This is a genomic window from Streptomyces pluripotens (assembly GCF_000802245.2).
Lineage (GTDB): Bacteria > Actinomycetota > Actinomycetes > Streptomycetales > Streptomycetaceae > Streptomyces > Streptomyces pluripotens.
In genome coordinates this window covers 691,175-921,860 of record NZ_CP021080.1, presented here as the reverse complement: position 1 = coordinate 921,860, position 230,686 = coordinate 691,175, and the positions used below count along the sequence as shown (strand labels likewise).

Annotated in this window: 182 protein-coding genes, 3 rRNA genes, 5 pseudogenes and 1 riboswitch (2 of these 191 cut by a window edge); of the genes and pseudogenes, 110 read left to right on the top strand and 80 right to left on the bottom strand. The window is 69.7% G+C overall.

Annotation, left to right across the window (positions count from 1 at the left end):
* Positions 1 to 258, bottom strand: partial view of a uridine kinase family protein gene (locus tag LK06_RS03905; RefSeq protein WP_078858941.1) — the 5' end (the start) only. It extends 363 nt beyond the left edge of the window; the window shows 258 of its 621 coding nt (coding positions 1-258); its start codon is at positions 256 to 258; its stop codon lies beyond the left edge, outside the window.
* A 256-nt stretch (positions 259 to 514) separates the two neighbouring features.
* On the opposite strand from LK06_RS03905, the gene LK06_RS03900 reads away from it, so the two are divergent.
* The 4 genes from LK06_RS03900 (at position 515) to LK06_RS03880 (ending at position 6,404) form a co-directional block, all read left to right on the top strand.
* Entirely contained in the window at positions 515 to 1,504 is a 990-nt protein-coding gene (locus tag LK06_RS03900) for a hypothetical protein (protein WP_039649081.1), read from the top strand.
* A 44-nt stretch (positions 1,505 to 1,548) separates the two neighbouring features.
* Positions 1,549 to 3,090 carry an amino acid permease gene (locus LK06_RS03895; RefSeq protein ID WP_039649083.1) on the top strand — a complete coding sequence of 514 codons (1,542 nt, stop codon included), beginning with the start codon at positions 1,549 to 1,551 and terminating at the stop codon, positions 3,088 to 3,090.
* A 256-nt stretch (positions 3,091 to 3,346) separates the two neighbouring features.
* The gene (locus LK06_RS03890) at positions 3,347 to 4,708 is read left to right on the top strand and encodes a peptidase C39 family protein (RefSeq protein ID WP_043409517.1); all 1,362 of its coding nucleotides are present in this window, start codon (positions 3,347 to 3,349) and stop codon (positions 4,706 to 4,708) included.
* A gap of 520 nt (positions 4,709 to 5,228) precedes the next feature.
* Positions 5,229 to 6,404: an acyl-CoA dehydrogenase family protein gene (locus LK06_RS03880; RefSeq protein ID WP_039649086.1), complete on the top strand. Its 1,176-nt coding sequence runs from the start codon at positions 5,229 to 5,231 to the stop codon at positions 6,402 to 6,404.
* 702 nt (positions 6,405 to 7,106) lie between these two features.
* On the opposite strand, the gene LK06_RS03870 is transcribed toward LK06_RS03880, so the two are convergent.
* Positions 7,107 to 7,535, bottom strand: coding sequence for a hypothetical protein (locus LK06_RS03870; RefSeq protein ID WP_039649088.1), 429 nt, complete (start codon positions 7,533 to 7,535; stop codon positions 7,107 to 7,109).
* A 304-nt stretch (positions 7,536 to 7,839) separates the two neighbouring features.
* Here LK06_RS03870 and LK06_RS03865 point away from each other — a divergent pair, with 304 nt between their 5' ends.
* From LK06_RS03865 to fxsA, 4 genes are all read left to right on the top strand, one after another.
* Positions 7,840 to 8,280, top strand: a complete 441-nt coding sequence (locus LK06_RS03865; RefSeq protein ID WP_039649090.1) for an Lrp/AsnC family transcriptional regulator — start codon at positions 7,840 to 7,842, stop codon at positions 8,278 to 8,280.
* Positions 8,281 to 8,382: 102 nt separating this feature from the next.
* Complete coding sequence (locus LK06_RS03860; protein ID WP_039649092.1) at positions 8,383 to 9,990, top strand: amidohydrolase; 1,608 nt, start codon at positions 8,383 to 8,385, stop codon at positions 9,988 to 9,990.
* A gap of 569 nt (positions 9,991 to 10,559) precedes the next feature.
* Positions 10,560 to 11,354, top strand: a complete 795-nt coding sequence (locus LK06_RS03855) for a polyprenol monophosphomannose synthase (RefSeq protein WP_043434094.1) — start codon at positions 10,560 to 10,562, stop codon at positions 11,352 to 11,354.
* A 96-nt stretch (positions 11,355 to 11,450) separates the two neighbouring features.
* Complete coding sequence (gene fxsA / locus LK06_RS03850) at positions 11,451 to 12,008, top strand: FxsA family membrane protein (RefSeq protein WP_039649098.1); 558 nt, start codon at positions 11,451 to 11,453, stop codon at positions 12,006 to 12,008.
* A 210-nt stretch (positions 12,009 to 12,218) separates the two neighbouring features.
* Here fxsA and LK06_RS03845 read toward each other — a convergent pair whose 3' ends face one another.
* From LK06_RS03845 to yczE, 4 genes are all read right to left on the bottom strand, one after another.
* Positions 12,219 to 12,593: an RNA polymerase-binding protein RbpA gene (locus tag LK06_RS03845; protein ID WP_003977404.1), complete on the bottom strand. Its 375-nt coding sequence runs from the start codon at positions 12,591 to 12,593 to the stop codon at positions 12,219 to 12,221.
* Between the two features lie 266 nt (positions 12,594 to 12,859).
* Positions 12,860 to 14,206 carry an MFS transporter gene (locus tag LK06_RS03840; protein ID WP_039656919.1) on the bottom strand — a complete coding sequence of 449 codons (1,347 nt, stop codon included), beginning with the start codon at positions 14,204 to 14,206 and terminating at the stop codon, positions 12,860 to 12,862.
* 61 nt (positions 14,207 to 14,267) lie between these two features.
* Positions 14,268 to 15,044, bottom strand: a complete 777-nt coding sequence (locus LK06_RS03835) for a glycerophosphodiester phosphodiesterase family protein (protein WP_039656920.1) — start codon at positions 15,042 to 15,044, stop codon at positions 14,268 to 14,270.
* Positions 15,041 to 15,694, bottom strand: coding sequence for a membrane protein YczE (gene yczE / locus LK06_RS03830; protein WP_039656921.1), 654 nt, complete (start codon positions 15,692 to 15,694; stop codon positions 15,041 to 15,043). The genes LK06_RS03835 and yczE overlap by 4 nt, the downstream gene beginning before the upstream one ends.
* Before the next feature lie 102 nt (positions 15,695 to 15,796).
* On the opposite strand from yczE, the gene LK06_RS03825 reads away from it, so the two are divergent.
* Positions 15,797 to 17,305, top strand: coding sequence for an SCO1417 family PLP biosynthesis transcription factor (locus tag LK06_RS03825; protein ID WP_043433983.1), 1,509 nt, complete (start codon positions 15,797 to 15,799; stop codon positions 17,303 to 17,305).
* 133 nt (positions 17,306 to 17,438) lie between these two features.
* Here the strand turns inward: LK06_RS03825 and LK06_RS03820 are convergent, their stop codons facing one another.
* The gene (locus LK06_RS03820) at positions 17,439 to 19,070 is read right to left on the bottom strand and encodes a P-loop NTPase family protein (RefSeq protein ID WP_039656924.1); all 1,632 of its coding nucleotides are present in this window, start codon (positions 19,068 to 19,070) and stop codon (positions 17,439 to 17,441) included.
* Positions 19,071 to 19,119: 49 nt separating this feature from the next.
* On the bottom strand, positions 19,120 to 19,314 hold the full coding sequence (locus LK06_RS03815; RefSeq protein WP_039656925.1) for a hypothetical protein: 195 nt from the start codon (positions 19,312 to 19,314) through the stop codon (positions 19,120 to 19,122).
* A gap of 306 nt (positions 19,315 to 19,620) precedes the next feature.
* Between LK06_RS03815 and LK06_RS03810 the strand changes: the two genes are divergently transcribed.
* The 5 genes from LK06_RS03810 (at position 19,621) to LK06_RS03790 (ending at position 25,246) form a co-directional block, all read left to right on the top strand.
* A complete protein-coding gene (locus tag LK06_RS03810) occupies positions 19,621 to 20,013 on the top strand; it encodes an ankyrin repeat domain-containing protein (RefSeq protein ID WP_039656926.1) in 393 nt (130 codons plus the stop codon).
* Between the two features lie 300 nt (positions 20,014 to 20,313).
* Complete coding sequence (locus tag LK06_RS03805; RefSeq protein WP_039656927.1) at positions 20,314 to 21,732, top strand: hypothetical protein; 1,419 nt, start codon at positions 20,314 to 20,316, stop codon at positions 21,730 to 21,732.
* A 264-nt stretch (positions 21,733 to 21,996) separates the two neighbouring features.
* Positions 21,997 to 23,124: a glycosyltransferase family 4 protein gene (locus tag LK06_RS03800; RefSeq protein ID WP_039656928.1), complete on the top strand. Its 1,128-nt coding sequence runs from the start codon at positions 21,997 to 21,999 to the stop codon at positions 23,122 to 23,124.
* Complete coding sequence (locus LK06_RS03795) at positions 23,121 to 24,296, top strand: glycosyltransferase (protein ID WP_039656930.1); 1,176 nt, start codon at positions 23,121 to 23,123, stop codon at positions 24,294 to 24,296. Before LK06_RS03800 ends, LK06_RS03795 begins: the two co-directional genes overlap by 4 nt.
* Positions 24,293 to 25,246: an SGNH/GDSL hydrolase family protein gene (locus LK06_RS03790; protein ID WP_078858928.1), complete on the top strand. Its 954-nt coding sequence runs from the start codon at positions 24,293 to 24,295 to the stop codon at positions 25,244 to 25,246. Before LK06_RS03795 ends, LK06_RS03790 begins: the two co-directional genes overlap by 4 nt.
* Here the strand turns inward: LK06_RS03790 and LK06_RS03785 are convergent.
* Positions 25,147 to 25,923 carry a 5-oxoprolinase subunit C family protein gene (locus LK06_RS03785; RefSeq protein ID WP_086083067.1) on the bottom strand — a complete coding sequence of 259 codons (777 nt, stop codon included), beginning with the start codon at positions 25,921 to 25,923 and terminating at the stop codon, positions 25,147 to 25,149. The two genes, LK06_RS03790 and LK06_RS03785, sit on opposite strands and share 100 nt — an antisense overlap.
* A gap of 45 nt (positions 25,924 to 25,968) precedes the next feature.
* Between LK06_RS03785 and LK06_RS03780 the strand changes: the two genes are divergently transcribed.
* Genes LK06_RS03780 through LK06_RS03770 form a run of 3 tightly spaced genes read left to right on the top strand, consistent with a single transcriptional unit; the run spans position 25,969 to position 33,105 of the window.
* Entirely contained in the window at positions 25,969 to 27,498 is a 1,530-nt protein-coding gene (locus LK06_RS03780) for a hypothetical protein (protein WP_043404780.1), read from the top strand.
* 31 nt (positions 27,499 to 27,529) lie between these two features.
* Positions 27,530 to 28,420 (top strand): hypothetical protein, encoded by an 891-nt coding sequence (locus LK06_RS03775; RefSeq protein WP_043404782.1) that lies wholly within the window; start codon positions 27,530 to 27,532, stop codon positions 28,418 to 28,420.
* 38 nt (positions 28,421 to 28,458) lie between these two features.
* On the top strand, positions 28,459 to 33,105 hold the full coding sequence (locus LK06_RS03770; RefSeq protein WP_039656936.1) for a hypothetical protein: 4,647 nt from the start codon (positions 28,459 to 28,461) through the stop codon (positions 33,103 to 33,105).
* Between the two features lie 287 nt (positions 33,106 to 33,392).
* Here the strand turns inward: LK06_RS03770 and LK06_RS03765 are convergent, their stop codons facing one another.
* On the bottom strand, positions 33,393 to 33,869 hold the full coding sequence (locus LK06_RS03765) for a hypothetical protein (RefSeq protein WP_275673132.1): 477 nt from the start codon (positions 33,867 to 33,869) through the stop codon (positions 33,393 to 33,395).
* Between the two features lie 475 nt (positions 33,870 to 34,344).
* On the opposite strand from LK06_RS03765, the gene LK06_RS03760 reads away from it, so the two are divergent.
* The 6 genes from LK06_RS03760 (at position 34,345) to LK06_RS03735 (ending at position 43,830) form a co-directional block, all read left to right on the top strand.
* Positions 34,345 to 37,206: a sensor histidine kinase gene (locus LK06_RS03760; protein ID WP_043431869.1), complete on the top strand. Its 2,862-nt coding sequence runs from the start codon at positions 34,345 to 34,347 to the stop codon at positions 37,204 to 37,206.
* On the top strand, positions 37,203 to 37,637 hold the full coding sequence (locus LK06_RS03755; protein ID WP_039656942.1) for a roadblock/LC7 domain-containing protein: 435 nt from the start codon (positions 37,203 to 37,205) through the stop codon (positions 37,635 to 37,637). Before LK06_RS03760 ends, LK06_RS03755 begins: the two co-directional genes overlap by 4 nt.
* 9 nt (positions 37,638 to 37,646) lie before the next feature.
* Positions 37,647 to 38,042 carry a DUF742 domain-containing protein gene (locus tag LK06_RS03750; protein ID WP_039656944.1) on the top strand — a complete coding sequence of 132 codons (396 nt, stop codon included), beginning with the start codon at positions 37,647 to 37,649 and terminating at the stop codon, positions 38,040 to 38,042.
* 25 nt (positions 38,043 to 38,067) lie between these two features.
* Positions 38,068 to 41,706, top strand: a complete 3,639-nt coding sequence (locus tag LK06_RS03745; RefSeq protein ID WP_043431871.1) for a hydantoinase B/oxoprolinase family protein — start codon at positions 38,068 to 38,070, stop codon at positions 41,704 to 41,706.
* Positions 41,687 to 42,292: a GTP-binding protein gene (locus tag LK06_RS03740; protein WP_039656947.1), complete on the top strand. Its 606-nt coding sequence runs from the start codon at positions 41,687 to 41,689 to the stop codon at positions 42,290 to 42,292. The genes LK06_RS03745 and LK06_RS03740 overlap by 20 nt, the downstream gene beginning before the upstream one ends.
* Before the next feature lie 323 nt (positions 42,293 to 42,615).
* On the top strand, positions 42,616 to 43,830 hold the full coding sequence (locus LK06_RS03735; protein WP_039658118.1) for an IS110 family RNA-guided transposase: 1,215 nt from the start codon (positions 42,616 to 42,618) through the stop codon (positions 43,828 to 43,830).
* Between the two features lie 426 nt (positions 43,831 to 44,256).
* Here LK06_RS03735 and LK06_RS03730 read toward each other — a convergent pair whose 3' ends face one another.
* The 3 genes from LK06_RS03730 to LK06_RS03720 form a co-directional block, all read right to left on the bottom strand.
* Positions 44,257 to 45,909 carry a GGDEF domain-containing protein gene (locus LK06_RS03730; protein WP_039656949.1) on the bottom strand — a complete coding sequence of 551 codons (1,653 nt, stop codon included), beginning with the start codon at positions 45,907 to 45,909 and terminating at the stop codon, positions 44,257 to 44,259.
* Between the two features lie 127 nt (positions 45,910 to 46,036).
* Entirely contained in the window at positions 46,037 to 47,227 is a 1,191-nt protein-coding gene (locus LK06_RS03725; RefSeq protein WP_039656950.1) for a lipid-transfer protein, read from the bottom strand.
* 4 nt (positions 47,228 to 47,231) lie between these two features.
* Positions 47,232 to 47,663 (bottom strand): Zn-ribbon domain-containing OB-fold protein, encoded by a 432-nt coding sequence (locus LK06_RS03720; RefSeq protein WP_039656952.1) that lies wholly within the window; start codon positions 47,661 to 47,663, stop codon positions 47,232 to 47,234.
* A gap of 235 nt (positions 47,664 to 47,898) precedes the next feature.
* Here LK06_RS03720 and LK06_RS03715 point away from each other — a divergent pair, with 235 nt between their 5' ends.
* Positions 47,899 to 48,435, top strand: a complete 537-nt coding sequence (locus LK06_RS03715; RefSeq protein WP_039656953.1) for an NUDIX domain-containing protein — start codon at positions 47,899 to 47,901, stop codon at positions 48,433 to 48,435.
* A 40-nt stretch (positions 48,436 to 48,475) separates the two neighbouring features.
* Here the strand turns inward: LK06_RS03715 and LK06_RS03710 are convergent, their stop codons facing one another.
* Positions 48,476 to 50,836 carry a glycoside hydrolase family 31 protein gene (locus LK06_RS03710; protein ID WP_174673802.1) on the bottom strand — a complete coding sequence of 787 codons (2,361 nt, stop codon included), beginning with the start codon at positions 50,834 to 50,836 and terminating at the stop codon, positions 48,476 to 48,478.
* A gap of 214 nt (positions 50,837 to 51,050) precedes the next feature.
* Between LK06_RS03710 and LK06_RS03705 the strand changes: the two genes are divergently transcribed.
* Together LK06_RS03705 and LK06_RS03700 are read left to right on the top strand one after the other, a co-directional pair.
* Positions 51,051 to 53,018: an acetoacetate--CoA ligase gene (locus tag LK06_RS03705; RefSeq protein ID WP_039656955.1), complete on the top strand. Its 1,968-nt coding sequence runs from the start codon at positions 51,051 to 51,053 to the stop codon at positions 53,016 to 53,018.
* A 392-nt stretch (positions 53,019 to 53,410) separates the two neighbouring features.
* Complete coding sequence (locus LK06_RS03700; RefSeq protein WP_043404792.1) at positions 53,411 to 54,304, top strand: hypothetical protein; 894 nt, start codon at positions 53,411 to 53,413, stop codon at positions 54,302 to 54,304.
* A gap of 104 nt (positions 54,305 to 54,408) precedes the next feature.
* Here the strand turns inward: LK06_RS03700 and ptsP are convergent, their stop codons facing one another.
* Both ptsP and LK06_RS03690 read right to left on the bottom strand, forming a co-directional pair.
* A complete protein-coding gene (ptsP, locus tag LK06_RS03695; protein ID WP_043435254.1) occupies positions 54,409 to 56,079 on the bottom strand; it encodes a phosphoenolpyruvate--protein phosphotransferase in 1,671 nt (556 codons plus the stop codon).
* 98 nt (positions 56,080 to 56,177) lie between these two features.
* A complete protein-coding gene (locus LK06_RS03690; protein ID WP_043435251.1) occupies positions 56,178 to 56,627 on the bottom strand; it encodes a PTS sugar transporter subunit IIA in 450 nt (149 codons plus the stop codon).
* A 635-nt stretch (positions 56,628 to 57,262) separates the two neighbouring features.
* On the opposite strand from LK06_RS03690, the gene LK06_RS03680 reads away from it, so the two are divergent.
* From LK06_RS03680 to LK06_RS03620, 13 genes are all read left to right on the top strand, one after another.
* Positions 57,263 to 58,789, top strand: a 16S ribosomal RNA gene (locus tag LK06_RS03680).
* Positions 58,790 to 59,096: 307 nt separating this feature from the next.
* Positions 59,097 to 62,218 (top strand): 23S ribosomal RNA (locus LK06_RS03675).
* A 70-nt stretch (positions 62,219 to 62,288) separates the two neighbouring features.
* A 5S ribosomal RNA gene (gene rrf, locus LK06_RS03670) occupies positions 62,289 to 62,405 on the top strand.
* The 16S, 23S and 5S rRNA genes sit together here, the layout of an rRNA operon.
* A gap of 109 nt (positions 62,406 to 62,514) precedes the next feature.
* Complete coding sequence (clsA, locus tag LK06_RS03665) at positions 62,515 to 63,123, top strand: cardiolipin synthase ClsA (RefSeq protein ID WP_039654176.1); 609 nt, start codon at positions 62,515 to 62,517, stop codon at positions 63,121 to 63,123.
* 114 nt (positions 63,124 to 63,237) lie between these two features.
* On the top strand, positions 63,238 to 65,733 hold the full coding sequence (locus tag LK06_RS03660) for a mannose-1-phosphate guanyltransferase (protein WP_039654175.1): 2,496 nt from the start codon (positions 63,238 to 63,240) through the stop codon (positions 65,731 to 65,733).
* 233 nt (positions 65,734 to 65,966) lie between these two features.
* Positions 65,967 to 66,824, top strand: coding sequence for a DUF881 domain-containing protein (locus tag LK06_RS03655; protein ID WP_043406757.1), 858 nt, complete (start codon positions 65,967 to 65,969; stop codon positions 66,822 to 66,824).
* Positions 66,821 to 67,153 carry a small basic family protein gene (locus LK06_RS03650; protein WP_039654173.1) on the top strand — a complete coding sequence of 111 codons (333 nt, stop codon included), beginning with the start codon at positions 66,821 to 66,823 and terminating at the stop codon, positions 67,151 to 67,153. Before LK06_RS03655 ends, LK06_RS03650 begins: the two co-directional genes overlap by 4 nt.
* A gap of 151 nt (positions 67,154 to 67,304) precedes the next feature.
* Positions 67,305 to 68,168, top strand: a complete 864-nt coding sequence (locus tag LK06_RS03645) for a DUF881 domain-containing protein (RefSeq protein ID WP_039654203.1) — start codon at positions 67,305 to 67,307, stop codon at positions 68,166 to 68,168.
* Positions 68,169 to 68,358: 190 nt separating this feature from the next.
* Positions 68,359 to 69,189, top strand: a complete 831-nt coding sequence (locus tag LK06_RS03640) for a zinc-ribbon and FHA domain-containing protein (protein ID WP_199806319.1) — start codon at positions 68,359 to 68,361, stop codon at positions 69,187 to 69,189.
* A gap of 43 nt (positions 69,190 to 69,232) precedes the next feature.
* A complete protein-coding gene (gene ftsR / locus LK06_RS03635; protein WP_039654171.1) occupies positions 69,233 to 69,970 on the top strand; it encodes a transcriptional regulator FtsR in 738 nt (245 codons plus the stop codon).
* A gap of 85 nt (positions 69,971 to 70,055) precedes the next feature.
* On the top strand, positions 70,056 to 70,529 hold the full coding sequence (locus tag LK06_RS03630; RefSeq protein ID WP_026253112.1) for a bifunctional nuclease family protein: 474 nt from the start codon (positions 70,056 to 70,058) through the stop codon (positions 70,527 to 70,529).
* 270 nt (positions 70,530 to 70,799) lie between these two features.
* The gene (locus tag LK06_RS03625; RefSeq protein WP_078859106.1) at positions 70,800 to 71,483 is read left to right on the top strand and encodes a MerR family transcriptional regulator; all 684 of its coding nucleotides are present in this window, start codon (positions 70,800 to 70,802) and stop codon (positions 71,481 to 71,483) included.
* A gap of 69 nt (positions 71,484 to 71,552) precedes the next feature.
* Positions 71,553 to 72,998, top strand: coding sequence for a DNA polymerase IV (locus LK06_RS03620; RefSeq protein ID WP_039654169.1), 1,446 nt, complete (start codon positions 71,553 to 71,555; stop codon positions 72,996 to 72,998).
* On the opposite strand, the gene LK06_RS03615 is transcribed toward LK06_RS03620, so the two are convergent.
* Entirely contained in the window at positions 72,920 to 73,291 is a 372-nt protein-coding gene (locus LK06_RS03615) for a PRC-barrel domain-containing protein (protein WP_039654168.1), read from the bottom strand. The genes LK06_RS03620 and LK06_RS03615 overlap by 79 nt on opposite strands.
* 119 nt (positions 73,292 to 73,410) lie before the next feature.
* A riboswitch (glycine riboswitch) is annotated at positions 73,411 to 73,505 on the top strand.
* A 174-nt stretch (positions 73,506 to 73,679) separates the two neighbouring features.
* Here LK06_RS03615 and gcvP point away from each other — a divergent pair.
* Positions 73,680 to 76,565, top strand: a complete 2,886-nt coding sequence (gene gcvP, locus LK06_RS03610; protein ID WP_043406761.1) for an aminomethyl-transferring glycine dehydrogenase — start codon at positions 73,680 to 73,682, stop codon at positions 76,563 to 76,565.
* A gap of 120 nt (positions 76,566 to 76,685) precedes the next feature.
* Here gcvP and LK06_RS03605 read toward each other — a convergent pair whose 3' ends face one another.
* The 8 genes from LK06_RS03605 to LK06_RS03570 form a co-directional block, all read right to left on the bottom strand.
* The gene (locus LK06_RS03605; RefSeq protein ID WP_039654166.1) at positions 76,686 to 77,123 is read right to left on the bottom strand and encodes a TOBE domain-containing protein; all 438 of its coding nucleotides are present in this window, start codon (positions 77,121 to 77,123) and stop codon (positions 76,686 to 76,688) included.
* A 28-nt stretch (positions 77,124 to 77,151) separates the two neighbouring features.
* Positions 77,152 to 78,216, bottom strand: a complete 1,065-nt coding sequence (locus tag LK06_RS03600) for an ABC transporter ATP-binding protein (RefSeq protein WP_039654202.1) — start codon at positions 78,214 to 78,216, stop codon at positions 77,152 to 77,154.
* A gap of 68 nt (positions 78,217 to 78,284) precedes the next feature.
* Entirely contained in the window at positions 78,285 to 79,145 is an 861-nt protein-coding gene (locus LK06_RS03595) for an ABC transporter permease (protein WP_039654165.1), read from the bottom strand.
* On the bottom strand, positions 79,142 to 79,963 hold the full coding sequence (modA, locus tag LK06_RS03590; protein WP_234367580.1) for a molybdate ABC transporter substrate-binding protein: 822 nt from the start codon (positions 79,961 to 79,963) through the stop codon (positions 79,142 to 79,144). The genes LK06_RS03595 and modA overlap by 4 nt, the downstream gene beginning before the upstream one ends.
* Before the next feature lie 353 nt (positions 79,964 to 80,316).
* Complete coding sequence (locus LK06_RS03585; protein ID WP_039654201.1) at positions 80,317 to 80,712, bottom strand: TOBE domain-containing protein; 396 nt, start codon at positions 80,710 to 80,712, stop codon at positions 80,317 to 80,319.
* 305 nt (positions 80,713 to 81,017) lie between these two features.
* On the bottom strand, positions 81,018 to 81,548 hold the full coding sequence (locus LK06_RS03580; protein WP_039654163.1) for a universal stress protein: 531 nt from the start codon (positions 81,546 to 81,548) through the stop codon (positions 81,018 to 81,020).
* A 422-nt stretch (positions 81,549 to 81,970) separates the two neighbouring features.
* On the bottom strand, positions 81,971 to 82,177 hold the full coding sequence (locus LK06_RS03575) for a DUF5999 family protein (RefSeq protein ID WP_039654162.1): 207 nt from the start codon (positions 82,175 to 82,177) through the stop codon (positions 81,971 to 81,973).
* Positions 82,178 to 82,566: 389 nt separating this feature from the next.
* Positions 82,567 to 83,151: a hypothetical protein gene (locus LK06_RS03570; protein WP_039654161.1), complete on the bottom strand. Its 585-nt coding sequence runs from the start codon at positions 83,149 to 83,151 to the stop codon at positions 82,567 to 82,569.
* Positions 83,152 to 83,720: 569 nt separating this feature from the next.
* Here LK06_RS03570 and LK06_RS03565 point away from each other — a divergent pair.
* On the top strand, positions 83,721 to 85,238 hold the full coding sequence (locus LK06_RS03565; RefSeq protein ID WP_039654160.1) for a glutamate-cysteine ligase family protein: 1,518 nt from the start codon (positions 83,721 to 83,723) through the stop codon (positions 85,236 to 85,238).
* A 258-nt stretch (positions 85,239 to 85,496) separates the two neighbouring features.
* Positions 85,497 to 86,297 (top strand): CPBP family intramembrane glutamic endopeptidase, encoded by an 801-nt coding sequence (locus LK06_RS03560; protein WP_039654159.1) that lies wholly within the window; start codon positions 85,497 to 85,499, stop codon positions 86,295 to 86,297.
* Positions 86,298 to 86,355: 58 nt separating this feature from the next.
* Here the strand turns inward: LK06_RS03560 and LK06_RS03555 are convergent, their stop codons facing one another.
* Positions 86,356 to 87,168, bottom strand: a complete 813-nt coding sequence (locus LK06_RS03555) for a PhzF family phenazine biosynthesis protein (RefSeq protein WP_043435616.1) — start codon at positions 87,166 to 87,168, stop codon at positions 86,356 to 86,358.
* A 166-nt stretch (positions 87,169 to 87,334) separates the two neighbouring features.
* Here LK06_RS03555 and LK06_RS34195 point away from each other — a divergent pair, with 166 nt between their 5' ends.
* Positions 87,335 to 88,933 (top strand): IS1634 family transposase, encoded by a 1,599-nt coding sequence (locus LK06_RS34195; protein ID WP_234367356.1) that lies wholly within the window; start codon positions 87,335 to 87,337, stop codon positions 88,931 to 88,933.
* 318 nt (positions 88,934 to 89,251) lie between these two features.
* Here the strand turns inward: LK06_RS34195 and LK06_RS03545 are convergent, their stop codons facing one another.
* Together LK06_RS03545 and LK06_RS03540 are read right to left on the bottom strand one after the other, a co-directional pair.
* Complete coding sequence (locus tag LK06_RS03545; RefSeq protein ID WP_039654157.1) at positions 89,252 to 89,686, bottom strand: VOC family protein; 435 nt, start codon at positions 89,684 to 89,686, stop codon at positions 89,252 to 89,254.
* Positions 89,687 to 89,902: 216 nt separating this feature from the next.
* Positions 89,903 to 90,718: a class I SAM-dependent methyltransferase gene (locus LK06_RS03540; protein WP_043435621.1), complete on the bottom strand. Its 816-nt coding sequence runs from the start codon at positions 90,716 to 90,718 to the stop codon at positions 89,903 to 89,905.
* A 443-nt stretch (positions 90,719 to 91,161) separates the two neighbouring features.
* On the opposite strand from LK06_RS03540, the gene LK06_RS03535 reads away from it, so the two are divergent.
* The 4 genes from LK06_RS03535 to LK06_RS33000 all read left to right on the top strand — a co-directional run bounded on the left by LK06_RS03535 (position 91,162) and on the right by LK06_RS33000 (position 94,785).
* On the top strand, positions 91,162 to 91,704 hold the full coding sequence (locus LK06_RS03535; protein ID WP_043435628.1) for a GNAT family N-acetyltransferase: 543 nt from the start codon (positions 91,162 to 91,164) through the stop codon (positions 91,702 to 91,704).
* Between the two features lie 98 nt (positions 91,705 to 91,802).
* The gene (locus LK06_RS03530; protein WP_043435625.1) at positions 91,803 to 92,831 is read left to right on the top strand and encodes an aminoglycoside phosphotransferase family protein; all 1,029 of its coding nucleotides are present in this window, start codon (positions 91,803 to 91,805) and stop codon (positions 92,829 to 92,831) included.
* 982 nt (positions 92,832 to 93,813) lie between these two features.
* Positions 93,814 to 94,149 (top strand): hypothetical protein, encoded by a 336-nt coding sequence (locus LK06_RS33005; protein WP_159025274.1) that lies wholly within the window; start codon positions 93,814 to 93,816, stop codon positions 94,147 to 94,149.
* A 6-nt stretch (positions 94,150 to 94,155) separates the two neighbouring features.
* Positions 94,156 to 94,785: a hypothetical protein gene (locus LK06_RS33000; RefSeq protein ID WP_078859107.1), complete on the top strand. Its 630-nt coding sequence runs from the start codon at positions 94,156 to 94,158 to the stop codon at positions 94,783 to 94,785.
* Here the strand turns inward: LK06_RS33000 and LK06_RS03520 are convergent.
* From LK06_RS03520 to LK06_RS03505, 5 genes and pseudogenes are all read right to left on the bottom strand, one after another.
* Complete coding sequence (locus LK06_RS03520) at positions 94,712 to 95,098, bottom strand: transposase (RefSeq protein WP_234367355.1); 387 nt, start codon at positions 95,096 to 95,098, stop codon at positions 94,712 to 94,714. The two genes, LK06_RS33000 and LK06_RS03520, sit on opposite strands and share 74 nt — an antisense overlap.
* Before the next feature lie 22 nt (positions 95,099 to 95,120).
* Entirely contained in the window at positions 95,121 to 96,113 is a 993-nt protein-coding gene (locus tag LK06_RS03515; protein ID WP_240103763.1) for an IS3 family transposase, read from the bottom strand.
* Between the two features lie 32 nt (positions 96,114 to 96,145).
* Complete coding sequence (locus LK06_RS35180) at positions 96,146 to 96,529, bottom strand: transposase (protein WP_043404360.1); 384 nt, start codon at positions 96,527 to 96,529, stop codon at positions 96,146 to 96,148.
* A 55-nt stretch (positions 96,530 to 96,584) separates the two neighbouring features.
* Positions 96,585 to 97,058, bottom strand: coding sequence for a transposase (locus LK06_RS03510; protein ID WP_234367354.1), 474 nt, complete (start codon positions 97,056 to 97,058; stop codon positions 96,585 to 96,587).
* A gap of 938 nt (positions 97,059 to 97,996) precedes the next feature.
* A pseudogene (locus LK06_RS03505) lies at positions 97,997 to 98,428 on the bottom strand (ATP/GTP-binding protein); the annotation flags it as partial.
* Positions 98,429 to 98,512: 84 nt separating this feature from the next.
* Between LK06_RS03505 and LK06_RS03500 the strand changes: the two are divergent.
* The gene (locus tag LK06_RS03500) at positions 98,513 to 99,049 is read left to right on the top strand and encodes a hypothetical protein (protein ID WP_086083062.1); all 537 of its coding nucleotides are present in this window, start codon (positions 98,513 to 98,515) and stop codon (positions 99,047 to 99,049) included.
* Here LK06_RS03500 and LK06_RS03495 read toward each other — a convergent pair.
* The 8 genes and pseudogenes from LK06_RS03495 to LK06_RS03460 form a co-directional block, all read right to left on the bottom strand.
* Positions 99,006 to 99,797, bottom strand: coding sequence for an IS5 family transposase (locus LK06_RS03495; RefSeq protein WP_086083551.1), 792 nt, complete (start codon positions 99,795 to 99,797; stop codon positions 99,006 to 99,008). The two genes, LK06_RS03500 and LK06_RS03495, sit on opposite strands and share 44 nt — an antisense overlap.
* Positions 99,798 to 100,320: 523 nt before the next feature.
* Positions 100,321 to 101,088, bottom strand: coding sequence for a nucleotidyltransferase family protein (locus LK06_RS03490; RefSeq protein ID WP_043435461.1), 768 nt, complete (start codon positions 101,086 to 101,088; stop codon positions 100,321 to 100,323).
* A gap of 115 nt (positions 101,089 to 101,203) precedes the next feature.
* On the bottom strand, positions 101,204 to 101,794 hold the full coding sequence (locus tag LK06_RS03485) for a DUF6262 family protein (protein WP_043435457.1): 591 nt from the start codon (positions 101,792 to 101,794) through the stop codon (positions 101,204 to 101,206).
* Positions 101,791 to 104,424, bottom strand: a complete 2,634-nt coding sequence (locus LK06_RS03480; protein WP_043435455.1) for a tyrosine-type recombinase/integrase — start codon at positions 104,422 to 104,424, stop codon at positions 101,791 to 101,793. The genes LK06_RS03485 and LK06_RS03480 overlap by 4 nt, the downstream gene beginning before the upstream one ends.
* Positions 104,424 to 105,599, bottom strand: coding sequence for a tyrosine-type recombinase/integrase (locus tag LK06_RS03475; RefSeq protein ID WP_043435453.1), 1,176 nt, complete (start codon positions 105,597 to 105,599; stop codon positions 104,424 to 104,426). The genes LK06_RS03480 and LK06_RS03475 overlap by 1 nt, the downstream gene beginning before the upstream one ends.
* A gap of 123 nt (positions 105,600 to 105,722) precedes the next feature.
* Positions 105,723 to 106,280, bottom strand: a pseudogene (locus tag LK06_RS03470) (AAA family ATPase); the annotation flags it as partial.
* Positions 106,277 to 108,397, bottom strand: coding sequence for a Mu transposase C-terminal domain-containing protein (locus LK06_RS03465; RefSeq protein ID WP_043435445.1), 2,121 nt, complete (start codon positions 108,395 to 108,397; stop codon positions 106,277 to 106,279). The pseudogene LK06_RS03470 and the gene LK06_RS03465, both read right to left, overlap by 4 nt.
* Positions 108,385 to 109,056, bottom strand: coding sequence for a TnsA-like heteromeric transposase endonuclease subunit (locus tag LK06_RS03460; RefSeq protein WP_234367579.1), 672 nt, complete (start codon positions 109,054 to 109,056; stop codon positions 108,385 to 108,387). Before LK06_RS03460 ends, LK06_RS03465 begins: the two co-directional genes overlap by 13 nt.
* 173 nt (positions 109,057 to 109,229) lie before the next feature.
* On the opposite strand from LK06_RS03460, the gene LK06_RS03455 reads away from it, so the two are divergent.
* Both LK06_RS03455 and LK06_RS03450 read left to right on the top strand, forming a co-directional pair.
* Entirely contained in the window at positions 109,230 to 110,567 is a 1,338-nt protein-coding gene (locus LK06_RS03455) for an IS701 family transposase (protein ID WP_052270307.1), read from the top strand.
* Between the two features lie 400 nt (positions 110,568 to 110,967).
* Positions 110,968 to 111,789, top strand: coding sequence for an IS5 family transposase (locus tag LK06_RS03450; RefSeq protein ID WP_039658189.1), 822 nt, complete (start codon positions 110,968 to 110,970; stop codon positions 111,787 to 111,789).
* Here LK06_RS03450 and LK06_RS32995 read toward each other — a convergent pair.
* Both LK06_RS32995 and LK06_RS03440 read right to left on the bottom strand, forming a co-directional pair.
* Complete coding sequence (locus LK06_RS32995; protein WP_078859107.1) at positions 111,716 to 112,345, bottom strand: hypothetical protein; 630 nt, start codon at positions 112,343 to 112,345, stop codon at positions 111,716 to 111,718. The two genes, LK06_RS03450 and LK06_RS32995, sit on opposite strands and share 74 nt — an antisense overlap.
* Before the next feature lie 129 nt (positions 112,346 to 112,474).
* The gene (locus LK06_RS03440; protein WP_086083060.1) at positions 112,475 to 114,061 is read right to left on the bottom strand and encodes an IS1182 family transposase; all 1,587 of its coding nucleotides are present in this window, start codon (positions 114,059 to 114,061) and stop codon (positions 112,475 to 112,477) included.
* Positions 114,062 to 114,328: 267 nt separating this feature from the next.
* On the opposite strand from LK06_RS03440, the gene LK06_RS03435 reads away from it, so the two are divergent.
* Positions 114,329 to 114,916, top strand: coding sequence for an Imm21 family immunity protein (locus LK06_RS03435; protein WP_234367353.1), 588 nt, complete (start codon positions 114,329 to 114,331; stop codon positions 114,914 to 114,916).
* A gap of 412 nt (positions 114,917 to 115,328) precedes the next feature.
* On the opposite strand, the gene ltrA is transcribed toward LK06_RS03435, so the two are convergent.
* The 5 genes from ltrA to LK06_RS03405 all read right to left on the bottom strand — a co-directional run bounded on the left by ltrA (position 115,329) and on the right by LK06_RS03405 (position 123,360).
* Positions 115,329 to 116,765, bottom strand: a complete 1,437-nt coding sequence (ltrA, locus tag LK06_RS03430) for a group II intron reverse transcriptase/maturase (RefSeq protein ID WP_086082975.1) — start codon at positions 116,763 to 116,765, stop codon at positions 115,329 to 115,331.
* 545 nt (positions 116,766 to 117,310) lie between these two features.
* Positions 117,311 to 118,530, bottom strand: a protein-coding gene (locus tag LK06_RS03420; protein WP_411572764.1) for an IS3 family transposase whose coding sequence is annotated in 2 segments (ribosomal slippage) — positions 117,311 to 118,248 and positions 118,248 to 118,530 — 1,221 coding nt in all. Because the reading frame shifts where the segments join, the coding sequence is not laid out codon by codon here.
* Positions 118,531 to 119,477: 947 nt separating this feature from the next.
* Positions 119,478 to 120,371, bottom strand: a complete 894-nt coding sequence (locus tag LK06_RS03415; RefSeq protein ID WP_199838675.1) for a TniB family NTP-binding protein — start codon at positions 120,369 to 120,371, stop codon at positions 119,478 to 119,480.
* A 167-nt stretch (positions 120,372 to 120,538) separates the two neighbouring features.
* A complete protein-coding gene (locus LK06_RS03410) occupies positions 120,539 to 122,557 on the bottom strand; it encodes a transposase (RefSeq protein ID WP_483409754.1) in 2,019 nt (672 codons plus the stop codon).
* Between the two features lie 83 nt (positions 122,558 to 122,640).
* Complete coding sequence (locus LK06_RS03405; protein WP_043435917.1) at positions 122,641 to 123,360, bottom strand: TnsA-like heteromeric transposase endonuclease subunit; 720 nt, start codon at positions 123,358 to 123,360, stop codon at positions 122,641 to 122,643.
* On the opposite strand from LK06_RS03405, the gene LK06_RS32990 reads away from it, so the two are divergent.
* The 3 genes from LK06_RS32990 to LK06_RS03395 all read left to right on the top strand — a co-directional run bounded on the left by LK06_RS32990 (position 123,350) and on the right by LK06_RS03395 (position 126,207).
* Positions 123,350 to 123,511: a hypothetical protein gene (locus LK06_RS32990; protein ID WP_159025273.1), complete on the top strand. Its 162-nt coding sequence runs from the start codon at positions 123,350 to 123,352 to the stop codon at positions 123,509 to 123,511. The two genes, LK06_RS03405 and LK06_RS32990, sit on opposite strands and share 11 nt — an antisense overlap.
* A 165-nt stretch (positions 123,512 to 123,676) precedes the next feature.
* Entirely contained in the window at positions 123,677 to 124,459 is a 783-nt protein-coding gene (locus tag LK06_RS03400) for a TnsA-like heteromeric transposase endonuclease subunit (protein ID WP_043435887.1), read from the top strand.
* A complete protein-coding gene (locus LK06_RS03395) occupies positions 124,447 to 126,207 on the top strand; it encodes a Mu transposase C-terminal domain-containing protein (RefSeq protein WP_234367350.1) in 1,761 nt (586 codons plus the stop codon). Before LK06_RS03400 ends, LK06_RS03395 begins: the two co-directional genes overlap by 13 nt.
* A gap of 47 nt (positions 126,208 to 126,254) precedes the next feature.
* Here the strand turns inward: LK06_RS03395 and LK06_RS03390 are convergent, their stop codons facing one another.
* From LK06_RS03390 to istA, 3 genes are all read right to left on the bottom strand, one after another.
* Positions 126,255 to 126,743, bottom strand: coding sequence for a hypothetical protein (locus LK06_RS03390; RefSeq protein ID WP_234367349.1), 489 nt, complete (start codon positions 126,741 to 126,743; stop codon positions 126,255 to 126,257).
* Between the two features lie 84 nt (positions 126,744 to 126,827).
* Positions 126,828 to 127,595, bottom strand: coding sequence for an IS21-like element helper ATPase IstB (istB, locus tag LK06_RS03385; protein ID WP_039657631.1), 768 nt, complete (start codon positions 127,593 to 127,595; stop codon positions 126,828 to 126,830).
* Positions 127,592 to 128,947 carry an IS21 family transposase gene (gene istA, locus LK06_RS03380; protein WP_459171080.1) on the bottom strand — a complete coding sequence of 452 codons (1,356 nt, stop codon included), beginning with the start codon at positions 128,945 to 128,947 and terminating at the stop codon, positions 127,592 to 127,594. The genes istB and istA overlap by 4 nt, the downstream gene beginning before the upstream one ends.
* A gap of 50 nt (positions 128,948 to 128,997) precedes the next feature.
* Between istA and LK06_RS03375 the strand changes: the two genes are divergently transcribed.
* Positions 128,998 to 129,513, top strand: coding sequence for a hypothetical protein (locus LK06_RS03375; RefSeq protein ID WP_043435884.1), 516 nt, complete (start codon positions 128,998 to 129,000; stop codon positions 129,511 to 129,513).
* Entirely contained in the window at positions 129,510 to 130,529 is a 1,020-nt protein-coding gene (locus LK06_RS03370; protein WP_043435881.1) for a TniB family NTP-binding protein, read from the top strand. The genes LK06_RS03375 and LK06_RS03370 overlap by 4 nt, the downstream gene beginning before the upstream one ends.
* A 1,065-nt stretch (positions 130,530 to 131,594) precedes the next feature.
* Here LK06_RS03370 and LK06_RS03365 read toward each other — a convergent pair.
* Positions 131,595 to 132,029 carry a GNAT family N-acetyltransferase gene (locus LK06_RS03365; RefSeq protein ID WP_043435878.1) on the bottom strand — a complete coding sequence of 145 codons (435 nt, stop codon included), beginning with the start codon at positions 132,027 to 132,029 and terminating at the stop codon, positions 131,595 to 131,597.
* A gap of 368 nt (positions 132,030 to 132,397) precedes the next feature.
* Here LK06_RS03365 and LK06_RS03360 point away from each other — a divergent pair, with 368 nt between their 5' ends.
* Entirely contained in the window at positions 132,398 to 133,015 is a 618-nt protein-coding gene (locus LK06_RS03360; RefSeq protein WP_078859137.1) for a PadR family transcriptional regulator, read from the top strand.
* Positions 133,016 to 133,242: 227 nt separating this feature from the next.
* On the opposite strand, the gene LK06_RS03355 is transcribed toward LK06_RS03360, so the two are convergent.
* A complete protein-coding gene (locus tag LK06_RS03355; protein WP_039654154.1) occupies positions 133,243 to 133,671 on the bottom strand; it encodes a type II toxin-antitoxin system Rv0910 family toxin in 429 nt (142 codons plus the stop codon).
* 363 nt (positions 133,672 to 134,034) lie between these two features.
* On the opposite strand from LK06_RS03355, the gene LK06_RS03345 reads away from it, so the two are divergent.
* From LK06_RS03345 to LK06_RS03335, 3 genes are all read left to right on the top strand, one after another.
* Complete coding sequence (locus tag LK06_RS03345; RefSeq protein ID WP_167747934.1) at positions 134,035 to 134,616, top strand: Clp protease N-terminal domain-containing protein; 582 nt, start codon at positions 134,035 to 134,037, stop codon at positions 134,614 to 134,616.
* Positions 134,617 to 134,685: 69 nt separating this feature from the next.
* Entirely contained in the window at positions 134,686 to 135,690 is a 1,005-nt protein-coding gene (locus tag LK06_RS03340) for an EamA family transporter (RefSeq protein ID WP_039654152.1), read from the top strand.
* Between the two features lie 190 nt (positions 135,691 to 135,880).
* Positions 135,881 to 136,825: a DMT family transporter gene (locus tag LK06_RS03335; RefSeq protein ID WP_043435876.1), complete on the top strand. Its 945-nt coding sequence runs from the start codon at positions 135,881 to 135,883 to the stop codon at positions 136,823 to 136,825.
* A gap of 10 nt (positions 136,826 to 136,835) precedes the next feature.
* Here LK06_RS03335 and LK06_RS03330 read toward each other — a convergent pair whose 3' ends face one another.
* A complete protein-coding gene (locus LK06_RS03330) occupies positions 136,836 to 137,531 on the bottom strand; it encodes a pyridoxamine 5'-phosphate oxidase family protein (protein ID WP_039654150.1) in 696 nt (231 codons plus the stop codon).
* A gap of 65 nt (positions 137,532 to 137,596) precedes the next feature.
* Here LK06_RS03330 and LK06_RS03325 point away from each other — a divergent pair, with 65 nt between their 5' ends.
* A complete protein-coding gene (locus LK06_RS03325) occupies positions 137,597 to 138,928 on the top strand; it encodes an aminotransferase class I/II-fold pyridoxal phosphate-dependent enzyme (RefSeq protein ID WP_071659340.1) in 1,332 nt (443 codons plus the stop codon).
* On the opposite strand, the gene LK06_RS03320 is transcribed toward LK06_RS03325, so the two are convergent.
* Positions 138,925 to 139,887: a DMT family transporter gene (locus LK06_RS03320; RefSeq protein ID WP_174673801.1), complete on the bottom strand. Its 963-nt coding sequence runs from the start codon at positions 139,885 to 139,887 to the stop codon at positions 138,925 to 138,927. The two genes, LK06_RS03325 and LK06_RS03320, sit on opposite strands and share 4 nt — an antisense overlap.
* 74 nt (positions 139,888 to 139,961) lie before the next feature.
* Here LK06_RS03320 and LK06_RS03315 point away from each other — a divergent pair, with 74 nt between their 5' ends.
* Positions 139,962 to 140,864: a LysR family transcriptional regulator gene (locus tag LK06_RS03315; protein WP_039654147.1), complete on the top strand. Its 903-nt coding sequence runs from the start codon at positions 139,962 to 139,964 to the stop codon at positions 140,862 to 140,864.
* Positions 140,865 to 140,897: 33 nt separating this feature from the next.
* Here LK06_RS03315 and LK06_RS03310 read toward each other — a convergent pair whose 3' ends face one another.
* On the bottom strand, positions 140,898 to 141,368 hold the full coding sequence (locus LK06_RS03310; RefSeq protein ID WP_039654146.1) for a pyridoxamine 5'-phosphate oxidase family protein: 471 nt from the start codon (positions 141,366 to 141,368) through the stop codon (positions 140,898 to 140,900).
* Positions 141,369 to 141,520: 152 nt separating this feature from the next.
* Between LK06_RS03310 and LK06_RS03305 the strand changes: the two genes are divergently transcribed.
* The gene (locus LK06_RS03305; RefSeq protein WP_039654199.1) at positions 141,521 to 142,165 is read left to right on the top strand and encodes a cysteine hydrolase family protein; all 645 of its coding nucleotides are present in this window, start codon (positions 141,521 to 141,523) and stop codon (positions 142,163 to 142,165) included.
* A 6-nt stretch (positions 142,166 to 142,171) separates the two neighbouring features.
* Here the strand turns inward: LK06_RS03305 and LK06_RS03300 are convergent, their stop codons facing one another.
* The 3 genes from LK06_RS03300 to LK06_RS03290 all read right to left on the bottom strand — a co-directional run bounded on the left by LK06_RS03300 (position 142,172) and on the right by LK06_RS03290 (position 146,458).
* On the bottom strand, positions 142,172 to 142,678 hold the full coding sequence (locus tag LK06_RS03300) for a Rieske (2Fe-2S) protein (RefSeq protein WP_039654145.1): 507 nt from the start codon (positions 142,676 to 142,678) through the stop codon (positions 142,172 to 142,174).
* Positions 142,679 to 143,039: 361 nt separating this feature from the next.
* Positions 143,040 to 143,642: a pyridoxamine 5'-phosphate oxidase family protein gene (locus LK06_RS03295; protein WP_043435873.1), complete on the bottom strand. Its 603-nt coding sequence runs from the start codon at positions 143,640 to 143,642 to the stop codon at positions 143,040 to 143,042.
* A 155-nt stretch (positions 143,643 to 143,797) separates the two neighbouring features.
* On the bottom strand, positions 143,798 to 146,458 hold the full coding sequence (locus LK06_RS03290) for a non-ribosomal peptide synthetase (RefSeq protein WP_234367347.1): 2,661 nt from the start codon (positions 146,456 to 146,458) through the stop codon (positions 143,798 to 143,800).
* A gap of 764 nt (positions 146,459 to 147,222) precedes the next feature.
* Here LK06_RS03290 and LK06_RS03285 point away from each other — a divergent pair.
* The 11 genes from LK06_RS03285 to LK06_RS03235 all read left to right on the top strand — a co-directional run bounded on the left by LK06_RS03285 (position 147,223) and on the right by LK06_RS03235 (position 166,562).
* Positions 147,223 to 147,450 (top strand): MbtH family protein, encoded by a 228-nt coding sequence (locus LK06_RS03285; RefSeq protein ID WP_078859135.1) that lies wholly within the window; start codon positions 147,223 to 147,225, stop codon positions 147,448 to 147,450.
* A gap of 124 nt (positions 147,451 to 147,574) precedes the next feature.
* On the top strand, positions 147,575 to 148,594 hold the full coding sequence (locus LK06_RS03280; protein WP_043435871.1) for a class I SAM-dependent methyltransferase: 1,020 nt from the start codon (positions 147,575 to 147,577) through the stop codon (positions 148,592 to 148,594).
* Positions 148,591 to 151,236: an amino acid adenylation domain-containing protein gene (locus tag LK06_RS03275; protein ID WP_052319115.1), complete on the top strand. Its 2,646-nt coding sequence runs from the start codon at positions 148,591 to 148,593 to the stop codon at positions 151,234 to 151,236. The genes LK06_RS03280 and LK06_RS03275 overlap by 4 nt, the downstream gene beginning before the upstream one ends.
* A gap of 3 nt (positions 151,237 to 151,239) precedes the next feature.
* Positions 151,240 to 152,487: a condensation domain-containing protein gene (locus tag LK06_RS03270; protein WP_043435869.1), complete on the top strand. Its 1,248-nt coding sequence runs from the start codon at positions 151,240 to 151,242 to the stop codon at positions 152,485 to 152,487.
* Positions 152,488 to 152,538: 51 nt separating this feature from the next.
* The gene (locus tag LK06_RS03265) at positions 152,539 to 160,020 is read left to right on the top strand and encodes an amino acid adenylation domain-containing protein (protein ID WP_078859134.1); all 7,482 of its coding nucleotides are present in this window, start codon (positions 152,539 to 152,541) and stop codon (positions 160,018 to 160,020) included.
* Between the two features lie 5 nt (positions 160,021 to 160,025).
* Positions 160,026 to 161,402 (top strand): FAD-binding oxidoreductase, encoded by a 1,377-nt coding sequence (locus tag LK06_RS03260; RefSeq protein ID WP_063891062.1) that lies wholly within the window; start codon positions 160,026 to 160,028, stop codon positions 161,400 to 161,402.
* Between the two features lie 26 nt (positions 161,403 to 161,428).
* The gene (locus tag LK06_RS03255; protein WP_043435866.1) at positions 161,429 to 162,487 is read left to right on the top strand and encodes an amino acid--tRNA ligase-related protein; all 1,059 of its coding nucleotides are present in this window, start codon (positions 161,429 to 161,431) and stop codon (positions 162,485 to 162,487) included.
* A 15-nt stretch (positions 162,488 to 162,502) separates the two neighbouring features.
* On the top strand, positions 162,503 to 163,813 hold the full coding sequence (locus LK06_RS03250; protein WP_043435864.1) for an MFS transporter: 1,311 nt from the start codon (positions 162,503 to 162,505) through the stop codon (positions 163,811 to 163,813).
* Positions 163,810 to 164,955, top strand: a complete 1,146-nt coding sequence (locus tag LK06_RS03245; RefSeq protein ID WP_043435862.1) for a cytochrome P450 — start codon at positions 163,810 to 163,812, stop codon at positions 164,953 to 164,955. Before LK06_RS03250 ends, LK06_RS03245 begins: the two co-directional genes overlap by 4 nt.
* 51 nt (positions 164,956 to 165,006) lie before the next feature.
* Positions 165,007 to 165,735: a thioesterase II family protein gene (locus LK06_RS03240; protein ID WP_043435860.1), complete on the top strand. Its 729-nt coding sequence runs from the start codon at positions 165,007 to 165,009 to the stop codon at positions 165,733 to 165,735.
* Complete coding sequence (locus tag LK06_RS03235) at positions 165,732 to 166,562, top strand: SDR family oxidoreductase (protein WP_043435858.1); 831 nt, start codon at positions 165,732 to 165,734, stop codon at positions 166,560 to 166,562. The genes LK06_RS03240 and LK06_RS03235 overlap by 4 nt, the downstream gene beginning before the upstream one ends.
* A gap of 548 nt (positions 166,563 to 167,110) precedes the next feature.
* Here LK06_RS03235 and LK06_RS03225 read toward each other — a convergent pair.
* Positions 167,111 to 167,344: a hypothetical protein gene (locus LK06_RS03225; RefSeq protein WP_043435855.1), complete on the bottom strand. Its 234-nt coding sequence runs from the start codon at positions 167,342 to 167,344 to the stop codon at positions 167,111 to 167,113.
* A 177-nt stretch (positions 167,345 to 167,521) separates the two neighbouring features.
* Here LK06_RS03225 and LK06_RS32985 point away from each other — a divergent pair, with 177 nt between their 5' ends.
* Both LK06_RS32985 and LK06_RS03220 read left to right on the top strand, forming a co-directional pair.
* Positions 167,522 to 167,692, top strand: a complete 171-nt coding sequence (locus tag LK06_RS32985) for a hypothetical protein (protein ID WP_159025270.1) — start codon at positions 167,522 to 167,524, stop codon at positions 167,690 to 167,692.
* 142 nt (positions 167,693 to 167,834) lie between these two features.
* A complete protein-coding gene (locus LK06_RS03220) occupies positions 167,835 to 168,062 on the top strand; it encodes a Tn3 family transposase (protein WP_052319113.1) in 228 nt (75 codons plus the stop codon).
* 252 nt (positions 168,063 to 168,314) lie between these two features.
* On the opposite strand, the gene LK06_RS03215 is transcribed toward LK06_RS03220, so the two are convergent.
* From LK06_RS03215 to LK06_RS03205, 3 genes are read right to left on the bottom strand one after another with little or no spacing between them, the layout of a single operon-like run.
* Positions 168,315 to 169,517 carry an alpha/beta hydrolase family protein gene (locus LK06_RS03215; RefSeq protein ID WP_043435853.1) on the bottom strand — a complete coding sequence of 401 codons (1,203 nt, stop codon included), beginning with the start codon at positions 169,515 to 169,517 and terminating at the stop codon, positions 168,315 to 168,317.
* Positions 169,505 to 170,353 (bottom strand): NmrA family NAD(P)-binding protein, encoded by an 849-nt coding sequence (locus LK06_RS03210; protein ID WP_043435852.1) that lies wholly within the window; start codon positions 170,351 to 170,353, stop codon positions 169,505 to 169,507. The genes LK06_RS03215 and LK06_RS03210 overlap by 13 nt, the downstream gene beginning before the upstream one ends.
* A complete protein-coding gene (locus LK06_RS03205) occupies positions 170,350 to 170,775 on the bottom strand; it encodes a nuclear transport factor 2 family protein (protein WP_039654141.1) in 426 nt (141 codons plus the stop codon). The genes LK06_RS03210 and LK06_RS03205 overlap by 4 nt, the downstream gene beginning before the upstream one ends.
* 86 nt (positions 170,776 to 170,861) lie before the next feature.
* Between LK06_RS03205 and LK06_RS03200 the strand changes: the two genes are divergently transcribed.
* From LK06_RS03200 to LK06_RS03185, 4 genes and pseudogenes are all read left to right on the top strand, one after another.
* Entirely contained in the window at positions 170,862 to 171,473 is a 612-nt protein-coding gene (locus LK06_RS03200; protein ID WP_039654140.1) for a TetR/AcrR family transcriptional regulator, read from the top strand.
* Positions 171,474 to 171,572: 99 nt separating this feature from the next.
* A pseudogene (locus LK06_RS03195) lies at positions 171,573 to 171,776 on the top strand (transposase); the annotation flags it as partial.
* Positions 171,777 to 172,177: 401 nt separating this feature from the next.
* Complete coding sequence (locus tag LK06_RS03190) at positions 172,178 to 172,975, top strand: HipA family kinase (RefSeq protein WP_043435850.1); 798 nt, start codon at positions 172,178 to 172,180, stop codon at positions 172,973 to 172,975.
* Positions 172,972 to 173,421 (top strand): DUF3037 domain-containing protein, encoded by a 450-nt coding sequence (locus tag LK06_RS03185; RefSeq protein WP_039654137.1) that lies wholly within the window; start codon positions 172,972 to 172,974, stop codon positions 173,419 to 173,421. The genes LK06_RS03190 and LK06_RS03185 overlap by 4 nt, the downstream gene beginning before the upstream one ends.
* A 373-nt stretch (positions 173,422 to 173,794) precedes the next feature.
* Here the strand turns inward: LK06_RS03185 and LK06_RS03180 are convergent, their stop codons facing one another.
* Complete coding sequence (locus tag LK06_RS03180) at positions 173,795 to 175,792, bottom strand: N-acetylmuramoyl-L-alanine amidase (RefSeq protein WP_086083043.1); 1,998 nt, start codon at positions 175,790 to 175,792, stop codon at positions 173,795 to 173,797.
* A 187-nt stretch (positions 175,793 to 175,979) separates the two neighbouring features.
* Positions 175,980 to 177,485: a M1 family metallopeptidase gene (locus LK06_RS03175; protein ID WP_234367346.1), complete on the bottom strand. Its 1,506-nt coding sequence runs from the start codon at positions 177,483 to 177,485 to the stop codon at positions 175,980 to 175,982.
* Between the two features lie 401 nt (positions 177,486 to 177,886).
* On the opposite strand from LK06_RS03175, the pseudogene LK06_RS03170 reads away from it, so the two are divergent.
* From LK06_RS03170 to LK06_RS32980, 4 genes and pseudogenes are all read left to right on the top strand, one after another.
* A pseudogene (locus LK06_RS03170) lies at positions 177,887 to 178,240 on the top strand (hypothetical protein).
* 55 nt (positions 178,241 to 178,295) lie between these two features.
* Positions 178,296 to 178,507 (top strand): annotated as a pseudogene (locus LK06_RS03165) (helix-turn-helix domain-containing protein); the annotation flags it as partial.
* Between the two features lie 201 nt (positions 178,508 to 178,708).
* The gene (locus LK06_RS33625; RefSeq protein ID WP_167747924.1) at positions 178,709 to 178,945 is read left to right on the top strand and encodes a hypothetical protein; all 237 of its coding nucleotides are present in this window, start codon (positions 178,709 to 178,711) and stop codon (positions 178,943 to 178,945) included.
* Positions 178,946 to 179,542: 597 nt separating this feature from the next.
* Positions 179,543 to 180,373, top strand: coding sequence for a hypothetical protein (locus LK06_RS32980; protein WP_159025269.1), 831 nt, complete (start codon positions 179,543 to 179,545; stop codon positions 180,371 to 180,373).
* 130 nt (positions 180,374 to 180,503) lie between these two features.
* Here LK06_RS32980 and LK06_RS03155 read toward each other — a convergent pair whose 3' ends face one another.
* On the bottom strand, positions 180,504 to 181,823 hold the full coding sequence (locus LK06_RS03155; RefSeq protein ID WP_043432648.1) for an ISL3 family transposase: 1,320 nt from the start codon (positions 181,821 to 181,823) through the stop codon (positions 180,504 to 180,506).
* Positions 181,824 to 182,055: 232 nt separating this feature from the next.
* The gene (locus tag LK06_RS03150) at positions 182,056 to 182,568 is read right to left on the bottom strand and encodes a transposase (protein WP_159025268.1); all 513 of its coding nucleotides are present in this window, start codon (positions 182,566 to 182,568) and stop codon (positions 182,056 to 182,058) included.
* A 389-nt stretch (positions 182,569 to 182,957) separates the two neighbouring features.
* On the opposite strand from LK06_RS03150, the gene fabG reads away from it, so the two are divergent.
* The 5 genes from fabG (at position 182,958) to LK06_RS03125 (ending at position 187,771) form a co-directional block, all read left to right on the top strand.
* The gene (fabG, locus tag LK06_RS03145) at positions 182,958 to 183,719 is read left to right on the top strand and encodes a 3-oxoacyl-ACP reductase FabG (protein WP_039654135.1); all 762 of its coding nucleotides are present in this window, start codon (positions 182,958 to 182,960) and stop codon (positions 183,717 to 183,719) included.
* Between the two features lie 29 nt (positions 183,720 to 183,748).
* A complete protein-coding gene (locus LK06_RS03140) occupies positions 183,749 to 184,510 on the top strand; it encodes an SDR family oxidoreductase (protein WP_039654134.1) in 762 nt (253 codons plus the stop codon).
* Between the two features lie 202 nt (positions 184,511 to 184,712).
* Complete coding sequence (locus tag LK06_RS03135; RefSeq protein WP_039654133.1) at positions 184,713 to 186,290, top strand: ABC transporter substrate-binding protein; 1,578 nt, start codon at positions 184,713 to 184,715, stop codon at positions 186,288 to 186,290.
* 91 nt (positions 186,291 to 186,381) lie between these two features.
* Positions 186,382 to 187,065, top strand: a complete 684-nt coding sequence (gene ung, locus LK06_RS03130; RefSeq protein WP_039654132.1) for a uracil-DNA glycosylase — start codon at positions 186,382 to 186,384, stop codon at positions 187,063 to 187,065.
* Between the two features lie 175 nt (positions 187,066 to 187,240).
* Positions 187,241 to 187,771: a hypothetical protein gene (locus LK06_RS03125; RefSeq protein WP_039654131.1), complete on the top strand. Its 531-nt coding sequence runs from the start codon at positions 187,241 to 187,243 to the stop codon at positions 187,769 to 187,771.
* A gap of 117 nt (positions 187,772 to 187,888) precedes the next feature.
* On the opposite strand, the gene LK06_RS03120 is transcribed toward LK06_RS03125, so the two are convergent.
* Complete coding sequence (locus LK06_RS03120) at positions 187,889 to 188,197, bottom strand: hypothetical protein (RefSeq protein WP_308355500.1); 309 nt, start codon at positions 188,195 to 188,197, stop codon at positions 187,889 to 187,891.
* 510 nt (positions 188,198 to 188,707) lie between these two features.
* Here LK06_RS03120 and LK06_RS03115 point away from each other — a divergent pair.
* Positions 188,708 to 189,619 carry a Gfo/Idh/MocA family protein gene (locus LK06_RS03115; protein ID WP_039654192.1) on the top strand — a complete coding sequence of 304 codons (912 nt, stop codon included), beginning with the start codon at positions 188,708 to 188,710 and terminating at the stop codon, positions 189,617 to 189,619.
* On the opposite strand, the gene lnt is transcribed toward LK06_RS03115, so the two are convergent.
* From lnt to LK06_RS32975, 3 genes are all read right to left on the bottom strand, one after another.
* Complete coding sequence (gene lnt / locus LK06_RS03110; RefSeq protein WP_039654127.1) at positions 189,537 to 191,111, bottom strand: apolipoprotein N-acyltransferase; 1,575 nt, start codon at positions 191,109 to 191,111, stop codon at positions 189,537 to 189,539. The two genes, LK06_RS03115 and lnt, sit on opposite strands and share 83 nt — an antisense overlap.
* 184 nt (positions 191,112 to 191,295) lie before the next feature.
* Positions 191,296 to 191,790, bottom strand: a complete 495-nt coding sequence (locus tag LK06_RS03105) for a nuclear transport factor 2 family protein (protein ID WP_174673800.1) — start codon at positions 191,788 to 191,790, stop codon at positions 191,296 to 191,298.
* Positions 191,791 to 191,959: 169 nt separating this feature from the next.
* A complete protein-coding gene (locus LK06_RS32975) occupies positions 191,960 to 192,694 on the bottom strand; it encodes a hypothetical protein (protein WP_159025156.1) in 735 nt (244 codons plus the stop codon).
* Between the two features lie 432 nt (positions 192,695 to 193,126).
* On the opposite strand from LK06_RS32975, the gene LK06_RS03095 reads away from it, so the two are divergent.
* Positions 193,127 to 193,993, top strand: coding sequence for an alpha/beta fold hydrolase (locus tag LK06_RS03095; RefSeq protein WP_039654126.1), 867 nt, complete (start codon positions 193,127 to 193,129; stop codon positions 193,991 to 193,993).
* Between the two features lie 224 nt (positions 193,994 to 194,217).
* Here the strand turns inward: LK06_RS03095 and LK06_RS03090 are convergent, their stop codons facing one another.
* Both LK06_RS03090 and LK06_RS03085 read right to left on the bottom strand, forming a co-directional pair.
* On the bottom strand, positions 194,218 to 194,412 hold the full coding sequence (locus tag LK06_RS03090; RefSeq protein ID WP_043407618.1) for a hypothetical protein: 195 nt from the start codon (positions 194,410 to 194,412) through the stop codon (positions 194,218 to 194,220).
* A gap of 401 nt (positions 194,413 to 194,813) precedes the next feature.
* Positions 194,814 to 195,584: a TVP38/TMEM64 family protein gene (locus tag LK06_RS03085; protein ID WP_039654125.1), complete on the bottom strand. Its 771-nt coding sequence runs from the start codon at positions 195,582 to 195,584 to the stop codon at positions 194,814 to 194,816.
* A 491-nt stretch (positions 195,585 to 196,075) separates the two neighbouring features.
* On the opposite strand from LK06_RS03085, the gene tuf reads away from it, so the two are divergent.
* From tuf to LK06_RS03065, 4 genes are all read left to right on the top strand, one after another.
* Positions 196,076 to 197,248: an elongation factor Tu gene (tuf, locus tag LK06_RS03080; RefSeq protein WP_039654124.1), complete on the top strand. Its 1,173-nt coding sequence runs from the start codon at positions 196,076 to 196,078 to the stop codon at positions 197,246 to 197,248.
* A gap of 30 nt (positions 197,249 to 197,278) precedes the next feature.
* Positions 197,279 to 198,124 (top strand): spermidine synthase, encoded by an 846-nt coding sequence (locus LK06_RS03075; protein WP_039654123.1) that lies wholly within the window; start codon positions 197,279 to 197,281, stop codon positions 198,122 to 198,124.
* A gap of 156 nt (positions 198,125 to 198,280) precedes the next feature.
* Complete coding sequence (locus tag LK06_RS03070) at positions 198,281 to 198,466, top strand: hypothetical protein (protein ID WP_039654122.1); 186 nt, start codon at positions 198,281 to 198,283, stop codon at positions 198,464 to 198,466.
* 119 nt (positions 198,467 to 198,585) lie between these two features.
* Complete coding sequence (locus tag LK06_RS03065) at positions 198,586 to 199,038, top strand: DUF4442 domain-containing protein (RefSeq protein ID WP_039654121.1); 453 nt, start codon at positions 198,586 to 198,588, stop codon at positions 199,036 to 199,038.
* Positions 199,039 to 199,327: 289 nt separating this feature from the next.
* Here the strand turns inward: LK06_RS03065 and LK06_RS03060 are convergent, their stop codons facing one another.
* Together LK06_RS03060 and galU are read right to left on the bottom strand one after the other, a co-directional pair.
* Entirely contained in the window at positions 199,328 to 199,846 is a 519-nt protein-coding gene (locus LK06_RS03060) for a hypothetical protein (protein WP_043407621.1), read from the bottom strand.
* A 71-nt stretch (positions 199,847 to 199,917) separates the two neighbouring features.
* Entirely contained in the window at positions 199,918 to 200,871 is a 954-nt protein-coding gene (gene galU, locus LK06_RS03055; protein WP_039654119.1) for a UTP--glucose-1-phosphate uridylyltransferase GalU, read from the bottom strand.
* Between the two features lie 411 nt (positions 200,872 to 201,282).
* Between galU and LK06_RS03050 the strand changes: the two genes are divergently transcribed.
* From LK06_RS03050 to LK06_RS03025, 6 genes are read left to right on the top strand one after another with little or no spacing between them, the layout of a single operon-like run.
* Entirely contained in the window at positions 201,283 to 208,314 is a 7,032-nt protein-coding gene (locus LK06_RS03050) for a type I polyketide synthase (protein WP_043407624.1), read from the top strand.
* A gap of 1 nt (position 208,315) precedes the next feature.
* On the top strand, positions 208,316 to 212,932 hold the full coding sequence (locus LK06_RS03045) for a type I polyketide synthase (protein ID WP_071659171.1): 4,617 nt from the start codon (positions 208,316 to 208,318) through the stop codon (positions 212,930 to 212,932).
* On the top strand, positions 212,932 to 213,252 hold the full coding sequence (locus LK06_RS03040) for an acyl carrier protein (RefSeq protein WP_039654115.1): 321 nt from the start codon (positions 212,932 to 212,934) through the stop codon (positions 213,250 to 213,252). The genes LK06_RS03045 and LK06_RS03040 overlap by 1 nt, the downstream gene beginning before the upstream one ends.
* Positions 213,253 to 213,261: 9 nt before the next feature.
* Positions 213,262 to 214,056, top strand: coding sequence for an alpha/beta fold hydrolase (locus LK06_RS03035; RefSeq protein WP_078858986.1), 795 nt, complete (start codon positions 213,262 to 213,264; stop codon positions 214,054 to 214,056).
* On the top strand, positions 214,053 to 215,234 hold the full coding sequence (locus LK06_RS03030; protein WP_039654113.1) for a glycosyltransferase: 1,182 nt from the start codon (positions 214,053 to 214,055) through the stop codon (positions 215,232 to 215,234). The genes LK06_RS03035 and LK06_RS03030 overlap by 4 nt, the downstream gene beginning before the upstream one ends.
* Entirely contained in the window at positions 215,231 to 216,316 is a 1,086-nt protein-coding gene (locus tag LK06_RS03025) for a class I SAM-dependent methyltransferase (RefSeq protein ID WP_174673799.1), read from the top strand. Before LK06_RS03030 ends, LK06_RS03025 begins: the two co-directional genes overlap by 4 nt.
* Positions 216,317 to 216,388: 72 nt before the next feature.
* Here LK06_RS03025 and LK06_RS03020 read toward each other — a convergent pair whose 3' ends face one another.
* A complete protein-coding gene (locus LK06_RS03020) occupies positions 216,389 to 217,255 on the bottom strand; it encodes a lysylphosphatidylglycerol synthase transmembrane domain-containing protein (protein ID WP_308355499.1) in 867 nt (288 codons plus the stop codon).
* Positions 217,256 to 217,775: 520 nt separating this feature from the next.
* Between LK06_RS03020 and LK06_RS03015 the strand changes: the two genes are divergently transcribed.
* Positions 217,776 to 218,420, top strand: a complete 645-nt coding sequence (locus LK06_RS03015) for a DedA family protein (protein ID WP_039654110.1) — start codon at positions 217,776 to 217,778, stop codon at positions 218,418 to 218,420.
* Positions 218,421 to 218,516: 96 nt separating this feature from the next.
* On the opposite strand, the gene LK06_RS03010 is transcribed toward LK06_RS03015, so the two are convergent.
* Entirely contained in the window at positions 218,517 to 219,044 is a 528-nt protein-coding gene (locus LK06_RS03010) for a gamma carbonic anhydrase family protein (RefSeq protein WP_043434549.1), read from the bottom strand.
* Between the two features lie 111 nt (positions 219,045 to 219,155).
* Between LK06_RS03010 and LK06_RS03005 the strand changes: the two genes are divergently transcribed.
* Both LK06_RS03005 and LK06_RS03000 read left to right on the top strand, forming a co-directional pair.
* On the top strand, positions 219,156 to 219,920 hold the full coding sequence (locus tag LK06_RS03005) for an acyltransferase (RefSeq protein WP_039654108.1): 765 nt from the start codon (positions 219,156 to 219,158) through the stop codon (positions 219,918 to 219,920).
* A 348-nt stretch (positions 219,921 to 220,268) separates the two neighbouring features.
* Positions 220,269 to 220,841, top strand: coding sequence for a helix-turn-helix domain-containing protein (locus LK06_RS03000; protein ID WP_039654106.1), 573 nt, complete (start codon positions 220,269 to 220,271; stop codon positions 220,839 to 220,841).
* An 85-nt stretch (positions 220,842 to 220,926) separates the two neighbouring features.
* Here the strand turns inward: LK06_RS03000 and LK06_RS02995 are convergent, their stop codons facing one another.
* Positions 220,927 to 222,060, bottom strand: coding sequence for a cation diffusion facilitator family transporter (locus LK06_RS02995; protein ID WP_043434552.1), 1,134 nt, complete (start codon positions 222,058 to 222,060; stop codon positions 220,927 to 220,929).
* 78 nt (positions 222,061 to 222,138) lie between these two features.
* Here LK06_RS02995 and LK06_RS02990 point away from each other — a divergent pair, with 78 nt between their 5' ends.
* Positions 222,139 to 222,510 carry an ArsR/SmtB family transcription factor gene (locus LK06_RS02990; protein WP_039654104.1) on the top strand — a complete coding sequence of 124 codons (372 nt, stop codon included), beginning with the start codon at positions 222,139 to 222,141 and terminating at the stop codon, positions 222,508 to 222,510.
* 93 nt (positions 222,511 to 222,603) lie between these two features.
* On the opposite strand, the gene LK06_RS02985 is transcribed toward LK06_RS02990, so the two are convergent.
* Positions 222,604 to 224,241, bottom strand: a complete 1,638-nt coding sequence (locus LK06_RS02985; RefSeq protein ID WP_043407635.1) for an APC family permease — start codon at positions 224,239 to 224,241, stop codon at positions 222,604 to 222,606.
* Positions 224,242 to 224,444: 203 nt separating this feature from the next.
* The gene (locus tag LK06_RS02980) at positions 224,445 to 224,852 is read right to left on the bottom strand and encodes a CoA-binding protein (protein WP_039654101.1); all 408 of its coding nucleotides are present in this window, start codon (positions 224,850 to 224,852) and stop codon (positions 224,445 to 224,447) included.
* A 142-nt stretch (positions 224,853 to 224,994) separates the two neighbouring features.
* Between LK06_RS02980 and LK06_RS02975 the strand changes: the two genes are divergently transcribed.
* The 5 genes from LK06_RS02975 to LK06_RS02955 form a co-directional block, all read left to right on the top strand.
* Positions 224,995 to 225,888, top strand: a complete 894-nt coding sequence (locus LK06_RS02975) for a cysteinyl-tRNA synthetase (protein ID WP_043407661.1) — start codon at positions 224,995 to 224,997, stop codon at positions 225,886 to 225,888.
* Positions 225,885 to 226,433: a SixA phosphatase family protein gene (locus LK06_RS02970; protein ID WP_039654100.1), complete on the top strand. Its 549-nt coding sequence runs from the start codon at positions 225,885 to 225,887 to the stop codon at positions 226,431 to 226,433. The genes LK06_RS02975 and LK06_RS02970 overlap by 4 nt, the downstream gene beginning before the upstream one ends.
* 84 nt (positions 226,434 to 226,517) lie before the next feature.
* Positions 226,518 to 227,144 (top strand): YigZ family protein, encoded by a 627-nt coding sequence (locus LK06_RS02965; protein WP_039654099.1) that lies wholly within the window; start codon positions 226,518 to 226,520, stop codon positions 227,142 to 227,144.
* A 179-nt stretch (positions 227,145 to 227,323) separates the two neighbouring features.
* Entirely contained in the window at positions 227,324 to 228,487 is a 1,164-nt protein-coding gene (locus LK06_RS02960; protein ID WP_039654097.1) for an exonuclease SbcCD subunit D, read from the top strand.
* Positions 228,484 to 230,686, top strand: the 5' portion of a protein-coding gene (locus tag LK06_RS02955; protein ID WP_043434555.1) for an AAA family ATPase. The gene runs 806 nt beyond the window's last position; only the first 2,203 of its 3,009 coding nucleotides appear in the window; its start codon is at positions 228,484 to 228,486; its stop codon lies off the right edge, out of view. Before LK06_RS02960 ends, LK06_RS02955 begins: the two co-directional genes overlap by 4 nt.

Genomic DNA, 230,686 nt, shown 5'->3' with positions numbered 1-230,686 from the left:
GTCGTAGGGGGTGTAGAGAGCCTCCTCGCCGCGTGCGAGGGGCCGGATCACCTGGGCCGTGATCCGGTCGGTCCACTCGAAGAGCTGCTGGTGGCTGGCGATGTCGTCGAGATGGAGCACCGGTGCCCCGCCCAGTGCGCCGGCCAGCCGTTCGGCAAAGGTGGACTTTCCCGAGCCCGCGTGCCCGTCGACGCCGATCAGTCGGACCGGGCCCAGAGAGGGAGGAAGCCCGCTCAGCCGGGCGGCGAGGTCGTGAATGGTGATTCCCAGGGGTCGTGTGGTGGGAGCTTTCCGGAAACAGTCTAGTGGTGGATCGCGGAGGCCGGGGGGTGAGGCTGCCCGGCCGGGAAAAGTCACGGTTTGAACCACCGGCCGACAGTCGGTCAACTGCATGGATAAAGCCATTCGAATCCCCTGACCGATATGTCGAATTCTGCGTCCCGGGCGGGCCTGCCGGTGCGTAAAATGCCTCCCGGGTAACTGTGATGCGTCGTACGGGGACTGGCGGGGGGACATGACCGCAGAGTTATTCGAAGGCCACTATGTATGGCATCCGGCGGCCGACGACCGTGTCCTGGCGGGCGTATGCGTCGAGGTGCGCGCAGGACGTTATCGATACGCGTACGAGGCTCTCGCTGAGACCCGTTCCGACTTCGGCCTGCGTGCCCACCGCTCGCTGGTACTCGCCTCCGAGGCAGCCGACACCGACCTGGTCGAGCGCTGGCTGGCCGAGGAACCGACACCCGAGGCGGCGCTGCTGTGGGCCCGGGTCGCGGTGCAACGCGCGCTGCGGGCCGCCGACGCGCACGGTGGTCGCACCGAGGTGCATGACGGCCGCGCCGAGGCGTTGGAGCGGATTGCGCTGACCGCCTGCGACCGTGCTGCCGCGCTGGCTCCCAAGGACCCCACCCCGTGGGTCGCCAAGCTGGCCATGGCCCGGCTGCACCGGAGGCTGCACCGGCTGCGCGACCCGGCCCCGCAGGGTCTGCTCACCGCCCCGCCCGGCCCCTGGCGGTTGTTCGCGCACATCCTGTCCCTGGATCCCTGGCACCGCGAGGGGCACCACCGCTTTCTGTCGTTCTTCTTCGCCCGATACGGCGGCTCGGTCAACGCGGCCTGGGACGTGGCCGCCTTCCTCGGCCAGCGGGCGCCGGTCGATTCCGCCCTCCGGCTGCTGCCCCTGGTGGCCCTGGTGGAGAGCTATGACCCGACCCGGCTGCTTGCCGACCGTGTCTGGGAGCAACCGCAGTGGCGCTCCACCGCGCTGGCGATCCACCGCAACTGGCTGCCTTCGGTGGCCGGATACCGCTTCACCCCGGTGCTCGACCTGGCCTACCTCGCGCATGCGCTGGTCATGGCCCGGTGTGAGTCCGAGGCCCGGGTGACGCTGCTGGCGATGGGCCCGTACGCCTCGCGGATGCCCTGGAGCGCCTTCGGTGACCCCGTTGAGCAACTCTCCCGGGCCCGGCGCGCCTGCGGGCTGCCCGCCCCGGGGGCGGCCTGACCCCCTCGCCCGCACCTACCCCCCACCGAGAGAGAGGCCGATCTGTGTCGCAACGGACACCGACGTCCCGCGCGAAGGCGCGCGCGGGCGAAGCCCTCGTCGTGCTCGACGATGACGCGACCCTGCACGCGATGGGTTATCCGCGGAAACTCACCCGGCGATTCCAGGCGTTCGATAATTTTGCGATATCGTTCACGATCATCAATATCCTGTCGGGGATCTTCTCGTCCTTCGGTTTCGGCATGAACGCGGGCGGACCCCGAATCCTTGTGTTCGGCTGGATCGGCGTCTCGCTGATGGTGTTGCTCATTGGTGCGGCCATGGCGGAAGTCGCCTCGGCTTATCCGACGAGCGGGGCCCTGTACTTCTCCGCCGGTAAACTCGCCAAGCGCCACAAGGGCGCCTGGTCGTGGTTCACGGGCTGGTTGAATTTCGTGGGCCAGATCGGTGGCACCGCTGCCACGGGGTATGCCGCGGCCACCTTCCTCCAGGCGTTCGTGCAGTTGCAGTGGCCCTCCTACCGGCCGACTGCGCACCAGACGGTGCTGATCACGACCCTGATCGTCATCGTGCAGGGGCTCGCCAACACCTACACCGTCCAACTCGTCGCCGTGCTGAACCGCATTTCTGTGTGGTGGCTGCTACTCGGACTCATTGTGATCGCCAGTGCACTCATAGTGATTCCGTCCCATCATCAGCCGGTGTCCTTCGTGACGCATTTTGAGAACAACACGGGCTTCACGAACGGGCTTTACGGCGGCATGCTTGGCCTGCTGGTCACCAGCTGGACCTTCACCGGGTTCGACGGCAGCTTCCACATGTCCGAGGAAACGGTTCGCGCGACGGTCAACGCCCCGAAGGGGATCACCCGCGCCATCGGCTATTCGGCGGTCACCGGCCTGATCCTGATGCTGGCACTCGTCTACAGCATTGGTGACTACGCCAAGGAGGCGGGTTCGGAGACGCCGCCGGTCCAGATCCTCATCGACGGCCTCGGGCTCGGTACCGCCAAGGCGATGCTTCTCATCGTCATCGGGGCGATGCTCTTCTGCGGCCTGGCCAACCTCACCAGCAACACCCGGCAGATCTTCGCCTTCTCCCGGGACGGAGCCATGCCCGGCTCCCGCTGGTGGCATTCGGTCTCCCCGCGCACCCGTACCCCCGTGAAGGCGGTGTGGCTGGCCGTGGCCTGTTCACTGGCACTGGTGGTACCGGGCTGGTGGTCGCACACGGCGTTCACCGCCATCGTCAGCGTCAATGTGGTGGGGCTCTTCCTCGCCTACGCCGTGCCCATCTTCCTGCGCCTCAGGCTCGGTGCCGCGTTCCAGCCCGGGCCCTGGCACCTGGGCCGCTGGGGCCGGCCGATCGGCTGGCTGGCGGTGATCTGGATCCTGCTCAGCAGCGTCCTGTTCATGTTGCCGCAGGCCTCGCCGATCACGGTCGACTCCTTCAACTACGCGCCGATCGCGCTCGCCGTCGTCCTGTTCGTGGCCACGGTGTGGTGGTTCGCCACGGCCCGTCGCCGCTTCCAGGGGCCGGTCAGCTACGGCCGCCCCGACGAGGTGGCCGCGATGGACCTGGTCTGACCCGTTCGTCCCCGGTGTCCGGCACCCAGTGCTGCAGCAGGCGACGTTTGCGATGGGGACGAACGTCGCCTGCCACGGCACGAGCCGGTGCCGGGGAAGGCATGCCCCCGGCCGGTCCGTTTCCGCCGGCCCGGACCGCTGTGCATGGCGCGCCGTGCGCGAAGTGCTGGCAGGGGCATGCCGCCTGATCCATAGTGGGCCCACAACCATGCACCGGATCCGGTACCTACTCGGACACCTGGGGGTATTCGCGCCCATGAACAGAGCCGAACAGCCTTCCCGTAGAAGCGTCCTGGCCGTCGCCGTCGTCGCGGCGGTGACCGGAGCAACGGCCCCCGCCTTCGCCGCGCAGGGACCTGCCGACACCAGCGACCGCACACCCGGGGCCCGCCCGATCGACTACCACGCCTGGACCACCTACAGCGAGTGGAGCTCCGGCACCGTCCAGGGGACCAGGCCGGTCGCCGGCCACCGACCCGGCCTCGTGTTCGACGTCCCCGCCGGCCGCAATGACTACACCGACCCGCACACCGGCACCACCAGCACCTGGGAGTACGCCATCTGGACCGGCCCGGTCCACCGGCTTGCCGTCCCCGCCACCGAGGTGGTCGCCTCCTGGAACGCACACACCCCCGACGGCACCTGGCTCCAGGCCGAGCTGCAGGGCACGTACTCCGACGGTTCGGGAACGCCCTGGTACGTGATGGGCCGCTGGGCGGCCGGCGACCGGGACATCAAGCGGACCTCGGTGGACGGCCAGACGGACGGCAAGAGCACCATCTGGACCGACACCTTCGTCATCGACGACGCGAGCAGCGGCCTGCGCCTGGCGTCGTACCGGCTGCGCCTCACGCTGTACCGCAAGCCGGGCACGCAGCTGACCCCCACCATCTGGCGGGTCGGCGCCATGGGCTCCGACATCCCCGACCGCTTCACGGTTCCGGCGTCCGTTGCGGGGCCCGCCCGGGAGCTTGCCGCTCCACGCTACTCGCAGGAGATCCACAAGGGGCAGTACCCGCAGTTCGACAACGGTGGCGAGGCCTGGTGCAGTCCCACCTCGTCACAGATGATCATCGAGTACTGGGGTGGCAGGCTCACCCCCGAGCAACTGTCCTGGGTCGACCCGTCCTACGCCGACCCGCAGGTGGACCACGCGGCCCGCTTCACCTACGACTACCAGTACCAGGGCTGCGGCAACTGGCCCTTCAACGCCGCCTACGCGGCCACCTACCAGGACCTCCAGGGCGTGGTCACCCGGCTCGCCTCGCTCAGCGACCTGGAGACGCTGATCGCGGCTGGTGTCCCCGTCATGACGTCCCAGTCCTTCCTGGAGACTGAGCTGACGGGTGCGGGCTACGGCACCTCCGGTCACCTGATGACCGTGACCGGTTTCACGGAGCACGGCGACGTGATCGCCGGAGACCCGGCGTCGCCGAGCGACGAGGCGGTGCGGCGCGTCTACCTGCGCCGGGAATTCGAGAACATCTGGCTGCGGACCAAGCGGTACAACGCCTCCGGTAAGGTCGTCTCCGGCACCGGCGGCATCTGCTACCTCTACTTCCCGGCCGACCCCAGCCCGCTCCAGCGCGAGGCCCTCGCCGCGGTGGGGGTGCGCTGAGCCGTACGACTGGCCTCAGCTCTGGACCGACCGCACTCGTGAGGCGAACCGTCACCGTCGCCGAAGGGGCGTACGGGGCGGACCGACGTTTCCCCGACGGCCCGCACGGGGCTGCTGTTCCTGGGTGTGCCGTTGTTCCTGGGTGTGCCGTGCGGAGGGTGCCACCCGCGACTGGATCAACCGTCCCGAGCTGCCTCGCCACGCCAGGTGCGAGCAGCCGGTGAAGACGTTCGGCGGAGCCCTGCGTGCCGTCGGGGAGCTGGACCCGGCCGATCGGCCCCGCCGCCGGCCTGCCGGGACGTGCGTCGTGCAGGGTTCTGACCCGATTCCTGAAGTAAGCGGTCGTTAACTGGTGACGGGAGGTCGCCGATCGGGCATACTCACTGCGCACAGCCGCTGGTCAGCCGCTTCCGAAACCCGGGAGCGGGGGCCTTCGGCAGGAACTGGAACGATCAGGCGGAGCCGCCCCCACCCCAACGGGCCACACCGCCGGTGCCCGAACAGGGAGGAGACCGACGCCATGCCCGACCGCGACCTGCAGCCGGTGGAGCGTCAACTGCCGACGGAAGAGGCGAGGGACCTGCTCGCACTCGTCCGGGACATCGCCCAGCGCGAGATCGCGCCGAAGGCCGCAGAGGAGGAGGACGCGGGGCGCTTCCCGAGTGAGGTCTTCACCCTGCTCTCCGAGTCCGGCCTGCTCGGCCTGCCGTACGACGCTGAGTACGGCGGTGGTGAGCAGCCCTACGAGGTCTACCTCCAGGTCCTGGAGGAACTGGCCGCGGCCCGACTCACCGTGGGCCTCGGCGTCAGCGTCCACACCCTCGCCGCCTACGCGCTGGCCACCTACGGCACCAAGCAGCAGCAGGTCGAGCACCTGTCGGACATGCTCGGCGGCGGTCTGCTCGGTGCCTACTGCCTGTCCGAGCCGGCCGCTGGCTCGGACGCGGCCTCCCTGCGCACCAAGGCCGTCCGCGACGACGCGGGAAGCTGGATGATCACGGGCACCAAGGCCTGGATCACACACGGCGGCATCGCCGACTTCTACACCGTGATGGCCCGCACCGGCGAGGACGGCCCGCGTGGGATCACCGCGTTCTTGGTGCCCGGCGACGCGCCCGGCCTGAGTGCGGCGGTGCCTGAGAAGAAGATGGGCATGAAGGGCTCGCCCACCGCCCAGGTGCACTTCGACGGAGTCCGGGTCCCGGACTGCCGACGCGTGGGCGAGGAGGGCCAGGGGTTCTCCATCGCCCTGTCCGCCCTCGACTCCGGCCGGCTCGGCATCGCGGCCTGCGCCATCGGCCTCGCCCAGGCCGCACTGGACGAGGCGGTCGCCTACGCTACTCAGCGCCGGCAGTTCGGCCGGCCCATCGCCGACTTCCAGGGCCTCCGGTTCATGATCGCCGACATGGCCACCCAGATCGAGGCCGGCCGTGCGCTCTACCTCGCCGCGGCGCGGCTGCGGGACGCGGGCAAACCGTTCTCCAGGCAGGCCGCGATGGCCAAGCTGCACTGCACCGACACGGCCATGAAGGTCACGACGGACGCGGTGCAGATACTCGGCGGCTACGGTTACACCGCCGACTTCCCGGCCGAGCGGTACATGCGCGAGGCCAAGGTCCTGCAGATCGTCGAGGGCACCAACCAGATCCAGCGGATGGTCATCGCCCGGCACCTGGTGGGACCCGAGGGGCGTTGAACTGCCCCCTGACGACGGGCGGGGCCGCCAGCCTGACCCACTCCGGGTCGTGGCGGCCCGGCAGGGTGCGGCCCTGGCTGGCCCAACTGTGCATGAGGGCACGGTAGAGGGGAGGGTCTGCCGGAGGCGGCGGAACCGGTTCTGAGGGGCGGGGGACGGATAGACGACGCGGACGTCCGGTCGCCGAGTGCTGGCGGGTCACAACCGGGCAACGTGACAGCGAAGACGCAGGTCACCGTCCGGTGGATTCGTGCGTCAGTTCATGCCCGCCTGGGTTCTCTCTCCGGCCGTCCCCGGTGCGCTGACGTGCCAGCAGTGCACTGTTCTGCCGGGGGTGCCGTGGCCAGTGCCGTCCTCTACCGCTCGACGAGCGCCCCGCGCACCAGGTGTCGTTGCCCGTGAGGCATGTGGCGACCGGCGGCCGGAATGGTGGCGACCGCCATGGAACCCGTCACCGGGCGCGCACTGCCGGATGCCGCGCCCCGGATCTGTGAGGGAGCTGACCGTGCGGAGCGCGTGGTGGTGAATGCGAGCGCCTGACGGTTGTGCCGAGCGCGATCCCGGCGCGTTCGCCGGCCACGGTCCGGTGGCAACAGCGCGGTTCCCCGTTCCCCGTGGAGGCGGGGGACCGTTGCGCCGCCAGGTGGCGGCGCAACGGTCCCCCGACGGCGGGGTAAAGGGTCGGACCGGTGGGGGAGTGAGTCAGGCGGCCTGGTGGCGCATCGCCGGCAGGCGCATCGGGCGCGAGCCCGGGCCGCCGGCGTGCGAGAAGGGTTGCGTCCGCCAGTTCAGGCCCTGAGGGAGTGTCAACAGCAGGCCGGTGTGCTGCTCCTGCGGCGCGAAGGATTCGTCCGCCGGGCTGGCGTCGACCGCCGAACGGCCCGTGCCCGCACACACCGTGAGCCCGAACGGGTTCCACGGCGAGGCGCACAGCGCATGCTCCGGAAGGTTCTCCTCGTCCGCCAGCAGCGCGATCGGCTGGGCGCAGTCCGGGCAGATCACCCGGTACATCTCGAAGGTGTCGTAGCTGTTCGGTTCCTCGTCGAAGACGTCGAGTTCGACGCCCTCCAGCTCGGCCACCGGCTGCTGCCGCTTGGACGTGGATCGGCCAGGGCGATGGGCACTCTGCATGGGATTCTCCCCCTAAGGCTGGGCCGTGACGGCGCTGCGGCCTCGACCACACCAAGCACTTCCCGTCCGCCCCGGGCGGTAATCACGAGAGCATCACGGAGCCCGTTCGGGGTGTGTGGCGTTCGTCACATGCCGGGCGCAGATGCTCGGTGTGGGGCTCTCCAGCCCACGCCATTTGCCCCGGGGTGGTCGTCCCTGGCCCCCGGATGACCCCCATCCGGCTCGCGCGTACCTCACTGACCGGGCATGACCTGGCGTGGCACGGCTATCCCAGAGGATCAGCCGCACTGTAGGTTTTGGCGCCATGGAGGAGCTGGACCGTCAGATCGTGCAGCTGCTCGTCAAGGACGGGCGGATGAGCTACACCGACCTGGGCAAGGCCACGGGCCTGTCCACGTCGGCCGTGCACCAGAGGGTGCGCCGGCTGGAACAGCGTGGCGTTATCCGCGGCTACGCCGCCGTGGTCGACTCCGAGGCCGTGGGCCTGCCCCTCACCGCGTTCATCTCGGTGAAGCCGTTCGACCCCAGCGCCCCCGACGACATCGCGGACCGTCTGGCAGGCGTCCCCGAGATCGAGGCCTGCCACAGTGTCGCCGGGGACGAGAACTACATCCTCAAGGTGCGCGTGGCCACCCCGCACGAACTGGAGGAACTGCTGGCCAGGTTGCGCAGCCTGGCAGGGGTGTCGACGCGGACGACGGTGGTCCTGTCGACGCCCTACGAGGCACGCGCGCCGCGGATCTGAGGCCCGGCCGCTGCCTCCCGGCCACTGCGGGCAGACGTTCTGCGGGGTACTCGCCTCGCCCCGGGTGCGGCTCGGTCCGCACGGCGCGAGAAACTGTCGGCTATGAGTGAGCGCACCGTCGAGCCCCCCGAGACCGTCCTCCTGCGCCGCGGAGAGGTCCACAGTCCCGCCGACCCGTTCGCCACGGCGATGGTCGTCGAGGCCGGACACATCGCCTGGGTCGGTTCCGAGGGCGCCGCCGACGCCTTCGCCGACGGTGTGGACGAGGTGGTTGACCTCGATGGCGCCCTGGTCACCCCGGCCTTCACCGACGCCCATGTGCACACCACCGCCACGGGGCTCACCCTGACCGGACTCGACCTGTCCGGCGCACCCTCGCTGGAGGCGGCTCTGGCCCTGGTCCGGGAGTTCGCCGCGGCCCGCCCGGACGACCGGGTTCTGCTGGGCCACGGCTGGGACGCCGCACGCTGGCCCGGCGGACGCCCGCCCACGCGCACGGAGCTGGACGAGGCGGCCGGCGGACGCCCGATGTACCTGTCCCGCATCGACGTGCATTCCGCGGTCGCCACCACTGCCCTGCTCGACCTGGTGCCAGGTGGCGGACTGCGGGAGGACGCCCCCCTCACCCGCGACGCCCACCACGCCGTCCGGGAAGCCGCCCTCGCCGCCATCACCCCCGCCCAGCGCGGCGAGGCCCAGCGCACCGCCCTGGCCCACGCGGCCTCCCTGGGCATCGGCTCGGTGCACGAGTGCGGCGGCCCGCAGATCTCCTCCGAGGACGACTTCACCGCTCTGCTGGGACGTGCCGCCGAGGGTCCCGGCCCCCGTGTGATCGGATACTGGGCCGAACGGAACGTCGAGAAGGCGCGGGAATTGGGCGCTCAGGGTGCCGCTGGCGACCTCTTCGCCGACGGTGCCCTCGGCTCGCACACCGCCTGTCTGCGCGAGCCCTACGCCGACGCAGACCACTCCGGTGCCGCCTACCTGGACCCCGAATCCGTGGCCGCCCATGTCGTCGCCTGTACCGAGGCGGGCCTGCAGGCCGGCTTCCACGCCATCGGCGACGCCGCCGTGGCGACCGTCGTCGAAGGGGTGCGCGCCGCTGCCGGCAAGACCGGGCTCGCCCGAGTCCGCGCCGCCCGTCACCGTGTCGAACACGCCGAGATGCTCACCGCGGAGACCGTCGCGGCCTTCGCCGAACTGGGCCTGATCGCATCCGTGCAGCCGGCCTTCGACGCTCTGTGGGGTGGCGAGGACGGCATGTACGCCCAGCGCCTGGGGGCTGGGCGGGCCCGGAGTCTCAACCCGTTCGCGGCCCTGTTGCGGGCTGGTGTGCCGCTGGCCTTCGGCTCCGACAGCCCGGTCACCCCGCTCGACCCCTGGGGTACGGTTCGTGCCGCCGCCTTCCACCGCACGCCCGAGCACCGGGTCTCCGTCCGGGCGGGGTTCACCGCGCACACGCGCGGTGGTTGGCGGGCCGTCGGGCGGGACGACGCGGGCGTGCTGGTCCCAGGCGCGCCGGCCGACTACGCCCTCTGGCGGACCGGCGAGCTGATCGTCCAGGCCCCCGACGACCGGGTGGCCCGCTGGTCGACCGACCCGCGCTCGGGCACGCCGGGTCTGCCCGACCTCACCCCCGGCCGCGACCTGCCGGTCTGCCTGCGGACCGTGGTGGGCGGACGGACGGTGTTCGTACGGCCGGGCGAGTGATCTACGGGGGTGGCGTGGCGGCCGACGGCCGCCACGGCCCCGCCGTCCGACCTGCGCATCCTCTCCGCCGGCGACGGCGCTCGTGCTGTTGTCGCAGGCCAGAGGGCTGTTGACAGCTGACGGCGGGGGGCCGGTAGGTTCGTCCGAGTCCACCACCGGACGCCCGACCGGAGACCGTTCGCGCAACTCGTCGCAGCGCCGCTGAGTCAGGGGCGGTGTGCCGCACTGGGGCACCGTCACTGGGAGCCAGGCTCAGCGTCCGCGCCGGCGAAAGAACGTTCCGTCCGGTCGGCCAGGTGTGACCCGGGTGGGGCCCGGGCGCTCAGTAGACAACGGCTTTCGGTCGATTCGCAGCCAGCGGGTCCCAGGTCGGCCCGAAGGGCGCCGGGCCCCCATCCGTCGTGCTACGAGGGGTGCAAAAATGGCCAAAATCAGGGCGTGAGGGCGCTGAAAGCCGCATTCTTACCCCACTCTCGTGGAATCGACACCCACCACACGAGCGAGTCTGCCCGTCTTCCCGGACGACGGCAATTAAGGTGGATCCCTGTTGACGAGATGAAGGGGCAGCAGTGAACGACGGCGACGGAACCCTCGCGCCCAAGGCCCAAGGGAGGCAGTTCGGTCCGCTCGGCACGGCCTTGGTGATCATCCCGACCTTCAACGAGGCGGAGAACATCAAGACCATTGTCGGCCGGGTACGCGAGGCCGTTCCCGAGGTGCATGTGCTCATCGCGGACGACAACAGCCCCGATGGCACCGGCAAGCTCGCCGACGAACTGGCCGCCGAGGACGATCATGTGCAGGTGCTGCACCGCAAGGGCAAGGAAGGGCTCGGCGCGGCCTACCTCGCAGGCTTCCGCTGGGGCCTGGAGCACGGGTACGGAGTGCTGGTCGAGATGGACGCCGACGGTTCCCACCAGCCCGAGGAACTGCCCCGGCTGCTCACTGCGCTCAAGGGCGCGGATCTGGTGCTCGGTTCCCGCTGGGTGCCCGGCGGCCGGGTGGTGAACTGGCCCAGGTCCCGCGAGTTCATCTCCCGCGGTGGCAGCCTCTACTCCCGTCTCGCCCTCGACCTGCCGCTGCGTGACATCACCGGCGGCTACCGCGCCTTCCGCCGCGAGACCCTGGAAGGTCTGGGTCTGAGCGAGGTCGCCTCGCAGGGCTACTGCTTCCAGGTCGACCTGGCCCGCCGTGCGATCAAGGCCGGTTACCACATCGTCGAGGTCCCGATCACGTTCGTCGAGCGGGAACTGGGCGACTCCAAGATGAGCAAGGACATCCTGGCCGAGGCTCTGTGGCGGGTCACCGCCTGGGGCATCGGCGACCGGGTCGCCAAGATCACCGGCAGAGGCAAGCAGACGTAAGGTCCGGCCGGGGCCGACCCAGGAGCGGTGGCGCAGCTCCGGCTGATCACCCCCCCCCTTATTTTGCGCTGAGCCGCGCCCAGGCACACTGGAAGCATGACGACTGGCGCTCCGACCTCTCCGTACACCGCCCGGCCCCCGCGTTCCCGGCTGCGCAGGTATCTGCCGTTGGCCGTCGCCGCGTGGTTGGTGCTGGAGATCTGGCTGCTGACCCTGGTCGCCGACGTGGCCGGGGGCCTCACCGTCTTCCTCCTGCTGGTCGCGGGCATCGTGGGCGGCTCCGTGGTCATCAAGCGGGCGGGCCGCCGTGCCTTCCAGAACCTCAACGAGGTGTTGCAGCGAGGCGGTTCGCCTGAGAGCAGCGGAGGCAACGGCCTGGTGATGCTCGGGGGCCTGCTGCTGATGATTCCGGGTCCGATCTCGGACGCGGCGGGTCTGCTCCTGCTCCTCAGGCCGGTTCAGAAGGCGGTCGGCCGCTATGCCGAGCACAGCTTGGACAAGCGGCTGCGCAAGGCCGCTCCCGGCAGCCTGGGTGATGCCTTCCAGCAGGCCCGCATCCACCGGCCTGACGGCAAGGTGGTGCCGGGGGAGGTCATCCGGGATCAGGAGGACAACCCCGGGACGGGGGAGCTGCGACCGCCATGGAACCGTTGAGCGCCCCTCCTGCGGCGCGCTGCGCGCACCTCAATCGAGGACACGACGAACCCGCCGCGTCCAGAGCGCGCGAAGCCGTCGGGTCCGGGGGCGCGAAACTGCAGGTCCAAAGGGTGTGAAGCCTTCAGACCCGAGGCACACGAAACGGCGGGCGCCCTGCGTGGGATTCACGCAGGGCGCCCGCCGTTTCGTCGTATGCGGTGTGACGCGTTACGCGCTCTTGCGGCTGTCGCGAGGGTGAACCGCGATGTTCATCGCCCCCGAGCGCAGAACCGCCAGGCGCTCCTCAAGGACCTCTTCGAGTTCCTCACGGGTGCGCCGCTCCATCAGCATGTCCCAATGGGTACGCGCGGGCTTGGCCTTCTTCTCCTCAGGGCCGTCGCCGTCGACGAGGAGTGCCTGGGCCCCGCAGACCTTGCACTCCCACTCCGGCGGAATCTCCGCCTCGACCGAGAAGGGCATCTCGAAACGGTGCCCCTTCTCGCATGCGTACTCCACGGCCTGGCGCGGGGCCAGGTCGATACCGCGGTCCGTCTCGTAGCTGGTCACCACGAGGCGTGTGCCGCGAAGAGCTCGCTCACTCATGAATCGTGCCTCCCGGGCTTGTCGCCCACAGGACAGGTGTCGCTGTCGTCGTCATCCGGTCAACGTCCGGTCGGCGGTAAAGATTCCCGTTCCGGGTCATGCGTCGCCGTCGTAGCCGCCCCTTGTTTTACCCACAGGCGCCCGGTTTGTCACATCTGCTGGCAGATGTCACCCAGCGTTTCAGCATCTTTGACGCGCAGTAACGGTACGCCTGGCAGGCCAAAGGCGTACACTACCGCCCTTTCGTGTTGAACGCTAAATCTGGGCTAGATCTTTTCCGGAACCGGGTTGCCCGCCTCGCTGATCGCCCGCCGCACCGGGACCCGGGCGAGCAGGGTGAAGCCGATGATGAAGAAGGCCACCAGAGAGATGATCGCCGAGCGATAGCTTCCGGTCACCTGGTACGTCACGCCGAACAGCAGGGGGCCGAGCCAGCTCATCCCGCGATCGCTCAGCTCGTAGGCCGAGAAGTACTCGGCTTCCTTACCGGGTGGCACCAGATGGGAGAACAGCGACCGGGACAGCGCCTGGCTGCCACCGAGTACCAGGCCGATCCCGGAGGCCAGCACGAAGAACCACACCGGTGCCTTCGCGGGCAGGAAGTAGCCGGCCGCCAAGGTGACGGTCCAGGCCACCAGTGAACCCAGGATGGTCCGTTTGGCGCCGTACGTCCGCGCGAGCCGCCCCATCGCCAGTGCGCCCGCCACGGCGAGCACCTGCACCAGCAGCACGGCACCGATCAGCGTCGACTGCCCGAGGCCCAGTTCCTGCGAGCCGTAGATCGAGGCCTGGGAGATCACGGTCTGGATGCCGTCGTTGTACACCAGGTAGGCCAGCAGGAACGCCAGCGTCAGCGGATGCTGCCGCATACCCCGGACGGTCGACACGAGTTGTCTCAGCCCCGGTGCCGTGGCGTCCCCCGCGTGCGTGGGTCGGTCGCGCAGCCTGCGCAGCGGTATCAGCGTGAAGGCGCCCCACCACAGACCCGCCGAGGCCAGGCAGATGCGGACCGCGGCCGTTTCCGACAGGCCGAACGAGTCGTGCGCCGAGTACAGGACCAGATTGGCGACGAGAACCGTGGAGCCCGCCCCGTAGCCGAAGGCCCAGCCGCGGGAGGAGACCGCGTCTCGTTCCTCGGGCGGGGCGATCTGCGGAAGGTAGGAGTTGTAGAGCATCATCCCGACGGACTGCGCCCCGTTGGCCACCACGAGCAGCACCCCGCCGAGCAGATACCGGTCGCCGTCGAGGAAGAACATGCCGGTGGTCGCGGCTGCCCCCGTGTACGCCGCCGCTGCGAGCAGCGGCTTCTTGCGCCCCGTGCGGTCGGCCGCGCTGCCCACCAGAGGCATCACGACCACGGCGAGGATCACCGACAGGGACACCGAGTAGGCGAAGAAGGAACCCGCCCGGACCGGGATGCCCAGCGGATGCACATATCCACTGGGGTCTGCCGCCCGCTCCGCGACCGATGTCAGGTACGGCCCCAGGAACACGGTCAGGACGCTCGTCGAATAGACCGAGCACGCCCAGTCGTAGAAGTACCAGCCGCGCTGCTCGCGTCTGCGACCGACGGTCTCGTCCGCCGTCTGTGTGCGCACGGTGTCGATGTTCACGCGTGCCCTCGCTTCCCCGCCGAAGTGCCGTGCGAAGGCGGGGCACGGCCGGTCCGGGCGGTCAGACCCAGACGCCGCGGTCCTCCATGACCTTGCGCAACGTGTCGATGTGATCGGTCATGATGCCATCAACACCCAGGTCCAGGAGCCGGTGCATGCGGTCGGGTTCGTTGATCGTCCATACGTGCACCTGCAACCCGCGCGCATGAGCGGCGCGGATGAAGCGGTGGTCGACCACCGGGAGGCCCGACTGAGCCTCGGGCACCTGCGCGGCGACCGCGGACCGGCGCACCGCCGCCGGCAGCCCCCAGGAGCGCAACCGCAGGCTGAGTACCCCACGTGTGCCGAACGAGGTGGCCAGACGCGGACCGGCCAGTCGCTGGGCCCGCAGCACCCGCGCTTCCGAGAAGGACCCCACACACACCCGGTCCCAGGCGTTGGTGCGCTCGATCAGTTCCAGCAGGGGCCGCAGCGCGGGCTCCGCCTTCACGTCGACGTTCCAGCGGACCTCGGGGAAGGTCTCCAGTAGCTCCTCGAACAGCGGCACCGGCTCACGGCCGCCCACGCGTGCCTGCCGTATCTCCTGCCACGGCAGCTCCGCGATGCGGCCGGCCCCGTCGGTGACCCGGTCCAGGGTCGTGTCGTGGAAGGCGGCCAGTCGGCCGTCGGCCGTGGCGTGCACGTCGGTCTCGATGTACCGGTAGCCCAGCTCCACGGCGCGCCGGAATTGCGCCGCGGTGTTCTCCAGGCCGTCGGCGGCACCGCCGCGGTGGGCGAAGGCGAGGGGGCCCGGATGGTCGAGGTACGGATGGCGTATGGGCGGTGTCGTGAGGGTCACCGACGCAGTATGACCTGCTCCGGTGTCGTGGAGGCAACGACCGTGCTACCCGCCGGCGCCGCTGGCACGGCGAACATCCGCAGGAACAGTTGCGCCAGTGGGCCGATCGACACGGCGTACAGCACGGTGCCCACCCCGATGGTGCCGCCCAGCGCGAAGCCGGTGACCACCACCGCGACCTCGACCGCCGTTCGCATCAGCCGGATCGAGCGGCCGGTGCGCAGGTGCAGGCCTGTCATCAGTCCGTCCCGCGGACCCGGGCCGAAGCGAGCCGAGATGTACAGGCCGGTCGCCGCGCCGTTCAGCACGATCCCGGCCAGGAGGAGCGGGACGCGTGCGGTCAGGGAACGCACGTCCGGGACCAGCGCGAGGGTGCCATCCATGGCGAGGCCGACGACGAAGACGTTGGAGACGGTTCCAAGTCCGGGACGCTGGCGCAGCGGGATCCACAGCAACAGCACCGTCGCCCCGATGATGATCGAGACCACGCCGATGGTGAGCCCGGTCAGTCTGGCGAGCCCTTGGTGCAGCACGTTCCAGGGCTCAAGGCCTAGGCCCGCCACCACGAGCAACCCGGAACTCGCGCCGTACAGCGCGAGCCCGCCGTAGAGCTGGATCAGCCGTCGTTCAAGACGGTCCCGAGTGGACACGACATACCCCCCTGGGTGGTGGCGGTGGCCTGATGCGTGACACTGTGTGGCTTGGGGTGAAGGGCCATCCAGGGCCAATTCGGGGAAGGTGGACTGATTGTCATGGCGCATTGGACCTCAGCGGTGGGGGCCACGCAGCTCGCCCGGCTGGTGAGCTCCCAGCAGGACCGCCCGGCCGGCCGTGGTACCCGTCGACCGCCCGCCTACCGTGCGCTCGCCGACGGCATCCGGCTGCTGGTCCTCGAAGGCCGTGTCCCGGTGGCCGCTCGCCTGCCCGCCGAACGCGAACTCGCCCTCGCCCTCTCCGTGAGCCGCACCACGGTGGCTGCCGCCTACGAGGCGCTGCGCACCGAGGGCTTCCTGGAGTCCCGGCGCGGTGCGGGCAGCTGGACGGCCGTTCCGGCCGGCAACCCGCTGCCCGCACGTGGGCTGGAACCGCTGCCGCCGGAGGCACTCGGCTCGTTGATCGACCTGGGTTGCGCGGCACTGCCCGCCCCCGAACCCTGGCTCACCCGCGCTGTACAGGGCGCGCTTGAGGAACTGCCGCCGTACGCCCACACGCACGGTGACTACCCGGCCGGCCTGCCCGCCTTGCGCTCGATGATCGCCGAGCGCTACACCGCGCGCGGGATTCCCACCATGCCTGAGCAGATCATGGTGACGACCGGTGCGATGGGTGCCATCGACGCGATCTGCCACCTGTTCGCGGGGCGGGGCGAGCGCATCGCCGTGGAGTCCCCGTCCTACGCCAACATCTTGCAGCTGATGCGGGAGGCGGGCGCCCGGCTCGTGCCCGTCGCGATGGCGGAGGGGCTGTCCGGTTGGGATCTGGACCGCTGGCGCCAGGTCCTGCGCGAGGCCGCACCACGGATCGCCTACGTGGTGGCCGACTTTCACAACCCGACCGGTGCGCTCGCCGACGATGACCAGCGGCGCAGGCTGGTGGACGCGACCCGCTCGGCAGGCACGGTGCTGATCGCCGACGAGACGATGTCGGAACTGTGGCTCGACGACGACTTCCGGGATGGCGGTATGCCCCGCCCGGTGTGCAGCTTCGACCCGGCCGGATCCACGGTGATCACGGTGGGCTCCGCCAGCAAGGCGTTCTGGGCCGGGATGCGGATCGGCTGGGTACGAGCGGCCCCGGACGTCATCCGTAGCCTGGTGGCCGCTCGCGCCTACGCCGACCTGGGCACCCCCGTCCTGGAACAGTTGGCGGTGAACTGGCTCTTCAGCACCGGAGGCTGGGAGCAGGCCGTCGGTCTGCGCCGCGACCAGGCCCGGGAGAACCGGGACGCACTGGTGGCCGCCCTCCGTCGGGAACTGCCCGACTGGGAGTTCGAGGTCCCGCGGGGCGGTCTGACCCTCTGGGTTCGTGCGGGCGGCCTCTCCGGTTCCCGTCTCGCGGAAGCGGGTGAACGGGTCGGTGTCCGTGTTCCCTCCGGTCCCCGCTTCGGCGTCGACGGTGCCTTCGAGGGCTACGTACGCCTTCCGTTCACCGTCGGGGGAGCGGTGGCGGAGGAGGCCGCGGTCCGTCTCGCCGCGGCGGCCCGGCTGGTGGAGACGGGGGCGACGGGTGGCACGGAGGCCCCGCGCACGTTTGTGGCGTGACTGCCCGTGCCCGGGGGAGTCCCGGGCGGCCGTGCCCGCGGGATCTTCGCGCGGGGAGGGGCTGGGTGGTCCCGTCGGGCACGGTAGTCCCCGCTGCCGGGCGCCCCTGATCCGCCCGGCCGAGGCGGGTGCCTCAGGAGCTCTCGACCGGCACGGCCTCCGCGGCCACGGGCGCTGCCTCGACCGCCGGCTTGGTCAGGTCCGCCGGCTCGATCGGCTCGGCCGGCTCCACATCCGCGGGAGCGGTCCGCGGTGGCAGCAACTCCAGTACCGCCTGCCGATCGGTGTCACTCGTGGCGTCGTCGTAAGGATCCGGTGTACGTGGCACCTGCAACCGGTGCACCGGACCGGACCCCAGCCGGGCGAAACCCCGTCCCGGCGGGACATGCGCCAGCGCGGTCGTGTGAGACGGCGTACCCAGTACCGCCTCCACCTGCCGGGGAGCCGCGGGTCCGAGGACGACGCGCGCACGTGTGTGCTGCCGTACCGCGTCGCTCAGTGCCTCCGCGCTGTCGAACTGCTCGGCCACGACCACGGTCACGTGCGCCGCCCGTCCGTGTCGCAATGGCACCTGGAGCAGCGTCTGCGGGTCGTTGCGGCCTTCCGAAGTCGCGAGGAGGGCGAAGACGCTCGGGCGGTCCAGCAGGATCCACAGCGGGCGCCGGGTGTCCGCCGGCGGCGGGTCACCCGCCTGCCGGGCCAGGTTGATCGCGATGAGCCGACGTTCGGTCTCCTGCGCGGCCCACTCCAGACTGGCCAGTGCCCCCGCCAGCGCGCACTCCACGGCCAGTACGCCGTCGCGGCCGGTCAGGCAGGTGAACTCGCCGGTGCCGCCGCCGTCGACGATCAGGACGTCCCCGTACTGCAGGGCCTGCAGGACGATGGAGCGCAGCAGCGTGGAGGTGCCGCTGCCCGGCTGGCCCATGACCAGCAGGTGCGGCTCGGTGGAGCGGATGCCGGTGCGCCAGACGACCGGCGGGACGTCGATCTGTTCCTCCCCGTAGGAGAGGGGAAGCGTGCGCTGGACTTCGCTCGGGTCGGTGAAGCCCAGGACGGTTTCGCCGGGCGCGGTGACGAAGCGCTGCGCGGGGACGTCCGCGGGCAGCGGGGCGAGGGCGGTGACGGTCAGCTGGTTGCCCTCCTCGTCCCAGGCGAAGCGGTACTCGCGGGCCCGCCCGGCCTTTGCGGTGAGGAGCTGCTCGATCCGCGCGCGGGCCTCTGGCTCGCCGTCCGGGTAGTAGGCGGGGTAGCGGATCACGAGGTGACCGACGCGCCCGCCGTCGTCGAACTCGTGCGCGGTGAAGGCTTGCTCCCAGTCCCCGCCGTGTGTGTACAGCGGTGCCGGGTCGTCGGGGCCGCAGAAGTATGGCACCAGGGCCTCGTAGAGCGCCTGGAGTCGTTCGGCCTGGGACTCGTCGGGCCCTTCGGGCGCCGGCGGGGTTCGGTCACGGCCCTGCCAGGCCGCTGCCGCCATCACGGTGATGACGGCGAGTAGCGGCCCGTAGGGCGCCAGTGCCACGACCAGGATCACACAGGCCACCAGGAACAGCAGTGGCCCGCGCTTGTCCTTGGGGGTGTCCGCCCACTTGCGCCGCCCGGCCGAGGCCAGGCGGCGCAGTCCGCGCGTGACGGTGATCAGCGGGTGGAGGACGTCGGTGGCGCTGTCGGCCGCCGTCCGGGCCAGCTCCCGGCTCCGGACGATCTGCGTCCGGGCGATCTGGGCGCTGTCTTTGCTCAGAATGCGGGGGAGGGGGCGCCGGGCCACTGCTGTCTCCTGACGGTGCGTACGGACGGAACGTGCGGGACTGGCGGGATCAGAACTTGATGCCGCCGAGGAGGCTCGCCAGGCTCTCGCCGCCGGCCTTGATGCTCGGGGCGATGGCCGTGCTCGCGAGGTAGAAGCCGAACAGGGCCGAGACGGCGGCGTGCGAGCCCTTGAGTCCGTCCTTGCGGAAGAAGAGGAAGACGATGATGCCGAGCAGGACGACGCCGGACATGGAGAGGATCATTTGAGGCCTCCTGGTGTCGAGGGGGGACAGTCACCATGAGTTCTTCCAGGATCACAGCATGTATCCATACGATTAAAGGTGCAAGTGGGTGAAATTCGGTCGATTTCCCTCACTCGGCGGAGCCTTCTGGCCCGACTGACCAGGCCTATTGGCTCCGGCGGAGGCCGTTGGTGATCTTTACCTCGGGCGCATCGGGTCATGTGCTGCATGAGCCAGTACGCTGGCGATTCACTCGTACGGCCGCGTTCCGCTCACTGCCGTACGCTCCCCGAAGTTCCCGAAGTCCCAGGAGAGGCGGTCCCGCCGATGAGTGAAGCCCCCGACCCCGAGGTCGTGGAGCTGGCGACCAAGATCTTCGATCTGGCCCGGCAGGGGCAGACCGAGGCGCTCGTGGCGTACATCGACGCGGGTGTTCCGGCCGACCTCACCAACGACCGCGGTGACTCCCTCGTGATGCTCGCCGCCTACCACGGCCACGCCGACGCGGTGCGCGCGCTCCTCGCCCGCGGGGCGGCGGCGGACCGGGTCAACGATCGGGGCCAGACCCCGCTCGCCGGGGCCGCCTTCAAGGGCGAGACGGACGTCATCAAGGTTCTCCTGGAGGGCGGAGCCGATCCTTCGGCGGGTACGCCGTCGGCCGTGGACACGGCCCGGATGTTCAGCCGGACGGAACTCTTGGAACTGTTCGGCGTGAACTGATGCGAACGTCCTGACCAGCTACGACACGGAAAACGGGGGAGGCGGTAAAGGGCCGCCGGAAATACGGTCGCGGCAGCACACACCGCGGGTCATCATGACGTCGTGATTCACGGACGCGATGGCTGGGCAGGTGTTGCCGCACCGCGCGGACCGTGATGCGGTCCGCATGGGCCACTGACGAGAGGCAGAGAAAGATGGGCTACAGCAAGCAAGAGACGGCGGGCGCTCCGACGTTGTGTCACGCGGCCAGGTAGTGCGTGTTCCCCGGTTGTGATGACGCTTGATGTGAGGCTGTTTCCCATGTTCGATCCGGTCATAGCGCCCAGCGGTACCCTGCTCGGGCTGCTCCAGCGCGGCCGTGGCGACGGCACGCTGCATGCGCTCACCGCCCCACGCGGCGAGGCGCTCGCAGCCCTGAACCACTGTGTACTGCGTGACCCCCGCCAGGACTGGCAGGTGGAGAACCGCTCCCTCTACTACGCCCGGCTCTACCTCGACCTCAACGGCGAGCTCGACGCCGTCGAAGCGCACCTCTTCGGCCCGCAGGACCTGCTCGACACCGACGAGTCCCGCACCGGGCTCGCCCTGGCCGTACTCGGCCACCTGGCTTCCTACGGCAGGCGGGACGCCCTCACGCTGCTACGCAGGTACGCGGCACACGGCTCCAACTGGGCCTGGGCCCTGGACGAGCTGGCCCTGCGCGACGATGACGCCGGCCTGAGCGCCCTCGCCGCCCCCGTCCTGGCCCGCTTCGCCACCGATCCGGCGGGCGAGGCCGAGCTGGCCGCGGCCGTACGCGACGCCTTCGAACCGCGCCCTTGGCGGCTGTGGGCCGAGGACCCGCGCGAGTCGGTTGCCACGCGGGTGCGTGCCGCCCAGGAGGCCGGCTGTTTCGACCGCTGGCAGCGCCAACTGCGGCCCACCGGTCCACGCCCCGGATGGAGTGTGCGTGCCGTCTTCGAGTGGGCCCAGCAGGGCATGGAGCGCGGCGCCGCCCTCCACGTACCTGCCGCCCGGTGCCTGGTCGCGGTGGCCGGCCCCGAGGACCGGCCGGAGATCGTCGAGGCAGCGAGGAACGGCGCCGACGGAGCGCGTTGTACCGCTCTGCGCTACCTCGCCGACACCGACGCCCCCGACGTCCTCGACCTGATTGGGGCCGCGGTCGCGGACGGAACGCCAGCGGTCGTGGAGGCGGCCGTGGACGCCTTCGAACGGATGCGCAGCGTCGCCGCCGTCAACCGCGCGCGAGGCTGGGCCCAACGCCCCGATGCGCTCGGCGCCGCCGCCTGTCGTGTGCTCGCTTGCCGGGGCGGCACGCGGGACAGTGCCCTGGTCCTCGCTGCCCTCCGAGAGGCCGTGCGCGGCGAGGGCCCCGACGCGCCCACACTGTGGAGCCTGGTCGACGGCGCCGGACGCCTCGGCATCACCTGTGCGGCCCCCGTGTTGCGCCACGTCTACCGGGAGACGGCCTCCTCCCACCTCCGCGGCCGTGCCGCCCGTGCCCTGGCCGCCACCGACCCGTCCTTCGGCACCGGCTTCGCCGTCGAATGCCTGTGGGACTGCGAGGAGACCACGCGTGAACTCGCCGCCCGGCACGCCGAGACCGGCGACGCCCGGGTCGTGGAACGGCTCCGCCGCCTTGCCGCCGACCCGGCGGAGGAGGCCGAGGTCCAGACCGCGGTGCGCAGCCGCTTCGGGCCGGACACCGCCGTCGGCTGACCACCGCACCCCATCGAGTGCCCGTCCGCGCGTGCATGACTCATCACTCATCGGGGTACACGCCCCGCTTGTGCGCCCGGCTGGCTTGCGCATCTGGCCCGGGCGCGTATCCGCGCGCCGTGTGAACGCCCGGTGACGCGCAGGTCAGACCGCCATGACGGCCATCTGACCTGCGCGGAGGCACAGCCCAACGCTCATGGGACGTTCCCCGCGCGGAAAGATCCAAGTTGACACGGCCACGTCCAGCACGGCGACAACACCCCTATGCGTGTCGTCATCGTGACCGAATCCTTTCCCCCCGATGTGAACGGCGTGGCCCACTGCGCGCTCCAGACCGCCCAGCATCTCGTAGACCGCGGTCACCACCCGCTGGTCGTCGCTCCGGCACCACCCCCCGGCAGCGGACCGAACCCTCACGTCCCGTGCCGGGTCGTCCGCATCCCCTCCCTCCCCCTCCCCGGCTACCCCCAGGTCCGCGTGGCCCTCCCCAGCCGGCGTCTGGCCGCGGCCCTCGCCGAACACCGCGCTGAGGTCGTCCACCTGGCCAGCCCCTTCGTCCTCGGCGTCCGGGGCATGGCCGCCGCCGCCCGCCTCGGCATCCCCGCAGTCGCCGTCTACCAGACCGACCTGGCGGGGTACGCCCGCACCTACATGGGTGCGGGGGAAACGGCCGCCTGGCGGCGCATCCGCTCCGTGCACGCCGCCGCCGCCCGCACCCTGGCCCCGTCCAGCGCCGCCCGTGACGACCTGGAGGCCCACGGCGTCCCCCGGGTGCGGCTGTGGCCGCGCGGGGTGGACACCGTCCGTTTCCGGCCAGAGCACCGTGATGAGGTCCTGCGTCGCGGACTCGCCCCGAACGGCGAGCTGATCGTCGGCTACGTCGGCAGGCTCGCCCCCGAGAAGCACGTCGAGCTCCTGGCCGGCGTCTGCGCTCTGACGGGCGTGCGGGTGGTCGTCGTCGGGGACGGCCCCAGCCGGGACCACCTGGCGCAGGCCCTGCCCGGTGCCGTCTTCCTCGGCCGGCGCACCGGCGACGACCTTGCGAGGATCTTCGCCTCACTGGACCTGTTCGTGCACACCGGCCCCTTCGAGACGTTCTGCCAGACCGTCCAGGAAGCCATGGCCAGCGGTGTCCCGGTCATTGCGCCCGCCGCCGGCGGCCCCCTGGATCTGGTCGCTGACGGCCGCACCGGCCTCCTCGTCCCCCCGTGCGACGCCGGAGCCGTACAGGAGGCCGTCGGTTCCCTGGTCACCGATCCCGCCCGGCGCACCGCGTTCGGAGCCACCGCCCGCAGGATGGTCGAAGACCGTACCTGGGCCTCCGTCGGCGACCAGCTGATCGACCACTACAACGATGTCCTCGCGGAACGCAAGACGGTGGTGGCCGCATGACCGGCCAGTCCTTGCGGATCGTCAGGCTGGCCAACTTCGTCGCCCCCGCCTCCGGCGGCCTGCGCACCGCCCTGCGCGAACTGGGCAAGGGTCTTCGGACGGCGGGCCACGAACCGGTCCTCATCGTGCCCGGCGAGCGGTACACGGATCGCGACACGGAGCAGGGGCGGGTCATCACCCTGCCCGGCCCGGTGCTGCCCGGCACCGGTGGCTACCGCGTTCTGGCGGGCAGGCGGCGGGTGGCCGCCCTCCTGGAGGAGCTGGCCCCGGACCGCCTGGAGGTGTCCGACCGCACCACCCTGCGCTGGACCGGCCGCTGGGCCCGCCGCGCCCGTGTGCCCGCCGTGATGGTCTCCCACGAGACCGCCGACGGCGTGCTGCGTACCTGGGGCATGTCCGAGAACCTCTCCCGCAGGACGGCCGACGCACTGAACACCCGCACCGCACACGTCTACTCGCGCGTGGTGTGCACCACGGAATTCGCCGAACGCGAGTTCGTGCGCATCGGCGCGCGCAACGTCGTACGCGCCCCCCTCGGCGTCGACCTCATGGAACGGCATCCCGTACTGCGGGACCCAGGGCTGCGCGCCCGGTACGCGCGCACGACCGATGCCCTGCTCGTGATGTGCTCCCGCCTGTCCGTGGAGAAGCGACCCGGCGTGGCCCTGGACGCCCTGGAGGCCCTGCTCCGGCGCGGCCGGCGGGTGGTGCTGGCGGTGGCCGGGGACGGACCACTGCGGATCCGGCTGGAGCAGCGGGCGCGGGCGCGCGGGCTTCCCGCGCACTTCCTGGGGCACGTCGCCGACCGGGCGGTCCTCGGCGCGCTCCAGGCGACCGGGGACGTCTGTCTTGCACCCGGGCCCGCCGAGACCTTCGGGCTGGCGGCCCTGGAGGCCATGGCGTGCGGCACTCCGGTGGTGGCGAGCGCGTCGTCCGCGCTGCCGGAGGTCATCGGTTCCGCCGGGGCGACGGCGGCCGGTCACGGTGAGGCGTTCGCGGACGCGGTGGACCTGCTCCTGGCACGCGGCGAGGCCGAGCGCCGCGAGGCAGCACGCGCGCGTGCGGAGTGTTTCGGCTGGGGAGCGGCGGTGGAGGCCTTCCTGGCGGCCCACGACGCGGAAGTGCTCCGAAAGGCGGACCGCCCTCGCGTCGTGCCAGGGGGTGCGGCATGAGTCCCGTCCGATTCGCCGCTCTCGGAGACTCGCTGACCGAGGGCGTGGGCGATCCCGCCGGCGGCGGATGGCGGGGTTGGGCCGCGCTGCTGGCCGCCTCGCTCACCGAGGACGCCGGGAACGTGCGGTTCACCAACCTGGCGGTCAGCGGGGCCCAGACCCGAGACGTGCTGGAACGGCAGACCCCGGCCGCCCTCGAACTGCGCCCCGACCTGGTGTCCGTGGTCGTCGGTGTCAACGACACGCTGCGCCGCAGCTTCGACATCCACGCCGTGGCCGTCCACCTCGACCGGGTCTGTGCGACCCTCACCGGCCAGGGCGCCACCCTGCTCACCGCCTGCCTGCCCGACCCCGGCACGATGCTGGGTCTGCCGGGTGCCCTCGCCCGCCCACTGGCCCGCCGGCAGCGGGCGGTCAACACCGTCGTGCACGCGCTGTCCGAGCGGTACGGAGCCGTCCACCTCCACGCGGCGGACGGTGACTGGACCACCGACCGGACCCTGTGGAGTGTGGACCGGCTGCACCCCGGCGAGCGCGGCCACCGGCAGCTCGCCATCCGCTTCCACACCCTGCTCACCGAGGTGGGCCGGGCGACGGGGGAGCCGCCGTCGCCCGAGCCTGAGTTCCCCGTGCCGAGCCGGACGGCGAGCCTGTGGTGGCTGGCCACAGCGGGCACCGGTTGGGTGGTCCGGCGGTGCGGGGACCTGCTGCCGCAACTGCTGCGCCTGGCCGCCGACGAACTCGGCCACCGCGCCCGGGGCACCAGCGCCCGCCTCGACCTGCACGCGTCGGCGGCGGTGGCCGCTGCCCTCGCGGACCTGCCCGGGAGCACCCCCGGACACGCCGGGACTCAGCGGCGCCGCACCGGGAGGAACCGGACTGGGGCGCCCGGTACCGCCTGTGCCGCCGCCGGGAGGTCGGTGGCCCGGACCACCGCGACCACCGGGTAGCCCCCGGTGGTCGGATGGTCCGCCAGGAACACCACCGGCCGTCCGTCCGGCGGTACCTGGACCGCACCGAGCACCACGCCCTCACTGGGGAGTTCACCAGGCCGGGCTCGCTCCAGCGCGGGCCCCTCGGTACGCAGGCCGATGTGGTTGCTCGCCGCGGAGACCCGGTACGCGTGGGTGAGGAGGTTCCGGACCGCCCGGGCCGTGAACCAGTCGTCGCGGGGCCCCGGTGTCACCCGCAGCACGAGCTCGATCGGTGGGCCCGGCTGCGGGGCACCGGCCACGCGGGCGGGCGGTGGGCCCGGGGTGCCGAGCGGCAGGAGCGTGCCGTCGTTGAGCGGCGGCGGCCCCAGACCGGACAGCAGGTCGGTGGCGCGGCTGCCGAGGCCCGGCTCCGTGGCGATGCCGCCGGAGACGGCCACGTAGCTGCGCACGCCCGCCGTGGCCGCGCCCACCTCCAGCCGCACACCGGCCGGCACCGCGACCGGGGCGCCCGCAACCGCCGGATCCTGCGGTGCCTGCGGGCCGGAGGCGCGCGCGAGGCGGAACGGCTGCTGACCGGGTACCTCGCGGACTCGCTGGAACGGATGGTCGAGGTGTACCGGCGCCAGGCCGGCGACGGCGGCCGGATCGGGACCTGAGGCCGTCTTGCGTTCCTGTGACGCTCGTCGCCTCATGCGTCGTTTGGGTTGATGTCAGACCGAGGACCTAGTCTGTGCACCGTGACTTCGCCTGCATCGACGGACAGTGTTCCGCCCCAGCTCAGCGCGGGGCCGCGCCCGGCTCCGGGGCCGGCCGCCGACGAGGGGCTGGCGCGTCGGCTGCGCGCGCTCGCCTGCACCGCGCCGCTGCACGATCTCGACGCACGCAAGGCCAACTTGGCCGGCGAGTACTCGGTGTACGGGATGGCCGAGGTGGCGCTGGCCGCCATCGACCTCGTCACCCTCAACATGGACTTCGACACCGGGGCCGACCACGAGCAGATCGTGGTTCGGCTGGTCCCGCGCATCGCGGCCCAGGCCCCGCACCGGCCCGCCACCGAGCACGAGCGCGTGGCCCGTTGGGTCGTGGAGAACCTGATCAACGTCGGCAGCGCAGACCGCGGCTTCCGGGCGGTGTACGGCACCTTCGCACCAGACGGCACGTACGTCCGGCGTGACTACGACTTCAAGTTGATCGAAGAGGTCCCCGGTCCCGGCGGCACCGTCTACCTGCGGGCCACCGACGAGGCGGTCAACGTCCTCGTCGGCGCCCTCGACACCGATGTCACCAGCGCCCAGATCGCCGCCGAGGTCAAGCTGGAGGTGCTGATCAACCGGGGCCGCCTCGCCGACGCCCAGCTCGCCGCCGAGCAGGCCCGGTACCGCACCGTGCAGTACTCCGAGACGCTGCGGCGCACCCTGGAGGCCACCCGGCGTAACGTCCGCGCGGTCGACTGGCTCAACGCCGTGCCCGACATGATCACCGAGGCGCTGGACCACGTGGCCGAGCGCTATCGCCACGAGAACGCCATCCTCACCAACATCCGCAAGGCCCGCGACGAGGCCGAGGAGCCCGAGCACAAGCGCCGCGCCGCCGAACTGGTCGACATCGTCAAGGACTGCATCCGGCGCCACACCCAGCTCCAGTCGCGTCTGTTGGAGGCCGGCCCGCTGTTCCGCGCCGAACAGGACCGGCAAGCCTTTGCCACGCACGCCACGACGTCCGGAATGGACCTGTACGGCCACCTAGTCGCCCCCGTCCTGCCGCTGCCCGTGGAGCAGGCGGTGAAGGTCACGGACGCCTTCTTCGCCGGCGGCACGGGACTGCGGACGCCGGTGTCCGTAAGGGTGGCGGATCTCGTCGACATCCTGCTGACGCCGCCCGTGGAGCGCGAGCACCTCGGTGCGGAGATGCCCGAGCCGGACCTGATCGCGACCCCGGACGACAGCCGGTTCAGCGAGGAGCAACTGGCCGCAGCGACGGAACTGCTGGACCTCCCGGCGGACGCGCCACGCAGGCTGTCCGGGCTGCTGGCCGAGGCCAGGCGCACGGGCGGCCCGGATCTGGCCTACCTGGTCGCCCTGCTGGCCGTCCACGCGGCCAGCCCGCCCGTGGGCACCGCCTACCGGCAGGGGGAGGAGACGCTGCTGTTCGCCGTGGACGACGGGACCGAATTGGCCGACCCCGAGTTCGGCGGGGCCGACCTGATAGTGGGGACCGCCCTGCTGGACGCGGCGGGGATGGCGGCCGACAGGACCGAAGCAGCATGAGCGAGCAAGAGCGCGACAAGGAGCCCAAACCGTGACCGAGCACGTCGACTGGAGTGAGCCCGAGCCTGCCGCCGCGCCGGCGGGCTCCGCCGTCACCCCCGCCGACGCCGCCGACGCGGCGCGGCTCGTCGCCTTCGGGCTGCAGCCCAAACTGCAGCCCGCCCGTGACCAGGAGTACATGGAGCTGCTGCGCCGCCACCGCGAAGATCCGGCGTTCGCCCGGCTCGCGGACGCCGTCGCCGCCGGCCTGGGGCTCGTGGTGCTGGAGGTGTCCCCCCGCGCGGGGATGGCCGTGACGGCCGCCGAGGACTCGCTGTTCGCCGTCCGCATGGGCGACTACGCGCGTCGCACCGCCGCGGACTCGGCCGACCGCTTCCTGCACGGACTCGCCCATCTCGCCGCCGCCGCCCTGGCGTTCCCGCGCCCGGAGGACCTGGCCGACGACACCTACATCGGCCGGGTCACGGTCAACGGTGTCGACGCCTTCGTCCGGCAGGCCTGCCGCCGGCTTGAGGAGCGCGCCGAGGAGCAGGGGCAGAACACCGATCCGGCCACCGACGCGCCCGGACTGGAGGCCGCCTGGCGGATCTGGGCCCGGCGCAGCGCCACCGGCGCCACCAAGGACGCCCGCCGCCCAGCCGCCTCCACGACCGGCATCGTGGCCAAGGCCCTGGCCTTCCTCACCGACTCCGGATTCCTGCAACGCACCGGAGACGACAACGGCGGCACCTACCGCACCACGGCCCGCTACCAACTCCAGGTCCGTGACACGGCCAGCAGCGCTGCCATGGCGGAACTGCTGGAACTGGGCGTCGTCCCGGTGACCGGCGGCACGGCCACCTTGCTGCCCGCCGAGGACACCGACGAACTGGATCTGGTGGCCGACGCAGGGCTGCCGTTCCACACCTCCTCGCACTCCTGAAACCCCCCGATCTGCAAAAAGACTGACGAGAGTCCGCCATGTACGAGCTGTCCCGGGTCCGCCTCTACTCCATCGGGCCCGCCGGTGCGCGCTACGCCGACACCGTGCTTGACCTGAGAGGCGTGGGCGAGCCCGTGCCCGATCCGGCGCCCACCCAGGCGGAGTTCTTCGAGGACGAGCCGACCGGGCCGCCGCGCCGGCCGGCGCCCGCGGGCGTGCTCTTCCTGGAGAACGGCGGCGGCAAGTCGGTCCTGCTCAAGTTGATCTTCTCGGTGATGCTGCCGGGCCACCGCAACACCCTCGGCGGCGCCAGCTCCGGCGTGCTGCGCAAGTTCCTGCTCGCCGATGACTGCGGACACGTGGCCCTGGAGTGGCAACACGTACAGACCGGTGAGTGCGTCGTCGTCGGCAAGGTCAGCGAGTGGCGCGGACGCCAGGTGTCCAACGACCCGCGCAAGTTCGCCGAGGCCTGGTACTCCCTGCGACCCGGTCCCGGCCTCAGTCTGGACAACCTGCCCGTGGCCGAAGCCACCGCCGTACGACCGTCCGCCGAAGGCACCTCGGGCGCGCGGGGCCGTCGCCGCACCATGAAGGGTTTCCGCGACGCCCTCACGGAGGCAGGCAAGGCCTATCCGCACCTGGAGGTGCACTGGGAGGAGGTTCACGAGCGCTGGACCGAACACCTCGGCGACCTCGGTCTCGACCCCGAACTCTTCCGCTACCAGAGGGAGATGAACGCCGACGAGGGAGAGGCGGCGGGTCTCTTCGCGGTCAAGAAGGACTCCGACTTCACCGATCTGCTGCTGCGTGCGGTCACCGACACCCGCGATACCGACGGCCTCGCCGATCTCGTCAGCGGTTTCGGCAACAAACTGGGGCGGCGTGCGGAACTGATCGCCGAACGGGACTTCACCGCCGGTTCGGTCGACCTGCTCGGGCGCATCGTCGACGCCGCCGGGACCCGCTCCCGTGCGCGTGACGTCCACACCGGCGCCGAGCGACGCACGCGCTCGCTGGCCCGGCGGCTGTCGGCCCGGGCTGTGCAGGAGCGGGTCCGGGCCGCCGACCTGGCCCAGCGGGTCACCGCGGCCGCGTATGCGGTCACACACTCCGAGGGCGCGCGGGAACGCAGTGCCCTGATCGCCGCCGAACTCGCCTACCAGCACGCCTCCCTGGCGCTCGCCGCCGCCGAGAAGGCCGCGGCGGCGCAGAAGCGTGAGCTGGCGGACGCCCGGACCCTCTACTCCGCCTGGCAGGCGGCGGAAGCCGTGTTGCGCCACCGGGCCGCGGCCGACCGGGTCGCGCGCGTGTCCGCCGCCATCCAGGAGGCCGAACGGGACGCGGCGCCCGCGCTTGCCGCTCGCACCAAGGCCGCCGTGGACCTTGTGCGGGCCCTGCACGCGGCTGCCGGGAGCGCCGAGGCCCTCGCCAATGAGGAGGAAGAGCGTTCGGCTGCCCTGCAGGAGGTCGGCGACACCGCCTACCGGGACTCCACCGTTGCCGCGACCGAGGCGCAGCGAGCCCGTAGCGAGACCGGTCACCTGCGCCAGCGCCTCACCGAAGTCGAGCAGGAAACGGCTGAGGCGGTCCGCGCGGGCTGGCTGGACGACAGCTCCCCGGACGCCGACCCGGCACGTGCCGCGCTTGCCGCCAGCGATGCAGAGAAGACCACGGTTGCCGCCTGGGACGCGGCCCGCGAGACTGCCCGCAAAGCCACCGAACACGCACGCGAGGCGGCTGCGGGCGAGTCCCGTGCCGAGCTGACGGCGGCCCGCGCGGAGGACGCGGCGACCGCTGCGGGACGGGCCCACGAGGCCGAGCGGCGCCTGGCCGAGTCGCTGGCCGCGGAGGAGCGGCTGGCGGAGCTGCTGAGCCTGCCCAGCGCGTCTGCGCGGGAGCGCGCCGGCGTGCCCGCGCCCAGAACGGGTACGGACGACGGCACACCTGGCGGGCCGGCGGCGGACTTTGCAGGCCGGGTCGAGGGCCGGCTGACCCCCGAAGAACTCGACAGCTTCGCGGACGAGTTGCGCGAGCTGCTCGACGGTGCAGTGTCCGCCTCCGAACGGCACCTCTTCGAGCTGCGCACCGCAGCGGCCGACGACGCCCGCATCCTCGGCGCCCTGGGCGACGGTGGACTGTTGCCGCCCGGGCCCGACGTACTGGCCACGGTCGAGTACCTCGGCGAGCACGGCATCCCCGCGCTGCCCGGCTGGCGCTACCTCGCGCAGGCCGTCGACCCTGCCGACCACGCACGTGTGCTTGCCGCACGCCCCGAACTGGTCGACGGTGTGATCATCACTGACCCGCACACGCACGCGCGCGCCCGTGAGGCACTTGGTGACGCCGCCCTGCTGCCCCGCTCCGCCGTGGCCGTCGGCACCGCTGCAGCCCTGCTCGCCCCCGCTCCCGCCGATGCCTCCCCCGGTGACGTCTTCCTCGTGCCGCCGAACCCGGCCATGCACGACGAACACGCCGCCGACGAGGAACGGCAAGCGCTGCGTGCCCGGGCCACCGAGCGCGACGAGGAGATCCGTGGCCTCGCCGCCCGGCTCGGCAAGGACCGGGAACTGGCCGCCCGGCTCGCCTCCTGGCGCACCGGCTGTCCGGCCGGACGTCTCACCGAGCTGGCCCGGGCCGCCCAGGAGACCCGGGCGTTCGCCGAGGAGGCCGAGGCCGAACTCGTCGAGGCGCGAACCGCACGTGCCCAGGCCGACGAGGTCGCCGCCGAGGCCACGCAGGTCCGGGACGAGCGGCAGGAGGCAGCACAGAGGGCCCGGCGCGCCGCCGACGCCCTTGCCGGCCTCGCCTTCCGGCTCCGCGAGCGTGCCGGCTGGCAGGTGAAACTGCGTGAACTGGCCGACGAGGCAGCCGAGTCCGAGGCCCGCGCCCAGGCCTGTCTGGAGCGCGCCCGCGCCGCCGACGAGGACCGCCGTTCCGCCCAGCGTGCAGCCGACGACGCGCGCCGTACCGCACGCGCCCTGCGCGCCGAGCGTTCGGAGATCGCCGGCGCCCCCGACGACGTGCCGTTCGAGGACGCAAACGGCCCTGAGGCGCCCCTGCCCGCCCTCCGCGAGGCCTACCGCGCCGCATCCCAGGTGTACGAGAAGGTCGGGGTCGGTGCCGATCTGCGGGCCGAGCAGGCCCGCGCGGAGAGCGACGAGAGCACCGCCCGCACCGAGCTGGACCGGCTCAGCAACAAGGTCCGCACCCGTGCCGAGCAGCTCCTTCAGTCACCTGACGGCTCCGACGGACCCTCTCGGCAGGCGGCGGCCGCGCGCGCGGAGGAGCTGGTGCAGCTCCTGGAAACCCGCATGTCGACCGCCAGTGAGCAGCTCGGCCGGCTCCGCGGCGAGGCCGAGCGACACGCGCCGGAAGGCGGCGAGGCACACACCGAACTGCCCGAGGACCTCGTCCCGCGCGATGCCGAGCACGCCCAGGCACTGCTGCGCACGGCCACCGCCGAGCTCGCCGCTCGTGGCGAGGCCCTGGCCGAGGCCCGCGGGGCACACACGGAGCTGATGGAGACCCACCGGGCCGCCGAGGACGCGGCCGGCGGCTTCGACGAGATCGCCGCGATGCTCCGTGACCTGCTGCGCGAACACACCCCTGGGGAGGATCAGGAGGAACCGGAACCGTACCCCGGCACGCTGGAAGAGGCCCGTCACTCGGCCGCAGAGGCCCGCCGCTCGTTGCGTGGCTGTGCCGCCGACCTGTCTGTGGCCGAGGCTGCGGTGCGGGAGGCGAGCGACGTCCTGGTGCGGCACGCCAACTCCACGCGCTACGAGCAGGTCCGTACCCCCGCGCGGCAACAGATCCGTGAACTGCCGGGCTCCGCACTGCCCGAGCACGCCCAGCGGTGGGCGGACGCCTTCGCGCCCCGACTGCGCGTACTGACCGATGAGCTCGCCCAGTTGGAGCGCAACCGGGATTCGATCGTGGACCGGCTACGCGGCCTCGTGGAGTCCGCACTCGCGACGCTGAGGTCCGCCCAGCGGCTCTCCCGGCTGCCGGAGGGGCTCGGCGAGTGGTCCGGGCAGGAGTTCCTGCGCATCCGTTTCGAGGAGCCCGATCAGGCCACGCTCACTGAACGACTCGGCGAGGTCATCGACGAGGCCACGCGCGCTGCCGTGAAGAAGAATTCCGACCTGCGCCGTGACGGCATGTCCTTGTTGCTGCGGGGGGTCGCGGCGGCCCTCCAGCCGAAGGGCGTAGCCGTGGAGATCCTCAAGCCGGACGCAGTGCTGCGCGCGGAGCGCGTGCCGGTCGGTCAGATGGGCGATGTCTTCTCCGGTGGTCAGTTGTTGACGGCGGCCATCGCCCTGTACTGCACGATGGCCGCCCTGCGCTCCAACGACCGGGGGCGGGACAAGCATCGGCACGCGGGCACGCTGTTCCTGGACAACCCGATCGGCCGCGCCAACGCGACGTACCTGCTGGAACTCCAGCGCGCGGTGTCCGACGCGCTCGGCGTGCAGCTGCTGTACACGACAGGGCTGTTCGACACGACCGCCCTCGCCGAGTTCCCACTGGTCATCAGGCTGCGCAATGACGCCGATCTCAGGGCGGGACTGAAGTACATCAGCGTGGAGGAACACCTTCGGCCGGGTCTGCCGCAACAGCCCCAGGCCGGGGAAGCGGTGCACAGTGAGATCACCGCGACACGGATGTTCAAGCGCCCGGCCTAGCCGTCAGGGGGCGGTCTTCACCGGCTGCCACCGGACGACTGGTGAGACCAGCCGCCCCGGGGTCCGGCAACCGCGGGGCAGTGGGGGTGGGGAAGCGAGTCTGCACCGCGTTGCGCAGAACGTCGACTGGTAGGTCACACGAGAACACAGTCGTGCCTAAGTGTCGGGCCCACAGGGCGGACCGCGGGGACGGCGGTGGCACTGTTCCTGCGCTGCGACGAGCAGGGGCGACGGTGCGTCCCACCGTCCCCAGGGCAGACCGCCTCCCCCGACTGCGCCGGCGGACGTCAGGAGTGCGACAGCCGCCCGGTGCCGCCCCGTCTGCGTATCCGCTCCTGTTCTCGCAGGGCCGCCCGCTCCTGGCGCCTGCGGGCGCGCCGCTCGCGGCGCAGTGCCCGGGCCGTGCTGCTCGGCTCCGAGACCACGCCGTACCGCTGGCTCCACACCTGGCGGGTCACCCACACGTCGACCACGGCCCAGGTGGCCGCCACCGTGCTTGCCACGCTGCTGATCACCATGGGGAACGCGACCCAGGCCCCGGCCATTGCGCAGAAGAACGCCACCATGGCCTGGAGCAAGGTCACTGCGATGATCAGGAGGGCCCGCACCGCCGCCGTACGTACCGGATCGGGCATCGGGTGCCGTTGCGCGGGCTCCTCGACCCACAACGGCGCACGCCCCTGCTGCTGTTCGTCACCGTAGGCCCCCCTGCCGCGCTCCTGCTCCGGACCACCGCGATCCGTTGTCACACGGACTCGCCGCATCGCCGAGCGTTCCGTCACGCCCGCATCGGACGCCTTGCGCCGCTCCGCCGTGCCCGTCACCGTGTCACTCCCTACCGCCGGCAGCCTGCTCGCCCCGGCACCCGAAGACACCGACTCCCACTGGCTGCCCGGCTTGCGTTGTTATACGCCGCTCGGGTGCGGCATACGGTTCTTGCGGTCCATTCCGCCCCCATCTCGTATAGAGACGGACGAACGAGACCGCACAAAGATTCCCTACCGGCGAAAAAATCCGGCCAACCGTGTGTCAGTACCGAGGGGCCGTCCCCGGCGCGGTTTAGCGAATCGCGGTGGCAATCTCCCGTAATGCCCGGACAACTCGCCATCTCTCGCCGTCGGTACGGAAGTTCACCCTCCGGATGCGCCTTCGGGTTAGCTGTGAGGCGGTAGTAGGCTCGCGCCGTTTGCTGATGGACATGTGCGCCCCCGGCCGGCGGGGGTCGAGCTGGGGGAGGCCATGCGCTTTCGCGGGAAGTCGATCCGCCGGAAGATCGTGGCGCTGCTTCTCGTGCCGCTGATGTCCCTCACCGCCATCTGGGGCTTCGCCACGGTACTCACGGGACGTGAAGTCGCCCGGTTCTTCCGTGCGTCCGACCTTGTGCAGGGCATCGGTCATCCCGCGCTGGACACCATCCGAGTCCTGCAGCAGGAGCGCCGTCAGACCCTCGTCTACCTCGCCGATCCCCGGGCTTCCGACGCCCTCACCGCGCTGCACCGCGCCCGCAAGAGCACGGACCGAGCGTTCGCCGAGATCCGGCACAAGGCCACGGGCCATGACGTCCTCGACGGCATGGACGAGGGCGACAGCGAGCATCTCACTGCCGTCCTGGACGCCTTCGACGGCCTCGACTCCCTGCGCCGCAGCGTCACGGAGGGTACGGTCACCCGAGCCCAGGCGCTCGACCTGTACAACCGTCTCGTCGATCCCTGCTACGCCCTGCTCGCCTCCCTCGACGGGGTGGGTGACACCGAGATGGACCAGCAAACCCACGCTCTGGTGGACATCGACCGCGCCCGCGAGTTACTCGCTCGCGAGGACGCCCTGCTCGCCTCCTCCCTCATCGTCGGCCGGCTCACCCGCGCCGAGAGTCGCGACATCTCCGAACTCGTCGCCCAGCGCACGATCCTGTATGACATCAGCCTGCCACTGCTGCCCGCCGTGGAACGCGAACGCTACGAACGCTTCTGGAAGAACGCCCCTACCGCTCCGCTGCGCGTGGCCGAACAGAGCGTCATCGGCATGGACTCGGGCTCGCCCCGCGGGATCACCGCGCAGAGCTGGAACTCCGCAGCGCCGACCGTGCTGGACGAACTCGGCACGCTCGACGACCAGGTGGGCGATCGCCTCCAGACGCGCATGCAGCCCGTGGCCACGAGCGTCGTGGTGCAGGCGGCCGTCGCAGGCGCCCTCGGCCTGGTCGCCCTCCTGCTCTCCGTACTCCTGTCCGTGAGGGTCGGCCGCAGCCTCATCCAGGACCTGCGACGCCTGCGCTTGGAGGCACACGAGGCGTCCGGAGTGCGGCTGCCCAGCGTGATGCGCCGTCTGTCCGCGGGCGAGCAGATCGACATCGAGACCGAAGCGCCGCGGCTCGAGTACGGCAAGAACGAGATCGGCGAGGTCGGCCAGGCCCTCAACACCCTTCAGCGCGCGGCCGTTGAGGCCGCCGTCAAGCAGGCCGAACTGCGTGCCGGTGTCTCCGAGGTCTTCGTCAACCTCGCCCGCCGCAGTCAGGTGCTGCTGCACAAACAGCTGACCCTGCTCGACACCATGGAACGTCGGACCGAGGACACCGGCGAACTGGCCGACCTCTTTCGCCTGGACCACCTCACCACGCGCATGCGTCGGCACGCCGAGGGGCTGGTGATCCTTTCCGGCGCTGCACCGTCCCGGCAGTGGCGCCGCCCCGTGCAGTTGATGGACATCGTGCGGGCCTCCGTCGCCGAGGTGGAGGACTACGAGCGCATCGAGGTACGGCGACTGCCGCGTATCGCCGTCACCGGCCCGGCCGTCGCCGACCTGACCCACCTCGTGGCCGAACTCCTGGAAAATGCCACGGTCTTCTCACCGCCGCACACCGCCGTCCAGGTTCTCGGCGAGCGGGTCGCCAACGGTTTCACCCTTGAGATCCATGACCGAGGTCTCGGCATGACGGCCGAGGCCCTGGTGGATGCCAACCTGCGGCTCGCCGAAACCCCGGAGTTCGAACTCTCCGACACCGACCGGCTGGGCCTGTTCGTGGTCAGCCGCCTGGCCCGGCGCCAGAACGTCCGGGTCTCACTTCAGCCGTCCCCGTACGGTGGCACCACCGCCGTCGTCTTCATCCCCGACGCGCTGCTGACCGAGGACGTCCCGGACATGGACGGCATGGGTTTCCGCCGCCTCCATCGGGACCGCCCGGCGGGGGAGTCCGGGCCGGTGCCATCCCCCAGGGCCGGGGGGTGGCACCGGGCGCCGGAGCAGGTGCCCGGCCTGCCGCCCTCGCTGCTGGACGGCCCGGTCGAGTTGGAGGCTCCAGCGGACCTCGACGTCCTCATCGACTTCCCGGGCGTGCTGGCTGACGAGGAGGGCGAGCGCGACGGATTGTTCCGTTCCCGCCGTGCCCCCAGCGCCGACGACCAGCCGGTATCGCTGCCGGTTGTCGAGCCCCTGTGTGAGGAGACCGCCGGCGGCCGGGAGCAGGCACCACTGCCCCGGCGGCAGACGCCCAAGCTGGTCAGCTCGCACGGCAAGCCCGTCATCGAGCGGCGTTCCCGCCGCGGGAGACTGGAACCGCAGCCTTCCACGGGCCGGGACCGCGACGCTGCCGAGGAACTGGCCCCGCTGCCGGCCCGCCGCCGCGGCGCCGCCTCCCGGCGCTCCGCCGAACTCGCGGATCGTGTCGGCGAGCCGGGGTCCCCGGCCGGGGGCCCGGACCGCACCCCTGACATTCCGATGTTGCCCCAGCGGAGCCGATCCAGGCCGGCAGCCGCCGAGGGCCCGGACGGCACGGCCGCGCCGAGCGGTGCCACCGTCCGGCCCGCCCGCGGCAGTGCCCGGCCCGGTGGCGAGCCGGTGGCGGAAGCGGCGGAGCCTGCGGAACCGGCCGCCGCCCCGCTGCCGCGGCGTGTCCGCCAGGCCAGCATCGCGCCGCAGCTCACGCAGGACGTCGAACGGCACACCGAACGCGCGGTCCAGCCCGCCGACCGTGACGCCGAGGAGGTCCGCAGCCGGATGGCCTCGCTCCAGCGCGGCTGGCAGCGTGGACGCGAGGAGAACGCCTCGGGTGAGAGCACCCGGAACGGCACAGCACCAGGAACGACCAAGGGAGACGGTCGATGACCGCAGCGAAGGCCACCGGCCACACGGCGACGAACAAGGGGGAGCTGAACTGGCTCCTGGACGACCTGGTTGACCGGGTCGCCAGCATCCGCAAGGCCGTCGTACTGTCCGGCGACGGTCTGCCGATGGGGGTGTCCAAGGACCTGACCAGGGAGGACAGCGAGCATCTGGCCGCGGTCGCATCCGGCTTCCACAGCCTGGCCAAGGGGGTGGGCCGCCACTTCGACGTGGGCGGCGTCCGGCAGACGGTGGTCGAGTTGGACGATGCCTTCCTGTTCGTCACCGCCGCCGGCGACGGCAGTTGCCTCGCTGTCCTCTCTGAGGCCGACTCCGATGTCGGGCAGGTGGCATACGAGATGACGCTCCTGGTCAAGCGGGTCGGCGTGCATCTCGGTGCTGCCCCGCGCACCGATCAGCCCGCAGGCGGGTAGTGGGAGGACATGAGCGGATACGGTCAGGGAAGAAATCACTGGTTCGACGACGAGGCCGGACCGGTGGTCCGGCCGTACGCCATGACACGCGGTCGCACCACGAGTGCGGCTCAGCACCGCCTGGACCTGATCGCAGTCGTCGCCTCGGAGCCCGGCGCGGGTGACCCGGAAGCGGACCCCACGCTTTCCCCCGAGCACGTGGACATCGTCGGGCTCTGCCGGAACGCACCGCAGCCGGTTGCCGACATCGCCGCGAAGCTCGACCTGCCCATCGGCGTGGTGCGCGTCCTCATCGGCGACCTCGTGCACGCGGAACTCGTCCATGTCACGCGGCCGGTTCCCCCGGCCGAGTTGCCGGACGAGAGTATTCTGCGCGACGTGATCAACGGTCTCCGGGCGCTGTGACCGGCGCGGAAAGCGGAGGAGTGACGTGACAGGCTGGCAGTTCTGGGTCGACCGCGGCGGCACCTTCACCGACGTCGTCGCGCGTCGCCCGGACGGCCGGCTGCTGACACACAAGCTGCTGTCTGACAACGCCGGCCGTTACGCCGACGCGGCAGTCGCCGGCGTCCGGAAGCTCCTCGGTGATTCCGGAGAGCCCATCGAGGCCGTCCGCATGGGCACCACCGTCGCCACCAATGCCCTGCTCGAACGCAAGGGCGAGCGCGTCCTCCTGGTCATCACCCGCGGATTCCGGGACGCTCTGCGGATCGCCTACCAGAACCGCCCGAGGATCTTCGCCCGCCGCATCGACCTGCCCCAGCTGCTGTATGAACGGGTCGTCGAGGTGGACGAACGCGTGGCCGTCGACGGCACCGTCCTGCGGGAGCCCGATCTGGGTGCCCTTGCGGGCCCGCTCCAGGAGGCGTACGACGACGGGATCCGCGCGGTCGCCGTTGTCTGCCTGCATAGTCACCTCCATCCCGCGCACGAGCGGGCCATCGGTGAGCTCGTTGCTCGCATGGGATTCCCGCAGATCTCGCTGTCCAGCGAGGTGAGCCCGCTGATGAAGCTGGTGCCGCGTGGGGACACGGCCGTCGTGGACGCCTACCTCTCTCCGGTACTGCGACGCTATGTGCGCCATGTCGCCGACGAACTGAGCGGTGTGCGGCTGATGTTCATGCAGTCCAACGGCGGGTTGACGGAGGCCGGACAGTTCCGCGGCAAGGACGCCGTGCTCTCCGGCCCGGCCGGCGGCATCGTCGGCATGGCCCGCATGTCGCAGCGTGCCGGCTTCGACCGCGTCATCGGCTTCGATATGGGCGGCACCTCCACCGACGTCTCGCACTTCGCCGGTGCGTACGAACGTGTCTTCACCACGCAGATCGCAGGGGTCAGGCTGCGTGCCCCGATGCTGGACATCCACACCGTCGCCGCCGGCGGCGGTTCCATCCTGCACTTCGACGGCTCCCGCTACCGGGTCGGTCCCGACTCGGCCGGCGCCGACCCGGGGCCCGCCTGCTACCGCGCCGGCGGACCGCTCACGGTCACCGACGCCAATGTGATGCTGGGCCGCATCCAGCCCGGTCACTTCCCTGCCGTGTTCGGGCCCGGCGGCGACCAGCCCCTGGACGCCACCCTCGTGTATGAGCGGTTCCGCTCCCTGGCGCGCCAGATCCACGAACGGACCGGCGACGACCGCACCCCGGAACAAGTGGCAGAGGGCTACCTGCAGATTGCCGTCGCCAACATCGCCAACGCTGTGAAGCGGATCTCCGTCCAGAAGGGCCACGACGTCACCCGCTACACCCTGACCACCTTCGGCGGCGCGGGCGGGCAGCACGCGTGCCGGGTCGCCGAGTCGCTCGGCATCCGTACCGTCCTGGTGCCTCCCATGGCCGGTGTCCTCTCCGCGCTCGGCATCGGCCTCGCCGACACCACTGCCATGCGGGAGCAGTCCGTCGAGGCGCTCCTGGAGGCGGCCGCTATGCCCGGCATCCGCCGGATCGGTGACGCACTGGAGGCGTCCGCACGTGTCGAACTCCGCGCCGAAGATGTCCCGGAGGACCGCATCGAGGTGACCCGTCGCGCCCAGTTGCGCTACGACGGTACCGACACCACCCTCACCGTGGAGCTGACGGAACCCGACACCATGCGGCGCACGTTCGAAGCACGTCATCGCGCCACGTACTCCTTCACCCTCGACCGCCCCGTCGTCGTGGAGGCACTCTCCGTCGAAGCCACCGGCATCACCGCACCCCCCGAGCTCTCCGCCCTCGCTCCCTATGAGGGTCGCGCCACCACGCCCGAAACCGTCCGCCTGCACACCGGCGGTGCCTGGTGCGACGTGCCACTCCACCGCCGGGAGGCCCTCCCGCCCGGCGAGACCGTCACCGGTCCTGCGATCATCACGGAGGCCAGTGCCACGACCGTGGTCGACGATGGCTGGCGGGCCGCCGCCACCGACGACGGGCATCTGGTCTTGGAACGCACGGCGATGACGCAGAGTTCTCGACTGGGTACACACGCCGACCCGGTGCTGCTTGAGGTCTTCAACAACCTCTTCATGTCGATCGCCGAGCAGATGGGCGTGCGGCTGGAGTCCACGGCTCAGTCCGTCAACATCAAGGAACGCCTCGACTTCTCCTGCGCCCTGTTCGACCCGGACGGAAACCTGGTGGCCAATGCTCCGCACATCCCCGTCCACCTGGGATCCATGGGCACCAGCGTCAAAGAGGTCATCCGCCGCCGCGGCTCCTCGATGCGGCCGGGCGACACCTACGCGGTCAACGACCCGTACCACGGCGGCACCCATCTGCCCGACGTCACCGTGATCACCCCCGTCTTCGGCACCGGCCGGGCGGCGGGCACACCGAGTGAGCCGGAGATCCTCTTCTACGTCGCCTCACGTGGCCACCACGCCGAGATCGGCGGTATCGCCCCGGGCTCCATGCCGGCCCACAGCCGCAGCATCGAGGAGGAGGGCGTCCTCTTCGACAACTGGCTCCTGGCCGAGGACGGCCGCTTCCGCGAGGAGGAGACCCGTCGCCTGCTCACCGAGGCGAGTCATCCCTCCCGTAGCGCGCGGACCAACCTGGCCGACCTGCGCGCCCAGATCGCCGCCAACCAGAAGGGTGTCGATGAAGTGGGCCGCATGATCGGTGAGTTCGGTCTCGACGTGGTTCAGGCCTACATGCGGCACGTTCAGGACAACGCCGAGGAAGCCGTCCGCCGGGTCATCGATGTCCTGGATGACGGCGCATACGCCTACGAGACCGATTCGGGCGCCGTCATCCGGGTCCGTGTGCGCGTCGACCGCAGCGCGCGCCGGGCGACCATCGACTTCACGGGTACCTCCGCGCAACTCGCCACGAACTTCAACGCCCCGTTCGCGGTCGTCAACGCGGCCGTCCTGTACGTCTTCCGCACCCTGGTCGCCGACGACATCCCGCTCAATGACGGCTGCCTGCGGCCTCTGGACATCGTCGTGCCGCCCGGTTCGATGCTCGCTCCCCAGCCGCCCGCCGCCGTCGTCGCGGGCAACGTGGAGACCTCCCAAGCCATCACCGGCGCCCTGTACGCCGCGCTGGGCGTCCAGGCCGAGGGCTCCGGCACCATGAACAACGTCAGCTTCGGCAACGAACGACACCAGTACTACGAGACCGTCGCCTCCGGATCAGGAGCGGGCGACGGCTTCCCCGGTGCCGACGTCGTACAGACCCACATGACCAACTCCCGGCTGACCGACCCCGAAGTCCTGGAGTGGCGGCTGCCGGTCAGGCTGGAGGAGTTCGCCGTCCGGCGGTGCAGCGGTGGCACTGGTCGGTGGCGGGGCGGCGACGGAGCGGTGCGCCGTATCCGCTTCCTGGAGCCCATGACCGTCTCCACGCTCTCCCAGCACCGACGCGTACCTCCGTACGGCATGGCGGGAGGCGAGCCCGGGGCGGTCGGCGTCAATCGCGTCGAGCGGGCCGACGGTAGTGTCACCGACCTCGGCGGATGCGGTTCGGCGGAGGTCGCCCCCGGCGATCTACTCGTCATCGAAACCCCCGGTGGCGGTGGTTACGGCCGCCCGCTGCCCGACCCCCATCGAGCAGGAGAAGAGACCGATGATCTTCGGGCGTACTGAGCAGGGCAAGCCCCCGGTCGAGCCCGTCACGCTCAAGATCTTGGTGGCAGGCGGCTTCGGCGTGGGCAAGACGACGCTCGTCGGTGCGGTCAGCGAGATCAGGCCGCTGCGCACCGAGGAACTGCTCACCGAGGCCGGGCGGCCGGTCGATGACACCAGTGGGGTGGAGGGCAAGCACGCCACGACCGTGGCCATGGACTTCGGCCGTATCTCCCTGCGCGAGGACCTGGTGCTGTACCTCTTCGGCACGCCCGGGCAGGAACGTTTCTGGTTCATGTGGGACGAGCTCTCCGAGGGCGCGCTCGGGGCCGTGGTCCTCGCCGACACCCGCCGTCTGGAGGACTGTTTCGCCGCCGTCGACTACTTCGAGCGGCGGTCCATACCCTTCCTCGTCGGCGTCAACTGCTTCGAGGGGGCTGTCCGCTACCCGGTAGAGGACGTACGCCGAGCTCTTGACCTCGATGACGACGTGCCCCTTCTGCCGTGCGACGCGCGCGACCGGGAATCGGTGAAGGAAGTGCTCATAGGAGTCGTGCAGCACGCGATGGTGTACGCGGCCGGCCGTCATCGGGCCGTCAGCACCTGAGCCACGGGCACGGCCCGTACCCCGCCGACCGGGGTACGGGCCGTGGTCCGTGCGGGGCACCCCGTTATGTTCTTGGCGGTCCTGCAAGAGGACCGCTGGCCTCCGGGCCCGGCATGACTGTGTCCCCCTGTCGAACGGATGACCTGGGGGGTGGTGTCACCGGGCCCGGGAGGTGTTCGTCGGAGACGCTGATGAGAGGTCCGGCCACCGTCCGGTCCGGCGCAATGCCGGGCAGTTCGCGGGCGGCAGGTCTGCATAACGTGGATGCGCGCGTACGACACCGCTGCCGAGGTCGGCACGTTCAACTCCCTGGGAAGGGCGCGATGTTCGACACCGAAGACGTGGGCGTGTTCCTCGGCCTGGACGTCGGCAAGACGACCCACCACGGCCACGCGCTCACGCCGGCCGGCAAGAAGGTCCTCGACAAGCAGCTGCCGAACAGCGAGCCGAAACTGCGGGCCGTGTTCGACAAACTGGCCGCGAAGTTCGGCACCGTGCTGGTGATCGTGGACCAGCCCGCCTCCATCGGCGCCCTGCCCCTGACTGTCGCCCGGGACGCAGGCTGCACCGTCGCCTACCTGCCCGGACTCGCGATGCGGCGGATCGCCGACCTCTACCCGGGCGAAGCCAAGACCGACGCGAAGGACGCCGCGGTCATCGCGGATGCGGCCCGCACCATGCCGCACACCCTGCGCTCGCTGGAGCTCACCGACGAGATCACCGCCGAACTCACGGTCCTCGTCGGCTTCGACCAGGACCTCGCCGCCGAGGCCACCCGCACCAGCAACCGGATACGCGGACTGCTCACCCAGTTCCACCCCAGCCTGGAGCGCGTTCTGGGTCCCCGCCTCGACCACCAGGCCGTCACCTGGCTGCTGGAACGCTACGGCTCCCCGGCCGCACTGCGCAAAGCCGGACGCCGCAGGCTCGTCGAGCTCATCCGGCCCAAGGCCCCGCGCATGGCCCAGCGGCTGATCGACGACGTCTTCGAGGCATTGGACGAGCAGACCGTCGTGGTCCCGGGCACCGGCACCCTCGACATCGTCGTGCCCTCCCTGGCCCGCTCGCTCGCCGCTGTCCACGAACAGCGCCGGGCCCTGGAAGCCCAGATCAACGCCCTGCTGGAGGCCCACCCTCTTTCCAAGGTCCTGACGTCGATGCCCGGCGTCGGCGTCAGGACCGCCGCCGTCCTGCTGGTCACCGTCGGCGACGGCACCAGCTTCCCCACCGCCGCCCACCTGGCCTCCTACGCGGGCCTGGCCCCGGTCACCAAGTCGTCCGGAACGTCGATCCACGGCGAACATGCCCCCAGAGGCGGCAATCGGCAGCTCAAACGCGCGATGTTCCTGTCCGCGTTCGCCGCCCTGCACGACCCCGCCTCCCGCACCTACTACGACAAGCAACGCGACCGCAACAAGACCCACACCCAGGCCCTCCTACGCCTCGCCCGCCAACGCATCAGCGTCCTGTTCGCGATGCTCCGCGACGGCACCTTCTACGAACCCCGCGATCCGAAGGACGTCGAGCTCGCCGCGTGACCCCAGCAACGCTAAACCACCCAAACCCGACACAGGCGCCTTGACGAAAGACATAGAGGCACCCCCCCGTGTCCGCGGCCACTCCACCGCGGGTCGGTGGGCGGCGGGCGGCCGGGTTCGTCTGCAGGAACGATTCTGCCGCGACTTCGGCCGCCCAAGGAAGCGGGTGTCCGGTGTCCCGCCCCGCGTTTCGTGAGAGTTCTCCGTCGCAGCCGGACCGCCATGGCGGGACGGGCCGTGGAATGAGGCAGACCCGTGGCACAGTGCCTGGTGATGCGGGGAGTGCATGGCGGTTCCGACTGACACCGGGAAGTCTTCACCGCCGTTCCGGGGCCGTCAAGGCTGTCGGCGGCGACCGTGACAGCGGGGCGCCCCGAACGTCCGCGACACGGGAGCGGCTCCGGGGAACCCACCCGTTGACGCCGTTCACCTCCGCGGCTCGGCGCCCGCACAGCCGGCCCGGGCCGCCGTGGCTCCGGACCCGTCGCGCCGGACCTCGATGCCGGGCAGACCGGCGCGCCCGAGTACCCAGCTCGCACCGTTCAGTGCCTTGGCCGCCTTCTTCAACGGAGCGAGCTGCGCGGCGGCCTGCCGGTGGTCGCTCACGCGGCCCGGGTCGCACACCACAGTCGCCAGGGACAGCGTTACCGGCCGCCCGCCCGCCGACCACGGGACATCGAGCACCGCCGCGACCAGCGCCTCAAGCGCTTCCTCGTCGGCCAGTACCAGGAAGTCGTCGCCGCCGATGTGCCCCACGCGCGCTTGCCCGACGAGCGCCCGCTGCAGGGCGTGTCCCACGGACCGGATCAGCTCGTCTCCCGCGGCGAATCCGGCACCGTCGTTCACCTGCTTGAAGTGATCGATGTCCAGCCAGCTGAGGGCGAAACTCCGCCCGTGGGCGATCCGCCGGTCCACCTCACTCGTGATCGCGTCCGAACCGGGCAACCGGGTCAGCGGGTTGAGCCCAGCCGCTTCCTCGACCCGGCTCTCGGCCAGTGCCCGGACAAGGTCCGCGAGTCGTACGGTGCCCACGCACCGGCCGTGCTCGTCGACCACTGCCACGTCGTCGGAGGTCCGGTCCCGACCACCGATCGCGACCACGTCCAGGACTTCCCAGGCGGTGGCGCCGATGCCCACCGTGCGGGGTACATCGCTCAGCTTGAAGGCCGGCCGGTCGGCGTACAGGGCGTGCCCGTAGCGTCCGGACATCGACAGCAGGAAGCGTGAGCGGTGCACCGAACGCACGGGGCGTCCGGCCTGGTCCACCAGCAGTACACCGGACACATCAGGCGATCCGGTGAGCAACGCCCGCACCTGCCCCGCCGGAGCGGTCACCGGCAGTACGGCGGCCGGACGCACGAACTCCCGCACCGACGGCCCCGACCGGGGCGCGGCGAGGGAGCCCGGGGAACGGGGTGGAACGTATACGTCCGCCGCCGGGATCCGGGCCGGTGGCGCGAACAGCTCTCCCTGGGCCAGCTGTGCGCCGGCCGACACCGCCGACGCACACTGCAGTTCGCTCTCCACGCCCTCCACCGCGACCAGAGCCCCGAGCTCCTCGCACAGGGTCCGCATGGCCCGCACCGCCGCCGGCCGCGCCAACAGAGACGCGTCGAGCTTGACCAGATCGGGGGAGAGGTCGGTGAGCAACCTGAGTGGCATGTCACCGTCCCCGATCCCGTCCGCGCTGATCCGGAAGCCCTGCTCGCGAAGTGATGCCACCGCTTCCAGCAGCGCCCGCTGCGGCACGTGCGTATACGGCGGGACGACGTCGAGCGTCACCTCCCACGGCATGCGGTGCGCGCCGCGCACGGCCTCGTACAGCGGGGTGAGACCGCCCAGGTCGGCCAGTGTCGCTGCGAAGACGTTCAGATGGAGTGGGAGCAGCGTCTCCTTGCGAGTTGCCGCTCGGAGTGCCAACACGGCAAGTACGCCGTCGAGTTCGGGATCGCGGCGGGCCTCGGCCAGCACGTCACCGGTCTGGGGGCGGGCAAGCGTCTCCAGTGCGGCGACCGCGCCCGTCCTCAGGTTGACCACCGGCTGGAAGGCGAAGCGGAGAGTATCCGTCCAGGAGTGCACGGGAGCATGATGGCGTCGCCCGAGTGCGCTCAGGCGCAGTTCATGAGACGTTCACGCAGGATTCCTGGGCGGTCACACAGTGTGCCCCAGGGGTAATCCGCCGTGCCCGTGTGCCCCGATCTCGGGATCACCTCACCACGACGACCGCCGAGCCGTGCCCGAACAACCCCTGGTTGGCGGTGATCCCCGCCCGTGCCCCGGTGACTTGGCGCTCGCCCGCCGCGCCCCGCAACTGCCAGGTCAGTTCACAGAGCTGGGCGATGGCCTGGGCCGGCACCGCCTCACCGAAAGAGGCCAGGCCCCCACTGGTGTTGACGGGGATGCGACCACCCGGCGCAGTTGCCCCCTCGCGCAGTAGCTTCGCGGCCTCACCGTCCGCGCAGAGCCCCAGATCCTCGTACCATTGCAGCTCCATTGCGGTGGACAGGTCGTAGACCTCGGCCAGGGACAGGTCCTCGGGTCCGAGGCCTGCCTCCTCGTAGGCGGTCCGGGCGATCGAGGCCCGGAAGGCCTCGGTCGCCGGTTCCACCGCGACCGCGGAGTCCGTGGCGATGTCGGGCATGTCCAGCTCCGTGTTCGGGAAACGCGGACTCACCGTCGACACGGATCGGATCCGCACCGGCCGTGCCACACCCTGTCGTTGGGCGAAGGCGATGCTGGACAGCACCAGCGCCGCGCCGCCGTCGGAGGTGGCGCAGATGTCGAGCAGCCGCAGTGGATCGGCGACCACCGCCGAGGCTGCGACCTCCTCCGAGGTGATCCGGTTGCGGTACCGGGCGTACGGGTTCAGCGCCCCGAGCGCGGCGTTCTTGACCTTGACCCGTGCGAAGTCCTCGGGCGTGTCCCCGTGGACCGCCATCCGCCGCCGGGCGTACAGCCCGAAGTACGCCGGGTTCGTCGCGCCCAGGAGGCGGAACCGCAGCCAGTCCGGATCGTCGGGCCGGTCTCCGCCGGCGGGTCGGAAGAATCCTTTGGGCGCGGCGTCCGCACCCACCACGAGCACGACCTCGGCGAGCCCGGCGAGTATCTGCGCCCGCGCCGCGGCGACTGCCTGCGCTCCGGACGCACAGGCCGCGTACACGCTGGTGACCCTGGCCCCCTGGCGGCCCAGGGCCCTGGCGAAGGTCGCGCCCGCCACGTATCCGGGGTATCCGCCGCGCACCGTGTCCGCGCCCACGATCGAGCCGACGTCCCGCCAGTCCACACCGGCGTCCGTGAGCGCCGCGCGGGCAGCCACCGTCCCGTACTCCACGAAGCTGCGGCCCCACTTGCCCCAGGGATGCATGCCCACGCCGAGCACTGCCACGTCCGTCGTCATGCCGTCACCTCCTCGGCCGCCAGTTCCACGTCGTCAAGGTCGTCAGCGCCGCCTCCGGGTCTTTCTGGAGCACTCCGGGGATGACCTCCACCTCCATGCCCACCGCCAGATCGGCGGTGGTGACTCCTGGAGCGGCCTGGCCCAGCACCACGATCCGCTCGGCCTCCAACTCCACCGCGATCAACGTGTACGGCACCCACGGGAGGTCCGGGTTGCTCACATAGGGCGATGGAGGGCGGTACCGGCTGTCGGTGTACGACCAGACCCGTCCGTATCGCGAAAGGGGGACCTCCTCCAGCACGCCGCCGGCGCAGTGCGGGTTGCGGCAGTGGTCGTCCTCGCGCGGAAAGAAGACCGAGGCACAGGCCTGGCAGCGGGTGCCCAACAGGCGGAAACCGTCCTCCTCGCCGGTGAACCAGCCGGCGACCGCGGGCATGCGTGTGTGCGGCAAGGCCCCTCCCGGTAACAGAACTGACGCAGCGTCAGGAGTGTGCCACGGTCTGCGGGAAAAGGGCAGACCGTCCCAGCGAACCGATCCGCCTCCTCCTGGCGTCGTGGTACCGGAGGGACGGTCGGGACCGACGGGGGTGGCTCCGGCCGTCCTTCGCCGGACGCGTACGCCGTACGCGTCACGTCCGGACGCCGTTCCCGCGATCGGATACAGTCCGCGCGTGTCCGAAACTCAGCAACCAACCGCCAACTCCGCTCCGGGCTCCCACTGTTCGAGCTGCGGAGTGCCCTATGGAGAGGGCGTTTCCGGCTGGCCGCGCACCTGCCCCTCGTGCGGTACGGTCGCCTACCGCAATCCGTTGCCGGTCGCGGTCGCGCTGCAGCCCGTGTACGACACCAAGGGCACGTCCCTGGTCGTCATCACCCGAACCATCGCCCCCGCCCGCGGAGGCACGGCCCTGCCCGGTGGTTACCTCGACGACCGGGAGGACTGGAAACAGGCCGTCGTGCGCGAACTCAAGGAGGAGACCGGCATCGACGCAGTCGCCCGTGACGTACGGCTGGTGGACGCCATGAGCTCCCCCGACGGACACCTGCTGCTCTTCGGACTGCTCCCGGAGCGCCCGGCCGGCGGTCTGCCCCCCTCCGGGGCGACGGACGAGACCGAGGGCTGGCACCTGCTGCGCAGGCCCGAGGAACTCGCCTTCCCGCTGCACACCGTGGCCGTACGGGCCTGGTTCGAAGGACGGTACGTCTGAGCCGGGCGACACAGCCGAGGCACCCGTCCACCGGCCCGGCTCAGTCGAGTCCCCGCACCCGTACCGGGTAGGGCGATTCGCCTGGACCGTCCTCCCGCTCCCGGGTCACCACTACCCGGCGACCCTGCCGGCGGGCGACAAAGCGTTCGATCTCCGGCTCCTCCCCTCCGTCGCCCGCGTCCGCCACGACCAGACCGCCGCCCGTCCGGCCCCGGGCAGGCGCCCACACCTCCAGTTCCAGGCCTCCGCGGGCGCCCCGCACGGGAATGACCGCGCCCCCGCGCGCGAGCACCGGCGTACGGGACAACGGCGCGTCGAGGAGAACCTGGGCCGGTCCCTCGTAGGCTTCCTCGGTGACGGTGTCGTACCAGCGGCCGCGCGGCAGCTGCACCGCCCGCCGGTCCGCGCCCGGGTCCAGGACCGGAGCCACCAGCAGGCCGTCGCCGAGCAGGAACGCGTCCTCACAGTCGCGCAGTGCCCGGTCCTCAGGTGCGCCCCACCACAACGGTCGGACGTAGGGGGCCCCGGTCCGCCGGGCCAGCTGCGCCAGCGTCACGAAGTACGGCAGCAGCCGCCGCCGTTCGAGCAACGCCGCCCGCGCGTGCTCCAGCACCTCGGCACCGAACTCCCAGGGCTCCCTGCGCCCCGCCCGCAGACTGGCGTGGGTGCGGAAGAGCGGTAGGTAGGAGCCGAGTTGGAACCACCTCAGATACAGCTCCGGGGTCGGGCTGCCGTCGAAACCACCCACGTCCGGACCCGAGTACGGCACCCCGCACAGCCCGAGCCCCAGCACCAGGGACAGCGACGCCCGCAGTCCCGGCCACCCCGTCGCCACGTCCCCCGACCAGGTGCCCCCGTACCGCTGCATCCCCGCCCAGCCGGAACGGGAGAACAGGAAGGGGCGTTCCTGCGGCGAAAGCTCGCGCACCCCCTCGTAGCCCGCCCGGGCCATGCACAGGCCGTACACGTTGTGCGCCTCCCGGTGGTCGCCGCCGCGCCCCTCCAGGGCGTGCCGGGCCGAACGCGGCAACGTCGGCTCACCGAAGGCGTTGAACGACGTCGGCTCGTTCATGTCGTGCCAGAACCCGGCGAAGCCCTGCTCCAGCCGTTCCTCGTAGAGCCCGCCCCACCACTTTCGCACCCGCGCGTGCGTGAAGTCCGGGAAGACCGACTCGCCGGCCCACACCACGCCCCGCACCGTCCGCCCCGAGGCGTCCCGAACGAATGCGTCCACGGCCGAGCCGCTGTCGTACACGGCATTGCCCGGTGTCGCCCGCACGGCCGGATCCACGATCGAGACCAGCCGGACACCCTCCCGACGCAGTTCCTCCGCGAGCAACGGCAGTTTGGGGAAACGCTCCTGGTCGACGGTGAACACCTGGTGGTCGTCGTAGTGGTCGATGTCCAGATGGACGGCGTCGAGCGGCAGACCGCGTTCCTGGTAGCCGGCGATGATCCGGCGCACCTCTTGTTCGCTGCCGAACCCCCACCGCGCGTGATGATGCCCGAGTGCCCAGGCGGGCGGCAGCGCCGGCGCGCCCGTCAACGAGGCCCACAAGTGCAGCACGCGCGCGGGCGTGCCCACCATCACCCAGCAGCGCAGTGGACCGCCGTCCATCCGCACCGCACAGTGTCCTGCCCGGTCGTGTCCGGATCCGGCACCCTCCACGCCCTCCCGGAGCACCACCGCGCCGTCCCACGTGTTGTCGTGGAACACCAGATGCGTGCCTGCGTCGGCCACGACCAGCTGCACGGGCATGGTCAGGTACAGCGGGTCCTCACCGGGTCCGAAAGCACGACCGGGATCGGTGTTCCACAGCCGGTACGTGCCATCCCGCAGCCGGGGCCCCGACGCCCGCCCGCCCAGGCCGAAGAACCGGGCGTCCGCCGCCACCTCCGACCGCTGCATCCACCGCGCCGCGCCCCCACCGACCGGTTCCCACCAGCGCGGGGGTAGGTCCCGCCGCAGCACCACTCCGCCGGGCGTGCAGATCTCCACGGCGCCGTGCCGGGAGATCACGATCGTCACGCGCTCCGCGACGACCCGCCAGCCCCCGTCCTTGTCCGGCTCCAGCACCGCCCGCGGATCCGGCTCGGGGCAGCTTCCCGCGAGGGCGTACGACGGGTGCGGCTCCGCCCCGTCCCAGCCCCAGAAGACGGCTCCGCCGACGGTCACGATGATCCGCAACCGGGACCGACTGAACCGGATCAGACCGCCCCCCAGCCCCGGCTCCGCGCCCTGCACCTGCCCCGGGACCCGCGCTCGCTCGGCCCCCCGCTGCGGCAGCGCGGCAGCGTCGATGCGCATCCTGCGCCATGCGGCCCGTACGGTACGCAACCCCCGAGCCGCCCTCCCCGAACTGTCCACACTCACCGAACGCACCAGGTCACGACCGTCCATGCTGTTCACCCTGCCATTGAGCGCCCCAGGCGCGTGTGTCGTTCAACTGCCGTTCACCCATGCCGGGGCCACATCTTTGTGACATGGACTATGTGGGGGGCACCCTGGTGTAGGAGTCGATCACATGGCATCGTCCCTGTCAGCCGCGTCACGCGCACACCCCAGCCCGTGCGCGGACCGACGCACACGACGCGCACAGTCCGGGAGCCGCCCCATGCCGACCGCGAACCCCCTGCCGCTCTGGCAGCCCGATCCCCAGCGGATCGCCCAGGCACGCATCACCCAGTTCCAGGCATGGGCCGCCGAGCACCACGGCGCCCCGGCCGACGGAGGGTACCCGGCCCTGCACCGCTGGTCCGTCGACGAGCTGGAGAGTTTCTGGAAGGCCGTCACGGAGTGGTTCGGCGTACGGTTCTCGACCCCCTACACGCGGGTGCTGGGCGACCGGTCGATGCCGGGCGCCCAGTGGTTCACCGGAGCCACCCTCAACTACGCCGAGCACGCACTGCGTACCGCGGACGACCGCCCGGACGAGCCCGCGCTCCTCCACGTGGACGAAACCCACGATCCGAGCCCGGTGACCTGGGCCGAGCTGCGCCGCCAGGTCGGCTCCCTCGCCGCCGAACTGCGTGCGCTGGGCGTGCACCCCGGCGACCGCATCAGCGGGTACCTTCCCAACGTCCCCCAAGCCGTGGTGGCGCTGCTGGCCACCGCGGCGGTAGGTGCCGTCTGGACCTCCTGCGCCCCGGACTTCGGTGCCCGCAGCGTCCTCGACCGTTTTCAGCAGGTGGAACCCGTCGTCCTGTTCACCATCGACGGCTACCGCTACGGCGGCAAGGAGCATGACCGGCGCGAGATCGTCGCCGAACTGCGTCGCGAGTTGCCCACCCTGCGCGCCGTCGTCCACATCCCGCTTCTCGGCACCGAGGCGCCCGAGGGCGCAGTGGAGTGGTCGGAAGTGACGGCAGGGGACGCCGAACCCGTCTTCGAGCAGGTTCCCTTCGACCACCCTCTGTGGGTGCTGTATTCGTCCGGCACGACCGGGTTGCCGAAGGCGATCGTCCAGTCCCAGGGCGGCATCCTGGTCGAACACCTCAAACAGCTGGGCCTGCACTGTGACCTCGGTCCCGGGGACCGTCTCTTCTGGTACACCTCGACCGGCTGGATGATGTGGAACTTCCTCGTCTCCGGCCTGCTCACCGGAACCACGATCGTCCTGTACGACGGCAGCCCCGGCTACCCGGACACCGGTGCCCAGTGGCGGGTCGCCGAACGTACCCGAGCCACCCTCTACGGCACCTCGGCCGCCTACGTCATGGCCTGCCGTAAGGCCGGCGTGCACCCCGCCCGCGACCACGACCTCTCCAGGGTGCGGTGCGTCGCGACCACCGGCTCGCCCCTCCCCCCCGACGGCTTCCGCTGGTTGCACGACGAGGTCGGCGCCGACTTGTGGATCGCCTCCGTCAGCGGGGGCACCGACGTGTGCTCCTGCTTCGCCGGAGCCGTGCCGACGCTGCCGGTGTACATCGGCGAACTCCAGGCCCCCGGCCTCGGCACTGACCTGCAGTCCTGGGACCCGAGCGGCAAGCCGCTGATCGACGAGGTCGGCGAGCTGGTCGTCACCAACCCCATGCCTTCCATGCCGATCCGCTTCTGGAACGACCCCGGCGGCAGCCGCTACCACGACAGCTACTTCGACACCTACCCCGGAGTGTGGCGCCACGGCGACTGGATCACGCTCACCGCACGCGGGTCCGTGATCATCCACGGGCGGTCCGACTCCACCCTCAACCGGCAGGGCGTCCGCATGGGCTCGGCCGACATCTACGAGGTCGTCGAGCGCCTGCCCGAGATCAAGGAGTCGCTGGTCATCGGCGTCGAACAACCCGACGGCGGGTACTGGATGCCACTGTTCGTGCAGCTCGCACCGGGCGCCACCCTCGACGGGGACCTCCGTGACCGCGTCAAACAGGCTCTGCGGGACCAGCTTTCGCCCCGGCACGTACCGGACGAGATCATCGAGGTACCGGCTATCCCGCACACCCTCACCGGCAAGCGCATCGAGGTCCCCGTCAAGCGTCTCCTGCAGGGCACCCCGCTGGAGAAGGCCGTCAACCCCGGCTCGGTCGACGACCTCGCCCTGCTCGGGTTCTACGAGGAACTCGCCCGCAAGCGAGCCTGACTCTCCCGCAGCTCACTCCCCGTACGCTGCCTCGGGCTCGCCGGGCGCGGCGGCGGGCCCGGGACCGGCCGGACCGCCTCGGCCGGTCCCAGGCCCGCGGTGGCGCTCCGCACCCCGGGCTCGTCCGCCGGGCGAACCCTGTCCCGGTCGCAGCCCACCGGCCCCGCGTGCCCGATGCCCCCGGGGCGACCAGCTTCCTGCCCAGGCCGTTAAGCCTGCGGTCAGCTCCCCGTGAGGCCGTACGCCGCAGGGTGTACGGCCTCACGGGCGCGTACCACCAGCGCGCGCGTCATCCAGCACCGCCTGCGGCACGAACGGCCCCAGCGAGCGTCACTGTCAGTGCCGCCGGTTACGGTGAGTGAGCATTGATCGACCGCGCTCTTGGGGGAAACATGGCGCACACCGACCACCAGGCCCTGCGACGCGTCCTGCGCCGCGAGATCGCCGGCACCATCGGTCTGCTCACCGGCGAACACGACTTCCGCGCCATGCGGCGCTATCGCAGCTTCACCTTCGACGACCACGCGATCTACCTCCAACAGGTCGAGGCCGTCCTCAGGGCCCGCGCGGCCCAGGGCACCCACACCGCACTCGCCCTGTTCGACCCGCAGGACTACGCCGCCTACTGCGCGGAGGCCGGCCTCGATCCGGACGCCCAAGCCAGCCGGGCCCGGTTCACCGCGGAGCTCGCGGTCACCGGTCCCACCATCCCCTACGACGGCCGCCCCCTGGCCACCCTCCTGCCCGCCCTCGTGGACGCAGCCGTACGCCAGGCGGCCCGAGAGTGCACCACCACCCTCCTGACCCGCCTGGGCCCCTGCCCCACCTGCGGCGAGGACATCGGCAAGGCGGCCTTCACCCGTGCCTTTGGCCTCGTGGCACGCATCCTCGACACCGCGCCGCCCGGCGAGCGCCACCTGGTATGCAGCGTCTCCAGGCCACCGGACACTCTCATCGCCGTGCTGCACGGCACCCCCAACATTTCCGGCGGCGCACCTCCCGACGAAGCCCAGGCACTGGAGTTCATCAGCGTTTTCGCGCTCGGCCTGGCCACCCGAAGCCCCGGCGGACTCGTCATGCGCACCAGCGACCTGGGGACGGCCGACCAGGTCTACGGTTGGCGCCTGCGCGGCGGCGCCCTCGAACCGCTCACCGCCTCCGAGGTCTTCGACGCCTACTGCACCGATGTCGAATCCGGCGACATCATCGCCCCGGAGTCCGGCGTCGATTACTGCGAGCCGCCCGATCTCGGAGGGGAGACCCCCGCACCGGGACATCGCTACTGAGCGCACCCCATCTCCGCCGACCATGCAGACGACCATGCAAAGGGGCACCCCACCCACGGGCGAGGCGCCCCCCTGGACCCGGGTCCAGCTGTGTCGTGCCGCCGCTACTCGCCCGACAGCACCGCCCGAGCTGCGCTGCGTGCCTCCTCGGCGCTCTCAGCCGCGCGCGAGGCCGCCGCAGCTCGCTCGCACTGGGCCAGCGTGTACTTCGCCAGCGTCGCCCGCACATAGGGGATCGACGCCGCACCCATGGACAGGGAGGTGACACCCAGGCCGGTCAACACACATGCCAGCAGCGGGTCGGACGCAGCCTCGCCGCACACACCGCAGCTCTTGCCCTCGGCGTTGGCCGCCTCCGCGGACAGCGCGACGAGATCGAGCAGTGCCGGTTGCCAGGGGTCCTGCAACCGCGCCACAGCACCGACCTGCCGGTCCGCTGCGAAGGTGTACTGTGCCAGGTCGTTGGTCCCCAGCGACAGGAACTCGACCTCCTGAAGGACCGAACGAGCCCGCAGCGCGGCGGACGGAATCTCGACCATCGCACCGAACTTGGCTCGCAGTCCCGCCTCGCGGCAGGCGTCCGCGAACGCCTTCGCGTCCTTGCGGTCGGCCACCATGGGAGCCATGACCTCAAGGTAGACGGGCAGCCCTTCGGCGGCCTTCGCCAGTGCGGTCAACTGTGTGCGCAGGACCCCGGGATGATCGAGTAGCGTCCGCAGACCGCGCACACCGAGCGCGGGGTTCGGTTCGTCCGCCGGGGTCAGGAAGTCCAGCGGCTTGTCCGCACCCGCGTCCAGCACCCGCACGACCACGCGCCCCTCGGGGAACGCCTCCAGCACCTGTCGGTAGGCCTCCACCTGCTTCGCTTCGGAAGGAGCGTTCTTGCTGTCGTCCAGGAAGAGGAACTCGGTACGGAACAGGCCGACGCCCTCCGCACCGGCCGCCACGGCAGCCGGTACGTCCGCAGGCCCGCCGACGTTGGCCAGCAGCGGCACCTTGTGCCCGTCAGAGGTCGCACCGGGCCCGGTCGCGGCGGCCAGGGCCGCCTTGCGCTCGGCGGCCGCGGTCTCAAGCTTCGTCTTCTGCTCGTCGGTGGGGTTCACGAAAACGTCGCCGGTGCTGCCGTCGACGGCGACCACGGTCCCCTCGGCCAGCTCACCGGCGCCCGGCAGCGCCACGACGGCAGGCACGCCCAGTGCCCGCGCCAGAATCGCGCTGTGGCTGGTGGGGCCGCCCTCTTCCGTCACGAATCCGAGTACCAGCGTCGGGTCGAGGAGAGCCGTGTCGGCGGGAGCCAGGTCCCGAGCCACGAGCACGTAGGGCTGGTCGCTGTCGGGGACACCCGGCATCGGAACGCCCAACAGTCGGGCGACGATGCGGTTCCGAACATCGTCCAGGTCGGCCACCCGACCCGCGAGGTACTCACCGGCACCGGCCAGCAGATCACGGTACGCCGCGAACGCGTCGTACACCGCGCGCTCGGCGGTGCTGCCGACGGCGATGCGCCGCTCCACATCAGCCATCAGCTCGGGGTCCTGCGCCATCATGGCCTGCGCTTCCAGCACCCCCTGGGCTTCACCTCCCGCCAGGTTGCCGCGCGCGGTCAGGTCGGCGGCCACGGCATCGACCGCTTGGCGGGCGCGCCCCTGCTCCCGCTCGGCCTCCTCGGCGGGGATCTGCCTGGCCGGCGGCTCCAGCACCGCCGTACCCATGTGCCGGACCTCGCCGATGGCCACGCCATGGCTCACGCCGACGCCTCGCAGCGTTGTCTCCATCTCACCTGTCTCCGGTCGTGCGGCGAGTCCCGTCGCCGCTGTCGTTGTCCTGTTCGCGGCCGTCCTGCGACGGCGTTTCCGTCAGTTCCAGGTGAATGTCAGTTCCAGGTGAAGAGGCCGTCGCCGGCCTTCACGTCACCGTTGTCGCGGAGAGCGGAGAGAGACCCGGCCGTGGCCTCGAGGGCGATGATGGGACAGACCGGAGACTTGCCGGCGGCCTCCACGGCGGCCGGGTTCCAGCGCACGATGCTCTGGCCACGGGTCACCGTGTCCCCCTTGCTGACGAGCAGCTCGAAGCCCTCGCCATTGAGCTGGACGGTGTCGATACCTAGGTGCGTGAGCACTCCGTGACCGCTCTCGTCCACCACGACGAAGGCGTGCGGGTGCAGGGAAACGATGATGCCGTCCATGGGCGCGACGGCCTCGGACGGCTCCCGCTCGGGATCGATCGCAGTGCCCGGGCCGACCATGGCCCCGGAGAAGACCGGATCCGGCACCGCGGCCAGTCCGATGGCGCGTCCGGCGAGGGGGGACGTCACGGTGGTCATGGGAAGCCTCCCAGAGAGTGGAGCTGCGTACAGCCGTCGCTGCCTGTCCCGGACGGCGCACTGAGCAGCAGGGTATGTCAGATGAACTGGCGGTTCCGTAGAGAAGCTACCAGCTAGTGGTCTAGACCACCAACCCGGCGGATTTGCACCGGCTTCCAGGGTCCGTGTACTGTCGTACTCCTGCCTGGGGCCAAGGGGCGTGCTCGCGTCCTGGCTTGGCAGCATTCCACTTGTCAGATCCTATTCTCTGGGTCTCCTCCTGCATGCCCGCAGGGGATGGTCGGAGAGCGGGAAAAACCCTGATAGAGTCGGGAAAGCCGGAAAGGGAAACGCGGAAGCGGGAACCTGGAAAGCACCGAGGAAATCGGATCGGAAAGATCTGATAGAGTCGGAAACACCGAAGGGAAGCGCCCGGAGGAAAGCCCGAGAGGGTGAGTACGAAGGAAGCGTCCGTTCCTTGAGAACTCAACAGCGTGCCAAAAGTCAACGCCAGATATGTTGATACCCCGTCTACCGGATTATTCCGGTGGCGAGGTTCCTTTGAAAAACACACAGCGAGGACGCTGTGAACGGTCGGGGTTATTTCCCCTGATTGTTCCGCTCTCGTGGTGTTCACCCCGATGACGGGGAAAGCATTCACGGAGAGTTTGATCCTGGCTCAGGACGAACGCTGGCGGCGTGCTTAACACATGCAAGTCGAACGATGAACCTCCTTCGGGAGGGGATTAGTGGCGAACGGGTGAGTAACACGTGGGCAATCTGCCCTGCACTCTGGGACAAGCCCTGGAAACGGGGTCTAATACCGGATATGAGTCCCTACCGCATGGTAGGGGCTGGAAAGCTCCGGCGGTGCAGGATGAGCCCGCGGCCTATCAGCTTGTTGGTGAGGTAATGGCTCACCAAGGCGACGACGGGTAGCCGGCCTGAGAGGGCGACCGGCCACACTGGGACTGAGACACGGCCCAGACTCCTACGGGAGGCAGCAGTGGGGAATATTGCACAATGGGCGCAAGCCTGATGCAGCGACGCCGCGTGAGGGATGACGGCCTTCGGGTTGTAAACCTCTTTCAGCAGGGAAGAAGCGAAAGTGACGGTACCTGCAGAAGAAGCGCCGGCTAACTACGTGCCAGCAGCCGCGGTAATACGTAGGGCGCAAGCGTTGTCCGGAATTATTGGGCGTAAAGAGCTCGTAGGCGGCTTGTCGCGTCGGTTGTGAAAGCCCGGGGCTTAACCCCGGGTCTGCAGTCGATACGGGCAGGCTAGAGTTCGGTAGGGGAGATCGGAATTCCTGGTGTAGCGGTGAAATGCGCAGATATCAGGAGGAACACCGGTGGCGAAGGCGGATCTCTGGGCCGATACTGACGCTGAGGAGCGAAAGCGTGGGGAGCGAACAGGATTAGATACCCTGGTAGTCCACGCCGTAAACGGTGGGCACTAGGTGTGGGCAACATTCCACGTTGTCCGTGCCGCAGCTAACGCATTAAGTGCCCCGCCTGGGGAGTACGGCCGCAAGGCTAAAACTCAAAGGAATTGACGGGGGCCCGCACAAGCGGCGGAGCATGTGGCTTAATTCGACGCAACGCGAAGAACCTTACCAAGGCTTGACATACACCGGAAACATCCAGAGATGGGTGCCCCCTTGTGGTCGGTGTACAGGTGGTGCATGGCTGTCGTCAGCTCGTGTCGTGAGATGTTGGGTTAAGTCCCGCAACGAGCGCAACCCTTGTCCCGTGTTGCCAGCAGGCCCTTGTGGTGCTGGGGACTCACGGGAGACCGCCGGGGTCAACTCGGAGGAAGGTGGGGACGACGTCAAGTCATCATGCCCCTTATGTCTTGGGCTGCACACGTGCTACAATGGCCGGTACAATGAGCTGCGATACCGTGAGGTGGAGCGAATCTCAAAAAGCCGGTCTCAGTTCGGATTGGGGTCTGCAACTCGACCCCATGAAGTCGGAGTCGCTAGTAATCGCAGATCAGCATTGCTGCGGTGAATACGTTCCCGGGCCTTGTACACACCGCCCGTCACGTCACGAAAGTCGGTAACACCCGAAGCCGGTGGCCCAACCCCTTGTGGGAGGGAGCTGTCGAAGGTGGGACTGGCGATTGGGACGAAGTCGTAACAAGGTAGCCGTACCGGAAGGTGCGGCTGGATCACCTCCTTTCTAAGGAGCATTTCTAGCCGGGTTTTTGCCTGGTTCAGAGGCCAGTACATCAGCGAGTGTCTGATGCTGGTTGCTCATGGGTGGAACGTTGACTATTCGGCACAGTGGGTCTGTATGGGATCGCTAGTACTGCTTCGGCGTGGAACGTGATGGTCATTGGCTGGCTGTGTCGGGCACGCTGTTGGGTGTCTGAGGGAATGATTTTCCTCGGTTGCCGGTCCCAGTGTACTTGGGCTCCTTGTGGGGGTTCGGGGTGATGGGTGGCTGGTCGTTGTTTGAGAACTGCACAGTGGACGCGAGCATCTGTGGCCAAGTTTTTAAGGGCGCACGGTGGATGCCTTGGCACCAGGAACCGATGAAGGACGTGGGAGGCCGCGATAGTCCCCGGGGAGTCGTCAACCAGGCTTTGATCCGGGGGTTTCCGAATGGGGAAACCCGGCAGTCGTCATGGGCTGTCACCCGCTGCTGAACACATAGGCAGTGTGGAGGGAACGAGGGGAAGTGAAACATCTCAGTACCCTCAGGAAGAGAAAACAACCGTGATTCCGGGAGTAGTGGCGAGCGAAACTGGATGAGGCTAAACCGTATGCGTGTGAGACCCGGCAGGGGTTGCGTATACGGGGTTGTGGGAGTGAGCTTCAGTCGTCTGCCGGCGGCTGGGTGAGTCAGAAACCGTTGCGGTAGGCGAAGGGCATGCGAAAGGCCCGGCGTAGAGGGTAAGACCCCCGTAGCTGAAATCGTGACGGCTTGCTTGTTCATTTCCCAAGTAGCACGGGGCCCGAGAAATCCCGTGTGAATCTGGCGGGACCACCCGCTAAGCCTAAATATTCCCTGGTGACCGATAGCGGATAGTACCGTGAGGGAATGGTGAAAAGTACCCCGGGAGGGGAGTGAAATAGTACCTGAAACCGTGTGCCTACAAGCCGTGGGAGCGTCGGAAGCACTTTGGTGTTTCTCGTGACTGCGTGCCTTTTGAAGAATGAGCCTGCGAGTTTGCGGTGTGTTGCGAGGTTAACCCGTGTGGGGAAGCCGTAGCGAAAGCGAGTCCGAATAGGGCGGTGGAGTAGCACGCTCAAGACCCGAAGCGGAGTGATCTAGCCATGGGCAGGTTGAAGCGGAGGTAAGACTTCGTGGAGGACCGAACCCACCAGGGTTGAAAACCTGGGGGATGACCTGTGGTTAGGGGTGAAAGGCCAATCAAACTCCGTGATAGCTGGTTCTCCCCGAAATGCATTTAGGTGCAGCGTCGTGTGTTTCTTGCCGGAGGTAGAGCACTGGATAGGCGATGGGCCCTACCGGGTTACTGACCTTAGCCAAACTCCGAATGCCGGTAAGTGAGAGCGCGGCAGTGAGACTGTGGGGGATAAGCTCCATGGTCGAGAGGGAAACAGCCCAGAGCATCGACTAAGGCCCCTAAGCGTACGCTAAGTGGGAAAGGATGTGGAGTCGCAGAGACAACCAGGAGGTTGGCTTAGAAGCAGCCACCCTTGAAAGAGTGCGTAATAGCTCACTGGTCTAGTGATTCCGCGCCGACAATGTAGCGGGGCTCAAGCGTACCGCCGAAGTCGTGTCATTGCAGTATGTACTCCTAACGGAGGCTGTGATGGGTAGGGGAGCGTCGTCTGCCGGGTGAAGCGGCACTGGAAGGTAGTCGTGGACGGTTGACGAGTGAGAATGCAGGCATGAGTAGCGATACAAACGTGAGAAACGTTTGCGCCGATTGACTAAGGGTTCCTGGGTCAAGCTGATCTGCCCAGGGTAAGTCGGGACCTAAGGCGAGGCCGACAGGCGTAGTCGATGGATAACCGGTTGATATTCCGGTACCCGCTGTGAAGCGAAAAACATTGAATCCAGTGATGCTAAGCCCGTGAAACCGCCCGTTGTCGGCTTTGCCGTCAGGGGGAGTGGTGGAGCCGGTGATCCGAGCTGGTAGTAGGTGAGTGATGGGGTGACGCAGGAAGGTAGTCCATCCCGGGCGGTGGTTGTCCCGGGGTAAGGGTGTAGGCCGTGAGGTAGGTAAATCCGCCTTGCATGTGGTTGAGACCTGATGCCGAGCCGATTGTGGCGAAGTGGATGATCCTATGCTGTCGAGAAAAGCCTCTAGCGAGTTTTATGGCGGCCCGTACCCTAAACCGACTCAGGTGGTCAGGTAGAGAATACCGAGGCGTTCGGGTGAACTATGGTTAAGGAACTCGGCAAAATGCCCCCGTAACTTCGGGAGAAGGGGGGCCATTTCTGGTGAGGGGATTTACTTCCTGAGCTGGGGGTGGCCGCAGAGACCAGCGAGAAGCGACTGTTTACTAAAAACACAGGTCCGTGCGAAGCCGTAAGGCGATGTATACGGACTGACGCCTGCCCGGTGCTGGAACGTTAAGGGGACCGGTTAGCTCACTTTCGGGTGGGCGAAGCTGAGAACTTAAGCGCCAGTAAACGGCGGTGGTAACTATAACCATCCTAAGGTAGCGAAATTCCTTGTCGGGTAAGTTCCGACCTGCACGAATGGCGTAACGACTTCTCGACTGTCTCAACCATAGGCCCGGTGAAATTGCACTACGAGTAAAGATGCTCGTTTCGCGCAGCAGGACGGAAAGACCCCGGGACCTTTACTACAGTTTGATATTGGTGTTCGGTTCGGCTTGTGTAGGATAGCTGGGAGACTGTGAAGCGGGCACGCCAGTGTTTGTGGAGTCGTCGTTGAAATACCAGTCTGGTCGTGCTGGATGTCTAACCTGGGTCCGTGATCCGGATCAGGGACAGTGTCTGATGGGTAGTTTAACTGGGGCGGTTGCCTCCTAAAGAGTAACGGAGGCGCCCAAAGGTTCCCTCAGCCTGGTTGGCAATCAGGTGTTGAGTGTAAGTGCACAAGGGAGCTTGACTGTGAGACCGACGGGTCGAGCAGGGACGAAAGTCGGGACTAGTGATCCGGCGGTGGCTTGTGGAAGCGCCGTCGCTCAACGGATAAAAGGTACCCCGGGGATAACAGGCTGATCTTCCCCAAGAGTCCATATCGACGGGATGGTTTGGCACCTCGATGTCGGCTCGTCGCATCCTGGGGCTGGAGTCGGTCCCAAGGGTTGGGCTGTTCGCCCATTAAAGCGGTACGCGAGCTGGGTTTAGAACGTCGTGAGACAGTTCGGTCCCTATCCGCTGTGCGCGTAGGAGTCTTGAGAAGGGCTGTCCCTAGTACGAGAGGACCGGGACGGACGAACCTCTGGTGTGCCAGTTGTTCTGCCAAGGGCATGGCTGGTTGGCTACGTTCGGGAGGGATAACCGCTGAAAGCATCTAAGCGGGAAGCCTGCTTCGAGATGAGGACTCCCACCCACTTGATGGGGTAAGGCTCCCAGTAGACGACTGGGTTGATAGGCCAGATATGGAAGCCGGGTAACCGGTGGAGTTGACTGGTACTAATAGGCCGAGGGCTTGTCCATTGATGCTCGCGTCCACTGTGTTGGTTCTGAAACCACGAACAGCCTTCGGTTGTTGATTGTTTCATAGTGTTTCGGTGGTCATAGCGTGAGGGAAACGCCCGGTTACATTTCGAACCCGGAAGCTAAGCCTCACAGCGCCGATGGTACTGCAGGGGGGACCCTGTGGGAGAGTAGGACACCGCCGAACTTCCTTTGCAGCTCTGGCCCCCGGGTAATAACCCGGGGGCCAGAGCTTTTTTGCGTTGGGGTAAAGTCAGGGGGCATCGTTGGATCGATTTTGCACAGGAGGCCCCCGGGTGGAGGTCCAGGAGACACGGGTCCAGACGGACCGGGTCCTCACCATCCCGAACATCCTCAGCATGGCGCGGCTCGTCGGCGTACCCCTGTTCCTGTGGTTGATCCTCAGGCCGGAGTTCGGAGGCCCGCAGAGCGATGGCTGGGCCCTCCTCGTCCTGGCACTCAGCGGGATCAGTGACTACCTCGACGGCAAGCTCGCTCGGCGGTGGAACCAGATCAGTAGCCTCGGCCGGCTTCTCGACCCCGCCGCTGACCGGCTCTACGTCCTTTCCACGCTGGTCGGCCTGACCTGGCGGGAGATCTTGCCGATCTGGCTCACCGCGCTGCTTCTGGCGAGGGAGCTGGTTCTGCTGGTGATGGTGGGCATCCTCCGGCGACACGGGTATCCGCCGCCCCAGGTGAACTTCCTCGGGAAGGCCGCCACCTTCAACCTGATGTACGCCTTCCCGCTCCTGCTCCTCAGCGACGGACCCCGGTGGATCGCGTCACTGGCCGCTGTTTTCGGATGGGCGTTCGCCGGGTGGGGTACAACCCTCTACTGGTGGGCAGGAGTGCTCTACGTGGTACAAGTCCGCCGCTTGGTCCGTGCGGACGCCACGGCCGATTGAGCTCCGCGATTGCCCGGACGTAACGCCTCGATGGCCCGCGGTGGGAATGTGCGGGACAATCTGGACGGGTGAAGTCGGCTAGACCGTCGTCTCTTGGAGGAGGACGCTTCCGACATGAAGGCCGTCGTGATGGCCGGGGGCGAAGGCACTCGCCTGCGCCCTATGACCTCTAGCATGCCCAAGCCGCTCCTGCCTGTGGCGAACCGCCCGATCATGGAGCACGTGCTACGGCTGCTCAAAAAGCACGGGCTGCCCGAGACCGTCGTCACCGTGCAGTTCTTGGCTTCGCTGGTCAAGAACTACTTCGGTGACGGCGAAGAGCTCGGAATGGAGCTCACCTATGCCAACGAGGAGAAGCCGCTCGGTACCGCCGGTAGCGTCAAGAACGCCGAAGAGGCGTTGAAGGACGATGCCTTCCTCGTCATCTCCGGTGATGCCCTGACGGATTTCGACCTCACCGAGCTGATCAATTTCCACAAGGAGAAGGGCGCGCTCGTCACGGTATGTTTGACTCGCGTGCCCAATCCGTTGGAATTCGGCATCACCATCGTCGACGATGAAGGCAAGGTTGAGCGCTTCCTGGAGAAACCGACCTGGGGACAGGTCTTCTCCGACACGGTCAACACGGGTATCTACGTTATGGAGCCCGAGGTCTTCAACTACGTCGACCCGGATGTTCCAGTCGACTGGTCCGGTGATGTCTTCCCTCAGCTGATGAAGGACGGCAAGCCGATTTACGGATATGTCGCTGAGGGCTACTGGGAGGACGTCGGTACGCACGAGAGCTATGTGAAGGCCCAGGCCGATGTGCTCGACGGCAAGGTCAATGTCGACATCGATGGTTTCGAGATCTCTCCGGGCGTGTGGGTCGCCGAAGGCGCCGATGTGCACCCCGAGGCCGTACTGCGGGGACCGGTGTACATCGGGGACTACGCGAAGGTCGAGGCCGGGGCTGAGATCCGCGAACACACCGTGGTCGGGTCCAATGTCGTCGTCAAGAGCGGTGCCTTCCTGCACAAGGCCGTCGTGCACGACAACGTCTACGTCGGCCAGCACAGCAGTCTGCGGGGCTGCGTGGTCGGCAAGAACACCGACATCATGCGTGCCGCCCGGATAGAGGACGGAGCCGTGATCGGTGACGAGTGCCTGATCGGCGAGGAGTCCATCGTCCAGGGCAACGTCCGGGTCTACCCGTTCAAGACCATCGAGGCCGGTGCGTTCGTCAACACCTCGGTGATCTGGGAGTCCAGGGGACAGGCCCACTTGTTCGGCGCCCGCGGTGTGTCCGGCATCCTGAACGTGGAGATCACTCCCGAACTGGCCGTGCGGCTCGCCGGCGCGTATGCGACGACCCTCAAGAAGGGGTCAACCGTCACGACGGCCCGCGATCACTCCCGGGGCGCTCGAGCGCTCAAGCGCGCGGTCATTTCCGCGCTCCAGGCCAGCGCCATCGACGTGCGAGACCTGGAAAACGTGCCACTGCCGGTAGCCCGGCAGCAGACGGCGCGGGGCAGCGCCGGCGGCATCATGATCCGCACCTCCCCAGGTGTCCCGGACTCGGTCGACATCATGTTCTTCGACGGCAACGGCGCGGACCTGTCACAGGGCAGCCAGCGCAAACTGGACCGGGTGTTCGCGCGCCAGGAGTACCGGCGGGCGTTCCCCGGCGAGATCGGCGACCTGCACTTCCCGGCGAGCGTCTTCGACTCGTACACCGGCTCCCTGCTCCGGAACGTCGACACGACCGGAATCGCAGAGTCGGGCCTCAAGGTCGTCGTGGACGCCTCCAACGGCAGCGCCGGGCTCGTGCTGCCCAGTCTGCTCGGCAAGCTCGGTGTCGACTCGCTGACCATCAATCCCGGTCTCGACGAGTCCAGGCCGACGGAGACGGCCGAGATGCGGAGGAAGGGGCTCGTGCGGCTCGGGGAGATCGTGGCGTCCTCGGGCGCAGCGTTCGGCGTCCGATTCGACCCCGTGGGCGAGCGTCTGTCGCTCGTGGACGAGAAGGGCCGGATCGTCGAGGACGACCGGGCGCTGTTGGTGATGCTGGACCTGGTGGCCGCCGAGCGGCGAAGCGGTCGGGTGGCGCTGCCGGTCACCACGACCCGGATCGCCGAGCAGGTGGCCGCCTACCACGGTACGCAGGTCGAATGGACCACCACTTCGCCCGATGACCTGACACGGGTGGGCGGCGAGGAGGGCACGATCTTCGGCGGTGACGGAACCGGCGGTTTCATCGTCCCTGAGTTCAGCAGCGTCTACGACGGCACGGCGGCCTTCGTACGGCTGATCGGGCTGGTGGCGCGCACGCAGCTCACCCTGAGCCAGATCGACGCCCGAATCCCGCGGGCGCACGTCCTCAAACGGGACTTGGCGACTCCGTGGGCCGTCAAGGGTCTGGTGATGCGGCGGGTGGTCGAAGCAGCCGGGGATCGCTTTGTCGACACGACTGACGGAGTGCGGGTCGTGGAGACGGACGGGCGCTGGGTGATGGTGCTGCCCGACCCCGCCGAGGCCGTCACACACCTGTGGGCCGAGGGCCCCGACGATGCGTCCGCGCAGGCTCTGCTGGACGAATGGTCGGACGTCGTGGACAGCGCCGGCCGCTGAGGAACGAGGCGGCGAACGGCAGCCGGCTCGCTGGCCGGCACTGACGGCCGACGGTAGAGAACGGGAAAGGTGCTGCACGCGTGCGTGCCGGACAAGCGTCCCCAAGAGGGCCTGTCCGGCACGCGGGTGGGGTCATTCGGAGGTATTGCCGGGGGCATGCGACGATGTGCGGCATGCCGCAGCAACCCCCCGTTCGGAGCAGCCCCCCGCGGCCGCAGCGTCCGGACGCCTCCATGTCGTTGATCACCAACGTCATGGACCACAGTCTCGACGTCGGGTATGCCGAGGCTGCCGCCCGCAAGAAGGCCCAGGGCGAGGGCGGCCTGCCCAAGACCCTCAGAGCGAAGCTGGGCTTGGCCGCCGGCCTCGTCCTCGCGGCGCTGGTGGTGACCGTCGGAGCGGCACAGGCGCGTGTGGCGGCGCCCGTGGTGGCCAAGGAGCGACAGGAACTGATCGACCGCATCGACAGCGAAACCTCGGACGCCGACAAACTGGAAAGCGCCGTCGACACGCTGCGCGACGACGTCAGCGACCGGCAGCGAGCGGCGTTGAAGTCGAGCGGAGGCAGCGCCGGGGCGGACCTGGTGGGCATGTTGTCGGGTGCCACCGCGGTGCACGGGCCCGGCGTCAAGCTTGTCGTGAACGACGCCAAGGAAGCCAGCACTGGCGGCGACGGGACCAACCCGCGGGAGACATCGGGGTTCTCCGACACCGGCCGGGTGCGTGACCGTGACATGCAGCGCGTGGTCAACGGGCTGTGGGCCTCCGGGGCCGAGGCCGTGTCCATCAACGGGCAGCGGCTGACCTCTCTCTCCGCGATCAGGGCCGCCGGTGACGCGATACTGGTCGACAACAAACCACTCGTGCCGCCGTACACGGTGCTGGCGGTGGGGGACGGGGAGAGGTTGAGTACCAGGTTCCAGAACAGCGCCGACGGGCTCTATCTGCATGCCCTGGAAGAGAACTACGGCATCCGCGCCACCATCTCCACGGAGAGTGACGTCCGGTTGCCCGCCGCACCGAGTGTGATCATACGTACAGCACAGCCGACGGCCGAGAAGGCCGTGAAGAGCGAGAAGGGCACATCGTGATCGCCGTACTGGGCCTCGTCGTGGGAATCGTGGCCGGCCTGTTGGTCAGGCCCGAGGTTCCAGCAGCCGTCGAGCCTTACCTGCCGATCGCCGTCGTTGCTGCCCTGGACGCCGTGTTCGGCGGTCTGCGGGCCATGCTCGATGGCATCTTCGACGACAAGGTCTTCGTGGTGTCGTTCCTGTCGAATGTGGTTGTCGCCGCCCTGATCGTGTTCCTGGGCGACAAGTTGGGGGTGGGCGCGCAGTTGTCCACGGGGGTCGTCGTGGTTCTGGGCATCCGGATCTTCTCCAACGCCGCGGCGATCCGGCGGCACGTGTTCCGGGCGTGAGGCGATGAGCGACCAGAACGGCCGGACCACCGGCCAGAGCAGCCAGAACGATCCGAACAACCTGAACGGCCCGAAGAGCATCAATGGCCCCAAAGTCCTGAAGGGCCCGGGGAACGAGGCCGACCAGAGCCGGTCGAGCGGTGCGGACGCCTTGAGCGGGCAGGGCGGCTCGGGTGATCGCAGTGCGCGCGACGGACATCCGGGGAACGGGCTGCGCAAGGAACTGCCGGCGGAGGTACCCGTTCCGGCCCCCGATGTCGGGCAGAAGGTCGGGAATCAGCCCCAGGAGCCGCTGACGGGCCGGCAGCGACTCGTCAAGGGTCTCTGGCCACCGCGACTCACCCGGGCCCAACTCATCGTCGCCCTATTGTTGTTCGGCCTCGGCTTCGGGCTCGCCGTTCAGGTGGCGTCGAACAGCGACAGCGACAATGCGCTGCGTGGAGCACGGCAGGAAGATCTCGTTCGCATCCTCGATGAACTGGATTCGCGTACGGAGCGTCTTCAGGACGAGAAGCAGGGGCTCGAAAAGCAGCGCCAGGAGTTGCAGAGCAGCTCCGACCGGGCCGCAGAGGCGCGCAAGCAGACGACGCAGAAGGAGAGGCAACTCGGCATCCTGGCGGGCACCGTGGCGGCTCAGGGGCCCGGCATCACCATGACGATCGAGGACACGAAGGGGACGGTCCAGGCGGACATGCTGCTCGATGCGGTCCAGGAACTGCGCGCGGCCGGCGCGGAGGCGATCGAGGTCAACGGGGTCCGGGTGGTGGCGAGCACGTACCTGGCGGACTCGGGCAAGGGCGTGACCGTCGACGGGAACAAGATCACTGCTCCTTATCGTTTCAAGGTCATCGGAAAGCCGCAGGACCTGGAGCCGGCACTGAACATCCCCGGAGGCGTGGTGCAGACGCTGGAGAAGGAGCAGGCCACGGTGGCCGTCGAGCGTTCGGACAAGATCGTCGTGGACGCCTTGCGGCAGGCGAAGCGGCCTGACTACGCTCGGTCGTCCTCCCAGTGAACCGGTGGTGCATGGGGGACATCCGGCAGGGGCATGAGGTTGCGGGGGGTCGCCGCACCGAAGGGGTGGTGCGTGATGGAAACTGTCTGGTGGATACGGACGTTGTGAGAACGTCCGGCTCGGCCGGTGTAGGCAATCAGGGTTCGTCCTGCCCCACGGGCGGGTCTGTTTCGGTCAAGGGGAATCGCCCGTGAAGTTGTTTGCGAAGTTGTTCGGCAAGAGCGCGCGAGAAGGCAGCGACAACGCGACCGCTCGCCACCGCGCACAGCCTGACGCGGAGGGCCAGCGCCCGCTGTTCCGGGACCAGGTCACTGGTCCGGGCGGTGACATTTCCGGTGGTCAGGGTGCGGCGTCTGTTGACCCTGCCCAGTCCGGCGGCATAGGTTTCGGGCAACCGTCAACCTCAGGTACGGGTGGAGGGTTCACCTCCGGCCCGTACGCGTCCAACGCCCCGGCGGGGCAGCCGCGGCAGGAGGATCCGTCCATGTCGGTCCTGGTGTGTACGAGGTGCGGTAACCGCAACGCGGAGAACGCCCGCTTCTGCTCCCACTGCGGTGCGCCCCTGCGTCCCGGAGTGGCGCCCGAGCGCGCCTCCGAGACGACGTCCACGATCTCGATCTCCGGGCTTGAGGCCTACGACGCGGAGGTAACCGGCCAGACGCCTCTGCCGATGCTCTCCCCGGAGGCGCAGGCCGCGGTGGATGCGCTGCCGCTGGGATCGGCGCTGCTGGTGGTGCGCCGAGGGCCGAATTCGGGTAGCCGCTTCCTGTTGGACAGCGACCTGACGACGGCTGGCCGCCATCCGCAGAGCGACATCTTCCTGGACGACGTCACTGTCTCGCGTCGGCACGTGGAGTTCCGGCGCTCCCCGGACGGCTCGTTCACCGTGGCTGACGTGGGCAGCCTGAACGGCACGTACGTCAACCGTGAGCGGATCGACCAGGTCGCTCTGTCGAACGGGGACGAGGTGCAGATCGGCAAGTACCGGCTGGTGTTCTACGCAAGCAGGCAGGGCATCTGAGCCGCCCCCGGACGCGGTCCGGGGGGACCCCCAGGGAAGGTCCATGCTTCAAACACCGAGCGGCGGTGCCGGAAGCGGTACCGCCGCCAGGGACAGTGGGCTGATGAGCATCGGCACGGTGTTGAACGTGCTGCGCGACGAGTTCCCCGAAGTCACCATCTCCAAGATCCGTTTCCTGGAGTCGGAGGGCCTGGTCGAGCCGCAGCGGACTCCGTCCGGGTACCGCAAGTTCAGCGCCGAGGACGTCGAGCGTCTCGGTCACGTCCTGCGGATGCAGCGGGACCACTACCTGCCCCTCAAGGTGATCCGCGAGCACCTGGACGCCATGGAGCGGGGTGAGGCCGTCCCGCTGCCCGTGGTGGGACGCCAGCGCGCCTCGGACGACTTCCCGGAATCACCCGCCGGGCCCGCAGTGGCCCGGATCGGACGGGCGGAGCTGCTGGCGGCGGCGGACATCGACGAAGGCGAGCTGAAGGAGTGGGAGTCCTACGGGCTCATCGCTCCCCTGGCGGACGGGGTCTACGACGTCGAGACCGTCACGGTCGCCTCCCTCGTCGCCGAGCTGGGCCGCTTCGGGATCGAGCCGCGCCACCTGCGGGTGATGAAGGCCGCCGCCGACCGCGAGGCGGGTCTCGTCGATCAGATCGTGGCCCCCCTCAGACGCCATCGCAACCCACAGACCAGGGCGCATGCCGAAGCCCGTGCCAAGGAGCTGGCCGTGCTCACCGTGCGATTGCACACGGCCCTGGTGACGACTGCCCTCGGGGTGCGGCTGCCCTGACACCGAGGGCCCCGGGGCGGCCAGATCGGGCACCTGTTCCCGGCCCGACTACCCAAACGTCCCGACCACGGCCTAGGGTTGCTGTGTGAACGAGCTCGATGTCGTAGGTGTCCGGGTCGAAATGCCCTCCAACCAACCGATCGTGCTCCTGCGAGAAGTGGGAGGCGACCGTTACCTCCCCATCTGGATCGGGCCGGGGGAGGCGACGGCCATCGCTTTCGCCCAACAGGGCATGGCCCCCGCGCGACCGCTGACCCACGACCTGTTCAAGGACGTGCTGGAGGCCGTCGGCCAGGAGCTGACCGAAGTACGCATCACGGACCTGCGTGAAGGGGTCTTCTACGCGGAGCTCGTCTTCGCCAGCGGAGTCGAGGTCAGCGCCCGTCCCTCCGATGCCATAGCGCTTGCCCTGCGCACCGGAACGCCGATCTACGGCAGCGACACGGTCCTGGACGATGCGGGTATCGCGATTCCCGACGAGCAGGAGGACGAGGTGGAGAAGTTCCGTGAGTTCCTCGACCAGATCTCGCCCGAGGACTTCGGGACCAGCAGCCAGTGAGCACCAGGAGCCGGTGAGGGGCCGGCCCGCCGGATTCAGTCCGCGGGCGGGAAACCGGCCGTGCCCGACGGGTCGGGTGGGCAATTGCCACCGTCCATTGAGAGCGTCCTACGGCTCCCGGCGAGCGCATTCAGCTAGCCTTTCCCCGCGGTGGGGCACGGAAAACCACTCCTTGGGTGATTGTCACTCGGCGTGCCGAGTGTGGCGATCGTTGACGCACCCCTGGTGACTGCCTACCGTCGAGAAGGCAGGTCAAGGACGGAGGTCGGCGTGAGAACCAGCGGCGACGGTACGGCTGGGGGTGCCCCCGAACCCGGTTTCGGGGAGAGCGGTCCGTACCCGGCCCAGAGCTCTCGGTCACGTCAGAGCGGGGGGTACCCCCAACCCAGCGGCGCGGCCGGTCATGCTCCGCAGCGGCCGAGGGCGGTGCCGGACGGCGGAGGGGCGGCGGCGATGACGTCCGAGCAGATCGGCTACCGCGGGCCCACTGCCTGCGCGGCCGCCGGTATCACCTACCGGCAACTTGACTACTGGGCCCGCACCGGCCTGGTCGAGCCGAGCGTGCGCCCGGCCTACGGGTCGGGAACGCAACGGTTGTACAGCTTCCGGGACGTCGTCGTCCTGAAGATTGTCAAGCGGTTCCTGGACACCGGGGTCTCGCTCCAGAACATCCGCAGCGCGGTCCAGCACCTCAGAGAACGCGGTTTCCGGGACCTGGAGCGGATGACCTTGATGAGCGATGGCGCCACCGTGTACGAGTGCACCTCGCCGGACGAGGTGCACGCCCTGCTCCAGGGCGGTCAGGGTGTCTTCGGGATCGCGGTGGGCGTGGTGTGGCGGGACGTAGAAAGCGCGCTCTCCCAGCTGCACGGAGAACGCATCGACACGGGCGAGACGCTCGTCGGCCACAACCCCGCTGACGAACTGGCGCGCCGCCGCAACCGGGCGGTCTGACCGCCGGCCCACGATTCGGCACCCTCCGGCGCCACCGCATTGTCAGTGCCGTGGTGCAGCATCGTAGGTGTGAGAACCGCGCCCACGATCCTGCATCTCGACATGGATGCCTTCTTCGCCTCGGTGGAGCAGGCGTCCAAGCCGAGTCTGCGGGGAAAGGCGGTCGTCGTGGGCGGGCTCGGACCGCGCGGAGTAGTGGCGACCGCGTCGTACGAGGCGCGGATCTTCGGGGTCCATTCCGCGATGCCCACGGCCCAGGCGCGCCGGTTGGCACCCCATGCCGCGTACCTGGTGCCGCGCTTCGGTCTGTACCGGTCGGTCAGCGAGCAGGTGATGGGGCTGTTGCGGGAGCTGTCACCGTTGGTGGAGCCGCTCAGCCTGGACGAGGCGTTCGTCGATCTGGAGGCCGGTGGATCGGCCTGGGACGGGGAATCGGCGCGACTGGCCGGGTCGAAACTGCGTGCGGACATCCGGGCCGCCACGGGTCTCACCGGATCGGTGGGGCTGGCTGCCTCCAAGATGCTCGCGAAGATCGCCTCCGAGCAGGCCAAACCGGATGGTCTGGTGCTCGTCGAGCCGGGCACGGAGCAAGCGCTGCTGGGGCCGATGCCGGTGCGCACCCTGCCGGGAGTCGGGCCGGCTACCGGGGATCATCTGCGCAGAGCCGGAATCACCACGGTCGAGGAGCTGGCCGAGGCCGGCGAGGACGAACTCGTGCGGTTGCTCGGCAAGGCGCACGGGCACGCGTTGTCCGCCATGGCCCTGGCGCGCGACCAGCGGCCCGTGGTGGCCGAGCGGGAGACCAAATCGGTCTCGGTCGAGGACACCTACGACGTGGACATCCATGATCGGGTGCGGGTGGGTATCGAAGTGCAGCGTCTCGCCGACCGGTGCGTGGGGCGGCTGCGCGGGGCCGGGCTGTCAGGGCGGACCATCGTGCTGAAGGTTCGGCGATACGACTTCTCTACGCTCACCCGCTCCGAGACGCTCAGGGGGCCCACGGACGATCCGGCGGTCGTCCGGGAGGCAGCGGCCCGGTTGCTGGAGGCCGTGGACACCACGGGCGGGGTCCGGCTGCTCGGTGTCGGTGTCACCGGGCTCGCCGACTACACGCAGGAGGACCTGTTCGCGCAGGCGGCGGGCGAGCGGGCGGCAGGGGACCCTGTCGCGGAGGCCGTTCCCGAGGCTGTGGCGGAGCAGCCGGAGACCACCGAACGACTCTGGCGCGCCGGGCAGGACGTACGGCACGCCGAGCACGGGTACGGCTGGGTGCAGGGCAGTGGCCTGGGCCGGGTCACCGTGCGCTTCGAGACGCCCCAGTCGGATCCCGGGCGGGTGCGTACCTTCCGGGGGGACGATCCGGATCTTGAACCGGCGGATCCGCTGCCGCTGGTGCCGGGGCCGCCGGAACGGGACTGCGCCGCGTCAGACGGGGCTCAGCCCTCCTCGGTGCCCGCGAGCCTGCCGAAGTCGTGGTCCGAGAGCCTGGGGGGCGAGGCCACGTCGAGGCCGTAGTGGTGGTAGAGCTGCAATTCCTGCTCGGGGGAGAGATGGCGGCCCACGCCGAAGTCCGGGGCGTCCTTGATGAGGGCACGGTCGAACGGGACGTGCAGGGTGCCTTCGACGAGCTCGCTCGGCTCCAGGGGAACGAACGCGTCCCGGGAGAACAGGCCGGTGCGTACGGCGGCCCACTCGGGCACGCCGGTCGCGTCGTCGAGGTACACCTCGTCGATGGTGCCGATCTTGGTGCCATCGCGGTCGAACGCCTTGCGGCCGATCAGGCTGCGCGGATCGATGTCGGTCTGCACGGTCCCTCTCCCTCCACGTGGTCGCAAATCATCCGTAAGCACTACAAAAGAGCACATTTGGCGAGGCGGCCACTCGAAGGTCCGGACGTTGACCTCGCTGGTAGGCTGGCAGCGGCTGCTGACCCCGTGCGGGAGAGTCCTCCGACCACCTCGGAGGCGCCGAAGGAGCAAATCCTCCCCGGAATCTCTCAGGCTCATGTACCGCACGGACGAGGTCACTCTGGAAAGCAGGGCGGGTGTCGACGGCTTCCGCTCTCACCGACGGTGAAAACCGGCGTCCACGGGCGTCCGGTGAAGCTCTCAGGTTGAGATGACAGAGGGGGAGGCCGTCGGGGCACCCGCGCCGTGGTGCCCCTCGAAGGTCGCGTCAGACCAGGAGGCCTCCGCAATGACCGCCCATCGCATTCCGCTCTCCGAGCTCGAAACGGGCATTCCCTTCGAGCAGCGCCACATCGGGCCCGACCAGGAGGCACGGGCCAAGATGCTCGCGCAGGTCGGTTACGGCTCGCTCGACGAACTGACCGCCGCCGCGGTTCCGGACGTGATCAAGAACGCCGACGCGCTGGACCTGCCGGGCGCCCGCACCGAGACCGAGGTGCTCGCTGAGCTCCGCTCGCTCGCCGACCGCAACCAGGTCCTCGGATCCATGATCGGTCTTGGCTACTACGGCACCTTCACACCGCCGGTCATCCTGCGCAACGTCATGGAGAACCCGGCCTGGTACACGGCCTACACGCCGTACCAGCCGGAGATCTCCCAGGGCCGCCTGGAGGCCCTGCTGAACTTCCAGACCGTGGTCGCCGATCTCACCGGCCTGCCCACCTCCGGAGCCTCCCTGCTGGACGAGGGCACGGCCGCCGCCGAGGCGATGGCGCTGTCCCGGCGCATGGGCAAGAACAAGAAGGGCCTGTTCCTGGTCGACGCGGACGCGCTGCCGCAGACCATCGCCGTCATCGAGACGCGCGCCGAGCCGACCGGCGTCGAGGTCGTCGTCGCCGACCTCTCCGCGGGGATCCCGGCCGCGATCGCCGAGCGCGGGATCAACGGCGTGCTGATCCAATACCCGGGTGCGTCGGGAGCCGTACGTGACGTCAAGCCGGTCATCGATCAGGCGCACGAGCTCGGAGCCCTGGTCACCGTCGCCGCCGACCTGCTCGCGCTGACCCTGCTGACCTCGCCGGGTGAGTTGGGGGCCGACATCGCCGTCGGCTCAACCCAGCGCTTCGGCGTGCCGATGGGCTTCGGTGGTCCGCACGCCGGATACATGGCCGTGCACGAGAAGTTCGCGCGCAGCTTGCCGGGCCGTCTGGTGGGTGTCTCCGTCGACGCTGACGGGCACAAGGCCTACCGACTGGCCCTGCAGACCCGTGAGCAGCACATCCGCCGTGAGAAGGCCACGAGCAACATCTGTACCGCGCAGGTGCTGCTGGCCGTCATGGCCGGCATGTACGCCGTCTACCACGGACCGGAGGGCCTGCGGGCCATCGCACGGCGTACCCACCGCTACGCTGCGATCCTCACCGAGGGCCTCAGGGCGGGCGGCGTCGAGATCGTCCACGGTGCGTTCTTCGACACGGTGACCGCACGTGTGCCCGGCAGGGCCGCCGGGATCGTCGCCGCCGCCCGGGACGGCGGGGTCAACCTGCGCCTGGTCGACGCCGACCATGTCTCCATGGCCTGCGACGAGACCAGCACCCGGACCCAGCTGGCCACGGTCTGGTCCGCCTTCGGCGTCGAGGCCGACGTCGACGCGCTGGACGCGACCGCCGAGGACGCCCTGCCGACGGCGCTCCTGCGCACCGACGACTACCTGACCCACCCGGTCTTCCACCAGTACCGTTCCGAGACCGCGATGCTGCGCTACCTGCGTCGGCTGGCCGACCGCGACTACGCGCTCGACCGCGGCATGATCCCGCTGGGCTCCTGCACCATGAAGCTCAACGCGACCACGGAGATGGAGCCGGTCACCTGGCCCGAGTTCGGGCAGCTGCACCCCTTCGCGCCCGCCGAGCAGGCCGCGGGTTACCTCACCCTCATCCACGAGTTGGAGGAACGCCTCGCCGAGGTCACCGGCTACGACAAGGTTTCCCTGCAGCCGAACGCCGGCTCGCAGGGCGAGCTGGCCGGTCTGCTGGCCGTACGCGGCTACCACCGGGCCAACGGGGACGATCAGCGCACCGTCTGCCTGATCCCCTCCTCCGCGCACGGCACCAACGCCGCGAGTGCCGTGATGGCCGGCATGAAGGTCGTCGTCGTCAAGACCGCCGACGACGGCGAGATCGATGTCGAGGACTTGCGTGCCAAGATCGAGCAGTACCGCGACGAACTGGCGGTGCTGATGATCACCTACCCCTCCACGCACGGCGTCTTCGAGGAGCATGTCGCCGACATCTGCGCCCGGGTGCACGAGGCCGGCGGCCAGGTCTACGTCGACGGCGCCAACCTCAACGCGCTGGTCGGGCTGGCCAAGCCGGGCCACTTCGGCGGTGACGTCTCCCACCTGAACCTGCACAAGACCTTCTGCATCCCGCACGGCGGCGGTGGTCCCGGCGTCGGTCCGGTGGCGGTCCGCGCACATCTGGCGCCGCACCTGCCGAATCACCCGCTCCAGCCGGCCGCGGGCCCAAAGACGGGCGTCGGCCCGGTCTCGGCGGCGCCGTGGGGCAGTGCAGGCATCCTGCCCATCTCCTGGGCGTACGTCCGCCTGATGGGCGGGGAGGGACTGAAGCGGGCCACGCAGGTGGCGGTGCTGTCGGCGAACTACATCGCCAAGCGCCTGGAGCCGCACTACCCGGTCCTCTACACCGGCCCGGGGGGACTGGTCGCACACGAGTGCATCATCGATCTGCGCCCGCTGACCAAGGCGACCGGTGTGAGTGTGGACGACGTGGCCAAGCGGTTGATCGACTACGGCTTCCACGCGCCGACCATGTCCTTCCCGGTGGCCGGCACCCTGATGATCGAACCGACCGAGTCGGAGGACATCGCCGAGCTGGACCGTTTCTGTGAAGCGATGATCGCGATTCGTGCGGAGATCGAGAAGGTCGGCTCCGGGGAGTGGCAGGCGGAGGACAACCCGCTGCGCGGTGCGCCGCACACCGCCGCCACCCTCGGTGGCGCATGGACGCACGCCTACAGCCGTGAGGAGGCGGTCTTCCCGGCTGGTGTCTCGGCCGCCGACAAGTACTGGCCGCCGGTGCGTCGCATCGACCAGGCGTTCGGTGACCGCAACCTGGTGTGCTCCTGCCCGCCGCTGGACGCGTACGAGGACTGAGCGAGTCCTGGCTCAGGCCCCGCCCGGTCGTCGTCGACCTCCAGGCGGGGCCTTTCGCCCTCTGCGCTCACGGCGGGTGTCCACGGCGCGCTGCGGCGGCCCACGCCAGGGCCCGGCGGACTATGGCGTCGTCGTGTCCGGTGCCGTAGCCAGTGACACCTCGGTGGATTTGATCAGAGCGACCACGGAGGAGCCCGCCGTCAGGCCGAGGTCGGCGACCGCCTCGTTGGTGATGGCCGCGGTGAGTCCGCCGCCGTCGACAGTGATCCCGACGCAGGCCATGGCGGCTCCGGTGGTGAGGGCGGTGACCGTGCCGGGGAGCTGGTTGCGGATGGACAGGCCCCCAATCCGGCTGGTCGCGAGGGAGACCTCCGTGGACTTCACCAGGGCACGGACGGGCGTGCCGGGGGTCAGAGCGAGGTCCTCTGCGGCCTCCCGGGTGATGGCGGCCGTCAGGTCCTGCCCGCCGTCCAGGCGCAGCCTGATGGTGGCCATGGCCTCGCCCGGACGCACGGCGGTGACGGTGCCGGGGAGCTGGTTGCGGATGCTCAAGGTCATGGGCACCCACCGTAGAGTGCCGATGCGCTCAGGCCGGGTACGCGTGGGTCTGAGTCGCCTTGACCGTCGCCCAGACCGCCGCACCGGGGTGCAGGTCGAGTTCGGCGGCGGCGACCGTGGTGAGGTCTGCCGCCAGCGGGAACCGGCCGGTCAGGTCCGCGCGGACCTGGTCCCCGTGGCTCTCCAGGCCGGCGACCTCGCAGCGCCACAGGTTGCGGGCGCTGGCACCCGTGGGCCGGTCCCCGAACAGGGTCACGGCGGACGGCGGGAACGCCACGAAGACCGGACCCGACAGGTCTTCCGTGGTCGTGATCGAGGGTCCGGCGTCGAGTCGAACCACGTGTCCGTCGGCCCGCCCCCGGTAGAGGTTGAGCCCGACGAGCTGGGCGATGTAGTCGGTGCGGGGCCGTCTGGCGATGTCGGAGGGGGCGCCCTCCTGGACGACGTGGCCGTGCTCGACGACCACCAGCCGGTCCGCGAGCACCATGGCGTCCAACGGGTCGTGCGTGACCAGGACGGCGACCGCTTCGAACTCGGCCAGGTGGCGGCGGAGCTGGGCGCGGACCTCCAGGCGGGTGCGTGCGTCCAGGGCTGCGAGCGGCTCGTCCAGGAGCAGCAGCCGGGGCCGGGTGGCCAGGGCGCGGGCAACGGCCACCCGCTGGGCCTGTCCTCCGGACAGGTGCCGGGGCTTGGTGTCGGCGTGGTCGGCGAGGCCCATGCGCTCCAGCCAGGCGGCGGCCTGGGCACGGGCTGCGGTCTTGCCCGCGCCGCGGCAGCGGGGACCGAAGGCCACGTTGTCCAGCGCGGACAGATGCGGAAACAGCAGGTAGTCCTGGAAGACCACGCCGACCGGGCGGGATTCGGGGGGAACGTGCTCCAGGGAGGTGCCGTCCAGGCGCAGGTGGCCCTCGGAGAGCGGGATGAGCCCGGCGAGCGCACGCAGGGCGGTGGTCTTGCCGGCGCCGTTGGGGCCCAGCAACGCGACCACGTCGCCAGGGGCGGCGGTCAGGGAGACGTCCAACTGGAACGCGTCTCGTTCCACGACGAGCCGTGCACTCAGACCCGGCCCGCCCACTGCCGTCGGGCCGGACAGCGAAGTGGCGGCGCCGGTCGGGCGGAGGGCATCCGTCGGTTTCACCGGCTTCGATGCTTCCGGCACGGTCACGCTCCCGTCATCCAGCGGTCCCGCAGCCCCGCCAGCACCGCGATGGAAACGACCAGCAGCACCAGACTGAGCGAGACGGCGGCCTCGGGGTCGTTCTGCAGGGCGAGATAGACCGCGAGGGGCATGGTCCGGGTACGCCCGGGGAAGTTGCCGGCGAAGGTGATGGTCGCGCCGAACTCGCCGAGCGCACGGGCCCAGGCCAGTACTGCGCCCGCCGCGATGCCGGGTGCGATCATCGGCAACGTGACCCGGCGGAACGCGGTGAAGCGGGACGCACCGAGCGTGGTCGCCGCCTCCTCGTAGCGCGGATCGGCGGCCCGCAGAGTGCCTTCGACACTGATGACCAGGAACGGCATCGCGACGAACGCCTCCGCGATCACCACTGCGGTGGTGGTGAACGGCAGGGTGATCCCGAACCAGGCGTCGAGCCACCGCCCGATGATGCCGTTGCGGCCCAGGGCCAGCAGCAGAGCCACCCCCCCGACGACCGGAGGCAGGACCAGGGGCAGGGTCACCAAGGCCCGTACCAGGCCGCGGCCGGGGAAATCGGTGCGCGCCAGCAGCCAGGCCAGTGGCACGCCCAATGCGATGCTCACGGCGGTTGCCGCGGTGGCACTGACCAGCGACAGCTGGAGTGCCTGCCACACCTCCGGGCTGGTCAGCAGGTGCGGAAGGCTGCGCCACGGCGCACGGACCAGCAGTGCCAGCAGGGGCAACAGCAGGAACGCCAGGGCCAGCAGACCCGGCACCAGCAGCGGAAACGGTGCTCCGCGCCGGCCTTCCGGGGCACCGCGGCCGCGTCGCGTTCGACCTGTGCGGGGGCCGGCCGCGGCACCGGGCTCGTGAAGGGTGGTCATGGCGTGAGGAATCCGGACTGGTTGAGGATCTTCCGGCCCTCGGCGGACCGCACCAGGGTGATGAAGGCCTTGGCGGCCCGAGTGTTCTGGGCGTTCTTCAGCAGGGCGATGGGGTAGTCGTTGATCGCCTTCGACGACTCGGCGAACTCCACGCCCTCCACCCCGTCACCGGCGGCCTTCACATCGGTCCGGTACACCACCGCCGCATCGGCTTCCTTCAGTTCCACCTTGGTCAGAGCTCCCTTGACGTCCTGCTCGTAGGAGACCGGGGTGAGCTTGAGCCCGCTCGCGTCGAGGGCCTTCTGTGCGGCCGCGCCGCAGGGCACGGTCTTGTCGCACAGGACCACCTTCAGACCGGACCTGGTGAGGTCCTTCAAGGAGGACACCCCGTGCGGGTTGCCCGGCACAGTGGCGATCTCCAGTTGGTTGCGTACGAAGGTGACCGGGGTGCCGATCGTGTCCTTCTTGCCCGTCACCATCGCCATGGTCCGGGGGCTGGCCGCGGCGAACACGTCCGCCGGGGCACCGCTGGTGATGTTCGCGGCAAGGGTGTCGCTGCCCGCGAAGTCGAGGCTCACCCGGGTGCCCGGGTGCTGTTTCTCGAACTCCTTGCCCAGGGCCGTGAAGCTCTCCGTGAGGGAGGCCGCCGCGAACACCGTGACCGTACCGGACAGCCGCGCGGACGCCGGCTCCTCCGGCTTCCCCGCAGTGCCGGAGGAGCCGGCGGACGAGGAGCAGGCGCCGAGTGCCATCAGGAGGGCGGACCCCGCACCCGTCAGCTGCAGCATCCGCCGGGTCCGGCGCATGGAACGGATCAACACGGATCTACTCCCTCGGGCTCTGCGGGAGGACGCTGGCGCCCTGACCGGCCGGGCACCCCCCCTGGGGCGATAATACTGCCGCATCTGCAAGGTGTAAGTCCCCTGTCACATTGCATGAGCCACTGCTCTCACGCATGTAGCTTGCATGTGCGTTTCTACGGGGTCCCGGGCGAGGACGGTGCCATCGGGGGAAGGGCACGGCTGCCGACTGGCAGGTGCCGGGCGGTCGCGCCCCGCCGGAGCGAGGCAGGGGGGCGGGCACGGAGCGGGCGGTACGGCGGAGACGGCGCCGACTGGTGTCGGGCGCCGGAGGTGCTGCTGCGCCGGTGACGGACGGTGCGGGGAGTGGGTCAGACGCGATCGATGTGCACGTTGGTGGACTTCACGCGCGCGGTGGCCTCCATACCGACCTCCAGGCCCAGTTCCTCGACCGCTTCCCGGGTCAGTAGGGAGACCAGCCGGTGCGGACCCGCCTGGATCTCCACCTGGGCGGCCACGTCGCCGAGCTTGATCGCGGTGACGATGCCGGGGAAGGCGTTGCGCACGGAGGTGTAGGGGGCGTCCTCCTCGCCGCCACCCGCCTTCGCCAGTTCGACCGAGAAGGCGGCGAGGTCCCTGCCGTCGATGAGACGCCGCCCGGCCTCGTCGCGGTGGGTGGTCACCCGGCCGGCGTCGGCCCAGCGGCGCGCGGTGTCCGGGCTCACGCCGAGCAGCCGCGCTGCCTGACCGATCGTGTAGGACTGCATGCCGGTCACGATAGGGCCACCGTGCGGGAAACGCGGACGTGGGGCTGACCGTTGGGCGCAATGCGATGGAGCGCATCTGCGACGGCCGCCCCGCGAGGGGGCCTTGGGTTTGGCCATACGGCCTTTCGCCGCTTGTTGGCCGGGGAGGGTGATGCCGCCAGCCGGGGTGCAGGCTGTGGACCCGGTGCGGGGCCGGCTCCGGTACTGCCGGAGTGTCGCTCCGTCCCACGCCCTCGCTCGTACGGTCGTCCCCCTGTTTCTCCCCCCGTCGCCCCCTCCCTCCGTGCCACTCTTCCCCACTGCGGCTACAAGCCCCGCGTGTCCATCCGTAGGTGCCAGGCGTTGCGCCGGTGCACGGCCAGCAGTTCGGACTCCAACGGGGAGGGGGGCACCGCCAGGACCGGACAGACGGCGTGGGCCAGGCAGTGCCGGGAGACTCGGCCCGAGAAGGCACGTTGCAGGCCCCGTCGTCCCGCGCCGACGACCAGGAGGTCGTCCTCCCGGTCGGCGGTCGCCACCAGTGCCCGGCCCGGCGGGCCGCGCACGATGACGGCCTGCATCGGCACCCCGGGGCCCCCGGCTCCGAAGATCTCGCCGAGCACGAAGGCCAGCCGCTGTCTGGCCAGCCGTTGCCACTCTTCGACCAGTGGACCGGTGGCGGGGGATCGCCGCCCGGCGGGATCGCCGCCCGGCGGTTCCCAGGCCAGCACCGGCCAAAGCTCGGCTCCCAGGTGGCGGGCCAACGCGGTGGCCCGCAGCAGGGCCGTGACACTGCCCAGGGAACCGCTCACGCCGACCACCACCCGAGCGGTCGCCGAGGCGTCGTAACCGGACATCACTCCACCGTTCCTCATGGGCCACGCGCGGCTTCCGCGGACCAGTCCGCGGCAACCCTCCTATCCATCCCACGCCCGTGCGGGCGATCCGACCAGCCGGCGGGACGCGCTCTGACCGTTTCCGTCGGATTCCCGAGGGAGCCGCCACCAGCCGAGCCCCCCGAGCCGCCCGGAGGCTCCCGGGCCGGTGTCGGCGCTCGTGACACGGCCCGCGCCCGCCACGTACCCGCTCCTGCCCTCTGCTCGGGCGCGCCCGCCGCGGCCTTGTCGTCGGCCTCCCGAAGGCTGAGCCGCGAGGTGCGGACGCCCTCCAGGCGCTGGGGTGAGGTCCGGCTACGCTCGGTAGCCGGACCGGGACACGCATCGGGGCCGGTGCGCACCCGACGGGTGCGCACCGGCCCCTCAGGTCGGTTGTGCGGCGCTCAGGCGGCGGTCATCACCAGCTCCGCACCGAGCGGACGGTGCGGAGCGATGATCCGACCGTCGGGGAGGAGCTCGCCGGTGTCCTCGAAGAGCAGGACGCCGTTGCACAGCAGGCTCCACCCCTGCTCCGGGTGGTGCGCCACGAGACGCGCGGACTCCCGGTCGGCGGACTCGGCTGGTGGGCACGGCGGCTGATGCTGGCACATGGGCGGGATCTTTCGCTCTGTCGTGGTCATGTCTCTCCCCCCGTGGCGGTAAGTCGGTCGGAACCCAGTGTTGCCCTTGGGGCGCCATTCCGCAGGGATTTCGCGGCACCGCTTCTCACAGGTTCAGGACGCATCACCCGCGCGTACGGTTCAATCCAACTGCACTGTCTTTTCGGGTGGTTCGCAGTGACCGGATAGGGCTAGTCCGAGTGGTACGGATTGCATTGCGGCTCTTAGGAGCGGGGAATTGCTCGTACGAGCGCAGTGCCGGTCGGTGTCGGGTGCTCGCTTTCCGGTAGTGCTACGTCTCCGATGTGGTCGACATATGCCGACCGAATAAACGGGCGCGCCCTGCTTCCCTTGCGGGCGGCGGGGCGCGCGGACGTTGTTCAGGCAGGTGAACCGAGCAGTCGGACGGGAGTTGCCCGGTGGGTCAGCACCGGGAGCAACTCGGTGACCCGGAAGGGACGGTGTGTTGAGATGCCGGGCGGTGCCGGGGCCAGCGGGACGAGCAGATCGGTGGCGGCCGGGTGGCCCTCGGTGCCGTCGGTGGCGCAGTCGCCGTGCAGCCACAAGGTGAGCATGTACAGGCCGGGAACGGACAGCAGCCGTGCCTGGTAGGGCTGTTGCAGCGCCTCGGCCTGTTGCAGCGCGCGCTCCGTGGAGGTGACGTAGGGACCCTCGAAGAAGTGGGAGAAGGTCCAACCGTCGGCGGTGAGCATGGTGTCGGCCGCAGCCACTGCCCGGTCCCCGCAGCGGATCAGGAAGCGCCAGCCGGCCAGCCGGGTCGCGGACAGTCCCGGTGCGGTGATCCGGTCCAGCACGTGGACGGGCAGGGGGAGTTCAGGTGTCACCGGGCCTTGTGCGGAGCGCAGAGAAGGGGTGCGGGCCTCGCGGACCGCAGTAGGGGAACCGAGGGCGGTCAGGACGGAGCGTAGGGCAGGCGCGGGTGCAGGGGGCACGTGCAGCGGCATGTGGGTCGCCTCTCATTCGACAGGCGCGACGGCGCGAGGAGGGTTGGGGCGGACGGCGCTGTCTGCTCACGGAAGGCCTGAGGGGTTGGGGCCCGAGGTCAGTGAACAAGGGTGCGGCTCGGCCTGTCGCCTGTCGTGGTGGCGACAGGAGCATGGCAGGAACCAGGGCCGAGGGCGCCAACCTTCTGCCTTGTGGGCGAAGTTTATATGACGTTTGTTCGGCCGTTGATTCGCCTATCTCGTTGCCGCGAGCCGCGCAAGGCGCAAATGGGGCATCGATTTGCGGGACTCATCCCGATTTTCGGACCGCTTGGTCGTCGCTGACCTCACCATATGTGCCGGAAGCGGTCGGCCGAATGTCGTCGGCGTTTTTCACGAGGGGTGCAGGGGCATCCGGAGGTACGGGTACGACATGCCTCGTGAATGTGCCGCGGGGAACATTCCAACAGATTAGCGAACGTCTGGTCCGCGTGGGACGTTATCGATCGCATTCCCTGGGCATCATCCCACCTGACCCGGGAGCCCGGCGGCCCGATCGGCGGCCCGCCCATCCGAGGAGGGACACTTCGATGGGGGAGAAGGTCGTGGCAGGGCAGTTCGACCTGTCCGATCGCCTGCGCTACCGCGAAAAGCTCCAGAAGTGCCTGACGGGGCTGGAGCGCCTGTTGGCGGAGAAGCGATTCGATCGCCCCAAGAACCTCATGGGGGTGGAGATCGAACTGAATCTCGCCGGGCCCGACGGCATGCCGAAAATGTTGAACGGGCAGGTACTTGAACGCATCGCGAGCCGCGATTTCCAGACGGAACTCGCCATGTTCAACCTGGAAGTCAACATAGCCCCGCACCGGCTGGGCGGCCGGGTGTTCGACCGTCTCGCCGAGGAACTGCGCACCTCGCTCGCCTATGCCGACCGCAAGGCCGGCGAGGTGGACGCGGGAATCGTCATGATCGGCATCCTGCCCACGCTCGACCGTAACGACCTGGTCTCCGCCAACCTCTCCGAGGCCGACCGGTACACCCTGCTCAACAACCAGATCGTGGCTGCGCGCGGGGAGGACTTCCGGCTCGACATCGAGGGCGTGGAGCACCTGATCTGCACCTCGAAGTCGATCGTCCCCGAGGCGGCCTGCACCTCCGTGCAACTGCACCTGCAGGTGACCCCGGCCCGGTTCGCCGACGTCTGGAACGCCGCGCAGGTGGCGTCCGCCGCGCAGATCGCCGTAGGCGCCAACTCCCCGTTCCTCTTCGGTCACGAGCTGTGGCGGGAGTCCCGGCCGCCGTTGTTCCTGCAGTCCACCGACACCCGTCCGCCCGAGCTCCAGACACAAGGGGTGCGGCCGCGCACCTGGTTCGGCGAGCGCTGGATCTCCTCCGCGCGTGAACTATTCGAGGAGAACCTGCGCTACTTCCCCGCCCTGCTGCCGATCTGCGACGACGAGGAACCACTGGACGTCCTCGACGGGGGTGGCACCCCGCGGCTCGCCGAACTGGTGCTGCACAATGGCACGATCTACCGCTGGAACCGGCCCGTCTACGGGATCGCGGACGGTGTCCCGCACCTCCGGGTGGAGAACCGGGTACTGCCGGCCGGACCGACCATCACGGACGTGATCGCCAACGCGGCCTTCTACTACGGTCTCATCCGCGCCCTCGCCGAGGAGTCCCGGCCGGTGTGGACCAGGCTGCCCTTCTCCGCGGCCGAGGCCAACTTCGATGCCGCGTGCCGGTACGGCATCGAGGCGAGCTTCGTCTGGCCCCGCCGGGGACGTTACGGCGGCACGGGCGAGGTCGATGCGGTCACCCTGGTCCGCGACGAGTTGCTGCCGCTAGCCAGGGCTGGGCTGGACGCCTGGGGCGTGGAGCCCGCAGACCGGGACCTCTATCTGGGTGTCATCGAGGAACGCTGCCGACGGCGGGTCAATGGTGCAGCCTGGCAGGCAGCCACCTTCCACCGCCTGCTGGAGCAGGGCCTCACTCGCGGGGCGGCCCTGGCGGCGACGACGCAGCGCTACGCCGAGCTGATGCACACCGGTGAGCCGGTGCACACGTGGCCGGTGGGGCTGCCGGAGTCGGTGCCGCTGGGCTGAGCGCCGGGGCCCCGCGTGAGCCCGCACCGCGAGCGGGGTGTACGCGGCCGAGCGGTGCCGGGCTCAGTGGCGCGGGCTCCGCCGCCCCGCGCCGACCCGGGCCGGCATCGCGACGCGTGCCCGGCGGCCCCGGTACCGACTGGCGAAGCAGGCGTTCAGCCTGTCCGCACGTGGCCCGGTGCGTGGTGCGCACATGTTCTTCTGCGATCCTTGCGAGGCGAGAGGGGCCCGTGGCCCATGAGCCGGCTGGAGGCAGGGATGCAGGTGGAGGCTGACTCGGTGGCCGGTTCCCCGGCACGGGGATGGGACCCGCGGCGGATCTTGCGGGACGAGACCCTGCTGGTCCTCGCCCTCTCGCTGGGGGCGAGTGGAGTGTCCGCGCTGATCAGCTTCATCGGCTCGGTCACCAGGCCGGGCGGCCTCAAGGACCAGGCGGCCACCATGAACGCCTCGGCCGCACCCGGCCGCCCCTGGCTCGACCTCGCCTGGCAGCTCTTCGGTATCGCCAGCGCCCTGGTTCCCGTCGCCCTGGTCGCCCACCTGCTGTTGCGCGAGGGGGCGAGTCTGCGCACGATCGGCTTCGACCGTACTCGGCCGTGGCCCGACCTGGGTCGGGGGGCGGGCATCGCCGCGGTGATCGGCAGCACCGGAATCGCCTTCTACTTGGCCGCTCGTGGCCTCGGCTTCAACCTCACTGTGGTGCCCGAGGCTCTGCCGGACGTGTGGTGGAAGTACCCCGTGCTGATCCTCGCGGCGGTGCAGAACGCGATCCTCGAAGAGGTCATCGTCGTCGGCTATCTGCTGCGCAGACTGGACCAGTTGGGCTGGGCCCCGGGGGCCGCGCTCCTGGCCAGTGCGGTCCTGCGCGGCTCGTACCACCTCTACCAGGGCATCGGCGGTCTCGTCGGCAACATGGTCATGGGTGTGGTGTTCGTCTGGCTCTACCGGCGCTGGGGGCGGGTCGGGCCCTTGGTCGTCGCGCACTCACTGCTCGACATCGGAGCATTCGTCGGCTACGCCCTCCTCGCGGGGAAGGTGGGCTGGTTGCCCACCGCCTGAGTACGACAGGTCTGGGACGCCCGTTCACGAGGGCTCCCGGACTGCCGGTGGGGCCGTTTCAGGCGTGCAGCTCGCCCTCGATGACCGTGAGCGCACGGCCGGTGAGCAGCGTGCGTTCACCGCGCAGCGCGGTGTGGACCAGCCCGGAACGCCGTGACGCCTGCAGCCCGATCAGGTCGTCGCGGCCAAGCCGGGCGGACCAGTGTGGTGCGAGCGCGGTGTGGGCGCTGCCGGTGACCGGATCCTCGTCGATGCCGACGTTGGGGAAGAAGCAGCGGGAGACGAAGTCGTAGCCGCCGGACGGGTCATCGGCCCGGGCGGTGGCGATGATGCCGCGTGAGGAGTAGGTGCCGAGGGCCCTGTGGTCGGGGGAGAGGCCCAGGACGGTCTGCTCGTCGGCCAACTCGACCAACAGGTCACCGACGTTCGGTCCGGTGTCGAAGGCAGCGGCCGGTTGTGCGCCGAGTGCCTCGCCGACCCCGGCGGGGACCTCTTGGGGAGTGAGCGGGGCGGTCGGGAAGTCGAGGGTGATCGAGCCGTCCGCACCGGGCGTGGCGACGAGCACGCCGCTGCGCGTAGCGAACCGCGCCGGACCCCGGTGGGCGCCGGTGGTGCGCAGGACGTGGGCCGTAGCGAGTGTGGCGTGTCCACACATCGCGACCTCGGCGACGGGCGTGAACCAGCGCAGCGCCCAGTCCGCCTCGCCGCCCGCGGGCAGCCGGTGCGCGAAGGCAGTCTCGGCGTGGTTGACCTCCATGGCGACGTTCTGCATCCAGTCGTCGCCCGGGAAGGCGTCGTCCAGGAGCAGGACTCCGGCGGGATTGCCGGCGAAGGGGCGATCGGTGAAGGCGTCGACGATGTGGATGCGCATGGCGCCGACGCTAGTCCCGTACTTCGCGGGTCGCTGATTCGTATGGTGTGACGGGCCTGGGGGTGTCCTGGGCCGGTGGTGTGGCGTTGGGTGGGGTGTGTCGATGACTTCCCGGTCCCCGCGGCCAAGGTCTGAGCGTCAGCGCCTGGATGTGGTGGTGACGTCCGTGGTGGAGAAGCGTCTGGGCGCTCTGCCTGTCGCTGCCGAGTTTCTGCGCCGGCTGGATGTGGCGGGGGTCGTCGACGGGCTGTGCCCGGGTGGTGCGAGCGCGCACCTGACCCACGGGCAGGTGATCGAGGCGATGGTGGCGAACCGGCTGACCTCTCCCGCGCCGCTGGTGCGGGTCGGCGACTGGGCTCGGACCTGGGCGGTTGAGGAGGTCTTCGGTATCGAGCCGGCCCTGCTCAACGACGACCGCCTGGCCCGGGCTCTGGATGCGGTCGCCCCGCACCTGGAGAAGATCGCGGGCACGGTCGGCGCGCGGGCGATCGCCGAGTTCGGCATCGACGTGTCGAGGCTGCACTGGGACGTGACCAGCATGTCCGTCCACGGCGCCTACCCGGTCGGGGACCAGGACGAGCAGTACCCGGTCATCGGCTACGGGCACCCCAAGGACCGGCGGGTGGACCTGAAGCAGGTCCAGGCCGGGCTCGCGGTGTCCGCCGACGGCGGCATCCCCGTCCACGCCCGCGTGTTCGGCGGCGGGACGGCCGAGGTCAGCCAGGTCGTCGGGGCGATGCGGGACCTGTCCGCGATGGCCGGCGAACAGGAGTTCCTGATGGTCGCGGACTCCAAACTGGTGTCCTACGCGAACGTCGCCGCCCTGCTGGCTGCCGAGGTGGAGTTCATCGCGCCGGTCCCGGCCGCGCAGGTCAAGGACGAGGTCTACGCCGCCCTCGATCTGGAACAGGCCCGCGTTGTGGACTGGGTGCCCGAGCGGGACGCGGGCAGACCGCCCGGGGAGCGGGAGGTCTACCGGGTGCTGGAGGACGTCCACACCCTGACCGGGCCGCGCAAGCGCGACCCAGTGCTGACCGTGCGACGGATTCTGGTCCACTCCACCGGCAACGCCAAGGGGCAGCAGGCGGCCCGGGCCAAGCGGCTGGCCAAGGCGCAGGAGGAGCTGGACAAGCTCGCCGGTGCGGCGGGCGGGCGACACTACAGGACCCGCGAGAAGATCGCCGCCCGGGTCGGGGTCATCGCCGCCCGCCGCCGCGTCGTGTCCTGCCTGCGCTGGCACATCACCGAGGACGAGACCGGCGCCCCGAGCCTTCAGTGGCGCTTCGACCAGGAGGTACTGGACGCCGAGGCCGCCATCGACGGCTGGTACGCGCTGCTGGCCGGCATGCCCGCCGACAAGGCCGACCCCGCGCAGGTCCTGGTCCAGTACAAGGGCCAAGGCGCGGTCGAGCGCCGATACGCGGATTTCAAGGGCCCGCTCGCCGTCGCACCGGTGTTCGTGCAGCACAACCACCGCGTCGCCGCCCTGATCCAGGTGATCTGCCTCGCACTGCTGGTGTTCTGCCTGATCGAGCGCCAGGTCAGACGGGCGCTCGGCCCCGAGCAGACCATGGTCGGCCTCTACCCGGACAACCGCCGGGTTCGCCCCACCGGCCGGATGATCCTCTACCACCTCGGCGAACTCACCCTGCGCATTGGCACCATCACCGACCGGCCGATAGTGCAGATCAACCGCGGCGTCCAACTCCACCTCCTCGAACTCCTCGGCACTGAAGTCACGCAAACCCGCTGGCCACAGACCTGAATCGGTGACCCGCGAAGTACAGGGCTAGTGGCTCCGGCGATCTCTCACCCAAGGCCAATGCGGGGGTGCTGGCACGTTTTCCGGGGGGCGTACCGCCCTGCCCCGGCGCTGTCCGGTGCACCGGACAGCGCGAGTGTGCGCGGCGTGCTCGCGAGGTTCGGCGGAGTGACCCCGATGACCGGGTCTGTCAAACGACCGTTTGACAGACCCTCCCCTCATCGGTGTCCCGTCTCAGATGATCTGGTCCGTCGCTGCGGTTCCGAGCGAGGTCGGAGCTTCTGTGCCTGTGGGGTGAAGCAGGAGAGGGACCGCGGCCTCTCAGTCGAGACAGAACTCGTTGCCTTCGATGTCCTGCATCACGATGCACGACTCATTCTGGTCATCGGCAAGCAGCGTGCGCACGTGTATCGCGCCGAGTGCGACCAGTCGTGCGCACTCGGCTTCGAGTGCGGCGAGGCGTTCTTTACCCACGAGCCCGGTGCCGACCCGTACGTCAAGGTGCAGTCGATTCTTGACGGCCTTGCCTTCGGGAACGCGCTGGAAGAACAGGCGCGGGCCCGCGCCTGAGGGATCGCTGCAGGCGAACGCTGAACCCTGCTGCTCAGGCGGTAGAGAGCGGTCGAAGTCGTCCCAAGTGGTGAACCCCTCCGGCGGAGGCGGTACGACATACCCCAACACCTCGCACCAGAAACGAGCGACGCGCTCAGGTTCTGCGCAGTCGAAGGTGACCTGGAACTTCTTGATCGATGTCATCGGTCCACCGTAGTGGCGCGTGCCGTTCACTGATACCCCAGGGTGTCATCGGCGCGCGGGTCGATGCCCCGCGTGACATGAGGAGCGCCAGAGCGCCTGAGGTGACTGGGCGGGTCGGTTCGGATCGCCTGAGACGGGACGATCGGTCAGCCGTCGCTGGCACAAACCAACCCGCGGTCAGCCTTCATTGACACAGAACGACCGCCTGGAAGCGCTCTACCGGCGGACCGCTGAGATCAGTCCGCCGGGCCGCTCCTCGTGTTGCGGAGGGGTGCTGATCAGGCGGCCGTAGGCGACAGCGCGCTCGCGCAGGGTGTGGCTGGCGGCCTCCCAGCCGTGCCCGGCCAGCCAGCCCACCGGGTCGTCGGGCATCTCCGAGACCCACAGGGACGCCGCCGATCCTGGCCCGGCGTCCGCGCCGAAACGCTCGATCACGCCGCGCGAGCCCAACGTCAGTCCCATCCGGCTGCCTGTCGCTGACTGCGCGCTGATCCGGGCCAGCAGCAGTTCCACTGCGTCCTCGGGCAGATAGATCAGCAGTCCTTCGGCGATCCACACGGTCGGCACCGCCGGGTCGTGCCCTGCGGCGGCCAGCGCGTCTGGCCAGTCCTCACGCAGATCCACCGCGACGGTGATCCGCTCGCAGCGTGCGACGGCCCGCTCCTGGCGCAGCACCGAAGCCTTGAAGGCCAGTGGCGCGGCGGTGTCGACCTCGAACAGCCGGGTGCCTTCGGGCCAGTCCATCCGGAAGGCCCGGCTGTCCATGCCTGCGCCGAGCAGCACGACCTGCCGGACCCCGGACGCGGACGCCTGCTGCAACAGGTCGTCGAGGAACTTCGTCCTGATGACGATGGAGAACGACACGGCCCGCCGGCGGCGGCGCGCGGCCTCGTCATCGGGCAGCGGCGGCGAGGAGGGCCGTAGGCCGCCGGCGGTGGCGAAGGCCTGTGCCAGTGGGTCGCGGAACAGTGCGTTCTCCCGCTCGGTCTCCAGCGCCCGCACCCGGGCCACCCCCACCGCCGTGGCCCACACTCCCGACGGTTGCACCCGCTCCTGCTCATCAGCCACCGCGCCAGCCTAGTGACCTGTCTCAGTGAAGGTTGATTCGATCTCAGGCAACCTGGACTGACCGGTCTTCGTCTCAGCGAAGACTGACGACCTGCTCGTTTGTCTCAGCGAAGATTGATCGGTCCGACGGACTGTGCCCCGTTACCTGTGTCCTGCTTTGGGGTGGCTCTTGCCTCGTTACGGATGACTGGACAGCGTCCCTGCACCCGGACATGAGGCGGGATCCGCCGAGCGGTAGAGGGGGGCGTGCGGTCGGTTCCGAGGTGGCCTGGGTCCAGGAGGATGTCGAGGGACGCAGGTCACTGGCCGGCGTGACAGCGGTTGCCTTCGAGGCGGTCGCTCCGGTGCGAGAGTTCGGGAAAGCTCATCGTCTGACGGGTGGTCTTCTGGAGGCGATACTGACCTTCATGACTCCAGCGAACCACGCGGACACGACCCGCTTACGGGCATTCACCGAGGGCGACCTCGCCTTCCTCGATCGCCTCTGCACGGATCCCGATGCGCTCGGCGAGTTCGAGTGGCCCGGATTCGGTGATCCGAGGGCACGCCGCAAGCGGTGGGAGACCGACGGGTACGTCTCCGCCGAGTCCGCGGCAGTTGCGATCGTGCGGGCGGACGACACGGTTATCGGCATCGCCACCTGGAAGCCTCGCGGTTTCCCGTCGGGTGTCACCTACGAGATCGGCGTTGGAGTGCTTCCCGAGCATCGTGGCAAGGGGGTGGGTACGGTGGCGCAGAAGCTGCTTGTGGACTACCTGTTGGACCACACGACTGCGAACCGAATCGAAGCCCTCACCAATGGCGGCAACCTCAGCGAGCAGAAGGCCCTCGAACGCCTGGGGTTCAGTCGGGAAGGGGTCATGCGTGGTAGGTCCTTCCAGCACGGCAAGTACGTCGATGTGCTTGTCTACGGCCTGCTGCGTTCAGAGAACCGTCCCGGAACCCCATGAGGACACCAGACACTCGCATCCAGCCGCCGCGCGAGCCTCCTCCGTGGTCTAACTCGCTTAACAGCCAGCAGTGTTCACGCGCGTGCAAGGATGGAGCCATGAGGTCAGGACTGCCTTTCGGGGAGGAGCTGCGGGCAAAGCTTGGCGCGCCTCGTCGTGGTCGCCGACTGGGCAGCAGCCCGCGGTCACGGGTATGGCGGACCGAGCTGTCCGGCACAGCAGTGGTGGTCAAGCAGTTGGTCGACGGTCCGGAGGCCGCCGAAAGGTATGCACGCGAGGTGGCCGCGCTGAAGCTCGCGTCCCGGGTCGATCCGCCAGTGGTGCCGATGCTCCTTGGTACTGATCCGGGGGAACGGGTCCTGGTTCTTGAACACCTGGATCACCAGCAGCCTCGCGAGGACTGGGTAGTCGACTACGCCTCGGCGCTGGCCCGACTCCACGCGGCCACCGGCGCCGACGATACAGGCCTACTCCCCGCCTGGTCCGGCCCGACCCAAGACGACGTTGCCTCCTTCCTCGGGCTCGCCACGACGCTCGGCGTCGCGGTGCCGTCCGGCACCCGAACCGAGCTGGACGGCCTCGTGAACCGCCTGCTCGGCACACCGGGCCATGCTCTGCTGCATGGCGACCCCTGTCCCGGCAACGACATGCACACCAGCAGTGGCGTCCGGTTCATCGACTTCGAACAGGCCGCGCTGGGCAACGGGCTCGTGGAGCTTGCCTACCTGCGCATCGGCTTTCCGACCTGCTGGTGCGTCACCGCCCCGGCCCAGCCGCTGCTGCATGCAGCGGAGACCGCCTACCGGACGACGTGGCGCGACGTGACGGGCACCGAGGTACATGACGATCTCACTGATGCATGCGCCGGCTGGCTGCTACGAGGCGACGCGCTGGTCCAGCGGGCCTACCGCGGAACCGCCGACCACTTGGCCGAGATCCCGAACCGCGACTGGAAGTGGGGCACGGCAACGGCTCGGCAGCGACTCGTGCACCGTCTCGGAATCGTCAGCCAGATGACTGCGGACAGTGGTGAGCTCAAGGGCGTGGGTCAACTCGCCGCGGCCATCAGGCACGGCATGCTCACCCGATGGCCCACGCTCCAACCACTGCCCCTAAAACGGCCGTAGGGGAACCCTTCACCCTGCAATCCGGTCGGTGAGACTGACAGTGGCGATCGGTATCTGATGCCCGGCGAATCGGTCTGAAATGACCTCCTAACTCAACGCGCGTTCCGCTGCCGTTCGTACCCCAGCTCAGAGTGCACTGGGCTCGTCATGATCGATGAGACGCGCACACAGGTCACGCAAGACAGGCAGTCAGTGACCGTTCCGTTTACTGGTGTGTCTTCGGTGTGGCAGGCCAGCCCCGGGATAGCCGATAGCACTTGCGTGAGCACCACCGCCGGTCCCTTCCGCTCGCGGGGCGCTGGAATGACTTATGGCATTGTTCGCAGGTCAGCGGGCTGAAGAAGGTTGCTGGGTCATGGCCGCGGGATGCCCGTGTGCGGCATCGGCGGCTGCACCACCGGCGATGGGGATCGGACGGGAATGTGACCTCTATCGGGGTTCCGCAGAACGCGCATGTCCGTGAAGGCAGGGGAAGTCCGTGCTGCTCGATCATCCAGTCCCAGCGGGAGACCTGTCGGGTGCATTTTTCTGAGCAGGTGTGCTCGAAGGCCGGGGTGTCCGGTGGCAGGGGGTGCTCACAGGCGGTGCATGTGCGGGGTTCGTGCTGCTCGACGGTGTCGTTGTTGCGATGTTGGCGTTCGATGTAGGCCACTCTGCGGCAGGCGGTGGAACAGAGCCGGTAACGTTGGCCGAACTGGACCTTCATGGGTTGCCGGCAGATTCGGCAGGGCTCTGTGACCTCGCGTTTGAGGGATGGGCGGGCTCGGCATCGGGCCGAGCAGTAACGGGGCAGGTTACCGAACGTGCGGTCGAGCAGGAATACCGAGCCGCACTCCTTGCACTTCGCGGTGTCGAGAGTCTTTCGCAACTGTCCGACGTCACGGCCGGTGACGGCCGAGAGCCGTTCCCAGGACGGGCTGCCGCGGTACCCAGGCGGTCCCGCGAGGAAACGCCGCAGGTAGGTGGGCGGGAGGCAGTTGGCATGGGCGAGGCGGGCAATGAACGGATAGCAGCCTTCACCAGCGATCGGCCGGACCTGGAAGGGGAGCTTGGCGATCGCCTCACCGTTCGTACTGAACTGTTTCACACGCTCGCTGTCCTCACTGACGTCTCATCTGGGCCGATTGCCACCGAAGTTGGATCGGTGATCAGGGCGGGATCGGCGTGGGTGGGTCGGCTGCCTGTTTCTTGCGGCGGCGGCCGCGGGCTGCGCAGGCGTTCGAGCAGTTCCAGCGGATTCTTCGGCGGCCTGGTTGTATGGGGGTGCCGCATTCAGAAGCCGTTGTCTTTCCGGATGTGGTCGTGGGGTTTCCGCTGATCAGGCATGGTGTCGGCATTGTTGCGGGAGAGTTTGGGCGTCTGGTTCGGTCTCGGTGATGCGGAGTTGAGTGTGACGTCGGTGATGGCGCTGGTGGAGGGGCGGGAAGCGGCTGCCCGGGTGCGGGCGGAGGAGCTTCGTGTGGAGGCGGAGCGGGTTCTTGCCGAACTCGCTGAGGCGGAGGCGTTGTTGGAGCGTCGCGTGATCGCCACGGCCGAGCTCGCCGAGACCCTGGCGGGCCGGGAGGTGATGCTGGAGGAAGGGGCCGCCCCGGTGGGCGAGGCGGCGGCCGTGGTGGTGGCGGACACGGCGAAGGCGCCGGTCGCGGGGTCGGTCGTGCCGCGCTGGTATGCGGGGGCGACGGTTTTGGCGCTGTCGGCGGACTACCGGCGGATTGTGGAGCTGGTGGAGGCCGAGCCGGGCGCCGGTGAGGGCATCTCGGCGAAGGAGTTGGCCGGGCGGCTGGGGCTTGCGGCGGTGCCGGCGAAGACCGAGGCAGTGCGTTCGAAGGCGAGGCGGCTGGCTGAGCGGGGCTGGGTGACCGCGTTGCCGTCGGGCCGGTTCACGCCGCGCGAGCCCACCGTGCCTGCCCGGGCCGGGGCCGGGATGCCGTCCGGGCGAGGCGGCGGCTCATGAGCATGGCCATCGAGAAGTAGACGAACGTCTCGCTGGAGGCGGGCAGCGTCTCGAAGTCCCGCACCAGACGCCGCGATCGCATCAGCCACCCCAGAGTCCGCTCCACGCACCACCGTCTGGGCAGCACCACGAAGCCGCTCATGTCGTCACTGCGCTTGACGATCTCCAGGGTGAGCTGGAGTTTCTCCCTGGCCCAGGTGACTAGGCGGCCGGAGTAGCCGCCGTCCGCCCAGATGAGGGTGATCTTGCGGAATTTCTCCCGGAGCCGGGGCGCCATCACGCGGGCGGCCTGGCGGTCGGCGGTAGCTGTCAAGTCAAATGAAACGTATGTGCGGCTATGAGTTGTGTTGCTGTGGTTCACGCCGCCTGGCGGGGTCGTTGATCCATGCCTGCTGGGGAATCGTCGGTGGTGCGGGGCGGCGGTTGAAGCGTTCGGGATGCTGCTCGAAGGCGGCTGTGAGGGTGGCTGCCCGCTGCTCGCGGACGAGTTCGGCGGTGCCGAAGTGGACGCTGGCGGGGGTGTGGTAGCCGATCCCGGAATGCCTGTGCACGTGGTTGTAGTGCGAGATGAACGCGTCCATCCACTCCCGCGCGTGGGCGAGGGAATCGAAGCGTTCTGGGTAGTCCGGCTGGTACTTCGTGGTGCGGAACTGGCTCTCGCTGAACGGGTTGTCGTTGCTGACCCTGGGCCTGGAGTGGCTACGGGTCACGCCGAGGTCGAGGAGCATCTGGGAGACCTGCTTGGACGTCATGGAGGTGCCGCGGTCGGCGTGCACGGTGTGCGGCACGATCCCGTTGCGGTCGATCGCCTCACGGATCAACTCCTCGGCCCGCGCGGCGGATTCGGCCGCCTCGACGGTGTGGCCGACGGCGTAGCGGGAGTAGATGTCCAGGATGACGTAGCCGTGGTACCAGATTCCCTTCGCCGGGCCGGCCAGGCGCGTGATGTCCCAACTCCATACCTGCGAGGGGCCGTCGGCCACGAGCTCGGGAACCGTGTGGGGCGGGTGGGTGGCCTGACGGCGGCGTTCACCGTCCTGCCCGGCCTCCTTCAGGATCCGGTACATGGTGCGCTCGGAGCAGTGATAGCGGCCGTCGTCCAGTTCCCGGGCGTAGATCTGCGCGGGTGGCAGGTCCACGTACTCGGGCCGGTTCATCAGCTCCAGCACCGCCTGCCGCTCGGTGTCCGACAAGGCGTTGACCGGCGTGGGCCTCGGCGCCTTGGGTCTGGGCGGGGCCGGGTTCAGCCGCCGGTGATGGGTGGCCCGGGAGCGTCCGGCGATCCGGCACGCCGCCACGATGCCCAGGTACGGGGTCAGCTCCTCCACGGCCTCGTGGAGGAGCGGCTCCAGGGCGTCCTTCAGTCCGCGCTCTTGGAGAGTGCTTCCAAGAGCGCGTGTGTTTTTCCCAGCACCTCCAGCGCGGCATCCCGCTTCGCAACCTCCTTCTCCAGCCGCTCCACCTGACGCCGCAGCTTGTCGTTCTCGGCCTCGGCGGGGTGCTTCTTCGGGCGGGTGGGGCTGGTGCGGTGGTCGGTCAGCTTCTCCAGCGCGCCGGCGTCTCTGGCCTGGCGCCACTCGATGACGTGGGAGTGGTACAGCCTCTCCCGGCGCAGAATCGCGCCCTTGTCTCCGGCGGGGGCGGCGTCGTACTCGGCGACGATGCGCAACTTGTACTCGGCCGAGAAGCGACGACGCTTCGGCCGCGGAGCGGGAACCTGCTCGGAAGAATTGGTACGGGACATGCGGATGGGTGCTCCTGTCGTGCACGCCCACAATATCTGATCATTTCAGGGCGTCTCACCCAACGGTGTCAGAGAGGGCGGTGACGTCGGCGGCGGTCACCAGGACCATCAGCAGCAGCCCGATGCTGTCCGTGATGACGTGCCGGCGCCTTCCGTTGATCTTCTTGCCGCCGTCGTAGCCGCGTGAGGCGTCGGGTACCGACGCCGCACCTTTGACCGACTGCGAGTCGATGATCGCCGCGGTCGGTTCCACGTCCCGCCCTTCGGCCCGGCGGGCCCGTTGGCGCAGGCGGTCGTGGAACTCGCGGGCCAGTCCCTTGTCGCGCCACCTGCGAAAGAACGCATACACCCGGTCCCACGCCGGAAAGTCGGCGGGCATCGCTCTCCACTTGATCGCGTTGTCCGTGACATAGCGGACCGCGTCCAGCATCTGCCGGTGGCAGTAGCCCTCGGGCTGTCCGCCCCGCCCTTCGAGCCAGGCCGGGGCCGGCATTGCGCCGCGCACCACCTGCCACTCGGCGTCCGTCATGTCGGAGGGGTACTGCCGCACCCGGTCGGGGCGGTCAGCCGCGTTCCCGAACCGGTGAGCGAGGCAATCGCACGCCGACACGCGCGAGTTGGACGGGAACAACGTCGTCACGCAAGACTGGGACAACAGGGCCTCCTGGTACACGAGTTGGCTTCGCAACCCTCGTGCTGCACCGGAGGCCCTGCTTTCATGCGCCCGCGCGGCCAAGATCACCCGACCAAGGAACCTGTTCGATCAGAGCCGTCCTCATGATCGATAGGAATACGACTTCTCAACACAGTTGGACGGTTGGTCCGGATGCGGTCCTCCGGGGAAGAGGGCGCTTCTGTGTCCTTTGCTCTTGAAGTAGCCCCAGTCGCAGCAGCGCTTTGAGCACCAGCGTCTGTTGGAGAGCCTGCCGAGGGACTTTCCGCATGCTTCACAGGCCTTGACCGGGAGCTCCTCCAACGCGCGTTTGCGCTGCTCGCGGGCCAGTTGGCGGCACGTTCGTGAACAGTAACGGCGGCTGTGTTGCTCTGCGGGGACTTCGGTGTTCTGGCCGCAGCCTGCGCAGACGACCAAGCGATGCGTGGGGGGCTCGTCGGCTGGGCGTTGGAGTCGTCGGCGGTAGCTCTTCGTTCGGCAGGCAGCAGAGCATGTCCGGCGTTCAGTCGCCGTGTTGTCGAGAGGCAGCACGGTGCCGCATCCCCTGCAGCGTGAGTGGCCCAGGATGTTGCTGAGTTCGACGGGGTCACGGCCAGTGGCGGTTCCCAGGCGCTGCCATAGGACGGGGCCGTGATAGCCGGGCGGCTCTCGCAGAGCCCTCCGCAGGTAGTACGTCTTGAGGAAGTTGGCCTTGGCGAGGCGTTCGATGAACTTGTCGCGGCCCTCGTCGGCGACGGGTCTGACCTGAAAGGGCAGGGGGACGAGTGCAGGGCCAGCCCACGGCCCGGTGCTGGTCAGCTCCCGTCCTGCGGGGTGCGTGTCCGGGTGGTTGCGGCGACATCGAGGGGGACGTTCACCAGGTCCTTCTTCGTGATCTTCTCGGTGCCGCTGAGGATCGCATCGATCGCGGCTCCGCGGATCTGGTGCGAGAGCGCACCGATCATCCCGCCGGTGCGATCGTGGAGGAACCGGTCGAGACGGGCGAGCGTGCCTGGCCTGTGACGACGCAGGAGCAACGTCTGCTCCAAGGTTTTGACCAGTGCCTTCCATTCGGCGTTGTAGGGGAAGGGGTGGGAGGGGATCAGCGTGAAGCGTCCGGCGATCTGGGCGCCGCGGGTGCCAGAGAGCAGAGTGCTGTGCTCGACGTCGATGCCCGCGTAGACAAATGTGGCCGGGATGCGTTCGGAGAAGTACTTGAGAAGGTGTTGTCTTTCCGGACGTGATCGGCGCGTTTCCGCTGGTCGGGGATAGGACCGGTGGTTCCGTGGGAGTGGTGGCCTGTCGGGTCGTCGTTCCCCGGGAGGTCGCGGATGCCGTCAGTTGTTGGGCTGCTGGAACAGCACGAGGTCGCCGCTCGGCGTCGAGTCGACGGGCTGCGGGAGGAGGCCGACCGCATCCAGGCCGAGCTGGCCGCGGCCGAGCTGGAATGGCAGGAGTGGGCGATCGCTCGCAGGCGGGTCGATACGGTGCTGGCTCCGGACGACGGTGCCGCCGCCGAGGCGGAAGTCACCGCGGATCCGCGGGATGCGCAGGTGCCGTCGACGCCTGGGGATGCGGCGAAGTCGAAGTCACAGGTGCCGGTGTGGCGCCAGGGGCTGGCCTGGTCGGTGCTGTCGGTGGACTACCAGCGCATCCTCACGGCGCTCGCGGACCGGGCCCGGCTCCATCAAGGCCCTTTGAGCTGCCAGGAGATGGCCGCCGTGTTCGGCATGGACGTGGTGCCGGCGCGGGTGGAGGCCCTACGGTCGAAGGCGAAACGCCTGGTGGCCCGCGGCTGGCTGGCCGAGCAGCAGCCGGGCCGGTTCACCCTCGCGGCAGGCGTGAGCGGGCCAGGCGGCGGGTCATGAGCCCGGTCATCGACCAGTAGACCATCGCCTCCGCGCTGGTGGTGCGGCGCTCGAAGTCGCGCACCAGGCGGCGGCTTCGCATCAGGTGGGCGAAGAGGCGCTCGACGATCCACCGCTTGGGCAGCACCACGAACCCCTTCTGGTCGTCGCTGCGTTTGACGATCGCCAGGACCAGGGCGAACGTGGCCAGGCAGTGCTCGACGAGGCTGCCGGTGTAGCCGCCATCAGCCCAGAGCAGTTCCAGCCGGTGGTGGGCGTCGGCGACCTGCCCGAGCAGCACCTGGGCAGCGGTGCGGTCGCCGACATCCGCGGCGGTGACCATCACGCCCAGCAGCAGGCCGAGGGTGTCGACCACGACATGCCGCTTGCGGCCGTTGACGAGCTTGCCACCGTCGAAGCCCCGGCTGTCCGCGCCGACGACGGCGTCCGCCTTGACGGACTGCGAGTCGATCACCCCGGCCGTCGGCTGCGCGTCCCGCCCCAGCTCCTCGCGGACTCTCGCGCGCAACCGGTCGTGGAACTCCTTGACCAGGGCGTGGTCACGCCAGCGGCGGAAGAATGCGTAGATGCGGTCCCACGGCGGGAAGTCGGCAGGCATCGCCCGCCACTTGATCCCGTTGTCCACGAGATACCGGATCGCATCGAGCATGACCCGGTGGCAATACGCCTCCGGCCGGCCGCCCCGGCCGCGCATCCAGCCCGGCACCGGCAGCAGCGGCAGGACCCTGGCCCACTCCGCGTCCGTCATATCCGACGGATACCGCCGCTCACGCGTCCCATTGTCGGCGGCGTTTCCGAACCGGTGAGCCAGGCAGTCACACTCCCAGGTGACCGCACTGGACTGCCCAGCCATCGGCACGCAAGACTGCTGCACCAGGGCCTCCTGCTGCTCGGTGATTCGACACCAACGAGCTGTTCAGGAGGCCCTGTTCGTATGCACCCAACACCCCGCGACCACCCGATCGGGACTCCCGTTCGACGCGCACCCCTCAAGATCGAAAAGACAACAGCTTCTGAGGGTGTCGGCGACCTCGGCGCCGGTGCGACTGGTGAGGGAGATGTTGTGGATCTCGTCGACTTTACCGACCGCAGGAGCTCGTGAACCGGCTCTAAACTGCGACGATTCATAGACTACATGTTCGCGATGTGGTGCCGCCGCTGTTCGGGGGCCGCTCGTTGATGTGGTTCTCGGTGCTCGTCGTCACGCGAACCTGCTGCCGGGGTCAGGAGAACCCGGCGGCTGCCGTCAGGCGAGAGGGCAGGGCTTGTTGTCATGACGTTGGGATGGCCTGCTTCAGCAAGGACATCGTTTCGTCGATGGCGTGTGTGAGTGCTTCTGGCTGGGGAGCCAGGTTGGCCAGGACGCGGTCGATGTTTCGCAGTCCCGCGCGGTCGAGCAGTTTCTTCTCGTTGGTGACCCACTGTCCCCGCGCGGCCATGACCGCGTGCGCCGTCTGGCAGGTGGCGGTGGCGATTGCCCCGGCGCAGTCTGTGACGTGTCCCTGCTCGGCGTGGGCAGCGCGGGCATAGGCGAGGGTGAGCTGGGCCGTGCCCCACCACTGCTCAGGTGCATGGCGTCTCAGAGCCTCGGGGTATTCAGGGCGTGGCAGTTCTCCGTGGAGTACCTGGTTGACGGCCAGTTCGGCGACGACCAGGTAGGTCGGAATGCCGGCCAGGTGGAACATGAGCCTCTCGATACCGAACCGCCCCTGGCGGGCTTCTGAGAGCTGATACTCGACGTCATCAAGATCGCGGTAGTGCACGTCGAGGCGCCGGGTGCCGATCTGGAGCCACGCTCCACCGTTGAACACACCGCCGCCCCACCCGCCGATCTCCGAAACCTCCCCGGGCCAGCCGAGGGCACGCAGGCTCTCAGGGGAGAACTCGCCTCGGTAGTAAATGGCGAAGTCCCAGTCGCTGTCGGGTCGATGTGCGCCCGTGGCCCGTGAGCCCCCCAACGCGACGGCCTTCACACCCGGCAGGCTCGCGAGTCGGTCCGTGACGTGCGCGACAAAGGCTTGATCGTCGTCTGGGTGCATGGAAGTGACGATAAACGGGTCGGCCATCGGGTGCAGATCATTTTGCTTTCGCCTCCGGGTGCGTCATGGCCAGCGGCCGCCTCACTGACGGTGAGACAACCGCTGCGCGGATGAGTCAGCCTGGCGAGGACGCGATCTGGGCTTCGATGTCGGCGACGCGTCGGTCCTGGAAGCGGAGGTTGGAGCGGGCGGCCTTGAGCCGCTCGTCGAGGGTGCGGTTGTCGGTGGTGAGCTGGCGGACGCGCTGTTTGAGGGTGGTGTTCTCGGTGGTGATCCGCTGGATGGCTTCCCCGGTCCATTCGGCCTGCAAGTCGCTTATCTGACCGAGGAGTTCACCGATCCGGGTGCGCTGGGTGAGGATCTCGGTGTGGGCGGCCTTGAGGGCGTCCTCGGCGTTCAGCGCGCGTTCGCGCCAGGTCGCCTCGCGCTCGTCGTCCTGTTCGGCGAGCATGAGGGACCGGCGTTCGCCGGCCTGTTCCATCGCTGCGGCGACCGCGGCTCTGGCCTCGATGTTGTCGTAGAGGAAGGTGCGTGAGACGTCCGCTCGGCGGGCGACGGCAGCGACACTGAGCTGGGCCTTCTCACGTCGGAGACGGGTGATGGCCTGGTGGACGCGCTCGATGGCGGCTTCGGTCTTGCGGCGGCGGGCGGCCAGGGCCGCCGTGGTGCGGGGTTCTGGAGCTGGAGCGGTGGTGGGGGTGTTCATGCGGCGTCCTGTTCGGGGTCGTCGCCGTCGGCTGTGCACGTATCGCTGTACTCGTCCGTCTCGTCGCTGCCCGTGTCGGCGAGGTCGGCGGCGCGGAAAGCGGTGGACCACACGCGGTGGAAGTAGTCCTGGGGTTTGCGCAGGTCCAGGGCAAGGGCGTCGTCGAGCAAACCGAGGCCGGCCAGGGCCTTCTCCAGGCCGTCGATGGCGCGGGCGGTGGGCTCGAAGTAACGGTGGAGGTAGTCGGCGGTGGCGTCGTCGGGGGCGCCTTCGGCCAGTAGTTGCCATTGCTCGCGTTTCCGTCGCCAGTAGAGGAGGTCGGCGCCGGAGAGTACGAATTTGTCACAGTTGTGGCAGTCGAGGTTCCAGGGGCAGGCGCCGCCGTCGACGACGGGCTGGAAGGTGCAGAATCCGCCCTCGGCCGGGGTGCTGCGGCGGGAGAGGTCGATCGCCAGAGCCTGGGCCTGCTGTCGGGTGAGCGGGGTGGTTTCCCCGGCCAGGAGTTCGCCGGGCTGGGCTGTGCCGGGGCCGGCGACCCAGACGTGCTGGAGCACGTTTTCCAGATCGGAGCTGGTCAGGTGGACGTAGTGCTCCGCCATCCGGTCACTGACCTGTCCCAGGTAACGGCGGATGTGGGTCAGGGTGGCGCCGTGGCGCAACAGGCTGGTGGCCAGAGTATGGCGGGCCTGGTGGGGGACGTAGTGGCCGAGGTCCATGGCGTCCACCCAGGGCCGGAACCGGCTGTAGAACCACTGGTGGGTCAGCGACACCGTCCCGTCCTGACTGCGGTAGACCGTGGGAAACAGGGCCAGTCCGGCGCGTTGAGCGCCGGTCGGCCGGTAGCCGTAGCGGGCGGTGAAGCGGTCCAGGGTCTTGCGCTGGCGTTCGGTGAGGATCGTGTAGAGGCGTTCGGGTATGCGGATTGCAACGTCGTAGTTGCCGACCTTGGTCTGGTCGTGCCAGAACATCGCCAGGCCGCCGTAGCGGCCGATGCAGTCCCACCGAACCTTGATCACCTCGCCGATACGGCGGCCGGTGGTGACGGCGGTCTCCCAGATGTCGCGGGCGCCGTTGTCGTTGACGTCGTAGGTGGCGGCGAGTCCGGCCAGGTTCGCCTCGTCGGCCAGGGCCCGGGCGACTTCGTCGGGGAAGGGTCGCCGCGCGGTCCGGCCGGTGGTGGCGCCCGCTGGCGGGAACACGGTGATGAACTCCCTTGCCAGGCCCAGTGCTTCGGCGGCGCCGGTGTCCAGCGCGTCGCGCATCAGTTTGCGAACGGCGTTGAACACGACCGACCGTGTGGTGGTGGTGACGATGCTCTCGGTCCCGTCCGGCCGCTTCACGGCCAGCGAGGGGAGCCCTTCACGTTCGCGATGGCGCTGGTCGGCGACGAACCGCTGGGCGTGTTCTTCCCGCAGAACCGCGGGGTCGTGGCCACTGCCCGGCGCTTCGACCTCCAGGAAGGCGCCCAGCTCGACGGCGGCCCGGCGCAGGCCGTCGATCGGGCCGGCCGAGCGGGGACAGCGCGGTGACCGCAGCAGGCCCGCGAGGTAGTCCCAGGTCAGTTCCCGCAGCCAACGCTGCGGGATGCCGGTCAGGTCGAGGTGGCTCATCCGGTGCGGGAACAGCACCCCGAAGTGCTCGGTCTCCAGGAACCCGGCGTCCTTGGCCTCCTGCGGGGTGAAGTAGACCAACCGCAGCTCATGCAGGATCTCCTTGGCGATCGCCCCGGTGAACCCGGCAGAACCGCCGGTCCCGAACTCGAAGTCGACGAGCGAGTTCACTTCCAGCGTGCGGCATGTGGTCACCAGCGACCGGATCCAGCCCAGATCCCACCGGCTGGGCCGGGCCCGGCGGGTGTGGACGAACAGTCCCCACTGGATCTCGGCCCGCACCAGGGGCCGCAGCCCGCGCAGATTGATCTGCCCCGGCCACGGATGCGCGGGAACGGCAGCGCACCAGCGCCGGAACGCCGCTTGGTCGCCGTACTCGATCGGGACCGTCTTCCCGAACTTCTCGTATCGCTGCCACCAACTGTGCGGCATCGCGGCGTTACCGGGCCTGCCGTCGCGGCGGTAGCGGCTGCCGTGCCACGAGCACAGCCCCAGCGGGGAGTCGGCCAGATCCGCGCAGACGACCGCGCTGCAGGGCCCGTAGCCGGGGCACGGCCCTTCGCCGCTGACCCAGACGGCGAAGGAGTCACTGTCGTCTCCCTCGTTCTTGAGCGCGACCCACCGGCTCAGATGCCGCTGGCACAGCCGCAGGTCACTGTGTGCCGCGGGCCGTTCAGGGCAGATCCGGCAGATGGCCGCTTCCGCTCCGACGTGCCTCTCCAGCCCCTGGGCGGCGGCTACGAAGGCAGCTCGGCCCACGCCGCGCTCGCTGTCGAAGGTCCACTGCCGCTGATGCTCCGAGCACAGGTCCGACCCACCCGTCCGGGTGCGTTCACAACTGGCGACGACGCACTCCCACCGGTAGATCGCGTGACCACGCGGGATCTCGATGATGTCGGGGCGGTAGACCGGGTCGAAGGACGGCCCGCCGATCAGGGCGGTCAGGATCTCCAGCCGGTCTCGGCCGACCCGGTCCGGACGCTCGTCGAACAGCGGGCGAAGGTACTCCTGCCGTCTCATCACGCCTCACCCCAGACCGCGCGGAGTGCGGCGTCGAACGCCGGGTCGTGGACGTCGACGTGTCCGTAGACCTCGTCGACCATCGCGGCCGACGCCCAGCAGCCGGCGTCCCGGGCGATCAGCGTGTTGCCATCAGCGGCGTCGAGAACCGCGGAGGTGAACGTGTGCCGGAAGGCGTGAGGCTTGACGAGCCCCAGACCAGCGCGTTTCCCGGCCCGCCCGAGCATCTGCCGGGCCCCGACCGGCGCCCATGGCTGCCCGGCACCGGCGCCGTGCAGCTGGACCAGGAGCATGCCGTGCCCGGCATCGCGCGGGTACTCGGTGGTGACGTACTCGAAGTAGGAGTGCACCATCGCCGGGCTGACCCGCTTGATCAGCCCGCCGGTCACAACGCCGTGCTCGACCCGCCAGTCGTGCTTGGTCTTCGCCTCGGCCCGGTTCGGATTGTCCGGCCGGTGGCAGATGTGCAGGTGAGCCGTGCGGCACTCGCCGCAGGCCGCGTTCTCACGCAGGTGCAGATCGACCAGGTGCAGCCCGCAGAGTTCACCGATCCGCAGGCCGCCGTCCGCGAGCCAGTCGACGACCAGCCTGTCCCGGGCCGCGTTCACCGTGGCCAGCAGCTTCTCCCTCGCGCCCTCCGGGAGCATCTTCGGGTGTCGGCGGCGCGGCCCCGAGGGGGCGAGCGGGTTGGTGGGCAGCGATGACTTCACGTGCCCGAGGAAGGAACGGCGCCGATCCACCTGCGACGGCAGCCGGGACACATCGAGATTCTTGCCGAGCTCGCCGTTGATACCGAGGGAGGACTGGTGCAGGTAGAAGCCCTTCAGGCAGGCCGCCGCGGTTGACAGCGCGGACCGGCCGTAGGGGCGCTTGCCGACCCGCCACGGTTCGCCGAGCGGCATGCGGACCTCGGCACCGACAATGCCCATGTACCGCTCAAGGTCGCGCAGTTGGACCGTGCCGAAGGCCAGACATTCGCGCTCCAGCCACCGCAGATGGTCCACGAGTAGATACGCGTACGTCCTCTGCGTTCCCGAACCATCGTGCAGACGCAGGAACCGGTCCGCCTCCTTATGGACTGTTCCCTCGGGCCACACGATCGTCCACGACCGCCGCCCGTCCTTCCGGTCCACCTGCTGGACCCTGAGGTCCCCGATGACCACGTGCCGTACCACTTGTCCTCCGTACCGACTCCAGAACATGACGGACGCCCCGGGCACGGTCGGTAAACAAGCCCAGGACGTGCTGGTCACAGTCCCAGACGGACATCACGGGCAGGACTACGGGCGGTCGGTAAAGTCGACCAGGACCAGGCCGGTGCGGCCCTTGGTGCACACACCGACGACGGCCTCGATGATGTCGGTGATGTTGAAGCGGCCAGGCGTAGGCAGCCCGAGGAAGCGCGCGAACTCGGCAGCGATCATGCGAGCTGTCGCGGCCGGCGGGACGGTGATGTAGAGGACCGGGATGCGGTCGGGTGAGTTCGGGTGGCGGTCGCGGTCCTGAATCTCGTGGGCAAGGCCGAGCTGGGTGATCGCGATGGTCTTTCCGGTGCCAGCGGGCCCGGAGACGATCAGGCCACGCCTGGCACTGACAGCATGCCGGTTCAGCAGGATCAGCCGCCGACCGGTGGTGACAGCGTGACGGACCGTGGAGGTGGCCACCACCCGCAGGCGGGTGTGGTGGTCCAGGCGGTCCTCGGTGTCGCGGGCGAGGTCGGCGTCGCTCAGCGCCGCGTACTCCCGCTCGGACAGCAAGGCCGGCGGAATCGGCGGCTCTTGGGCGAACTCGCGCCAGCCCGGGCGCGTGCTCAGGTGTCCGCCCGAATCGGAGGGCAGGAGGTGCGGCGTGGTCATGAACGTCTCCAGGGGTCCTCACGCGGGTCGAACAGACCAAGCGGGATCACGTCGGCCATCGGCTCTTCGTCTTCCGGCTGTTCTTCCACGGCGGGCTCGTCCGCAGCGACCGGTGACGGGGCGGGCGGCGGAGTGACCACGGCCGGGATCATGGCTCTGGTTCGTGCGGTCACCTGGCGATCCCGCTTGGAGGGCTTGTTCTTCTTGGCCTTCTTGCTCTCGGCCACCTGGGCGGGGCCGGCATGAGCACGGGTCAGCAAGGCGGCCACGGCCTCGGCCAGTTCTTTCTCGGTGGCCTTGGGCAGCTGATGGCTGACGTGATCCCAGGCGAGGTCACCGAAGGGAACAGGGGCCCGGTTCAGGTATTTCCAGGTCGCCTGGACCCATTCGCCGTTTCCGCGATGGTTGCGCACCCAGACTCGGGAGACGTCGTAGGGATCGCGGTGGACCTCCCAAAGCCCTCGCTTGGCGGCGACACCGGAGTGCTGCCGTCGCATCGGCCCGAGTTCCGGAGCGTCGTAGGTACGGTTGTTGATCCGGATGCCGTAGGAATTGACGGCACGCCAGGCCGCAGGCAGAAGCTCGATGTAGTCCTGGCCGCTCAGTGCGACCGGGACGTAACCGCAAGACTCAACCAGCGCGGCGTACTTCTGGTTCGGTGTGAACAGCCGGCCCGGATGGTCGGGGTCACGCAGCCCTTCGTGGGGACGGTTCTGCCACTTGGAGACAACCCACTCGTCGAGCAGTTCCTGCAACTCGGGCAGCGACCACAGGTTCTCCTTCTCCGGGTGCCGACCGCGGCGGTCGGTGTTCCGGCCGGTGTAGCCGGGGAGGAACTGCGCGAACATCGTGGCGACCGAGCCCAGCATCTTCTCGATGTGGCCCTTCTCGAAGGGCGAGCCCTTGTGCGTCGGCTGGAAGTCGATCTCCAGGAACCGGCAGGAGGCCCGAAAGTTGTGCGAGACGAACACCTTCCCGTGATCGCAGACGATCATTTCCGGGACGATCACCGGCCTGGCAGCCGCGTGTTCCAGGCGTTCGTCCAGGGACAGCAGGCGGCGGTGCGGCAGTACCGACCTCGACATCTTCAGCACGTCCACCCAGCCCGGCCGCATCAGCTCCGGGGTGACCGTGCGGGCCAGTAGCACGCTGGCGTCCACCGACTTCGTCGAGGGCCGCAGCACCGCGGCCGACAACGTCCTGGTTGCGACATCAATCATGCCGGTCAGTTCGACCTTGCCGACGACCCCGTTGTCGAGGCGGACCATCACGTCGAGGGGAGTGGAGTCGATCTGCATGACCTCGCCCGGAGCGGTCACCGTCAGCTCCCCGAAGGGGGCGGACGCCGTGTGGGCCTTCGACCGGCGCGTCACCGCCGAGCCCGTCGCGTGGGTCCCCGCCGTCAGCTTCTCCACCAGCCGATAGAGAGTGGCCCTGGACGGCCAGGCAGTCGCCGTCTGTCCGTCTTCAGTCTCGGCCTCGGTCTCGGTCTCGGCCTGGATGAGGATCTCTTTTGCCCTCCAGATGAGATAGGACGCGGTCCGGGTGGAGGTGTCGACGCCTTCCTTGATGGCTTGGCGCATCGCGCCCACCACCCGCGGATCCACCGCCCCGAACTCCGGCCGTTTGCGGGCCGCCCGGCCATCGGCCAGCCCGGCAACCCCGTCCTTCAGATAGCGGCGACGCAACCGGGCGACCGTGCTGACTGTCACCGGACGACCGGACCGGGACAGCTCAGCAGCCTTGGCCCTCTCCCGCGCGGTCAGCGACGTGCCCGCCCCGTACTCCTCGCGAGGTTTCGTGCCGGGCTCCGCGTCCGGCGGCAGCCCATGTACCACTTCCAGGATGTGGCTCTCCCACCACAGAGCCTGCCGGACCGCTGTTGCCGGGAGCGTTTCGAGGACGGACGAAGGCGGCAACGGCATGCGCTCCGGGCGGAACAAGACCTCGAAGTCCCCCGCCTCGAACAGCTCGATCAGGGCAACCACGCGGTGCGGAGCCTCGGCGTCCTCCAGGACCGCGGCCTGGGCGGTCACCTCGAACACCCCCCGCACCTGCCCATCGAACCGGACTCTCTCACCGACCGCCAGAGCCGGCGGACGCCTCAGCCGACCCATCGGTGCCGTCCCTTCGCCCAGACCAGGCTTCCGGTCTCCAACAGACCTCCCGACAGATCCGCGTCCAGGTTTCCCGACCACAGCAGGTGGAACAACACCGGCAGAACCTGGATCCGGTCGCCCACCAGTTCGGCTCCCTCCCATAAGCTCTTTGGCTTGCTGAACACCTCCAGCAGTCGCTCGGCCACCGTCACCGGCCGACCACAGCGTGCCCGGCGATACCGCGCCAGCCACCGGACGTTAGCCATAAGCACCGGATCCGGATAGCCAGCCCACTCGAACTGCCAGCCCACCGCCTCGCAAGCCTGCTCGGTCGCCGCGAAGGCCTCTCGTGTCCGCTGATCCATGTCGTCCTCAGCGCGGACATCGCAGATCCTGGCCTGCCCTGTGGCCAGCCGGACGAAGTAATCGGGAGCATGGCGGCGCTGCCGTCGGCCGTCGTGCCAGTGCAGCCAGAAGGGCTGCGACGATATCGCTCTCACCTGCGGATCTCTGTCGAGCAGGATCAGCCGGTCCCGCTCCAGCCACGACTCATAGCCCACGTGATCGCGCATGGTCGTCGAGTAGTACCAGCCGGCGAAGCCCGGCGTGCCCTTGTCCCAGCGGAACGGCCGGACAGACTCGACCGCCTCGAACGGGACCCGCCAACTCGCTCCCAGCAGGAGCCGGCGCCGCTCTCCGTCGCAGAGAAAGTCCAGCTCAAACGCCGATAACGCCTCATCGCCGTACGCACGCGACAGTCACGGCAGCTGTAGTTCCAACGTCTGTGCTGGTCAGCAGCTCGTGAGGGTGGATGCGGGCATGGGTACGGCCACCATGATCATGAACGTTTGTGACGACGTATCAAGAGCAGGTGGCCGTGGAGGTCACGATAGCCCAGGCGGTCTGGGACCGGGTTCTCGAGGCGGCGATGAAGGCGATCGCAGACTGTTTCGCACGGCCTGAGGCCCGCTCGACGGCGGCGGAGATGATCACGGGCTTGTTGACGGAGGTGGACACCCGGAACTGCTGGACCCTGGCTCAGGCGCTGGGGCACCCAGGCCCCCACCGGCTGCAGCACCTGCTGTCCCGCGCGCGGTTTGACCACGACCGGGCCCGGGAGGAGATCGCCCGTCTGGTGGTGCGGGAACTCGCAGGTCAGGACGTGGTGCTGGTCGCGGACGAGACCGGGGACGCGAAGTCCTCGACCGGCTGCGTGGGCGCCGGCCGCCAGTACTCCGGCGCGATCAGGGGCGTCGGGCTCTGCCAGGTCGCCGTGCACCTGGCCGCGGTGACCGACTCGGCGCGGGTGGTCATCGACCGGGCCCTTTACCTCCCGAAGGACTGGGCCGCGGACGAGGAACGCCGCGACGCGGCCGGCGTCCCGGAGGAGGTCATGTTCGCGACCAAGCCCGAGCAGAGCATCGCGATGGTCAAGAACGCGCTCGAGCTGGGTGTCCGGGCACGCTGGTTCGCCGGCGACGAGGTCTACTCGGGCCGCGAACTCCGCAAGGCCATGCGGGAGTTCGGACTCGGCTACACAGTCGGTGTCTCCCACACGCATACGGTCACCGACGGCGCGGGCCGCAGGCAGAGCGCCCGACAGATGATCGGCAGGGTGCTGCCGCACCGATGGATGCGCATGCGCACCGGATACGGCACCAAGGGAACCCGCGAGTACGACTGGGCCTGGGCGGACGTCCGAGCCGACGACAGCCCGGACGGACACGAAGACGACGGCGTCAGTGTTCTGGTCGCCCGCCGGCACCGCTACACCGGCGAGATCTCCTTCTACCGATGCTGGGCCCCCAGGAACGTCACCCTGGCCCAGCTGGTGGAGGTGATCTGCCACAGGTGGCGGATCGAGGAGACCTTCCAGCTCGGCAAGACCTTCGCCGGCCTCGACGAGGGGCAGGTGACCTGCTGGAACTCCTGGATGCGGTGGTCGCTATTCTCGCTCATCGCGTCCGCCGTCCTGGCCCTCACCGCCGCCACGGTCGGCCCTTCCGCCCCAGCCCGTCTCATCCCGTTGACCTGCCCCGAACTCGTCCGTCTCCTCAGGGCGTTCGTCCTCACGCCACCCGTCCGGGACGCGGAACACGTCCTGCACTGGATGGCCTGGCGCCGCCGCCATCAAGCCGCCGCGCAATCCTGTCACCAGCGCCGACACGCTCTCAACGACCAACCATGATCGGAACTACAGCTGCCGTGACAGTGCTTCCACCGCACCCCCAGCCCGAAGGCCGAGCCGATGCTCAACCTTCGGTGAGACTAACGATCATCCGTTCACCTTCGCTGAGATTCACGGAAACTTCGTTGAGAAGTCGTATTCCTATCGATCATGAGGACGGCTCTGATCGAACAGGTTCCTTGGTCGGGTGATCTTGGCCGCGCGGGCGCATGAAAGCAGGGCCTCCGGTGCAGCACGAGGGTTGCGAAGCCAACTCGTGTACCAGGAGGCCCTGTTGTCCCAGTCTTGCGTGACGACGTTGTTCCCGTCCAACTCGCGCGTGTCGGCGTGCGATTGCCTCGCTCACCGGTTCGGGAACGCGGCTGACCGCCCCGACCGGGTGCGGCAGTACCCCTCCGACATGACGGACGCCGAGTGGCAGGTGGTGCGCGGCGCAATGCCGGCCCCGGCCTGGCTCGAAGGGCGGGGCGGACAGCCCGAGGGCTACTGCCACCGGCAGATGCTGGACGCGGTCCGCTATGTCACGGACAACGCGATCAAGTGGAGAGCGATGCCCGCCGACTTTCCGGCGTGGGACCGGGTGTATGCGTTCTTTCGCAGGTGGCGCGACAAGGGACTGGCCCGCGAGTTCCACGACCGCCTGCGCCAACGGGCCCGCCGGGCCGAAGGGCGGGACGTGGAACCGACCGCGGCGATCATCGACTCGCAGTCGGTCAAAGGTGCGGCGTCGGTACCCGACGCCTCACGCGGCTACGACGGCGGCAAGAAGATCAACGGAAGGCGCCGGCACGTCATCACGGACAGCATCGGGCTGCTGCTGATGGTCCTGGTGACCGCCGCCGACGTCACCGACCGCCAGGCCGCCCGCGTGATGGCGCCCCGGCTCCGGGAGAAATTCCGCAAGATCACCCTCATCTGGGCGGACGGCGGCTACTCCGGCCGCCTAGTCACCTGGGCCAGGGAGAAACTCCAGCTCACCCTGGAGATCGTCAAGCGCAGTGACGACATGAGCGGCTTCGTGGTGCTGCCCAGACGGTGGTGCGTGGAGCGGACTCTGGGGTGGCTGATGCGATCGCGGCGTCTGGTGCGGGACTTCGAGACGCTGCCCGCCTCCAGCGAGACGTTCGTCTACTTCTCGATGGCCATGCTCATGAGCCGCCGCCTCGCCCGGACGGCATCCCGGCCCCGGCCCGGGCAGGCACGGTGGGCTCGCGCGGCGTGAACCGGCCCGACGGCAACGCGGTCACCCAGCCCCGCTCAGCCAGCCGCCTCGCCTTCGAACGCACTGCCTCGGTCTTCGCCGGCACCGCCGCAAGCCCCAGCCGCCCGGCCAACTCCTTCGCCGAGATGCCCTCACCGGCGCCCGGCTCGGCCTCCACCAGCTCCACAATCCGCCGGTAGTCCGCCGACAGCGCCAAAACCGTCGCCCCCGCATACCAGCGCGGCACGACCGACCCCGCGACCGGCGCCTTCGCCGTGTCCGCCACCACCACGGCCGCCGCCTCGCCCACCGGGGCGGCCCCTTCCTCCAGCATCACCTCCCGGCCCGCCAGGGTCTCGGCGAGCTCGGCCGTGGCGATCACGCGACGCTCCAACAACGCCTCCGCCTCAGCGAGTTCGGCAAGAACCCGCTCCGCCTCCACACGAAGCTCCTCCGCCCGCACCCGGGCAGCCGCTTCCCGCCCCTCCACCAGCGCCATCACCGACGTCACACTCAACTCCGCATCACCGAGACCGAACCAGACGCCCAAACTCTCCCGCAACAATGCCGACACCATGCCTGATCAGCGGAAACCCCACGACCACATCCGGAAAGACAACGGCTTCTGAGACAGGTCACCTAGCTAGAAGACTGCTGAAGATCTTGTCGTGGGCTGTCCAGCCGTAGGTCGGACAGCCCTTCTTGCTTATGCGGTGGCCGGGGTGAGGTGCCAGCTGCCGTTGGCCCTGGTGAGTCCGAGGTTGATCAGTCGGCGGAGGTTGAGGGCGGCGGCGCGGTGGTGGAGCCAGACGTTGTTGGCGATGACGCCGCGGTAGGGGACCCGGCGGTTTCCCTTGGCGACCAGCCAGGCGATGGCACGTTCGACTGGGGGCCGCCATCTGCGGTATTCGTCCTGCCAGACGGGGTCGGTGGCAGCCTGGTGGCGGGCTGCGGTGAGCAGTTCGTGCTGGGGGTGGACGTTGAGGGTGCGCCCGGTCTTGGAGGTGGTGCAGCGTCCGCGCAGGGGGCAGTCGGTGCACATGCGCTTGAACTGGGCGGTGCGAGCACCGTCCGCTTTGACCTGTCCGAGGTTGGCGGTGTGTCCGGCCGGGCAGGTCGCGGTGCCGGCCGCCGAGTCGACGTGGAAGTCGTCGATGGTGAAGCCGCCGGGGATGGCCTGCCGCAGCGGCGGCGGCTTGATCACCAGGGTGTGGCCGTCGGCCTGCAGGTGTGCGCGCAGGTCGCCGGTGCCGTATGCGGAGTCGCCGAGCACGGTTAACTCCTGGCCCTCGTCCTCGTCGGCCAGCAGATCGCAGGCGACGGCGGCCTCGTGGTTGTCGGGGCCGTAGCCGCTGGTGAGGGCAACCGCGGTGAACAGCCCGGTCTCCGGCTCGAAGGACGCATGCCCTTTGAAGCCGTCCTGGTGGCGGGTTCGGTTTTTGTGGATGTGCCGCGCGTCCGCATCGACGGTGGACACGGTCCGGTCCGCGACCGTGCGCTGGGCGATGCGCCAGCGTCCGTCGCGTCCGTCGGAGTCCTCGGCCGGCTCCACGTCCTGGCCCGCGACCAGGGCCAGCAGGCCCACCGCGTTCGCCGCCCTCTCGCCCAGTTCCTGTTCGGGCAGGTGACCGAGCAGGTTGAGGGCGTCGGTGACCAGCGCGTCGACCAGCGCGGCGCGGGCGGCCTCGTCGTCCCAGGCGATCCTCGGCTTGCCGGGGTCGGTGTAGTCGTGTGCCGTGCACCACTGCTCCGCGGTCTCCTGCGCGCCGGGGACCTCACGGATCACCCGTCGGGCGGCGGAGATGATCTGGGTGACGGTGTCCTGGGTGGCCACCGCGTCATCGAGGACGGTGGAGTCCAGTGCCCGCCGCTGCTTGCCCTTGAGCACGCCGGTCCCGGCCACGACCTCTTTGACCTTGGTGAAGATCCGCGTCGGGTCGGCCGAGTGACGCAGCCGGCGCCGGAAGTACGTCAGCAGCGACGGGTCGAAAGCGGTGTCGTACAGGCCGAGCCCGCAGGCGGCCTTCCACCGCAGGTCACACCGCAACTCCTGGACTGTCTCGAAGTCCGACAGCCCGTGCAGGCTCTGCAGCACCACCGTCACGGCCAGGACCTGCGGCGGCAGACTCGGACGGCCGTTGGACGAGGGGTACATGTCGGTGAACATTCCTGGCGGGAACAGCACCTCGCGATGCTCGGCGAGGAACGCGAACACACTCCCTGCCGGGATCAACTCCCGGCAGGTCTCCCACACATCCGGCCCGACCATCTCTCCGGCCCATTCCCCCTGCATGCCTACAAGACTGGCCCCGACTCCACCGAGCCGGGGCCAGAACCCGAGATTTTCAGCAGTCTTTGACCCGTCGCGAATGATCTGGTCCCTGACCATCCCCGTGAACTGCGGCGACCAGATGTATTGAGATGAGGAGGAGTTGAAAATCTCAGCTGATGTGGTCCAGGCCCAACGAATCGACCGATGTTGTCCCGTGCCGTTTGGCTGTCCTCAGAGGTGTCCGCCCCGCCGCTGTCCGGTGTCAGTGGCTAGCGGCAGACTGCGCGCATGAACGATTCCCGCGAATCTGGTCGCAGCGACCGTGCTGAGCTGGCCTGGGTCAGCTCGATGGGCGGTCCGTTGATCGTGCTCCCCGAGTCCTGCGTTGGCGCATGGGGCGGGTGCACGGAGGATGGCTCTGTCCTGGGTGAGGACGGAGGCCGTGATGACTATGACCGAGCTTGCGAGGTCGACGACTGGGCCGGCGTGATCGCTGTGCGCGGGGAGACTGCCACTGCGCTTGTCCTGGCCGATGAACCCGCAATGACGTGCTTCCTGTCGGAGGAATTGCTCTTCGTGCGATGGCTGGCTGCGGATTCGGAGCAAGAAGTGCTCGCGGGGGCGGAAGCAGTTGTGGCCGATCCGGATACTCCGTGGGAGGACGGCGGCTTGTGGGCCGTTGATGGCCCTGCGGTGCTGATGGACTCGGCCGAAGCCGGCGCGGATCTCGGCGTGGAGTATCCCGGTGGTGGCCAGCCGGAACAGGCTCCCGTGCAGCTTCCGGCAGGCCGGTGGAGGGTCCGCGCAGTCCATACGAAGAACGAGTTCGCGTGGGTGGGGGTGGTGCAGCTTGTTGCCGAGGATGGCTCGGTCTGAATGCCAGCATCCCGCACCACTCAGACTTCGATGGCACGCGCTCCAAGTTCAGTGTCACAGGACAGACGATTGCGGTAGGCCCTCTGGCGACAACGCTGAGAACACGTGCGGCGTCTGGCCTGGCCGCGGCCTGCTGGGAGGAGCCCCTTGCAGACTGTGAACCGCCCCGGGTTCGGTAGAGATCTCAGATCGTGGTGATGACCTGGGGTTTTTTGAGTTCGGTGTAGTAGTTGGCTTCGTATTCGACGGGCGGGATGTGCCCTATCTCACCGTGGAGTCGGTAAGGTCGGCCCGGGGCGCGGTACTGGCCTTTCGACCAGCCCGTTTCCCCGGACCGCCTTCCGAACCCGCCGTGCGCCTCGTCAACGCAACGGGCTCTCCACAAGCCCCAGTTCGGGCCCGCGTCCGGTCCTCATGCTATCGCCAGCGGCCAGGGGGACGGAATTCGTGATCCTCGGTAGCGGTAACGCGTAGTGCGCACCTTTGCCGGGTCAAATAGATCCCGTTCCTGCCCTCTGGGCCACCATTCGCCACCGCAGTAACGGCGACGCAGTTCCTTCCAGTTCATTCGGCGGTGCTTGCTACGAATCCATTTGATGACCCGACGCCATGCGTAGGCGCTCAGGTATTGGAAGGTAGCGCTAGACACCCCCGGCCGGAAGAACATGGTCCAACCTCGCAACACCGAGTTGAGTCGGCGTAGGAGTTCGTCCAATGGTTGGTTTGTGTTGACCTGTCGGCAGATCGTCTTGACCTTGGCCATGACGGCGTGAAGTGCCTTCTTGGCTGGGTAGGTGTAGACGTACCATCGGTCCGTGCCCTTCTTGCGATGGCGTTGGATGCGCCACCCCAGGAAGTCCACGCCCTCATTGATGTGGGTGATTAGGGTCTTCTCCTCTGACAGGTGCAGCCCCATTCTGCTGAGCACCTGTGCTGCCTCTTCCTTGAGGGTGTAGGCGTCTTCCTTCGTGCCAGTAACCGCAATCACCCAGTCGTCCGCGTACCGGCAGAGCCGGTAATTAGGCAGACCGCGGCGACGGCGCTTCGCTCGCTCGTTAGGTGTAGACGCTGGCCCTCCTGGCGCCTGGGCGAAGTGCTCGTCCAGGACGGCGAGGGCGACGTTGCTGAGCAACGGCGACAGGATCGAACCTTGCGGAGTACCGGATCTACTCTCCTTCAACGAGCCGTGTTCCGTGAGGATGCCCGCTTTCAGAAAGGCTTTCACCAGCACCAGGACGCGTCTGTCCCCGATCCGAAGGCGCACCCGGTCCATAAGGGCCGGATGGGCAATCTCGTCGAAGCAGGCCCGGATGTCACCCTCAACCACCCATTCGTAAGAGTGGGAAGTCAAGTGTCTTACCTCGGACACCGCGTCGTGGACCCGATAGTTGGGGCGGAATCCGTACGAGCACGGAAGAAAATCTGCCTCAAAGATTGGTTCCATCACCAGCTTCAGGGATGCTTGCACCACCCGATCGCGGATCGTACTGATTCCCAGGCGTCGACGCTTTGTCGACCCCGGTTTCGGAATCAGTCGCTCCCGTGCCGGAAGCGGCAGGAAACTGCGATCCTTCAGAGAGGAACGCAGCGCGCCGAGAAAACCCTCGACGCCCTGCTGCAGCGAAATGGACGCAGCCGTACGGCCGTCCACCCCAGCGGTTTTGGCTCCCCTGTTACTCCGAACCCGGTCCCATGCGACAAGCAAGAACGCGGGGTCGGTCACGAGGTTGTACAGGTCGTCAAACCGCCGATGAGGATCATCTACGGCCCAACGGTGCAGCTTGGTCTGGATCTCCAGTACCCGGCGCTCGGCCTTCATCAAGGCCCACTCCAGTTCGTCGGTATTCACCAACGCCCTCCCGGCATTCCAGTTCCCTCCCTGCTGACTTGCTGGCCCCCTTCGCCGTGTACGCGCCTTTCGCGCGCTCGGACTACTACGGGGCCTCCGCCCCACTCCACGGCCAACAGCCGACAACGGGCCTGCCCATCACCGCACCGGATGTCCGGCGAGAGGGCGACCGGGAGTGGTTCCCACGTTCACTAGGAGTCGTTCGGCCAGGTCGGCGTCCAGCTCTATCCCGGCAGCATCGCCACGCCTACACCGCAGGTATTCAGCGTGGCCTCTGAGCCGTTTCACCGCGGGCGGCTTCAGAGTCGGCCCATCTCCTTGGAGGACGGGTCGCGTACTGCAACCCCGGCCCATATCCGCCAGGTTGGAGCCGGGAGGTACTGTTACGGGACTTCGGACGCTGATTCACTTTCGTTACGCCTTCTGGCCTTGCTAGCCGGACCCGAGCCGTCTGGCAGTGCCGACTCGTCCCGACGTTGTCGAGGCTGCTTCCCGCCCTCCTCAGCGTTCCCTGAGTTGGACTGCCTCCAGCTTCAACCGGGCCTCTACGGCGGTCCGGCGGTGGGGATTCGCACCCGCACACGATCTCCTAGCGCCTCGTGGCGCACGCGGTGGTTGTACCAGTCGATCCACTCGGCGGTGGCCAGCTCGACCTGGGAGAGCGTCTTCCAGGGTCGCTGGGGTTTGATCAGCTCGGTTTTGTACAGGCCGATCGTGGACTCCATCAGGGCGTTGTCGTACGCGTCACCGACGGATCCGATGCTCGCCGCGATGCCGGCGGCGTCCAGGTGCTCGGCGAGGCGGAAGCTCGTGTACTGCGACCCGGCGTCCGAATGGTGTACCAACTCGCCTGGCTGTATGGGGTGTTGGTCCCGGTCGCGCTGCCAGATCGCCATCTCCAGGGCGTCCAGCACGAACACCGTCTCCTTCACCGTGGCGGCCGACCAGCCCACGATCCGGCGCGAGAAGGTGTCCACGACGAACGCGACATAGACGACGCCGGCGAAGGTCTTCACGTGCGTGAAGTCGGCTACCCAGCAGCGGTTTGGGGCGCCGGCGACGAACTCGCGGTCGACAAGGTCGGGGGCCCGCTCGGCCTGCCCGCCGGGGATCGTGGTGATGACGCGTTTGCCGCGCACCGCGCCCTGGATGCCGAGCTCGCGCATCAGGCGCTCGACGGTGCAGCGGGCCACCGCATGCCCCTGCCGGTTCAGCTCGCGCCAGATCTTCCTCGCTCCGTAGACACGGTAGTTGGACGTGTAGACCTCGTGGATCCTCTCCTTGAGCTCCTCGTCACGCACGGAACGGGCAGAGGGGGTTTCGAGGCGTTTCTTATGGGCGTAGTACGTGGAAGGGGCGATCTGGCAGTCGTGTGCGGTGAGCGTTCTGCAGATCGGCTCGACCCCGCCGAAGCGGTCCCGGTGCTCGTCGATGAACGCTACGAGCGCGTGTGTGGCCGGTCGAGCTCGGCCGCGAAGAAACTCGCCGCGGCCTTCAGGATCTCGTTCGCCCGCTTCAGCTCAGCGTTCTCCTTCTTCAACGCCTTGAGCTGGGCGGACTCCTCCGTCGTCGTCCCTGGACGCTGCCCCGCGTCGATCTCGTACTGCTTCACCCAGTTCCGCAGCGTCTCGCGGGAACCAATGTCGAGCTTGTCCACCACCGCCTGCAGGGCGGCCGTCTCGTTCGGGTAGTCGCCGCGCACTTCGGCAACCATGCGCACCGCGCGACGGCGCAGCTCAAGCGGGTAACGGGAGGGTCGTGCCATGACTCAATCCTTTCACGGAATCGAGTCTCTACCTGACACGGGGCGGTTCACTGTGCAGGTCGACATGTTCTGGGGTGGAAGCAGGGCCTCGGAGGGGGATTTCGGCGGAGGCGGCGATGCTGCTGGCTGAGACCGATCTTGGGCCGGACTCACGCGCCTTCGGTATGCCTGCTGGCGACAGCGGTGAGAGCAGGTGCGCCGCTGCGCCTGGTTGGGGCCGAGGGGCAGCGGAGCCGAGCAGATCTCGCAGAGCCGTAGTGATGGGGGCGGCGACGGCGGTTCTGCTCCTCCAACCCGGGAGGCAACTGGGTGAGGCGGTGGTGCATTTCGCCAGCGGTATGCCCGCTGGCGACACCGTTGGGAACACGTTCTCCGTCTCGAAGAGGGTCTTCCGGGCGGCAGGGGACGTTCACAGATGGGACACGGAGGCGGTTCGGATTCCTCGGTCTGGGCGGATCGTTCCTGGCGACGTCGCTGTCGTTCGAAATATGCGTCCCGACGGCAGCGCGATGAGCACAAGTGACGGCGCCGTCCGGGCCGGATCCGCATGATCTCGCCGCACTGCCTGCAGGGCACTCGTAGCCACTCGCTGAGCGGGTGACGTCTGCGGTATGCCTTCTGGCGGCAGGCCTGCGAACAACGCAGAGCTTGACGGCCAAGGATGCCGAGGGGCGGCATGGCGGCCCCGCACTCCAGACAGTGCCGGGTCTCCAGCGTGATCCGCAGGAAGTCCGGATCGCGGCCCGTGACGGCCGCCAGCCGCGACCAACTTGGGATGCCTCGATGACCGGGCGGTTCGCAGAGAAACATCCGCAGATAGCCCGGGATCAGGTGGTTGGCGTGGGCGAGGCGGACGATGAACGACCGGACTCCTTCGCCGCCTCGCGGGCGGACCTGGACGGGCAACAGGCGGATGTTCCCGCTGATCACGCCGCTCTCGACGATGCTCATGAGGCCGGTTTGGACTTCCGGGTCTCGGCCGCGCGGTCGAGTTTCACGTTCTGCAGGGACTTGCGGGTGATCTTCTCGGTGCCATCCAGGATCGCATCGAGGGCGGCCCCGCGGATGAGGTGGGACAGCGAGCCGATCATGCCGCCGGTGCGGTCGTGGAGGTAGTGGGCCAGCCCTTCCAGGGTTCCCCGCCGGTGATGGTGCAGCCGCAGAGCTTCTTCGAGGGTGGTGACCAGGCCGGTCCACTCCTCGGTGCAAGGGAACGCGACGGTTTCGATGACTCCGAACCGGCCCGCGATCTGCCGTCCCCGGGTGCCGTTGAACAGGCCCTTCGCCTCCAGGTCGACTCCGGCATAGACGAAGGTGGCTGGGATGCGCTCGGAGAAGTACTTCAGGGTGTCGGAGACTTCGGCTCCGTTGCGGGTCGCGAGGGAGAGATTGTGCAGCTCGTCGACACAGACGACGGTGACCCGCGCGTCGATCAGGACCCCGCAGACAGCCTCGATGACGTCGGTGATGTTCGCGCGGACGGTGACGGGCAGGCCGAGGAAGCGGGCGAACTCCACGGCCAGCATGCGCGAGGTCGCGGCGGGCGGGACGGTGACATAGACAACCGGGATGCGGCCGCCGACGCCGGGGTGCTGACGCCGGTCGATGGCTTCGATGGTCTTGCCGAACTGGGTCAGAGCGGTGGTCTTGCCGGTGCCGGCCGGGCCGGACAGGATCAGGCCCCGGCGGGCACTGATCGCGTGACGGTTAAGCAGGGTCAGCCGCCGACCGGTATGAACGACGGTCCGCAAGGTGGAGGTCGCTGCCACCGTCATTCTGGTGTGGTAGTCCAGGCGGGCGTCGTCGTAGTCCTGGCGCTCGTCCGGCCCCAGTTGGGCCAGGACGTCGGCGGGCAGCAAGTCCGGCGGGGCTGGATCCTGAGTGGTGAACTCCCGCCAGCCCTCCAGGGTGGTGAGGTAGCGGTGCAATTCCTCCTGGTCCAGGGCCTGCCGCCATCCGGCCTGCAGGCCGGATGGCGGCTGCTGTCCGAACGCGGGCCCGGCTGCGGTCACCATCGCTTGTCCGCCTCCTTGAAGGGGTCGAAGACGCCGAGCGGAATGACCTTCGCGACCGGCTCCTCCTGCGTGTCGTCCGCTTCCTCGTTGTCGTGAGGCAGCACGTTGTCTGCCGCTGCCGGCAACGATTCGGGCTTCGGCGGCCGAGGTCCGGTGCCTTCGGCGGCGGCCTTGGTCCGGGCGGCGACTCTCCGGTCGCGCCGGGACAGCCGCTTCTTCCCGCCATCTTCGGGTCCCTGGTTGGCCCTGATCAAAAGCTCAGAAACGGCTTGAGCGATCTGTTCCTCGGTGGGATCGCTCTCGCCCCGCTGACGCAGGTCGGCCGCGGCGTGGTCCCAGGCCAGATCGCCGAACGGCTGCGGGACGGTGCCGAGGTGTTTCCAGGGGACAGGGATCCAGCCGCCCTCCCAGTGGTTGCGGACCCAGATCCAGTTGGCGTCGTAGGGGTCGCGGTGGATCTCCCACAAGTTCTTCTTGCGGACGACTCCGGAGGGCTGGCGCCGGAAGGGGCCCAGGTCCGCGCAGTCGTAGATGCGATGGTTGATCTTGACGCCGTAGGAGTTGACCGCCCGCCAGGTCGCGGGCAGCAGCTCGACGTAGTCGTCCCCGGTCAGAGCCAGCGGAACGTAGCCGGCACTCTCGAGCAGGCTGGCGTACTTCTGGTTCGGCGTGAAAGTGCGGCCGGGGCTGCCAGGGTCCCTGAGCCCGTCGTGTTCGCGATTTTGCCACTTGGCGATGAGCCATTCGTCCAGAAACTCCTGGATCTCCAGCATCGACCACAACGGCTCGTCCTCGACGTTCCGTCCGCGATGCTCGGCCGTGCGGCCCAGGTAGCCGGGGAGGAACTGGCAGAACATCGTGGCCACCGATTCGAGCGTCCGCTCGATGTGGGGCTTCTCTGCGGGCGAGCGTGGGTGGCAGGGCTGGAAGTTGATCTCCAGAGTCCGGCAGGCGGCCCGGAAGTTCTCCGAGATGAAGGCCTTGCCCCGGTCGCAGACGATGGTCTCCGGGATGATGACCGGCCGGGCCGCGGCGTGGTCCAACCGTTCGTCCAAGGACAGCAGCCTGCGGTGCGGCAGGACCGAACGGGCCATCCTCAGTGCGTCCGACCAGCCCGGCCGCATCGGCTCCGGGGTCAGAGCACGGGCCAGCAGCAGCGAAGCGTCCACCGACTTGGTGGTCGGCCGCACGACCGCAGCGGCGATGGTGCGGGTGGCGACATCGACCAGGCCGCAGAGCTCGACCCTGCCGGGCACCCCCTCATCCAGCCGCACCAGCACGTCCAACGGGGTGGAGTCGATCTGCATCAACTCGCCCGGCGCCGCGACCTGCTCGTAACGGAACGGCCCCTCCGGCTGGTTGGCCAGCGACTGGCGAGTGCGGGCCGACCCAGTCACCGGGATGCCGCCGGACAGCTTGGCGAACAGGCGGTAGAACGTCGCCCGCGACGGCATCTCCACCACGTCCTCGCCGTGCTCGGCAGCCAGGATGCGGCCGGTCCGCCAACGCGCGTACTCGATCGTGCGAGTGGACGCCGGGACACTCTCGGCGATGGCCTGACGCATCGCCGCCACCACCCGAGGATCAGCCCGGCCCAGCAGCGACGCGTGCGGAGCGAGACGGCGGTCCGCCACCGCGGCGACCCCGCCGGCCTCGTAACGCTGCCGCTTGCGCTTGACCGTCCGTGCACTGACCTCCTCGCCCCGCGAGGCCAGTTCCGCGGCCTTCGCCCGCTCGCGTTCCGCCAGCGACCGGCGTGCCGGGTCGTATTCGGGCCGGGGCAGAGCCCCCGCCGGAGCGTCCGGCGGCAGCCCGGTCAGGATCTCGATCAAGTGGTGCTGCCACCACAAGGCCCGCTTCGCGGCCTCCTCCGGGAGATGGTCCAGCAGCGCGGCCGAGCCCAGCGTGGCCCGCTCTGCGGTGCCCAGGACGGCGAAGTCCTCAGCCCCTTGAAGATGAACCTGGTCGACGAGCATGCCCGTGCCATGGACGTCGGTCAGGCGGACCCGCATCCCGGTGAGCGCGACGACCGTGTACGTACTCTTCTCGAACCTGACCCGGTCACCCAGCCGCAAGCGCCCGGGACGCGCAGACCTCACGATGCCCTCCCCGCTGCCAGGCTGACGACCGTCCCACCGTCCAGCGGAGCCGAGACCAGATCGGCCGTCAGCTCGTTCCGCCAGAGCAGGTGGTAGAGCGCCGGCAACACCGCGTACTTGTCCCCGACCCGGTCAGCACCGGTGAACAGCAGCTGAGGTTCGGCGAACACCTCCCGCAAGGCATCCGCCACCGAGGCCCGGTGGCAACGCAGGTGGCGATAGCGCGCCAGCCAACGCAAGTTCGTCCGGAACGTCTGATCCAAGTCCCCGACCAGCCGAAACTGCCACCCCACCGTCGCGCAGATCTCCGCGGTGAACGCGAAAACCTCAGCGGCCTCCTCATCGACGAGATCCTCAGGCCGGACATCGACCACCACACCGGTGCCATCGGCCAGCCGCGCGAAGTAGTCCGGAGTGTGCTGACGATCCCGATCGCCATCCCACCAGGACAGGCAGAACGGCTGCGAGGCCAAGGCCACCACCGAAGGATCGAAGTCCAGGGCCATCGCAGCATCCCGCTCGACCCACGACTCGTAGCCCACCAGGTCACGCGAGGACGCAGCCCAGTACTCACCCGTGAAGTTCTTCTGCCCCTCGAACGCGATGAATTTCCTAACCGGGGCAGCACGCTCGAAGGGCTCGTCCCAGCAACGGGCCAGTGATCCCAGCCGCCCGACCCCGTCGACGCCGAGGAAACCCACCTGTATGTCCGACATGTACTCCCATGCGGACCCCGACCTCACCGGCTCGCTCACGGCCACCTCCCCCGATGCCCTCGCTGTCAGCGTCGACCACCAGGCACGAGGCCATGCCCCGGAGTCACAAGGCATCACCCCATCGAGCGACCACCCGTTCCGTACACCGTGAGAACCAGATCACTTGAGACCACAAACGAACCGGACCAGATCACCTGAGACGGGGGCCAGGTCGACGAAGGCAGGACAAGCTAGTTGACCTGTGCCAGTGTTCGTTGATCGATTGCCACTGAAGGACGATCAACGCTAGTTTGTGCCACCGCAGGTTGATCATTCGGTGTACAGGTACGCGGGGGACGTGGTGGGGGCACCTGTCGGTGTGTTCGAAGAGGCTGCCCTTGAGGCTTTTGACCTGGCCTTTTCCGTCAACGGCAGGCTCGTGCGCCGATCGCTGGGGGCCAACTGGGACATGCCGTTCGAGGCTGTGGACCCGGTACGGGAGTTCAGCTGGCGCAAGGACGGCCAAGGGTTCGCGGGCTGGTACTACTCGTCGACGATGCGGGATCACGTCGGCTACGAGTCGTGGCTGGAGCGGGACCGGCTGATCCTGCTGGACCGTGATCCGCACGTGGTCGCGATCGCCTCGCAGCCGTTCTGGCTGCACTGGCACGACGGCACCCGCAAGCGTCGGCACGCTCCCGACTACTTCGTCCGGCTGTCCGACGGCGGCGCCCGCATCGTTGACGTCCGGGCCGCGGACGAGATGGATGAGGCGACGCGGGAGGCGTTCGACGCCACCGGGCATGCCTGCCGGGCCGTGGGCTGGGAATTCGAGTGGGCCGGGCGGCCAGAGTCGGTGTTCATGGCGAATGTCCGCTGGCTGTCCCGGTATCGGCGGGCCCGCTGCGCTCGGCCGGCGCCGGTGGCGGCCCGGCTGCTGGAGGTCTTCCGCGAACCGATGGGGCTCTGGGACGGCGCCGGGCTGGTCGGAAACCGTCTCCAGGTTCTGCCGGTGCTGTTCCATCTGCTGTGGTCCGGTGCCTTGAAGACGGACCTGGTGGGAGGACTGATGGAGACCGACAGCCTGGTCTGGACGGAGGGAAGCGTATGGGCAGCCTGAAGCGGCCGCCGGCCTTGGCGGTCGGCCAGCGGGTCCGGTTCGAGGGCCAGGTCAGGGGGGTTCTCGAGGTCACCGCGCAGGCGGCGGTACTGGAGGATGCCGAGACACCGCACCGAGTGGTCGCTTTGATCGGCCTGTTCGAGACGGCGGACTTCGAGATCCTGTTCCAGCCCGAACGCATGCCACTGCCCCAGTCCGGCTTGCTGGAGACCTTCGCTCCCGACGTGATGAAGCGGGCACTTTGGTGGGAAGAGCACATCCTTGAGGTCCTGCACGGGCTGCCGCCCGGCGTCGAACCCGGAACACCGCCGCGGCCGGGTTACGGACCGGGCACGTCGGTCACCTCACGCCAGAAGACCAAGGCTGCCGAACTCGCGGCCCTCGGCCACGAGATCAAGTCCGGGGCGGTAGGGCTGCGGCGACGCCGCTACACGGAGGACGGTCTAGTCGGGCTGGCCAGGCTCGTGGACCACCGTTCGGTCCGCAAGCGCAAGGAGTTCGGTGATGCACCGGACGCCGTCGTCGCGGCGATGCGGCAGGCGATCAAAGAGGGCGTCGAGACCTCGACACGCAACGGGTCCTACCTGATCTGGAGGACCGGGGAGATCATCCGGGAGAACGGCGGGGACCTGGCCGAACTGCCGTCGAGGCGAACGCTCTACCGCCTGCTGGACAGGCTGGCGGCGGGCACGCACACGACCGGGTCGGCGGTCACCCGCAGGTCGACAGCCCACGGGGCTGCCGCCCCGTTCGGAGAGCTGACGGTGTCGGCTCCGGGCGAGGTCATGCAGATCGACTCCACCCCGCTGGACGTCATGGTCCGCCTCGACGACGGAGTGGTCGGCAAGGTCGAACTGACCGGCATGATCGATGTCGCGTCCAGGACGCTGACCGCAGCGGTGCTCAGGCCCACGACCAAGTCGGTCGACGCCAGCGTGCTGCTGGCCCGCACCGTCACGCCGGAGCTGATGCGGCCGGGCTGGATCGACGCGCTGAAGATGTCGCGCTCGGTGCTGCCGCACCGCCGCCTGCTGACCATCGACGAACGCCTCGAGCACGCCGCGGCCAAGCCGGTGATCGTCCCGGAGATGATCGTCTGCGATCACGGCAAGGTGTTCGTCTCGCACAACTTCCGGGCTTCCTGCCGGTTCCTGGAGATCGACTTCCAGCCCACGCACAAGGGCTCGCCCTTCGAGAAGGGGCACATCGAGAAGATGCTGGGCTCCGTCGCGACGATGTTCGCCCAGTTCCTCCCCGGTTACACCGGCCGCAACACCGATCATCGCGGCCGGCACCCGGAGGAGGAGAACCTGTGGTCACTGCCTGAACTCCAGGAACTGCTGGACGAGTGGATCGTCGCGAAGTGGCAGAACCGGCCGCACGAGGGGCTGCGTGATCCCGACCACCCGGGACGCCTGTTCACCCCCAACCAGAAGTACGCCACCCTGGTGGAGGCCTGCGGCTACGTCCCGGTCGCGCTCAGCGGCCAGGACTACATCGAACTCCTGCCCGCGGCCTGGCGGGCCGTCAACTCTTACGGCATCCGGATCAACAACCGCACCTACGACGCCCCCGAACTCGGTCCGATGCGACGCCGCGACTCGGGCATCACCGCCAAACGCGGGCTCTGGGAGGTCCACCGCGACCCCTACGACGTCTCCCGCGTCTGGGTACGCAATCACCGCGGCGACGGTGAATGGGTCCAGGTGTCGGCGTACTCGAGAATGTGCTCAGTGAAGTACGGATGAACGTGCCCAGCGAGATGACGGGCTGTTCGCTCGGCTCGGTGAGCGGATCACATGCTGCCGAAGAACCGCGTCCACCACGTGGGCCGCGCTGCGAAGTGTTCCAGCGCGCTGGGGCCCTCGTAGTCGCTCTCCAGTAGTTCTTCGGGGACGCTTACGTAGCCGAGTTCGGTCAGGGCCTGCTCCACTGTCGCGAGGTCGGCGGGATCCAGCGCGCCCTCTTCACGGGCTTCGTCCGTGCCGAGGAAGGCCCCCGGATTGTCGGCGCATACCTCGGCGAGGGAGCCGAACTTGCTCACGCAGACCACGATCCGTGTTCCGCAGATCGTCGCGTCCGCGGGCACGTGGATGCGCCCGTACTCACTGGAGTCCTGGGCGTCCCGCTCGGACTCGCACGGGGCTCCGAAGTCCGCTTCAAGCCGGCGGACCAGCCCGCCGAACGCGAGGCCGGTCGCGGCGCGGTCGTAGTGCTGCGGTTGTTCCAGCCGTTCGGGGTCGTCGAGTTCGCGCAGAAGGGCCAGCAGTTCCGTCTCGCTCATTGCCATCCGCCCATCCTGCCGCCCGGCGGGCGGCAGCAGAGGGGCAGGGGTGTGCAAGCAAGGGTCAGATCCGGAGGTAGTGGTCTAGGCTGCGGTCTCGCGCTCGATGGCTGCGAGACGGTTCTTGAGCCGGTAGCTGGGGCCATTGATGGAGACGACGTCGCAGTGGTGCAGGAGCCGGTCCAGGATGGCCGTGGCCAGGACTTCGTCACCGAACACCTGTCCCCATTCGCTGAAGGTCTTGTTCGAGGTCAGGATGATCGAGCCCTTCTCGTAGCGCTTCGAGATCACCTGGAAGACCAGGTTCGCCTCAGCGCGTTCGAGGGGCTGGTAGCCGACCTCATCGACAACGAGAACTCCGGGCCGGAGGTAAGTACGGAGCTTGCTGTTGAGGCGTCCGGCCGCCTCGGCGGCCTTGAGCTGGCGGACCATGTCGTCGAGGGTCGTGAAGTAGACCGAGAAGCCGGCCCGGCACGCGGCAACCGAGAGCGCGACGGCGATGTGGGTCTTGCCGACCCCGGGCGGTCCCAGCAGGGCCGCGTTGGCCTTGGCCTCGACGAACGCGAGGGTGGCCAAGTCTTTGATCTTCCGGGGATCGAGTTCGGGCTGGAAGGAGAAGTCGTACTCGTCGAGCGTCTTGTGGTGCGGGAGCTTGGACAGCCGCAGGCCCTGGCGGAAGCGCCGGTCGTCACGAATGGCGAGTTCCTCGGCCAGGACCAGATCGAGGAAGTCGAGGTAGCCCATCTTGGCCTCGTCCGCCCTGCCGGCGTACTGGTTCAGGCTCTCGGCCAGGTGGGGCAGGCCGAGCTTGGCGGCCGTGGTGCGGATTCGAGTGCTGACCAGCTCGCTCAACTGGGCTCCTCCTGTGTGGGGTGGGTGGTGAAGGGACGGGTTCCGGTCAGTTCGTCATAGACCGACAGGGGTCTGCGGCCGACCTCGACGCGGACGGCCGCGGCCCGGTTCAGGAGAGCCATCAGCGAGCCTGCCGTTTCCTCGCCGAGTGCGTCTTGATGGCGAGGTTGCGGAGGGATGTCACCGGTGGTGGTCCGCCGGTTCCGGCCGTCGGGAAGACCGTCCCAGTGCTTCTCGTCGACGATGCAGGCCCCGCGGCCGACAGCCCTGCGGTGAATGGCCAGCAGGGTGTCGCCGTTGGCATCGGGGACGGTGGAATGCAGCGTGATCTGGGACTTCGTGGCTCTGACTTCCACCAGCTGGCGCGGGCGGACTTTGCGGGCCGGGACCGAGTAGAGGTTCGCGTCGAAGGCGACCAGGCAGTCTTTGCCGACGTAGCGAAGGTGCCGCTGGGTGACCACGTAGGGTGTCGCCGGCAGGGGCCTGAGGGCCATGTGGTCGCGGATCGCGCGGTGCCCGATGACTTCGCCGTGGGTGCCGTGGGACTTCGCCCGGCGCAACGGAACCCAGGCGTTGAAAGCGGAGTCCAGCTCCTCGATGGAGGAGAAGGACCGTCCGGCCAGGACGTGGTCGCGGACGATCAGGACCTGACGTTCGACGCGGCCTTTTCCGGTGGGGCGGTAGGCGGCCAGGACGTCGATGTCGAAGTCGTAGTGCCCGGCGAATCCGACCGCTTCCGGGTGTAGCGGAACGGCCTCGCCCGGTGCGACGTGGCGTCGGACGACGGTCTTGGTGCGGTCGTAGACGATCGACATCGGCACCCCGCCGAAGTGGGCGAACGCCTGCCGGTGGCAGTCGAAGAAGGTGGCCAGGTCCTGGCTGGTGGTGAAGCAGCAGAACGGATCTCGCGAGTAGGACAAGGTCATGTGGAACGAGTAGACCTTCGGGATGCCGACGTGGGCGAGGATCTGTCCTTCGTCGCCCCAGTCGACCTGGGCCTGTGCCCCGGGCACGACCTCGAATCTGCGGTGCAGGCCGGCCAGCTCGCCCGGGCTGATGCCCAGTTCCTCCGCGATCCGAGGCCGGGCCTCCTGCATGTAGAGCTTGACCCGCTGGTAGGTGCCGGTGAAGCCGTACTCGGCCACCAGCCGCTCGTGGACCACGGCTCCTTTGATCAGAATCTCCGACCGCAACATTGCGTCGATCAGGGGCGCGACCTCATCCACCTTCCGCCGGCGGCCATGTCCGGGCGCAGCCCGTCGAGGCGGGGCAACCGGGCCTTCAGAGGACAGGTACTTGCGGACCGTGCGGCGGTTGAGCCCGGTCTCCTTCGCGATCTCCGACAGGCTCATCGCCCCGGACTCGAAAAGCCCGCGGAAGCGTCGAAGCTCCATCCATCGTTGTGGGTCCAAGACCACGGTCAGCCGCCCTCCGCCACCCTTCACAGGCTGGCAGCAGACTGCCCACGATCAATCCTCGGTACGTCAGGAAGTGGGCACGTTCATCCGTACGTGACTGGGCACGTTCACGTGTACGCCGACACCAGGCGACCTGGAAGTACCTGAGGCGGGCTCCGGTCCCCTTCGGGGACCTGGCCTGGGACCACGTCAGCCACCAACTGCCCAAGGCCACCGAGGAAGAACTCGCCGAGGCCGTCGCTGCCCTGCTCACCCGCGCACACGCCGGCCCCGCCCGGTCGGCGGCGAAGAAGAGCAGGAAATCCGCAACGGCCAAGAAGGACCGCCGCGTCGCCGCCCGCACCAAGGCCACCACGCCGACTGCGGCGACAACACCGCCCCCGCCGAGCACGCAAGACGAACCCGCCCCGCACGAGCCGGCGGAGGACGAGGAAACCATGGCCGAGGTGATCCCGCTGGGGCTCTTCGACCCGCTCGAGGACCCCTGGAAGAGATCATGACGACGATGCCCGACAGCGGCCCGCACGACGACTTCGGCCAGTACCTGACCGTCCTGCCGGGCTGGCAGCAGTTCGTCGCGTCGGCGACCAGCACCACGATGACCGTGCTGACGAAGAACGAGTACGACGCCCTGAGCAAAGAGGAGAAGTACGACTACGACGAGGACCGGCTCGACCACCATGCCCGTCTCCAGGTGGTCGCCACCTCCACCGTTCGCCGCACCGTCACCTGCGGACGTCGCCTGACCGTCCTCAACCGCGGTGCCATCAGCGCACGCCGCGGCTTGATCGTCACCGGTCCGGCCAACACCGGTAAGACGATCGCTCTGACTCAGCTCGGCCTGGCCCACGAACTCCAGGACCGTCGCCGGCACGCCGGGCAGGACGAGCGCATACCGGTCATCTACATCACCGTCCCGCCCGCCGCGACACCCCGCATGATCGCCGCCGAGTTCGCCCGGTTCCTCGGTCTCCCGGTCCTGCGAAGCTCCAACATCACCGACCTCACCGAAGCCGTGGTCGGTGTCTGCACGAAGGCCCGCACCGGCCTCGTCCTGGTCGACGAGATCCACAACATCTCGCTGCAGACCCGCACCGGAGCCGACGCGTCCGACACACTCAAGTACTTCTCCGAGCGGATCCCGGCGACCTTCGCCTACGCGGGCATCGACATCGAGGACAGCAGCCTCCTGACCGGAACCCGCGGCGACCAGATCGCCGCCCGGTTCACGGCAGTGGACACCCACCCCTTCCCCTACAACACGGAATGGAAGGCCCTGGTCGCCCAGTTGGAGGCGAACCTCCTACTGCACCAGCACAAGCCCGGCACCCTCACCCGCCTGGACCGGTTCCTCCACACCCGCACCGGCGGCATGATCGGCACCCTGTCCCACCAGCTCCGCGGGGCCGCCGTCGACGCCATCCTCACCGGCACCGAAAAGATCAACAAAGCGGGACTGCTGGCCGTCGACCTCGACATCGCCTCCCGCCGCAAGCAGCCCGGCACCGACGGATGACGTCGTCGGCCCCGGACACCGAGATCGCCCGCCTTCCGTTCAAGGTTCGTCCACGACAGGGAGAAGGAGTCGCCTCGTTCATCACCCGTCTCGCCAGGGCGAACTGCCTTCCTCCCGCCTACCTGCGGAAGTACCTCGCTGAACCGCCCATGCACCGGGGCAGTCCGGCCTGGCCCCGCGTTGCTGCCGCCGCTGGCCGCGACCCGGCCGAGCTCCGGCGGATCCTGAACACGGTCAACTGCGAGGAATGCGGGGCCTCCATACAGGCCAAAGCGAGCTTCGGGGTCAAGCCGCTGACCTGTTCGCGAGCCTGCCGGCAGAAGAGATACCGCAAGCGTCACCCCGCCAGCCAGTGGCGCCGGGAACGCTGCCGGATCTGCCGAAAGGTCATGGTCATGCGCATCGGACAGCGTCGCCCTCTCTGCTCGTCGGCCTGTCGACGAGCCGCCTACCTCGAACGGCAACAGCGGCGCACGCCGCAACCCGAAGCACCTTGCGGACCACAGGCCGACTCATCATCGGCCTGTCTGATCTGCGAAGTCCCTCTGCCACCGAGCGCTGCCAAGAGCGGGCGTCGCACGTGTTCTCAACGGTGCCGTCAAGCGGCATACCGCTGGCGAACAACACCGCCGCTTCCGGCTCGCCCGCTGGCCTCACCCCGCGAACCGACACCCCCAGGGACATGCGAAGTCTGCGAGCTGCCGCTGCCTCCTGGGTCCGGACAGTCACGATGCCGCACGTGCTCAGCCCGATGCCGCCAGCAGGCTCACCGGTGGCGCACCAATCCATCCGAAGCGCATCACGCTCAGCCGGCAGCACCAACGAGTCCGAAGCAGATCTCACCGTCCAAACCTGCAGCTTCACCCGACACGGTCGGGGCGAGGGCTGACGCTCTCGCCCCGACCCGCAAGGCGTCCCCCGGAGCCCTGCCCTGCCCAGTCTGTTCGGGCCTGCTGTCCGACGGACGCGGCGGGTCACAGCGCAAGACATGCTCCCAACGCTGCCGTCAGAAGGCATACAGACAACGCAGGGCGGCTCGGCTTCAACAGAGGCCGGCACCGCGCATCAGTCCAGGGTGACTCGATAGACAGTGGAATCTCTCCGCTGAAGACCTGCCCGCTCATACAGGCGGTTCGCAGCCTCTCGCGACGGGCGCGATGTGAGGTCGACGGTTCGAGCGCCTGCATCCGCCGCCAGTCCAAGGGCTTTGTCGATCAGGACCTTGCCGACCCCGTGGCCACGGGCGGCGGCATCGACCACCACGTCCTCGATGTGAGCCCGCAGGCCGGACGGCAAGGGCGACATCACCAGCGTCAACGTTCCGACGATCACGCCGTCGACGCGGGCCACCAGCAACGTGTTGGTACTGGCACCCGTCAATCTCCCCACTGCTTCATGGTCCAAGGGCTTGGCCTTGGACGACAGCTGCGGGAGGAGACGAGCGAACGCCTCCACCACTTCATCAGTCGCCTCATGAACGACCTCAGTCTCAACACTCATGCTCTGGAACCTATCGGCTCCTGGGAGCTGCCGATCAGCAAGCGGCGACCGTCTCGGACCGGATGACCTGAGACGACGAGCGAAGCGGACCAGATCATCTGAATGAGGCAGATGGACCAGCTCGACGGAGGGGCATCTACCATCAGCGGTCATCCTTCACTGACACAAACAGGCAAGTGATCACCCTTCATTGACGCAGAAGGTCCTTGATCAGCCGTTGGTGGCAACTGATCAGCGATCACTGGCACAGGTCACTAGTAGATGATCGATTCCACTTGCCACGCGACCCGTTCCGATATATCGTCGAGCCATCACGAACGATACGTGATGCAGACGTGGCAGATCAGCGATGGAATGGAGTGATTGGGATGCGTGCCCATGGATTCGAGCGTGGACACCAGCACGAGGGCCCTGGTCGGCGGGGTCCGGGCGGATTCGACGGCCGGCGCGCGGCCTTCGGACCCTTCGGGCCGGGCGGGCCGGGGTTCGGTCCCGGCTTCGGACCAGGTCCGTGGGGGCCGCGGGGGCGGGGTGGGCCGAGGGGGCGGGCGCGGCGCGGTGACGTGCGTGCCTCGATCCTGGCCCTGCTCAAAGACCGACCCATGCATGGCTACGAGATGATCCAGGAGATCGCCGAACGCAGCGGCGGAGCCTGGAAGCCCAGCCCCGGCTCGGTCTACCCCACGTTGCAGCTGCTGGAGGACGAGGGCTTGATCGTCAGTGAGAGTGAGGGTGGCAAGAAGCTGTTCTCGCTCACCAAGAGTGGGCGTGGTGCGGCCGACGAAGGCCCGGATGCCCCTTGGGAGGAGGCTTCGCGCGGGGTCGACTGGGAGGCGCTAGGTGAGATCCGCCAGGCGGGTTTCGGTCTGATGGAAGCCTTCGGCCAGGTCTGGAAGACCGGTAGCAAGGAGCAGCGTGAGAAGGCGCTGTCCGTCATCAACGACGCCCGCAAGAAGCTGTACCTCATCCTCGCCGACGAACACTGAGATCTGAGAGGGGTCCCGGGCTGCCCGTGCTGTATCCGGCGGCCTCGGCGGGTTCCGGGAGTTCCGGCGCCCGGAACGGGCCGAAACGCGTGGGCGCTGCGTGGGCGCCGGGGCCTGGCGGCGAGGACGGGCCGGGTCATGGTGGCGCGGTCACACGACCCCCGGAGCAACCGGCAGCATCGGCATCGGTGCCGATGTCCCTTAGGGGTGCCGTCGCCTGCTGGTGCTCAGGCCACCAGGCCGGAGAGTCTGCGCAGCGACTCGTGCAGGGCAGCTGTGGCCGAGTCCTTGAGTTTGCCCGCCATCAGCGACACCGCGGCACCCGTGAACTCGCCGTCGATGCGGACGGTGGTGGCGTCGCCGTCAGGGGTGAGTGTGTAGCGGGTGGCCACGGTCACCGCCATGGGGCCCTTGCCCCGGATCGCGAGAACCCGGGCCGGTTCCAGTTCCTCGACGGTCCAGTCGACCTCCGCGGGAAAGCCCATCAGTTTCATGTTCTCCCGGAACGTGCCGCCCGCAGCCAGGTTTTCTGGACCGCCCTGGGGGAAACCGGTGTGGGTCGTGTTCCACTCCCGGTACGAAGTCCAGTCGGTGAGCTGGGCCCACACCCTCTCGGCCGGCGCCTGGATGCGTGCCTCCGCACTTACTTCGGCCATGCGGTCACCTCTTTGGGTCGGGCGTATTGGGCTACGGTGTCGCGGAACGTAGCCGCAGGGGCGCGAACATTCAATACTGATGAACCGTCAGGGACTCGGGGAATGCGGAAGGGGCTGCGGCGGGACGGACGGAGGTGGACCGAGCGCCGTGCGATCGCCGCTTCGAGCCCGACCCGTGCCGGTGCGCGGGGGCTGTGCTCGGGATGTGCGCTGCAGGACGCCGCGCACCCGGCGTTGGAGCACCTGGATCCGGATCTCCTCCGCAAGGATGAGATCCGGATCGGCGGTGTCCACTCCGCGTGGGACGCGAGAATAGTTCCGTTCGTGGATGACTCGGCCCGTTGTGCCTGATGGGGTGGGGGTGTGCAACCCCGTGCCGCCCGATGGACCGCCCGCCGTGAAGTGGTTCCGTACCGGGACGACGATGCCGTGTTCGGCGCCGAGCTGGCAGCGGCGGTGGTCGGTGCCCGGCGGAGGGCTCTCCGGGACGGCGACCGGCAGGTCGACACCGCCCATCTGCTTCACTCCCTTCTCGAGTGCGACCCCGAGGTCCGCGCTGCTGTCGGTGGGCCACCGCGGCTCGCCCGGCTTTTGGGCTACCTCGTGCAGCGCAGCATCGGCTACGGACTGCGCTGGCAGGCAAGCGTGGAGGACTCCGGGGCGATCGCTGTCGGGCCCGCTCTCGCCATCCGGACCGGTGGAGGGCCAGACACCGGGAGGTGGTCCCCGGCCGCAGCCGCCGCCCTGTCGGACGCCTGCGGGCGGACCCGCAGGCGCGGCGGGCCTCGTGCCACTGGCACCGACCTGCTCGCCGCGCTCCTCGCCGACCCGCAGTCCCGGGCCGTCGAGGTCCTCGGGCGTGCCGGGGTCCGCGTGCCCGATCTGTGCGCCCGGGTGGAGGCCATGGCCCGGGAGGGCACCGATGACGGCGAGGCGGCCTGCTGATGCGCGGGTCGTCCATCAGCTGAGACAGGTCCGACGGCGGATGACGCTCCTGTCGTCGCCTGTCATCATGTGCCGGTGCATATGTCTGAGAGCAGTCAGGGCAGCCCCGGCAGAGGCGCCGGACTCGGTCTGGCACTCGCCTCGGCACTGGCCTTCGGCGGGTCCGGAGTCGCCGCCAAGCCGTTGATCGAGGCGGGGCTGGACCCGCTCCACGTGGTGTGGCTCCGGGTGGCGGGTGCCGCCGTGGTCATGCTGCCGTTCGCCGTACGGCACCGCGCCCTGCCGCGGCGCCGCCCCGTTCTGGTCGTCGGGTTCGGGCTGCTCGCCGTCGCAGGTGTGCAAGCCTGCTACTTCGCCGCGCTCTCCCGCATCCCGGTGGGCGTGGCACTGCTCATCGAGTACCTGGCTCCCGCCTTGGTGCTCGGCTGGGTGCGGTTTGTGCAGCGCAGGCCCGTGACCCGCGCCGCCGCGCTCGGCGTCGTGCTCGCCGTGAGTGGCCTCGCTTGCGTCGTGGAGATCTGGTCGGGGCTGAGCTTCGACGCGCTGGGCCTGCTGTGCGCGCTGGGTGCGGCCTGCTGCCAGGTCGGCTACTTCGTCCTGTCCGACCAGGGCGGTGACGCGGGGGACGCAGCCCCTGACCCGCTCGGTGTCATCGCCTACGGACTGCTCGTCGGGGCGGCCGTGCTGACGGCCGTCGTCCGGCCCTGGCGCCTGGACTGGTCGGTGCTGGCCGGCGCGGCGCATCTGGAGGGCACCGCGGTACCGGCCGCCGCCTTGCTGGCCTGGCTCGTACTGGCTGCGACAGCGGTCGCGTATGTCACCGGCGTGCTTTCCGTGCGACGGCTGTCTCCGCAGGTTGCCGGGGTCGTTGCCTGTCTTGAGGCGGTGGTCGCCACCGTGCTGGCCTGGGTGCTGCTCGGTGAGCACCTGTCCGCGCCGCAGGTCGCCGGCGGCGCGGTCGTCTTGGTCGGCGCGTTCATTGCCCAGTCCTCGACCTCTGCCAGGGTTCCCCCGGAACCGGTCGCCACGGGTGGCTCGGAACCGCAGTTGTCCGCCCGCGGCAGCGCCACATAGGGTTCTGATCATGCCGTCGAACGCGCTCGTCCTGCCGCCCCCGGCCGCCTGAGGCGGGCCCCCGGGACACTCGCTCGGCGCACCGCGCCGGGCAGGACGGTGCTGCCCGCAGACGAAGTCCGCGCGCCCCGCCGAAGCGGGTCGCCCTCGAACTTCCGCACCCCGAGTGCGCTTCTGCGGAGAGATTCCCTTGCCGAAAACCACGGTTGGCCTGCCCGTCGGGCGGGGCCTGCTCTACCTGATCATCACCGGTGCCGCCTGGGGCACCGCCGGCGCCGCCGCCTCGCTGGTCTACCGGACCAGCGACATGGGGGCCTTCGGTCTGTCCTTCTGGCGCTGTGCGCTGGGGCTGGCCCTGTTGCTGGCTTGTCGCCTCCTACGTCCGCACGCCCACTCGTCCGCACACCGGTCCCGGCATCGCGGGGCGGGACGGGCGGTGGCCACGGGGCTCGGTCTCGCCGTGTTCCAGACCGCCTACTTCGCGGCCGTGGAGTCGACCGGGCTTGCCGTAGCCACGGTCGTCACGCTCGGCGCCGGTCCCGTGCTCATCGCGCTCGGGGCCCGGCTGCTGCTCGGCGAGCGGCTCGGCGTCGGCGGCGCCCTGGCGGTCGCCGGAGCGCTCGCCGGGCTGGCCGTGCTGACCTGCGGAGGGTCGGCCGCGGCCGTCCGTCCGGTGGGTGTGCTCCTGGCGCTCCTGTCGGCAGCGGGCTACGGCACCATGACCCTGCTCACCCGTTGGTGGGGCCGAGACGGGAGCGCTGACGCCTCCGACACCACCGTGAGAGCCTTCGCCGTGACCGGCCTGTGCCTGCTGCCGTTCGCACTGCACGAGGGTCTGCTCCCGCACACCCCTCACCCGGCTCGGCTGCTGTGGCTGGTGCTGTACGTCGCCGCCGTGCCCACCGCCCTCGCCTATGCCCTCTTCTTCGCGGGCGCCGCCGTCATACGGTCCGCCACCGTCTCCATGATCATGCTGCTGGAGCCAGTGACCGCGGCCGTGCTCGCCGTCGCTCTGCTCGGGGAGCGGCTTACCGCGGCCACCGTGATCGGCACCCTGCTGATGCTCGGCGCGGTCGCGGGTCTCGCAGCGAGTGAGGGTCGTACTGCCGGGCGGACGAAGCCGGGTCCGGGGTGACCGGCCTGTCCTACCGCACCGCCAGGTAGTCCGGCAGTCCGATGCCGGGCGTCAGGTCGGTATTGGGCACGGGCTTGTCGTAACCCCGCCGCAGCGGGATCACCCCGGCCCAGTACGGCAGGGGAAGGTCCGCGGAGTCGTCGTTGGCGCCGCCGGTGCGGACCTTGGCCGAGACCTCCTCCAGGTCCAGGCGGATCACTGCGGTGGCGGCCAGTTCCTTCTTGTTCGCGGGCCGGGAGTCGGCGGCCCGGCCCGGTACGACGTGGTCCACCAGCGTGTCCAGGGCCAGTCGCCGCTCCTCGGGGTCGGTGACCTCGTGTGCGACGCCATGCACCACGACCGAGCGGTAGTTGATCGAGTGGTGGAACGCAGAGCGGGCCAGCACCAGCCCGTCGACGTGGGTGACCGTCAGGCACACCGGCAGGCCCGGATCGGCCTCGCCGGTCATCCGCAACGGGCGGGAACCGGTGGACCCGTGGACGTAGAGCCGCTCGCCGATCCGGCCGTAGAGCGTGGGCAGCACCACGGGGGCGCCGTCGCGGACGAAGCCGAGGTGGCAGACGTACCCCTCGTCCAGTACTGCGTGCACGAGTTCCTTGTCGTATGACGCCCGGTCGGCGGAGCGCGTGGGCACGGTGCGGTCGGTTGGCGTGTAGGCGACGCCCCGCTGCCCCGCTGTCGCATCCGGTACGACGGTTCCCTCCATGTCGGTCCCCTCCAGCCGTGGTGATGCCCTGGTGAAATCTATTGCACTAGTGCATAATTGTGTTTGTGCTAGAAGAGTATCGGATTCAAGGGCGTGGTGCAGCCGGGATCGCGGCCGACATCGAGCGTGCAGTGGGTGCAGGGGAGCTGCGGCCGGGGCAACACCTGCCGGCCATGAGGGAGTTGGCGGCCCAGCTGGGGGTGAACCCGAACACCGTCGCGGCTGCTTACCGCACGCTGCGGGAACGCGGGGTGATCGAGACGGCGGGCCGTCGGGGCAGCCGCATCCGTCCCAGACCGGCCACCACCGCACGCGAGGAACTGCGCGTGGAGGTTCCGGCCGGGGGGTGTGATCTGGCGGCCGGCAACCCGGACCCGGCTCTGCTGCCCCGCCTGGCCCCGGCCTTCGCCGTGGCGGCCGAACGGGGGGACCGGCACCCCGTCCTCTACGGCGACGATCCCGTCGACGCGGACCTGGCCCGCATCGCCCGGGCCGAACTCGACGCCGAGGGTGTCCCCGCCGGGCCGCTCGCCGTGGTATCCGGCTCCCTCGACGCCATCGAACGCGTCCTCCTCGCACACCTCAGAACCGGTGACGCGGTAGCGGTCGAGGACCCCGGCTGGGGGAGGGCCCTCGACCTCGTCCCCGCCCTGGGGATGCGCACGATCCCCGTCGGCATGGACGATGACGGCCCCCGCGCCGACGATCTGCGTCACGCCCTGGACTCCGGCGCCCGCGCGCTGATCGTCACCAGCCGCGCGCAGAACCCGACCGGCGCATCGGTGACCGCCGCTCGGGCCCGTGCCCTGCGCGCCGTGCTGCGCGACCATCCGGACACCTTGCTGATCGAGGACGACCACGGTCACGGCATCGTGGACCTGCCGCTGCACGTGCTCGCGGGCGCCACCCGCAACTGGGCCTTCGTTCGCTCCGTCGCCAAGGCCTACGGCCCCGACCTGCGGCTCGCCGTTCTCACCGGCGACCACATCACCGTCGACCGGGTGCGGGGCCGCCAGAATCTGGGCCCTGGTTGGGTGAGCCTGCTGCTGCAGCGGGCCGTGGTCCGGCTGTGGACGGATGGCGCAGTGGACCGGGCAGCGGTGGCGCAGGCGTACCGGGCGCGCAGGGAAGCGCTGGTCGATGCGCTGGCGGAACGGGGGATCGTCGCCCACGGCCGCAGCGGGATGAACGTCTGGGTGCCGGTCTCGGACGAGACGGGCGCGGTGGCCCGGCTCCTGCAGTCCGGCTGGGCGGTTGCCCCGGGGGCCCGGTATCGGCTGAACAGCCCGCCGGCCATCCGCATCACGGTGTCGACGCTGGGCGAGGCCGACACCGGTCCCCTGGCGGAGGCGGTGGCGGCGGCCGTGCGGCCGTCCCCGGCCCGCGCCTACGGTTAGGCGCGCCGTCGGAAGGCCCCGACCTGCCGGGCGCCCTTCCGGCCCGCCTGTGTCAGCGCGGCCCCCGCAAGGATGACCAGGGCTCCCACCGGTGTCGTCCACCGCAGCGGCTCCCCGAGGATCGCCACCCCGGCTGCCGTGGCGATGACCGGAATGAAGTACGTGACCATCTGCGCAGTGGTCGGCCCGACCTCGGCGACCAGCCCGTACTGAACCAGTACGGCCAGCCCCGTCCCCAGGACGCCCAGTGCGGCGACGGCCAGCAGCGGGCCGAGTGTGAAACGGTCCGGGGGGCCAGTGAACAGCGGTGTCACCAGGGCCAGTTGCACTGTGGCCAGAAGTAGTTGTCCACCCGTCATGGACAGATGTGAGTATCCGGTCCCGGCCAGCGTCCGTCGGACGTAGATCCATCCGACCGGATAGCTCAGTGAGGCGAGCAACGCCAGCGCCGTACCCGTGGTGTCGATGCCGTGGAAGCCCTGCCAGGCGCCCAGTACGGTGAGCACGCCCAGGAAACCCAGGCCGAGGCCCGCGACGCGAACCCGGGTCGGCCGGTCCTCCGACAATGCGACCAGGGACAGGGCCATGCCCCACAACGGAGATGTCGCGTTGCAGATGCCGGCCAGTGCGGACGGGATCGTGAGCTCCGAGTAGGCGAAGAGGGAGAACGGCAGCGCGTTCAGGAAGAACGCGGCGATCGCCATGCGGCCCCACAGGCGGGCCCCGCGCGGTAGCCGCTGCCGTTTGACGGCCAGCGCCGCCATCAGCACTGCCGTACCGCACACGAGTCGTCCCAGGGTGACCTGGAACGGTGCGTACCGTTCCGTGCCCACCTTGATCAACAGGAAACTGAAGCCCCAGATCAGCGACAGTGCACCGAAGCGGAGCCGCCAGTCGAGGCGCACCCGGGGACGGGCGGGGGCGGGGGTGCGGGTCCGGGGCGCGGTAACCGTGCTCATGACCTCAACGATGAACGAGGGGATCTCGTAGCACAATCGAGAGTTAACACCTGATACCTCTTAGAATCTCTTACATGTTGAACCTCGAGCGCCTGCGCACCCTGGACGCCCTCGCCCGCCACGGCTCGGTCAGCGCGGCCGCCGACGCGCTGCACGTCACCACGTCCGCCGTCTCTCAGCAACTGGGCAAGCTGGAACGCGAGGTCGGTCAGCAGCTCCTCGCAAAGAACGGCAGGGGAGTGCGGCTCACGGACGCAGGCCGGCTGTTGTCGGAGCACGCTGCGCGCATCCTCTCGCAGGTCGAGCTCGCCGAGTCCGACCTGGAGGCGCACCGCGGCCAGGTCGCCGGTGAGCTCAGGCTGGCGGCGTTCCCGACCGCCGCGCGGGGGCTCTTTCCGGCCGCACTGGGTGCCCTGCGTTCCGCCCATCCGGGGCTGCGCGTGCGCTCCAGTGAACTGGAGCCGGAGCGGTGCATCGCCGGTGTCGTCCGTGGCGACCTCGACCTGGCGGTGGTCCTGGACTGGTACAACAAGCCGATGCCCCTGCCCGACGGCCTGGTCAAGGCGCCCCTGTTGGACGACCCGGCTGACGTCGCCATGCCAGTGGGGCACCGGCTCGCCGACCGGGACGAGGTGGACCTCACCGAGTTCGCCGAGGACGAGTGGATCACCTGGGGGGAGGGCGAGTTCTGCCACGAGTGGTTGGTGTTCACTCTGCGGTCCAAGGGCGTCGAACCGATCGTCGGCCATCGAGCCAGTGAGAGCCACACCCAACTCGGACTCGTTGCAGCCGGGTTGGGTGTGTGCATCGCACCGCTGCTGGGTCGTCACCCCATGCCCGGGGGCGTGGTCCTGGTGCCGCTCCGGCAGCACGTGCGCCGCCATGTCTACGTGGTCTGGCGTGCGGACGCCGACCGCAGACCCTCGATCCGCGCAGCGGTCGGGGCCCTGTGGATGGCGGCGCAAGAACTCGGCTGAGTCCGGTACGACGGAGCGGACCCCAGCCGGTTCCTACACTCCGCCCAGTTTCCGGAAGTCCCAGGAGACGATCTTCTCCGGGGACAGTCGCGCCCAGGCATGCCGGCCGTCGTGCGGCATCTCGTCCACGCCGAAGTTCTTGCGCGCGAACAGCGTTTCGGCCGTGTCGAGTTCGGCGCACAATTCCCCGGTACGCGGCACCTCGCCCACGAACTCCACCCGGCCGGACAGCTCGACCCCGCGCAACTGGTCGTACTCCTCCCCCGAGTCGACCACCACCGCGACCCGCGGATCGCGGCGCAACTGCGCCCAACGCCTACTGCGCACCACCGAGTACAGCCACAGCGAGGTGCCGTCCCAGGCGAACCACAGCGCGCTCACATGCGGTGTGCCGTCGGCCGAAACGGTAGCGACCCGGCAGGTGCGCTGGGCGGTGAGGAACTCGTCCAGCTCTCCCGGCGTCATCATGATCTTCCGACCCCGGCGCTGCTGAGTGACGGTCATGCGGGCCCCCTCTTCTCCCACGTCGTGCCAGAGGAACTTCCCTGTGTCGGTGATCCTCTGACATCACGTCACCGAAAGGAACAGCGCACGCTTCCGTCTGCGCGCGGATGCGGCTACCCTCACCCGCCCCGGACCTCGGCGAAAGGCGCGTGATGTCGTCGCACGAGCAACTCGGCGGACTCCTCGACCCCGCGAGCACCGTCCTGCTGACCGTCGAATGTCAGCAGGGGGTCGTCGGGCCGGAAAGCGCCCTACCCGAACTCGCCCGGGAGGTCCGGGCCTCCGGCGCCCTGCACAACATCGCCCGGCTGGTCGCCGCCGCCCACGAGACCGGTGTGCAGGTGATGCACGCCATCGCCGAGCGCCGCCCGGACGGCCGGGCCGCAAGCCGCAACGCCCGGCTGTTCCAGGCCACCGAGCGACTCCCCGTGCAGCAACTGGTCGGCAGTACCGCGGTCCGGGTCGCGCATCCGATCGAGGTCACGGATGAGGACCTGATCGTACGGCGGTTGCATGGTCTTTCCCCGATCCACGGGACCGAGGTCGATGCCCTGCTGCGCAACCTCGGCTGCCGGACACTCGTCGTCACCGGCGTCTCAGCCAACGTGGCCGTGCCCAACGCGGTGTTCGACGCCGTCAACCTCGGCTATGCCACCGTCGTCCCGGCCGACGCCGTCGCGGGGGTGCCTGCCGCCTACACGCATGCGATGATCCGCAACACGCTGGCGCTGGTCGCCACGGTCACGACCAGTGACGAGGTGCTCGGCTGCCTCAAACGGCCGCGCGAGCGGAGGTGAAGCGGATCAGGCGAGCTTGATGTCGTCCCCGGAGACGGTGATCTTCGCCGCGGGCAACGCCCGGGTCGCCGGCCCCTGTCGCACGCTGCCGTCCTCGGCGGAGAAGTGGCTGTTGTGGCACGGGCAGACGATCACGCCGTTCGCCACACTGCTCACCGCGCATCCCTGGTGGGTGCACTTGGACGAGAAAGCCTTGTACGTGCCTGCCGACGGCTGTGTGACAACGACGCCCTGGTCCTTGAATATCTTGCCGCCGCCTTCGGGGATGTCCGAGGTCTTGGCGAGTGTGGTGCCCCCGGCCGGGGAACCGCCGTCCTGCGCGGAACCCTTGGCCCCGGTAGTTCCCGCGGAACCTGTCGTGCCGGAGGGAGCGGATCCGGAGTCCATGGCGTTGGAGGAGGCGTCGCTTGAACCGCAGGCGGTCAGTGCGGCGGCGAGCCCCGCCGCTCCGGCTGCCGCCATGACGGTACGGCGGGCCGGTCCCGCCGCGGGTTGGGGCGATGCGCAGGTCATGTGGGGGTTTCCTTTCGCGGAACGTGTCGTGATCCGCCATGGGGTACGTCCAGGGGACGGTGGCCGTTCAGGCGGGCACCCAGATCCTTTGCCTCTGGCGGTACCGAGGCCGCGAGCCCGGCTGCCGGCCGGCTGGGAGCGGGGTACCGCCGCACGCCGGCAGCCTGAGGTGGTGCTCAAGGATGCCGCTGCCACCCGCTACAGCGTGGCAGGCCTCCATCGGGAAGGGAGCACCTTAGCCGGACGTAGCTGCACGATGCGGAACACGGAAACCCGTACGGGTCCGGACGGGAGGAGACTCTGGTGGCATGACTTCCCCCGAACAGATCCACCGTGAGGTCCGCCTCAGCGGCTGGCCTACTCAGTGCGGAAGCGGTGGCAACGGCAGCGGCAACCCCGGCAGGCCGTCCATACTGGTTGCGATGTACTCCTTATTCTGGAAGTAAACGTCGAGCGGCTCATCGGACTCGCGCGCGACGCGTGCAGCGGGGCGGTCCTCGTCATAGGCCATGAACGGGACCGCGTACCCGCAAGCGTCGCGGATCTTCTCAGCGGTCATGACAATGATCGCGCGTAGGCCGTGCAGGGTCGCGTCGATGTCCGGGAAGTACCCCATCAGCTCCGCCCAACGCGCATCGTGGTGGAAGACCGGCTCTCCGCGGCCATGCACGCGCACGATGTTGGGCGGACCGTCGAAGGCGCACCGCATCAGGGTGATACGGCCGTTCTCGCGCAGATGGGCGATCGTTTCAGCCTTGCTGCCGGCGAAGTCAAGGTAAGCCACGGTGAGTTCGTCAAGCACGGCGAACGAGCCGTTCAAGCCCTTGGGAGAAACATTGACGATACCGCTGCCATCCAGTGGCGCCGTTGCGGTGAAGAAGATGTGCTGCGTCTCGATGAAGGAACGCAGTCTGTCGTCTGTCCGCTCGTAGATCTTTCCCTTATGCCGATTATGGCAGGACAATGGTCCCTTCGACCCGACAGAAGACAGGTATCACACGCCAGGGGGATCGACCACCGCCAGCCCGGAACACGATCAACCAGACCGCATGAGCGGCGCTTCGCACCTGATCCGCAGGTCTTGACGATTGCTCCGCAGCGGTCACACAGGTGCGGCCATCACCTTCGAGTGCGGCTCTGACTCTGTACACCGCTCTGGTCGAGGATGGCCGCGAGTGAACGCACCGTAGGGTTGCTGTAGAGGGCACGCAACGGTAGAACGGGAATGTCTCGGTTGCGGGCCTCCGCGGCGAGTTGTACTGCGGACAGGGAATTTCCGCCCAGTTCGAAGAAGTTCTCGTCAAGCCCGACGGGGACCCCCAGAATGTCCTGCCAGAGGGCCACTAGACGGGCTGCCAGACCAGATGCCTGCCTGTCATCGGTGGCAGTGCGGGTTTCTATCACTGGGGGCGGGAGGCGGCGGGTGTCGAGTTTGCCATTGACGGTCAGGGGCAGCGAGTCGAGTGCAGTGACGGTAGTGGGCACCATGAACGCCGGGAGAAGTCCGGCCGCGCGTTGGCGCACAGGCTCAACGTCACCGTTTGCGGCGGGGGCCAGGACCACGTAGGCGTCGATGCGTGTGCGAGCGGCGCCGCCGTCCTGGTCACCACCGAGGACCACGGCGCAGGAGGTGACCCCGGGGGCTTCGAGCAGGACGTTGCGGATCTCGTCCAGCTCGATTCGGAACCCGCGGAGCTTGACCTGGTTGTCCAGCCGTCCCAGGTGCTCCAGCCGGCCGTTGGGAAGGAGTCGGCCTCGGTCGCCACTGCGGTACATCCGACCGACAGCGAAGGGGTCGGTGACGAAACGCTCGGCCGTCAGTTCAGGTCGGTTCCAGTACGTGAGTGCTACTCCTACGCCTCCGACGTAGATCTCTCCGGGTGCTCCGGGCGGAAGGATGCGTCCGTGCTGGTCGAGGACGTACACGTGCCATCCGGGAAGGGGCTGCCCCACCGACCTGGTTCCGCTGAGCACTTCGTCGCGCCGGATGGTCTGTGCCGTCACGTGCACCGTGGTCTCGGTGATGCCGAACATGTTGACCAGCCGGCACTCTGACTCGGGGTAGCGGTCGAGCCAGCCGCTGAGGCTGGCAGTGTCCAGGGGCTCGCCTCCGAAGATGACCAGCCGCACCGGGAGTTTCGTGCTCTGTTCCCGGTCGGCGGCCGCCAGCTGGGCGAAGGCGGACGGGGTCTGGCTCAGGATGCTCACCTGCTCCCGGACGAGGAGTCGGTGGAACTCCTCCGGGGAGCGGGAGTCCCAGTAGGGCACGACGACCACGCGGGCCCCGGTCAACAGGGCTCCCCAGATCTCCCAGACGGAGAAGTCGAAAGCACCGGAGTGGAAGAACGTCCACACGTCGTCGCTGGTGAGTCCGAAGTCGCGCCGCGTTGCGTCCATGAGGGCGATGACGTTGTGGTGCGGTACGACGACGCCCTTGGGCCGGCCCGTGGAGCCTGAGGTGTAGATGATGTAGGCGGGTGATTCCGGCCCGCGTTCCGGAGCCGGGGGTCCGGGCGTCGTCGCTCCGGTTGCGTCAAGGGCGTCGGGTGTTAGCAGGCTGGCCGATACCCCGGCGATCTCGGTGAGCTCGGTGATGACGGTGGTGAGTCCGGCGTCCTCGATGGTCTGGGCGAGACGCGCGGCCGGATAGGCGGGGTCCATGGGCACGTAGACGGCGTCGGCGAGCAGGACGGCCAGCAGACAGACGATGAAGTCGGCTGACCGCTCAAGACAGATGCCGACGTGGTCTCCGGGTGTCACGCCCTGCGTCCGCAGCCCGGCCGCAAGCCGTGCCGCCCGGGCGTGGAGCTGATGGTAGGTGAGCTCGTCCGTGCCGTGGGTGATGGCGATCGCCTCGGGGGAGCGTGCTGCCTGCTCGGCGAAGGCGGAGTCGATTCTGTCGGGCTGCCACCGCAGCGCGGTTCGTGCCCGGCCGAGTGCGGCGACGGCTTCTCGTTCTGCGGTATCGAGGAGGTCCGCATTGTCAGGGACTGCGTCTGCCGGCTGCCGGGAGATCCAGGCGTGGACGCGGGCGACCTGGACGGCGAAACGCCGGGCCGCTGCGTCGCCCACCATGTCTGGCTGACGGTGTGCTTCGAGCCGCAGGATCCCGCCCGGATCACGTCGGGGAACCAGGGTGACCGGAAACGGCGCGGTCTGGCAGGGAAGGTACCCTTCGGGAGCCTCCGGCAAGACACCCACCAGTACGCCGCCCCCGTAGGCTCGCGAAGCCGGTGCCCCGCGCTGACCACTGTGGTAGCGCAGGGCAGGCTCAGTGAGCAGCTGTCGCGCGCGTTCCAGCAGGTCTCCGATTCGCTGTGTGCCGGTGAGATCGCCGGAGAAGAGAGCGCCGAACTCGAAGGCCCCCAGGACGTCGTCGGGCCGGCCGGGATCCACGGACAGCGCGGCGACCACCGGTCTTCCCTGATCCTCATATCGCCCGAGAACGATTGCTGTTGCCACCAGGAGCGCGGCCTGTGAGTCCTCGACCACGTGGTCGAGTTGAGCCGCGTGCACGTCGCCGGACGGGCCGGCTGGCACGTCATCGCCGGGATCAGGCGCGCCCCAGGCGGGGTTGGTGCCGAACGCGGCGTTCTGGAGCTCTTCGCGGTCGCTCTCCTTGACCGCGTCCGGCCAGGAGGGGCGGGCCGCGGTGACGTGGGACAGGCCATCCCCGCACGCCAGGGCTTCCGCGGCTGCCCGAAGCGAGGTTGCGTCAAGAACGCTGCGGTGACTGACGAGTACGAGATCGCAGGCCCGGTCGGCGTAGCGCAGCAGCACGGCACGGAGCGGCGGGCACCCGGACGTGCCTGGGTCGAGCGCACGGTGCAGTTCGGCATGGAGCCGGCGGCGGGCAAGCGGCGAATCGGACGTGTGAGGGACGTCCTCGCACCAGAATCCCTGCGCGGAGGCGCGTGGAGGGTCGTGCAGTTCAGCAATGCCACGTATCAGCGCACTGGCCGACTTCCCGATATCGGGCCCGTTCGCGCCCTCTGGTAGTCGAACGTGCCATGCGTGACAGTGCGCGGACGTCGCGTTCTCGTTCACGGGAAGCGGTGATGTGGTGCCAGAGAGCACGGCTGAATCCCCCGAGATAAGCCGGAATTTCACTAGATATGCGAATCGGAAGGCTCTGCAGCATTGAATCGGAACTGCAGCGAGACGGTGTAGAGAAACGCCACCGCAACGCCTCGAAGAAATAGAGAACCCCGGCGATCATCTCTGCGCACTACGTGGGGTGTCAACAGATTATTTTGCGTCACACTCGGCTGTCCGTAGATTGCGGCATGCCTGTACGACTTAGCCTCCAAAAAGCCTCAATGGAGGGCGGAACGAACCCGGAACCGGATCGGCGCGGCCTGGAATGGTGTCTAAAACCGAACGCCAGCGGCCTATCGTGATCCATGTCACATTGATCATGCGCCGTTGAATTGTGCAGCATCTAATATCTGCCAAGCGCAGGTCGCTGGGCGAGATGGGCCAGGTTGCATATCGCTGAAAACTCGGCGTCGTGGCCTCGCCATCCGAGGGAACCGGTATGTCGAGTGAGAAGGGGCCAGGTGTTCACCAATCCGTTTGACGACGGCCAGCCGGGGGCATTCCTCGTACTTGTCAATCATGAGAATCAGCACTCCCTCTGGCCCGCCGAGACGCCTGTTCCGGGCGGGTGGGCGGAAGTGAGCCGGGGCGCCCGGCAGGAGTGTCTGGATTATGTCGAGTCCCATTGGACCGATATGCGTCCGTCCGGGCTCATCGAAGCACCGCCACACTGACGCTTCACACCGCCGTCTCCAGGCGCCACGCAGCGCGGCCTGGTGCACGGCTTCTCCTTCATAGTCCTGGCAGCCAAAAGCGGGGGAGCCAGTTCCAGTGTCAAATCCATCCACGGATACCTCCGTGCCCTCGGGCGCCGGGTATTTGCCGTCCGTCTCGCTCGATGCGTACCTGGCGCACGCCGCCGCCGAGCACCCGGGCCTGCACGAGCTGATCGACCCCGCGCGGGCACGATCGCCCCGCCTGCTGTCAGCGCTGGTGTCGGTCACGAACGAGTTCGACTCCGATGAGACCGGCCGCGGCGACTCCTACCGCCGGGCACAGCGGGATGCTTCCGTACGCTGGACCGGGGCCCGGCACCTACTGCGGCTGGCCACCCGTTCCGACTCGCCGGGCGACGTGACGCTCCTGGACGTTCTCGGGGGCGACGGCACCATCGCGCGCGCGGTTGCCGACCGCGCCGACAGCCGCCTGGCCAAGCTCTCCATCATCACCGGCGACATCTCTGGCGAGATGGTGGCGCGGGCACTCGCCCTGGGCCTGCCCGCAGTGCGCCAGTCCGCGGACGCCCTGGTGCTCAGGGACTGCTCGGTCGACGCGGCTCTCCTGGCGTACGGCACGCACCACATCGCTCCCGCTGACCGCCCGCAAGCCGCCAGCGAAGCGGTGCGCGTGGTCAAGCCCGGTGGGAGAGTCGTCCTTCACGACTTCGATACGACCAGCCCAATGGCCAGGTTCTTCACCGAGGTCGTTCATCCGTACTCGGCGGCCGGCCACGACTACGCCCACTTCTGCCGTGCCGAACTGGCCGCGCTCTTCGACGGGTTGCCCGTCACGGCCACCATCGTGGACGTGTACGACCCCCTCATCGTCGAGGCAGAGGACCGCGAGACGGCCGCCGCCCGTATGTGCCAGTACATCGCCGACATGTACGGCGTGCAGCGTGTGTTCGCCGCGCACCGCGACACCGCCGCATCGTGGACCTTCATCGAAGAGTTCTTCGATCACACCCGCTATGTGTCCGGGCTGCCGGACGTCCAGCCCGGGGCGCCTCTCCAGCCGGTCCTGCGCGAGGCCGCCGACCGCTGGTTCGCCGAAGTCCCCCGCATGGCGGTCGTTGCCGTGGCCGAGAAACGAGCATGACGATGCAGCCGATCTACGTTCCCGACCTCCTGCGTGCTGCCGACGCCGTACCTGAAGGCACCCCTGCCGTCCTCAGCGCCGACGGTGAGCTCTCGTACCGCGACCTGTGGGACCAGGTCGCCGCGGTCGCCCGCCAGCTGCGCAGCGTCGGCGTCGAGCCCGGCGATCACGTCGCTCTCTACCTGCCGCGTTCCGCCGGCTATGTGAGCGCGCTCATCGCCGTCATGACCATCGGTGCCGTCGCCGTTCCCATGGACCCCGAATTCCCCGCCGACCGCCTCGTGCAGGTCATCGCGGCGGCCAAACCGCGGGTGATCCTCCGCGAGGACGACAACCACCCTGCCGCGCTCGGCCCCGCGGCGTGGCTGGCTGTGGAAACCCAGTGCCGTCCCGGTGACGCGGAAAGCCTTGCTGCCGCCACCTGGCGCGAGCGGCCCGCGCGGGAGCAGACCGCGGTGATCCTTTTCACCTCCGGCTCCACCGGCCGTCCCAAGGGCGTGCGGCTCCACCACGCCGGGCTGTGCAACCGCCTGGAGTGGGGCCACCAGCACTACCGCATGGCGCAGGACGACCGTGTCCTGCACAAGGCATCCCACGCCTTCGACGCCGCGATCCACGAGATCTTCTCTCCGCTGATCGCCGGCGGCACCCTGGTCATCGCCCCGCCGGGACTGCAGTTCGACAGCCTCGGCATCGTCCGCCTCATCCAGGAGGCCGAGGTCACCACAGCCCATTTCGTGCCCTCCGTACTGCGGTACGTCCTCGACGAGGACGAACTCGCGTACTGCACCTCGCTGCGCCGCGTCTTCTGCGGTGGCGAGGCACTGGACATGACGCTCGTGCGGCGGTTCCGCAGCCTGCTGCCCGCCGAGCTGTACAACGGGTACGGGCCCACCGAGACCTCGGTCAACGCCACCTACTGGGACTGCAGCGAGCCCTACGACGGGGACATCGCGCCCGTCGGCCGGCCGATCGGCAACGTCGCGTGCCACATCCTCGGCGAGGACCTGGCTCCGGTGCCCGCGGGGGAGACCGGTGAACTGTGGATCTCCGGTATCGGCGTGGGCGGGGGCTACCTCGATGACGACGCTCTGACCGCCGAACGGTTCCGGCCCGACCCGTTCGCCTCCAACGGGACGCTGATGTACCGCACCGGCGACAGGGTCAGACAGGCGGACGCCGGCTACCTGGAGTTCCGCGGCCGCATCGACGACCAGGTCAAGGTTCGTGGCGTCCGGGTCGAGCCCGAGGAAGTCGGCACGGTCATCCGGCGCCACCCGTTGGTCCACGATGCTGCCGTCGTGGGCCTGCCCGACGGCAGCGACGGCGTACGCCTGGTCGCCTACGTGGCCGCCAAGCCCGTCCACTCGCCCCTCGTCGGCGGCCTCAGCCGCACCGAACTGCCCAACGGCCTGGCCGTGGCCACGCCGTCTCCGGATGAAGCGCTGTTCCTGTACCGGCAGATCTTCGAAGAGGACGAGTACGCCCGCTTCGGCCTGCGGATCAGCACGGACGCGGTCATCGTGGACGTCGGAGCCAACATCGGCCTGTTCTCCCTGTGGGCAGCACGCCAGGCCGACGGTGTCCGCGTCGTCGCCGTCGAGCCGAACCCCGACACGCTTCCCTACCTAACGGCGAACCTGAAGCTGAACGGGGTCTCGGCCGACCTCGTCCCGATGGCGGTCACCGACCGGTCCGGAACCGCGACCCTCACCTCGTTTCCGCAGCTCAGCTACCTCTCCGGACTGGGACCAGACCGTGAGGCGGCGGCCGCGGAGCTCGTGCAGTCGCACTACCGCACCGCCGGTGCCGGGGGCACCGGCACGGCGAACGAGACCGAACTCGCCCAGCTGCGCCAGGACACCGAACGCCGTCTGGCCGCCGCCAGGCACCAGGTACCCACCACCGACCTGTCCACGATCTTCGACCGTTTCGAACTCGACGCCGTAGACCTCCTGAAGATCAACACCGAGGGCGCCGAACTGGACGTGCTGCGCGGTCTGCGACCTGAGCACTGGCCCCGGGTACGCCAGGTATGCCTGGAGGTCGAGCGCGCCAGCACCGTCGGCCCGGACATTCGGAAGATCCTCACCAACGCCGGGTTCAGCCTGTACGAGATCGACGACTGGAACGTCGACACCACCGCCGACGTCACCTACGTGTACGCCACCCGCGAGACCCACGGGACACCCCCCGCCGCCCGTGTACGTGAGGCACACAAGGGGCCCGGCCTGCTGACAGCCCGCGAGATCCGCCGGCACGCGGCAGCGCATCTGCCCTCCGCCATGCAGCCGTCCCAGGTGGTCTTCGTCGAGAACCTGCCCCGGCTCCCCAACGGGAAAGTCGCCAAGCTGCAACTGCCGGCCCCGCCCGCCATCCCGGCGCCTGCCGCCGACACCCCCGCCGACGGCATCACGGAACAGCTGCGGGAACTGTGGCGCGAGGTCCTCTCCGTCGACGCAGTCGGGGACGACGACGACTTCCTCAGCCTCGGCGGACACTCACTGCTCGCCCTGCGCGTCACCGCCCGGGCCCGGAGCATTGTCCACACCGACGCCACGCCCAGCGCGTGCCTCAAGGCACCGACCTTCGCCGAGTGGCTCGCCGAGGTCCTGCACCACGCCCCTGCCGTGAAGGGCTGAGCCATGGAGACCTTCCGGCCCCTGTCGGACATGCAGCAGTCCATGCTGGTCCACGAAATGCTCGCCGACCGCCCGATGTACACGATGCCGCTCTGCTTCCGCATCGTGGGCCCGCTCGACGTCACACGCTTGGAGCGGGCCGTACACCGCGTCATCCGACGCCACCCGGTGCTCGCCGCGACGTTCCAGGACGGCAGCGCCGTCCCCTTGGAGCCGTCCGCGCCGCTGCCGGCCCTGACCCGCACCCGCTGCGCGTCCGACGCGGGCGACGTGCTGAGCCTGCTTGCCGACTGGTGGGACACACCGTTCGACCTGACCACCGAACCCCCCGTCCGGGCCCGCCTCCTGTCCGACCCGTCCAACGGCATCCACCATCTCGCGCTTGCCGTGCACCATGTGGCCGGAGACAGCTGGTCCCTTGCCCTCCTGGCCGACGACCTCGGCCAGGCATACGCCGCAGAGACGGACGGCCCCGATTTCACCAGCATGGCGCCGGACTTCTTCGACCACGCCGAACGCGAGCACGCACACCCCGCGGACATCGCCTGGTGGAAGGAACATCTTGACGGCGTGCGCCCCGGCGAGGCGCCTCGCACCAGCCCGCCGGAGGAATCCGAACTCGGTAGGTTCCTCGCCCACGACCTGTTGCTCGGCGCATCCGAGACCCGGGCCGTGCGCCACCTCTCCCGGACCTGCCAGGTCTCACCTGCCGTCATCCTGTTCACGGCGGTCAGTGCAACCCTCGCCGGGAACGGGCCCGCCCACGACGTCGTCGTGGGCATGCCTGTCGCCGTCCGCGACAGCCAGGACCTCCAGAACACCATCGGCCCCCTGCTCAACACCCTGCCGGTGCGCACCCGGTGGCCGGACACACTTCCACCCGCCCGAGTCGTCGAGCAGCACGCCCAGGCGATTGACGCCGCCCTCGACCACAAGGACGTCCCCTACTCCCGCATCCTGCGCGCCGCAGCCGTCCACGGGGCACACGGAGCAGCACCGCTGTTCCTGCACCTGGTCAATGTGGACGTGGCGGTTCCCCGGCTGCGCCTGCCGGCCCTGCGCACGACGTACGTCCCCATCCCGCCCCGCTGGGCCAACGTCCCCGCCCTGTGGGAATTCACCTGGGGCACCGTCGGCAACATCCGCGGCACCCTTCGCGTCTGCGCGGACGCCTTCACCGACCAGGACGCCCGCTGGCTGCTCGACGCCTTCCAGGGCTCACTGGCCCACTTCACCTCCGCCCTGACCTGACGTCGACCCCAACGCATCGCTACGAATACGAAGGGGACCCCCGTGTCTTCCATGCCCTCCATGGGCCCCGAGCCCCGTACCGCCCACGAAGAGATCCTCCGCAAGCTGTTCGCCGAAGTGCTGGGCACGCCGGAGACCGCCGGCGACGAGAACTTCTTCGAGGCCGGCGGCGACTCGCTGCTCGCCATGCGGCTGATGGGCCGCATCCGCCAGACCGTGGGCCACGGGATCCACCTCCGCAAGTTCTTCGAGGCTCCCACGCCGGAGGGCGTGGCCCTGGCCTTGGCCCAGGCCACGGCCCCGCCCGCGCCGAAGGGCCCCGCTCTGGCGGACACCGCCGTCCCCCACCGCATCCCGCTGTCACCCGCCCAGCAGCGCCTGTGGTTCCTCGCCCAGTTGGAGGGCCCCAGCCCCCGCTACAACATGCCGGTCGGCCTGCGACTGCGGGGGCCGGTCGACGCCGCCGCCCTGCGGGCTGCCCTCGGCGACATCGTGGCCCGTCACGAACCCCTGCGGACCGTGTTTCCGCAGGACGACGGCGTGCCGTTCCAGGAGATCCGCCCGGCCACCGATGAGCCACCCGTCTTCGCTCACCGCCATGTCCCGCCGGCCGACCTGACCGCGGCGATGCTCGCGGCGACCGGCGAGGCCATCGACATCACCCGTGACGTTCCGCTGCGGACTTGGCTGCTCACCCTCACCGACAGCGGCACACCGCACGGCCCGGACCAGACTCCCGGCCCGGACGATGCGACCGAACACGTCCTGGTCCTCGTGCTTCACCACATCGCCGCCGATGGCTGGTCCGTGGATCCGCTGCTGCGCGACCTGGCAGCCGCCTACGCAGCCCGGCAGGACGGCAGGACGCCCGAGTTCTCCCCGCTCCCCGTCACCTACGCGCAGTTCAGCACCTGGCAGCACCACGCCCAGGCCGACGACGACTCCGGCGACGGGGCCCTGCGTAAGCAACTGGCGTTCTGGCGCGAGGCCCTCGCCGGCCTTCCCGACCGGATCACGCTGCCGCTGGACCGCCCCCGGCCCGGCGTACCCTCGCACCACGGCGCCAGCGTCACCTTCACGGTCGACAGCGACCTCCACACCCGCCTGCTCGCCATGGCCAAAGAACACCAGGCGACCGTGTTCATGGTCCTGCAGGCCGCGCTGGCCGCGGTCCTGACCCGCTACGGGGCGGGCGAGGACCTTCCGATCGGCTCGCCCGTTGCAGGCCGATCCGACGACCTCCTGGACGAACTGGTCGGGTTTTTCGTCAACACGCTCGTGCTGCGTACCGACACCTCGGGCGACCCGACCTTCGCAGAACTCCTCGACCGAGTCCGCACCACCGACCTGGCTGCCTTCGCCCACCAGGATGTTCCCTTCGACCGGGTGGTCGAAGAAGTCAACCCGGAACGCTCAAGGTCCGCGAACCCCCTCGTCCAGGTGGCGCTCGCTTTCATCGGCCAGTCGGCGGGCCCGACCGACCTGCCGGGCCTGCCGCGCGCAGCCCTGTTCGACGTCCCCACCCAGGTGGCCAAGTTCGACCTGGTCCTCAATGTCCGGGAACACACAACCGACGGTCGTCCGTGCGGCCTTGCCGGCTTCCTGGAGTACGCCACGGACCTGTTCGACGACGACAGCGCCCGGCGGCTCGTCGGCGCGGTGCTCCGTGTCCTAGCTCAGGCAGCCGACGACCCGGACCGGCGCATCGGGCAGCTTGACCCGGCCGGCGCACAGGACCGGGCGCGCACGCTTGCCCTCGGCACTGGTGCAGAGCCCGGCGCCCGCGCCACCGTTGTGGATCTCTTCGCCGCCCAGGTCCGCCACACGCCCGACGCGCCGGCCCTGTTCAGCGCCGGGCAGGAGATCACCTACGCGGACCTCGACGCCCGTTCCACCGCGCTGGCCCACGGCCTCGCCGAGCTCGGGGTCGGGCCGGACGCCCCGGTGGCCGTCCTCATGGAGCGCTCCCCGGAACTGGTCGTGGCTGTGCTGGCGGTCCTCAAGGCAGGCGGCGCCTACGTCCCGCTGGACCGACGCCATCCCGCGGCCCGGCTGAGCGAGATCGCCGAGATCACCCGAGCCCGGGTCCTGCTGGTGGACGACGCTTCCTCCACGGTGACCTTCGACCACGACATGAAGCCTGTCCTGGTCACCCCCGGCCCCGCCATCGATCGCGGTGAGCGGCAGCTGCCGCGCGCTTCGGACCCCGACCACCTGGCCTACGTGATGTTCACCTCCGGCTCCACGGGTGCGCCCAAGGGCGTGGCCGTCACCCACGCCGACATCACCGCGCTCGCCACCGACAGCGCGTTCCGCGGCCCGACCCACCGCAGAGTGCTCCTGCACTCCTCCCCGGCGTTCGACGCCTCCACCTACGAGTTGTGGGTACCGCTACTGAACGGCGGCTGCTGCGTCCTCGCCCCGCCTGGTGCACTGGACGTCGCCGCTCTTGCCGCAGTCATCGCGTCCGGCCAGGTGAGCGCCATGTGGCTCACCGCGGCGCTGTTCGCACTCGTCGTTGAGGAGGCCCCCGCCGAACTCGGCTCGCTCCAGGAGATCTGGGCCGGAGGCGAAGCCGTGTCCGCGACGGCAGTCAGCACACTGCGCGAACGCTTCCCCGCCATACAGTTCGTCAACGGATACGGGCCCACCGAGACCACCACGTTCGCCGCCCGATGGGCCCTGGACGCTGATGAGCCGGTCCCCGCCGTGCTGCCCATCGGCAGCCCGCTCGACGGCATGCAGGCCTACATCCTCGACGCCCGGCTGCAGCCCGTACCGCTCGGGGCCACCGGAGAACTGTACGTAGCGGGCGCCGGCTTGGCCCGCGGATACCTGGGGCTCCCGGGGCTGACGGCCGAGCGGTTCGTCGCCGACCCGTTCGGACAGCCAGGCACACGGATGTACCGCACCGGCGATCTCGCCCGCTTCAACAGCCAGGGCGAACTGGAGTTCGCCGGCCGTGCTGACGAACAGGTGAAGATCCGCGGGTTCCGCATCGAACCCGGCGAGGTCCAGGCAGCCGTGGAGGCCGACCCGGCGGTGGCGCGAGCCGCCGTCATCGTCCGGGAGGACCGGCCCGGCGACAAACGACTGGTGGCCTACACCGTTGCGGCCGAGAGCACGTCACCGGCCGGCATGGGCGCGCTGAGTGCTCGCCTGCGGGACCGGCTGCCCGCCTATCTGCTCCCCGAGGTCGTCGTCCTGGACGAGCTGCCCCTGACGGTGAACGGGAAGCTGGACCGCACCGCACTCCCGCAGCCCGAGCGGACGGCTCACGCCGGGCTGGCTCCGGCGCGCACCGCGCGCCAGGAGATCCTGTGCTCGCTCTTCGCTGAGATCCTCCAACGGGAAGTGGACGTCGACGACGACTTCTTCGCCCTGGGCGGCCACTCCCTGCTCGCCATGCGCCTCATCAGCCGCATCCGCACGGCTCTCGACACCGACGTCGACCTCGGCTCGTTCTTCAACGCCCCCAGCCCCGCAGGAACAGACCGTCTGCTGACGGTGGCCGGCAGCGACAGCGCCCACCTCCGGCCCGAGCTGGTGGCGGGCGAACGGCCTGCTCAGGTACCGCTGTCCTTCGCCCAGCAGCGTCTGTGGCTCATCAGCCGCATCGACGGACCGAGTCCCACCTACAACATCCCGCTCGCCCTCCGTCTGCACGGCGCCATCGACGCGGAAGCCCTGCGTGAGGCACTTGGCGACGTGATGCGCCGTCACGAGACGCTCCGCACGGTGTTCCCCGAGTCGAACGGCGCAGCACATCAGGTCGTCCTTTCCCCAGACGTCGCCCCGCCGGTCCTGGTGACCGTCGTCGTCGGCCGGGACGCCCTGGACGACGAGATCGGTCGCGCTGCCCGGCACGTCTTCGACATCGGCTCGGACGTGCCCCTGCGGTGCACCCTCTTCGAGGTCGACGGGAGCGACGACGAGTACGTTCTGCTGGTCCTGCTGCACCACATCGCCGGTGACGGCCTGTCCATGCGACCGCTGCTGAGCGACCTGGCCGAGGCCTATGAGGGCCGCAGCAGCGGTAGCGCTCCCGCATTCACGGCGTTGCCGGTGCAGTACGGCGACTACACGCTGTGGCAGCGCACCCTGCTCGGCGACGACCGCGACGCGGGCAGCGTGCAGTCCCGGCAGCTCACGTTCTGGCGCGAGGCCCTGGACGGAGTTCCGCAGCAGCTCGATCTGCCCCTCGACCGGCCGCGGCGGGCCACCGCCGGCCACCAGGGAGCCACGGTGGAGGTCGCACTTGACGCGGACCTGCAGCAGCAGCTTCTTGATCTGGCCCGGCGCACCGGCACGACCTTGTTCATGGTGCTCCAGAGCGCGGTCGCCACCATGCTGAAGCGGTCAGGCACCGGCGACGACATTCCCCTGGGCACCGTGGTCGCCGGACGGTCGGAGGCCGGGCTCGATGATCTGGTCGGGTTCTTCGTGAACACGCTCGTGCTGCGTACCGACACCTCGGGCGACCCGACCTTCGCCGAGCTGCTCGGCCGGGTCCGGGCCACCGACCTTGCGGCGTTCGCGCACCAGGACGTGCCCTTCGACCGGATCGTGGAGGAGCTCCGGCCTGAACGCTCCCTGGCCTGGCACCCGCTGTTCCAGGTCTTCCTCGCTCTCGACGACGGCTTCATCGACCGTGCCCCGAGCTTCGCTAGCGCCGGCACGCAGCTGCTTCCGCTCACCACCGACACTGCGAAGTTCGACCTGTCCATCGACTTCGCGAGCCGCCGCGATCACGACGGTCTGCCCGCCGGCCTGCACATGGTGTTCGAGTACGCCACCGAGCTGTTCGACCACGCGACCGTGGCTACCATGGGCAGACGCCTGGTGGCGGTCCTCCGGCACGCGGTCGCGGATCCCGACCGGCCCATCGGATCCTTCGACCTCCTGAACGACGACGAGAAGCGGCTGCTGCTCGACGACTGGAACGGCCTTCCCTCGGCGGAGCAGCCCATCGACCTTCCCGGCCGCGTACGGGCTCTGGCCGCCAACCGCCCGGGTGCCGCCGCCGTCTCCGATGACCGCACCACCCTCACCTACCGCGAAGTCGCCAACCGCGCCGGGGCGGTAGCCGGATCCCTTGCAGCCGTCGGCGCAGGGGCGGACACCCTGGTCGCCGTGCTGTCCACACGCAGCACCTGGTTCGTGACTGCCGCGCTGGGCGCGCTGGGCACCGGCGGCGGCTACATGCCGCTCGACCCGGGCATCCCGGCCGCCCGAGCCGCCGGGATGCTGTGTGACGCCGATGTGCGCTTCCTGCTGGCCGCGCCCGATCTCCTCGGCCTGGCCGGCGAGATCATCGCCGCGTGTGGCGACCATGCGGTCACGCTGGTGACCGTCGACGACACGGCTACCGCGCCGCCCCCGGTGACGGTGGAGCCGGAGGCGATCGCCTACTCGGTGTTCACCTCCGGCTCGACCGGCCGTCCCAAGGGTGTCCTGGTGCCGCACCGCGGCCTGTCGAACCACCTGCGCGCCGTCGTCGACCTGTACGGACTCGACGAGAGTGACACCATCGCCTTCAACGCCCCGCTGACCTTCGACGTCTCCATCTGGCAGACCCTCACCCTGTTCCTGCCCGGCGGCCGTGTCCACGTCTTCGACGACGACACCACCCGCGACCCCCTGGACATGATCCGCGCCGTGGCCGCACACGGAATCACGGTGCTCCAGATCGTGCCCGCCGTCCTGCGGGCGGTGCTCGACCTCCTGGACGACGACGAGGCCTGCGTCGACCTCCTCGCCGGGCTGCGCTGGATGCTCGTCCACGGCGAGGAACTGCCACCCGACCTCGTCACCCGCTGGTACAAACGGCATCCAGGCATCCCCCTGGCCAACGTCTACGGTCCGGCCGAGTGCTCCGATGACGTGTCGATCGCCGTCATCGAACCCGGCTCCCTGGCCGGAGGATCCCGCGCCCCGATCGGCACCCTGCTGACCAACACCCGCGCCTACGTACTGGACGAGCACCTGCGCCTGCTGCCCGCCGGCGTCACCGGCGAGCTGTACGTCGCCGGGGCCGGCCTCGCCCGCGGATACGCCCGCAACCCCGCCCTGACCGCCGAGCGGTTCATCGCCGACCCCTACGGCGAGCCGGGCACCCGGATGTACCGCACAGGCGATCTGGCGCGCTGGAACCACCACGGGGTCCTGGAGTTCGTGGGCCGCGTGGACCACCAGGTGAAGATCCGCGGCTTCAGGGTCGAGCCGGGCGAGGTCCAGGCGGTCGTCGATGCCGACCACGCCGTCCGGCACAGCACCGTCCTCGTGCGCGAGGACCAGCCCGGCGACAAACGCCTGGTGGCCTACGTCGTCCCCGACCGGGGCCGCGAACAGGAGCTCTCGCCCGATGTGTTGCGGCGCCGGGTGGCGGGCGCCCTGCCCGCGTACATGGTGCCGGCCGTGGTCGTCTTGGAGGAGTTGCCGCTGACCGTGAACGGCAAGATTGACCGCAAGGCCCTGCCCGCACCGGAGGTGTCCTCCCGCGCGACGACCGTGGCCGCACGCACACCGCGCGAGGAACGGGCATGCGCGCTGTTCGCCGAGGTCCTCGACCTGCCCGACGTGGACGTCGACGACGACTTCTTCGCCTTGGGCGGGCACTCCCTGCTCGCCATGCGGCTGGCCGGCCGGATCCGGGCCGACCTGGCCATCGACGTGTCCGTCCGGAGCCTGTTCCAGACGCCCACCCCCCGAGGCCTGCTCGGAGGCGTCACCGGCGGCGGTGACTTCGATGTCCTGCTGCCTCTGCGCCCGGCCGCCGGCCACCGGCCGCTCTTCTGCGTCCATCCCGCGACCGGCCTGGCCTGGAGCTACCTAACCCTCGCCCGTCAGCTGCCTGCCGAGGTGCCGGTGTACGGCCTCCAGACGCCGGGCCTGGCCGACGCGGCCGAACGACCGGCCGGCTTCGGTGAGATCACCGACCGCATGGCGCAGGAGATCCGGACGGTCCAGCCCCAGGGCCCCTACCGGCTGCTCGGCTGGTCTCTGGGCGGCAACATCGCCCACGCGGTCGCCACACGACTGCGCGCGGGCGGAGCCGAGGTGGAACTGCTGGCGTTGGTGGACTCCTATCCCGGAGCAACCTGGCCGTACCCAGGCCTGGCCACCCCCGAGCAGTGGGACGAGTTCGCCCTTCTTACTACCCTCGTGGGCCGGCCGCGCGACGTCGCCGGCCATGACGGGGACTTCGGGTCGCTGCTGACCGCGCTGCGCGCGGAGGCGGCGGCCCACGTTCCCCTGGATCACGAGCAGTTCACCCGGCTGGTCGAGGTTGGTGTCAACGCCAGCCGGCTCGTCGCCGCGTACACGCCTGACCGGTTCGACGGCACGGTCCTCCACTTCACCGCCACCCAAGGCCGCACGCCCGACGGCCCTCGCCCAAGCGCCTGGGAGCCCTACGCCGAGGGGCTCCAGGAGCACCCCCTGGACTGCAGCCACGAAGAAGTCCTGGCGGATGAGCCCCGCCAGCACATGGCCGACGTTCTCGCGCCCCTCCTCATCCAAGGAACCGAGTGACCCACATGTCCCTCCACGACCGTCCCGCCCCGCAGACGCCCGCCCACTGGCTTGGGCCCGGCGCGCCCGGCTACGACACGGCGCGCCGCATCTGGAACGGCATGCACGACCGCCGGCCTGCCTTCATCGCCCCGTGCAGCACCCCGGGCCAGGTATCCGAGGCCCTGCGCTACGCGGCCCGCACCGATCTGGAGGTCACGGTCAGGGGCGGCGGCCACAATGTCGCCGGCACCGCGGTCGCCGACGGCACCCTCATGATCGATCTGGCGCCCATGCGGAGCGTCACCGTCGACCCGGTCGCCCGCATCGCACAGGCCGGCGGCGGCGCTCTGCTCGCCGACCTTGACGCCGCCACCACACCGCACGATCTCGCCTGCCCGGCTGGCGTGGTCTCCCACACCGGCCTGGGCGGCCTCACCCTCGGCGGCGGCTATGGATGGCTCGCCCGCACCTGGGGACTGACCTGCGACCACCTTCTGGCGGCCGAAGTGGTTCTCGCGGACGGCTCGGTCGTCGAGGCCACCGACGCCGACCACGCCGACCTGCTGTGGGCGCTGCGCGGAGGAGGCGGCAATTTCGGCATCGTCACCCGCTTCACCCTCCGCCTGCGCCCCGTCGGCCCCGTCCACTACCACACCGGTGTCTATCCCCTGGCCGTCGCACAGGACGTGCTGGCCGCCTACCGGGACTTCGCCGTCGGCCAGCCCGACGAGCTGCACACCGTCGGCGCGCTCAAGCCCGCGGGTACCGCGGCCTGGATCCCCGCCGAACTCCACGGCCGACCCGCCCTGTTCCTCACCGCTGCCTGGTTCGGCGAGCCGGACGACGGACCGGTCCACACCGCCCCGTTCTTCGAGACCACCGGCCCCGCTGCCACCCTCGTGCGGCGCATGTCGTACGCGGAGCTCCAGAGCCTGGGCGACCACGGCGAGCCCGCCGGGCACCGCTACTTCACCAAATCCTGCTATCCCACCGACCTCACCCCCGAGACGGCCGCCGCGTTCATCGCCGCCGGGCAGGAGATCCCCTCGGCCCTGTCCTCCATCGACTTCGAGTACCTGCGCGGCGCCATCGAGCATGTCCCAGACGAGGATTCGGCGTTTCCCAGCCGCAACGCACCGTATATCTTCACCGCCTCGTCCCAGTGGACCGACCCGCAGCAGGACACGCCGAACATCGCCTGGCCCCGCCGCAGCATCGAGCGCCTCGCACCGATGTGCACCGGTGGCGCCTACGTCAACTACCTCCACGACGAGGCGCCCGGCCGCGTCCTGGAGATCTACGGCTCAGACCGTCACACCCGCCTGGCCGCCGTGAAGAAGGCATACGACCCCGCCAACACCTTCCGGCGCAACCAGAACATCCCGCCCACGCCGTCCTGACGCCCACGCCCCGGGAGAGACCCCGCATGTCGCAGCAGCCCCAGTCCCTCGCCCTCCTGAAGCCCCCCTCCGTCCACTCCAGCAACGCCCCCGATGCATTCGTCACGGTCCTGCGCTCACCGTGGTACGGCCTGGTTGCCGACCTCTACGACGTCGTGGAGCGGACCACTGGACAGTACGCACGCTCCAAGGGCCTGAAGAATCTGTCCTTCCCGCTCACGACCCGGACTGTGACCTGCCCGAACGCCTTCGGCAGCGATTCCGAGCCCGTGCCGGTGAACGTTCTCGGCGTGGATACGTTCCTGCCCGACAGCATGCAGTTCGCCCTGGAGTACGGCTGCCGGCTCGCGCCGGGCGGCTGCTACAGCATCCTGCCCTCCTACCGCGGCGAGAATCCGGACGAGACCCATCTCAACCAGTACACGCACAGCGAAGCCGAGATACCCGGCGGCCTCGACGACATGATCAGTTACGTCGACGGCTACGTGAAGACGCTCGCCGCCGCGGTCCTGGACGAACACGGCGACCGTATCGCCCAACTCCGCGGCACCACCGCCCATGTCGAAAACATGGCCGCCCGGGGCGCCCCCTTCGAACGGATCACCTTCGATGAGGCCATGCGGCTCGTGGGTGACGTGGACGGCTGCGTCCGCGACGAGGGATCCTGGCGCTCGCTCACCCGCAAGGGGGAGCGCCTGATCATGCAGCGCGTCGACAACTTCGTCTGGGTCGACCACTTCGACTCGCTGGCCGTGCCCTTCTACCAGGCCTTCGGCGACGACGCCGGACGCACCGCCCGCAATGCCGACCTGTTCTTCGGACTCGGCGAGATCGTGGGAGGCGGCGAACGCCACTCGGACATCGAACTGCTGCGCAAGTCGATGGCCCTGCACGATGTCAACGAGCAGGAGTACGCCTGGTACGTGCGCATGCGCAAGGACCTGCCCATGGTCACCTCCGGCTTCGGCATGGGCATCGAGAGGTTCCTGATGTGGGTCCTGTCCCACGACGACATCCGGGACATCCCGCTCATGTCCCGGCTCAACGAGCACCCCGCCTTCCCTGACGCGGTCACCCGCCCCTAGCAGAAAGCCATCAGCGTGGAGACGAAGAACGCCGCCGGCACCAGCCCGAGCAGAAAGTGGGGAGTCCTCGGCCAGCGGGACTTCAGGCTTCTGTGGATCGGCGAGACCGCACGCGGCATCGGCAACAGTGTCACCGCGGTGGCCGTCCCCCTGGTAGCTGTTGTCACCCTCGACACCAGCGCCACCGCCGTGGGGGTGCTCACCGCCGCGGTCTGGTTGCCCTGGCTTCTGATCGGCCTGCCCGCCGGAGCATGGGTGGACCGGATGCGGCGCCGTCCCCTGCTCATCGCCTGCGCCGTCGTCTCCGCCATCCTCTACGCCACCGTCCCGGTCGCGGCCTGGCTCGACGTGCTCACCTTCACCCACCTCCTCGCTGTCGTGCTGGTCTGCGGCATCGCTGCGGTCTTCGTCCGCACCGCCGTGCACAGTTACCTGCCGACCGTGCTCACCGACGCGGACCTCCAAGAGGGCAACGCGCGCATCAGCGCCAGCGAATCCGCCACCGACGTGGTCGGCAAGGGCCTGGCCGGCCTGATCAGCCAGGTCTTCGGTGCCGTTACCGGTCTCCTCCTCGACGCTGTCACCTTCATCCTGTCCGCGCTCTGCCTCGCCGGTATCAAGGCCAAGGAGACCGAGCCGGAACGGCCCGATCAACCCGTGCCCTTGGGCCGGCAGATCGCCGAAGGTCTGAGGTTCGTGTTCGGCGACCGCTACCTGCGGCCCATCGTCACCTACGGCGCTCTGGTCAACTTCGCGCTCCTGGGATACCAGGCCGTCCAGGTCGTCTTCCTGGTCCGCACCGTCGGCGCGAACACCGCGACCGTCGGCGTGCTCCTGACCGCTGGCAGCATCGGCGGCATCGTCGGAGCCTCCGCGGCACCCGCCATCGGACGGCGCTTCGGCACCGCACGCGGCATGCTCGCCGCCCAACTGCTCACCGGGCCCTTCGCCCTGCTGCTCCCCCTGACGGCATCCGGCGCGGGCCTGGCGTTCTTCGCCGTGGGCACCTTCGTCCTCGGCTTCGGCATCGTCACCTGCAACGTGGTCCTGGCTTCCTTCCGCCAGACCTACTGCCCGCCGCGCATCCTCGGCCGTGTCGTCGCCACCACGATGGTCATCAACCACAGCACCATCCCGGTCGGCGCACTGATCGGCGGCTTCCTCGGCGATGCGGTCGGCCCCCGGCCCGCCATGTGGATCATGACCGCTGTTCTCGCTCCCTGCGGCCTCGTCCTCGCCCTGGGCCCCATGCGATCCCAGCGCGACCTGCCCGCAACAGTCCGGCCCGAGCCCGGCCCCGACACCCATGAGAAGGAACCCGCGTGACCACCCACGAACCGACCTCACAGGTCCGCTACTACGAGGACCTCGGCTGCTGGGTCGTCTGGGGCCGCAACGAGGTACAGGCCGCCCTCCAGGACCCGCGCCTGTCCTCCGAGACCCTGGACGCCGTCAACCTCAGCTACCTTCCCGCGGACATGCACGAAGAGTGCGCTCACCTCATCGAGACCATGCGCCGCTGGTTCGTCCTCCTCGACGGCACGAAGCACACCGAGGCCCGCCGGGCCATCCAGCCCATGTTCTCCCCCCGCCGCATCCGCCGGCTCGAAGAGACCATCCACATCATCCTCGAAGAGGAACTGGACAAGTTCGCCCGCTCCGAGCGGCACGACGCCATGCCCGACCTCGCGGACAACATCTCCGCACGCACCATCGCCCTGCTGCTGGGACTCCCCGCCGACCAGGGCGACCTCCTCCACGCCTGGGCCCGGCCCCTCGCCGACTTCCTCGCCGTCTCCTACCGGCCCGACTACGCACGCGCCGCACAGGCCTCGCTGCACGAGATGGCCGACTTCATCAAGAACGCACCCGACGAGGACGGCGAGTCCATCTGGAACAAGGCCCAGGGCAGTGAGTGGGACCGGCTCGCGACCTCGTCCATGGTGATGTTCGGCGGCCTGGAGACCACCGCTGGCATGATCGGCCTCGCCCTGTGGCACATGCTCGGCAACAACCTGACCCACACTATCGCGGCCGCAACCGACGACGAACCCGCCAAGGCCGTCGTCGAACGCGTCCTCGACCTCTATGCCCCCCTCGGGCACGTCGCCCGCCTCGCCACCCAGGACACGACCCTGGCCGGGCACTCGATCGCCAAGGACGACGTTGTCCTCGTCTCCCTCACCGGCCGTGACCTCTTCGACCACTCCGCCCCCACCACCCCGTTGGGACAGGGAACCGGCCAGCACCCCTCCGACCACATCGCTTTCGGATTCGGCATGCACTACTGCGTCGGCGCCCCGCTCGCCCGGCTGACCGTCGCAAAACTCCTCACCCTGTTCGCCCGCCGCTTCGCCAACGCCACGGTCAGCGACGTGAACTGGCGCGTCAACAAGACCTTCCGCGGCTTCGACAGACTCGTCCTCGACCTTCAGGCGCCCGCCGCGGCAACACCGCCCCAGCCCTGACACCACCTGTCCTCCGACCGCCGAACACCCCGAACCGAAAGAGCGCCCCACATGCAGCCGACTGCACTGATCTGTCTGCCCTTCGCCGGAGCAGGCGCCTCCTTCTTCAAGAAGTGGCAAAAGGACGCACCAGAGGGCATCCGCATCACCGCTGTCCAACTCCCCGGCCGCGAAGAACGCTTCCTCGACGACCCCATCACGGATGCCTCCGCCGCCGTGGAGGAGGCCTGGGACCGGATCACGGCCGAACTGGAAACCGCCGCACGCGCCGTCGTCTTTGGCCACAGTCTCGGAGCGGTCCTCGCCTACGAACTCGCCCACCTAATCGCCGACCGAGGACCCGTCCCCTTGGAGCGCCTGGTCGTCAGCGGCTCAGCCGGGCCCTGGAAGCCACGTGCCAACAGGGCCACCGGACTCAGCGACGAGGAGTTCCTCACCCGCGTCCGCGGCTTCGCCGGCTACGCCCACGACGCGATGCAGAACCCCGAGATGCTCGAACTCCTCCTGCCCGTCCTGCGGGCCGACGTCGAGATGCACGAGAACTACCGGCCCTCCACCGACACGCCTCTGAAGACACCGATCACCGCACTGCGGGGAACCGACGACGAACTCGTCGACGCAGCCCAGACCGCGCAGTGGGCCGCCGTCACCACTGCAGCCTTTACCACCGCTGAACTCCCCGGCGGACACATGTACCTCACCGATCACGGCCCTGGCGTTCTCCGCCTCATCGCCGCCGAACTGGACGACGCACCCGACCTCGGAGCAACCCCGCGATGACCGGCCGACTCGACGGCAAGACCGCTCTGATTACCGGCGCCGCCCGAGGCCTTGGCCGCGCAACTGCCATGGCCTTCGCCAGGGAAGGCGCCGACCTCGCCCTCCTTGACATCGCTGAGAGCCTCCCCGGCGTGCCCTATCCCCTGGGGTCGGCCAGCCAGCTCGACCACACCGCAGATCTGTGCCGCGAGGAAGGAGCCGCCGTACTCGTCCACCACACAGACGTACGACACCTCGACCAAGTTCAGGAGGCCGTGAACGCCGCGGCAGCCCGGTTCGGGCACCTTGACGTCCTCGTCAACAACGCCGGCATCGCCGCACCCTCGGGCAAGGCCACCCACGAGATCGAAGAGGACGAGTGGCAGCTCATGCTCGACATCGACCTCTCCGGAGCCTGGCGGCTGATCCGCTGTGCCGGCAGACTCATGGCCCAGCGCAAAACGGGAAGCATCATCAACATTGCCTCGACAGCGGGCCTGGTCGGCTACCGTCACTTCGCCGGATACGTCGCCGCCAAGCACGGACTCGTCGGCCTCACCAAAGCCGCCGCCCTGGACTACGGACCCCACAAGGTCCGCGTCAACGCCCTGTGCCCCGGCTCCGTCCGCGACGCCCCCCATGTCGAGGGCCGCATGCTGGCCGAGATTGCCCGCTCCCTGGACGTACCCGTTGACGAGCACGAACAAATCTTCATGCGCGACCAGCCCATGAATGCCCTGATCGAACCCGAGGACGTCGCCGACTCAGCACTCTGGCTGGCCTCCAACGAGAGCCGACAGGTGACCGGGGCTGTGATCACTGTGGATGGAGGGTTCTCCGCTCGCTGACCCGTTGACGACCCAGAACGCTGCAAGGTTTTGCGTACATCCCACTTCAGGTTGTGCGCCGCTGCCCCAGCACGCCGCCAGCGCAGGAGTCAGCGCCCGCATCAGCCACACCGCGACTGATCCGCTCGGCAAGCTGGCCCTGATCGCAACCGAGCACGGCATCGCGCTGATGCGAGGGGTTCGGATGTGCGCGGAGCGGACCAACGCTCGTTGCCGCAGAGCGGCAGGACGCCGGCGCGGGTGGCATCGCCCGGCTTCCACCAGACGCTGGCCGCGCTCCGAGTACCTGGTGCAGCCCGACTGGCTTGCCACGAGGACGCATCACCAGCGCGTCGCCCGCCGGTCCGCCACTGCGCCCACCCATCGTCGACCGCCTTCAGCGACACCCCGAAGACTGCAGCCACGTCCTCACGGTCCCGCCCTGCCACCAACGCGGCCACCGCCTTTAGCCGAAGGGCCTCCTGCGACGACGGCGACAGATGTCGTGCGTCCCCCACCAGATCGATCACACCCGCCCAACGACCCAGAACCCAAACCGTTTCGGATCACTAGGAGCCGTCGGACAGCGCGCGGCGCACGGTCGGCATACGTTTCCTGGTGGACCGCAGCACGAAGCGGGTCTGGGTGTCCGCGACGGCCTGTAGGAGGTCGAAGGCGTCGTAGGAGGCGTCCGCCAGTAGCAGCACCGAGGAGTCCAGACACCCCAGCAGGCGGCGGGCGTAGGCGAGTTCAGTGACATCGTTGGGGCCAAGACCTCGTCCAGCGCAGCGCGTGTCCCGCATTCCACGATGGCAACCAGGCGCACCAGGGGCTAGTCGAAGGTGCGGACCTTCCCGATGTGCTTGCGGTAGCGCCGGGCCACCGCCTTCTCGTCGGGGGCGGGCAGGGTGGTGCCGTCCACGGCAACCAGGCCGCCAACGGGGAGATCATCGTGAGCCGGGTATCGGAGGGCGAAACGCGTGATCGTTTACACCACCTCGCGGGACGTGCCCCGCACTGGTGCGCGAGCGCGATACCTCGGCGCTTTCACCACCCGGTACAAGTACTTCTCCCGCGGTGTGGTGAAAGCGTGTGAGGAGGTGTTCGCCGTCCTCGGCGCATCCCTCGGCGAGCACTGCGCACGATCGTGAGCCCCGTCCAGCCCGAGGGCAGCGCGGCGAACTGCGCCAGCACTATCGTGAGGGTATGGAGAACCAGCGTGGCGCGCTCGGTCTGGCCCTGCACGCTGTGGTGTTGTTCAACAGCCTCTCTATCGGCGCCGCCGTCAAGTAGTTGGCTGTCGACGGCTTCCCTGTCACCGATGAGCTGCTTGCTCGCCTCTCTCCGCTCCAGTACGACCACATCAACCTCCTGGGCCGCTATGCCTTCACCCGGCCGCCGGCTCCGGGACTGCGGCAGCTGCGCGACCCGCACAGCGACGATGAGATGGAGGACGGCGAGCACGGATGGCCCCGGGCCCGTGCAGTCGAAAGCAGCCTGGCCCGGAGTCACCACCTATGACGCCGGGCCGGACTGCCTTGGGTGTGAGTGAGTTGAGGCGTCGGTGGCCCAAGTGCCCCAGCGGTGCGGAGTGCAGAGCTGTCTCCTCCGCTGGTGTGGACCTAAGCGAGCCCTTAAGGCCGCTTCGGTGCACCTCGAATTCCGGGTCTGCCTCGCCCGGGCCGTGAGTGTGTCAGGCCTTCGGTGTGGTCGCGCGTCAGGAGACCGGGTATCGGGGGCGACACCCTGAACAAGGGGCGGAAGATCCAGGCGTCAGATCGTGTCGTCGAGCCAGTCGAAGATGCGCGCCACCGCCAAGCGAAGAGCACCGGGGTGGCAGTGCGCGTCGCCGCCTTCCTCCTCGGTGAAGGTCAGGAGCTTCTTCGGTGCGGTGAGGTGCTGGTACAGCTTGCGCGGATCGGGCTCTTCGGTGGCGGAGTAGAACAGGTCGGCGGCTGCTTCGCATACCAGGACGGGGCAGGAGATCTTCTCCGCGCTTCCGTCGTAGAAGTTGTAGCGGGCGTACTCGGCCAGGAAGGCCCTGTCGGTCGAGGTTCCCGTGACGTAGCGGCCATGGTCGCAGGCCCAGCGCAAGGTGGGGCTCTGCGCACGGGCGTCGGCGATGATGTGGTCCAGTTCCCCGTCGTGCTCGGCTGCCGCGCGCCGAACCACCTCGTCGTGCGGCAGCGGGAGGTGTGCGGTCAGGGCGGAGACGGCGTCGAAGACACCGTCGAGGGCGATGACAGCTGCGAGGCGCCGTTCATAGGCTGCCGCGCGAGGCGCCAGATAGCCGCCGAGGCTGACGCCGAGCAGCGCGATGCGGGCGGGGTCGACGCCCGGGTGCTGGGTGAGGAAGTCCAGGACGGGGCCGACCACGTTTTCCCAGTCCGGTCGAAAGATCAGCCCGTTCCGGTGGATGGCCGCGGGCTGCCCGGGGCCGTCGAAGGTCAGGACGTGGTAGCCGCGTTCCTGTCCGCCGCCGGCGCCGAGGAAGTGCAGCTCTTCGGCGGCGCCGTCGAATCCGTTGTGCATCACCAGCGTCGGCTGCTGGCCCTCGCCTGCCGCCCGGTAGAAGTAGCCGTGCAATACGGCGTCCTCGTAGGGGATCTGCACGGGAGTGATACCCGGGAGGTGGGCGACGGCATCGCGGAAACAGGCGACACCGTGCTGGTAGGCGTGGTCGATGCGCGGGTCGTGGGGGTTGCCATGGAGGAAGAACTCGGCCGCCCGGTAGTAGGTGGAAGCCCGCAGCAGCCCGTCCCGCGCGCTGACGGGGTGGCTTGCGCGAGCTTCGGCCTCCAGACGTTTGGCGGTGGACAGCCAGGCGTCGTGCCAGCCGTCGTAGTCGCCGGAGGCGACGTGGGAGGCGGTTGCGACGACTTCACCGACGTCCGAGCCTCCGTAGACGGCCAGGCCGAGATTACGCAGGGTCTCGAACCAGAACTGCTGATCGTCCTGGAACATCAGCTGCTGCATCGCATCTCCCTCTCAACGAGGGCCCGGAAGGTGCGCGGGGGCCGACCGGTGAGGCGCTGGACGGTGTCGGTGACGCGGTCCTCCGCCCCTTCGGCGACGGCACGGTCCATGCCGGCCAGCATTGCGGCGAACTCCACCGGCACCTGCGTCGTGAGGCGATCGCGCATCTGCTCGTAGGACAGACGGCGGTGGACCACGGGCCGACCGGTGACCTCAGTGATAACCGCGGCGATGTCGTCGTAGCCGAGTGCCTCGGGCCCGGTGAGGACGAGATCGGTGTTGGGGGCTTGCTCGTCGGTCAGAGCGCGCACGGCGACGGCCGCGATGTCCTCGGCGTCGACGAAGCCGACCTGGCCGCTCGCGGTGGCGGTCCAGATGATGCCCTCGTCGCGGATGCTGCGGGCGTGCGCGTGCGTGCCGGTGAAGTTCTGCATGAACCACGAGGGCCGCAGTACCGCCCATTGCTCGAACAGATCGGGCAGGGCCTGGTGCACCGTTCCCACCGCCGGGCCGCCCTCGGGGATGGCCGAGGAGCTCAGCAACACCGCGCGGTGTACGCCGGCCGGGCGGGCCTGCCGGAGGAACGGCAGCATGGTCGCCGCGGGGTCGGGGTCGCCCAGGGGCGGTATGAGGTAGACGCGGTCGACGCCGTCGAGGGCGGCCGCGTGGGTGGCGGGGTCGTACCAGTCGAAGGGGACCGGCTCTGCGCCGGCGACCGGGGTGGCCCGGCGGCTGGCGGCTTTGACGCCGTGCCCTGCGGCCATCAGCTGTGCGGCGGTGCGGCTTCCGGTGGTGCCGGTGGCGCCGATGACCAAAGTGGTGCTGGCGGTGCTCATCGGCTGCTCCCGACGAAGTCGACGCCGGGCTCCTGGACGGCGAGGGGGTTCCAGTAGTCGCGGTAGGAGGACATGTGCCCGTCTCGAACGGTCACGACGGCGATGTAGGTCATGTCGAAGGGAGCGTCACTCTCCACCAGGCGGCCGACGCCGCGCATCTCGACCACGATGGTCGCCGGATCGGTGGTCTGGTGGATCCGCAGGTCGGGGAAGTCGTGCAGGTCGATGTGGTCAGGGTAGTGGCGCATGTAGGTGGCGATGGCCTCCTTGCCCTCCAGACGCCGGGGCCAGCCGTCGGGGGCGAAGGGGAACTCCATGAGGCCGTCCTCGGCCCACAGGGCGACCCACGCGGGAATGTTCTTGTCGAGCAGGAGCCGCAGGCTGTGGCGGTATAGATCCGCCGGGGAGGTCGGTGCGGACATGGGTATCCTCCAGTCATAGAATCCGGACCCTGGGTCCACTTCAACGATATGGACCGCGGGTCCGTTTTGTAAAGGGAAGGAGCGGCATGCCCGAACGCCAGTCGTCTCGCAAGGACGCCATCCGCAACCGGGAGGCCGTGCTCGCGGCCGCCGATGTCCTCTTCACTCGCCGTGAGAGTCCCGAGGACGTCACCATGGCTGACGTCGCGGCTGCGGCCGGCGTCGGCAAGGGCACGCTCTTCCGGGCCTTCGGCGATCGCGCCGGGCTGCTCCGTGCGCTGTACGAGGCACGGCTCGAACCGATCAGGCAGGCCGTCGAGACCGGCCCACCACCCCTGGGACCCGCGACCCCACCGCACGATCGCGTACCCGCCCTGCTGGATGCTGTCCTGTGCTTCAAACTCGACAACCGGCGTCTCGCGCTGGCCCTGGAGGAAGGCGGGAGTACCAGCCCGTACCGGGCGGAGCACTACGAGCGGTGGCACAGCTTGCTCCGAGCCGTACTGGAGCAGATCCCCGGCCTGACCGACTGCGACTTCACCGCCCATGCCCTGCTCGCTGCCACACGCGCTGACCTCGTCGAGTACCTGTCCGGAGAAGAGCGCATGCCGCGGGAAAGAATGCGGTCACAGCTGGCGGACTTCGTCGCCAGAGTCCTGGCCTCCGGCCCACTGCAAGGGGTGACCGCCAAGGAGTGATCGAGGATCGGCCGAGTCCTTGAACAGTGATGCCGCTCGGAAACGACCCTTTGCCCGAGCAAGATCAAGAACGGTGCGCCGAACCCCTTCCGATCTTCGATGCTCGCGTGGATGCCCATGCTCGCCCTGACCGGCGAAACCCGCAGGTGGGAGCCCCGCCGCCGCCGGCTCCGCCTCTTCTCCGCCGCCCAACTGGTCACCACTGCCCGCCGCCGGTATCTGCGGTTCGCCCGCCACCGGCCCTGGACCGACGTGATCACCGGCGCACTGGCACGGCTCGAAGCTCTCCCGAACCCCGGCTGACCAGCACGTTCCCGTCCCTGCAAGCAGCACCACCCGACCGGAGAGGTGGAACCCGGCGCCCACCCGACGCGACAGCCGGGCCATCAGCCTGGCCACCACCAGCCCGAACAGCCGAAACGGTCCGCCGAAGAACCGGCGGACCGCCACGAATGATCGGAGTTAGGGCCGGGTTAGGGCATTCCTTGCCCGCGATCACCCTCGGTTACTATGCACACTTCATGCCGGAGGCCGGAAGCAGGGGGCGTACCGCCATCGACGGACTGCTCGGAAAGCAGGGAGAGCTGGGTGTCAGGCGAAACTCCCCAGAATCCCTCCAAGGAAGTTGACGGGGATTCCCCGTGGGGGAAGCCCCCGAAGGCGATCATGGTTTGCAAGGCTGAAGATGCGGGTGGTCTGGGAAAATGCTGAAAGAGGTCACTGCGACTCGCTACATCACGCCCTTGCGTGAGGGAGGTTCGCTGCCGGGGCTGGTCGAAGCCGACGACCTGGGCACGTACGTCATGAAGTTCACCGGCGCCGGACAGGGCCGCAAGACACTGATTGCCGAGGTGGTGTGCGGCGAGCTCGCCGGACGCCTCGGATTCCGTACACCCGGGCTGGTCGCTCTGTGGCTGGACCCGGTATTGGGGCTGGGCGAACCCGAGCAGCAGGTGCAGGAGCTGCTGAGGTCCAGCGGCGGCACCAACCTCGGGATGGACTTCCTCTCGGGTGCCCTCGGCTACGACCCGCTCGCCTTTCCGGTGAACCCCGAGGAGGCCGGTCGGATCATCTGGTTCGACGCGCTGGTCAACAACGTCGACCGCTCCTGGCGGAACCCCAATCTCCTGGTGCACCAGGGCGAGCTATGGCTCATCGACCACGGTGCCACGATGATCTGGCACCACAACTGGTCCTCCGCAGAAGCCGCCGCGGCCCGCCCTTACGACGCCTCCGACCACGCCCTCGCCCGCTTCGCCCCCGACGTCGCCGCCGCGGCGGCCGAACTGGCCCCCCTCGTCACCGAGGATCTGCTCGCCGAGGTCACCGCCGAGATCCCCGACGCCTGGCTGGCCGACGAGCCGGGCTTCGACACCGCCGACGACCTGCGCCGGGCCTACGCCCGGCCCCTGCTCGCCCGGGCGGCCTCCGTCCACCAGCGCATCACCGGCATCGGCACCAACGGCACCAACGGCACCAACGGCACCGAGGAGGGCAAGTGAGCGAGCGCCACGTCCACGTGGCCGGCCATGTGACCGAGCGGCACATCACCCGGGCGGGTCAGGGCGGCGATCGGGACGTGTTCGAGTACGCACTGCTGCGGGTCGTGCCCCGGGTGGAGCGCGGGGAGTGCATCAACGCGGGTGTGATCGTCTACTCTCGCGCGCAGGCCTACGTCGGCGCCCGCATCTATCTGGATGAGGCCCGGCTGCTGGCGCTGGACCCACGGGCCGACGTGGCCGGAATCCAGGCCGCGCTCGAGGCCGTGAAGAAGGTGTGCACGGGCGGGGACGCGGCCGGGCAGGCGGCCCGGGACGATGCCGGACGGCGCTTCCGGTGGCTGATCGCACCCCGTTCCACCGTCGTCCAACCCGGCCCGGTGCACACCGGTCTGACAGCCGACCCGGCCGCCGAGGCGGAACGGCTGTTGGACCTCCTGGTGAGGTAGTCGATCACGCCTGCGGGATGTGGCGTTGGCAGGGGACGTGGAACGTACCGGCCACAGGAGACCGCTGGTCACGCGGCTCTCGCTGCCCGTTGGGCGAAGGCGTGCCGGCTGTCTGCCCATGGCCGGCCCGCGGTGCCCCGCACCCGTGAGTGCGGGGCATCCCCGGGGGAGGGGCAACCGCGTCGGTAGCCCGCCGACAGGGTGCACCTGGGCGACGGGAGCGGCACCTCCGCCACCATCAGCGTCTTCCGACAGGCCGTGGAGTTCCTGCTGCGCGAGCTCGATCCGGCTCATCACCCGGTCGTGGTGAGGGGGATCTGACCACACTGGCCGGCCTGACGGGAGTGTGTCGTCGAGGCTCCCACTCGTGCCGTCACGGGCGGGACCCGGATGCCGCCGGCGGTCCCGCCGCGACCGGTGCGCTCACCACGTCCACGTCGCTCGCCCGGACGTAGGCGAGCCGGTGGCCGAACTGGATCTCGTAGTACCTCTCCTGGCCCTTCACCACCGGGTCGGCCGTGTCGGAGAACGATGACCTGACGACATACGACCCGTCGAGGCTGGCCTGTGTCACGTACCGCTGCCCCGCCAGCAAGCGGTACGGAAGCGGTGACTCCGGCTTCTCCGGGATGCTCTCCGGGTAGGCGTCCTCCTCCGGCAGGGCACGTCCGAACACCGGGATCTCGTCCAGGCCCTTCTTCGGCCTCACCATCCGGCCGCTCGCGCCGACGGCCGTGGGGTGCCCACCCGGATTCTTGAACCATGCTTTCCGGCCCTGGTACCAGATGGCCGTCCACGCGCCGCTGCGTCCGGCGACGGCGAAGATCTGGCCGGCGGAGACGCGCGACCCCAGGTCGTTGACGTCCTCCGTGGAGTCGTCGCCGTCCGGCCTGCGGCCCGGGTCCTGGACCAGCGGGGCGTCCTCGTCCGGTTCCGTGTGGAGGCGGACGGCACTGGAGCCGTGCGGCGGACACGGTCCACCGCTGTCGTCGCACCCGGTGAACACCGGCTTGTGGGCGGCGTAGTCCGGCAGGATCATCACCATGCCGCTGCCCGGTCCGGCCGTGGACCGCAACGGCGCGCCGAGGAGGTCGAAGTAGTGCCGCCAGTCCCAGAAGGGACCGGGGTCGTCGTGCATGTCCGGGATGGTGGCGGCGGTCGGTGACGGCACGTCGTAGTGGCCGAAGATGTGCTGCCGGTCGAGCGGGATGCCGTACTTCTTCGCCAGATAGCGCACCAGGCGTGCGGAGGCCCGGTACATCGGTTCCGAGTACCAGGTGCCGGGCCGGCTCAGAAACCCCTCGTGCTCGATGCCGATCGACCGGGCGTTCACGAACTGGCTGCCGGAGTGCCAGGCTTCGTCCTTGGTCCGGACATGCTGGGTGATGTGGCCGTCCCGGGAGCGGATCGAGTAGTGCCAGGACGCCTCCGTCGGATCCTGCACCGTCTGGAACATGATCGGCAACCGGGCTTCGGTGTCGTGGATGACGATGTACTCGATCTTCTGGTCCCGGGGCCGGTCGGCGAGGTCGTAGTTGCCGTATTCGCCGTCATCGATCTCCTCGTGCGGCGCGCTGAGCCAGTCGCAGGAGAGTTCCGGGGGGCACTCGACCTCCTGCTGCCGCCGCGTCGGCTGTGGCCGGGTGATGTGGTGGCGAACACCGGGTCTGGGGTTGAGGGTGACGTCCTCTCCCTCAGCGGTGGTGCGGTGCGCTCCCTTGCGGATCAGGGCGAAGACGTCGTGCGCGTACGTCGTCGCCGACGTGGTGTCCTGGGTGCCGGCGAAGCGCTTCACCGCTTCCCACCAGTCCGCCGGATCGTCGCTGAGAGGCTTGCCGAGCTGCCTTTGTGTGGCCGCCAGCAGCGCCGCGCCGCCGCGCACGTTGGCGGCCGGGTCCGTCCGCAGGCGTCCGGCCGGGAGCCGGATCAGACGAGCGGCGCGCTCCAGGGTCGCCGACTGCCCCGCGTGGCTGCGCGGGGCGCCGGATGCATGTGCGGCGGGCGCGTGCGCCGGCCCCGTGTGCGCGCCGTGCCGCGCCGGGGGACCCGCCGCCGGCGCGGGGAACCGACCCCGGCCGGTTCCGACGTCCAGTAGGTGCATCGGCCCGTAGCCGCCCGCGACGCTCGGATCACCCGGATGGGCGTCCCATCGTGACTGCATGTAGGACACGCCCATCAGTACGCTCTGCGGTACGTGGTACGCGTGGGCGGCGTCCGCGAAGACGTCCTGTAACTGGTCCGGTGCCTCGTGCCGGCCGGACGCCGGGACGAACAGCACCGGTGCCATCAGCGCCGCGGAGGCGAGCAGACATGCCTTCCGGCGGTGTCCGCGGAGTACGTCGGGCACACATGAGGCGGCCGTTCTCCTCATACACGGTTCTCCAGACTCGCTCGTCGTCACCAGGACAGCGGAGTTGTCCTTCACACCCCCCTCGTACGTTGCCGTGCCCGGCGCGCTGCGTCGCGCCAAGGGTCACCAAGGTGGCGGAGCCATCCGCCGCAGGCCACTCGGTCAGCGGCGTGGGGCTGCTCCCGGCGCCCGTCCGAACGCGGTCCGCTCAGTCCTCGACCGGGTCCACCCGCCAGTCGGGATGGCCCGGCATCGGCGGGGTGTGCGGTCCGTAGAGCCAGGGGGTCAGGAAGGGCTTCAGGTCCTCGCCGGCGACCCGGGAGGCGAGGGAGACGAAGTCCTGGGTGCCGGCCGCGCGGCCCCGGTAGGTCGTCACCCAGGACCGCTCGATCCTGTCGAAGGTCTCCGGGCCGACCTCTTCCCGTAGGGCGTACAACACCAGCGCCGATCCGTCGTAGCGCATCGCCTTGAAGAGGGTGGGTTCCGTGGGCTCGGCCGGTGCCCCCGCGTCGTACCGCCACTGGTCGTGCTGCTCGTAGGCCGCCTGCATGGCGTCTTCCAGGTCGGTGCCACCGTGTTCGTCGGAGTACAGACGCTCGTAGAAGCGGGCGTGCCCCTCGCTCAGCCACAGGTCGGACCAACGCCGGATGGCGACGCTGTCCCCGGTCCACTGGTGGGCCAGCTCGTGGACGAGATCGCGTTCGGCATCGATCCGGTCGCCCGTCAGGTCGCCCTTCGGTACGACGGACAGGGACTGGGTCTCCAACGCCACGGGCAGTTCGCCGTCCCCTACCAGGACGCCGTAGCGGCGGAACGGGTACGGGCCGAGCCTCTGTTCCAGCCAGGAAAGGTGGTCCGGAACGAGGGAGCGGTACGCCTCGGTCCCGCTGACCAGACCGTTCGGGACCACGTCCCGTACGGGGAGCCCGCCCGGGCCGGTGCGGTCGACGAACGTGAACCTGCCGATCGCCACTTGCACCAGCTGCGCGGCGATCGGCTGTTCGGAGTCGTAGGTCCACTTGACGCGTCCGTCCGGTCTCCGGGCGGTGCCGACGAGGCGCCCGTTGGCCACCGCGCTGACGTCCGGAGGGGTGGTGACGTGGAAGGTCACCGGCGCCCGCAGGCTCGGGTGGTCGTTCGCCGGGAAGATCATTTTTGCGCCGTCGGGCTGTGCGTAGAGCACGGTGCCGTTGGGTGTGGGTACCCAGCCGTAGTCCTGGATCGCGTCGTCGCGGTGACGTCGCTGCGTCGGATCGGCGGTGTAGGTGACGCGGACGGTGAACGTGTCTCCGCGGGGGATCGGTTTCGCGGGAGTGATGACGAGTTCGTCGCCGTCGCGGACGGCGGCGGCCGGCGTGCCGTCGACCGTGATGGTGTGGAGCGTGTTGCCGGCGAAGTCGAGATCGAAGCGGGACAGGGACTGTGTGGCAGAGGCGCGGATGACGGCCCGGGCGGCGAAGGGCGTTCGCGGTGCCCGCCAGTCGAAGTCGAGCGTGTAATGGCGGACCGTATAGCCGCCGTTGCCTGCGCGTGGCATCAGCGGATCGCCGATGCCCGGCGAGCCGGGAGACGCGGCCGGTCCTGACGAGGCCACCGGGCCGGGAGCGGGCGAGCGGTGGGGTCGGTGGGGAGGCACGTCGGCGAAGACAACGGCGGCGGTGCACGCGCCGGCGCCCGCGAGGCCGAGGGCGAGAGCCGGAATCGTGATCTTCATGACTGCACTATGGCAGTGATATAGATTTATCGCATAAAATGCATGTTTTGACGGACTGTGTGCTGATGGGGCATGTGTGCGGGGGTGGGTCCTGCGGCGTCGTGGACCGCAGGGGCTTCCTCTCCTCTCCGGGTCGCGGTCCGCCGTGGAGCGCCGCTGGCCTCCACCTCCTCGCCCTGCCCTGCGGCCGGCTGCGGCAGCAGGTCCTCCAGCCGCACCTCACGCACGGGCATGCTGAAGCGGCCAACCCATCGATGCCGCAGGCTGAGGGGTGCCCCGCAACCGCTGGTCACGGAGCGGGTAGGGGTGCGGAAACGGTATGGCTGCCGGTTCGTGGTGCCGGTATCGCCCGGGCTCCGGACCCCGCCGTACGGACGGCCTGTGTGCAGAGCATGATGCAGATGACCAGCCAGCAGTCAACGACGACCCCGTGGCGCCCCACCGGCCCCAAGGAGCTGGATCTGGTGTGCGAGCTGAACTGGCGTGCCTGGCCGCCCCACTGCCCGAGCAGCCGATCTTCTCCCCGGTCTTCAACGAGGACTTCTGCGGTCAGGATCGCACGGGACTGGAACGTGAAGCACGATGACGCCGGCTTCGTCACTCGTTTTGAGGTCGAGTCGGAGTTCTTGAGCCGGTATCCCATCCAGCAGGCCGGCGGGCGGACGATCCTCAAGCTCTGGGTTCCGGCCGAGGAACCGGACGACTTCAACGCCCACATCGTAGGCGAGATCCGGGTCGTCCACGAGTTCCGCTGAGACGGGGCTCTTGCTGACGGACCTACCCTACTGGTCCGGGTGCAATGATCTTGCTGTGGCTGGTGCGATCCCGGCGTCGGAGTCGTCCTGGACAGCCCCGTTCACCGGGCGGAGCCCGCGCACCTTCGGAAGCTGGTGACGGTTCTGCGGTGCGAGGTAACGGACGTGGTCCGCAAGGGCCGACTGCGGAGCCTTCCACTGGAGGACCGGATCCTGCTGGTCGCAGCGAACTGGCGTACGAACCTGACCATGCGCCAGCTCGCACCGTCGGTGATCCGTACGACATCGCCCCCAATGCCGCGCTGGAACCGCCGCCTCTGCCCGTCTTCACCTCGCTACCCAACCATCTGCGCACACCCAAGCGGAGCCGGCAGGAGGGACTGGAGCCGGGGAGACGGATCGGAGCCGAGGCTCGTGTCACGTGCCCCGGCGATGCGGCAGAGCGCCCATTGCCAGGGGCGTCCCGTGATGGCTCGTGAGATGGCGCTTCTCGGCGAAGTCGCCGAGCTGACCGCCTGGTCCGAGAGAATGCGGCTGATCGTGCGCCGGGTCAACACCCTCACGGTGGGATGCGAAGAGCTGACCACCTTCGAAGAGCGCAACGGCCGGCGCTACCAGATCACCGCCACGAACTTCCCCGCCCACCAGGGACTTTCCGGGGTGCCGGGCTCCGGACAGGTGTGGTTCGTCGATGCCCTCTACTGATCACGCGAAGGTCGAGGACCGTGTCAAAGCGATCAAGTCAAGCGGGTCGGCCTCGGGCTGCCATCCTCGAAGTCCTGGCAGCTCAACTCCGCCTGGGTACGAGCCGCCACGATCGCCGCCGACCTCGACGCCTGGACGCGGCTCCTCCTCCTACGCGACGAGCCCGTACTCGCCGCCGCGCAGCCGGAGACTTCCGGATGAAGCTGTACCGCCTACCCGCCCGGCTCACCGCCCACGCCCGCAGACGCACCCCGCACCTGGCCCGCACTTGACGGCCGGCCATCACCCCGACGACATCGGAGAGGAGAAGACCGCACCACCCGCGGGTCCGTGGAACCCGACGCCCCCACAGCGACACGTGACGGCCAGTCCTCGACACGGCACGGGATATATCGAGCGGCCAGCCGATCACAACACCGCGGTCAGCCCTCGGAGGAATCGAGGTCAAGGTCTGTGCTGGCGCTGGGGAACCACTGTAATGCGATCTTCACTCATCTGCTTCGATTCACTCGACAGTGAATCGCGACTGTTTATACGCTCTTTTTGTGCATCGGTTGCGTTGGTGCACCTTGGATAACCCTGAAAGGGTGGCGGATCATGTGGAGAATCCAGACCATCAACTCGTGGACCAAAGAGCCGGGTAGGATTTTTGGCGGCCTCGACGAGGATGTCAGTTTTCCGGCAGTGGGGGATCCGCTCATTCCGGGTGGGACGTACATCGTGGCGCCGAGCGCTGTAGGTTCCCTGCTGATAAAAGATAAGGGGTTGCTTCTTGAGATTAACGGTGTAGAGGTTCCGTATGGTGGCGACGGCGTCTTCGGATTCGACTGGGGTCATGCTGAAGCTGACGTCACCGTTATCGGGGGGCGTACGAAGCAGACGGTTCCTCTGCGCCGCGACCTGCTTGATTGCGGACCTCTTTTGCCGGAAATCATAACGCATATACGTAATGCGCCCGATCTGCGTCCTTTTTGGGATGCTGATCCGCTGCGATTGCTCTACAAGACAGGCTTCCCGGCTGCTGCCAGGTACAACATAGAAGACATGCTGAGGGAGGGTGAGGTAAGCCCGTGGGATCAATTCGTGGAATATCTGCGCAGCATCAAATTCGTGGAGTACGCGGAGATGGGGGACGCGGAAAAGGCGAACTGGTGGGTCTGCACCGGGTGCAAGACCGGGTTTGCAACCCTAGCCGCAGCGGCTGTCGCGACAGCGGTTGTCATTGTCGCTGCGTCGGGTGGGGTGGCCGCCCTGGCGGGAACCGCGGCCGTTGTCGCCCTGGCAGCTGCCTCTGGACTCACCGCTACGATGATCGCGGGTATGTTGGTCACCGCCGTAAGCGCGGTTGCTGGCGCGGCTCTCGGTACCTTCCTGCAAGGTCTGTGCTCTGAGCTCGGGGCCTGCGAACCGGCTGAAAACACGAGGTGATGCGGCCGGGGCCTGACTGCGTAGCCCGCCAAAGTGGTTGTTCCCAGCGGACCGGCGGGGGACGACCATGGTCCGCTCTGGCAGCCGGATACGCGGCCGGGCGTGTGAAACGTTGGAGTTTGCCGGGTCTTCAAAGTTGAGCGGTGCGGAGGTGTCCGCGGGCTCGGCGGGTGGTGACGCAGCGTGTCCGTAGCCGCTGGTTGTCGGCATTGCGAAGGCCGAACGCGTTGCGGGCGACGAGCTTGATCACGCGGTTGATGCCTTCGCTCTTGGCGTTGCTGTGCCCGGTGTCGATGAATGCGGCGATCTCGGCCCACCAGCGGTCGACGGTGACGGAGAGCTGCCGCACCTCGGGGATGTCGGAGTCCGCGCACCATGTGAGGAACTTCCAGCGGGCGTGGCCGACTTGGTGACGGTCGGCGCCGGTTCTCGCCAAGGCGAGGAGGTTGCGCAGGTTCTCCTTGGCGATCCATGCCGTCAGCAGGGTCTGGCCGATCCTCCCCTCGCCCAGCAGCGTGTTCCACATCGTGGCGAACTGCTCGTCGGTGAGGTCCTCGCGGTTGCGCAGCAGGCGCCGCCTGGCTTTCCATTCCGGGTCACTGGCGCGCCCGCGTCGGCCGCGCGTCTCGGCGGTGGTGCGGCGCCGGACCATGGACAGCATCTTGTTGGCGAGCTGGACGACGTGGAAGTGGTCGACCACGACGGTGGCTTGCGGGAGACCGGTGCGGACGGCGGCGCGGTAGGTGGCCGACATGTCGATGGTCACGTACTCGATGCTCTTTCTCCAGGTCAGCGGGGTGGCGGTGAGCCAGGCGAGCACATCGGCGACGGTGCGGCCCTCGACCTGTCCGAGCAGGCCGCCGGTGCCGAGCGCGTCGACGAACCCCGTATGCCACCGGTCGCGCGTCAGCATCCACTTGCCCGTGGCGGGGTCCTGTTCCCAGCGCGGCCGTCCGCGCCGGGTCTCGTCGATGCCCAGCACCTTCACCTCGGGCAGCGGGGCGTCGGTGACCTCGTTTGCGACGGCGCGGAAGGCGTCCATCACGGTCGGCCAGGACAGACGCAGATCCCGGGCGGCCTGGATGACGGTGGAGGCGGCGTCGCGTATTCGCCGTCCGGCGGCACCGCGCAGTCGCATGGTGATCCGTGCGCCGGCCGGTAGCTGCGGGATCTGCTCGGTGAAGGACCGGCGCGGACAGCCGGCCTCCCGGCACCACCAGCGGCGCTTGTGCCAGCGGAACTCCAGTCCGCTCTCGCCGTACGGCAGATCGCGGGGCCGGGTCACCGCCGAGCCCTTCACTCTGGTGGCGAACACCCCGCAGGCCGGGCACGCCCGGGCCCTGTCATCGGCCGTGGCCAAGTGGACCCGGCGTATCCCGCCCGCCAGCCGCTCGACCCGGACGACGGACACCCCGTCGAGGTCGAGCAGCAACGTCGTATCGTTGAGCAAGCCCGTGGCTCCTGCATGATCGTTCTGCGTAGAGAACAGAAATGATCACGCAGGGCCACGGGCATCTTGCGTCCAGGGCCAAGCAGCCCGACCCAACACGGAGCGTGACGCCGTGTCAGCAAGCCGAACCAGCGCACCGCTCAACTTCGAAGACCCAGTTTGCCTCCCACCGTCCGCTTCAACACCGTCGGCGTTGTGTTGGCGCCGGATCTCGTAAGAGTAAGAGAACGTCTCACGTGGTGAGTTTCGCGAGCTTCATGCAGCAGGTGAGGGCGGTTGCGAGGCCGGGGGGACGAGGAAGTGGGAGCCCTTTTGCTCGTAACCGGACGGTGAGTCGGCGGTAGCCGAACAGCCAGGCGATCGACCGCTCGATCTTCCAGCGATGCCGGCCGGACCGCTCGCTCGATTCGATCCCGGGCCGTGCGATGCGCGGGACGAGCCCTCGCTCTCGCAGCCAGGTGAGGTGCGCGGCGGAGAAGTACGCCTGGTCCGCGCGGAGCTTGACCGGCCGGCGCCGCTGTGGCCCGCGGTGGGAGCGGATGGCGGGTATACCGCGGATCAGCGGCTTGAGGGGCAGGCTGTCGTGGGCGTTCGCGCCGGACACCGCGACAGCCAGAGGGATCCTCTGGGCCTCGGAGAGCACGTGTAGTTTGCTGCCCCCCTTGCCGCGATCGACCGGGTTCGACCCGGCCAGCGCCCCTTTTTTCGCCCACACCGACGCGTCGACGTCAATCGGACCCGCCACCCTCGGAAGGGTGACGGGTCCGACTGTCTTTTCGGGCACTGGCGGGCCGGGGCGTGGGCCGGGAAAGCGTCATCCCCCGGCCCGCCGCGGGTTCGGGCCTTGGCCGTGTCTTGCCTGTTCAGCAGGGGTATGGGCTCATCGAATCGGGGTGAAGTCCCGGGTCTCGATGAACTTCGGCCGGCGGATCGGCGCGGCGAACGGCTCGACCACCGTGTTCTACCCGTCGCTGCGCGGGAACGGTGTGCCGTTGACACCGGGTGCCAGGGCTTCTAGCGTCACGGGTGCTGAAGGTACTAAGCGGTCGCTCACTGCGCGAGGGGTCCTCTGGGGGACCTCCGACGGGCTCCCTCAAGGGCGACCGGTTCTCTCAAGGGCGAGGAGAAGCAGCAATGTCCACCACTGAACAGCGGGTCGCGATTGTCACCGGCGCGGCGCGCGGCATCGGTGCCGCCACCGCGGTGCGGCTGGCGGCCGAGGGTCGTGCGGTCGCCGTGATCGACCTCGACGAGGCCGCCTGCAAGGACACCGTCGAGAAGATCACCGCGGCTGGCGGCAAGGCCATCGCGGTCGGCGCGGACGTCTCCGACGAGGCGCAGGTCGAGGCGGCCGTAGCCCGGATCGTGGCCGAGCTCGGCGCGCCGACGATCCTGGTCAACAACGCGGGTGTACTGCGCGACAACCTGCTGTTCAAGATGAGTGTCTCCGATTGGGACACCGTCCTGAACGTGCACCTGCGCGGTTCCTTCCTGATGGCCAAGGCCGTGCAGAAGCACATGGTCGACGCGGGCTTCGGCCGGATCGTCAACCTCTCGTCGTCCTCGGCGCTCGGCAACCGCGGCCAGGCCAATTATTCCGCCGCCAAGGCCGGGCTCCAGGGTTTCACCAAGACACTCGCCATCGAACTGGGCAAGTTCGGCATCACGGCCAACGCCGTCGCTCCCGGTTTCATCGCCACCGAGATGACCAAGGCCACCGCCGACCGCGTCGGTATGGGCTTCGAGGACTTCAAGAAGGCCGCCGCCTCCCAGATCCCGGTGCAGCGGGTCGGTGAGCCGGAGGACATCGCGGGCGCCATCGCCTTCTTCACCAGCGAGACGGCCGGCTTCGTCTCCGGCCAGGTGTTGTACGTCGCCGGCGGACCGCTCGACTAGGCATCCTGGGAACACAGAGGAACATGGACATGACTGAACTCCCGGAGTTGTCCGGCGAAGTCGCCCTCGTCACGGGCGCCAGCCGCGGCATCGGCTACGGCGTCGCCGAGGCCCTGGTCGCCCGCGGCGACCGCGTGTGCATCACCGGCCGCAACGAGGACGCCCTGAAGGAGGCCGCCGAACGGCTCGGCGCCGAGCGGGTCATCGGCGTCGCCGGCAAGGCCCACGACCTGGACCACCAGAGCGAGGCCGTCGAACGCACCATGGAGGCCTTCGGCCGCCTGGACCACCTGGTCAACAACGCAGGCACCAACCCAGTGTTCGGCCCCATCGCGGACCTCGACCTGAACGTCGCCCGCAAGGTCTTCGAGACCAATGTGATCTCCGCGCTGGGATTCGCCCAGAAGACCTGGCACGCCTGGCAGAAGGACAACGGCGGCACGATCGTCAACATCGCCTCGATCGCGGGCCTCGCGCCCTCGCCGTTCATCGGCGCCTACGGCGTCAGCAAGGCCGCGATGATCAACCTGACCCAGCAGCTGGCGCACGAGTTCGCGCCCGGGGTGCGGGTCAACGCGATCGCCCCCGCCGTGATCAAGACGAAGTTCGCCCAAGCTCTGTACGAGGGCCGAGAGGAAGAGGCGGCCTCCGCCTACCCGCTCGCCCGGCTCGGCGTGCCCTCCGACATCGGCGGCGCGGCCGCCTTCCTCACCTCCGGGCAGTCCGCCTGGATCACCGGGCAGACGCTCGTGGTGGACGGCGGCATGTTCCTCAACGCCGGTGTGGGCTGACCGTCCACGTTCTGGACGTCTGTTTCGGGCGCTGTTTCCCCGCGGAACGGCGCCCGAAACGCCGTTCGGGATACATACCGTGGGATGACAACGTCGTCATAGCTCAATCGATCAAGAAGACCTGGTCACGGGTGGGTTCATCCGCCCGGACGCTGCGGTATGGTCTGCCGACCCTTGGCATGGCAGATCGAGGAGCGTGCGCGTGTTCAACCGGAACCGATTCCTGCGGAGAGTCGCGGCGATCGCGTCCATATCCCTGGTTGCGGGTTGCAGTCTGCTGTCCGACGGCAGTCCCGACAACAAGGGGCCCATCATCGTGGGAACCACCAGTGCCCCCAGCACGCTGGACCCCGCCGGTGCCTATGACGGTTCCTGGGAGCTGTACCGGAACATCTACCAGACGCTCCTCGCCTACCCCAACGGCGCCACCACCCCCCAACCTGACGCTGCCCAGAGCTGCTCCTTCACCGACTCGACGAGCCGAACCTACCGCTGCACGCTGCGCGAGGGCCTGAAGTTCGCCGACGGCGCACCCCTGACGGCGGAGGCCGTCCAGCACTCCATCGACCGGATCCGCACCATCAACGCGCCCAGCGGGCCCGCCGGACTGCTGGGCAGCCTGGACCGTATCCAGACGTCCGGTGACCGCGAGATCGTCTTCCATCTCAACAAGCCCGACGCCACCTTCCCGTTCGTGCTGGCCACGCCCGCCATGTCGATCGTCGACCCGGACGACTACCCGGCCAACTCGCTGCGCAAGGACAACAAGGTCTTCGGCTCCGGACCATACAAGATCAAGTCGTACGACGAGGGCAAGCAGGTCACCCTGGTGGCCAACAAGAACTACAAGGGTTTCGCCAAGCTGCAGAACGACGCGGTCACCATCCGCTACTTCCAGAACTCGTCCAGCATGGTTAAGGCGTTGCGGGCCAAGCAGATCGACGTCACCTACCGCGGTCTCGCAGCCGACGACATCCTGGCCCTGCAGCAGCACGGCAGCTCCGACCTGGAACTGATCGACGGCGCCGGCGTCGACATCAGCTACCTGGTGTTCAACCCCAAGGACCCCTGGGCTGGACGGCCCGCCGTGCGCAAGGCCATCGCGCAGATCGTCAACCGGAGTGCGATCGCGCACAAGGTCTACAAGGACACCGTCGATCCGTTGTACTCCATGGTCCCCACCGGTCTGACCGGCCACACCACCGGCTTCTTCGACGACTACGGCAACCCGAGCGTCCCCAAGGCCCGCAAGATCCTCACCGACGCGGGCATCACCCAGCCCGTCCCGCTCACCTTCTGGTACACCACCGACCGCTACGGCTCCGAGACGGCCCTGATGTTCCAGGAGCTGAAGCGGCAGCTGGAGGCCTCCGGCCTGTTCACCATCACGATCAAGGGACGCCCCTGGAAGACCTACGTGGTCGGGTACCAGAAGGGTGAGTACCCGGTGTTCGGCCGCGGCTGGTTCCCGGACTTCCCCGACGCGGACAACTTCATCGCCCCCTTCGTCGGCGAGCACAACGCGCTGGGCACGCCCTACCCGTCCAAGGAGATCACGGACAAGCTGCTGCCCCACTCGCGTGCGGAGAGCGATCGCGCCCAGACCGTGAAGGACATGGAACAGGCGCAGCAGATCCTGGTGAACGACGCCCGGCTGATCCCGTTGTGGCAAGGACGGCAGTACATCGCGGCCAGCGAGGACATTTCCGGCGGGGAGCAGTCCCTCGACCCGTCCACGATCATGATGATGTGGACGCTGCACCGCAAGACCAGCTGGTGAGCCCCGGCAACCGGCCTTCCGGCACCGGTTGTCAGTGGTCGCCTGTAGGTTCTGAAGCCTGCAAGTGACCGCACATCGTGAGGACGTTGACGTGATCGACATCGCCATGCTGCCCGAGTCCTGGCGCGGGGTTCTGGGCGACGAGCTGCAGCAGCCCTACTTCAAGGAGCTGACCGAGTTCGTCGAGCAGGAGCGGGCGAACGGCCCCGTGTACCCGCCGCGCGAGGAGGTCTTCGCGGCGCTGGAGGCGACGCCGTACGAACAGGTCAAGGTCCTGGTCCTCGGTCAGGACCCGTACCACGGCGAGGGCCAGGGCCACGGTCTGTGCTTCTCGGTCCGCCCGGGCGTGAAGACCCCGCCCTCCCTGCGGAACATCTACAAGGAGATGAAGGAGGAGCTGGGCCTGCCGGTCCCGGACAACGGCTATCTGATGCCCTGGGCCCAGCAGGGCGTGCTCCTGCTCAACGCGGTGCTCACCGTCCGGGCCGGCGAGGCGAACTCGCACAAGGGCAAGGGCTGGGAGAAGTTCACGGACGCCGTGATCCGCGCGGTGGATTCTCGGCCGGACCCGGCGGTCTTCGTCCTCTGGGGCAACTACGCGCAGAAGAAGCTCCCGCTGATCGACGCAAAGCGGCACGTGGTGGTCAAGGGCGCGCATCCCTCGCCGCTGTCCGCGAAGAGGTTCTTCGGCTCCCGTCCCTTCACCCAGATCAACGAGGCGGTCGCCCGGCAGGGCCACGAGCCCATCGACTGGCGCCTGCCGACACTGGGCTGACCGGCGCGGGGACATGGTCCGAAGCGCCCGCCCGCCCGGGCGGGCGAACACCGGGCGGGGCTGGAGCCCGGCACTCGGTGCGCGGCGCCGTGCCGTGTGGCGCAGCCTGACCGGGAATTCCGGTGGGGCCGGTTAGCGTCGGAAGCGGACAGCTGACGACGGCCCGGAGGACGCGGTGGCGGAGCGACAGGAACAGACGGCACCGGACGCCGTGCTGACGCGGATCGGGCAGGTCGTGATGCTGCACCACGGCGGCGACCGCGAGGAGGCCCGCAGCCGTTTGCTGGAGCTGTGGGCGGAGATCGGTGAGGACGGCGACCCGCTGCATCGCTGCACCCTGGCCCACTACCTCGCCGATACCCAGGACGATCCGGTGGACGAACTCGCCTGGGACCTCAGGGCGTTGTCCGCGGCGGAGGAGGTGTCCGGCTGTCGTACGGACGGCACCCCGCCGAGCGTCCGGGGCTTCTTCCCCTCCCTGCACCTCAACCTCGCCGCCGACTACGTCAAGCTCGGCCGTGCCGAAGCAGCCCACAGCCACCTGCGCCGGGCCCGCCGCACGGCGGGTGACCTGGCGGACGACGGCTACGGCAACGGGGTGCGGGCCGCGATCAGCCGCCTGGAGCTGCGACTTGCGGAGGACGGCCGGGAGGGCGGCTGCCCGGACGGCGACGGCTGGGGCCCACCACGACAGCGGCCGAGCTAGCGGGTACCCCTGGTGCCACCATGGCCGCCGCGGCCGTGGAGGCGGGCCGCGTCGGCGACCCGGCATCCGTTCCACACCGGGCGCTGGAACACCGGACCGTGCGGGTGCCCGGCCGGCTCAGCGGCCGTACGTCTGCTCGCAGATTTCTGCCTCCGGGCTGTCCCCGCGCCAGCCGCCGTACTTCTTGCCGAGCGCGCACACGTCCGGGGCCCTCGGGACCGGCTGCGACAGTCCGGGCAGGTCGCCGGTCGACCGCCGGGGGTGGTCCGGGTGCGGGCGGGGGCGCGGTCGCAGCGGCGGTGACGGCCGCCGGTGCGCGGTCGGGGGAGCAGCCGGGCGCCGCTGCGCGGCCGTCGGCCCGACGTGTTCCGGTTGCCGGGAGGGGCCGACCATCTCCAGTGCTTCCAGGGCAGGTGCCTGCACCACCCGAGGCTCCGCGCTGCCGTTCGGCCGGGGGGCCGTCGGCCGTGACGGCCCCGCATTCGGAGGGGCCCCGGGTGCCGCCGGGTGCTGTACCGTCACGCAGCCGGAGAGGGCCGAGACAGCCACGGTGACCAGGAGCGCTGCGATGGTCGTCGTTCGATGCACGCGCGCAACTCTGCTGGGTCGACCCCCTACTTGGCACCAGGGAGTCGAGGTTGATGGCCCGGACGGGTGATCTCGTGCCCCGTAGGGAGGTCTTCGTGGTGCGGGGGTGACGTCCGTCCCGTAGTCGTGCTCCCGGCCCGCTTGCGGATCGGGTCGCCGTGGCCGTCGTGTCGGGTGTGGTCCTCGCCGATGACGCCGCCCGCCGTGAGACCGCTCCGGTACGAGGTGGTCGGCGCGCTGCCGAAGACCGGACCGGCCCCCTCCCGTGCGGCTCCGTCGGAATCGCCGACCGGCGGCCCCCGTATGCTTCCGGCAGGGAAGAAGCTGGCAAGCGGCAGGGGAGAACACGTGAAGGTCGGCTGCATCGGACTCGGGGACATCGCACGGAAGGCGTACCTCCCGGTGCTGGGCACGCAGCCGGGGATCGACCTCCACCTGCAGACCCGTACTCCCGCCACCCTCGCCCGGGTTGCCGACTCCCTGCACCTGCCGCGGGAACAGCGGCACACGACCCTGGACTCGCTCCTGGCTGCCGGGCTCGACGCCGCCTTCGTGCACGCGCCCACCGTTGCCCACCCGGAGATCGTCACCCGGCTGCTGGAGGCGGGCGTACCGACGTTCGTCGACAAGCCGCTCGCCTACGAACTCGCGGACTCCGAGCGGCTGGTGGAACGCGCCGAGCAACGGAACGTCTCCCTGTTCGTCGGATTCAACCGTCGGTACGCCCCCGGGTACGCACAGTGTCTGGAACACCCGCGCGAGCTCATCCTCATGCAGAAGAACCGGATCGGGCTGCCCGAGGAACCGCGCTCGATGATCTTGGACGATTTCATCCACGTCGTCGACACCTTGCGCTTCCTGGCGCCGGGCCCGGTCGACGACGTGACCGTGCGCGCCCGCACCGGTGACGGGCTTCTCCACCACGTCGTGCTCCAACTCGGCGGGGACGGATTCACGGCTCTCGGCGTGATGAACCGGCTCAGCGGCTCCACCGAGGAGACCCTGGAGGTCTCCGGGCAGGACACCAAGCGCCAGGTGCTCAACCTCGCCGAGGTGATCGACCACAAGGGACAGCCGACCGTGCGGCGGCGCGGCGACTGGGTGCCGGTGGCCCGTCAGCGCGGCATCGAGCAGGCGGTACTCGCCTTCCTCGACGCCGTGCGCGCCGGCCGGGTGCTCAGTGCCCGGGACGCACTGGCGACCCATGAGCTGTGCGAGAGGGTGGTACGAGCGGTTCGGGACCACTGCGGCGCCGCCTGATCGCCCGCACGAACTCGGCCACGCACAGGACGCCCAGCACCAGCAGGGCGCCGTGCACCGGCCAGTCGCCGTAACGCACGTACGGCGTGGTGCCGTGTGCGAGCGGTACGTCGTACACGTGGGCCGTGCTCGCGCTGGTGCCGAGCCAGGGACCGACGCGTTGCCCGTCCGGGCCGTACACCGCCGAGACACCCGTGAGGGTCGCGTGCACCATAGGGCGGCCCGTCTCGGCGGCTCGCAGCGCGCCCAGCGACGCATGCTGCTCCGGCGCCCAGCTGTTCTGGAAGGACGAGGTGGAGGACTGGCCGAGCAGGACGTCCGCCCCGTCCTGGGCCAGGTGCCGGCTCATGTCCGGAAACGCGGTCTCGAAGCACACCAGCGGACCGATTCGCAGACCGTGCCCCACGTTCATCACGACCTGCGCGGTGCCACGCCGGCGGTCCTCACCGGCGGCCCTGCCCACCGAAGTGGCCCAGCCGAGGAGCGACCGGGCCGGGATGTACTCGCCGAAGGGGACCAGCCTCATCTTGTCGTAGCGGTCGCCGGTCGGGCCGTTCGGGCCGATCAGCACCGAGCTCTTGTAGATGCCCGGCTGGTCGGAGCGGCGGGCGTCCACGTTCACCAGCACGTCGGCGCCGACCGCACGGGACAGGCTGGCGATCCGCCGGGACAGGTCCGGTCGGTCGCCGAGGTCGAATCCGACGCTGGACTCGCCCCACACGACCAGGTCGACGCCCTGACCGGCGAGCCGGCGGGTCAGCTGCTCCTCAAGCTCGAAACGCCGCTCACCGCTGTCCCGGCCGTCCACGATGCCCGGCTGGACGACCGCGATCCGCACCCGTGCGTCGACGCGCGGACGCGGTGCCCACGCCCACGCGGCCGAGGCCGCGGTGGCCGTGGCGACCAGCGCGGCCACCGCGGGCCGCCGCGAACCTGGCACGGACGCCAGTTCGGCCACCGCCACGTTGACGGCCACCACCAAGAAACTGAGCAGCCACACCCCTCCGACGGAGGCCAGCCGCAGAGCCGGGCCGACCTGCCACTGGCTGGCACCGAGCATGCCCCAGGGGCCGCCGAGCCCCTGCCAGGAGCGCACCAGTTCCACCACCAGCCAGGCGGACGGCAACACCAGCAGTGCGGCGATGCCCCTGCCCGGGGCCGGTGCGCCGCCGAGGAACCGGCGCACCAGCCAGCCCCAGGGCGCCCACAGTGCGCCCAGCAGTGCCGCTATCAGGAAGATGAACACGTGCAGGCTCGGCAGCAGCCAGTGGTGCACGGCCACCAGGTAACCGAAGCCACCGCACCAGCCGTCCCAGGCGGCGCGCCACCCGGTCGGCGCCGAGCGTGCCAACAGGATCCACGGGACCAGGGCCACGTAGGCGAACCACCACAGCGACGGTGCCGGGAAGGCGAGCACGGGCAGGGCGCCCGTGAGGACGGCGACCCCGGAGCGTTGCCAGGAGGAAGCCGTCAGCCGGTCGATCACCCCCATACGGAACCTCCTCCCCACCGAGCGCTGGCTCCAGTGTGCGCGTCGGGAGCGATCTACGACAGGGGGCTGAGTCGGGACCCGTGCGCGGTAGTGGCCGGCCGCGGCCCGCCGGCCGCGGCCCGCCGGGCGAGGACTGCCCGGGCAGGTCGGGCCGGGTCGGCGCCGGCGCCCTGGCCGGCCGGGTTCAGTCGGTGACGTTCGTGGGGGTCCTGCCCGGCAGCCGGCGCCATTTCTCCTCCACGGTCACCCCGTGCAACCGCCAGCCCTCCGGTGTGCGCAGCAGCGCGAAGTCGTAGCGGCCGCCGCACACCAGGTCTGGTGCGGCGGGGCTGCGGCCGGGGCCGGCGTCGTCCGCGAACCGCATCGGGTTGAGGTAGTCGGCCCGCACCCGGGCGGTGTCGCCGGTGTCGTGTTCCAGGAGGCCGAACCGCACCTGCCGGTTAACGATCAGATGCTGTCGCACGGCGAACAACGTCAGGTTTCCGGCGAGCCAGCCGGCGACCTGATCCGCGTCGCCCTCGATGCCGCCGGCCGAACGGTAGTCGGCCCGTCCGTCCGCCGTGAACAGCCGCCGGTACGTCGTCCAGTCACCGTCGTCCACGGCCACCGCGTACTCGGTGACGAGTTCGTCGACGGCCAGCCGGTCCACCACGGTCGCCAACTCGGTACGTTGCGTCATCGGCACAGTGTTGGGCACCTGCGGCCAAGAGCCAAGAGGGCGTGCGTGTGAACATCCGGTGGTCCTGGCGCCCAGGCGCCGGCTCATCCGGTGGTGTGTGGTGTTCCGGTGTCCGGACAGGCGGTGGTGTGTGGTGTTCCGGCGTTCTGGCGTGTTCACGTGGGTACGCTCACCACTTCTGCCACCAGGCAGGCCGGACCTGCTGGTCATCGGAGCGGGCGCAATGGACGCCGTTGACGACCTCCCGATCGGGGATGTCCCAGCCGACGACTCCCGGACCGGTCCGCCGGAGTTCGATGACCCGCTGGCGCCGTGACCCCTCGCCCGCGTCCACGTCGCAGACCAGGACCGGCCCCCAGGCGCGGCCGTCGAGGCAGGCGGCGAGGGAGACGAACGGGACGAGGGCCACGATGCCCAGGGAAAGGGCCGAGGCCGCCGTAGCGGTCTTCCGGCGCCAGGCGGCGGTCCGGTCGCCGTGGGACAGCGCCTCCCCCGTGCGCAGGGCGTAGGCCGTCAACGTGGTGGCGATGCCCCAGCCTGGCCCGTACAGGGCCCCTACGATGATGCCGACCGCAAGCGGCGCGGTGAGCGCGAGGGCCGCCAGTCGCCCCGTGGTGGACCGTCGGGACACCGGTGCCCGGCGGAACCGCGCCGGAATCAGTTGGCAGACGACGACCGCCACCATCGAGGCGAGGAGGGCGTCGGTCAACAACAGTCCGGTCAGGGCGTCGGGCCAACTGCCGACGCCCATGGTCAGGAACACCTCGTTGGCCTCGGCGCTGCCCCCCAGGGTCCAGGCGACCTTCAGCATCGGGAAGGCCAGCAGCACGATGACGAGAATGGCACGACCCGCACGACTGTCCCCGCCGTCGGGCGTCGTGTCGGATCGGCCGGACGCAGACATCACCCCCCTGTTGTTCCGGGCCACCATCCCGCGCAACACGGTCGTGGGGTTTCTCCACCCGGATACCGGACGGACGCGACCGGCATCCGCCGGTACGGCAGCCGTCCGCCCGGTGGCACCGGCCCGACGCTGCCGGCCGTGACGACCCGGTAGAGGGGTCTGTTACGAGGGGTCTGGTACTGGGCCGGGTATGAGTGGCCCGGCACGCCGGAGCCCGACGCGGTCCTAGACCCCCGAGGAGGGGCGACCGGGCTGAATGCGCGGCGTGGGCACCTCACCTGCGGTGCGGTCGGCGTGGGAGTTTGATCGACATCGTGGGCGTCGGCATGATCGCATCCCGGGTCCGCGGCGGTGACGCATCGGCCGAGGCTCGCTGCGTCCCCCTGTGCGGGGACGCCGTGAGGCGTCGCGGCTGTGCCGGAGGAGGACGGGATGCGCGGCGCGGGCAGTGGCTTCGTCACGACCAACGACGGGGTCCGGTTGCACTACCTTGAGGCAGGCAGCGGTCCGGACATGCTGCTCGTTCCCGGCTGGTCACAGACCGCCGCGCAGTGGCGGTACCAGATCGCCGATTTCGCGCGCACACACCATGTCGTCGCGCTCGACCATCGCGGTCACGGTGATTCCGCCCGGCCGGATCACGGATACCGGATCGCTCGCCTCGCGACCGACATCCATCAGGTCATCGGGCTCCTGGACCTCACCGATGTCGTCTGGGTGGCCCACTCCATGGGCTGCGCACTGGCCTGGTCCTACTGGGACCTGTTCGGTGGGGACCGACTGGCGCGCCTGGTGCTGTTCGACGAGCCCGCCGTGCTGGTCCAGCAGCCATACTGGCCTGACGGCCTCGCCGAACGCGTCGGCGCGTTGTACGGCCTCGGGCAGATCGCCGAAGTCGTCTCGGGGCTGCGCGACCCGCGTTCGGACGCCGAGACACTCAGCGCCGGCTTCCTGGAGGCCATGTGGACGCCGGCTGCCGAGGAGGCCGACCGCCAGTGGGTCCTCGCCCAGAACCTGCTCCTGCCCCGGGAGTACGCAGGCAGGCTGCTGCTCGACAATGTCATGCAGGATTGGCGTGACATCCTGCCCAGGATCACCGTTCCGACGCTGGTCATGGGAGGGAGCGACAGCGTGATCCCCGTCAATGCCGCGCGGTCGGTGGCCTCGGCCATTCCCGGAGCCGTCCTGCGGATCCTGCAGGAGCGCAGCAGCCACTTCGCGTTCTGGGAGAACCCCGACGTGTTCAACCGGGAGGTGCGGTCCTTCCTCGACTCAACCGTCGGCGCCGACGGGTCCTAGCTAGGCGTCGGCCGGGCGGGACCGCAGCGATGCGGCAGGGCCCCGGGGCGGTGCGTGAGCGGGGGCTGACCTGGGCCGGGCGGTCCGTCCCGTGGGTGACGCACCGGTGCGGTCGGGGCGTCGGGCTGGGCTGGGAGACCAGGCTCGCCGTCGAGAACGGTCCACTCGGTCGCCCGCCCCGGCTCCCGCCGGGATGCCGCTTCCACCCGGGGAGGCCCAGCACCTCAGGCCGCCTTGATGACCTCTCCGCGGACCGCTTCGGCCCACTCGACCACCAACAGTTCGTATTCCGCGCGTTCCAGGGACGACAGGGTGCCGCCCGCCCGCAGCCACAGCGCGCGTATCCGCTCGTTCACCTCGGCGGCGGAGCGCAGGGAACCAGAGCGCACGGAACCAAAGGGCGTGGATTCGGGGGACATGCGGACAAGCCTAGGGGCAGGTGCTGACACTGCGCTACCGGGTAGCTACTCAGAAGGTATGGGCTTGGTCACCGCCGAGGGGCGGGGGCGGGTGCGAACCGGCGTGCTGCCGCGGCCCGCTCCTGCGCGGCCCGTGCGGCTCCCGGGCAGCGTCGATCAGGGCGTCGGGCCGAAGAGCCTTCCGGGCAAGGGAGGTTCGGGGCGTGCGCGCGGCTCGACGCGTACGAGGGGGGTGGGGGAGCGGTGCAGGTTGAAGGTGGGGCGGGGTGGCCGGGGCGGGTTATGCGGCGGCTGTCGGGCCCGCCGACGTCACCGCCGGCACCGCCTTCTGGAGAGGACCTGACCGTTCCCGGGGACCGGGCGGGCGCTCGGCGCGCAGGCGTCGGCGGGCCTGCGGTGGCTCACCGGCCGCGCAGGCGGTGGCGCCCCCACCAGGCAACCAGCGTCCCCGCCAGCGCCGGTAGGGCGATGCAGGCCGTCGCGATCAGGAAGGCCGGTGACGTCGGTGCCGAGGCACGGGCCCCGGCGACCGCGTACGCGGCCGTGTTGGGGATCGATCCGAGGCCCGTGGCCAGCAGGAACGACAGCCAGCCCATGCGGGAGACGGCCGCGCAGTAGTTTGCCGCCGAGAACGGCACACCCGGGAAGAGCCGCGCCACCAGCATGGACCGGAACCCGTGCCGGCTGAGCTGTGTGTCCGCGGCCGTCAGCCAGCGGCCCCGCAGCAGCGGGCGCAGTGCGTCCTGCCCCAGGAGACGACCGAGACCGAAGGCCATCCCAGCCCCGACCACCGTGCCCGCCAGCGCCGCCGCCAGCCCCGTCGCCGCGCCGAACAGCGCGCCTGCCGCCAGGTTCAGCAGGGGGCGCGGCACGAACGACAGGGTGCACAGTCCGTAGGCCAGCGCGAACACCGGCGCCGCCGCGACGCCGCCGAGCTGTGGCGGCCAGCCCTGTGCGAGCAACTGCTGCGGCTCACACAGCAGGACGCACCCCGCGCCCCCGGCAAGCAGGGCGAGCAGGAGGGACAGCCGGGCGTAGGGGGACACCAGCGCGCGCGTCCAGCGGGTCGCGAACCCCGCGCGCGGCGGCGGCAGGGGGACGACGAGTTCCGTTGCGGCAGCCGGAAGAGCGGCGGTGGCGGTACCTCCGGAGCGGTCGGTGGCGTCGAGCATCCGGCGAGATTATCCGACTCGCGCGGTGATCGCCGTATGGTTCGTCTCATGACCGTCACGCGCGCGGTCCCGCCCCGGGGACGCACAGCGCTCTCGCCGGCACCGTGTTGGAACGGCCGACGGCTCTGTACGTCCGCCGCCGATCCGGCCTGGCGAGGGAACCGGGCCGGTTCGCTCCACTGACCGTCCGTGAGGCGCTCAAGAGCATGGGGACCTGACGGCGCCCTTCGGACCCGTCGGCCGGACAAAAAGCATTCGACGTCGGGCGAACCACCGGCGATGATCGACGCCATGTTCCGGTACGCCTTCCCTCGCGCAGCATCCGCCGTGGCGGGTGCCCCGAAGGCTGCCGTCCCGCTTTTCTTCGCCGCTGTCGACGGCGCCCGAAGCTGACCCTCCCCGGATCGTCCGGCGGACCCCGCAGGGGGAGGGTCGGCAAGTCCTCGGGGTCCCGCATTCCCGTACGACTGGAGAGGCTTCGAGGTACAGCCATGTCCAAAACCGCCTACGTGCGCACCAAGCCACACCTGAACATCGGCACCATGGGGCACGTCGACCATGGCAAGACCACCCTGACGGCCGCCATCACCAAGGTCCTCGCCGAGCGCGGCACCGGTAGTTTCGTGCCGTTCGACCGCATCGACCGGGCCCCGGAGGAGGCCGCCCGCGGGATCACCATCAACATCGCGCACGTCGAGTACGAGACCGACACCCGGCACTACGCCCACGTGGACATGCCGGGCCACGCCGACTACGTCAAGAACATGGTCACCGGGGCCGCACAGCTCGACGGGGCGATCCTCGTGGTCTCCGCGCTTGACGGGATCATGCCGCAGACCGCCGAGCACGTGCTGCTCGCCCGGCAGGTGGGCGTCGACCACATCGTCGTCGCGCTCAACAAGGCGGACGCGGGCGACGAGGAACTGGCCGAACTGGTGGAGCTGGAGGTCCGCGAGCTGCTCACGGCACACGGATATCCGGGCGGCTCCGTTCCGGTCGTGCGGGTGTCGGGGCTCAAGGCGTTGGAGGGCGACCCACGTTGGACGGCGTCCGTCGAGGCGCTGCTCGATGCGGTGGACGCCTACGTACCGATGCCGGAGCGGTACCTGGACGCGCCGTTCCTGCTGCCGGTCGAGAACGTGCTCACCATCACCGGCCGGGGCACGGTCGTCACGGGTGCCGTGGAGCGGGGGACGCTCAGTCCGGGGGACCGGGTTGCGGTGCTCGGCGCGGACGTCGACACCGTGGTCACCGGACTTGAGACGTTCGGCAAGCCGATGCAGCAGGCCCAGGCCGGGGACAACGTCGCCGTGCTGCTGCGGGGTGTTCCGCGCGACGCAGTACGGCGGGGCCATGTGGTGGCGGCGCCCGGGAGCGTGGTCCCCGCCCGGCGGTTCTCGGCGCGGGTGTACGTGCTCTCGGGCCGGGAGGGGGGCCGCTCGACTCCCGTGTTCACGGGGTACCGGCCGCAGTTCTACATCCGCACGGCGGATGTGGGGGGCCGCGTCGACCTCGGGCAGGCGGGTGTCGCCCGGCCCGGGGAAACGGTGGAGATGACGGTGGAGCTGGGACGTAAGACGCCGTTGGAGCCCGGTCTGGGATTCGCCATCCGCGAAGGCGGCAGGACGGTGGGTGCGGGGACCGTAGTCTCCGTCAGCGCGTAGCGGTCCGGCTACAGCGGTGACAATGGTTTCGTGACTGAAGCCATACCCGTGACCAGGGCCACCGATCATGGCACCGCGAAGCTGATGCCCGACGTCGACCGGGAGCGGGCCTGGCTGCTCACGGTCGATGGGGCGCCGCAGTCGTACGTCGATCTGGATGATCCCGCGCATCTGGAGTTCGAGTACGCGCGGCGTCTCGGGCACGTCCTGGACGTCGTGGCCGAGGCCGGCCGCCCGTTGGACGTGGTGCACCTCGGCGGGGGTGCACTGACGCTGCCCCGGTATGTGGCGGCCACCCGGCCCGGCTCCCGACAGGATGTCGTCGAGGCGGACCGGGGGCTGCTGGAACTCGTCACCGAGTATCTGCCGCTGCCGCCGGAATCGGGCGTCGCGTTGCACGCCGCCGACGCCCGGGCCTGGCTGGAGGCCGCGCCGGACGACCGTGCTGATGTGCTGATCGCCGATGTCTTCGGAGGGTCCAGGGTCCCGGCCCACCTGACCACGCTCGCCTACGCGCGGGAGGCCGAACGCGTCCTGCGGCCCGGCGGGGTCTATCTGGCCAACCTCGCCGACGCGGCACCGTTCGGTTTCCTGCGGTCGCAACTGGCCACTTTCGGGGCGGTGTTCGAGGAGATCGCGCTGATCGCCGAACCGGGCGTGCTGCGCGGGCGACGGTTCGGCAACGCGGTGCTCGTGGCCTCGCACCGCCCTCTGGACATCGCCACGCTGGCTCGCCGTGTTGCGGCGGACGCGTTTCCGGCGAGGATCGAACACGGCCCGGGTGCGAGGGAGTTCACCGGATCGGCGCGGCCCGTCGCGGAAGCCGATGCCGTGCCCTCGCCCGAGCCCCCTGACGGGGCATTCGGCATCGGCTGACTCCGGACGATCGATCGGCGGCCGGAGCAGCGCTGCCCCGAACGGGCACGTCGGGCGTGGGGGCGGTGACCGAGGCCGCGGTGGCCGCAATGATCGCGATCAGCTTGGTACGGCTGCCACCGTCCTGCGGAGGCTGGGGGCGGGTGCGGTGGGAGGTTGTCCCCACGGCGGCCCGGCCTGCGGCCGCTTCCCGAACTGCCCGTGCTGGCCGGCCTGCTGGTGCTGCTGGGATCCGGCCTGCTGGTACGGATTCGGCTGTTGGTGACCCGGTTGCCGGTACGGGTTGTGCTGCGGGCTGCGTGTGTCCCCTGGCGGCTGCTGGTCTGGCCACGTGATCGGTAACCCAAGTGCGGCGCCGGACACCGTCCGGCCGCGAGCTGCCGGTTCGGTGACCGCGGCTCGGTGAGGAGGCGGTGAGAGCGGGGTGGCCAGCCATTCTACTCGCCGGTAACATCCTGCCCATGACAGTTGAAAGCGCCTCGATGGGCGACATGCTGGCCGCCGCGGTTCCGATGGTGCGGACCCTAAACCTGGAGTTCGTCGAGGTCACCCCGGAGCGGGCGGTGCTCCGGTTGCCGGACCAGCCGGAATTCCACAACCACATCGGTGGCCCCCACGCCGGCGCCATGTTCACCCTGGCCGAGTCCGCCAGTGGCGCGATCGTGCTCAAGGCCTTCGGCGACCAGCTCTCCCGTGCGGTGCCGCTCGCGGTGCGGGCCGAGATCGGCTACAAGAAGCTGGCCATGGGAGCGGTGACGGCCACCGCGACCCTGGGCCGCCCGGCGTCCGAGGTCGTCGCCGAGCTCGACGCGGGTGGGCGGCCGGAGTTTCCGGTCGGCATCGCCATCCAGCGTGCGGACGGGGCCGTGACCGGCGAGATGAGCGTGGTGTGGACGCTGCGGCTGAACGAGTGATGCGAGACCGGTGGGGCCGGTTGCCGGGGGACGAGCTGTGCCTACCGAAGCCGCAGCCGGCCAGCTGACCGGCGTCGGGGCGGGAGCGGCGGGCCTGACGCACCCGTTCCACCGGGGCCGCCCGCCCGGCTGCCGTGTGTGACGCACCGAGCCACGGGTGGCGGGGCTTCGGGTCCTTCGCCCGTCCGCGGAGGGTCCTTCGCCGGCACGGTCCTCGGCAACGGCCCGTCGGCCCGACCCCGCGGTGGGGACGGGCCCTTGCCGGTGGGTGGAATCAGAGGTACGGGGCTCAGGACGAGGCGACGCGAGCCTGGAAGTGCACGAGTCCGGCCACACCGAACTGAAGGGCCAGCGGCAAGGTGTGCTCGGCGGTCATCCCGTGCACGTGGTGGAGCAGGACGCGCGGCCCGTGGCCGCCGAAGGTGACGCTGGTACCGGACAGCAACAGGATCCCCGCAGTGGACAGTGATCCGTTCCCGTTCGCCGCCTTGCCTCCGACCAGGACACCTCGCCCGCTGTCCGGCGTGGCCACCATCCCGAGATGCTCGGGAACGCCGTCGTCGTTCCGCACGGTCATGGACAGGGTGCCGTCGCCGGAACGGTCCAGGTGTGCCACCGCGTCGGTGATCGTCAGGTCGGCACCGGAGGTGCGTACGCTGACCTGGCCCGGGGCGGCGGCGGACACCGCGGGCGCGGTAGCGGCGGCGCCGGTGTGCACGTCCTGCGAACAGCCGGCGGTCAGCAGGACGAGTGCCGTGGACACCGAAACCGCCAGGACGGTGTGGGGGCGCGTGCTTGTTCCCTTCATGTTTGCATAATGCCAAGGTCTCTTCCGGCAGCTCGAACCGCCCCCGCTGCCGCCGCCCGCGGCCGCACCGGTCAGGCCGCTCGGTGGCCCTGCCCGACCGCGGTCCCGCCGTCCTCCAGACCGGACACGAACTCCTTGAGCCAGCCGGTGAACTCCGGTCCGAGGTCCGGGCGGGCGCACGCCAGACGGACCACCGTGCGCAGGTAGTCGGCCTTGTCGCCGGTGTCGTAGCGCAGGCCCGTGAAGACGACCCCGTGGACGGTGCCGGCCGCCGCGAGGCCCTGCAGGGCGTCGGTGAGCTGGATCTCGCCGCTGCGGCCCGGCGGCGTGTGCGCCAGGACCTCGAACACCGCCGGGTCGAGGACGTAGCGGCCGATGACGGCGTACCGGCTCGGCGCGGTGCCGGCCGCCGGTTTCTCCACCAGGCCGGTCACGCGTACGACGCCCTCCTCGCCCGTCGGGTGCACGGCTGCACAGCCGTAGAGGTGGATCTGCGCCGGATCGACCTCCATCAATGCGACCACGCTCCCTCGGTAGCGCTCGCGGACCTCCAGCATGCGGCTCAACAGGGTCTCCCGAGGGTCGATCAGATCGTCGCCGAGGAGTACCGCGAAGGGCTGGTTCCCGACGTGGTGACGGGCGCACAGTACGGCGTGTCCGAGACCGAGCGGGTCGCCCTGGCGGATGTGGTGGATGTCGGCGAGCCGTGCCGGATCGCGCACGGCGTCCAGGCGCACGGTGTCGCCCTTGGTGGCCAGTGCCTGCTCCAGCTCGAAGGCGTGATCGAAATGATCCTCGATGGCCCTCTTGTGCCGCCCGGTGACCATCAGGATGTCGTCCAGGCCGGCCGCAGCGGCCTCCTCGACGACGTACTGGATGGCCGGCTTGTCGACGACCGGCAGCATTTCCTTGGGCGTGGCCTTGGTCGCGGGCAGGAACCGGGTGCCGAGACCGGCGGCCGGCACGACCGCTTTGCGAACCGTAGGGGCAGAGGCGGACGCCGCTGTTGAGTCGGGGGCGATCATGCGCCCAGCCTGGAACACGCCGATGAGAGCGCACCCGGAGAAGGATGGGAACCGACTGTGAAAGACGCGCCACTGGGCGTGCGGAAGGGGGCGGTGACAGTCCTCGCAGAACTCGCGGAATCTGCGGTCGTGCCGCAGCGGCTGCGGGCGATTCGGCGCGTGTGACGGTATGCCGTGCCGACTCCAGCGGTCCCGCACACCCTCGCCCGTGCTCAGCCGTGCAGGCGATTGCCCGGTTTTGGGAGATTGCGGAGATTCGGTGCACTGGCCGAATCAGGGCCACCGCTCGCGAAAAGGGTGCGGCGTTGTTGACCCGTGAGTAAGTACCTCGCTAGGTTCCGGTGCCTCGCACCAGAGTGTCCCGCCGCACAACCCCCCACCGTGCTGTCTCGCCGATTGTGCCGGAGCATCATGACCTCCCCTGTGCGCGCCCGCGACCTGATTCTGTGCATTACTCCCTTCGGCGAACCCGATGCGGGTCTTGCCGCCGCCGTCTGCGCCGCAGGCGGGTTCGGCGTCCTCGACCTGGGCACCGGAGACCGAAGAGCCCGCGAAGCGTTGTCCCGGCTCAGACGGGCCGCGCCAAGACCCTTCGGGGTGCGCGTGACCGGACGCTGTGCCCTGAGCCCTGATGAACTCGGCGACGGACCCGACACCGTCGTGCTCGCCGCCCGGGCTCCCCGGAACGCGCAAACGCCCTGGAACCTGCCCGCACTCGCCTCACGGTGGCGGGTGCTGGCGGAGGTGACCGACCTGGGGCAGGCGCGCTCGGCTGCCCGCGCAGGTGCTCACGGACTGATCGCCCGGGGCGCCGAGAGCGGCGGCCGGACCGGCCCGCTGAGCAGCTTCGTTCTGCTGCAACACCTGTTGGCTGATGAGGAGTTGACAGGCGTTCCGATCTGGGCTTGCGGAGGTGTCGGTCCCCGTACGGCGGCTGCCGCCGTGGCCGGTGGAGCAGCCGGCGTGGTCCTCGACAGTCAGCTGGCCCTGCTGGTCGAATCTTCGCTGCCCGAGGCGGTACGCGCGGTCGTGCGTTCCCTGGACGGCTCGGAGACCGTGGTACTGGGCGGGCACCGGGTACTGCTCCGACGCGGACCGGACGCCCCGCGCCCGCCCACCGACGCCCCCGAGGCAGTCGCTCCGCTGCTGGGTGCCCACGACCTGCGCCGCCAATTCCTGCCCGTGGGCCAGGACGGCTTCCTCGCCGCCCGGTTCGCCGAACGATGCGGTGACGTGCGAGGGGTGCTCCGGGAGGTGTCCGCGGCCATGCATGACCTGGTCGGAGTGGGGGAGCTGCCAGAGGCAGACGTTCCCGGACCCGCCGACGCCCTTCGGCCCGGCTCGGCGATGAGCCGGGCCCTCGGCACGCGGTTACCGGTGGCGCAGGGGCCGATGACCCGGGTCAGTGATCAGGCGGGCTTCGCCGCCGCCGTCGCCGAGAACGGCGCGCTGCCGTTCCTGGCACTGGCTCTCGCCGACGCGGAGCGCACCCGGTCGATGCTCGCCGAGGCGCACGCCGTGCTGGGCGGACGGCCCTGGGGCGTGGGCGTGCTCGGGTTCGCGCCCGAGGAAACGAGGAACGCGCAACTCGAAGCCGTACGGGAACTGCGCCCGACGCACGCGGTCATCGCAGGCGGCAGGCCTGCCCAGGCGGAGGCGCTGGAGCAAGCAGGGATCCGCACCTTCCTGCACGTCCCCTCACCGGGGTTGCTGCGGCAGTTCCTGGATGCCGGCGCGCGCAGGTTCGTCTTCGAGGGGTCCGAGTGCGGCGGTCATGTGGGCCCCCGGGCCTCCTTCCCGCTCTGGGAGGCTCAACTGGGCGTCCTGCTGGACTTCCTGGACGACATCGACGCAGCGGCTGGTGCTGGTGACGAGACCGTGGCCCGGCGGCTGGAAGTGTTCTTCGCGGGTGGCGTTCACGACGAGCGGTCGGCGGCGATGGTCGCCGCCCTGGCCGCACCGCTCACCGTCCGGGGCGCCGCCGTCGGTGTGCTGATGGGCACCGCTTACCTGTTCACCGAGGAGGCCGTGGCCCACGGTGCCATCCGGCCCCTCTTCCAGCGGCAGGTGCTCGCCGCGACCCACACCGCCCTGCTGGAGACCGCACCCGGACACGCGACGCGCTGTGTGCCGAGCCCCTTCACCCTCAACTATCGCGAGCGAGAGGCGGCGTTACGGGCGGAGGGGATTCCCGACCGGGAGGTCTGGGAAACCCTGGAACGCCTCAACGTGGGCCGTCTCCGCATGGCGAGCAAGGGGGTGGAACGCACGGAGAGCGGCGAGTTGCGCGCTGTCGACGAGAGACAGCAGCTGGTCGACGGGATGTTCATGGCCGGCGAGGTCGCGGTGCTGCGCTCGGATACCACCACCGTGGCGGCCCTGCACCGCGCGGTGACCGAGGGGGCGGCCAGCCTGCTGACCACATGCGCCCCACGGACGGGCCGCGGTGCCACGGACGAACCGGCGCCACCCACACCGCTCGACATCGCGATCGTCGGTATGGCCTGCATGTTTCCGCAGGCTCCCGACCTCACTACCTTCTGGTCGAACATCGTCTACGGACACGACGCGGTCACCGAGGTCCCGCCCGAGCGCTGGGACCCCGCCGTGCACCACCGCCCGGACGGCACGACGTCGAAGTGGGGCGGCTTCCTGCCCCGCATCCCTTTCGATCCACTGCGCTATGGCATCCCGCCCGCCTCCCTCCGCAGTATCGAGCCCGTGCAACTACTCTCCCTGGAAGTGGCCCGGAGGGCACTGGCACACGCCGGATACGGCGATCAGGGACGGGAGTTCGACCATTCCCGGACCTCCGTCGTCTTCGGTGCCGAAGCCGGCAGCGACCTCTCCACCGCCGTCAACCTGCGCACGGTCCTCCCCTCGTACTTCGGCACGGTCCCGGACCAACTGGAAGAACAGCTGCCACGACTGACCGAGGACTCCTTCCCCGGCATGCTCGCCAACGTCATCTCCGGTCGGATCGCCAACCGCCTGGACCTCGGCGGCACCAACTACACCGTCGATGCGGCCTGCGCCTCCTCCCTCGCCGCGCTGGACGTGGCCTGCAAGGAACTCCTCCGCGGCACCAGCGACGTCGTACTGTGCGGCGGAGCCGACCTGCACAACGGCATCAGCGACTACGTCCTCTTCTCCTCCGTACACGCGCTCTCCCCGACGGGCCGGTCGCGCGCGTTCGACGCCTCCGCCGACGGCATTGCCCTCGGCGAGGGGGTCGCCTGCATGGTCCTCAAACGGCTCGCGGACGCCGAACGCGACGGCGACCGCATCTACGGCGTGGTCAAGGGCCTCGGCTCCGCCAGCGACGGCCGCTCCCGCGGCCTGACCGCCCCCCACCCCGAGGGCCAGCGGGCCGCGTTGGAGCGTGCCTACCGCCACGCCGGAGTGTCTCCCGCCGAGGTCGGCCTAGTCGAGGCGCACGGCACCGGCACCGTGGTCGGAGACCGCACCGAACTCACCGTGCTCGGCGAGGTGTTCACGGAGGCGGGAGCCAGGAACGGTGGCTGTGCACTCGGCTCGGTCAAGTCGCAGATCGGGCACACCAAATGCGCGGCCGGGCTCGCCGGTCTGATCAAGGCGACCCTCGCGCTGTACACCGGGATCAAGCCGCCGACCCTGCACCTGGAACGGCCCAACCCGGCCTGGACGGAGGAGGACAGTCCGTTCGCCTTCCACACCCGCGCCCAACCCTGGGCCGCACCGGCCGCGGAACGCTTCGCGGCAGTCAGCGCGTTCGGCTTCGGCGGCACCAACTTCCACGTGGTACTGGCCGCTCACGGCGACGCCATACCGTCCCACCAGGCGCTGGACGCGTGGCCCGCGGAACTGTTCCTGTTCCGGGGCCGGGACACGACGGCAGCCCGGCGGGACGCCGAACAGGTCCTCCGGGCCGCCGAGACGGACGGCGGCCCCTGGCGCCTGCGCGACCTAGCCCTCGCCGCGGCCCGTCGTGCCGACACCTCGCACGAACCGGTCCGGGCCGCGGTCGTGGCCCGCAACGTCGACGAACTCACCACACAGTTGCGGCGGGCACTCGCCGGGGAGCACGATCCGGCCGCCGGGATCCACCTCGCCGAGCCCGTGGACGGCAAGACGGCCCTACTCTTCCCCGGCCAGGGCAGCCAGCGCACGGGCATGCTCGCCGACCTGCTGATCGCCCTCCCCGGACTGCGCGACCACCTGAGTCTCGCCCCTGCCCAGGCGGGCCTCATCTATCCGCCCGCGGCCTTCGACGACGCCGGTCGCGAACGCCGCCGCGCCGCTCTCACCGACACCCGGGCGGCGCAACCCGCGCTCGGCGTCACGGGGCTCGCCGCCCACACCTTCCTCGCCTCCGCAGGTGTCCACCCCGACATGGCCGCCGGACACAGCTACGGAGAACTGGTCGCCCTCGCCGCGGCCGGTGCCCTCGACCCGGAAACCCTCCTGGAGTTGAGCGTCGATCGGGCAACGGCGATCCTGACGGCAGCGGGCGACGACCCCGGCACCATGGCCGCGGTCGGAGCCCCGGCCGAAGACGTCCGGCGCGCGCTGCGCACGGCCGGAGCGCCCGACACCGTCGTGGTCGCGAACCTCAACTCGCCCGAGCAGACGGTGGTCTCCGGACCGACGGCCGACGTGGAGAGCGCTGTGCGCCTGCTGCGCAGGTGCGGCCTGGGCGCTCAGCGGATCCCCGTGGCCTGCGCCTTCCACAGCCCGCTGGTGGCCAAGGCGGGGGAGCCCTTCGGGAGGGTGCTCGCGACCAAGACGGTCCGTGCGCCTGAGTTCCCCGTGTGGGGCAACCGCACCGCCGCCCCGTACCCGCAGGACGCGGACGCGGTGCGCACCGAACTCGCGGCGCAGATCGGTGCCCCGGTCGCGTTCACCGCACAGATCGAGGCGATGTACGAGGCGGGTGCGCGGATTTTCGTCGAGGCGGGTCCGGGCACGGTCCTCACCCGGTTCGTCGGGCAAATCCTCGGGGACCGCCCGCACCGCACGGTGGCCTGCGAACCCCGTTCCGACAGTGGTCTGCGCGGCTGGCTCGACGCGCTCGCCCGACTCGCGGTCGCTGGGCTGCCCGTGCGTACCGCGTGGCTGTTCCAAGGCCGCGACGCCGTGGACGCGCTGCGCGCCCCGGTGCCCGAGCGGCTCGGTTGGACGGTGGACGGACAGCTCGTCCGCACCGCCGACGGAGCGCTCCTCCCCGGTGCCCTCGCACCGGCCCGACGAGTTCTGGAGACGACCGTGACGACCGACCAGCCGCACGGCGTCCCCGCCGATCGGGACGCCCTGATCTCCGAATTCCTGCGCACCAGCCGGGAAATGGTCGCAGCTCAGCGCGATGTGCTGCTCGCCTACTTCGGCACCCCGACGACGGCGCCGGCCGTGCCCCAGCCGCTCGTGCCGGTGGCACCGCCCGTCCAGGTGCCCGTCGCAGCGACGGAGCCGACGGAGGCCACCAATGACGGCCGCCCGGTGGGCGATGTGGCACAGGTGGTGTTGGAGATCATCAGCGAGCGCACCGGATACCCCGTCGACATGATCGAGCCCGGGCTCGATCTGGAGGCGGACCTGAGCATCGACTCGATCAAACGGGCGGAGATAGCCGGCGAACTGGCCAAGCGGCTGGGCATCGCAGGTGGGGCGGAGTCCCTGGACGACACGGAGCTGGAGGAACTGGCCACGGCGCGCACGGCCGCGGCGGTGACGGACTGGCTCACCGCACGGGCGGGCGCCAACGCCGCCGGCAGCCGGGGAGAACAGGTCGGGGCACAGCCGGAAGCGTCGAAGTCCCCAGCCTCCGGTGCCCCGGCCGCCCTTGCCGTCGACGCCCCTGTCGGGGTGGCTCCGCAGCGCTTCGAGCTTCGGCCCGTCCCCCTCCCGGAGCCGTCCCCAGACCCCATCGAAGAGCCCTCCCCGACCTTGTCCGGCCTGCGGTTCGTCGTTCTCGACGGCGGCGCGGGCGAGGGCGGCGGCACCGGCGGGGACAGCGGGGCGCCGGGCGACTCCCGCCATGCGAGCAGCGGCGGCGCTCGCACTGTCGGTGACGGTACGGGTGCGGCGGCCGTGGTCGCCGCACGGCTCGCCGACCACGGTGCCGACGCCGTGCTTCTGGACCCGAGTCAGGGCCTCGGCACGCCCGGCGGTGTGGCCGGCAGCGTGGCCGGCGGTGCGTTCGACGGAGTGGTGTACCTGGGCGCGCTACCGGGTCCGGACCGCCCGGTGCTGCCGGACGCCTTCCCGATGCTCAAGACGGTACTGGCGTGCGGACCGAGTCGATTGCTGGCCGTGCGGGCCGCTGACCGGGCCGGGGCGCTGCGGTCGGCGGGGCTGGACGGCCTGTTCCGCACCGTGGTCCGCGAGTACCCGGACCTGCTCGCCCGGGTCGTGGCCGTGCCCGATACCTCCGCGGCGACCGTCGCCGACGCCGTGCTCGCCGAACTGCTCGCCCCGGAGCCGGCAGCCGTCGTCCTGCGTACGGCGGACGGACGCCGAGAGGCACCCGGGTTGGTGCCCGCGCCGCTCGGTCCGCTCGGCAGTACCGGCGCCGGTCCCGCCGGGGAGGGCGCCGCCGAGGCCGCCGCGCTCGGCCTCGACCGGGATTCGGTGATTCTGCTGGTCGGTGGCGCCCGGGGCATCACCGCGAAGTTCGCGGCCACACTGGCCAGCGCCTGCCGGTGCCGCATCGAGCTGCTCGGCCGCACCGCTGCGCCCACCGGCCCCGAGGCCCCGGATACCGCCGCCGCCCGCACTCCGGCGGAACTGAGGGCGGCGCTCGCCGCCCGGCCGGGAGCGTCGCAGCCCGCCGGGATCAACCGGACCGCCGAATTGATCCTCGCCCAGCGGGAGATCACCGCGACCCTCGCCGAACTCGGCTCGCTCGGCAGCGCGGCACACTACCGCCCGGTGGACTTCCGGGACCAGGACGCGGTGCTGCGGACGGTCAAGGAGATCCACGCCGAGCACGGCCGCCTCGACGCCGTGGTCTTTGCTGCGGGGGTGATCGAGGACCGGGTGATCGCAGACAAGACGCCTGAATCCTTCCAGCGGGTCTACGGCACGAAGACGGCCGGGGCCTCCGCACTGTTCGCCGCCCTGGGCGACCTGCCCGGCGCGCCCGCTTTCACCGTGCTGTTCGGCAGCATCGCCGCCGTTCTCGGCAACCGGGGCCAGGCCGATTACGCTGCCGCGAACGACGCGCTGGAGGCGCTGGGCACGGACTGGGCCGTCCGCACCGGCAATCGGGTGCTGACCGTCCACTGGGGGCCCTGGGCGCCGTCCGGTGCCCACACCGGCATGGTCGGAGCGGAACTCGGACGTGAGTACGTCCGCCGAGGGGTGCGGTTGATCGATCCGGAGGAGGGCACCGCGGCCCTGCTCCGGGAACTGGCCTGGGGTGACCCGTCGGCCCGTGCCGTCGTCTACACCGCATCGGAATGGTGAGATGACGGAACGTCATATTTCAGTCGCGATCGTCGGAATGGCGGTGCTGCTGCCCGGCGCCCCCGGCCTCGACGCCTACTGGCGCAATCTGCGCAACGGCGTCGATGCGGTTTCCGAGGTTCCCGCGGACCGCTGGGACCCCGGCTACTACGATCCCGGATCGGCCGTCGGCCCTGCCGCCCCCGACCGGGTGTACTGCCGGCGCGGCGGGTTCGTGGACGGCCTGGCCGAGATCGAGGCCACCCGCTACGGCATCATGCCCGCCGCCGTGCCAGGCACCGAGCCCGACCAGCTGATCGCGTTGGACGTGGCCGCCGCTGCGCTCGCCGACGCGGGCGGCGAGGAGCGGCTGCCGGAACGCAACCGGGTCGGTGTGGCCCTGGGACGAGGTGGCTACCTGACACCCGGCCTGGTCCGGCTCGACCAGCGCGTGCGGACGGCCGGGCAACTGGTACGCACACTCGGTCAACTGCTGCCAGAGTTGTCTGCCGCCCAACTGGACCGTGTGCGGCTGGCGTTCGCCGAACGGCTCGGCCCGGTGAGCCCGGACGCCGCCATCGGGCTGGTGCCCAATCTCGCCGCGTCCCGCATCGCCAACCGGCTCGACCTGCGCGGCCCCGCCTACACCCTGGACGCGGCCTGCGCCTCCTCACTGATCGCTGTCGACCAGGCGGTCACCGAACTCGCGATCGGGCGCTGCGACGTGATGCTGGCCGGCGGCGTGCACCACTGTCACGACATCACCCTGTGGAGCGTCTTCTCGCAACTGCGCGCCCTGTCACCGAGCCAGCGCATCCGACCGTTCCACCGTGACGCCGACGGTCTCCTCATCGGAGAGGGCACTGGCGTCGTGGTACTGAAACGGCTCGCGGACGCCGAACGCGACGGCGATCGCGTGTACGCGGTGATCCGCGGTACGGGCGTGGCCGGCGACGGCCGCACCGCGGGACTGGCCGCTCCCGACCCGGGCGGTCAGGCGCGGGCTGTGCGCCAGGCCTGGCGGGCAGCTGGGCTCGACCCCACCGCGCCGGACTCGATCGGCCTGCTGGAGGCCCACGGAACGGCCACCCCCGCCGGCGACGCTGCCGAACTCGCCACGCTCACTGAGGTGTTCGGGCCGGGCAAGGGATACGGCAATGAAGACCGTCCGGTGCTCGGTTCGGTGAAGTCGATGATTGGCCACACCATGCCGGCCGCCGGGGTGGCGGGCCTGGTCAAGGCGGCCCTCGCCCTGTACCACCGCACCCTCCTGCCCACCCTCCACTGCGACGTCCCCCACCCCGCGCTCGCCGGTACCCGCTTCCGCACCCTGGAACGGGCCCGGCCATGGGAGACCCACGAGGGCCGCCCGGTCCGCCGGGCCGCCGTGAACGCCTTCGGGTTCGGGGGGATCAACGCCCACGTGGTACTGGAGGAGTCGTCGCACGCCCGCCCCGTTCTTGCTCGGGCACCAGTTCCCGCGCGCGCTTCCGTGTCCGCTCCCGCTCCCGTTCTGGAGAGCGTCACCGAGCCCGAGCACATCGTCCTGTTCGCAGTCGATCGTCCGGACGAACTCGCCGCTCTCCTCGACGCCGACGACGCCACCATCCTCGCCGCCGGTCTCGACCCCACCCGGGCCCACCCCGATGCCGGTCCCGTCCGGCTCGGTGTCGTGGCCCCGACCGGCAAGCGGCTCGCCCTGGCCCGTCGCGCAGTCACCAAGGGCCGGGCCTGGTCGGGCCGCAACGACGTCTGGTTCCGGCCGGATCCACTGCTCGGCCGTGCAGACGGCAGGCTGGTCTTCGTCTTCCCGGGGCTGGAGGGCGAGTTCACGCCCCGCACCGACGACATCGCCGACCACTTCGGCCTACCCCGGGCATCCGGTGTCGACGGGGACGTCCAGGTCGATGACGTCGCGCGACACGGGTTCGGCGTCGTCGGCGTGGGTCGGTTGCTGGACCGGGCGCTGCGTCGCATGGGCGTCGAACCGGACGCGGTCGCCGGGCACAGTGTCGGTGAGTGGACGGCGATGGCCGCAGCCGGGCTCTACTCGGCCGCGCAAGTGGACCTGTTCATGGCCGGGTTCGACCCTGACTCGGTGACCGTTCCGGGTCTGGTCTTCGCCGCCGTAGGTACCTCCGCCGCCCACGTTCGTGCCGCGCTCGCCGGCGCCTGGGCGGACTCCGGCATCGTGCTCTCGCACGACAACGCGCCCCGCCAGGCCATGGTCTGCGGACCGGATGCGGCGGTGCGGGAGTTCGTGCGGTCCTTCCAGTCCCAGGGTGTGCTCTGCCAGGTGCTGCCCTTCCGGTCCGGCTTCCACACGCCGATGCTCGAACCGTACCTCGCCCCCATCAAGGCCGCCGCCGACCGCTTCCGGCTGCACCGGCCGACCGTGCCGGTGTGGTCGGGTACGACCGCGGCGCCCTTCCCGCAAGCCGAGGCGTCGGTGCGTGAACTGTTCGTACGTCATCTGCTGGAGCCCGTCCGCTTCCGTGAACTCACCGAGGCCCTGTACGCCGACGGGCACCGGGTCTTCGTCCAGATGGGTCCGGGCCGGCTCACCTCCCTGATCGGCGACTGCCTTGACGGCCGCGATCACCTGGCCGTCGCCGGCAACTCGCCCCACCGCGACGGCATGGCCCAACTCCGCCGCGCAGCAACGGCTTTGTGGACGGCAGGAGCGGCGGTGGCACCGGCGGTGCCGCGGAGTGCCGCAGCAGTGGGGGCAGCCGGGGCAGCGCTCCGCCGACGGCCCGTCCGCCTCGTCCTCGGCGGCTCGCTGGTGTCGCTGGACGGACCAGTCCTCGACGCCCTGCGCGCGGAGCTGGGGTCCGGAACGCGTCTCCGGGGTGAACCGAGCCGTCTGACGGACCTCGCTGTGCACGTCCCGGCCGCCGCCGAGCTTTCGGCCCTGCTGCGGGAGACCGCGGATGCCGCGGCGGAGTTGATCACTGCGGGCCGCCGCCGCGCGCCCACCGCCGACCCGCCCGGGTCCACCGGGATTGCCCCGGTCACCGACATCGTGCACGTGTCCCCGCGCACCATGCCGCACCTCCTGGACCACTGCTTCTTCCCACAGCGTCCCGGATGGCCGGATCTGGAGGACCGGTGGCCGGTGGTGCCGGCCACCACGATCGTGCAGCACATGATGGACGCGGCGGAGCAGGCGGCCCCCGGACTGCGGGCGGTCGCCGTGCACGAGGCCCGCTTCGACCGCTGGCTCACCGCCGCCCCTGCCGTGGACGTGCCGGTCACCGTCACCGCTGCCCCGGACTCCCCGCACCGCATCCCCGTCGCGTCCGTCACCTCCGCCGCCCTGCCCGCCCAACGCCTCGCCGTCACCTTCGGCCCCACCGCCCGCGCCGTCGTCGAACTCGCCCCGCACCACCCGGAACCACCCGACCCCAGTTCTCCCCCGGACACCCCCGAACGCCACCCGGACCACACCGCGGCCCAGCTCTACCGTGACCGCTGGATGTTCCACGGCCCGGGATTCCAGGGACTCACCCGGCTCACGGCGATCGGTGAGCGGCACATCCGCGGAGTGATCACCACGCCCGCCGCGCCCGGCGCCCTCCTGGACAACGTGGGTCAACTCCTCGGCTACTGGATCATGGCGACCCACACCGAACGCACCGTCGTCTTCCCCGTGCAGATGCGGCACATGCGGTTCCACGGCCCGCATCCGGCCCCCGGCACCGAGGTCCGCTGTCTGGTCCGGGTCACCTCCCTCACGGACGCCGTTCTGGAGGCGGACGCGGAGCTGACCGTCGGCGGCCGGGTGTGGGCCGTGATCGGCGGCTGGCAGGACCGCCGTTTCGACAACGACCCGACGACCCGGCCCGTCGAACGGTTTCCCGCACGCCACACCCTCTCCGCGGCCCGCCCCGGCGGCTGGGTGCTGGTGCACGAGCGGTGGCCCGACCTGGCCTCGCGCGAACTGATCATGCGCAACTCGCTCGGTGGCGCCGAACGTGGCCAATACGCCGAACGCCCGCCGCGCGGGCGCCGGCAGTGGCTACTCGGCCGGATCGCGGTCAAGGACGCAGTGCGGCAGTGGCTCTGGCAGCACGGTGAAGGACCCGTCTACCCGGCCGAGATCCGGGTCCGCAACGACCGGCTGGGCCGCCCGTACGTCACCGGAGTACACGGCCGCGCCCTGCCCGACCTTGATGTCTCCCTCGCCCACCGGGCCGAGGCGGGCGTAGCCATCGTACGGTCGCACACCCCGCAGCCCGGGCCCGGCATCGACATCGAGGAAGTGGCCGCACACGACCCGACGACCCAGGCCTCGGTCCTCGGAACGCAGGAACTACGGCTCCTGTACACCCGGTTGGCGCACGACTCCGACGCACAAGCACGGTGGTTCACCCGGTTCTGGGCCGCCAAGGAGGCGGTGGCCAAAGCCGAGGGCGTCGGATTCAGCGGGCGCCCCCGGGACTTCGCCGTGCTGGAGGCCGCCCCGGACGGCAGCCGGCTGGTGGTCTCCGGCCGCCTGGAACGCGCCTACCAGGTGCACTGCGCGTCGGTGGTCAACCCTCCCACCCTGCCGGAGCGAGACTACGTGGTCGCCTGGACGACCGGGCCCGGAGCAGACGACGCACCACACGACGAAGCAGCCGAGGAGTACCCCTGATGAACCCCACCCAGCCGGCCCCGGCCCAGCCCACCGCCCACACCGTGCTCGCCGAGGTCACCGGCATGCTCCGCACGGTGCTGGCGGAGTACGGCGATGACGACGTGGTGATCGGCATGTCCACCTCCTTCAACCGCGACCTGGAACTGGAGAGCATCGACCTGGTCACCTTGGCCGGCCTGCTGGAGGAGCGGTACGGAAAGCAGGTCAACCTCGCCGAGTTCCTGGCGGGCATGGAGTTCGACGAGATCATCGAGTTGACCGTCGCCCGGCTCGTGGAGTACGTGGTGTGGAGCCTGAAGACGGCACAGGCGGGCTGAGCCGTGGCCATGGTCGACGCCGGCGGCATCCGGCTGCACGTCCAGCGCCTGGCCCCCGCCGACGGAGGCGCCCCGCACGAGACGGTCGTCCTGGTACACGGGTTACTCACCGACAGTCTGGCCAGCTACTACTTCACCGTCGCCCCGGCCCTCGCGGCGGCTGGACTCGATGTGATCATGTACGACCTGCGCGGGCACGGCCGCAGCGAGCGCCCGCCGGAGGGCTACTCCCTGGACCACAACATCGACGATCTGGAGGTACTCCTCGACCGGCTGGCCGTCGCCGGCCCCGTCCACCTCGTCGGCAACTCCTACGGCGGAACCGTCGCCTTTGGCTATGCGGCCCGTCACCCCGAACGCACGGCCGGCCTGACACTGATCGAGTCCGAGCCCGCGACCCCGGCCTGGGCGGCCAAACTGGGCCGGATCCTGCACCGGGTGACGGCCGAACTCACCCACCACGAACCCGAGGTCATCGATTGGATCACCACCCACCGCGGCCGCAACACGGCCCGCCTCGCCAAGGGCGCGGCACGACTCGCCCGCGAGACGACCCTCGACCGGGACATCCCTGCGAGCCGGGTGCTGGCCGAGGACGAGATCAGGGCCGTACGCTGCCCGGTCCTCGGCGTGTACGGCGGGGACTCCGACCTGGTGGACCTGGTACCGCTGCAGCACAGACTGCTGCCCGGATTCCGGGCCGTGGTGCTGCCCGGGCACGAGCACTCGGTTCTGGTGGAGGCGCCCCGCACCGTCGGTGAGCACATCCTGGACCTGATCCGTCCGGGGGCGATCGCCCGATGAGTGCCTTCCTCGTCGTCGTCCCGCCACTGACCGGCCACATCAACCCCGTCGTCGGCGTCGCCGCCCGGCTGACGGCGCGCGGGCACCGGGTGGCATGGGCGTGCGCCGACCCGGCGTTGGTGCGGCGACTCGCCGGGGCAGAGGCCCAGGTGTTCGGGTGCGCGGGTCCGGTGCCGGGGACCGGGGGCGCCGTACGACCGCCGGGCCTGCGCGGCGCGGAGGCACTGAAGTTCCTGTGGGAGTGGTACCTGCTGCCGCTGGCCGAGGCGATGGCCCCCGGTGTCCGTGCGGCCGTCGGGACGTTCCGCCCCGACGTGGTGGTCGCCGACCAGCAGGCCTTCGCGGGAGCCCTGGTGGCCGAACGCCTCCGGCTGCCCTGGGCCACCTCAGCCACCACCTCGGCGGAGTTCACCGGTGCATACGACGGCCTCCCCAAGGTCGCCGACTGGCTGTGGCAGCACCTGGGGGTGCTGCGCGCCCGGCTCGGCGACCCGAACGCCACTGCCGACCCACGCTTCTCACCCCATCTCCTGCTGGTGTTCAGCACTCCGGAACTCATCGGCCCGCAGGCACCGTCGGCCCCGCACATCCGGTACGTCGGCCCCTCGCTCACCGGCCGCCCGGACCAGCCCGGCTTCCCCTGGGCGTGGCTCGACCACGGCCGGGCCAAGGTCCTGGTGACCCTGGGCACGGCCAACGTCGACGCGGGGGACCGCTTTCTCGCGGAGAGCCTGACCGCGTTGCGGGAGCGCACCGACCGACTTCAGGCGGTGGTCACCGACCCGGGTGGTGCGCTTCCCCTCACGACGGGTGACCAGGACATCCTGGTCCTGCCCACCGTGCCCCAACTCCCGCTCCTGGAACGGATGGACGCCGTCGTCTGCCATGCGGGACACAACACCGTGTGCGAGGCCTTGTGGCACGGTGTTCCGCTGGTCGTCGCGCCCATTCGGGACGACCAGCCGGTTGTGGCCGGCCAGGTCGTGGACTCCGGGGCGGGGGTGCGGGTCAGGTTCGGGCGGGTCACCGCCGTCCGGCTGGGCGAGGCGCTCGACACCGTCCTGTTCGGCTCCGCCCACCGGGCCGCCGCCACCCGGGTCCGCACCGCGTTCCGTGCGGCGGGCGGCACCGGGGCAGCGGCGGCACACCTCGAACGACTCGCGGCGGAGAACCGGTGACCGCGCGCAGTGACGGGACCGACCGCGGAGCGCAGGCCGACCGGATCGCCGCCCTGCGTCCGGCGTACCGGTCCGAACTGGCCACCGGTACGGACCGTTTCTTCGCGTCCCGGCGCACCGTCTGCCCCTGGTGTTCCTCCGCCCGCCTGACCATCCGTCTGCGCACCACCGATCTGCTCCAGCACAAACCCGGCCGCTTCGTCCTCGACCGCTGCGCCGACTGCGGACACGTCTTCCAGAATCCGCAACTCACCACAGAAGGACTGGAGTTCTACTACCGGGACTTCTACGACGGCCTGGGTGAACGGCGAATGAGCGGCGCCTTCGGCGGACGCACGGCGATGTACCGGGCGCGTGCTGAGACGATGCTGCCGTACGCCCCCGCCCCAAGGACCTGGCTGGACGTCGGCACCGGTCACGGCCACTTCTGCGGCACCGCCCGCGCCGTTCTGCCCGGCACGGTCTTCGACGGTCTCGACTTCACCGACGGCGTCGAACTCGCCGCCCGGGAAGGACGCGTGGACCACGCCTATCGAGGTGCCTTCCCCGACCTCGCCCCCGAACTCACCGCCCGATATGACGTAGTGAGCATGTTCCACTACCTGGAGCACAGCACCGATCCCGACCGTGAACTGCGCGCAGCCCACGCGACCGTACGCCCCGGCGGCCACCTCCTCATCGAGGTTCCGGACCCGGAAAGCCGGTACGCCCGCCTCCTCGGCCGTTGGTGGCTGCCCTGGCTTCAGCCGCAGCACCTGCACTTCATGCCCGTGGCCAATCTGCGCCGCAGGCTCACCGAACTCGGGTTCACGGTGATCGCCGAGCAGCACGCCGCACCGCACGACCCGGTCGACCTGCTCGCCGCCGTCTGGCTGTTCCTCGACCACACCGCCCCACGGGAGGACGCCCCCTGGCTCGCCGAGCCGCCGGGCGCCTTCCGGCGCGTGCTGCGCACCGTGCTCCTCCTTGCGGGAATCCCAGCCCTCGTCACGGCGACCCTGCTCGACCGGATCGCCGTCAGGCCGCTGTCCCACCGCCTCCGCCTGTCCAACGCCTACCGCCTGGTGGCCCGCCGTGACTGACCGACAGGCGAGGGGGCGGACCGCCAGGGGCGCCGGAAGGGAGCGCCGGCACCCGTCCGGGAGGACCGGTCCTCACAGCACCTCGGCACGCATCAGCGCCGACAGCACGAGGGCGCCCGGCAGCAACGGCAGCCAGTCGGTCAGCACCCGGTATCCGATCACCGTCGCCGTGGCCACCGCGGGCGCGGCCCCGAACGTGACGAAGGTCCACACCAGTGCCGCGTCGACCGCGAGTCCGCCCGGTGCCGGTAGCGCCCCGCCGGCCGTACCCGCCGCCAGATGAGCGAGCACCACCTGTTCCCAGGGCAGCCCCAGTCCGAGCGAGGCCCCGACACAGGCGAGGGTGCCCGCCTGCACCAACGGCATCGAGACGGCCCCGCCCCACAGGGCGATCACCCGGCCGGGCCGCGAGTGCACCAGGCGTACGTCGGCCAGGGCGGACCGCACCAGCCCGGTCACCGGCCGCCGCACCGGCCGCACGAACACCATCACCGCCCCCACGACCGCGACGACCGCACCGGTCCCGGCAGCCATCGGCACCAGCAGCCGCTCGTCCGGAACCAGAGCGCCGAGGCGCCGCCAGGCCGGCGATGCAGCCAAGAACGCCAGCAGCACCAGCGCCTTCGCGCCGGACCGCACCAGTGAGTACAGCCCGATGGACGCGCTGGCCCGGTTCAGCGGCACCCCCTGCCCCCGGAGGAAGCGCAGCGTCACGGCATGGGCACCCAGCCCGCCGGGCAGCGCGTGGTTGGCAGCACCGGCGGCGAACTGCGAGGCCAGCAGCAGCCCGGGCGGCAGCCGGTCCGGCAGCGCGCCCTGCCGGACGCACGAGGCCGCGACCCAGCTGAGACAGGTGAGACCCGCACCGGCCAGGAGCCACCCGGGGTCGGCCGCGACCAGCCGCCGGATCCCCTCGACCAGCACGGGTCGGTTGGTCACCGCCCAGCACCCGGCGAGCAGCACGGGAACCACGCACAGCGCCAGGCGGACCGACCGGGCGGACACCAGGGACGCAGGGCGGGCCGGGGGGCCGGCAGCGGGACCGGGGAGAGCCCTGCGGACCGCGGAAGGCTCGGGGCCGGGGTCCCCGACGGACCGGAACCTGGAAGGCGCGGGTGTGGGCGTGGTGGAGGGGGAGGTGGAGGTGGAGGGGTGTGGAGCTGATGAGCGGGACGGGGACAGGTGGGAGGACGGGGACAGCGAGTACACGGGTACGTCGTCCTTCCGCAGCGGACCCCGGGACGGGGCCCTGGGGAGGCGGGCCGGGCGAAACCGCGGGAAGCCTTCCCCACCCTCGTGACACCGGGGTGTCGGAAAGCCTAAGGCGCGAGGTCGGGATGGTGCTGTCGCCCGGGTGCGGGCGAGCCGCTGCTCACCACCGACCAGGTAGCCTTCCCACTGGGGGCACGTCGCATGCGAGGCCCTGAAGGAAAGAAGAGCGACAGGGGAGGACCCGGCGGTGCACGTCCAGGAATGGCTCGACTCGGTGCCCGCGGTGGCCGTCTACGCCGTGGTGGGTCTGGTGATCGGCCTGGAGAGCCTGGGCATCCCGCTCCCCGGCGAGATCATCCTGGTCTCGGCGGCGCTGATGTCCTCCCACCACACGGGCATCAACCCGGTCGTCCTGGGCGCGTGTGCCACCGCCGGCGCGGTGATCGGTGACTCCATCGGCTACGCGATCGGCCGCAAGGGCGGGCGCCCGCTGCTGGCCTGGCTCGGCCGGAAATTCCCCAAGCACTTCAGCGAGGGCCATGTGGCCACCGCCGAGCGGTCCTTCGAGAAGTGGGGCATGTGGGCCGTCTTCTTCGGCCGCTTCGTCGCCCTCCTGCGCATCTTCGCCGGACCGCTCGCAGGCGTACTGCACATGCCGTACTGGAAGTTCCTGATCGCCAACGTGCTCGGGGGCATCTGCTGGGCGGGCGGTACGACGGCGGTCGTCTACTACGTCGGCATCGTCGCCGAGGACTGGCTGAAGCGCTTCTCGTACCTCGGCCTGGTGGTGGCGTTGCTGATCGGCCTGACATCGGTGCTCATCCTGAAGCGCAAGACTAGGAAGGCCCAGACCGGACAGAGAGAGGCGGAGCCTGCCGGGACCGGCGACTGAGGCGGCCGGGCTGTGCCGTTCCGGCGGAGCCGTGACGGCACGCGGCCCCTCGCCGCCGGCGAGCCCGTCCGCAGCTGACTGGCTCCCCCCGAGGTCCTACCGGTGAACGTCCTTGTGCGCCTCGCCCAGCTCCGCGTACAACGTGCCGTTGAGGGTGACGCCTTGACGTTCCTCCTCGGTCAGCTCCCGCTTCACCTTCGCCGGCACCCCGGCCACCAGCGACCCGGGCGGGACGACCATCCCCTGCGGCACCAGTGCCTGTGCCGCAACCAGCGAACCAGCCCCGATCACGGCCCCGTTCAGCACCGTTGCGCCCATTCCGATCAGACAGTCGTCCTCCACGGTCGCCCCGTGCACGACGGCGTTGTGGCCGATGGACACCCGCTCCCCGACACTGACCGGGAACCCCGGGTCAGCGTGCAGAGTGACGTTGTCCTGGACATTCGCACTGGCCCCCACGGTGATCCGTTCGACGTCACCGCGCACGACCGCTCCGTACCAGACACTCGCCCCCGCCCGCAAGGTCACATCACCGATCACCGAGGCCGTGGGCGCGACGAACGCCTCGGGGTCCACTTGGGGCTCTTTGCCGCCCATGCCCATGATCAGTGCCTGCACCATCATCACCGTTCTCCCGGCGTCCGTCCTACCCCCGCACCGTACGCCACCGTGTGGGGTGAAGATCACAGCGGAGGGGTCTGCGGGCCGTGCCCACCGCTGAGTACCGTAAGGCCCGTGCCGAAGCGTAAGAACACGTTCTCGTCCTGGAGACGGGGCCTCGCCCAGCGTGCCGTCCACAAGGCCTGGGCCTGGGTCCAGCGCACGGGCTCCGTCACGGCCGAGCACCCAGCCGGCCTGCGCTTCGGAGCGATGGGAACAGGTACCAGGCTGGCCTTCCCGCTCGGCACGGTGTTCGGCGAACCCTGGATCCGCCTCGGCTCCCACTGCATCGTCGGTGAGCAGGTCACCCTCACCGCCGGTCTGATGCCGGACCTGGATCTCGGGCCGGACCCGATCCTGCGCATCGGTGACGGTGTGGTCCTCGGTCGGGGTAGCCACGTGATCGCGGACACCACGGTGACCATCGGCCATGACTGCTACTTCGGTCCGTACGTCTACGTCACCTCCACCAACCACTCCTATGACGATCCGCACCAGCCCATCGGCAGGCAGTGGCCGCGGATGGAGCCGGTCGAGATCGGTCCTGGCTGCTGGATCGGCACCGGCGCGGTGATCCTGCCGGGCGCGCGGATCGGCCGGAACGTCGTCGTGGCGGCCGGAGCGGTGGTACGCGGCGTGGTGCCCGACCACGTCGTGGTGGCCGGCGCACCGGCTCGGGTGGTGCGGCGCTGGACTGCCGATGAAGGCTGGCAGCCGCCGCTGCGGACGCCGGCCCCGGTACCGATCCCGGACGGGACGACCCCGGAGCAGTTGAGGGCGCTGGCGGCCCTGGGCGAGGACGGGGTCGCCCGGCTCGCCGAAGTGGAGCCCGGCAACTGAGACCGCTGGTCCGGGGCCCGGGCGCTGACTCGGCCGGCCCGGGGCCGGGCAGCCCGCTCGGTGGAACCGGCGACGGCCGTATGCACCGGGGACCGGGGGCGTGCTGCCATCGCAACCGACCGGGACGGCGAGCGTGACCCTGCCACTACGACGTCGGAGCTCCGCGGGCCATGTGCGGGGCGGACCAGTGACACTCGGTGAGGCTGTCCCGATCACGGCGAAGGCCCCTGGTCGGTGCGGACGCCGTCGCCGGCCCCTCGCCGAAGCCGATCGGCCCCATATATTGGACGTCCCGAACCTGCAAATTGAACGCCCGGAACCCTGGGCTGTCTCCTCGATGGGCGTGATGTGTCGGACCTCGATCTGCTCACCCGGACTCTGGCGCGCAACGTCAAGCGCTGGCGCACCGAGCGCGGCTTCACCCTGGACGTGCTGGCCGCCCGCGCGGGAGTCAGCCGCGGCATGCTCATCCAGATCGAGCAGTCCCGGACGAACCCCAGCCTCGGCACGGTCGTCAAGATCGGTGACGCCCTCGGCATCAGCGTCACCACGCTGCTCGACTACGAGCAGAGCCCCGTGGTCCGTGTCGTCCCCGCCGAACAGGCCGTACGGCTGTGGCACACCGAGGCCGGGAGCTACAACCGGCTCCTGGCGGGCACGGAGGCCCCCGGCCCGCTGGAGATGTGGGACTGGCGGCTGATGCCGGGCGAGCACAGCCCCTCCGACCCGCATCCGGCGGGCACGGTGGAACTCCTCCATGTCACGGCCGGGGAGCTGACCCTCACGGTGAACGGCGTACGGCACATCGTCCCGACGGGGGCAAGCGCCACGTTCGAGGCCGGTACTTCGCATGTGTACGGCAACGACGGTGAGGTTCCGCTGGAGATGGTGATGGCCATCTCGGTGCCGCCGGCACGCTGAGCCTCGCCGCCCCGGGCGGATCGCCGCTGTTGGCCCTGCGCCCCCGGTGTTGTGGCGGTGTCCCCCGGTGTTGGCGTCGGGGACGTCAGGCCGTCAGGTGGTGTGCCAGCGTCACATGTGGGTCGGTCTCGCCCGGAACCGGTGCCGGATCGGCGTGCACCAGGGCGGCCGTCAGTCTCGGTACGGCGTGCAGCAGTGCGTGCTCGGCCTCGACGGCGATCGCATGCGCCTGCCGCAGTGTTGCCTCGCCGTCCACCACCACCGTGAGCTCGGCCCGCAGCCGGTGCCCGATCCAGCGCAGGCGCAGTTCGCCCACCCCGCCCACGCCGGGTACCTGCCGCACCGCCCGCTCGGCCCGGTCCACCAGCGCCGGGTCGACGGCGTCGAGCACCCGCCGGAACACCTCGCGGGCCGCGTCGCGCAGCACCAGGATGATCGCGGCCGTGATCGCCAGCCCGACCAGCGGATCGGCCCACTGCCAGCCCAGGGCCGCGCCCGCAGCGCCCAACAGCACGGCCAGCGAGGCGAATCCATCGGTACGGGCGTGCAATCCGTCGGCGACGAGGGCGGCCGAGCCGATCTCCCGTCCCACCCGGATCCGGTACCGAGCCACCCACTCGTTGCCCGCGAAGCCGACCAGAGCAGCCGCCGCCACCACCGACAGATGCGCGACTGGGCGTGGGTCGACCAGCCGACCGATGGCCGTCCAGGAGGTGAAGACGGCCGACGCGGCGATGGTCAGCACGATCACGAGCCCCGCGAGATCCTCGGCACGGCCGTAGCCGTAGGTGAAACGGCGGTTCGCAGCACGTCGGCCCAGTACGAACGCGATGCCCAGGGGTACGGCGGTCAGCGCGTCGGCCGCGTTGTGCACCGTGTCCCCGAGCAGCGCCACCGACCCGGACACGGCGACCACGCCCGCCTGCGCCAGCGCGGTCATCCCGAGCACCCCGAGCGACACCCACAGTGCGCGCATCCCGCGCGCCGATGCTTCCAGCGCCGGGTCGAGTGTGTCGGCGGTCTCGTGGGAGTGCGGTGTAAGGAGGTGGAGAAGCCGGTGGACCGGGCGTCGGGCGGGACGGCGGGTGGGTTGGTGGCGCAGGTCAGGGGAGGAGGGCGTGTGTTCGTGGTGCCGGTGCCCGCGGCGTCCGTGGGCGTGTGGGAGCCCGTCTTCGCCCAGCGGATGCTCGTGTGTTCCGTGTCGGTGCCGGTCGCTCACGTCGATCCCCTTCCGGGTCGATCCCCATCCGGTGTGCGGGAGTGGACGCGTAGCGCCCGTGCAGTCCATTATGTGCGTATGAGCGCACGCATGCACCTATCATCTGCGCATCATGCGCACCCGCGCAGTCCGGGCGAGGAACAGTTGGTGCTCGCCGCCGAACTCCTCGCCCTGCTCGGCGACGGCACCCGTCTCGCCCTGCTGCATGCCCTGACCGAGGGGGAGGCAGATGTGACCACGTTGACCGCGGTCTGCGGCGCCGCCCGTCCGGCCGTCAGCCAGCACCTGGCCAGGTTGCGGCTCGCGGGTCTGGTGAAGACCCGGAAGGAGGGCCGCCGGGTGATCTACTCACTGGCCGACGGGCACCTGCTCCGTTTGGTGGACGAGGCGTTCAAGGTCGCCGACCACCGGATCGCCGAGCGCCGCGGCGCGGCCGGGGCGGGGAGTTGAGCCTCGCCGGCCCCTCGTGCCCTGGAACACCTCGTATGACGGCGGTGTCCCGCCGGCCGTTGCCCGGCCGGCGGGACACCGTGGAGAGGGGAGTCAGTGCGCCGGAGCGTCGCTGACCACGACCTCCTCGATGCTGCGCTCGATCGCCTCCGCCTTCGAGGCGGTGGCACGGGCCCAGTAGTAGACGGCGAGCGAGAAGGCCCCCACCACCAGCATGTCCCACCACAGCGGGATGCGGCCCTGGCCGCCGAAGCTGCCCTGCCAGGAGAGCAGACCCATACCCACCAGGTAACCAGGCAGCCACTGCGCGGCCTTGAAGTCCAGCCGGGGCGCGTCGGGGAGGTTCTTGCGGATCGCGTACCAGGCGTAGGAGCCCAGGAGCACATAGCCGAGCAGGATGGCGAAGCCCAGTCGCCACAGGGTGTCCCAGCCGGACCAGTAGATGATGAGGTTGGCGACCACGAACGACAGCGGGGAGACGAGCTTGCCGCCCGGCAGCCGGTACGGACGCTCGTGGCGCGGCAGACGATCGGCGAACACGCCGTACGCCAGCGGCGCTCCCGCGTACATCAGCACGCTCGCCGAGGTGATGAACCCGACCAGCTCCTGCCAACTCGGAAACGGCAGGAAGCAGATGACACCGGTGACGAAGGAGAGGATGAGGCCGAACCACGGCACACCGCGCGAGTCCGTCTTGGCGAAGACCTTCGGCGCGTAGCCGTTCTTCGCCAGGCCGTAGGAGACGCGTGAGGTGGCGGTGGTGTAGATCAGACCGGTGCCCCCGGGCGAGATGATCGCGTCGAGGTACAGCACGAAGCCCAACCAACCCAGCCCGACGACCGTGGCGAGGCCGGCCCAGGGGCCGCTGATGCCGGGGAAGTTCAGCTTGGCCCAGCCCTGCGCGAACGAGGCGTGCGGCAGCGCGACGATGAACACGACTTGCAGCAGGATGTAGATCACGGCGCCGATCGCGACCGAGCCGAGCGTGGCGCGGGGCAGGTCCCGCTTCGGGTCACGGCTCTCGCCCGCCAACTGGATGGCCTGCTCGAAGCCGAGCAGCGCGAAGATGATGCCGCTGGAGCTGATTGCGGCGAGCACACCCTTGGCGCCGAACGGAGCGAAGCCCTCGGAGGTGAAGTTTGCGGGGTGGAAGTTGCCTATGGCGATGATGAAGATCGCTGCGAGCGGGACGGCGATCTTCCACCACGTGGCGGCGCTGTTGGTGTGCGCCAGGGCGCGGACGCCGAAGAAGTTGACACCGACGAAGACCGCCATCAGAACGACCGCGATGGTAAAACCGCTGGTCGAAAGCGTACCGTCGGCGTGCTGGAGGCCGTCGGCCCACTTCCAGTGTTTGGCGTAGCCGATCATGGCCTCGACCTCGATCGGCGCCACCGTCGCCGCCTGGAGCCAGGAGAACCAGCCGAACGACATTCCGGCCAGACCGCCGAACGCGTAGTGCGGGTAGCGTGCGGTGCCGCCCGCCACCGGGAACATGCCGCCGAGTTCGGCGTGCACCAGTGCCAGCAGCACGATGGCCACCGCGCCGATCACCCACGAGATGATCGCCGCGGGTCCGGCCACGACTACGGCCTTCTCGGCGCCGAAGAGCCATCCGGAGCCGATGATGGAGCCCACGGAGGCCCACATCAGACCGATCAACCCGACGTCCCGGCGTAGACCGCCGGTATCCGTCGCGGCTCGTGGCACGGCATGGTCGACTTTCACCATGTCAAGTGGCCTCTCAGATCGTAAACACAGAATTAACGAGCAAGGAGGCCACAGGCTAGGAACGCTTTCCGAGCCAGCAAAAGACAGTTTCCGAAAACTTGACTCAAGATCATGCGTGTCTTGGGTGTCGTCTTCGCGCAGGTCAGACCCTAGATGAGAATGTCAATATTCAGCTGTGAATTGTGAGAAGAAAGTGAGACAGGCTAGTCGAGGAGGGGAATTTCAATCGCCGGGCACCGATCCATGACCATCGCCAGACCCGCGGCCCGGGTCCGTTCGTAGGCGGCCTCGTCGACGACACCGAGCTGGAACCACACCGCCTGGGCGCCCTTCGCCACGGCCTCGTCGGCGACCGCACCGGCCAGCCTGCTGTTGACGAAGACGTCGACGACGTCCACCCCGAAGGGGATCTCTGCGAGGGACGGGTAACCGCGTTCGCCGTGCACGGTCTCCGCCTTCGGGTGCACCGGCACGATCCGCTTGCCGAACCGCTGGAGCACACGTGCCACCCCGTAGGCGGCCCGGCCGGTGTTCGAGGACAGGCCGACCACGGCCCAGGTGTCACCCATGTGGGTCAGAATCCTGCGGATCGTCGCTTCGTCGCCGTACACGGCCGCCTCCTTAGGCTGTAGGGGGTCCTCGTCCGGCAACGGAGGCCCTGGGACGTTGATTCCCGCTCCCGTACCCCGCCACGGGCTCCGGAATCGGGGCAAGGTGCCTGCGTACGGTCCTCCGCCCGCCTACGCTCACCCCGTGCTGCGCATCCACGACGCCCGAACCGGTGAGTCCGCCGCCGCCGCGCCCGCGCGCCGCGGCCTGACCCGTATCGGGGCCCATGCCTCCGGCCTCGATCCGACGGCCCTGCGCGTGCTGCTCACGGCCGACCTGCTGGCCCGTGCCCTGGAACTGGGCGGTACCCCGGTCTGGACGATCCTCTCCGCCCCCAACCGGCAGGCCGAACTCCGTACGGCGGCCACCACCCTGTCGATCCGCCCCTTCGAGGACGGTCGCGACGTCGCGTCCGGGCTGGGAGAAGCCCAGGCGATCCACGTGGTGGCGCAGCCCGGTGCGTACCCGCCCGGAGCGGGGCCGGTGGTGGCGGTAGCGCCGGTGGAATGGCAGCAGCCCGAGCAGCCGGACTCCGAGGTCGGTCGGGGCACCGGTGCCGGTGCCGGGCCGGGCAGCGGGGACGCCACCCGGCCCCCATGGCCCGGTCCGACCGGGCCTTCCTCGGGTCCTCACTCCCATCGCCCCCATCGCCCCCATCGCCCCCATCACCCTCCTCTCCCACTGGCCGACCTGCTCACCGACCCTGCCGCCCTGCGCCTGGCGCTCCTCCGCGTTCCGCGCAGTGAACCCGTGCGGCTGGACGGCGCCGTACTGGCCGACGCGGCAGGGCGTCTGGCCCACTGGCGGCGGGCCGTGGCCGGATGGGCGCGGCGGCCCTCGCGCCCGGTGCCTGACGCGGTGCGGACCCGGCTGCGAGCCGCGTGGGAGGACGACCTTGACCTCCCCGCCGTGCTGGACGTGCTCCGGGACGTCGAGAACGCGCCGGACCTGCCCGACGGCGCCCGCTTCGAGACGTACGCCTACGCCGACCGGCTGCTCGCCCTCGACCTGGCCCGTGACCTTGGGACCCTCGCATGATCGAGCGGGCGGGCGCCGGCCCGCTGCGCCGCCTGATCGTGCTGCGGCACGCCAAATCCGCCTGGCCCGAGGGCGTCGGGGACCAGCGCAGGCCACTCGGACGGCGCGGCCTCAGGGACGCCCCCGCCGCCGGACGCGCTCTCGCGGAGGCCGACTGCCTGCCCGACCTAGCCCTGTGCTCCCCGGCAGTACGCGCCCGCCGCACCTGGGAACTGGCCTCCGCCCAGTGGGGTACGCCGCCCCCGGTGCGCTATGACCGCCGGCTGTACGCGGCCGGCGTACCGGCCCTGTTCGAGGTGGTGCGCGAGGTTCCGCGCGAGGTCGAGACACTGCTGCTGATCGGGCACAATCCCGGGCTGGAGGAATTGGTCCTGTCACTGGCCGGGGACGGCCTGGACGACACGCTGGAGCGGGTGCGTGCCAAGTTCCCGACGTCCGCCATCGCCGTACTCGCCTGGCGCGGCACCGGCTGGTCGGCCCTGGCCCCGGGCGCTGCTCTGCTGACCTCATTCATCGTCCCGCGCGGGAGCAAGCCGCAGCGCTGACCGGGACGAGAGCGGTAGGTGCCCGGCCCGGCCCGGCCGGGCACCGCGATCAAGGCCGGTCCGGCGCTCGCATAGGCTGGCGGAATGCAGGACGAGTACCACACAGTCGCCCGCACGGGCGTGCACGAGACCGAGGTCAACCGCTCCCGCTTCCTGTGCGCCCTCGCCCCGGCGGCCACCGAGCAGGAGGCGCAGGACTTCATCGCCGCCGTCCGCAAGGAGCACGCGGACGCCACACACAACTGCTGGGCCTATGTCATCGGTGCCGACGCCTCCGTCCAGAAGGCCAATGACGACGGCGAACCGGGCGGCACCGCCGGCGTCCCCATGCTCCAGATGCTGCTGCGCCGCGACATGCGTTACGTCGTCGCCGTCGTCACCCGCTACTACGGCGGAGTCAAGCTGGGCGCCGGTGGGCTGATCCGCGCCTACGGCGGTGCCGTGGGTGAGGCGATGGACGTGCTCGGCACGATCACCCGGCGCCGCTTCCGGCTGGCCACGGTGACCGTTGACCATCAGCGTGCCGGCAAGGTCCAGAACGACCTGCGAGCCACCGGGCGCGAGGTGCGGGACGTCCGCTACGGCGAGGCCGTCACCATCGAGATCGGTTTGCCCGACGCCGACGTGGACGCCTTCCGCGGATGGCTCGCCGATGTGACGGCGGGCACAGCGGGGTTCGAACTGGGTGGGGAAGCCTACGGCGACGCGTGACCTTCGTCTCTGACGGGTCATGTCGGGGTGTGGCAGGGCATGACGGGATATGGCGGGGCATGACGCGCGGACGTCGGACGGGGGACGGGCGGGCCATGGTGAGTCGGCGCCCGCTCCTGGCGGGCCAATACGGTCGTAACCCCCTGTGATGTCCGACCCGGCCGTTAGTCTCGGGGATCATGAGACTCCTGCACACGTCCGACTGGCACCTCGGCCGGGCCTTCCACCGGGTGAACATGCTCGGGGCCCAGACCGAGTTCATCGGTCACCTCATCACCACCGCGCGCGAGCGCGAGGTGGACGCGGTGGTCGTGTCGGGCGACGTGTACGACCGTGCGATCCCTCCGCTCGGTGCGGTCGAACTGTTCGACGACGCCCTGCACCGTCTCGCGGACCTCGGCGTGCCCACGGTGATGATCTCGGGTAACCACGATTCGGCCCGCCGCCTCGGCGTCGGCGCCAGGCTCATCGACCGCGCGGGCATCCACCTGCGCACCGAACCATCCGCCGCCGGTACTCCGGTGATCCTGTCGGATGCCCATGGTGACGTGGCTTTCTACGGGCTGCCGTATCTCGAACCCGCTCTGGTGAAAGACGAGTTCGCGGTCGAGGAAGCAGGACACGAGACGGTGCTCCGCGCCGCCATGGACCGCGTCCGCGCCGACCTGGCCACGCGTGCGCCGGGTACGCGTTCCGTGGTCCTCGCTCACGCCTTCGTCACCGGCGGTCAGAGCACCGACAGCGAGCGGGACATCACCGTCGGCGGAGTGGCTGCCGTACCGGCCGGCGTCTTCGACGGCGTCGACTACGTGGCCCTGGGGCATCTGCACGGCTGCCAGACCATCACCGAGCGCGTGCGGTACTCCGGCTCCCCCCTGGCCTACTCCTTTTCCGAGGCCGAGCACCGCAAGAGCACGTGGCTGATCGACCTCGACGCTGACGGTCTGGCCGGCGCCGAACGCGTCGACTGTCCGGTACCCCGCCCGCTGGCCCGTCTTCGCGGCACCCTGGACGGCCTCCTCGCCGACCCGGGTCTGGCTCGGCACGAGGATGCCTGGGTCGAGGCCACCCTCACCGATCCGGTCCGCCCGGCCGACCCCATGGCCCGGCTCTCCGCACGCTTCCCCCACACCCTCAGCCTGGCCTTCGCGCCCGAGCAGGCCCCGGACGACTCCCGGCTGTCGTACGCCCACCGCCTCGCGGGCCGCAGCGACCAGCAGGTCGCCCGGGACTTCGTGGCGCATGTGCGTGGCGCCGGACCAGACGAGCAGGAGGCGGCCGTGCTGCGTGAGGTGTTCGACGCCGTGCGCGCCGACAACGCCGTACGGGAGGCCGCGCGGTGAGACTGCACCGGCTCGACATCACCGCCTTCGGTCCCTTCGGCCACTCACAGAGCGTCGACTTCGACGTGCTGTCCGCCGCGGGGATCTTCCTGCTGCACGGTCCCACCGGCGCGGGCAAGACGTCCGTCCTGGACGCCGTCTGCTACGCCTTGTACGGCTCCGTGCCAGGCGCCCGGCAGAGCAGTCAAGGCATGAACCTGCGCAGCGACCACGCCGAGACCCGCACCCGTACCGAGGTCCGCCTCGAACTCACCGTTGCTGGCCGCCGGTTGGAGATCACCCGGCAGCCACCATGGGAGCGGCCCAAACTGCGTGGCAAGGGCACCACCATCGACAAGTCACAGACCTGGCTGCGAGAGTACGACGGCATCGCTGGCCGCTGGCGGGACCGCAGCCGCTCCCATCAGGAGATCGGCGAGGAGATCACCCAGCTACTGGGCATGAGCCGCGAGCAGTTCTGCCAGGTCGTCCTGCTGCCTCAGGGCGACTTCGCGCGCTTCCTGCGCGCCGACGCCGAGGCCCGCGGCCGGCTGCTCGGCCGCCTCTTCGACACCCAGCGGTTCGCCGACGTCGAGAAGCGGCTCGCCGAAAACCGACGCGCCACCGAGGCCCGCGTGCGTGAAGGAGACGCGGCGCTGCTCGCCGACGCCCACCGCATGCAGCAGGAGGCCGGCGCCGCGATGGAGCTGCCCGACCTGACCCCCGGCGATCCGGGCCTGCCCGAGACGGTCCTCGGTGCCGCAGCCGTCGCCCGCAGCACCGCCCGTGAGTACCTCACCGCCGCCCACTGCCGCCTCGCCGCCGCCGAGGCCTCCCATGCCGATGCCCGGCGCACCCTTGATGACGTACGCGAACTCGCCCGTCTGCAGAGCCGGTTCGCCGAGGCGCAACAGCGCGCTGCGCTCCTCCGAGAGCGGGAAGGCGTTCACCGCGAGGCGCAGGAACGCATGGAGCGCGCCCGGAAGGCCGAGGCCGTCGCACCCGCGCTGGAACTGCGCGAGGCCGCCGAGAAGGAACACCGCCGGGCCGCTGACACCGAGGCGCGTGCCCGAGGTCTGCTCGATGGGGCCCAGGCCGACGCCGACGCGGACAGCCTTGCCACCGCCGCCCGCCGGGCCGCCGGGGAACTGGGCGCACTGGAGTCGGCCCGCCGCGCCGAGCAGCGCCTCGCCGACCTCGCGGAAGAGCGGTCCGGGCTCGACCGGCAGGAACGCGCCGACGAGGATGTCCTGCGTGAGGCCGATACCTGGCTCAGCGGCTGGGACGTCCTGCGCGCGGCGCTGCAGTCCCGCATGGACACCGCCCAGGAGGCCGCCACCCGTGCCGAACAACTCGCCGTCCAGCGCGAGCCGGCCCGCAAGCGCCTCACCGCGGCACGCACCCGGGACGAGCTGGCCGCGGACCTGACGCAGGCACAGGAGCGGGCGCGCGCCGCGCGGCAGTGCGCCCTCGACGCCCGCGCCGAGTGGTTGGAACTCAAGGAACAGCGGCTGAACGGCATCGCCGCCGAGTTGGCCGCCCACCTCGCCGACGGCGAGCCCTGCGCGGTCTGCGGAGCCACCGAACACCCCGCACCGGCCCGCAAGGCCTCCGGACACGTGGACCGCGAGCGGGAGGACCGCGCCCTGGCCACCTGCCGGAGGGCCGAGGAACAGCGCGCCGAGGCCGAGCAGCGCCTCGGCGCCGTCCGCGAGTCCCTGGCCGCCGCCACCGCAGAGGCCGGCGACATGCCCACCGCCCGGCTCGCTGCGGAGGCCCAGGAGCTGGAACAGGAGTACGCCGGTGCCCGCCGCCGGGCATCCGCCCTGCACGCAGCCCACGAGGAGCTGCGGCGGATCGAACGCGAGCGCGAACAGCGGCTCGCCGATCGCCAGCAGGCCGCCGTAAGAGCCGCCTCCCGACTCACCCGGCGTGAGGACCTGGGGCGCGAACAGGGCTTGCTGGAAAGGGAGTTGCTCCAAGCGCGTGGTACCGCCGGCAGCGTGGCCGAGCGGGCCGCACAGCTGGAGCGACAGGCGGTGCTGCTCACCGACGCCGCCGACGCCGCGCGCGCCGCCGAGGATGCCGCTCAGCGTCTGAAGGACGCCGACGCCCGGCTCGCCGATGCCGCCTACCGGGCCGGCTTCGACACCCCGCGCGCTGCTGCCGCTGCCCTCCTCCACGACGCTGCCCACCGCGATCTGCAGCACCGCCTGGACG

Bases quoted from the DNA above. Each gene is read 5' to 3' on its own strand.
- LK06_RS03900 (WP_039649081.1), top strand. From the start codon at position 515: ATGACCGCAGAGTTATTCGAAGGCCACTATGTATGGCATCCGGCGGCC.
- LK06_RS03890 (WP_043409517.1), top strand. From the start codon at position 3,347: ATGAACAGAGCCGAACAGCCTTCCCGTAGAAGCGTCCTGGCCGTCGCC.
- LK06_RS03880 (WP_039649086.1), top strand. From the start codon at position 5,229: ATGCCCGACCGCGACCTGCAGCCGGTGGAGCGTCAACTGCCGACGGAA.
- LK06_RS03870 (WP_039649088.1), bottom strand. From the start codon at position 7,535: ATGCAGAGTGCCCATCGCCCTGGCCGATCCACGTCCAAGCGGCAGCAG.
- LK06_RS03865 (WP_039649090.1), top strand. From the start codon at position 7,840: ATGGAGGAGCTGGACCGTCAGATCGTGCAGCTGCTCGTCAAGGACGGG.
- LK06_RS03860 (WP_039649092.1), top strand. From the start codon at position 8,383: ATGAGTGAGCGCACCGTCGAGCCCCCCGAGACCGTCCTCCTGCGCCGC.
- fxsA (WP_039649098.1), top strand. From the start codon at position 11,451: ATGACGACTGGCGCTCCGACCTCTCCGTACACCGCCCGGCCCCCGCGT.
- LK06_RS03845 (WP_003977404.1), bottom strand. From the start codon at position 12,593: ATGAGTGAGCGAGCTCTTCGCGGCACACGCCTCGTGGTGACCAGCTAC.
- LK06_RS03825 (WP_043433983.1), top strand. From the start codon at position 15,797: ATGGCGCATTGGACCTCAGCGGTGGGGGCCACGCAGCTCGCCCGGCTG.
- LK06_RS03815 (WP_039656925.1), bottom strand. From the start codon at position 19,314: ATGATCCTCTCCATGTCCGGCGTCGTCCTGCTCGGCATCATCGTCTTC.
- LK06_RS03810 (WP_039656926.1), top strand. From the start codon at position 19,621: ATGAGTGAAGCCCCCGACCCCGAGGTCGTGGAGCTGGCGACCAAGATC.
- LK06_RS03805 (WP_039656927.1), top strand. From the start codon at position 20,314: ATGTTCGATCCGGTCATAGCGCCCAGCGGTACCCTGCTCGGGCTGCTC.
- LK06_RS03800 (WP_039656928.1), top strand. From the start codon at position 21,997: ATGCGTGTCGTCATCGTGACCGAATCCTTTCCCCCCGATGTGAACGGC.
- LK06_RS03795 (WP_039656930.1), top strand. From the start codon at position 23,121: ATGACCGGCCAGTCCTTGCGGATCGTCAGGCTGGCCAACTTCGTCGCC.
- LK06_RS03790 (WP_078858928.1), top strand. From the start codon at position 24,293: ATGAGTCCCGTCCGATTCGCCGCTCTCGGAGACTCGCTGACCGAGGGC.
- LK06_RS03785 (WP_086083067.1), bottom strand. From the start codon at position 25,923: ATGAGGCGACGAGCGTCACAGGAACGCAAGACGGCCTCAGGTCCCGAT.
- LK06_RS03770 (WP_039656936.1), top strand. From the start codon at position 28,459: ATGTACGAGCTGTCCCGGGTCCGCCTCTACTCCATCGGGCCCGCCGGT.
- LK06_RS03765 (WP_275673132.1), bottom strand. From the start codon at position 33,869: ATGCGGCGAGTCCGTGTGACAACGGATCGCGGTGGTCCGGAGCAGGAG.
- LK06_RS03760 (WP_043431869.1), top strand. From the start codon at position 34,345: ATGCGCTTTCGCGGGAAGTCGATCCGCCGGAAGATCGTGGCGCTGCTT.
- LK06_RS03755 (WP_039656942.1), top strand. From the start codon at position 37,203: ATGACCGCAGCGAAGGCCACCGGCCACACGGCGACGAACAAGGGGGAG.
- LK06_RS03750 (WP_039656944.1), top strand. From the start codon at position 37,647: ATGAGCGGATACGGTCAGGGAAGAAATCACTGGTTCGACGACGAGGCC.
- LK06_RS03740 (WP_039656947.1), top strand. From the start codon at position 41,687: ATGATCTTCGGGCGTACTGAGCAGGGCAAGCCCCCGGTCGAGCCCGTC.
- LK06_RS03735 (WP_039658118.1), top strand. From the start codon at position 42,616: ATGTTCGACACCGAAGACGTGGGCGTGTTCCTCGGCCTGGACGTCGGC.
- LK06_RS03725 (WP_039656950.1), bottom strand. From the start codon at position 47,227: ATGACGACGGACGTGGCAGTGCTCGGCGTGGGCATGCATCCCTGGGGC.
- LK06_RS03720 (WP_039656952.1), bottom strand. From the start codon at position 47,663: ATGCCCGCGGTCGCCGGCTGGTTCACCGGCGAGGAGGACGGTTTCCGC.
- LK06_RS03710 (WP_174673802.1), bottom strand. From the start codon at position 50,836: ATGGACGGTCGTGACCTGGTGCGTTCGGTGAGTGTGGACAGTTCGGGG.
- LK06_RS03705 (WP_039656955.1), top strand. From the start codon at position 51,051: ATGCCGACCGCGAACCCCCTGCCGCTCTGGCAGCCCGATCCCCAGCGG.
- LK06_RS03700 (WP_043404792.1), top strand. From the start codon at position 53,411: ATGGCGCACACCGACCACCAGGCCCTGCGACGCGTCCTGCGCCGCGAG.
- ptsP (WP_043435254.1), bottom strand. From the start codon at position 56,079: ATGGAGACAACGCTGCGAGGCGTCGGCGTGAGCCATGGCGTGGCCATC.
- LK06_RS03690 (WP_043435251.1), bottom strand. From the start codon at position 56,627: ATGACCACCGTGACGTCCCCCCTCGCCGGACGCGCCATCGGACTGGCC.
- LK06_RS03660 (WP_039654175.1), top strand. From the start codon at position 63,238: ATGAAGGCCGTCGTGATGGCCGGGGGCGAAGGCACTCGCCTGCGCCCT.
- LK06_RS03655 (WP_043406757.1), top strand. From the start codon at position 65,967: ATGTCGTTGATCACCAACGTCATGGACCACAGTCTCGACGTCGGGTAT.
- ftsR (WP_039654171.1), top strand. From the start codon at position 69,233: ATGCTTCAAACACCGAGCGGCGGTGCCGGAAGCGGTACCGCCGCCAGG.
- gcvP (WP_043406761.1), top strand. From the start codon at position 73,680: ATGACCGCCCATCGCATTCCGCTCTCCGAGCTCGAAACGGGCATTCCC.
- LK06_RS03605 (WP_039654166.1), bottom strand. From the start codon at position 77,123: ATGACCTTGAGCATCCGCAACCAGCTCCCCGGCACCGTCACCGCCGTG.
- LK06_RS03595 (WP_039654165.1), bottom strand. From the start codon at position 79,145: ATGACCACCCTTCACGAGCCCGGTGCCGCGGCCGGCCCCCGCACAGGT.
- LK06_RS03585 (WP_039654201.1), bottom strand. From the start codon at position 80,712: ATGCAGTCCTACACGATCGGTCAGGCAGCGCGGCTGCTCGGCGTGAGC.
- LK06_RS03580 (WP_039654163.1), bottom strand. From the start codon at position 81,548: ATGTCCGGTTACGACGCCTCGGCGACCGCTCGGGTGGTGGTCGGCGTG.
- LK06_RS03575 (WP_039654162.1), bottom strand. From the start codon at position 82,177: ATGTGCCAGCATCAGCCGCCGTGCCCACCAGCCGAGTCCGCCGACCGG.
- LK06_RS03570 (WP_039654161.1), bottom strand. From the start codon at position 83,151: ATGCCGCTGCACGTGCCCCCTGCACCCGCGCCTGCCCTACGCTCCGTC.
- LK06_RS03565 (WP_039654160.1), top strand. From the start codon at position 83,721: ATGGGGGAGAAGGTCGTGGCAGGGCAGTTCGACCTGTCCGATCGCCTG.
- LK06_RS03560 (WP_039654159.1), top strand. From the start codon at position 85,497: ATGCAGGTGGAGGCTGACTCGGTGGCCGGTTCCCCGGCACGGGGATGG.
- LK06_RS03555 (WP_043435616.1), bottom strand. From the start codon at position 87,168: ATGCGCATCCACATCGTCGACGCCTTCACCGATCGCCCCTTCGCCGGC.
- LK06_RS03545 (WP_039654157.1), bottom strand. From the start codon at position 89,686: ATGACATCGATCAAGAAGTTCCAGGTCACCTTCGACTGCGCAGAACCT.
- LK06_RS03535 (WP_043435628.1), top strand. From the start codon at position 91,162: ATGACTCCAGCGAACCACGCGGACACGACCCGCTTACGGGCATTCACC.
- LK06_RS03530 (WP_043435625.1), top strand. From the start codon at position 91,803: ATGAGGTCAGGACTGCCTTTCGGGGAGGAGCTGCGGGCAAAGCTTGGC.
- LK06_RS33005 (WP_159025274.1), top strand. From the start codon at position 93,814: ATGGGCGAGGCGGGCAATGAACGGATAGCAGCCTTCACCAGCGATCGG.
- LK06_RS33000 (WP_078859107.1), top strand. From the start codon at position 94,156: ATGGTGTCGGCATTGTTGCGGGAGAGTTTGGGCGTCTGGTTCGGTCTC.
- LK06_RS35180 (WP_043404360.1), bottom strand. From the start codon at position 96,529: ATGTCCCGTACCAATTCTTCCGAGCAGGTTCCCGCTCCGCGGCCGAAG.
- LK06_RS03510 (WP_234367354.1), bottom strand. From the start codon at position 97,058: ATGACGGACGCCGAGTGGCAGGTGGTGCGCGGCGCAATGCCGGCCCCG.
- LK06_RS03500 (WP_086083062.1), top strand. From the start codon at position 98,513: ATGCCGTCAGTTGTTGGGCTGCTGGAACAGCACGAGGTCGCCGCTCGG.
- LK06_RS03495 (WP_086083551.1), bottom strand. From the start codon at position 99,797: ATGACGGACGCGGAGTGGGCCAGGGTCCTGCCGCTGCTGCCGGTGCCG.
- LK06_RS03490 (WP_043435461.1), bottom strand. From the start codon at position 101,088: ATGCACCCAGACGACGATCAAGCCTTTGTCGCGCACGTCACGGACCGA.
- LK06_RS03485 (WP_043435457.1), bottom strand. From the start codon at position 101,794: ATGAACACCCCCACCACCGCTCCAGCTCCAGAACCCCGCACCACGGCG.
- LK06_RS03480 (WP_043435455.1), bottom strand. From the start codon at position 104,424: ATGAGACGGCAGGAGTACCTTCGCCCGCTGTTCGACGAGCGTCCGGAC.
- LK06_RS03465 (WP_043435445.1), bottom strand. From the start codon at position 108,397: ATGGGTCGGCTGAGGCGTCCGCCGGCTCTGGCGGTCGGTGAGAGAGTC.
- LK06_RS03450 (WP_039658189.1), top strand. From the start codon at position 110,968: ATGACGGACGCCGAGTGGCAGGTGGTGCGCGGCGCAATGCCGGCCCCG.
- LK06_RS32995 (WP_078859107.1), bottom strand. From the start codon at position 112,345: ATGGTGTCGGCATTGTTGCGGGAGAGTTTGGGCGTCTGGTTCGGTCTC.
- LK06_RS03440 (WP_086083060.1), bottom strand. From the start codon at position 114,061: ATGCAGGGGGAATGGGCCGGAGAGATGGTCGGGCCGGATGTGTGGGAG.
- LK06_RS03435 (WP_234367353.1), top strand. From the start codon at position 114,329: ATGAACGATTCCCGCGAATCTGGTCGCAGCGACCGTGCTGAGCTGGCC.
- LK06_RS03410 (WP_483409754.1), bottom strand. From the start codon at position 122,557: ATGCGGGTCCGCCTGACCGACGTCCATGGCACGGGCATGCTCGTCGAC.
- LK06_RS32990 (WP_159025273.1), top strand. From the start codon at position 123,350: ATGTCCGACATGTACTCCCATGCGGACCCCGACCTCACCGGCTCGCTC.
- LK06_RS03405 (WP_043435917.1), bottom strand. From the start codon at position 123,360: ATGTCGGACATACAGGTGGGTTTCCTCGGCGTCGACGGGGTCGGGCGG.
- LK06_RS03395 (WP_234367350.1), top strand. From the start codon at position 124,447: ATGGGCAGCCTGAAGCGGCCGCCGGCCTTGGCGGTCGGCCAGCGGGTC.
- LK06_RS03390 (WP_234367349.1), bottom strand. From the start codon at position 126,743: ATGAGCGAGACGGAACTGCTGGCCCTTCTGCGCGAACTCGACGACCCC.
- istA (WP_459171080.1), bottom strand. From the start codon at position 128,947: ATGAGCCTGTCGGAGATCGCGAAGGAGACCGGGCTCAACCGCCGCACG.
- LK06_RS03370 (WP_043435881.1), top strand. From the start codon at position 129,510: ATGACGACGATGCCCGACAGCGGCCCGCACGACGACTTCGGCCAGTAC.
- LK06_RS03365 (WP_043435878.1), bottom strand. From the start codon at position 132,029: ATGAGTGTTGAGACTGAGGTCGTTCATGAGGCGACTGATGAAGTGGTG.
- LK06_RS03360 (WP_078859137.1), top strand. From the start codon at position 132,398: ATGCGTGCCCATGGATTCGAGCGTGGACACCAGCACGAGGGCCCTGGT.
- LK06_RS03355 (WP_039654154.1), bottom strand. From the start codon at position 133,671: ATGGCCGAAGTAAGTGCGGAGGCACGCATCCAGGCGCCGGCCGAGAGG.
- LK06_RS03330 (WP_039654150.1), bottom strand. From the start codon at position 137,531: ATGGAGGGAACCGTCGTACCGGATGCGACAGCGGGGCAGCGGGGCGTC.
- LK06_RS03320 (WP_174673801.1), bottom strand. From the start codon at position 139,887: ATGAGCACGGTTACCGCGCCCCGGACCCGCACCCCCGCCCCCGCCCGT.
- LK06_RS03315 (WP_039654147.1), top strand. From the start codon at position 139,962: ATGTTGAACCTCGAGCGCCTGCGCACCCTGGACGCCCTCGCCCGCCAC.
- LK06_RS03310 (WP_039654146.1), bottom strand. From the start codon at position 141,368: ATGACCGTCACTCAGCAGCGCCGGGGTCGGAAGATCATGATGACGCCG.
- LK06_RS03305 (WP_039654199.1), top strand. From the start codon at position 141,521: ATGTCGTCGCACGAGCAACTCGGCGGACTCCTCGACCCCGCGAGCACC.
- LK06_RS03300 (WP_039654145.1), bottom strand. From the start codon at position 142,678: ATGACCTGCGCATCGCCCCAACCCGCGGCGGGACCGGCCCGCCGTACC.
- LK06_RS03275 (WP_052319115.1), top strand. From the start codon at position 148,591: ATGACGATGCAGCCGATCTACGTTCCCGACCTCCTGCGTGCTGCCGAC.
- LK06_RS03270 (WP_043435869.1), top strand. From the start codon at position 151,240: ATGGAGACCTTCCGGCCCCTGTCGGACATGCAGCAGTCCATGCTGGTC.
- LK06_RS03265 (WP_078859134.1), top strand. From the start codon at position 152,539: ATGCCCTCCATGGGCCCCGAGCCCCGTACCGCCCACGAAGAGATCCTC.
- LK06_RS03260 (WP_063891062.1), top strand. From the start codon at position 160,026: ATGTCCCTCCACGACCGTCCCGCCCCGCAGACGCCCGCCCACTGGCTT.
- LK06_RS03255 (WP_043435866.1), top strand. From the start codon at position 161,429: ATGTCGCAGCAGCCCCAGTCCCTCGCCCTCCTGAAGCCCCCCTCCGTC.
- LK06_RS03240 (WP_043435860.1), top strand. From the start codon at position 165,007: ATGCAGCCGACTGCACTGATCTGTCTGCCCTTCGCCGGAGCAGGCGCC.
- LK06_RS03235 (WP_043435858.1), top strand. From the start codon at position 165,732: ATGACCGGCCGACTCGACGGCAAGACCGCTCTGATTACCGGCGCCGCC.
- LK06_RS03225 (WP_043435855.1), bottom strand. From the start codon at position 167,344: ATGCGGGACACGCGCTGCGCTGGACGAGGTCTTGGCCCCAACGATGTC.
- LK06_RS03215 (WP_043435853.1), bottom strand. From the start codon at position 169,517: ATGCAGCAGCTGATGTTCCAGGACGATCAGCAGTTCTGGTTCGAGACC.
- LK06_RS03210 (WP_043435852.1), bottom strand. From the start codon at position 170,353: ATGAGCACCGCCAGCACCACTTTGGTCATCGGCGCCACCGGCACCACC.
- LK06_RS03205 (WP_039654141.1), bottom strand. From the start codon at position 170,775: ATGTCCGCACCGACCTCCCCGGCGGATCTATACCGCCACAGCCTGCGG.
- LK06_RS03200 (WP_039654140.1), top strand. From the start codon at position 170,862: ATGCCCGAACGCCAGTCGTCTCGCAAGGACGCCATCCGCAACCGGGAG.
- LK06_RS03190 (WP_043435850.1), top strand. From the start codon at position 172,178: ATGCTGAAAGAGGTCACTGCGACTCGCTACATCACGCCCTTGCGTGAG.
- LK06_RS03180 (WP_086083043.1), bottom strand. From the start codon at position 175,792: ATGAGGAGAACGGCCGCCTCATGTGTGCCCGACGTACTCCGCGGACAC.
- LK06_RS03175 (WP_234367346.1), bottom strand. From the start codon at position 177,485: ATGAAGATCACGATTCCGGCTCTCGCCCTCGGCCTCGCGGGCGCCGGC.
- LK06_RS33625 (WP_167747924.1), top strand. From the start codon at position 178,709: ATGGCTCGTGAGATGGCGCTTCTCGGCGAAGTCGCCGAGCTGACCGCC.
- LK06_RS32980 (WP_159025269.1), top strand. From the start codon at position 179,543: ATGTGGAGAATCCAGACCATCAACTCGTGGACCAAAGAGCCGGGTAGG.
- fabG (WP_039654135.1), top strand. From the start codon at position 182,958: ATGTCCACCACTGAACAGCGGGTCGCGATTGTCACCGGCGCGGCGCGC.
- LK06_RS03140 (WP_039654134.1), top strand. From the start codon at position 183,749: ATGACTGAACTCCCGGAGTTGTCCGGCGAAGTCGCCCTCGTCACGGGC.
- lnt (WP_039654127.1), bottom strand. From the start codon at position 191,111: ATGGGGGTGATCGACCGGCTGACGGCTTCCTCCTGGCAACGCTCCGGG.
- LK06_RS03105 (WP_174673800.1), bottom strand. From the start codon at position 191,790: ATGACGCAACGTACCGAGTTGGCGACCGTGGTGGACCGGCTGGCCGTC.
- LK06_RS32975 (WP_159025156.1), bottom strand. From the start codon at position 192,694: ATGTCTGCGTCCGGCCGATCCGACACGACGCCCGACGGCGGGGACAGT.
- LK06_RS03095 (WP_039654126.1), top strand. From the start codon at position 193,127: ATGCGCGGCGCGGGCAGTGGCTTCGTCACGACCAACGACGGGGTCCGG.
- LK06_RS03090 (WP_043407618.1), bottom strand. From the start codon at position 194,412: ATGTCCCCCGAATCCACGCCCTTTGGTTCCGTGCGCTCTGGTTCCCTG.
- LK06_RS03085 (WP_039654125.1), bottom strand. From the start codon at position 195,584: ATGCTCGACGCCACCGACCGCTCCGGAGGTACCGCCACCGCCGCTCTT.
- tuf (WP_039654124.1), top strand. From the start codon at position 196,076: ATGTCCAAAACCGCCTACGTGCGCACCAAGCCACACCTGAACATCGGC.
- LK06_RS03065 (WP_039654121.1), top strand. From the start codon at position 198,586: ATGACAGTTGAAAGCGCCTCGATGGGCGACATGCTGGCCGCCGCGGTT.
- LK06_RS03060 (WP_043407621.1), bottom strand. From the start codon at position 199,846: ATGAAGGGAACAAGCACGCGCCCCCACACCGTCCTGGCGGTTTCGGTG.
- galU (WP_039654119.1), bottom strand. From the start codon at position 200,871: ATGATCGCCCCCGACTCAACAGCGGCGTCCGCCTCTGCCCCTACGGTT.
- LK06_RS03050 (WP_043407624.1), top strand. From the start codon at position 201,283: ATGACCTCCCCTGTGCGCGCCCGCGACCTGATTCTGTGCATTACTCCC.
- LK06_RS03045 (WP_071659171.1), top strand. From the start codon at position 208,316: ATGACGGAACGTCATATTTCAGTCGCGATCGTCGGAATGGCGGTGCTG.
- LK06_RS03040 (WP_039654115.1), top strand. From the start codon at position 212,932: ATGAACCCCACCCAGCCGGCCCCGGCCCAGCCCACCGCCCACACCGTG.
- LK06_RS03035 (WP_078858986.1), top strand. From the start codon at position 213,262: ATGGTCGACGCCGGCGGCATCCGGCTGCACGTCCAGCGCCTGGCCCCC.
- LK06_RS03030 (WP_039654113.1), top strand. From the start codon at position 214,053: ATGAGTGCCTTCCTCGTCGTCGTCCCGCCACTGACCGGCCACATCAAC.
- LK06_RS03010 (WP_043434549.1), bottom strand. From the start codon at position 219,044: ATGATGGTGCAGGCACTGATCATGGGCATGGGCGGCAAAGAGCCCCAA.
- LK06_RS02990 (WP_039654104.1), top strand. From the start codon at position 222,139: ATGAGCGCACGCATGCACCTATCATCTGCGCATCATGCGCACCCGCGC.
- LK06_RS02985 (WP_043407635.1), bottom strand. From the start codon at position 224,241: ATGGTGAAAGTCGACCATGCCGTGCCACGAGCCGCGACGGATACCGGC.
- LK06_RS02970 (WP_039654100.1), top strand. From the start codon at position 225,885: ATGATCGAGCGGGCGGGCGCCGGCCCGCTGCGCCGCCTGATCGTGCTG.
- LK06_RS02965 (WP_039654099.1), top strand. From the start codon at position 226,518: ATGCAGGACGAGTACCACACAGTCGCCCGCACGGGCGTGCACGAGACC.
- LK06_RS02960 (WP_039654097.1), top strand. From the start codon at position 227,324: ATGAGACTCCTGCACACGTCCGACTGGCACCTCGGCCGGGCCTTCCAC.